The sequence below is a fragment of the bacterium genome (assembly GCA_021371935.1).
Classification (GTDB): Bacteria; Armatimonadota; UBA5829; order UBA5829; family UBA5829; genus UBA5829.
Genome location: JAJFVF010000004.1, coordinates 1 through 197,065 on the forward strand (window position 1 = coordinate 1; position 197,065 = coordinate 197,065).

194 protein-coding genes, 2 tRNA genes and 2 pseudogenes are annotated in these 197,065 nt (G+C 50.4%); 56 read left to right on the top strand and 142 right to left on the bottom strand.

Annotation, left to right across the window (positions count from 1 at the left end; genetic code table 11):
- Positions 1–239: 239 nt before the first annotated feature.
- Complete coding sequence (locus LLG46_03015) at positions 240–704, bottom strand: ribonuclease HI family protein (protein ID MCE5322269.1); 465 nt, start codon at positions 702–704, stop codon at positions 240–242.
- Entirely contained in the window at positions 701–1,414 is a 714-nt protein-coding gene (locus LLG46_03020; GenBank protein MCE5322270.1) for a C4-type zinc ribbon domain-containing protein, read from the bottom strand. The genes LLG46_03015 and LLG46_03020 overlap by 4 nt, the downstream gene beginning before the upstream one ends.
- A 123-nt stretch (positions 1,415–1,537) precedes the next feature.
- Here LLG46_03020 and LLG46_03025 point away from each other — a divergent pair, with 123 nt between their 5' ends.
- A complete protein-coding gene (locus LLG46_03025) occupies positions 1,538–2,191 on the top strand; it encodes an alpha/beta hydrolase (GenBank protein ID MCE5322271.1) in 654 nt (217 codons plus the stop codon).
- 386 nt (positions 2,192–2,577) lie between these two features.
- Here the strand turns inward: LLG46_03025 and LLG46_03030 are convergent, their stop codons facing one another.
- The 4 genes from LLG46_03030 to LLG46_03045 all read right to left on the bottom strand — a co-directional run bounded on the left by LLG46_03030 (position 2,578) and on the right by LLG46_03045 (position 8,592).
- Positions 2,578–3,567, bottom strand: coding sequence for a Gfo/Idh/MocA family oxidoreductase (locus tag LLG46_03030; GenBank protein MCE5322272.1), 990 nt, complete (start codon positions 3,565–3,567; stop codon positions 2,578–2,580).
- A 16-nt stretch (positions 3,568–3,583) separates the two neighbouring features.
- Positions 3,584–4,573 (bottom strand): Gfo/Idh/MocA family oxidoreductase, encoded by a 990-nt coding sequence (locus LLG46_03035; protein ID MCE5322273.1) that lies wholly within the window; start codon positions 4,571–4,573, stop codon positions 3,584–3,586.
- A gap of 73 nt (positions 4,574–4,646) precedes the next feature.
- Positions 4,647–5,990 (bottom strand): 2-oxo acid dehydrogenase subunit E2, encoded by a 1,344-nt coding sequence (locus LLG46_03040; GenBank protein MCE5322274.1) that lies wholly within the window; start codon positions 5,988–5,990, stop codon positions 4,647–4,649.
- A gap of 181 nt (positions 5,991–6,171) precedes the next feature.
- Positions 6,172–8,592: a hypothetical protein gene (locus tag LLG46_03045; GenBank protein MCE5322275.1), complete on the bottom strand. Its 2,421-nt coding sequence runs from the start codon at positions 8,590–8,592 to the stop codon at positions 6,172–6,174.
- Between the two features lie 313 nt (positions 8,593–8,905).
- On the opposite strand from LLG46_03045, the gene LLG46_03050 reads away from it, so the two are divergent.
- The 3 genes from LLG46_03050 (at position 8,906) to LLG46_03060 (ending at position 15,008) form a co-directional block, all read left to right on the top strand.
- Complete coding sequence (locus tag LLG46_03050; protein ID MCE5322276.1) at positions 8,906–10,831, top strand: aconitate hydratase; 1,926 nt, start codon at positions 8,906–8,908, stop codon at positions 10,829–10,831.
- Between the two features lie 10 nt (positions 10,832–10,841).
- On the top strand, positions 10,842–13,004 hold the full coding sequence (locus LLG46_03055; protein MCE5322277.1) for a DUF4968 domain-containing protein: 2,163 nt from the start codon (positions 10,842–10,844) through the stop codon (positions 13,002–13,004).
- Between the two features lie 177 nt (positions 13,005–13,181).
- Positions 13,182–15,008, top strand: coding sequence for a hypothetical protein (locus LLG46_03060; GenBank protein MCE5322278.1), 1,827 nt, complete (start codon positions 13,182–13,184; stop codon positions 15,006–15,008).
- A gap of 36 nt (positions 15,009–15,044) precedes the next feature.
- On the opposite strand, the gene LLG46_03065 is transcribed toward LLG46_03060, so the two are convergent.
- The 9 genes from LLG46_03065 to pyrR form a co-directional block, all read right to left on the bottom strand.
- Positions 15,045–16,385 (bottom strand): deoxyribodipyrimidine photo-lyase, encoded by a 1,341-nt coding sequence (locus LLG46_03065; protein MCE5322279.1) that lies wholly within the window; start codon positions 16,383–16,385, stop codon positions 15,045–15,047.
- Positions 16,386–16,454: 69 nt separating this feature from the next.
- Positions 16,455–19,820 (bottom strand): carbamoyl-phosphate synthase large subunit, encoded by a 3,366-nt coding sequence (carB, locus tag LLG46_03070; GenBank protein MCE5322280.1) that lies wholly within the window; start codon positions 19,818–19,820, stop codon positions 16,455–16,457.
- Positions 19,821–19,835: 15 nt separating this feature from the next.
- Complete coding sequence (locus tag LLG46_03075) at positions 19,836–20,387, bottom strand: hypothetical protein (protein MCE5322281.1); 552 nt, start codon at positions 20,385–20,387, stop codon at positions 19,836–19,838.
- A 34-nt stretch (positions 20,388–20,421) separates the two neighbouring features.
- Complete coding sequence (locus LLG46_03080) at positions 20,422–20,589, bottom strand: hypothetical protein (protein MCE5322282.1); 168 nt, start codon at positions 20,587–20,589, stop codon at positions 20,422–20,424.
- Positions 20,590–20,668: 79 nt separating this feature from the next.
- Positions 20,669–21,772 (bottom strand): glutamine-hydrolyzing carbamoyl-phosphate synthase small subunit, encoded by a 1,104-nt coding sequence (gene carA / locus LLG46_03085; protein ID MCE5322283.1) that lies wholly within the window; start codon positions 21,770–21,772, stop codon positions 20,669–20,671.
- 77 nt (positions 21,773–21,849) lie between these two features.
- Complete coding sequence (gene pyrE / locus LLG46_03090; GenBank protein ID MCE5322284.1) at positions 21,850–22,446, bottom strand: orotate phosphoribosyltransferase; 597 nt, start codon at positions 22,444–22,446, stop codon at positions 21,850–21,852.
- 68 nt (positions 22,447–22,514) lie between these two features.
- Positions 22,515–23,813 carry a dihydroorotase gene (locus tag LLG46_03095; protein MCE5322285.1) on the bottom strand — a complete coding sequence of 433 codons (1,299 nt, stop codon included), beginning with the start codon at positions 23,811–23,813 and terminating at the stop codon, positions 22,515–22,517.
- On the bottom strand, positions 23,797–24,738 hold the full coding sequence (locus LLG46_03100) for an aspartate carbamoyltransferase catalytic subunit (GenBank protein ID MCE5322286.1): 942 nt from the start codon (positions 24,736–24,738) through the stop codon (positions 23,797–23,799). Before LLG46_03100 ends, LLG46_03095 begins: the two co-directional genes overlap by 17 nt.
- 4 nt (positions 24,739–24,742) lie before the next feature.
- On the bottom strand, positions 24,743–25,315 hold the full coding sequence (pyrR, locus tag LLG46_03105) for a bifunctional pyr operon transcriptional regulator/uracil phosphoribosyltransferase PyrR (protein MCE5322287.1): 573 nt from the start codon (positions 25,313–25,315) through the stop codon (positions 24,743–24,745).
- 602 nt (positions 25,316–25,917) lie between these two features.
- Here pyrR and folB point away from each other — a divergent pair.
- Positions 25,918–26,268, top strand: coding sequence for a dihydroneopterin aldolase (folB, locus tag LLG46_03110; protein ID MCE5322288.1), 351 nt, complete (start codon positions 25,918–25,920; stop codon positions 26,266–26,268).
- A 14-nt stretch (positions 26,269–26,282) separates the two neighbouring features.
- A complete protein-coding gene (gene folE / locus LLG46_03115; protein MCE5322289.1) occupies positions 26,283–26,840 on the top strand; it encodes a GTP cyclohydrolase I FolE in 558 nt (185 codons plus the stop codon).
- An 8-nt stretch (positions 26,841–26,848) separates the two neighbouring features.
- On the opposite strand, the gene LLG46_03120 is transcribed toward folE, so the two are convergent.
- From LLG46_03120 to LLG46_03145, 6 genes are all read right to left on the bottom strand, one after another.
- Positions 26,849–27,763 carry a metallophosphoesterase gene (locus LLG46_03120; protein ID MCE5322290.1) on the bottom strand — a complete coding sequence of 305 codons (915 nt, stop codon included), beginning with the start codon at positions 27,761–27,763 and terminating at the stop codon, positions 26,849–26,851.
- A gap of 53 nt (positions 27,764–27,816) precedes the next feature.
- Positions 27,817–28,248, bottom strand: coding sequence for a response regulator (locus LLG46_03125; GenBank protein MCE5322291.1), 432 nt, complete (start codon positions 28,246–28,248; stop codon positions 27,817–27,819).
- A 61-nt stretch (positions 28,249–28,309) separates the two neighbouring features.
- Positions 28,310–30,061 (bottom strand): GAF domain-containing protein, encoded by a 1,752-nt coding sequence (locus tag LLG46_03130; protein MCE5322292.1) that lies wholly within the window; start codon positions 30,059–30,061, stop codon positions 28,310–28,312.
- Positions 30,062–30,222: 161 nt separating this feature from the next.
- Positions 30,223–30,636, bottom strand: coding sequence for a hypothetical protein (locus LLG46_03135; protein ID MCE5322293.1), 414 nt, complete (start codon positions 30,634–30,636; stop codon positions 30,223–30,225).
- A gap of 332 nt (positions 30,637–30,968) precedes the next feature.
- Positions 30,969–33,530 carry a DNA gyrase subunit A gene (gyrA, locus tag LLG46_03140; GenBank protein ID MCE5322294.1) on the bottom strand — a complete coding sequence of 854 codons (2,562 nt, stop codon included), beginning with the start codon at positions 33,528–33,530 and terminating at the stop codon, positions 30,969–30,971.
- A gap of 241 nt (positions 33,531–33,771) precedes the next feature.
- The gene (locus tag LLG46_03145; GenBank protein MCE5322295.1) at positions 33,772–35,562 is read right to left on the bottom strand and encodes a DUF4838 domain-containing protein; all 1,791 of its coding nucleotides are present in this window, start codon (positions 35,560–35,562) and stop codon (positions 33,772–33,774) included.
- Between the two features lie 423 nt (positions 35,563–35,985).
- On the opposite strand from LLG46_03145, the gene miaA reads away from it, so the two are divergent.
- From miaA to hflX, 7 genes are all read left to right on the top strand, one after another.
- Positions 35,986–36,903, top strand: a complete 918-nt coding sequence (gene miaA, locus LLG46_03150; protein ID MCE5322296.1) for a tRNA (adenosine(37)-N6)-dimethylallyltransferase MiaA — start codon at positions 35,986–35,988, stop codon at positions 36,901–36,903.
- The gene (gene hfq / locus LLG46_03155) at positions 36,900–37,169 is read left to right on the top strand and encodes an RNA chaperone Hfq (GenBank protein MCE5322297.1); all 270 of its coding nucleotides are present in this window, start codon (positions 36,900–36,902) and stop codon (positions 37,167–37,169) included. The genes miaA and hfq overlap by 4 nt, the downstream gene beginning before the upstream one ends.
- Before the next feature lie 140 nt (positions 37,170–37,309).
- Positions 37,310–38,164: a diaminopimelate epimerase gene (gene dapF, locus LLG46_03160; GenBank protein MCE5322298.1), complete on the top strand. Its 855-nt coding sequence runs from the start codon at positions 37,310–37,312 to the stop codon at positions 38,162–38,164.
- A gap of 80 nt (positions 38,165–38,244) precedes the next feature.
- Positions 38,245–39,423 (top strand): LL-diaminopimelate aminotransferase, encoded by a 1,179-nt coding sequence (locus LLG46_03165; GenBank protein ID MCE5322299.1) that lies wholly within the window; start codon positions 38,245–38,247, stop codon positions 39,421–39,423.
- Positions 39,424–39,427: 4 nt separating this feature from the next.
- Positions 39,428–40,603: an LL-diaminopimelate aminotransferase gene (locus LLG46_03170; protein ID MCE5322300.1), complete on the top strand. Its 1,176-nt coding sequence runs from the start codon at positions 39,428–39,430 to the stop codon at positions 40,601–40,603.
- 51 nt (positions 40,604–40,654) lie between these two features.
- Entirely contained in the window at positions 40,655–41,164 is a 510-nt protein-coding gene (locus LLG46_03175) for a GNAT family N-acetyltransferase (protein ID MCE5322301.1), read from the top strand.
- On the top strand, positions 41,154–42,440 hold the full coding sequence (gene hflX, locus LLG46_03180; protein ID MCE5322302.1) for a GTPase HflX: 1,287 nt from the start codon (positions 41,154–41,156) through the stop codon (positions 42,438–42,440). The genes LLG46_03175 and hflX overlap by 11 nt, the downstream gene beginning before the upstream one ends.
- Before the next feature lie 44 nt (positions 42,441–42,484).
- Here the strand turns inward: hflX and LLG46_03185 are convergent, their stop codons facing one another.
- From LLG46_03185 to LLG46_03195, 3 genes are read right to left on the bottom strand one after another with little or no spacing between them, the layout of a single operon-like run.
- Positions 42,485–43,162, bottom strand: coding sequence for a hypothetical protein (locus LLG46_03185; protein ID MCE5322303.1), 678 nt, complete (start codon positions 43,160–43,162; stop codon positions 42,485–42,487).
- A 36-nt stretch (positions 43,163–43,198) separates the two neighbouring features.
- Positions 43,199–43,969 carry a hypothetical protein gene (locus tag LLG46_03190; GenBank protein MCE5322304.1) on the bottom strand — a complete coding sequence of 257 codons (771 nt, stop codon included), beginning with the start codon at positions 43,967–43,969 and terminating at the stop codon, positions 43,199–43,201.
- 1 nt (position 43,970) lies between these two features.
- The gene (locus LLG46_03195) at positions 43,971–44,567 is read right to left on the bottom strand and encodes an RNA polymerase sigma factor (GenBank protein MCE5322305.1); all 597 of its coding nucleotides are present in this window, start codon (positions 44,565–44,567) and stop codon (positions 43,971–43,973) included.
- A gap of 160 nt (positions 44,568–44,727) precedes the next feature.
- Here LLG46_03195 and LLG46_03200 point away from each other — a divergent pair, with 160 nt between their 5' ends.
- From LLG46_03200 to cysK, 3 genes are read left to right on the top strand one after another with little or no spacing between them, the layout of a single operon-like run.
- A complete protein-coding gene (locus tag LLG46_03200; GenBank protein ID MCE5322306.1) occupies positions 44,728–45,957 on the top strand; it encodes a DegT/DnrJ/EryC1/StrS family aminotransferase in 1,230 nt (409 codons plus the stop codon).
- Positions 45,957–47,261: a neutral/alkaline non-lysosomal ceramidase N-terminal domain-containing protein gene (locus LLG46_03205; protein ID MCE5322307.1), complete on the top strand. Its 1,305-nt coding sequence runs from the start codon at positions 45,957–45,959 to the stop codon at positions 47,259–47,261. The genes LLG46_03200 and LLG46_03205 overlap by 1 nt, the downstream gene beginning before the upstream one ends.
- 51 nt (positions 47,262–47,312) lie before the next feature.
- Positions 47,313–48,236, top strand: a complete 924-nt coding sequence (gene cysK / locus LLG46_03210) for a cysteine synthase A (protein MCE5322308.1) — start codon at positions 47,313–47,315, stop codon at positions 48,234–48,236.
- Here the strand turns inward: cysK and LLG46_03215 are convergent.
- The 5 genes from LLG46_03215 to LLG46_03235 all read right to left on the bottom strand — a co-directional run bounded on the left by LLG46_03215 (position 48,233) and on the right by LLG46_03235 (position 53,837).
- The gene (locus tag LLG46_03215) at positions 48,233–48,904 is read right to left on the bottom strand and encodes a class I SAM-dependent methyltransferase (GenBank protein MCE5322309.1); all 672 of its coding nucleotides are present in this window, start codon (positions 48,902–48,904) and stop codon (positions 48,233–48,235) included. The genes cysK and LLG46_03215 overlap by 4 nt on opposite strands.
- Positions 48,905–49,033: 129 nt before the next feature.
- Positions 49,034–49,108 (bottom strand) — tRNA-Lys (locus tag LLG46_03220).
- Positions 49,109–49,301: 193 nt separating this feature from the next.
- Positions 49,302–50,720 (bottom strand): DUF4062 domain-containing protein, encoded by a 1,419-nt coding sequence (locus tag LLG46_03225; GenBank protein MCE5322310.1) that lies wholly within the window; start codon positions 50,718–50,720, stop codon positions 49,302–49,304.
- Positions 50,721–50,873: 153 nt separating this feature from the next.
- Positions 50,874–52,685, bottom strand: a complete 1,812-nt coding sequence (gene lepA / locus LLG46_03230) for a translation elongation factor 4 (GenBank protein MCE5322311.1) — start codon at positions 52,683–52,685, stop codon at positions 50,874–50,876.
- Between the two features lie 273 nt (positions 52,686–52,958).
- Positions 52,959–53,837, bottom strand: coding sequence for a formylglycine-generating enzyme family protein (locus LLG46_03235; GenBank protein MCE5322312.1), 879 nt, complete (start codon positions 53,835–53,837; stop codon positions 52,959–52,961).
- 154 nt (positions 53,838–53,991) lie between these two features.
- Here LLG46_03235 and LLG46_03240 point away from each other — a divergent pair, with 154 nt between their 5' ends.
- The 6 genes from LLG46_03240 to LLG46_03265 all read left to right on the top strand — a co-directional run bounded on the left by LLG46_03240 (position 53,992) and on the right by LLG46_03265 (position 64,076).
- A complete protein-coding gene (locus LLG46_03240) occupies positions 53,992–55,758 on the top strand; it encodes a DUF4838 domain-containing protein (GenBank protein ID MCE5322313.1) in 1,767 nt (588 codons plus the stop codon).
- 21 nt (positions 55,759–55,779) lie between these two features.
- Entirely contained in the window at positions 55,780–56,331 is a 552-nt protein-coding gene (locus LLG46_03245) for a LemA family protein (protein ID MCE5322314.1), read from the top strand.
- Entirely contained in the window at positions 56,328–58,103 is a 1,776-nt protein-coding gene (locus tag LLG46_03250) for a DUF2207 domain-containing protein (protein MCE5322315.1), read from the top strand. Before LLG46_03245 ends, LLG46_03250 begins: the two co-directional genes overlap by 4 nt.
- A gap of 62 nt (positions 58,104–58,165) precedes the next feature.
- Positions 58,166–60,175, top strand: coding sequence for a hypothetical protein (locus LLG46_03255; protein ID MCE5322316.1), 2,010 nt, complete (start codon positions 58,166–58,168; stop codon positions 60,173–60,175).
- A gap of 10 nt (positions 60,176–60,185) precedes the next feature.
- On the top strand, positions 60,186–62,255 hold the full coding sequence (locus LLG46_03260) for an alpha-L-fucosidase (protein MCE5322317.1): 2,070 nt from the start codon (positions 60,186–60,188) through the stop codon (positions 62,253–62,255).
- A gap of 186 nt (positions 62,256–62,441) precedes the next feature.
- A complete protein-coding gene (locus LLG46_03265) occupies positions 62,442–64,076 on the top strand; it encodes a phosphoenolpyruvate carboxykinase (ATP) (protein ID MCE5322318.1) in 1,635 nt (544 codons plus the stop codon).
- 72 nt (positions 64,077–64,148) lie between these two features.
- Here the strand turns inward: LLG46_03265 and LLG46_03270 are convergent, their stop codons facing one another.
- A complete protein-coding gene (locus LLG46_03270) occupies positions 64,149–64,346 on the bottom strand; it encodes a DUF2795 domain-containing protein (protein ID MCE5322319.1) in 198 nt (65 codons plus the stop codon).
- Positions 64,347–64,614: 268 nt separating this feature from the next.
- On the opposite strand from LLG46_03270, the gene LLG46_03275 reads away from it, so the two are divergent.
- The 6 genes from LLG46_03275 to LLG46_03300 all read left to right on the top strand — a co-directional run bounded on the left by LLG46_03275 (position 64,615) and on the right by LLG46_03300 (position 70,628).
- Complete coding sequence (locus tag LLG46_03275; GenBank protein MCE5322320.1) at positions 64,615–65,031, top strand: PaaI family thioesterase; 417 nt, start codon at positions 64,615–64,617, stop codon at positions 65,029–65,031.
- Positions 65,032–65,100: 69 nt separating this feature from the next.
- The gene (locus LLG46_03280; GenBank protein MCE5322321.1) at positions 65,101–65,361 is read left to right on the top strand and encodes a DUF2007 domain-containing protein; all 261 of its coding nucleotides are present in this window, start codon (positions 65,101–65,103) and stop codon (positions 65,359–65,361) included.
- A 215-nt stretch (positions 65,362–65,576) separates the two neighbouring features.
- Positions 65,577–66,470: a sulfide/dihydroorotate dehydrogenase-like FAD/NAD-binding protein gene (locus tag LLG46_03285; protein MCE5322322.1), complete on the top strand. Its 894-nt coding sequence runs from the start codon at positions 65,577–65,579 to the stop codon at positions 66,468–66,470.
- Positions 66,470–67,882, top strand: a complete 1,413-nt coding sequence (gltA, locus tag LLG46_03290; protein MCE5322323.1) for an NADPH-dependent glutamate synthase — start codon at positions 66,470–66,472, stop codon at positions 67,880–67,882. The genes LLG46_03285 and gltA overlap by 1 nt, the downstream gene beginning before the upstream one ends.
- A gap of 546 nt (positions 67,883–68,428) precedes the next feature.
- Positions 68,429–69,139, top strand: coding sequence for a DUF2993 domain-containing protein (locus LLG46_03295; GenBank protein MCE5322324.1), 711 nt, complete (start codon positions 68,429–68,431; stop codon positions 69,137–69,139).
- 46 nt (positions 69,140–69,185) lie between these two features.
- On the top strand, positions 69,186–70,628 hold the full coding sequence (locus LLG46_03300; protein MCE5322325.1) for a phosphodiester glycosidase family protein: 1,443 nt from the start codon (positions 69,186–69,188) through the stop codon (positions 70,626–70,628).
- A 183-nt stretch (positions 70,629–70,811) separates the two neighbouring features.
- On the opposite strand, the gene LLG46_03305 is transcribed toward LLG46_03300, so the two are convergent.
- The 5 genes from LLG46_03305 to LLG46_03325 form a co-directional block, all read right to left on the bottom strand.
- Positions 70,812–71,888, bottom strand: coding sequence for a 6-aminohexanoate hydrolase (locus LLG46_03305; protein ID MCE5322326.1), 1,077 nt, complete (start codon positions 71,886–71,888; stop codon positions 70,812–70,814).
- Between the two features lie 300 nt (positions 71,889–72,188).
- Positions 72,189–72,683: a hypothetical protein gene (locus tag LLG46_03310; GenBank protein MCE5322327.1), complete on the bottom strand. Its 495-nt coding sequence runs from the start codon at positions 72,681–72,683 to the stop codon at positions 72,189–72,191.
- A gap of 774 nt (positions 72,684–73,457) precedes the next feature.
- The gene (locus LLG46_03315) at positions 73,458–74,978 is read right to left on the bottom strand and encodes a right-handed parallel beta-helix repeat-containing protein (protein MCE5322328.1); all 1,521 of its coding nucleotides are present in this window, start codon (positions 74,976–74,978) and stop codon (positions 73,458–73,460) included.
- Positions 74,945–77,524: an FG-GAP-like repeat-containing protein gene (locus LLG46_03320; protein ID MCE5322329.1), complete on the bottom strand. Its 2,580-nt coding sequence runs from the start codon at positions 77,522–77,524 to the stop codon at positions 74,945–74,947. The genes LLG46_03315 and LLG46_03320 overlap by 34 nt, the downstream gene beginning before the upstream one ends.
- Before the next feature lie 45 nt (positions 77,525–77,569).
- Positions 77,570–79,510, bottom strand: a complete 1,941-nt coding sequence (locus tag LLG46_03325; GenBank protein ID MCE5322330.1) for a S8 family serine peptidase — start codon at positions 79,508–79,510, stop codon at positions 77,570–77,572.
- 251 nt (positions 79,511–79,761) lie between these two features.
- Between LLG46_03325 and LLG46_03330 the strand changes: the two genes are divergently transcribed.
- Positions 79,762–80,046 carry a hypothetical protein gene (locus tag LLG46_03330; GenBank protein ID MCE5322331.1) on the top strand — a complete coding sequence of 95 codons (285 nt, stop codon included), beginning with the start codon at positions 79,762–79,764 and terminating at the stop codon, positions 80,044–80,046.
- Between the two features lie 136 nt (positions 80,047–80,182).
- Here LLG46_03330 and LLG46_03335 read toward each other — a convergent pair whose 3' ends face one another.
- Positions 80,183–80,563: a hypothetical protein gene (locus LLG46_03335; protein ID MCE5322332.1), complete on the bottom strand. Its 381-nt coding sequence runs from the start codon at positions 80,561–80,563 to the stop codon at positions 80,183–80,185.
- Between LLG46_03335 and LLG46_03340 the strand changes: the two genes are divergently transcribed.
- A complete protein-coding gene (locus LLG46_03340; GenBank protein ID MCE5322333.1) occupies positions 80,525–80,830 on the top strand; it encodes an integrase core domain-containing protein in 306 nt (101 codons plus the stop codon). The two genes, LLG46_03335 and LLG46_03340, sit on opposite strands and share 39 nt — an antisense overlap.
- Positions 80,831–81,712: 882 nt before the next feature.
- Here the strand turns inward: LLG46_03340 and LLG46_03345 are convergent.
- Positions 81,713–82,309 (bottom strand): TetR/AcrR family transcriptional regulator, encoded by a 597-nt coding sequence (locus LLG46_03345; protein MCE5322334.1) that lies wholly within the window; start codon positions 82,307–82,309, stop codon positions 81,713–81,715.
- Positions 82,310–82,548: 239 nt separating this feature from the next.
- On the opposite strand from LLG46_03345, the gene LLG46_03350 reads away from it, so the two are divergent.
- The 10 genes from LLG46_03350 to LLG46_03395 all read left to right on the top strand — a co-directional run bounded on the left by LLG46_03350 (position 82,549) and on the right by LLG46_03395 (position 92,844).
- Positions 82,549–84,129 carry a biotin/lipoyl-binding protein gene (locus LLG46_03350; protein ID MCE5322335.1) on the top strand — a complete coding sequence of 527 codons (1,581 nt, stop codon included), beginning with the start codon at positions 82,549–82,551 and terminating at the stop codon, positions 84,127–84,129.
- Between the two features lie 9 nt (positions 84,130–84,138).
- The gene (locus tag LLG46_03355) at positions 84,139–85,728 is read left to right on the top strand and encodes a DHA2 family efflux MFS transporter permease subunit (GenBank protein MCE5322336.1); all 1,590 of its coding nucleotides are present in this window, start codon (positions 84,139–84,141) and stop codon (positions 85,726–85,728) included.
- Positions 85,729–85,741: 13 nt separating this feature from the next.
- Complete coding sequence (locus tag LLG46_03360; protein ID MCE5322337.1) at positions 85,742–87,055, top strand: TolC family protein; 1,314 nt, start codon at positions 85,742–85,744, stop codon at positions 87,053–87,055.
- Between the two features lie 13 nt (positions 87,056–87,068).
- Complete coding sequence (locus tag LLG46_03365) at positions 87,069–87,707, top strand: cytidylate kinase-like family protein (GenBank protein MCE5322338.1); 639 nt, start codon at positions 87,069–87,071, stop codon at positions 87,705–87,707.
- A gap of 184 nt (positions 87,708–87,891) precedes the next feature.
- Positions 87,892–89,322, top strand: coding sequence for a radical SAM protein (locus tag LLG46_03370; protein MCE5322339.1), 1,431 nt, complete (start codon positions 87,892–87,894; stop codon positions 89,320–89,322).
- A 24-nt stretch (positions 89,323–89,346) separates the two neighbouring features.
- The gene (locus LLG46_03375) at positions 89,347–89,931 is read left to right on the top strand and encodes an acyloxyacyl hydrolase (GenBank protein ID MCE5322340.1); all 585 of its coding nucleotides are present in this window, start codon (positions 89,347–89,349) and stop codon (positions 89,929–89,931) included.
- A 15-nt stretch (positions 89,932–89,946) separates the two neighbouring features.
- A complete protein-coding gene (locus LLG46_03380; GenBank protein ID MCE5322341.1) occupies positions 89,947–90,732 on the top strand; it encodes a hypothetical protein in 786 nt (261 codons plus the stop codon).
- Between the two features lie 66 nt (positions 90,733–90,798).
- Positions 90,799–91,017, top strand: a complete 219-nt coding sequence (locus LLG46_03385) for a hypothetical protein (GenBank protein ID MCE5322342.1) — start codon at positions 90,799–90,801, stop codon at positions 91,015–91,017.
- Between the two features lie 221 nt (positions 91,018–91,238).
- Positions 91,239–91,886, top strand: a complete 648-nt coding sequence (locus tag LLG46_03390) for a cytidylate kinase-like family protein (GenBank protein ID MCE5322343.1) — start codon at positions 91,239–91,241, stop codon at positions 91,884–91,886.
- Between the two features lie 199 nt (positions 91,887–92,085).
- Positions 92,086–92,844 carry an SDR family oxidoreductase gene (locus LLG46_03395; GenBank protein ID MCE5322344.1) on the top strand — a complete coding sequence of 253 codons (759 nt, stop codon included), beginning with the start codon at positions 92,086–92,088 and terminating at the stop codon, positions 92,842–92,844.
- 132 nt (positions 92,845–92,976) lie between these two features.
- Here LLG46_03395 and LLG46_03400 read toward each other — a convergent pair whose 3' ends face one another.
- The 11 genes from LLG46_03400 to LLG46_03450 form a co-directional block, all read right to left on the bottom strand.
- A complete protein-coding gene (locus LLG46_03400) occupies positions 92,977–93,774 on the bottom strand; it encodes a patatin-like phospholipase family protein (GenBank protein ID MCE5322345.1) in 798 nt (265 codons plus the stop codon).
- Between the two features lie 74 nt (positions 93,775–93,848).
- Complete coding sequence (locus LLG46_03405; protein MCE5322346.1) at positions 93,849–95,522, bottom strand: AarF/ABC1/UbiB kinase family protein; 1,674 nt, start codon at positions 95,520–95,522, stop codon at positions 93,849–93,851.
- A gap of 117 nt (positions 95,523–95,639) precedes the next feature.
- On the bottom strand, positions 95,640–95,951 hold the full coding sequence (locus LLG46_03410; GenBank protein MCE5322347.1) for a polyhydroxyalkanoate synthesis regulator: 312 nt from the start codon (positions 95,949–95,951) through the stop codon (positions 95,640–95,642).
- A gap of 115 nt (positions 95,952–96,066) precedes the next feature.
- Positions 96,067–97,170 carry a phosphate acyltransferase PlsX gene (plsX, locus tag LLG46_03415; protein ID MCE5322348.1) on the bottom strand — a complete coding sequence of 368 codons (1,104 nt, stop codon included), beginning with the start codon at positions 97,168–97,170 and terminating at the stop codon, positions 96,067–96,069.
- Between the two features lie 87 nt (positions 97,171–97,257).
- Entirely contained in the window at positions 97,258–98,658 is a 1,401-nt protein-coding gene (locus LLG46_03420; GenBank protein ID MCE5322349.1) for a radical SAM protein, read from the bottom strand.
- A 183-nt stretch (positions 98,659–98,841) separates the two neighbouring features.
- Complete coding sequence (locus LLG46_03425) at positions 98,842–99,552, bottom strand: hypothetical protein (protein ID MCE5322350.1); 711 nt, start codon at positions 99,550–99,552, stop codon at positions 98,842–98,844.
- A 256-nt stretch (positions 99,553–99,808) separates the two neighbouring features.
- On the bottom strand, positions 99,809–100,051 hold the full coding sequence (locus LLG46_03430; GenBank protein MCE5322351.1) for a helix-turn-helix domain-containing protein: 243 nt from the start codon (positions 100,049–100,051) through the stop codon (positions 99,809–99,811).
- Between the two features lie 71 nt (positions 100,052–100,122).
- A complete protein-coding gene (locus LLG46_03435) occupies positions 100,123–100,641 on the bottom strand; it encodes a gamma-glutamylcyclotransferase (protein ID MCE5322352.1) in 519 nt (172 codons plus the stop codon).
- A 52-nt stretch (positions 100,642–100,693) separates the two neighbouring features.
- Positions 100,694–101,485, bottom strand: a complete 792-nt coding sequence (locus LLG46_03440) for a glucosamine 6-phosphate synthetase (protein MCE5322353.1) — start codon at positions 101,483–101,485, stop codon at positions 100,694–100,696.
- Entirely contained in the window at positions 101,485–101,703 is a 219-nt protein-coding gene (locus LLG46_03445) for a DUF5049 domain-containing protein (protein ID MCE5322354.1), read from the bottom strand. The genes LLG46_03440 and LLG46_03445 overlap by 1 nt, the downstream gene beginning before the upstream one ends.
- 1 nt (position 101,704) lies before the next feature.
- The gene (locus tag LLG46_03450; protein MCE5322355.1) at positions 101,705–102,634 is read right to left on the bottom strand and encodes an amidoligase family protein; all 930 of its coding nucleotides are present in this window, start codon (positions 102,632–102,634) and stop codon (positions 101,705–101,707) included.
- A gap of 258 nt (positions 102,635–102,892) precedes the next feature.
- Between LLG46_03450 and LLG46_03455 the strand changes: the two genes are divergently transcribed.
- Complete coding sequence (locus LLG46_03455; protein MCE5322356.1) at positions 102,893–103,243, top strand: YebY family protein; 351 nt, start codon at positions 102,893–102,895, stop codon at positions 103,241–103,243.
- On the opposite strand, the gene LLG46_03460 is transcribed toward LLG46_03455, so the two are convergent.
- From LLG46_03460 to LLG46_03655, 40 genes are all read right to left on the bottom strand, one after another.
- Positions 103,240–103,521, bottom strand: a complete 282-nt coding sequence (locus LLG46_03460; protein ID MCE5322357.1) for a VrlD — start codon at positions 103,519–103,521, stop codon at positions 103,240–103,242. The genes LLG46_03455 and LLG46_03460 overlap by 4 nt on opposite strands.
- 10 nt (positions 103,522–103,531) lie before the next feature.
- Complete coding sequence (locus LLG46_03465; GenBank protein ID MCE5322358.1) at positions 103,532–107,116, bottom strand: DUF4815 domain-containing protein; 3,585 nt, start codon at positions 107,114–107,116, stop codon at positions 103,532–103,534.
- A 9-nt stretch (positions 107,117–107,125) separates the two neighbouring features.
- The gene (locus LLG46_03470; protein MCE5322359.1) at positions 107,126–107,659 is read right to left on the bottom strand and encodes a hypothetical protein; all 534 of its coding nucleotides are present in this window, start codon (positions 107,657–107,659) and stop codon (positions 107,126–107,128) included.
- Between the two features lie 11 nt (positions 107,660–107,670).
- Positions 107,671–108,132: a hypothetical protein gene (locus LLG46_03475; GenBank protein ID MCE5322360.1), complete on the bottom strand. Its 462-nt coding sequence runs from the start codon at positions 108,130–108,132 to the stop codon at positions 107,671–107,673.
- Between the two features lie 121 nt (positions 108,133–108,253).
- On the bottom strand, positions 108,254–109,243 hold the full coding sequence (locus LLG46_03480) for a hypothetical protein (protein ID MCE5322361.1): 990 nt from the start codon (positions 109,241–109,243) through the stop codon (positions 108,254–108,256).
- Positions 109,244–109,252: 9 nt separating this feature from the next.
- Positions 109,253–109,846: a hypothetical protein gene (locus LLG46_03485; protein MCE5322362.1), complete on the bottom strand. Its 594-nt coding sequence runs from the start codon at positions 109,844–109,846 to the stop codon at positions 109,253–109,255.
- 9 nt (positions 109,847–109,855) lie between these two features.
- Positions 109,856–110,905 (bottom strand): phage tail protein, encoded by a 1,050-nt coding sequence (locus LLG46_03490; GenBank protein ID MCE5322363.1) that lies wholly within the window; start codon positions 110,903–110,905, stop codon positions 109,856–109,858.
- A complete protein-coding gene (locus LLG46_03495; GenBank protein ID MCE5322364.1) occupies positions 110,905–112,314 on the bottom strand; it encodes a baseplate J/gp47 family protein in 1,410 nt (469 codons plus the stop codon). Before LLG46_03495 ends, LLG46_03490 begins: the two co-directional genes overlap by 1 nt.
- Positions 112,307–112,762: a GPW/gp25 family protein gene (locus tag LLG46_03500; GenBank protein ID MCE5322365.1), complete on the bottom strand. Its 456-nt coding sequence runs from the start codon at positions 112,760–112,762 to the stop codon at positions 112,307–112,309. The genes LLG46_03495 and LLG46_03500 overlap by 8 nt, the downstream gene beginning before the upstream one ends.
- On the bottom strand, positions 112,762–113,682 hold the full coding sequence (locus tag LLG46_03505; protein ID MCE5322366.1) for a hypothetical protein: 921 nt from the start codon (positions 113,680–113,682) through the stop codon (positions 112,762–112,764). Before LLG46_03505 ends, LLG46_03500 begins: the two co-directional genes overlap by 1 nt.
- 1 nt (position 113,683) lies before the next feature.
- Positions 113,684–114,436: a hypothetical protein gene (locus LLG46_03510; GenBank protein MCE5322367.1), complete on the bottom strand. Its 753-nt coding sequence runs from the start codon at positions 114,434–114,436 to the stop codon at positions 113,684–113,686.
- Positions 114,429–114,719, bottom strand: coding sequence for a hypothetical protein (locus LLG46_03515; protein MCE5322368.1), 291 nt, complete (start codon positions 114,717–114,719; stop codon positions 114,429–114,431). Before LLG46_03515 ends, LLG46_03510 begins: the two co-directional genes overlap by 8 nt.
- A 7-nt stretch (positions 114,720–114,726) precedes the next feature.
- On the bottom strand, positions 114,727–114,993 hold the full coding sequence (locus LLG46_03520; GenBank protein ID MCE5322369.1) for a PAAR domain-containing protein: 267 nt from the start codon (positions 114,991–114,993) through the stop codon (positions 114,727–114,729).
- A gap of 4 nt (positions 114,994–114,997) precedes the next feature.
- Positions 114,998–115,375 (bottom strand): hypothetical protein, encoded by a 378-nt coding sequence (locus LLG46_03525; GenBank protein ID MCE5322370.1) that lies wholly within the window; start codon positions 115,373–115,375, stop codon positions 114,998–115,000.
- A 15-nt stretch (positions 115,376–115,390) separates the two neighbouring features.
- Positions 115,391–116,476 carry a phage baseplate assembly protein V gene (locus LLG46_03530; protein ID MCE5322371.1) on the bottom strand — a complete coding sequence of 362 codons (1,086 nt, stop codon included), beginning with the start codon at positions 116,474–116,476 and terminating at the stop codon, positions 115,391–115,393.
- An 18-nt stretch (positions 116,477–116,494) separates the two neighbouring features.
- Positions 116,495–116,806 (bottom strand): hypothetical protein, encoded by a 312-nt coding sequence (locus LLG46_03535; GenBank protein MCE5322372.1) that lies wholly within the window; start codon positions 116,804–116,806, stop codon positions 116,495–116,497.
- A gap of 18 nt (positions 116,807–116,824) precedes the next feature.
- On the bottom strand, positions 116,825–118,144 hold the full coding sequence (locus tag LLG46_03540; protein ID MCE5322373.1) for a hypothetical protein: 1,320 nt from the start codon (positions 118,142–118,144) through the stop codon (positions 116,825–116,827).
- 381 nt (positions 118,145–118,525) lie between these two features.
- Complete coding sequence (locus LLG46_03545; GenBank protein ID MCE5322374.1) at positions 118,526–118,816, bottom strand: hypothetical protein; 291 nt, start codon at positions 118,814–118,816, stop codon at positions 118,526–118,528.
- Complete coding sequence (locus tag LLG46_03550) at positions 118,813–119,286, bottom strand: hypothetical protein (protein MCE5322375.1); 474 nt, start codon at positions 119,284–119,286, stop codon at positions 118,813–118,815. Before LLG46_03550 ends, LLG46_03545 begins: the two co-directional genes overlap by 4 nt.
- Positions 119,271–119,621: a hypothetical protein gene (locus tag LLG46_03555; GenBank protein MCE5322376.1), complete on the bottom strand. Its 351-nt coding sequence runs from the start codon at positions 119,619–119,621 to the stop codon at positions 119,271–119,273. Before LLG46_03555 ends, LLG46_03550 begins: the two co-directional genes overlap by 16 nt.
- On the bottom strand, positions 119,608–123,081 hold the full coding sequence (locus LLG46_03560; GenBank protein MCE5322377.1) for a phage tail tape measure protein: 3,474 nt from the start codon (positions 123,079–123,081) through the stop codon (positions 119,608–119,610). The genes LLG46_03555 and LLG46_03560 overlap by 14 nt, the downstream gene beginning before the upstream one ends.
- 145 nt (positions 123,082–123,226) lie before the next feature.
- Entirely contained in the window at positions 123,227–123,898 is a 672-nt protein-coding gene (locus LLG46_03565; GenBank protein ID MCE5322378.1) for a hypothetical protein, read from the bottom strand.
- Positions 123,899–123,913: 15 nt separating this feature from the next.
- Complete coding sequence (locus LLG46_03570) at positions 123,914–124,372, bottom strand: phage tail protein (GenBank protein ID MCE5322379.1); 459 nt, start codon at positions 124,370–124,372, stop codon at positions 123,914–123,916.
- 11 nt (positions 124,373–124,383) lie between these two features.
- A complete protein-coding gene (locus LLG46_03575) occupies positions 124,384–126,231 on the bottom strand; it encodes a phage tail sheath subtilisin-like domain-containing protein (protein MCE5322380.1) in 1,848 nt (615 codons plus the stop codon).
- Positions 126,228–126,512: a hypothetical protein gene (locus LLG46_03580; protein MCE5322381.1), complete on the bottom strand. Its 285-nt coding sequence runs from the start codon at positions 126,510–126,512 to the stop codon at positions 126,228–126,230. The genes LLG46_03575 and LLG46_03580 overlap by 4 nt, the downstream gene beginning before the upstream one ends.
- An 11-nt stretch (positions 126,513–126,523) precedes the next feature.
- Positions 126,524–127,042 (bottom strand): hypothetical protein, encoded by a 519-nt coding sequence (locus LLG46_03585; protein MCE5322382.1) that lies wholly within the window; start codon positions 127,040–127,042, stop codon positions 126,524–126,526.
- A 1-nt stretch (position 127,043) separates the two neighbouring features.
- The gene (locus tag LLG46_03590) at positions 127,044–127,487 is read right to left on the bottom strand and encodes a hypothetical protein (protein ID MCE5322383.1); all 444 of its coding nucleotides are present in this window, start codon (positions 127,485–127,487) and stop codon (positions 127,044–127,046) included.
- A 17-nt stretch (positions 127,488–127,504) separates the two neighbouring features.
- Positions 127,505–127,993 (bottom strand): hypothetical protein, encoded by a 489-nt coding sequence (locus tag LLG46_03595; protein ID MCE5322384.1) that lies wholly within the window; start codon positions 127,991–127,993, stop codon positions 127,505–127,507.
- A complete protein-coding gene (locus tag LLG46_03600; GenBank protein MCE5322385.1) occupies positions 127,983–128,345 on the bottom strand; it encodes a hypothetical protein in 363 nt (120 codons plus the stop codon). Before LLG46_03600 ends, LLG46_03595 begins: the two co-directional genes overlap by 11 nt.
- Positions 128,329–128,808: a hypothetical protein gene (locus tag LLG46_03605; protein MCE5322386.1), complete on the bottom strand. Its 480-nt coding sequence runs from the start codon at positions 128,806–128,808 to the stop codon at positions 128,329–128,331. The genes LLG46_03600 and LLG46_03605 overlap by 17 nt, the downstream gene beginning before the upstream one ends.
- On the bottom strand, positions 128,795–129,178 hold the full coding sequence (locus LLG46_03610) for a hypothetical protein (protein MCE5322387.1): 384 nt from the start codon (positions 129,176–129,178) through the stop codon (positions 128,795–128,797). The genes LLG46_03605 and LLG46_03610 overlap by 14 nt, the downstream gene beginning before the upstream one ends.
- Positions 129,179–129,190: 12 nt before the next feature.
- Positions 129,191–130,051, bottom strand: a complete 861-nt coding sequence (locus LLG46_03615) for a hypothetical protein (protein MCE5322388.1) — start codon at positions 130,049–130,051, stop codon at positions 129,191–129,193.
- Positions 130,052–130,063: 12 nt separating this feature from the next.
- Entirely contained in the window at positions 130,064–130,426 is a 363-nt protein-coding gene (locus LLG46_03620; protein MCE5322389.1) for a hypothetical protein, read from the bottom strand.
- Between the two features lie 10 nt (positions 130,427–130,436).
- Positions 130,437–134,285 (bottom strand): DNA adenine methylase, encoded by a 3,849-nt coding sequence (locus LLG46_03625; protein ID MCE5322390.1) that lies wholly within the window; start codon positions 134,283–134,285, stop codon positions 130,437–130,439.
- 352 nt (positions 134,286–134,637) lie between these two features.
- Entirely contained in the window at positions 134,638–135,222 is a 585-nt protein-coding gene (locus LLG46_03630; GenBank protein ID MCE5322391.1) for a hypothetical protein, read from the bottom strand.
- Between the two features lie 124 nt (positions 135,223–135,346).
- Positions 135,347–135,685, bottom strand: a complete 339-nt coding sequence (locus LLG46_03635; protein MCE5322392.1) for a hypothetical protein — start codon at positions 135,683–135,685, stop codon at positions 135,347–135,349.
- Positions 135,675–136,157 carry a hypothetical protein gene (locus tag LLG46_03640; protein MCE5322393.1) on the bottom strand — a complete coding sequence of 161 codons (483 nt, stop codon included), beginning with the start codon at positions 136,155–136,157 and terminating at the stop codon, positions 135,675–135,677. Before LLG46_03640 ends, LLG46_03635 begins: the two co-directional genes overlap by 11 nt.
- The gene (locus LLG46_03645) at positions 136,154–140,734 is read right to left on the bottom strand and encodes a minor capsid protein (GenBank protein MCE5322394.1); all 4,581 of its coding nucleotides are present in this window, start codon (positions 140,732–140,734) and stop codon (positions 136,154–136,156) included. The genes LLG46_03640 and LLG46_03645 overlap by 4 nt, the downstream gene beginning before the upstream one ends.
- Before the next feature lie 11 nt (positions 140,735–140,745).
- Complete coding sequence (locus LLG46_03650; protein ID MCE5322395.1) at positions 140,746–142,278, bottom strand: phage portal protein; 1,533 nt, start codon at positions 142,276–142,278, stop codon at positions 140,746–140,748.
- A 413-nt stretch (positions 142,279–142,691) separates the two neighbouring features.
- Positions 142,692–142,892: a hypothetical protein gene (locus LLG46_03655; GenBank protein MCE5322396.1), complete on the bottom strand. Its 201-nt coding sequence runs from the start codon at positions 142,890–142,892 to the stop codon at positions 142,692–142,694.
- Positions 142,893–142,973: 81 nt separating this feature from the next.
- Here LLG46_03655 and LLG46_03660 point away from each other — a divergent pair, with 81 nt between their 5' ends.
- On the top strand, positions 142,974–143,207 hold the full coding sequence (locus tag LLG46_03660; protein ID MCE5322397.1) for a helix-turn-helix transcriptional regulator: 234 nt from the start codon (positions 142,974–142,976) through the stop codon (positions 143,205–143,207).
- A 14-nt stretch (positions 143,208–143,221) separates the two neighbouring features.
- Here LLG46_03660 and LLG46_03665 read toward each other — a convergent pair whose 3' ends face one another.
- On the bottom strand, positions 143,222–144,748 hold the full coding sequence (locus LLG46_03665; protein MCE5322398.1) for a hypothetical protein: 1,527 nt from the start codon (positions 144,746–144,748) through the stop codon (positions 143,222–143,224).
- Positions 144,749–144,854: 106 nt separating this feature from the next.
- Here LLG46_03665 and LLG46_03670 point away from each other — a divergent pair, with 106 nt between their 5' ends.
- Complete coding sequence (locus LLG46_03670) at positions 144,855–145,250, top strand: hypothetical protein (protein MCE5322399.1); 396 nt, start codon at positions 144,855–144,857, stop codon at positions 145,248–145,250.
- Positions 145,216–146,133: a tyrosine-type recombinase/integrase gene (locus LLG46_03675; protein ID MCE5322400.1), complete on the top strand. Its 918-nt coding sequence runs from the start codon at positions 145,216–145,218 to the stop codon at positions 146,131–146,133. The genes LLG46_03670 and LLG46_03675 overlap by 35 nt, the downstream gene beginning before the upstream one ends.
- A gap of 8 nt (positions 146,134–146,141) precedes the next feature.
- On the opposite strand, the gene LLG46_03680 is transcribed toward LLG46_03675, so the two are convergent.
- The 15 genes from LLG46_03680 to LLG46_03750 form a co-directional block, all read right to left on the bottom strand.
- Positions 146,142–146,615, bottom strand: coding sequence for a hypothetical protein (locus LLG46_03680; GenBank protein MCE5322401.1), 474 nt, complete (start codon positions 146,613–146,615; stop codon positions 146,142–146,144).
- A 208-nt stretch (positions 146,616–146,823) separates the two neighbouring features.
- The gene (locus LLG46_03685) at positions 146,824–147,336 is read right to left on the bottom strand and encodes a hypothetical protein (protein MCE5322402.1); all 513 of its coding nucleotides are present in this window, start codon (positions 147,334–147,336) and stop codon (positions 146,824–146,826) included.
- Positions 147,337–147,393: 57 nt separating this feature from the next.
- Complete coding sequence (locus tag LLG46_03690) at positions 147,394–148,314, bottom strand: hypothetical protein (protein ID MCE5322403.1); 921 nt, start codon at positions 148,312–148,314, stop codon at positions 147,394–147,396.
- Positions 148,314–150,998, bottom strand: a complete 2,685-nt coding sequence (locus tag LLG46_03695; GenBank protein MCE5322404.1) for a hypothetical protein — start codon at positions 150,996–150,998, stop codon at positions 148,314–148,316. Before LLG46_03695 ends, LLG46_03690 begins: the two co-directional genes overlap by 1 nt.
- Entirely contained in the window at positions 150,999–153,188 is a 2,190-nt protein-coding gene (locus LLG46_03700; GenBank protein MCE5322405.1) for an AAA family ATPase, read from the bottom strand.
- Positions 153,095–153,625 carry a hypothetical protein gene (locus LLG46_03705; GenBank protein ID MCE5322406.1) on the bottom strand — a complete coding sequence of 177 codons (531 nt, stop codon included), beginning with the start codon at positions 153,623–153,625 and terminating at the stop codon, positions 153,095–153,097. The genes LLG46_03700 and LLG46_03705 overlap by 94 nt, the downstream gene beginning before the upstream one ends.
- Positions 153,626–154,093 (bottom strand): DUF669 domain-containing protein, encoded by a 468-nt coding sequence (locus tag LLG46_03710; protein ID MCE5322407.1) that lies wholly within the window; start codon positions 154,091–154,093, stop codon positions 153,626–153,628. It abuts the gene before it with no gap.
- Positions 154,090–154,824, bottom strand: a complete 735-nt coding sequence (locus LLG46_03715; protein ID MCE5322408.1) for an ATP-binding protein — start codon at positions 154,822–154,824, stop codon at positions 154,090–154,092. The genes LLG46_03710 and LLG46_03715 overlap by 4 nt, the downstream gene beginning before the upstream one ends.
- An 18-nt stretch (positions 154,825–154,842) precedes the next feature.
- Positions 154,843–155,862, bottom strand: coding sequence for a PD-(D/E)XK nuclease family protein (locus LLG46_03720; GenBank protein MCE5322409.1), 1,020 nt, complete (start codon positions 155,860–155,862; stop codon positions 154,843–154,845).
- Entirely contained in the window at positions 155,859–156,176 is a 318-nt protein-coding gene (locus LLG46_03725; GenBank protein ID MCE5322410.1) for a hypothetical protein, read from the bottom strand. The genes LLG46_03720 and LLG46_03725 overlap by 4 nt, the downstream gene beginning before the upstream one ends.
- A 128-nt stretch (positions 156,177–156,304) precedes the next feature.
- Positions 156,305–156,892, bottom strand: coding sequence for a hypothetical protein (locus LLG46_03730; GenBank protein MCE5322411.1), 588 nt, complete (start codon positions 156,890–156,892; stop codon positions 156,305–156,307).
- 189 nt (positions 156,893–157,081) lie between these two features.
- A complete protein-coding gene (locus LLG46_03735; protein ID MCE5322412.1) occupies positions 157,082–157,906 on the bottom strand; it encodes a DNA cytosine methyltransferase in 825 nt (274 codons plus the stop codon).
- A 3-nt stretch (positions 157,907–157,909) separates the two neighbouring features.
- Positions 157,910–158,236, bottom strand: coding sequence for a hypothetical protein (locus LLG46_03740; GenBank protein ID MCE5322413.1), 327 nt, complete (start codon positions 158,234–158,236; stop codon positions 157,910–157,912).
- Between the two features lie 171 nt (positions 158,237–158,407).
- A complete protein-coding gene (locus LLG46_03745; GenBank protein ID MCE5322414.1) occupies positions 158,408–159,391 on the bottom strand; it encodes a hypothetical protein in 984 nt (327 codons plus the stop codon).
- A 20-nt stretch (positions 159,392–159,411) separates the two neighbouring features.
- Complete coding sequence (locus LLG46_03750) at positions 159,412–160,557, bottom strand: hypothetical protein (GenBank protein ID MCE5322415.1); 1,146 nt, start codon at positions 160,555–160,557, stop codon at positions 159,412–159,414.
- A gap of 562 nt (positions 160,558–161,119) precedes the next feature.
- Between LLG46_03750 and LLG46_03755 the strand changes: the two genes are divergently transcribed.
- The 4 genes from LLG46_03755 (at position 161,120) to LLG46_03770 (ending at position 164,041) form a co-directional block, all read left to right on the top strand.
- Positions 161,120–161,530, top strand: coding sequence for a M15 family metallopeptidase (locus tag LLG46_03755; protein MCE5322416.1), 411 nt, complete (start codon positions 161,120–161,122; stop codon positions 161,528–161,530).
- Between the two features lie 71 nt (positions 161,531–161,601).
- Entirely contained in the window at positions 161,602–162,057 is a 456-nt protein-coding gene (locus tag LLG46_03760) for a DUF2924 domain-containing protein (GenBank protein ID MCE5322417.1), read from the top strand.
- Positions 162,054–163,631: a recombinase family protein gene (locus LLG46_03765; protein ID MCE5322418.1), complete on the top strand. Its 1,578-nt coding sequence runs from the start codon at positions 162,054–162,056 to the stop codon at positions 163,629–163,631. Before LLG46_03760 ends, LLG46_03765 begins: the two co-directional genes overlap by 4 nt.
- Positions 163,628–164,041 carry a hypothetical protein gene (locus LLG46_03770; protein ID MCE5322419.1) on the top strand — a complete coding sequence of 138 codons (414 nt, stop codon included), beginning with the start codon at positions 163,628–163,630 and terminating at the stop codon, positions 164,039–164,041. The genes LLG46_03765 and LLG46_03770 overlap by 4 nt, the downstream gene beginning before the upstream one ends.
- Before the next feature lie 273 nt (positions 164,042–164,314).
- On the opposite strand, the gene LLG46_03775 is transcribed toward LLG46_03770, so the two are convergent.
- Complete coding sequence (locus LLG46_03775) at positions 164,315–165,682, bottom strand: PIN domain-containing protein (GenBank protein MCE5322420.1); 1,368 nt, start codon at positions 165,680–165,682, stop codon at positions 164,315–164,317.
- 435 nt (positions 165,683–166,117) lie between these two features.
- Between LLG46_03775 and LLG46_03780 the strand changes: the two genes are divergently transcribed.
- The 8 genes from LLG46_03780 (at position 166,118) to LLG46_03815 (ending at position 176,014) form a co-directional block, all read left to right on the top strand.
- Positions 166,118–166,441, top strand: a complete 324-nt coding sequence (locus LLG46_03780; GenBank protein MCE5322421.1) for a hypothetical protein — start codon at positions 166,118–166,120, stop codon at positions 166,439–166,441.
- 48 nt (positions 166,442–166,489) lie between these two features.
- Positions 166,490–167,071, top strand: a complete 582-nt coding sequence (locus LLG46_03785) for a restriction endonuclease subunit S (protein MCE5322422.1) — start codon at positions 166,490–166,492, stop codon at positions 167,069–167,071.
- Entirely contained in the window at positions 167,071–168,588 is a 1,518-nt protein-coding gene (locus LLG46_03790) for a type I restriction-modification system subunit M (protein MCE5322423.1), read from the top strand. The genes LLG46_03785 and LLG46_03790 overlap by 1 nt, the downstream gene beginning before the upstream one ends.
- Positions 168,578–169,804 (top strand): restriction endonuclease subunit S, encoded by a 1,227-nt coding sequence (locus LLG46_03795; protein MCE5322424.1) that lies wholly within the window; start codon positions 168,578–168,580, stop codon positions 169,802–169,804. Before LLG46_03790 ends, LLG46_03795 begins: the two co-directional genes overlap by 11 nt.
- 22 nt (positions 169,805–169,826) lie before the next feature.
- The gene (locus LLG46_03800; GenBank protein ID MCE5322425.1) at positions 169,827–170,399 is read left to right on the top strand and encodes a hypothetical protein; all 573 of its coding nucleotides are present in this window, start codon (positions 169,827–169,829) and stop codon (positions 170,397–170,399) included.
- A 95-nt stretch (positions 170,400–170,494) separates the two neighbouring features.
- Positions 170,495–173,701 (top strand): HsdR family type I site-specific deoxyribonuclease, encoded by a 3,207-nt coding sequence (locus tag LLG46_03805; GenBank protein ID MCE5322426.1) that lies wholly within the window; start codon positions 170,495–170,497, stop codon positions 173,699–173,701.
- Positions 173,702–173,709: 8 nt separating this feature from the next.
- A complete protein-coding gene (locus LLG46_03810) occupies positions 173,710–174,420 on the top strand; it encodes a M48 family metallopeptidase (protein MCE5322427.1) in 711 nt (236 codons plus the stop codon).
- Between the two features lie 46 nt (positions 174,421–174,466).
- Positions 174,467–176,014 carry a hypothetical protein gene (locus LLG46_03815; protein MCE5322428.1) on the top strand — a complete coding sequence of 516 codons (1,548 nt, stop codon included), beginning with the start codon at positions 174,467–174,469 and terminating at the stop codon, positions 176,012–176,014.
- 377 nt (positions 176,015–176,391) lie between these two features.
- On the opposite strand, the gene LLG46_03820 is transcribed toward LLG46_03815, so the two are convergent.
- The 37 genes and pseudogenes from LLG46_03820 to tuf form a co-directional block, all read right to left on the bottom strand.
- Positions 176,392–176,469: transfer RNA gene (locus tag LLG46_03820), tRNA-Pro, on the bottom strand.
- Between the two features lie 117 nt (positions 176,470–176,586).
- Positions 176,587–176,982, bottom strand: a complete 396-nt coding sequence (gene rpsI / locus LLG46_03825) for a 30S ribosomal protein S9 (protein MCE5322429.1) — start codon at positions 176,980–176,982, stop codon at positions 176,587–176,589.
- A gap of 66 nt (positions 176,983–177,048) precedes the next feature.
- The gene (gene rplM / locus LLG46_03830) at positions 177,049–177,477 is read right to left on the bottom strand and encodes a 50S ribosomal protein L13 (protein ID MCE5322430.1); all 429 of its coding nucleotides are present in this window, start codon (positions 177,475–177,477) and stop codon (positions 177,049–177,051) included.
- Between the two features lie 12 nt (positions 177,478–177,489).
- On the bottom strand, positions 177,490–178,224 hold the full coding sequence (gene truA / locus LLG46_03835) for a tRNA pseudouridine(38-40) synthase TruA (GenBank protein MCE5322431.1): 735 nt from the start codon (positions 178,222–178,224) through the stop codon (positions 177,490–177,492).
- On the bottom strand, positions 178,224–178,652 hold the full coding sequence (gene rplQ, locus LLG46_03840; GenBank protein MCE5322432.1) for a 50S ribosomal protein L17: 429 nt from the start codon (positions 178,650–178,652) through the stop codon (positions 178,224–178,226). The genes truA and rplQ overlap by 1 nt, the downstream gene beginning before the upstream one ends.
- 148 nt (positions 178,653–178,800) lie before the next feature.
- Positions 178,801–179,760 (bottom strand): annotated as a pseudogene (locus tag LLG46_03845) (DNA-directed RNA polymerase subunit alpha).
- 19 nt (positions 179,761–179,779) lie between these two features.
- Positions 179,780–180,412, bottom strand: coding sequence for a 30S ribosomal protein S4 (gene rpsD, locus LLG46_03850; GenBank protein MCE5322433.1), 633 nt, complete (start codon positions 180,410–180,412; stop codon positions 179,780–179,782).
- 70 nt (positions 180,413–180,482) lie between these two features.
- On the bottom strand, positions 180,483–180,878 hold the full coding sequence (gene rpsK, locus LLG46_03855) for a 30S ribosomal protein S11 (protein ID MCE5322434.1): 396 nt from the start codon (positions 180,876–180,878) through the stop codon (positions 180,483–180,485).
- Positions 180,879–180,888: 10 nt separating this feature from the next.
- On the bottom strand, positions 180,889–181,260 hold the full coding sequence (rpsM, locus tag LLG46_03860; GenBank protein MCE5322435.1) for a 30S ribosomal protein S13: 372 nt from the start codon (positions 181,258–181,260) through the stop codon (positions 180,889–180,891).
- 82 nt (positions 181,261–181,342) lie between these two features.
- The gene (gene rpmJ, locus LLG46_03865) at positions 181,343–181,459 is read right to left on the bottom strand and encodes a 50S ribosomal protein L36 (protein MCE5322436.1); all 117 of its coding nucleotides are present in this window, start codon (positions 181,457–181,459) and stop codon (positions 181,343–181,345) included.
- 96 nt (positions 181,460–181,555) lie between these two features.
- Entirely contained in the window at positions 181,556–181,774 is a 219-nt protein-coding gene (infA, locus tag LLG46_03870; protein ID MCE5322437.1) for a translation initiation factor IF-1, read from the bottom strand.
- Positions 181,767–182,549, bottom strand: coding sequence for a type I methionyl aminopeptidase (map, locus tag LLG46_03875; protein ID MCE5322438.1), 783 nt, complete (start codon positions 182,547–182,549; stop codon positions 181,767–181,769). Before map ends, infA begins: the two co-directional genes overlap by 8 nt.
- Complete coding sequence (locus LLG46_03880; GenBank protein MCE5322439.1) at positions 182,549–183,190, bottom strand: adenylate kinase; 642 nt, start codon at positions 183,188–183,190, stop codon at positions 182,549–182,551. Before LLG46_03880 ends, map begins: the two co-directional genes overlap by 1 nt.
- A 124-nt stretch (positions 183,191–183,314) precedes the next feature.
- Complete coding sequence (secY, locus tag LLG46_03885; protein ID MCE5322440.1) at positions 183,315–184,610, bottom strand: preprotein translocase subunit SecY; 1,296 nt, start codon at positions 184,608–184,610, stop codon at positions 183,315–183,317.
- The gene (gene rplO, locus LLG46_03890; GenBank protein ID MCE5322441.1) at positions 184,611–185,054 is read right to left on the bottom strand and encodes a 50S ribosomal protein L15; all 444 of its coding nucleotides are present in this window, start codon (positions 185,052–185,054) and stop codon (positions 184,611–184,613) included. It abuts the gene before it with no gap.
- Complete coding sequence (rpmD, locus tag LLG46_03895; GenBank protein ID MCE5322442.1) at positions 185,051–185,248, bottom strand: 50S ribosomal protein L30; 198 nt, start codon at positions 185,246–185,248, stop codon at positions 185,051–185,053. The genes rplO and rpmD overlap by 4 nt, the downstream gene beginning before the upstream one ends.
- A 178-nt stretch (positions 185,249–185,426) precedes the next feature.
- A pseudogene (gene rpsE / locus LLG46_03900) lies at positions 185,427–185,921 on the bottom strand (30S ribosomal protein S5).
- Positions 185,922–185,938: 17 nt separating this feature from the next.
- The gene (gene rplR, locus LLG46_03905) at positions 185,939–186,298 is read right to left on the bottom strand and encodes a 50S ribosomal protein L18 (protein MCE5322443.1); all 360 of its coding nucleotides are present in this window, start codon (positions 186,296–186,298) and stop codon (positions 185,939–185,941) included.
- Positions 186,299–186,413: 115 nt separating this feature from the next.
- Entirely contained in the window at positions 186,414–186,974 is a 561-nt protein-coding gene (rplF, locus tag LLG46_03910; GenBank protein MCE5322444.1) for a 50S ribosomal protein L6, read from the bottom strand.
- Positions 186,975–186,990: 16 nt separating this feature from the next.
- Complete coding sequence (gene rpsH, locus LLG46_03915; GenBank protein ID MCE5322445.1) at positions 186,991–187,389, bottom strand: 30S ribosomal protein S8; 399 nt, start codon at positions 187,387–187,389, stop codon at positions 186,991–186,993.
- Positions 187,390–187,521: 132 nt separating this feature from the next.
- Complete coding sequence (locus LLG46_03920) at positions 187,522–187,707, bottom strand: type Z 30S ribosomal protein S14 (GenBank protein MCE5322446.1); 186 nt, start codon at positions 187,705–187,707, stop codon at positions 187,522–187,524.
- A 50-nt stretch (positions 187,708–187,757) separates the two neighbouring features.
- Positions 187,758–189,830: an elongation factor G gene (fusA, locus tag LLG46_03925; GenBank protein MCE5322447.1), complete on the bottom strand. Its 2,073-nt coding sequence runs from the start codon at positions 189,828–189,830 to the stop codon at positions 187,758–187,760.
- A 3-nt stretch (positions 189,831–189,833) separates the two neighbouring features.
- Positions 189,834–190,376, bottom strand: coding sequence for a 50S ribosomal protein L5 (rplE, locus tag LLG46_03930; GenBank protein MCE5322448.1), 543 nt, complete (start codon positions 190,374–190,376; stop codon positions 189,834–189,836).
- Between the two features lie 10 nt (positions 190,377–190,386).
- Entirely contained in the window at positions 190,387–190,752 is a 366-nt protein-coding gene (gene rplX / locus LLG46_03935) for a 50S ribosomal protein L24 (protein ID MCE5322449.1), read from the bottom strand.
- Positions 190,753–190,802: 50 nt separating this feature from the next.
- Positions 190,803–191,171 carry a 50S ribosomal protein L14 gene (gene rplN / locus LLG46_03940; GenBank protein ID MCE5322450.1) on the bottom strand — a complete coding sequence of 123 codons (369 nt, stop codon included), beginning with the start codon at positions 191,169–191,171 and terminating at the stop codon, positions 190,803–190,805.
- 91 nt (positions 191,172–191,262) lie between these two features.
- On the bottom strand, positions 191,263–191,520 hold the full coding sequence (gene rpsQ, locus LLG46_03945) for a 30S ribosomal protein S17 (GenBank protein MCE5322451.1): 258 nt from the start codon (positions 191,518–191,520) through the stop codon (positions 191,263–191,265).
- Entirely contained in the window at positions 191,517–191,729 is a 213-nt protein-coding gene (gene rpmC, locus LLG46_03950) for a 50S ribosomal protein L29 (protein MCE5322452.1), read from the bottom strand. Before rpmC ends, rpsQ begins: the two co-directional genes overlap by 4 nt.
- Positions 191,716–192,150 (bottom strand): 50S ribosomal protein L16, encoded by a 435-nt coding sequence (gene rplP, locus LLG46_03955; GenBank protein MCE5322453.1) that lies wholly within the window; start codon positions 192,148–192,150, stop codon positions 191,716–191,718. Before rplP ends, rpmC begins: the two co-directional genes overlap by 14 nt.
- A gap of 5 nt (positions 192,151–192,155) precedes the next feature.
- Entirely contained in the window at positions 192,156–192,950 is a 795-nt protein-coding gene (gene rpsC / locus LLG46_03960; GenBank protein ID MCE5322454.1) for a 30S ribosomal protein S3, read from the bottom strand.
- Positions 192,951–193,589, bottom strand: coding sequence for a 50S ribosomal protein L22 (gene rplV / locus LLG46_03965; GenBank protein ID MCE5322455.1), 639 nt, complete (start codon positions 193,587–193,589; stop codon positions 192,951–192,953).
- 122 nt (positions 193,590–193,711) lie between these two features.
- On the bottom strand, positions 193,712–193,996 hold the full coding sequence (rpsS, locus tag LLG46_03970; protein ID MCE5322456.1) for a 30S ribosomal protein S19: 285 nt from the start codon (positions 193,994–193,996) through the stop codon (positions 193,712–193,714).
- 11 nt (positions 193,997–194,007) lie between these two features.
- The gene (rplB, locus tag LLG46_03975; GenBank protein MCE5322457.1) at positions 194,008–194,838 is read right to left on the bottom strand and encodes a 50S ribosomal protein L2; all 831 of its coding nucleotides are present in this window, start codon (positions 194,836–194,838) and stop codon (positions 194,008–194,010) included.
- 2 nt (positions 194,839–194,840) lie between these two features.
- Positions 194,841–195,134 carry a 50S ribosomal protein L23 gene (rplW, locus tag LLG46_03980; protein MCE5322458.1) on the bottom strand — a complete coding sequence of 98 codons (294 nt, stop codon included), beginning with the start codon at positions 195,132–195,134 and terminating at the stop codon, positions 194,841–194,843.
- Entirely contained in the window at positions 195,135–195,758 is a 624-nt protein-coding gene (gene rplD, locus LLG46_03985) for a 50S ribosomal protein L4 (GenBank protein MCE5322459.1), read from the bottom strand.
- A 4-nt stretch (positions 195,759–195,762) separates the two neighbouring features.
- Complete coding sequence (gene rplC, locus LLG46_03990; protein ID MCE5322460.1) at positions 195,763–196,392, bottom strand: 50S ribosomal protein L3; 630 nt, start codon at positions 196,390–196,392, stop codon at positions 195,763–195,765.
- A gap of 11 nt (positions 196,393–196,403) precedes the next feature.
- Positions 196,404–196,712 carry a 30S ribosomal protein S10 gene (rpsJ, locus tag LLG46_03995; protein MCE5322461.1) on the bottom strand — a complete coding sequence of 103 codons (309 nt, stop codon included), beginning with the start codon at positions 196,710–196,712 and terminating at the stop codon, positions 196,404–196,406.
- A gap of 85 nt (positions 196,713–196,797) precedes the next feature.
- A partial coding sequence (tuf, locus tag LLG46_04000; GenBank protein MCE5322462.1) for an elongation factor Tu occupies positions 196,798–197,065 on the bottom strand: 268 nt, incomplete at its 5' end.

Consider the following 197,065-nt stretch of genomic DNA (forward strand, 5'->3'; position numbering starts at 1 on the left):
TTGTAAAATGAGTGCCATTGGGGCGTGCATGAGAAAATTGCTGGCAATCGCATATGGAGTACTAAAAACCGGCACCTCGTTTGAAGTGCCAGCGTAAAAAATTGACAGGCAAGACGGTATCTCGCATTCGCTCGGAATGACGAGCGTTATGTCTTTTGAGCGCAATTAAGAGTCATACCCGTATCTTTAATTCGCATCAGGCGTAAATAATCAATACAAAATACTAAATAACAAATGTACTAGAATCCAAGCTCGCGTTGCCTGGGTTCTTTTTTTGCGTGGGCTGGCTTCTTTGGGGACTGGGTCCGTTTCTTTACACCCATGTTTGCCAGTTCATCTGCGCGCTTGTTGAGTTCACGCACAACATGAGATATGTTTACCTCTGCAAAGTGACGGATCAGATTGACTGCCTCTGCATATAGAGGCTGGAGGTTCGGGGATTTGACTTTGTATACACCGGAAAGCTGGCGCGCCATAAGCTGGCTGTCGGTGCTGATTTCTATCTGGGTTGCACCCAATCTCGACGCTTCCTCAAGGCCCCTTATCAAAGCCGTATACTCGGCGACATTGTTGGTCGTCTTGCCGATGTATTCGCCAATTTCGCATATTACAGTGCCGTCCGGCGATGATATGACCACACCAATGCCTGCGTCACCCGGATTGCCCTTGGATGCGCCGTCGGTGTATATAACTACCTTGCTCATTCGATATCCATCAGCAGTATGCGGCCGCAGTTCTCACATGTCTCTACCGCTTCATCCTTAACCAGTTGGCCGATTGTGTAAGAAGTAATTGCAACATGGCAGCCCTCGCACTTGCCGTCCATAACTTTCGCTATGCCAGTGCCGCATGTGTGTTTCCTGATCGACTCATATTTGGATAGCAGCGGCTTTTCGGTATAGCCAGATGAGGCAGATTCGCGGAGTGCGGTCAGCTCTGCGATCTCAGACTCAAGTCTGGTTTTGGCATCCGTCTCTTGCTTGATAACCTTGCGCGCCCTGGTCTCGATGGTCTGTTTGATCTCTCGCAAAGACTCGACTTTCGCCTTGGCAGCCTCCACCAGGTCATAGAGCTCCAGAGTGCGCACATCCAACTCGCCCTGTTTGCCTTTGAGAGACTCAATCTCGCTTTCCGTAGCGGATAGTTCTTTTGGATTGGTAATGGAGCCGGAATACAATCGCTTTTCCAGGCTGCCGCGCTTCTCATCAATCGATTTGAGCTGGAGTTCGCAGTCACGCACCTCCAACTCATGGGCAGCAAGCGCCTTTTCAGCTTTCTCAAGTGCCGATTTGGCTGCGGCATACTTTGCGCGAAGCTCTTTTGAACCCGTAAGTGCGGCTATCTGCGCATTCGCGTTGGCTATCTTGACATCAATCGCTTGAAGATCATAAAGCGCGTGCAGTTGTTCTCTCATATACATCCTCCGCAGCCGTGTGGCCGCACACAGATTTTATCAGAAGCACCCGCGAATGTCCAACCGGGTTTACCTCGACAAAATTATGTGGTATCATTCACCAGTCGGACGGGGGGATGCAGAATGATCGAAGAGACAGTCACATTCAAAACGTCCAGGGGGCTGAGGTTGTCGGGGGCGCTACTTGCACCCGATGAGAAGCTGAGGGATATGGTCGTGTTCGCTCACGGCACGGGCAGCAGCAAGTCCAGCCCCAGAAACCGCGGCATAGCCGAGCGCCTGCTTGATAAGGGTATAGGCTCGTTCTTGTTCGACTTCACCGGCCACGGCGACAGCGACGGTCTGCCCGAACAGTCCACCCAGGACCAGCAGTATGATGACCTGACCTGCGCACTCGATTACCTTGGATCGCAGACATTCGTCGAAACCAGGTTTATGGGAATTCACGGATCGAGCACGGGCGGCACGGTCGCAATACACGCAGCCGCAGAAGACCCCCGCATTCAGGTGATGGTCCTCAGGGTCCCCAGAAACTACGACGTTCTGGACTTCGCGCAGATGGTGCAGGCTCCTACTCTTATTATCCAAGGTAGTGAAGATTCAATCGTATTGCCTGAGGCACACGAAATATATGATTCACTGCAATGCGTCAAAGAGTTACACATTGTCCAGGGAGCAGGGCATCTGTTCGATGAGGCTCCGCGTTTCCAGCGAGAGATGGAAGAAGCTGCATGCGAGTGGTTTGTGCGGTGGTTTGCTGAAGAGGCGGAAGAATAAGCCCGGAGTAGCATTCAGTTTTCTTTAGGAGAAGGACTAGTTGCAGAACCGCTGAGGCGCTGAAAATACTGAAACGCTGAAAATCATATCTATGAATGGTTCACAGCAGATTCCTCACATTCGCTCGGAATGACAGTGTTCGGGAGCTTTGCAGTCTTGCAAACAGTTGTCGCAATCTGATATCGCGAAGTTCTGTTTCGGATGCAATCGGATATCGCACCCGAACTAAGCGGTGGTTTGCGGAAGCGGCGGGAGATTAAAAACACCGCACCGTAGCAAAGTCGAAGATGACTGTCTTTTATCACGAAAACACGAAAGGGGAGAAACACGAAAAGAAAATTTAGCGGTTTCGTATCTTCGTGCCTTCGTGATTAAGACTGCCGGAATTATTCCAGTAAATCTACAGTTTTGCCGGTCTTGGCGGATTCATATGCGGCAAGCGCCACTTGCAGAGCCTTTACACCGTCCTCGCCGGTAACAGGAACATCGGTATCATCCAAAATGCTCTTTGCAAAAGCGCCCACCATGACAAGGTCGATGTTGTCGCCCCAATATTCATATGTGTGGCTGCCGGTCTCATCAGAAAACATGTCGATCTTCTGACCGAACATTTTCATGGAAGCAGTGCCGTTCGTGCCGGTCACATCCATATTCACATTTCCCCAGGTCGGAAAGCTCTTAGGACGAGACCAGCTGGCATCTATCGTGACGAACATGCCGTTAGTAAAATCAACACTGAGCACGCCGGTGTCGTCGAAGTCCTTGCCGAGCATACGATTGTCTATCTCGGCATATACACGAGCAGGCTCAGCGCCGGTCATATCGCGCATCAGATCGAGCAGATGCACGGTGTGGTCGATCACCGCTCCGCCGCCCGACATCTTCAGGTCGGTAAACCATCCGCCCGGGCATTTACCCTGGTTGGTCGCCTTGATCGCAAGCACATCACCCAGGTCACCCAAATCTACCGCACTCTTCAGACGTGTGTATGCCGGATGAAAACGGCACGGGAAAGCCGTCATGAGCTTGATCTCACTGCGCTTGGCTACCTCGACTATGGCCTCTGCGTCGTGCAGCGTGCCGGCAAGCGGCTTTTCGCACAGCACGTGCTTTTCGCTTTGTGCAGCCAGCACGACATGCTTGCGGTGGTTCATATTCTCACTGCAGACGACCACAGCTTCGATATCCGATGCAAGCATTTCATCATAGTTCTTAAATGCCTTGACGCCATAACGCTTGGCGGCTGACTTAGCACGCGAGTGATCTTCATCGGCAACACCGACAAAGTCCACAATGTCAAGTTCGGCCAATGCCTGAGCATAGGCATAGGCATGCATGTGGGCAAAACTCATTATTCCTATCTTTACTTTTGACATTTATCCCTCGCTATGGCTAAGCCAACACTACCGGCTGGCCTGAACTGATCGACCTCAAGGCCGCTTCTGCAATCTTTACCGCCTCGACACCATCATCCGGCAACACATCCGGCTTCTCGCCCTTTTCAAGACAGTTGATAAAGTGACGAAGCTCCTGGAAATATGGGTTCTCAAGTGTCGGGCTTTCGGGAACCGTGATGCTCATCGTTTCACCCTCTGCAGCTTTGCGCTCAATGACCAGAGGAGTCGATTCCGAGTTTGAAAAACTGAGCAGCCCTTTGGTCCCGGCTGCTTCGACTGACGTAAAAAATCCACTTGGCCGCGCCCAGCCGCCCTCTACATGAGCTATGACTCCGCTCTCGAACCGTATTGTGACGAGTGCATAGTCCGTAAGCGGGATTTTGGAATCCGCCATGCCCCTGGCATAGACCCGGCGTACCTTGCCGAAAACCCATCTGAGCCAGTCGAAGTCATGGACAATCAGGTCGAGCACGACTCCACCGCTCTTCTTATAGTCCGAATACCAACTCTCGGGATCACGCGGGTGAGCGCCGGACCTGACATTGCGAATCTCGACGACATCACCGATGGCGCCGCTGGAGATGAGTTCTTTGATTTTTAGATACTCAGGAAACCACCGCAGGACATGCGCGATAAAAAGCGTCACACCTGCCTCCTCGCATATGTGAGCAGCCTCCTGAGCCTGGCCGACCGTTCTGGCAAGTGGTTTTTCACAGGCCACGTGCTTTCCAGCTTCAGCAGCAGCTTTGATACAGTCCAAGTGCGCATAGGTGGGTGTGCATACATCCACAACATCTACATCGACCTTGGATATCATCTCTGTAAAATCAGTGAAAGTCTGCACAGGATATTCCTCGGCAAACTTGCCCGCCGCATCTGGATTGATATCGCAGACTGCGACCAGCTCGGCTTCATCCATCTGAGCATAAGCCCCTGCATGCACGCGAGCCATATTTCCAGCGCCTACCAGCGCTACTTTTAACATAATTTGTCACCTCAAGAAAGCTGAGAGCGGAGATTGAGAGCCAAGAAACCCGGACTTCTCACCACTCAGTGGTCTACATAAACATCAGATATGGAGATTCGAGTGTCTGCTTGAGCCTGGCAAGGAATTCGGCTGCCGGAGCGCCGTCCATCACTCTGTGATCAAACGACAAACAGAGATTCATCATCGAACGGACCTTGATCTCGCCGTCGACAACAACCGGCTTGTCCTTGATTGCGCATACACCCAGAATCGCGCTCTGACCAGGAGTAATGATCGGGGTGAATGTTTCCACGCCGAATGCACCGAGATTTGTTATGGTAAACGTGCCACCCTTGAAGTCATCTCCACCGGCCTGACCTGATCGCGCACGGGCGACAAGCTCCTTGATCTCTTTTGAAATCTGAGGCAGAGTCTTGCTGACTGCATCCTTGACGACCGGGACCACAAGGCCGGTCTCTATCGCGGTCGCTATACCGATGTTGATATGGTCGTTGATGATTATCTGGTCGCCCTGCAGTGATGCGTTAGCAATCGGCTTGTCGAGGATCGCACGCGCAGTCGCCTTAGCTATGATATCCGTGAATGAGATTCGCACGCCATAGTTCTTCTCGATATCGTCGATGATCTGAGAGCGCAGCCGCTTGCACTCGGTCATGTCGACTTCGGCTACAAGCGTGACATGAGGAGCCGTCTGCGCGCTGGATGCCACATTCAATGCCACGGCCTTGCGCATGCCCGTAAATGGAATGGTTGCGCCTATCGAAAGAGGCGGAGCTGCGGGCACGTAGACAGGTGCGGGCTTGAGGTCCTCACTGGTCACCTTTCCTCCGATTCCTGTTCCGGTAATCGCACTTATGTCGACACCCATATCAGCCGCCATCTTGCCTGCCAGAGGAGTGGCTTTGGGAGCTGAAGCTGCGAAATTGAGTACGTCCTGCTCCACTATTCTGCCGCCTGGACCAGTCCCTCTTCCGGCAAGTGCAGCAATGTCAACGCCCTTCTCTTTTGCAACTCTCTTTGCGGATGGCGAAGCAAATACGGGACCTTCGGCTGCGACAGGAGCAGGCGAAGGCTGTGCTGCAGTTGCTGGAGTCGGTGTAGGAGCAGGGGCTTCAACAGACACCGCTTCTTCTTTCGCCGGAGCGCTCTCGGCAAGCAGGTCATCTATTGATTCGTCGGCACTGCCTATTATCGCAATCGGGTCCTTTACTGGAATTATATCATCCGGCTGAGCAAGTATCTTACGCAAAACCCCATCCTCTGGGGCTTCCACCTCCATATTGACCTTGTCGGTCATTACTTCCAGAAGCGGCTCGCCGGCTTTGATCTGATCGCCTTCGTTTTTGAACCACTTGATTATCGTCCCCTCCTCCATTGTCTGCCCGAGGAGAGGCATCACCATTTTCGTGGCCATCGCATTCACAACCTTTCTATATTTGGCGGAATTGATCCGCGTGCTTGTCTATCATGTAGACTACGCTGTCCGACGGCACTTTTCCTTCCGGCAGATTGGTTACAGACAGCGAAAAAAGAAAATATTGGCCATGTTATAAGCCGACAAGACCCTCCGTCAGATCAATCGAATGACGCCCCGACTATCGGACAAATGATATTGTCCCGGTTCCACCATCTATGCTTATAAGGTCACCGTTACGAATCGCCGGAATATCACGAACACCGGTAACCGCTGGAATACCGAGTTCCCGGCATAGGTTAGTCTCGTGACAGAGCCAATTGCCGCAATAAATGAGACCTGCAATGATGGGAAAATACATTGTCCATCCTACTTTTCCCTCGCCGCGCAGCCAGAGAATCTCGCCCGGCTGCAATTTCGCTAACTCCTCTGGGTGATCTGTTGAAATTATGCGCACAGGACCCTCCGCAACTCCTGCATTTGCAGGTTCACCCTGAAAAACTTCACCACCAGGGAGGCTTTCTTGTATTGGTGGAGGCAACTGTGCCATAGTGTAGCGCGCCAAACGCCTCTGCTCTGTTTCGCGCTGTCTCACCAGCACAGCAATTCTGTGTAAATCAAGCTTATCAGATGCTACAGCCACAATTTCATCTGGATGCAGCAAGAAAATGTCATCCACATTCTCAATGACTCCCACTTTCACAAGGCGGCGTCCGGCTTCGCAAAGCACCAGCCGAACAGCGGACTGAGCGTGTGATAATACCAGGTCTCTGTCATCCTTTAAGGGAAATATGCGACGAGATGCACGCACACATGCTGCAAAGATTTTCTCGTATGATTCTCCACCACTCATACTGCTTCGGATAGCTTCCAGAACTTCACCAAAACGAACATCGCTTTCATCGGCAGCACACTGCACACGCTCGGAAATAGAGGGCATATCAGGAATTTTGCGCAGATTGCTCACTGCGAGGTCCAACGGTGTCGTGTCCTCTCTCCAGCTCCTCCAGGTTGCAATGTCCAGCAGGTCATCTCGCCTAAGAAAAGAATAACCCCAATGAGCTATTACATTCTCCAGTTTATCATCGCGAGCAGCCTGCTCTATTTCGGCATCGCGCAGATGTGTGAGCTTTGGCGCACCCTGGATCATAGTGAGCGCGACTTGTTGGGACTGCTGCCATGGCAGACTCAGGCAATCGCGCACAATCACATCAATTCTACGCAGAGTCTCATAGGTAGGATATGATCCCGCCAAGTAGAGGGTCCCGGCTTCCCTGTCAAGTCGAACGGCTTCGTCAACCAAGTCTGCAAAATCACATTGGCTCATGGCATGCAGCAGATCATCAGACATACGAAGAATATGCTCAGAACGTGCCCGCAGTGAAGGAATCATTTGTCCATAGACGACGTCGGCGTACTCATACCAGTCCTTATAAACGATATTTGGATCATCATATGACAACATCCGCTTGATAAACGACCGATCCTCCCATGGAGATTCGGGGCAATCGGTCAGTTCCGGGTTATTGGGTATTTTACCGAATGCGCGCCCATGATGAATGGACATTTCGCATAACTCCATCGGCCATGGAGGAAGGGGAAACGTTGGATCGATATCGTCTACAAAACCAGCTTGCGCATATGGCGTCAAAGGCTCCATCCGTTCCTGATGACAGCAGATAACTTCTTTATTATCAAGGCGGGGATCATCCGGGAAATATGGAGGCAGATTCACCACAGGCCGCGCCTGCAAAACTGCTATGCCTTGTTCTGAAACAGCAAACTCCATATCAATACGCATATTGAACAGGCTATCGACCTCGCGAACGAGTCCGCCTATCTCATGGAGTATCTCATCATCCAGCGCTGGTTTTTCGCGCATGGCTCTATCGATACCACGAGTCTGTATGTGCCCCCCGTCGCCAAGAAACTCTCCGATAGTCTTGCAGCATATCTGCCTCTCTCTGACTGCCAACGTATCCCAGCCAAGAAGAAAACAATCTACTTGTGACTTTCCATCAACCACTGTCGTGCCTAAGCCATAGTTCGCCGATACCGCTATAACGAAAGGATTGCCGTCCACCGGATGAGCTGAGAATGCCACACCTGCCGCGTGAGCATCTATCATCGGCATTATCAACACGGCCATACACTGCGGTACGTTCGTCTTTGAGACTTGTCTATGATAAGCCAGTGCTTTGGGTGAAAACAAAGATGCCCAAACCCTGCGCACGGCTTTCGTCAAGGATGCATGCCCTTTGACGCCCAACACCGTCTCGAACACACCGCTGTAGCTGGCGGAGGTGCCATCCTCCAAAGCCGCGGAACTACGCACTGCTAAAGGAATATCAGGAAGTCGTGCCAACGCCTGCAGCAATTCAGCCGTCAATTCACCGTCTTGCACCTTCGCGTAAATTTCCGCATCTGGAATATCGTCGTTTATTCCCCATGCCGCGAAATGCTCTCGGCAAATTTGCGCCGGGATAACCCAACCTGATGGCACCGGTAACCCGGCCTGCATCAACTTGGCCAGGTTTCCTACCTTTGGGCCGATTGTTGTCGAATCTTCATTACAGGCATCCGCAAGTGATATTATACTCATAGCTTCACTTCCTTTCCGCATCAATAGCCAATAACAAAGGCACCTGCGTACACACACAACCAACTGCAACATGCAGTGTTTATGGTATACGCAGGCGCCTCAAGGGTTGATTGGCTGTATCCTGCCAATTATTGTTTTTTTTGCTGTCAACCGCATTTATTATAGCCTGTTGTGGAATCCAGTCAAGTGCACTGTAAGACTTCTTGTACAACCCGTAGACTCGCCAATAAATATCAAATATAAAATAATCAATACTAATTTTCTTGTGCTCTTGGTATAATACACCCTGAACTTACAATCGAAGGATATTAACATGGGACTGAGCTTAGCAAAGAAGATAATCAAGGGCCACCTGGTCGAAGGCGAGATGGCTGCGGGAAAAGAAATAGCCATTCGCATCGATCATACTCTTACCCAGGACGCCACAGGAACTATGGCCTATCTGCAATTCGAGGCTATGGGCGTGGACAAGGTGCGCACCAAGCGCTCCGTGAGCTATGTGGATCACAATACGCTGCAGGCGGGCTTTGAGAATGCGGACGACCATGCATATCTGCAGAGCGTGGCGGCCAAACATGGCATATATTTCTCCAGGCCGGGCAATGGGATATGCCACCAGGTCCAGCTTGAGAGGTTCGATGTGCCGGGAGATACTCTTCTAGGCTCGGACAGCCATACGCCGACCGCAGGCGGGCTTGGAATGCTTGCGATAGGAGCAGGAGGGCTGGATGTGGCGGCAGCTATGGCGGGTCAGCCGTTCTATTTGCCTATGCCCAGGATATGCCTTGTCAAACTCTCCGGCAAACTACAGCCTTGGGTTTCGGCAAAAGATGTGATCCTGGAAGTGCTCAGGATATTGACCGTCAAGGGCGGCGTCGGCAAGATTATCGAATACGGCGGAGAGGGTGTTGCGAGCCTGTCGGCGACGGACAGAGCCACCATTACCAACATGGGCGCTGAACTAGGAGCCACTACTTCAATCTTCCCAAGCGACGATATCACGCGTGAGTTTATGGCAGCTCAGGGACGCGAGAATGAATGGCGAGAGCTTAAGGCAGATACTGACGCCGAATATGATGAAGTTATTGAGATAAACTTAGATAAACTTGAACCCATGATAGCAACACCGCACATGCCGGACAAAGTGGTCAAGGTTGTGCAAGTTGAGTGCAATAAAGTTGATCAGGTGGCTATCGGAAGCTGTACGAATTCATCGATGAGAGACCTGATGGTCGTGGCCGGAGCGCTTAAAGGCAAAAGCGTGCATCCTGGGGTCAGTCTGGTCATATCGCCCGGCTCGAAACAGGTCTTTGAGATGATCGCGAGAAACGGCGCACTGGCTGACCTGATCTCATCTGGAGCACGAATTTTGGAATCTGCGTGCGGCCCATGCATCGGTATGGGTCAGGCTCCAAAGACAAATGCAGTCTCCATCAGAACATTTAACAGAAACTTCGAGGGCAGAAGCGGGACCAAGAGTGCAAATGTGTATCTGGCAGGACCTGAAGTGGCTGTTGCGGCGGCAATATATGGCGTGATTACCGACCCTAGAAAACTGGGGGAACCGACCAAGTTCGATTACCCGGAGAAGTATCTGGTAGATGACAGAATGATAATCACTCCGACTAATGAACCGGAAAAAGTGGAGGTGGTTCGAGGTCCAAATATCAAGCCTCTTCCGCAGAACAATGCACTATCGGGAATGCTGTCGGGCAAAATCCTGCTCAAAGTGGGCGATAACATCACGACCGACCACATCATGCCCGCAGGAGCAAAAGTATTACCGCTGAGGTCGAATATACCGGCCATATCTGAATTCGTATTCACCGCGGTCGACCCGGACTTCGCGAAACGCGCAAAAGAGTATGGCGGCGGTTTCATACTGGGCGGCGAAAACTATGGCCAAGGCTCATCGCGCGAACATGCAGCTCTGGCTCCAATGTATCTCGGCGTTAAGGCTGTGATAGCCAAGTCCTTTGCAAGAATCCACAGGCAAAACCTGATTAACTTCGGAATATTGCCTCTCAAACTCGCTGATCCGGCGGACTATGACCTCATGGAGCAACTCGACGACGTCGAAATTGCAAATGTGGATGCTATGAAGACCGGGAAGAGCGAACCGATACTTATTGATAGGACAAAGAATGTGTCCATTAAACTCACGCACGATCTGTCTGAAAGAGAGATAGACGTGGTGCTGGCAGGTGGCAGACTCAACTATATTAAGATGCAGGAGTAGTATTAGTAGTATGCAGCTTATAAATTTCAAGAGTGCCGAATGTTCCGGCAATGTGCTTGCCCTCGGCTACGACAATGGATGGGTCAAAATCACGGCTTATATCGACGACGTAATACGAGTGCAGGTGGGACCAAAAAGCGTCAACCCTGCACCAGAGGGTTACGCGATTACGCAGCACAAATGGGAACACGTGGACCTAATTGCAGAATCGGGCAGTGAGGTTGTAGAAATTGCGACGAGCAAGCTGAAGGTGTCGGTCCACAAGGACACCGGTAAGATTGAATTCTATAGTGCGGAAGGCACCATGCTCACAGACAGCGCTGCCTGGTGGAACGATCAATATTGCGGCAGTAAAAACTCATCGGGTGAGGATGAACACTTTTTCGGTTTTGGACTGCAGTTTCACAGTCTGGATCAGCGCGGCAAGCTGCGGAATATCAAGACCAACGCCGATCCCCCGTCAGACAGCGGCAATGCGCATGCGCCCGATCCGTTCTTCTACAGCACACGGGGTTATGGACTCTTTCTCAACAGCTACGGTTACTCCAACTTCGATATGTGCTGGAGCAGACTGGATGAATATACTTTCAGCGCGCCCGAAAAGACGCTGGACTATTTCTTTATCTATGGGCCATCGTTCAGGAGAATATCCGAACTGCAGACTCTGCTCAGGGGCAGGTTGAAAATGCCCGCCAAGTGGGGGCTTGGGTTCTGGTATCGAATGCCGAGCAATTGGAAATCAGATCAGACCATTGAGAGCGCAAAAGAGTTTCGTGACCGTGACATACCATGCGATGTGATAGGACTGGAGCCGAAATGGCAGACCCATACATACCCATGCACATATGTCTGGAACAAGGAGTATTACCCCGACCCAAAGGCGTACGTGAAGTGGATGCGAGATAACGGTTATCACGTGAACCTTTGGGAACATGAGTGGGTGCATGAGGATGCGCCTTTCTATGATGAGCTTAAGAAGAAGGGACTTCTGGCGGACAAAAAGGGCATGGGCGGCGCGGTGCCGGACTTTACATTCCAGGATACACGCAATATCTTCGCGAAACAGCACACAGCCGAGCATATCGATATCGGCATTGATGGTTATAAGCTGGATGAGTGCGATGGGTCTGACTATACCCCGCCATGGTTCTATCCTGACGATACACAATTTCCATCGGGACTGACCGGCTCTCAAATGCATAACCTGACCGGCTTTCTATACAGTCAGGCAATGCATGAAATGTTCGAGAAGCTGGGAATTCGGACATACTTCCTGCTCAGGGCGACATTCGCAGGCGGCCAGGCGCATCCATCGTGCATCTACAGCGATTATTATCAGCTCAACCAGTATATCCGTGCTCAGGCTACTTCGGGCTTTTCCGGGTTCCTGTGGTGCCCCGAACTCAGAGAAGCAAAGTCTGATGAGGAGTTTTTGCGGCGGGCACAGAATATGTTCCTCTCGCCGCTCGCCATGATAAACGCATGGGAGGGTGACGAATCGCTGCTGCCGTGGAAACGCGGTGAAGAGCCTGAGAAAATATTCAGGGACTTCGCTAAGCTCAGGATGAGACTGCTGCCTTATATTTATAGCTCGTTCTACTGCATGTGCAGGACGGGGCTGCCGATTGTCAGGGCACTGGTCATGGATTACCCGAATGACAGCGAAACGTATGAGGTTGATGACCAGTTCTTGTTCGGCGAGTCTATGATGATTGCGCCTGTCGAGAATGGCTCAAGCAGAGATGTATATCTGCCAGAAGGCAAATGGACGGATTTCTGGACCGACGCAGTTTATGACGGCGGCTGTAAGATCACATGCGAGACCCCGCTGGACAGAATTCCAATTTTTGTGAAATCAGGCGGCATTATCCCTATGGCACAGTCGATGAACTTTATAGGCGAAAAGCCTGTGGAAGAGATCGAGCTTCATGTGTATCCGGGTGAAGGTTCATTCACGCTGTTTGATGATGATGGAGTAACTACCGATTATCAGAAAGGCAGCTTTGTCACTGTACCGATTAACTTGGCTGGAGACTGGCTCGAAATAGGTAAAGCTGAGGGCAATTACGCCAGTGAGTGCAAGTCGTTCAGGGTCATAGTCCATAAAAATGGGAACTCGAATGAAGTTGGGCAAGTGCCTTTTGAACAGGGATCAATCGTGAGTATAGACTGATATTTTGAGAATAACGGCATTTCTTAGTGGGCGCGATATAAGGATATCGCGCCCAAACTTATGGGGCTATTCCGCGCCTCTGCGATTATTTTGGGCTCTTAGTCCGGTATTATTCGGGATAAAGCAGGGGCAGTTGTCTGCCGATATTTAGATTACTACCAATGTGAGATGCCCAAAATGATAATTCGTCCCGGAAAAGATGTTGGATCTGGGGTTGTATATGCAGCCGGCAGATTCGCTGAGAATAATGCATATGTTGTGAGCCAGGCAGGCGGCACTTCCGCTTTCGGAGGATTGCTGTGCTGCCCCGGCTCGAATTACTGCGTGGAAGCGACTCCGAACGGCGCTGAGAGAAGTTACCTCGGCAAGACGCCCATAACGACGACCAAAGCTTTGTATATTAAAGATACCGAGAACGGCAAAGTCTGGTCGGGTTTTTATAATCCGGTGTGCGCGGAAACGGACGAGTATGAGGTCCGATTCCTGCCCGGACAAGTTCAGGCATATAGCCTTAAGGACAAGATTGCCTGCACTCTCACCATAGCTGCCGCACCAGGCCAGCCCTGCGAGCTGTGGCATGTGCGCCTGGAAAACCGTTGTGCGCAAATCCGTAATCTCAGAATTGCCACTTACGTGGAACCAGCAGTCACCTCCCCGCTTGAGCTGCGATACCTCAATCAGGAAAAGACAATCCTTATGAGGCGTCCTTTGGAGTCGGTGGACCGCGCGAGAAACTCAGACGACTTATCCAACCTTGTGCTTTTCCACGCCTGCACGCTGCCCGCAATGATGTGCCCGACAGAAAAATCAGACTACATAGGCAGCGAAAGGACAGCGTCAAACCCTGTCGCACTAGTCGGGGAAACAAACGAAATATCTGACGCAATAGCGGTAAAACCTGTAGCCGGACTGACGATTGATATCGAAATCCCTATAGAAGGGGAAGCTGAGTTCGGATTCTGTTTCGGTGCGGCGACAAATGCCGACGAGGCTGCCGAGATCGCACGTTCCTTGAGCAAAACGGAGGCTGTCGCGGGCGCAATCAGTTCTTCGCGGGAATATTGGGACAAGCTCACCTCGTCTATAAAGGTGCAGACTCAGGACAACGTGCTGGATGCGCTGGTAAACACATGGCTGCCATATGAATCGTATACAGCGTGCGCAATGCAGCATATGCCGAACCCGGCAAACGAGATGACACGCTGTCTGCCGATTGGAGCGAATGCGGCATATCTGTTCCGGGAAGCATTGGTTAATTTCGCAGCCAGACTCTCTGCCACAGGCAATTACCACCCCGATGAGTTCTCACGAATAGACCTGTCAGCGGGTGAAATGCTCTCGCTTGCGATTTGCACGGCGAGTTATGTGGCGGAAACAGGAAATATAGGTGTGCTCTCGCAGACTGTGGCGTTCAAAGATGGGCTGGTTATGACCCTCCGCGAGCACTGCGAACGAGTAATCAAAAAGTGTGCTAACGGCTTCGTTGAATCTGAACAGGATCGCATGACTCTGGAAAAAGCAATAAAGTTGTGGTCATTCATCAGGCCATCCGATGAGTTCACAGCTCTTCTTGAGAAGATAGCTGGTCAAGGCAACACTCAGCCGGAAGAAGTGCCCGAAGAACAGCGCCTGCCACGACGCGTTCGATATCTTCAGTCTATATGCCCCACCCTCACTGAGATTGAAAGCTCACTGCCATTGACCAGCGAAACTCCCGACGCTGAAAACATGCTCGCTGTGTATTCATCTCTGATCGAAAATATATTCGGCATTACCGCAACATACGAAGGGCTTATAATAAATCCTTCACTGCCGCAGTCATGGTTTGAGTGTATGGTCATAAGACGCTTCAGAGGCGATACATACAATATCCACATCAAGCAATCGGCAACTCATACCGGAAAAGGTGCATCCATAATTGTTGACGGCGAACCGGTATTGGGAGATATGCTGCCGTTCTTTGCCGACGGCTGCGAGCATGAGGTGGAAGTGACTGTCGGATAGAGAGCTTGATGATCTATTGGTTTGAAGTATGCGCGGCTATGTGTCATGCATCATTTGAATGTATTTGACCGTATCAAATTTCCTTGCGCATCCATTATAGCTCATATATCTAACCTTGCCGAATATCGGCCTCGACTTCCATGCCCTGTCATGCACGCCGCCTATGCTCCATGCGATCCCCGTATACCCGTTCGGGTCTCTGCCGTCGAGTTCATATCTGTCATTGAGATAGATACACGCGCGCATCGCATCTTCAGGCGTCGGAGTCCACTCGAGTATCTTTTTCGCCCAGTACATGCGCATGTAGCCATGCATCTTTCCACGCTTTATCATCTCAGTCTGGCACGCATTCCACAATGGATCATGTGTCCGGGCATTCTCCAGTTCATCAACCGAGTATATCTCCGGCCTCGGATCATTTAGGTGATCGTCAAGTGTGCGCTTTGCCCAGTCGGGAAAGCAAGCCGTAGTGTCATAGGCTCTGTTGTAATAACAGAAGTTGTCCGAAAGCTCACGACGGACTATCAGCTCCTCCAGAAAATCTTCTGCAACAAGTCCCGACCTATCGACTTCCAGCGCAATCCTTTGGGCGGATATTTGACCGAAATGCAGATACGGCGAGAGGTTGGACTGACCGTCCTGTGTCGGATCATTTCTACGCAGAGGATAATCAGCCAGTTTATCGTCAATAAATTGCCTCAGCACCCTTGAGGCCGCATACTCACCCGGTTCGATCCAATGCACCTCTGAGACGCTGCGGTCAACTGTCAGAAATGTTTCAGCAGCTTTCCAGTCGATCTTGTCGACAGGTCCGTTCCATCGAAAAGGATGCGGGGAAATCGTGGGAAAGTCATCGAGAAACTCAGGCAGAAGGCGCTGCAGCTTTGGACGAAACGTATATGCCCCATACTCCTGCTTGGAAGATGCAACCCAGCATGGAACAATATTGTGCGCGTCCACCTCATATGCAGGAATATCTATTGCACCAACTACACGCTCTTTCCATTCGCGCTTTATGCGAAGTGGATCGAAGTCGGTAACCAGTGCACCCGCATTGTTGGACTTGAGAAATGCCGGGACCTCGTCATATGGAAAGCCAGTCAGTAGAAAAAACGGAATCCCAAGTTTATCGAGCCGGGACTCCACATGCCTCAGGCTCTTTAGCATAAATGCGTATTGCCTAAGAGTGGCATCGCCAAATGATGGAGCCAGGCAGAAGACTACAGTAAGCTGAGACGAGCGCTCGATGGCCAGCTCTTGTGCAAAAACAAGCGCCCAGTTGTCGGAGGCGCGCTGGTCTCGGCTCATCCAGTAGACCACAGCGCCTGGTTTCGCAGAGCAGGAATTCAGATTTCGGATGCGTTTTGGGTTCATCATTCGATTGACTATTAATGACGATTCATATTACCCACGCACTCAGAAATCATATAAACCGGTTTATCTGAATTATACTCGCGACCCCACCAAATACTGGTCAATCGGCAGGCAAGCAGCCTTCTCACCACGCTGCTTCGAGCGGAGAGCAAAGAGCAGAGCCTTAGCTGTATCCAGAGACGTAATACATGGGATCGAACGCTGGACACTGGCTTTTCGGATCACGGCTGCTTCCTGTTCGATCTTCTTATCCTTTGAGGCCGTGTTGATGAGCAGATCGACCTTATTTTGAACAATAAGCTGCATAAGGTTCAGAGACTGCTCGTCATTGATCTTCCTGACCTCAGTGCATCTGACACCGTTGATCGTCAGATATCGAGCAGTGCCCTCAGTCGCATAGACCTCATAGCCCAGATCGACAAACTCGCGTATGATCGGCAGAGCCTCCTCTTTGTCCTGGTCGGCGATGGTGGCTATCATCCTGCCCGCAATGGGAGCGTCGAGACTGCTGGCAACCATTGCCTTATACAGCGCGCGCGAAAAGTCCATATCGATCCCCATGATCTCACCGGTAGACTTCATCTCGGGACCAAGTGATACATCCACCTCAGTGAGCTTCTGAAAACTGAAAACAGGTGCCTTTACTGCCAGGCTCGGCTGCCGCTGATATAGACCGGACTCATAGCCCTGCTCGGCAAGACTCTTACCCAGCACCACATTCGTCGCAACCTGGATCATCGGAACCCCGGTAATCTTGGACAGGTACGGCACTGTGCGGCTGGCACGAGGGTTGACCTCTATTATCTGAACCTCGTCATCGTCAATTACGAACTGAATGTTCATCAGACCGCGCACATCCAGAGCCTTTGCGATCTTTGTCGCATGAGAGATGATCTGGTCTATGACATCCTGCGAGAGTGTCTGCGGCGGGCAGACTGCCATGCTGTCGCCTGAATGCACTCCCGCGCGCTCGATGTGCTCCATGATACCTGGGATCAGACAGTCCACACCATCGGCGATGACGTCGACCTCGACCTCCTTGCCCAAAATGTATTTATCGATCAATATCGGCGCATCAGGGTCGGGACTGATATCCAACGCATACTGAGCATATGTGCGAAGCTCGGGCTCGGTATACACAATCTCCATCGCCCTGCCGCCGAGCACATAACTCGGCCTGACCAAAACAGGGAAACCTATCTCCTTTGCTACCTGAACGGCCTCGTCTATGCCGAATACCGCCCGGCCTGCCGGTTTTGGAATATCAAGCTCACGAAGGATATGCTCGAACTGATCACGATCCTCGGCAAGGTCTATCGACTTGAAATCACTGCCGAAAATGGGTATTCCTGCAGCATTCAACGGCTTCGCCAGGTTGACAGCCGTCTGACCGCCGAATTGCAGAATCACACCGTCCGGCTGTTCATACTCTATGATATTGAGCACATCTTCAAGAGTGAGAGGCTCGAAATAGAGGCGGTCGGATGTGTCGAAGTCGGTCGAAACAGTCTCGGGGTTGTTGTTTATAATAATCGACTCGTAACCAGCATCGCGCAGCGCCCATGCGCTGTGGACGCTGCAGTAGTCGAACTCCACACCCTGGCCTATCCTGATCGGGCCGGAACCTATAACTATAGCCTTTGGTTTGGACATTGCGCCCTCACCCCGACCCTCTCCCCCAGGAGAGGGAGTCCCTGCCTGGGAGGGCGAGGCTCCTGCCGAGCCGTTTACCCGCAACCCTAGCTCTGTTCCGGTCTCATCTTCGCGCTCATGGGTCGAATAAAAATACGGCGTCTCAGCCTCGAACTCGGCTGCGCAGGTGTCCACCATCTTATATGTCGGCAGCATCCCAAGTTTCTTTTGAATCCACCGAAGCTGAGTCTCGTTTGCATCGGTGAGCAGACTGATTACCCTGTCTGGAAAGCGCATGGTCTTTGCGCGCCTGAGCAGGTCGAGAGCGCCAGGCTCGGTCGCAATCCTGCCCGAAGCAAGTGCCTTGATCTCCCCTGCCCTGCTCTTAAGCTCGGCTTCCATATCAGTGATATTCTTTAGCTTCGAGATGAACCAGCGGTCTATGCTAGACAGTTCACATATACGCTCTATACTCCAGCCCCGCCGCAGAGCCTCGGCGACAAGAAACAGCCGTTCGTCGGTTGCCTTAATTAGACCATGCTCGATCTGCGAGTCAGTTATCTCGTCCGAGTTTTTCAGCTTGAGCCAGTGCAGGCCTATCTCCAATGACCTGACGGCCTTCATAATTGCCGCCTCGAATGTCCGGTCGATGGACATGACCTCGCCTGTGGCCTTCATCTGAGTGCCGACAGTGCGGTCAGCCTGATAAAACTTATCGAACGGCCAGCGCGGAATTTTGGCGACTATATAGTCGATTGTCGGCTCGAAAGCGGCCTTGGTCTTGCCTGTGACCGCGTTTGCGATCTCATCCAGGTGCAGACCCGTCGCTATCTTCGCTGCTACCCTCGCAATCGGATAACCCGTGGCCTTGGATGCAAGCGCAGATGACCGGCTGACCCTGGGATTGACCTCGATCACATAATACTCGAACCCGTTCGGGTTCATTGCCAGCTGGACATTGCATCCGCCCTCTATCTTAAGTGCGCGAATAATTTTAAGCGAAGCCGACCGGAGCATCTGGTATTCTTTATCCGTCAAGGTCTGCATGGGCGCCACTACTATCGAATCGCCGGTGTGAATGCCCATCGGGTCGAAGTTTTCCATCGAGCAGATTGTGATACACGTGTCATTGGCATCACGCATCACCTCATACTCGACTTCTTTCCAACCCAGCAGGCATCGCTCGATCATGACCTGGCTCTTTAATGAAAGCTTAAGCCCGCGTGAGCCTATATCAAGCAGTTCCTCTGCGTTATAAGCAACGCCGCCGCCTGTGCCGCCGAGTGTGTATGCCGGTCGAACGATGAGCGGCCAGGGCGGATTTGAGTCGATGATCTGCTGGATTTCATCTCGCGTCTGCACAATCCAGCTTTCCGGGACCGGCTCGCCTATATTGCGCATAAGTGTTCTGAACAGCTCGCGATCCTCAGCATCCATAATGGCCTGCAGAGGCGTGCCGAGAAGTTCGACGTTATATTTATCCAGTATGCCTGCGTTTGCCAGTTCCACCGCCAGGTTTAGACCCGTCTGACCGCCAAGTGTCGGAAGCAGGCCGTCGGGGCGCTCCTGCTCGATTATACGGGTCGCAAACTCCACGTTGATCGGCTCGATATAGACCTTGTCCGCAACATCTACGTCCGTCATGATCGTTGCCGGATTGGAATTCAGCAGAACGACACTGATACCCTCTTCGCGCAGAGCCTTACATGCCTGCGTGCCTGCATAATCGAACTCAGCCGCCTGACCGATTATAATCGGCCCGGAGCCTACTACCATTACTTTTTTTAGATCTTTACGTTTCGGCATACTACTCTCTTTCAGTTATTTGTTAGCGATTATGATTTTCGGACGATTATCGGCAATCGAGTCGATTCTGCTAGCATAAAACTCAACATATGCAAGCCTTGCCAGATGCGGCGATAAAAATACAGCTATCAGTACTGCCAGGATCCATATCCATGGCATCGACATATACCGCAGGATATCCGCTATTACAAGACCTGATACTAATGCAGGAAGCACCATCATAGAAGTAATCCATAATCCGGTTTTCCAATGCCATTCAGAGCCGAATGCCCACTTGAAAGCGAACCCTGCCAGAACAGCGAGAGCAATGAACATAGTCAAGTCAAAACCCGGCACCAAAACAAATAATGGAAACTTTTTTAGCATGATTCCAGGTATTTGTGCTCTCCCAAAAAGCCACAAAATGAGCATATAAGTAAACCAGCTCACACCTGGCTTGTAACCCACCACCTCGCTCGGCCATCTGCCTGTTCGGCGCTTTTGACGATATGAAAGAACAGTGGCTGTCAAAATGCTCAGTCCCGCAATGATGCCTGCAATAATGCCTACCAGAGTAATCTCGCTCATCTTGCTGCCTCCTATTGAGTTTGTAAGACTAGAACTAACGAATACGCCTGACTTCACGCCTTATCGCCAACAGACTACATACAAATATGGTCACACCCAATATAACTAAGGCTACTGCAATGGGTTTATTATTCTGAAAGAACAAAGACACACCTACAGGCACCATAGAAAGGCCGAGAAGTATTCTCGGCTTTGATTTCATCGCATACCCCCTAGACGCTTTTCTGAGGCCGTAGCCGATGATAATAATCCCAATCAAATAGTATATTTTTAATTGCAAGTCACATCGCTCCCATCACATTGTCTACAAACTCTTTGAACAGATACCCCTCGTCCATAGGACCAGCCGAAGCCTCCGGGTGATACTGTATCGAGAAGATCGGCAGGTGCTTATGACGAAGACCCTCTACAGTGCCGTCGTTCAAATTAATACGCGTGACCTCTGCATCATCCGATAGGTTAGCAGGGTCTACCGCATATCCATGGTTTTGCGAAGTAATGCTGACCTTGCCATTTATAATATTCTTGACCGGGTGGTTTGCTCCCCTGTGGCCAAACTTGAGCTTGATGATATCTCCACCCATCGCCATTCCGAACATCTGGTGGCCCAGGCATATGCCTAATATAGGCTTCTTGCCGATAAGCGCGCGCATAGTCGCAACAGTATCCGTGAGCTGCGTCGGGTCGCCAGGGCCGGGGGAGAACACGACTCCATCCGGCTCGACTTGCATCACATCGTCCGCAGTCGCATTGCATGGCAACACTGTTACTTTGCAGCCCTCTTTAGCCAGACACCTCGCAATATTTCGCTTGATCCCCAGGTCGATCAGTGCGACGTGGCACTTTGGTTCAGGGCACTCATCCAGGCTGCTGCACTCATCACCTGTCCAGTCATACGCCTGCTTAGTAGACACACGCTCGACGAAGTTTAAATCACCATAGTTTGGCGCGCTTTCAAGGGTATTCTTGAGTTCGGCGACCGTCATCTCGGTGGACATCGCACCCATCATGACGCCGCTCACACGCAGGTGGCGGGTAAGAGCACGTGTGTCTATCCCCTGCATCGATACAATCCCGCCCTTGGTGAGATATTCGCGCAGAGTCATATCCGAGCGCCAGTTATTCGGCTCTTCGCACAGTTCATGGACGATGAACCCTTCCACCTGTATCTTGCCCGACTCCACATCCTGAGGGTTTACTCCATAATTGCCCACCAGCGGATAGGTCAGTGTGAGCAGTTGGCCTGCAAAAGACGGATCAGTCAGCATCTCCTGATAACCCGTCATAGCGGTCGCAAATACGGCCTCACCTATCGTGGTGCCATTTGCGCCGATCGATTCCCCCTCGAATGTGGTTCCGTCCGCAAGTAATAAGATCGCTTTCAATTTGAACTCCCTATGCAGCTGAGAGCGGAGAGTGGAGAGCTAAGAGCCCAGACCATTGGCCGCTCAATTAAATTACTCTATGAAAACTGATTCGCTTTGATAAACTCAGACACTTTCTTTTCCATTTCAGGTCCAATTTTTCCAGCTTCGGCAAGTGCGCTTGTCAACTCTGATAAAGTGAAAAGAGAATGGAGCTTGTAGCCGGCATCGGCAAGTAACTTTGCACCGCCCTGCTCACGATCCAGGATAATCAATATATCTGTAACAACGAGCTCAGCTGCCTTGAGAGGTTCGATGGCTTCTATCTTGCTTCCACCATCGGTGACCAGATCATCTATTACCAGCACCTTCTCGCCTGGACAAAATGCACCCTCAATAGCTTTCTTAGTGCCGTAATCCTTTACTTCTTTGCGTGGATAGATCATTGGGATACCGCTAGATATGCTTGCAGCTACCGCAATTGGAACGCCGCCATATGGGATTCCTGCAACTCGATCACAACCGATTTTTTTTGCCTTTGCTCCAAGCGCCTCACCAATTTCTGCTAATAAAGATGGACTGGACACAAGCATTCGCAAGTCGCAGTATATAGGCGACATTATCCCGCTTTTGAGCTTAAATTCGCCGAATTTTATGCAGCCGGCGTTGAAGATTTTTTCGTACAGAGTATTCACAAATTTTACTCCTTATAAAGGCTGTGCCCTCACCCCAACCCTCTCCTCCAGGAGAGGGAGCACAGATGCTATGATTTTACAGGTTTTGTTTCGTACACTATTTCGCCACTCACGATGGTAGCCACGGACTTGCCAGTCAACTCCATCCCATCAATAGGCGTGTTCCTGCTCTTCGACTTGAACTCAGACGCCTTGACTGTAACCTTTGCCTCGGGATCGATAATCGTTATGTCGGCAATTGCACCCTCTTTGAGAGCACCTGAGTCTATGCCGAGAGCATTGGCCGGAGCAATTGTCATCCTCGCTATAGCATCCGCCAATGATAATACGCCTGTCTTCACCAGGTACGTCACCACAAGAGGCAGCGCGCTCTCAAGCCCCACCATCCCGAATGCCGCATCCTGAAGCTCCACTTCCTTCTCGTTCTGAGCGTGCGGCGCATGGTCTGTCGCAATCACATCAATAGTCCCGTCAGCCAAAGCCTCCTTAAGTACATCAACATCCGACTGCGTTCGCAGCGGCGGGCAGACTTTGGCATTCGTGTCATATTCCTTGAGAGCCTCATCAGTCAAAGAAAAATAGTGCGGGCAGGTTTCGCATGTGACCGCAATGCCGCGCGACTTCGCCCATCTTATAGCCTCGACCCCACCTGCAGTCGTGACATGTTGAACGTGCAAACGGCATTTTGCCAGGTCGGCAATCATAATATTTCGCCAGATCATTATCTCCTCAGCCTGGCGAGGCCACGGCCGCAGACCCAATATCGTGCCCATTATTCCTTCGTTCATGATGCCGTCGCTGGTCATCGACTTGTCCTCGCAGTGAGCTAGGAACGGAACACCCAGCATTGCGGCGTATTCCATAATCCTGCGCATCAGATCGGCGCTCTGGACGGGAAATCCATCATCTGAAATTGCTACAGCCCCTGCGTCTATCATCTCACCAAGCTCGGCCATCTCTTTGCCTTCATTGGCCTTTGTGGCAGTCCCTGTGGTCAACACATTCACGGTGGCATCTTTGCCCTTATTGAGCACATATTCGACCACTGCGCGGTTATCCACAGCAGGCTTGGTGTTGGGCATACCAACGATTGTAGTAAAGCCACCGGCAGCAGCAGCCTGCGCGCCCGTTTCTATCGTCTCTTTATACTCAAACCCTGGTTCACGAAGATGAACATGCATATCTATGAGACCCGGAGTCACAACAAGCCCCGTGGCATCATAGACGCTGCCTTGACCGTTGTCTAACTTTTCGACAGAAACTTTGCCAATCTTGGATATGCGGCCATTCTCCACCAGGAGGTCGGCTGTCTCGTCCAGATTCTGAGAAGGGTCGATTACCCGACCGTTTTTAATCAGAAACCACATTGCCGCCACCTCCAAGGAGCAGATATAGAAGAGCCATACGGACTGCAACGCCGTTTGTGACCTGGTCGGTTATCACAGCGAAGTCGCCGTCTGCCACATCGGGCGTGATCTCGATTCCGCGGTTCATAGGGCCGGGGTGCAACACCAGAACATCTGACTTGGCCTTCATAAGCCTTGTCTTGTTGACCCCGAACATCGAAGCATATTCGATCACACTCGGGAAGAATCCGCGATTCATACGCTCAAGCTGAATGCGCAGGACGTTCACCACATCGACTCCGTCTATAGCATCATCCAGATCGGTATATACCTTGACCGGAAGCTGCTCGATCTCAGCAGGAAGCAGAGTGCTCGGACCGCAAAGCCTGACCTCCGCGCCCATCTTGCTGAGTCCCCAAAGATTGGAACGCGCAACCCGGCTGTGCATTATGTCTCCGACTACCAGTACTTTGAGCCCATCGAATTTGCCCTTGTTTTCGAGGATCGTGAGCATATCCAATAGACCCTGGGTCGGGTGCTCGTGCATGCCGTCGCCGGCGTTTATGATATGTGACTTGACCGTCCTGGCTGCAAAATGAGGCGCTCCGCCCGCTCCATGTCGAATTACGAACAAATCCACACCCATAGCCTCAAGGGTCAACAAGGTATCCTTGAAGCTCTCGCCCTTGTTTATACTCGATCCGGCGACTGAGATGCTTGTGGTGTCCGCACTCATGATCTTTGCCGCAAGCTCGAAACTTGTTCGGGTGCGGGTGCTGTTCTCATAAAACAGAGTGCATATCGACTTGCCCCGCAGGATCGGCACCTTCTTGACGGGTCGCCCAAGAATTTCTTTGTGAGACTGGGCTGTCTCCAAGATGAGATATATCTCATCGGTAGACATATCCTGCAGGCCTAATATATCCTTGCGCGTGAGTTTTGTCATATAATTAGTCTCCCTTGGAGATCATCACTGCGTCTTCGCCCCTGGTCTCGACCCAGTAGACATCCACGCTCTCCTTAAGAGCGGTCGGCAGGTTCTTGCCCACATAATCGGCCTTAACGGGAAGCTCCTTGTGACCTCGGTCGATCAACACTGCAAGCTGAATCACGGATGGTCTGCCCAAATCCATGATTGCGTCGAGAGCGGCTCGGGTTGTCCTGCCTGTAAAGAGGACTTCATCGACCAGGATCACAGACTTGTCGGTCACGTCAAACGGGATTTCACTGGCGCTGATGGTGCGGGCGGAACGGGTGGCATAATCATCGCGGTAAAGGGCAACATTGAGGCTGCCCACCGGCACATCGACTCCCTCGATTTTCTCCAAAAGCGATGCAAGGCGCTTTGCCATGGGGACCCCTCGGCTCTGAACGCCAATAATAACGAGGTTTTGAGCGCCCTTATTGCGCTCGATTATCTCATGGGCGATGCGGGTTAGAGCGCGTCTGATCTCATCGGCGTCCATTACTTTGGTCATTGTGTCCACCTCCGGGCACCAAAAAAGCCTTCCTGCCCGTGATATGGCAAGAAGGCTGATACACTGACGCCTTGAAACCGACCTTCTCAGCCTCACGGGACTGGAGTTAAAGGTACATTGCAATTTCAGTAATTATATGCTCTGCCGGGGTCGCTGTCAAGCGGTTTTTTTGGACTCGTTCAATAAACGAGGTTCGCCCTGCCAGTTGCTCGTTATTGTGAAGAAAAACGTCTAATGAAATATAAAACAAAAAATATAAATTACAAAACCAGTTAGTTGGTCGGAAGGCCTGGCCTACCTTCCGACCGGAAGCAAAAGGCATTAAGCCTGCTTGCTTCGTTGAAGATTATAACGAGAAACTCATGAAAAATCAAGAATATGCAGACACAAGGTTCCTTAAGTATTCCTTAAGTGTGCGCCACAACCGTGCGCCATGTGCGATATATTGATTAATTTCGTAATATTGCCACAAATTAGAAGCCATACAGACATGTATGTCGATGTTAAATAACGCATAATATTGTTGGCGAAGGCTTATTCCACTTTACATAGCAAACCGCAAATGGTATATGCTCCTGCGCAGGAAAAAACATAGCCTGCACCGAAATCTTAAGTAATGAAGCGCCGTAAGGTAATTGAGGCTGTCTGTGGATGAAATTTATATACAAGATATCAAGGCATCCTGCATTATAGGCACGACTGAACAGGAAAGACGCAACAAGCAGGATGTCGTTATCAACGTAACGCTGCACGCAGATTTGCGCGAGGCAGGGCTCGCGGATAATCTCGGCAAAACAGTCGATTATGAGGCTGTGGAGCACAAAATCGTCGGTCTTGTCGGGAAATCATCTCGTCATCTGATCGAGGCGCTGGCCGAAGATATCGCCCAAGTCTGTCTGGGCTTCGATATGGTCGAAAAAGTGGACGTGAGTGTTGCAAAGCCTGCGGCTCTTAAATTCGCAAGGACCGTTAGCGTGAAAATATCACGCGAGTTATAGAAAGGAAATTGCAATTGAACCAGGAGAAAGTTGAACATCTGGTCAGAGAACTGCTTATGGAGATAGGCGAAGACCCCGAACGCGAGGGTCTGCTCGATACACCCAAGAGAGTCGCCGAAGCATATAAATTCCTGTTCAAGGGATACAACCTGAAGATCGAAGACATAATCAAAGGCGCTGTCTTTACACAGGCCACAAATAATATGATCGTGGTGCGGGATATCGAAATCTACAGTATGTGCGAACACCATATGCTGCCGTTCTTCGGGCGCTGCCATGTGGGCTATATATCGAAAAACAACGTCATAGGAGTCAGCAAGATTGCACGTATTGTCGATTGCTTCGCCAGAAGACTTCAAATACAGGAAAGACTCACCAATCAGATCGCGCGTGCCGTAAAAGATTCAATCGACGCGGAAGGTGTGGGAGTCGTAATAGAGGCGAGGCATCTGTGTATGATGATGCGCGGAGTCGAAAAACAAAACTCACTGATGACTACATCGTCCGTGTTGGGAAGTATGCACGACTCTGTGGCGACAAGATCGGAATTCCTCTCGCTTATCAGCAAATAGAGAGGCGATTAGCGCAACTTGCGGTATGACCACTTCCACTTTCCACCCCTCAAGTTGCCGGCGGCATCAGAGGTAACCCTGTACTGTGCATAATCAACATATAGATCGGTTATGTGCATAATGCCGATGTCGCCCTTCTTGCCGAGTGTGCCGTCGTCATATATGTCATAGCCGTTCCATTTGTAGTGGCATGCTGCATGCGAGTGACCATGCAATATAGCGATTATCTTATAGCCGTTGATGATATCGGCCAGGGATTTGCGATCGCTATCCTTCCACCACTTTTCACCGCTCTTGGTTTTGAAATCATAGTGCTGAAAGAGGACAATGGGCATGTCTTTGCCGACTCTTTCAAGGTCGGAGCTAAGCCATTTCCGCACATACTTGTCAGGATAGCGTCCCAAAGAGACAAAGTGGATTCCATCAAGGTCAGACGAATAACAGACATTGCCATCCATAACCTCACACATAGGCGAGTAGCGGGATTTGAGCTGATCGACCACATAGTCTGAAGTGCCTTGGCGGCAACCGGCGTAGCGCCACCAGTCGTGGTTGCCGGCGGTGGCGTATGTGGGATATTTCAAGCGATTATAGTCATCCGGTGCGCCATTAAGCGGAAAGCAGTAATCAAACCAGTTCCATTCATCTTGATAATTGACACTGATATCAGGCTCCGGCAAATCGGCGGCATAACCCGTCTTCTTTGAACCGCCATCACATAAATCACCGCAGACAAGCACTGCGCTGGGTATCGCAACCGTCGCATTCCCAAATTTCATAGGATATGGAGTGCCCGGCAGACTATTCATTGCCTTTACACCTGCCCGGCAGAGATTGCAGTCAACCGCATCCTTGATAAAATGCGTGTCCGACACAACAAAAACAGTCAGATCGGTCGCAAAAACTGCTGTTGCGCAGACCATGCACAACAGCAGATTACAGAACAAGACTCGGCTTCGCATTAATAGACGCAAAATCAATCCTTCGTATATTGCTCGATCTTTCTGAGTGTGGCAAGAGACATCTTGCGCCTCTCCAAAGCCTGAGAGACCTTGAGCGAGAGTATCTCGAAAACGTCCACACCCGGAATATTCTTCTCCACATAATCGAACGCGCCGCGCTTCATACACTCGACCGCATTGGCAACGTTGCCGTAAGCCGTAAGCACGATCACCTCGGTAAATACATCATGCGAAAGCGCTGCCTGCAGCATTTCAAGACCGCTCGACGGTGACTCCATCACCATATCGGTCACCACTATGTCATACGGCGGGTTCTTCGACACGATTGCATTTATTCCCGCTTCCTGGGAGTCGGCAGTATCCACTGAATATCCGTCCCGCTCGAGCCTGCGTTTGACAACCTGGCGGACAGCCTCTTCATCATCTATCACAAGTATTTTGCACATTGAGAACACCCTTCAATTTAGTATTTGAGATTTTGTATTGAGTATCTTATTGAGTATTTACTTAAGGTTCGTATGGGACCAGGATGCTGAATTTGGCGCCTTTGCCGGGCCTGCCGCTCTCAAATATGACGCCGTCATGTGCATCCACGATCCCCTTCACTATCGATAGACCCAGACCCATCCCTTTGGCACGGGAAGTATAGAACGGATCGAATATCTTCGGCTTCTGATCCGTCGGCACACCTGGACCCTTGTCGTCAAACGTAATCTGAACATAATTGCCGCCCTGCTTGTTCGGCCTGAGCCATTTCTTGCTCTTCGCGTCGGCAAAACCGGTCGTGATCTTTATCTCGCCGCCGTCGGGCATGAAGTTTACCGAGTTCTCCATCAACTCAGTGAAACACCGCATCAGTTTCTTTGGGTCGGCCATCACCACCGGTAAATCCTGCGCAAGTTTCTTCTTGAGCTTCGTCTTTGACCTCTTCGGGAAACCTTCCTCAATTGCCTCCATCACCAGAGCGTTTATATCTACCTCTTCCAAATCGAGCTGAGTGGCCTTCACGAACTCGCGGAACTCGTTGAGTATCTCCTCAAGCAAAAAGATGCCCTTCTTGATACTCTCCGAGAGCTTGAGAGAAGCTCCCGCGTCAATTTTGACCTGCTGGAGCAAATATTCCAGTTCGTTGACATCGCCCTTAATCGCAAAGACACGGTTTCCGATCATATGAGCCGAACGCGCGGACATCTCGCCCCAGGCAGCCATACGCTCCGTTTTGACGAGCTGGTCGAGCAAACGGGCATTGTCCAGCGCGATGCCGAGCTGGACAGATATGGTCGAGAGAGCGCGCTCATCGTCCTCTGTAAAATCATTCGGAAACCACTTATACGGGCTCTTCTTCCTCTGGACCCTGAGCACGCCCAGGATTCCACTGTGACTATTGATAGGCACCGCCATAAACGCGCCTAAATCTCTCGCGGGCAGTTCCTCGAAACGTCCTCGCCAGCGGGGGTCTTTCTTGGGGTTCTGCACACGTATTGGCTGCTGCTGCTCAGCAGTCCAACCGGTCAGGCCTTCACCGACATCATAGGACGCCTCGCCTATCTTCTTGCCCAAAGGACCGCGGGAAGCCCTCAATATCAGTTTGCTCGAAGCTCGGTCATACAAAAAGAGCGAGCAGTCCTCAAACTTCAAAGCCTCTGCAGCTACTTCGATCACCTTTTGCAGAATGGCACCCATGTCCGAGAGACCGTTGAGTTCTTTTCCTATCTGGATAAGCGCAGCCTCACGGGCCCGAAGCTCGGCGACAGTGATCGCTATCGCCGCCAGATTAGCCAGACCCAGCAGAGTCGCCTCATGTCGCTCGTCAAATGCGTCCGAATGAGTGCTCTCAATGTTTATCACACCTCGCGTGCGGCCGTCCTTGTCGATCAACGGCACGGCAACTTCACTGCGCACATCATCGAAGTATTTTCGATAGTATGGGTCCTTGAGCACATCTGAGGAGCGGTATGGCTTACCATTCGCCGCAACATAGCTGGTGATGCCTCGGCCAGTACCCTCGGCCACCTTGAGCCTACCAAGCCTGACCTCTTCAGTCCAACTGATGCCTGCAGTATAGCGAACATCAAGCTCGCCGCGTTCATGGTCGGCAGTCGCCAGAAAACCTCTGTCTGCATCGCAGATGAGAACAGCTTCCTCAATAATATACTGCAAAACCTCATCAAGCGATTCGCTGGTCGCTACGAGTTGGCTTACCCTGGAAAAGAGAGTCGGGTCGGATTTGGGACCGCAGATTGCATCATTAGCTTTCATAACAACTAGAAGTATATCAGAACAGGTGAGTTTGAGACAACATCAACTAAGTAAATCACGGCCTTGAACTTGTATCAGAGATACGTAATTCAGACCGAGACGTGCAATTTACATAGCGTAAATTGCTTAGTGACTTCAGTTTAGTGGAAATAGCCTGTATATCAGCCGGAAATCAACGTCCACAACAACCGTATCCCAAGAACGATTAGAATAAATGTGTAAGAACAAGCGTTAGCTATCCATGCCCATCTGCACACCGATCCCTTTTGCTCTTTGCCCAATAACCTGCGTCCTACTGAATATTCCAACCAAACCGAGACAAAAAAGAATGGAATGCACAGAACCATTGCCGAAATCATGCAAGGCAAAGACCACTCACTAAAAGGTAAATGCAGCAGATTGTTTAGTGTTATAGTCATCATGATTTTTTGCATCAGAGGTAGCTTTGTCCAGTCTATAGCGCCCGGAACACCTAGCACATTCATTATGGTCGTTCCAAAAAAATAAAATACCAATGATGTGAGCGGAATCCCGAACAATGTCGAAACGATGTTGGCTGCTATTACTGTTTTCACTGTTGTTGTCCGGGCAGTAGTGAGAACACGTAATCCAACCACAATCTCAATTGGAATAATTAAGACCAGGAATAACCACGACTCCGGCCAGACGAGCATTATCAGAGGTGCACACGCATCTGCGTGCGCTGGAACACCTGACATAATTATTATAAGGAGTATCAATGCTCCAATAATGACGATTAACCTGTGTTGTCGGTTGCTCATTCTTCCGTTTCAGCCATTCCTGACACCCGATACTCCATTTTGGTGTTTCGGGAATTCATTTCCGAAACACCAAAATAAAGGCCGCCCCAAATAAACACCTTGAGGCGGCCTCTTGATTCTATCGTTTATTCTTCGGATTCTTCTTCAGAACCCTCTTCTTCAATATCATCGACCTCTTCGATGACATCCTCTTCCATATCATCCACAAGGTCGGCTTTCGACTTCTTAGGCTTAGGCTTGGGCTTGAGCGTTTCCTCAGGAGCCTCAGCTTTGGGTATCCGTGCAAGGCTGCTCACCGAATCGCCATGAGTGAGGTTGATGAGCTTTACACCTTGAGTGCTGCGCCCGCATGAGCGAATCTCACAAACCCTTATCTTGAGCATGATCCCGTGCATAGTGATAATCACTATCTTGTCAGTATCATCGACCACGGCTGTCTCAACAATGCGCCCGGTCTTCTCGCTCAGGTTCATTGTCTTGATGCCTTTGCCGCCCCTGGTCTGTTTGCGATATTGCTCCAGAGGAGTGCGCTTGCCGAATCCCTTTTCAGTGGCAACGAGCAGTTCACCCTCGCGGGCAAGTGTCATGCCGACAACTTTATCATCGGCGTTGAGCTTGATTCCTCTCACACCGCCTGCAGCACGTCCCGCGCTCCTCAAATTCTGCTCATGGAAGCGTATGGACATACCCATTGCAGTAACCAGCACCACTTCGTTATCACCGTTGGAGATATCGACCCATTTCAGGGAGTCGCCCTCCTCGATATCGAATGCCCGCAGGCCGTTCGAGCGCAGGTTATGGAATTCGGCAAGATCGGTCTTCTTGACCTCGCCCAACTCGGTGGCCATGACCATATAGCCCTGCTGTTCCATATTGCGTACAGCGATTGTGGCGGTTATCTTATCACCCGGTTCTATGGAGATCAGGTTGATAATCGCAGTGCCCATGGCCTGACGCGAGGTCTGCGGAATCTCATACGCCTTGAGCCTATAGACCCGGCCTCGGTCCGTGAAGAAGAGGATGTAATGATGAGTGGTGGCCACAAACAGATGGGCCATCTTGTCCTCTTCCTTGGCGGTTGCGCCGATTATACCCTTGCCGCCCCGCTTTTGCGCGCGATATGTATCGATAGGGACACGCTTGATGTAGCCGTCGCGGGTGATGGTGATGATCGTTTCCTCGTCGGGAATAATGTCCTCATCGCCGATCTCGTTGGCTTCCATCGATACGATGCGGGTCTTGCGCGCGTCACCGTATTTGTCCTTTAGATATTTGAGGTCGGTCTTGATTACATCGAGAATCTTTTGCGGATCGGAGAGCAGGTCTTCGAGAGCCGCAATCTTTTTGAGCAGTTCCTTATATTCTTCCTCGATCTTGTCGCGTTCCAAAGCTGTAAGCTGACGAAGCTGCATATTGAGTATCGCTTCGGCCTGGATCTGCGAGAGACCGAAACGGTTCATTAATTCGTTTCGTGCGATCTCACTGTTTGCAGACGCACGGATAATCTTGATTATCTCGTCCAGGTGGTCCTGCGCTATGCGCAAACCCTCAAGAATATGCGCCCTGCGCAGCGCAGCACGCAGGTCGAACTTGGTGCGGCGGACTATCACGTCGACGCGGTGATCGATATAGTGCTGCATCACCTGCTTCAATGTGAGAATTCTCGGAGTGCCGTCGACCAGAGCCAGCATTATCACGCCGAATGTCTTGCGCAGATCGGTATGTTTGAGCAGGAAGTTGAGGACCTTGCGCGGATGAGCGTCGCGCTTTAGCTCTATCTGGATCCTGATTCCGGTGCGATCCGAATAATCAAAAATATCGGTGATGCCGTCGATCTTGCGTTCTTTCGCAAGCTGGGCAATCTTATCAATTAAAGGCTTTTTGTAGCACTGATACGGCAGTTCGGTGACCACAATTGCAGACTTGCCGCCCTCCAGAACCTCAATGTTGGTTTCGGCCTGCATCACTACCTGCCCACGGCCGGTCTCATATGCGCTGCGAATGCCCTTGGTGCCCAGGATCAGACCCGATGTCGGGAAGTCGGGACCCTTAACAAACTGCATGAGCTGCTCAACACTTGCATCGGGATTATCCGCCAGATAGCTGAGGCCATCACAAAGCTCGGTGAGATTGTGCGGCGGTATCTTGGTCGCCATGCCGACCGCAATTCCGAGAGCGCCATTGGCCAGCAGGTTCGGAAACTTGCCGGGCAGGACAAGCGGTTCCATGCGGGTCTGGTCGTAGTTGTCCGTCCAGTCGACCGTGTCCTTTTCCAGGTCATCAAGCAATTCGACCGCGTAAGGCGACATCCTCATCTCGGTATATCGCATAGCCGCCGGTGGATCGGGGTCGATCGAGCCCATATTCCCCTGGCCGTCGATCATAGGATAACGCGAGTTGAAGTCCTGCGCCATTCGGACCATGGTCATGTAGATGGCCACATCACCGTGCGGATGATAGTTACCCATGACTTCACCGGTGATCTTGGCGGACTTTCTGTGCTGCGCGGACGGCCCAATGTGAAGGTCGTTCATAGCCGTGAATATCCGCCGCTCGACTGGCTTCAGGCCATCCCTTACATCAGGAAGCGCTCTCGATATGATTACGCTCATCGCGTAATCCATATAGGAGCGCTTCAGTTCATCTTCGATATTTACAGGGATTAATTCCCGTGCAATGTTGCTCAAAATGAGGCCCTCTTCCGATCAATTTGTATACATTAATTATATCGGTTCAATACGCTTCGGTCAAGGACGAAAGATGGGATGATGGTTAGCCCGCATTATTCACGTTCTTCGTGAATAATGCTCTCGGAGATCCGAATTATGCGAAAAGCGCATTATCCGGGCTAGATGGTTGTATGGTGTATCGTCTGATCGCTTCGGGTGAGGATTCAGTAATCCTCACCCTGTAAGAGATTCAAGACATCTACTTTGCAAACATAGCCTTAAGCTCAGGAACGTAAGACTCGAAAGATCTAGACTCCCTGCTCTCACCCACATTCCATTGTCTGGCTCTCTCAATAAATTTGTCACATTCGACTGCAGGGTCAAATGGTGGAGCAAACGGGACATTTTCGGCTGCGGCTTCTTTTTTGAGATCGTTATATCGTAGAAGCCAGGCATAATCCAGAGTCATTCTTTCACGTCTGACACGCTGAAATATTACAGGGTCATCCGCCACCGATTTTTCCGCTTCATCAAAAAGCCTGGTAGCTTCACTCATTACATCAAGGGTAAGGAATGATAGATCCGTATTATAGCAGCCCAAGCGTTGACCATTCTTTCCGATAGAATCATGAACCAGTTCGAGATAGGATTGAAGAAATGGCGCTGCGCTGCCATAGTATCCCTTTAGGAATTCGCTTGTAAGCTGTTTCTGATCACTGGACGGATTCCATTCCAGGTGAGCAATAACCCATGCGCGCAGCCTCACAAACTCACCTATAGAACAACCCGCATCACCTTGCTCAAACAGCCCCATTGTTTTGTTGCCCACAAAGAATTTGATATTTGGACCCAGCACATGCATATTCGGATGCGGCTGTATATAGCGAGCAAAGTCGGTAACGTAATCCCAAACATACAGATGCGGTGCAATTGCACTCCATGTATGCATGCTATCCCTAAATTCACGGTTCGTGTCACTGTCCGCCGGCTTTGCAAAGTCGCAGCCGATGCTGCACAGACGTATGACTACGTTCTCTCTCGGCTTTATGTAAGCAGGCGGCTTGAGTGTATATTGATATGCAAGCGTTTCCACCAGCATATCCGGGTATTGCTTCTCAATATCCGCGGCAATTAAATTTACGAACCTGATCAATGGACCGGACGGTGACTCCTCTTCAGTCTCGATGGCTTTGCATTTCTCGCATTGGCAATTGCCTCCATCTACATCATTTTGACTGATGGATATGATACCCGAAGTTGGATTCTGCTTGATCAAATCCAGCACAACCCGGGTCATCTCGGCACGCATTTCATCATTGGTAAGGCATAGTTGTTTGTTATCTACACGTTTGCCGTCGATTAAGCTGTACCAGTCGGGATGGGCTGCAAAATACTTATCCGGCGGCAGAAATTGGAAGAAAGTATGACACCATCCAATGATGTTATAATGCCCACCATACTCATCGGGAATGTTATTAAAGTGACCGTTTAGCTTGAGCTTTACTGCAAAGAGCGGATTCTCATTCACATCCCTGTAAAATGTCTCTCTATACCTCAGTTTGGGAGTATACTTGATATCCAACTTGGGTATATCCAGCTTATTTTTCGTTGGAATGTAGCTCTCGGTTCCGGTCCACCAATGGCAGCCGACCGTATCCTCCAAAAAACTGTAGACTGCATATAGGCTCCCGCGTGGTCGTCCGCCCGCAAGGATAAGTTTGTCTCCGTCCGTGCGGATTACAATACCATCACTAGCCAAAGCCGACCAATCCACATCCGAAGCCAGTTTACTTACTCGTTTGGACTGGCCAACGAGTATTTGTGGCTCATCAGGGCCAATCAGGGAATCACTGCGAACAGGAAAATCCGCTCCGGTGACTTGCTTGAGGTAATCATGCAACTGATATGCTGCCGTAAGCTCCTGCTGGGTTGCGTCATCAGAGACTACTATATGATATAGTGTTTTACCGTGTTCAGATAATGTAATTGCGTTTGCAGTAACAGCTAGAGGCGCTATTGCAAGAGCTGCGATCAGAATTTGAATGTGCATGGGTTTCCTCCATTACTTGAGTTACACATTCAATATTGCTTTACTGATGCTTTGATACCTGCTTATTTCACTTTAGCTCCGACAAGATTTTTGCATAAAATGAAAACAGTGGACTTCGGCGCGGCAAAGCGGTTGTCACCCTATCTCACAATCCGCCATGCGCAACTCCAGCTATTAAGTTATGCCGACAATAAGCACGAGCCCTAGCAGCGAGAGAAAAATTGTCCATCCAATACTGATCTTACCTGTTTGCGTGATGCGCATACTATGCCTCCACACATATTCGTAAATATTAGGCTCAGCCGGAGTTTTTCCTCCCTAATTATTATTTGTGCCATGCAAAGAGCGGGGTTCGCGTTTTTGTGATGATATGTTATACTTTTATAATCAACATTTGTAAGGATGGTAGACGCATTGATCGGCGTGATCGCGATAGTCGGACCCACCGCTGTGGGTAAGACGGCTGTGGCGATAGAACTGACGGCGCTTATCGGCGGTGAGATTGTATCGGCGGACTCGATGGCCATCTATAAAGGCATGGATATCGGGACAGCCAAACCGACCGCCGAGGAACAGTTGCGTGCACGGTTTCATCTGATCGATGTGGCCGATCCGGCAGAGTCATTTAACGTGGGTGAGTTTCAAAGACTCGCCCATGATGCAATAGATGATATATCACATCGAAATCCACCCGCCATTATCGTGGGAGGCAGTGGGTTGTATGTGCGGGCAGCTATTGACGGGCTGGACGAGTCGATACCTGCTGATAATAAAGAATTTCGGCAAAGGATGGTTGAACAGGCGCGTCTATATGGTAATGAATACGTGCATGGCATGCTCGCGAAGGTCGATCCAGTGTCGGCACAGCGAATCCATCCAAATAACCTGAAACGAGTAATACGAGCGCTGGAAATATACGATCTGACGGGATCCAGACCCTCGGATGTCTTTGAAAAGGATTCCAGGAGAGAATCACGTTATCCAGACGCCCGGTTTTTCGGTCTGACTATGGACCGCAAAATGCTATACGCGCGAGTTGAGGATCGCGTGGATATGATGATAGATACCGGCCTTGTCGAAGAAGTCTCGCGGCTCATATGCTCGGGCATCGATCCAGATACGACCGCAATGCAGGGCCTTGGCTATAAGGAAATAGCCGGCTATCTGAGAGGAGAATACGGTTTTGACAAGGCCGTCGAACTCCTCAAAAAGAACACCAGGCGGTTTGCCAAGAGGCAATACACTTGGTTCCGAGCCGACCCACGAGTGCAATGGATTGACGTGGAAGGACGAACCGCCGCAGAGGTGTCATTAATAATAAAGGAGTCCTTAGACAAATGAACAAGGCACAGATGAACCTGCAGGATACGTTCCTGAACCAGGTCAGAAAAGACAACATTCCCGTCACTATTTACCTCACCAGCGGTGTGCAGCTCAAGGGGCTGGTGCGTGGGTTCGACTCTTTTACAGTCGTGCTCGAAACACCAGGCAAACCGTCGCAGCTTGTATATAAGCATGCAATGGCATCGGTGGTACCGCTCAAATTCGTTCAGCTTGCACCAAAAGATGAACGCGAAACCGCTCCTGCCGAAGAAGAGACTCCATAGACTCAGACTTGTTAAATATTGGGGATCGAAGGTCCCTGCTTGACATTTAGGCGGCGATTCGGGGATCGCCGCCTATCAGTGCAATTAGCGAATTCTGAATTTTGGGAATGCACAGGAAGAAAATAGTGAAATTTACAAAAATGCATGGCGCCGGTAATGACTTCGTGGTAATCGACGGCGCTAAAGAAATAATAACTGAAGAACAATTGCCGGCAGTCGCAAAGCATGCATGCAAACGACAGTTTGGTATAGGTGGAGATGGAATTATCCTGGTCTTGCCGTCGCGCATCGCCAACTTCCGTATGCGCATGTTTAACCCGGACGGCACCGAAGCCGAAATGTGCGGCAACGGAATCCGCTGTTTCGCAAAATATTTGTATGACCGAAAGCTGCACAACGACGTTATTATGAGTGTGGAAACCCTGGGTGGGATAAAGACACTTAAGCTCAATGCGACAGGCGGCAAGGTGCAGACTGTACGAGTGGATATGGGCGAGCCTGGACTGCTGCGGTCTGAAATACCGATGAAAGGCACCGCAAGTGATAAAGTGGTTGCCGAACCGTTGAAGGTCGCGGGGAAAAAGATCGAAGTCACATGCGTTTCGATGGGAAATCCGCACTGCGTGACATTCGTCGACCATGTGGACGAGGTTCCCGTGGAAAAGGTCGGACCGGAAGTGGAAAACCACTCATCGTTCCCGCAGAGGACAAATGTCGAGTTCATTGAAGTCATGAACCAGCAGGAAATCAAGATGCGTGTGTGGGAGCGTGGAGCGGGCGAGACTCTGGCCTGCGGAACAGGAGCATGTGCATCCGCCGTAGCATCTATGCTCAACAATAAAGTGCAGAAGAAAGTCACCGTCCACCTGAGGGGCGGCGACCTGTTCATAGAGTGGCTCGGCGACAACAAAGTATATATGACCGGCCCCGCCGAAGAAGTGTTCGAGGGGAAGGTAAATACGGCTGAGTTCAAGAAGTGGATATCTGAAGGTTAGCTTAGAGCCGAAAGTGGAGAACTAAAGAGCGCCGTTCGGTGGAAAGCCGGGCGGCCTTTTGTATAAAAAGGAGAACGCCAGTGGAACGAGCAAAAAGACTTGACCTTATACCGCCATATCTGTTCGGTGAAATATCTCGGCTAAAGGCCAAAGCCATCGCCGAAGGTAAAGATCTGGTAGACCTCGGAATCGGCGATCCAGATCAGCCTACTCCGCAGGGCGTGATCGACAGGCTCTGTGAAGCGGCAAATGACCCGGAGACTCATCGCTATGACGAGACCGAAGCCGGCTGGCCGCTGTTCCTTGAAGCTGCCGCCGGGTGGTATAAGAAGCGGTTCGACGTTGACATAGACCCTAAGTCTGAGGCAATGCTCCTGCTCGGTTCCAAAGATGGGCTGGCTCACCTCTGCTGGGCTATGATTAATCCGGGAGATATCAGCCTTGTACCGGACCCGGGTTACACGGTCTATAAGGTCAACACCCTTATGGCGGGCGGCGATATCCATCAGATGCCGCTGCTTGAGGAAAATGGGTTCGTGCCGGACCTGGGTGACATACCCACGGATATCGCCAAAAAGGCAAAGTTGATGTTCCTCAACTACCCGAACAACCCGACAGGTGCTGTGGCGACACTTGATTTCTACAATGACGTGGTGCGTTTTGCGAAGGATTACGACATCGCGGTCTGCAGCGACCTGGCATACTCCGAAGTGACCTATGACGGATATAATGCGCCGAGCATGCTTCAAGCGGATGAGGCAAAAGACGTAGTAATTGAAATGCATTCGCTCTCGAAGACGTATAACATGACTGGGTGGAGAATCGGATTCGCGGTCGGAAACAAAGACCTTATCACTCATTTGAACAAACTAAAGTCGAATATAGATTCACGGCAGTTCCCGGCGGTCGATATCGCCGCCGCATATGCTCTGGAGAACGTGTCCAACCAGCCTACTCTCGATCTATATAAAAAGAGGAGAGATATCCTTGTCGATGGTCTCAACGGGTTGGGATGGAATGTGAAAAAGCCTGTGGCATCGCTCTATGTTTGGGCAAAAGTGCCCGAGGGCTACACCTCAGCAGATTTTGCCAAGATGCTGCTCACCGATGCGGGTGTGCTGGTTATTCCAGGCAACGGGTATGGAGAGTATGGCGAGGGATATGTGCGGATGTCGCTTACCGTCTCCGGCGATAAGGACGGTGACAGAATGGCTGAAGCTGTGCGCAGAATCAAAGAAATAGAAGTAAAATGGAGTTAGTAAGTTGAAAAAGGCAAAGAGACTGGGCAAAGTGCCGCCCTATTTGTTCATGGAGATATCCAGGCTGAAGGCCAAGGTCATGGCTGAAGGCAGAGACATTATAGACCTTGGGATCGGAGACCCGGACCAGCCCACACCCGAACCGATTGTGGACAAGCTATGTGAAGTGGCAAGAGAGGCCGAGTATCACAGGTATGACGAATCGGAAGCCGGATGCCCAGCGCTCATGGAAACGGCAGCCAGGTGGTATAAGAAACGGTTTGACGTGGATATCGACCCGGACACCGAGACAGTGCTGCTGATCGGCTCAATAGATGGACTTGCCCACCTCTGCTGGACACTGATCGACCCGGGGGATATCAGCCTTGTGCCTGACCCGGGCTATACTGTCTATAGGGTCAACACACTGATGGCAGGCGGCGAACCCGTGCCGATGCCGCTCCTTGAAAAGAACAACTTCCTGCCCGACCTTACGGCAATCCCCACCGATACGGCCAAAGCTGCTAGGTTGATGTTCGTCAACTACCCCAATAATCCCACCGGCGCGGTGGCCGACCTCGACTTCTACAGAGATGTAGTCGACTTTGCAAGGCAATATGACATTGCCGTCTGCAGCGACCTGGCATACTCGGAAGTCACATATGACGGCTATAGTGCGCCCAGCATACTTCAGGTTCCAGGATCAAAAGACTTTTGCATCGAGATGAACACGCTTTCCAAAACATATAACATGACCGGGTGGAGAATAGGCTTCGGTGTCGGCAACAGCGAACTGGTCGCAGCCCTAAATGACCTTAAGACCAATGTCGATTCGAGGCAGTTCCAGCCGATAGGACTTGCCGCAGCATATGCTTTGGAAAATGTTTCTAATAAGAGTATGCTCGATCTATATAGTAAGAGAAGAGACATACTGGTCGATGGTCTCAATGCTCTTGGTTGGAACTTGAAAAAGCCCAAGGCGTCGCTCTATGTGTGGGCGAAAGTGCCCGAAAGATATACTTCTTCGGAGTTTGCCAAGCTGCTGCTCAACGAAGCGGGAGTGCTGGTCATTCCAGGAAACAGCTACGGCGAATATGGCGAAGGATATGTCCGCATGGCGCTTACCGTGCTTGGAGATAATGATGGCGACCGAATTACAGAGGCTGTGAGCAGGATCAAGAGCATGAAACTCAAATTTTGAGTTGTTGGGATAGGCGTAACTTATCAGAATTCCCGAAAAGCCGAACCTACAATGCTTATTCGTAATGCCACAATTGAAGATGCGGCGGGCATTGCCAGGGTTGCCATTGACACATGGCGGACCGCTTACCGCGGTCTGATGGACGATGAATACCTCGATAATACGAGTTATGAGCGCTCAGAACAAGGCTGGCAAAGAGGTCTGGCCGAAAAAAATTGCTTCACATTCGTGGCGACCGATGATGACGGCAGAATCATTGGGTTTGCTCATGCGGGTCCAGAGAGAGATGGCGATCCGACCTATAAGTGTGAACTTTACGCATTATACGTTCTTCAAGAATATCAAGGTAGGGGTATAGGTAAGGCTCTGTTCGATAAGGTTGCTGAGAGATTCACATCCGATGGCACCGGCGGCATGATTATTTGGGTACTTACTGAAAATAAATCGCGCATGTTCTACGAGCACATAAATGGCCGCTTTATAAGGCGTAAAACCCTCACCATTGGCGGGCGTGAGCTTGAAGCCAGCGCATATGGTTGGGATACACCCATTGAATCTTAATGAGATCAGCACAACCGATAAAGCGCTTTTGGTGGTCATCGATCCTAAAGGCAATTGGGAAGCCGATGCCAATACCGAAGAACTGCGCGAGCTTGTGGACAGCGCAGGTATCGAGATCGTCGATGAGATGCATATCCGGCGAGATGACCCTGACCCGCGCTATTACATAGGCAAAGGCAACGCGGAGGAAGCGTATTTGCGTGTGACCGATGCGGATGCGTCGGTGGTGATAATAGGTGAAGACCTCTCCCCCACCCAACAAAGAAACCTCAGCGATGCAACCAAGTGCGAAGTGATCGACCGCACTCAGCTCATACTCGACATATTCGCTCAGCGCGCCCGTACAAGTGAGGGAAACCTGCAGGTGGAACTTGCCCAGCTTCAATATCTGCTTCCCAGGCTCACAGGCCAGGGCACATCCATGTCGCGTATCGGCGGCGGCAGCGCTGGTGGAATCGCCACACGCGGACCGGGTGAGACTAAGCTCGAAACAGACCGCAGACGCGTTCGCAAACGGATCTCCATCCTGCGACATGAGCTTGATGGGGTCGTCCAGCACAGAAAAGTCCAGAAACGATCCAGACGAAAGCTGATGGTCCCAAATGCCTCCCTGGTCGGCTATACCAGCGCCGGCAAATCCACCCTAATGAATCTGCTGGCAGGAACAGATGTCTCAGCTAATGCAAGGCTGTTCGAGACGCTGGATCCCACGACTCGGCGGGTCGAACTGGAAGGCCAGTGCTCAATTATCCTGTCCGACACAGTCGGCTTTCTGCGCAATTTGCCGCACGGGCTTATTGCCGCTTTTCGCGCCACACTGGAAGAGGTAATCGAAGCGGATTTTCTGATACATGTGGTCGATGCGGCTCACCCGTTCTTCAGGCAGCAATATGAATCGGTCATAGAAGTGCTGGCGGAACTGGATGTCGAAGACAAGCCTATCATCACGGTCTTCAATAAGAGTGATCTTGTGAAAGATCAATATGAACTCAGGAGGCTCGTCGCGGAGATTCCCGATTCATGCTATATGTCCGCTCAAACAGGCGAAGGAGTGGAATATCTACATCGGCTTTTATGTAAAGTCATCGGCGAGATGATGAGCCGAATTGAAGCAATGCTGCCATATGACAGAGGCGACCTCCTGGCGATGTGCCACGACAAGGGACGCGTCATTATGCAGGAATATTTGCCGGAAGGGGTGCACTTGGAAGTGGAATTGTCACCAGACCTGGCTGACAAGTTAAGAGAATTTAAGACGGAATTTCCGAGCTCATAAAGTTTTGATCGCCCGGAATGGAGTTCCGGACGATCATCGAGATATCAGTTCTTTTTAGGAGTTTGCTTCCCTTTCAAAAGTGCTTTGTCTTCATCATCGTCCATCTTCGTGATTATTTTAAGAGCGCTGCCTGCCCATGAGGTTATCTTCGGTATATCAACAAAGCCCACAGTGCCGACTGCGTAGCAGTCACTGCCTTTGGGGCTAAGCATGAATCCCAGGTATGTCTTGCCACTCTGGGTGTACATCGCGATGGTTGAGTCCTTTACGAGTGTAGTGCTGTAAAGCACCCTGTCCCAGCCCTTTGTAGGCGGTACCTGCGATTCAAAAAACTGCATCATCCTGTACGAATCCGCTGATTTCGGGAGCTTGAATTTTGTCAGTCGCAATGCCGTTACACCCTGCACCGCGGATGCCAGCCCGTTCAAATCAAGCATCTTGATTATTGGCCCAAGGTCGCCGCCTGCATCACCAAAACCCTTCGCGAATGAAGGCAGAGCCTGTTTAACCATACCAAGCAGGTCATTTTCCGCAAGATTGATCTCCGTATCCAGAACGGCGCCAGACGGCAAAACAAATGTCGGAGCTTTTTCCGCCTGCAAAGGCTTTTGTGGAACGACCGTTTGAACCGGCTTAGGTTTGGAAACCTGGGGTTTTACTGCAGCATGCGAATTGGCCGACAGCAGAAAGACCAGTCCGGCAGCTATCCAAATTCTTCTCATTTTGTCACCTCCAAGAATTTTCATAAATCCGCTGTATTAAGAGTCCACTGGCACAAGTTTCTTTATCTTGTCCCCGATGCGATCCACCAGTTCTGGACGTACATTCTCAGATATGCTGATGAGCATCTGCCCCATCAGCTTTCCGGCCTGATAACTGACTTCCGATGGCACTTCCGGCGGCTGTAACTGCTTCGCCTGCAAAGTGACCGGATCGTCACTGTCGCCTTTATCGATATCTGACGCTTTTGACGGCGTTACGACAGGTCTGACATGCTTGACAACCGGCGTATGACGATTCCTTACCACCCCTACTGCCGCTCTCTTGACCCGAATGCGTGCCTGACGCGGCTTCGGCGTCTGCTCTGCCGCCACCGTGAGGTTTTGTTTGGGCATATCCGGCTTGACGATTTCAGGCTTAGGCATGGGCTTCGACGCAACTTTTGTCGGAGCGCTCTTTGGGACCTCTGCCACTCTTCGAGCATCCTGCGGATTGCGCGGATAAACCGAAAGAGCAATCAGTCCGATAATGATCACAATACAAAGGCATGCCGCCGATGCGTATGCCCAACCCCAATGGTGCGAAGCGGGCTGAGTATCAGACTCCAGCAGTCTGCCTTTCATCTGATCCCAGCTCAGATTACACGTCTCATCGTCAGCAGATGCGCTTTTAAGAGCACTGCGCAGCCGCGCGTATCTGTCGGCCTCCAGCCTGCAATGCTCACATCTATCGATATGGCGGCGGACCCATGCAGGCAGTCTTTCACTATAAGCAAGAATGTTCGATACAAGGCAGCATTTGATGTTCATATTACTCCACCTCGCGCGAGAGCAACTTGCGCAATTTCTTGTGCGCGCTGCACAGTTTCAAACACACATTCGCCGGTGAGCAGCCAATAATATCGGCTGCTTCCCTCTGAGTAAAACCCTGTATATCACAAAGCACCACCAGAATTCTCTGGCTTACCGGCAGAGACTGCAGGCAGGTTACGAGTTCACAGCGAAGCACACTTCCGTCTTCGAGACCCAGTGTCGGCTCCGCTATCGACTCCAGGTCGCAATTGTCAATGGCATCGACACTACAACTTGATCGCGACTTAGCCCGGCGCGCACGGTCAGCGCAGAGATTCACAGCGATCCTATAAAGCCACGAAAGAAATTTAGTCTCACTGCGAAGCGATGATATGGACTTCCAGGCTCTGAAAAAAACCTCCTGCACGATATCCTCAGCGTCCTGCGCATGCCCTATCGACTTGTGCACGAAGGCATAGACTGCATTCTTGTTCATCTCGAACAAAACACCGAATGCATCCAGATCACCCCTTTTAGCCGCAGCCACAAGCTCGTTCTCAGGGGTCCCCATCTCAGACTCGAATACTCTAGAGTTGTCCGTCAGCATCGTTTCCATGTGATATGACGATTCCAATGAGAAAAAATTAAGTCATACAAAGATTCTTTTCTGTTGTCCGAATTCCCTTCGATTTCAAAACCTGCATGACCGTGCAGGAATGCCATTTCATAAAAGCTAACCAACTATTGGGAACAATCTGCGTTCGATGGAGGAATAGATGTCTGAACTCGCGATCTTCGGAGGGAAAAAAACCTGCGACTTCCAGTGGCCGGGCTGGCCTGTGTATGGAGATAAGGAACGTAATGCGCTGCTTGAAGTGCTTGAATCAGGCAAATGGTGGTACGGCGAGAAAGTTCAAGAATTCGAGAGCAAATTTGCCGAGTTTCAAAACGCGAAATACGGTGTGACGGCTACCAGCGGAACCACAGCCCTCGAATCCGCTCTCAATGCATTGGGGATAGGCGCGGGCGATGAAGTAATAGTCCCGCCGTATACGTTTATGGCCACAGCAAGCGCTGTGCTGCGAGTCAATGCGATTCCCATATTCGCCGATATCGAGCCTGACACTTTCTGCATAGACCCCGAAGATGTCAAGCATAAGGTCACCGACAGGACTAAAGCCATAATACCTGTGCATTTGGCCGGACATGTCGCCGATATGGACAGACTATGGGAGATTGCACGCAAACATGATCTATACCTGATTGAGGACGCCTGCCACGCATGGGGGAGCCAGTGGAACGGCAAAGGCGTCGGGGCAGTGGGTCATTGCGGTGTTTTCAGCTTCCAAGCATCAAAAAATATCAACAGCGCCGAAGGCGGGATTATGCTCACAGACCATGAGTGGATCGCTGATGCATGCCGCAGCATCACAAACTGCGGACGATCCAAGACAGGCGCATGGTACGAGCATCATGTGATCGGGTCGAACCTGAGGCTCACCGAATTTCAGGCAGCGATACTCCTTGCGCAGCTTACACGACTCGAATCGCAGACCATGAAGCGTATGCAGAGCGTGAAGATAATCGAGGATGTGCTTAGGGACGTGCCGGGAATACATCTGACCAGGCATGATGATCGAATGACAAGACGCAGCTATCATTTCTATCCGTTCAGGCTCGACCTGAAGCGACTCGGCATGTCACGAGCACGGTTCATCGAGGCTTGTGAGGCGGAGGGAATCCCATTATCGCCGGGCTATACAATGCCGCTGTATAAAAACCCCATGTTTCTCCAGGAAAAAGAGGGACCGGCCAACTGCCCGTTCTCATGTCCTTATTACGACAGAAAGATCGATTATGCCGGCGTAAACTGCCCCGTCTGTGAGGAAGTCTGCAATGACACATGCTGGATAACTCACCCGATGCTGCTGGCTGACGAAACAAATATAGCTGCCCTGGCAAATGGAATCAAAAAAGTCTGTGAGAATGCGGGGGAACTGGCATAATGTCGCTGTTCAGAGCATCGGCAACTCAGACCGATCTTGAGCCATGGCCGGGCGTATGGATGACCGGTTACGGCGCAAGGACAAAACCCGCCGAGGGCACTCATGACCCAATTATGGCTCGCGCACTGATGATGGATGCTGACGGAGAGTATCTCGTAATTGTCTCGTGCGACCTGCTCGGTATCGGCACCAATGATGTTAACGATATACGCAGGAGTATTCATCAGCAGACCGGCATACCTGAAAAATCCATTATGATCACAGGCACTCATACTCACTCCGGTCCGGCCACACAGTATCAGCGCGGAGTGATGGGCATGCTCAACCCCGAATGGCTCGCCAAGGCAAAGGAAAAGATCACAGAGGCTGTCTGCACGCTGCCCGGCAAACTGGAACCGGCCACATTCTCATATGCAAAGACAAAAATAGAAGAATTCGGATATAACAGGGCGGACAAGTCACGCTCGATAGACGAAGATTTCATAGCATTCAGCGTAGACTCATGGGCAGGCACAAATATCGCGACACTCATCAATTTCTCCACTCATGCGGTCACGCTGGGACCCCAAAATTTGCTCTTCTCTGGAGACTTCCCCGGTGCGGCATGTCGAAAACTGGGCAATATCAGAGGCGGGATTGGGATGTACCTGGCAGGAGCCGGAGGTGACGCCGACCCCATAATCAACCGCGACAGGGGCTGGGGAACCGGCACTTTCGAGGACGTGGAAGCATTCGGCAATATGCTTGCCCGTAAAGCAGATGAGCTTTTGAATGATGCTCAAAAGGCATGCGCGGTCAAGATCAAGACATGCAGTGAGATCGTGGATATGCCTATGGCTGAACCTGTCTCAGACAAAGAACTGACCGAACTGACAGCCAAGTATGAATCGGCTATAGCAGAGGCGGACAGTGCAGGAAAAACCTGCATGGAATCGGCTATGCTGCAGTGGGCAAACGATCTCAAAGCCGCAATCCAAAATAACTGCGTCCCCAAAACGACTCCTATCGAGATATTCGCGGCAAAGATAAATGACTTCTATCTAGTCGGAGTGCCCGTGGAGGCTTATTCGGATATCGCACTGGCGGTCAAAGCCGATATGTCACCAGCTGTTTGCGCGTTCGTCGGTTATGCAAATGGGCTATACTGCTATATCCCTGCTAAATGGGAATATGAGCAGGGTGGATATGCTGCTACGGCTTATCGGTGGTTCGAGGGAATGATGACGGGTTTTTGTGAAGATGCGGACAGCCGTCTGGTTTCGGCAATACTGAAGATATTCTCGCAGATGGATACGCAGGAATAGTGCCTGCTTGCGGCTAAAGCATATTGGGTAGTAATCACCCGGAGGTAGAAATTGAACGCAAATATACGCAGCGCATGCGTCGATAATATTCTCGACCTGGTCGGAAACACGCCCATGCTGCACCTGTGCAGAATTGCCGACGGCAACATATGGGCTAAAGCCGAATTCTTCAACCCCGCAGGCAGCGTTAAGGACAGGGTCGCCAAATATATAATCGAGCAGGCAGAGATAACCGGCAAGCTCAAACGCGGCTCCACAATTGTCGAGGCAACAAGCGGCAACACGGGGATTGCAGTCGCATTTGTAGGTAAGCTCAAAGGATATAAGGTCATCATATGCATGCCCTCGGATATGAGTGAGGAACGCAAGAAGATCATACGAGCACTTGGAGCAGAACTGGTCGAAACCCCAGCCAAAGAGAGTATTTCCGGAGCTGTCGCAAAAGCTGAGGATATCAGGCGTGAAATTGCCGACTCATTTTTGATGGGGCAGTTCGTTAACCCGCTCAATCCCGAGATTCACTACAAAACGACCGCAGTGGAACTATGGGAGCAGATGGAAGGGCGCGTGGACGGATATTGCGCAGGCGTAGGAAGCGGCGGAACACTTGGCGGAGTCGCCAAATTCCTAAAGGAAAAGAACCCCAATGTGCGGATTGCAGCCGTGGAACCCAAAAACTCTGCTGCCCTGCTCGGACATGAACCGGGACTGCACCAAATTCAAGGGATAGGTGATGGGTTCGTGCCGCCTGTGCTGGACGTTGAACTTATCGATGAGGTCATCACCGTAACCGATGACGACGCAATCAACACGACCCGAAGTCTTGCCAGCATGGAAGGCGCTCTGGTGGGCACGTCATCAGGAGCAAATGTCTGGGCAGCGATGCAGCTTGTTAAAAAGCTTGGACCAGGCAGCAGAGTGGCTACGATTCTGCCGGACCGCGTGGAGAGATATTTCAGCACCAGCCTTATCTAGCGTTTGCGAAACAGACCGATCCAAAGAAATGGTTCGCCAAACAGATCGCCCTTGGAGCAATGGTGCATCTGCCGCAATTCAATCGCCTCAAAATATGGGCTAAAAATTTTCATCAGCCTTGGTTTTGAATATCCCAAGCCACCGTGCATGCTGCGATCTCTATAAACTTGCCAGTCGGTAACATCAGCTCCGCCCATCTCCTCAGGTGACGCCGCACCCATACAGGTCAAGCCAAATGCTCCGCTGGGTTTGAGCGCTGTAGTTATTAGCGAGGTAAAAGACATCCTGCGGTGCGGGGGTATATGATGGAAGCACCCACAATCATAGACTAAATCATAGCTGCCGGCTTCAATTGGAAAGTCAAAAATAGACGAACATATGAAATTAACATCAACACCAGCCTCTGCAGATTTCTCCTTAGCCCATTCGATTGATACGGGTGATATATCTATCGCATCTACATTGCAGCCCTGCGTTGCCATATATATTGCATTTCTGCCCGCGCCACAACCAAGTTCAAGCACTCGACCCGGCTGTAACTGATTACTGTCGAACCAGCTAACCAGACACTCATCAGGAGCGTTTATGAAGAACGGAATCTGCTTGGACCTGTCGGAATAAAACGAATCCCACCATTTCGATTCATCACGCAAAAGGGAATCCAGCATACGCAGGACATCATCGTTGCTGAGAATTGTCTCATCAGGATTATCGTTGCGCCAGATATAGCTCAACCGGGCCCCCAATAAAAAAACCGCGCTCACAAAATCTATTGCAATCACGGTTTTTAATCATTCTGGTGGGTCGGCTGGGATTCGAACCCAGGACTCTCGCCTTAAAAGGGCGATACTCTACCACTGAGTTACCGACCCGTCGACATTGCGACTAGGAAATTATACCATCTTCGGTAGGGCACGGTCAACGCTTGTAAAGACTGATTTCAGATGATTTGGCAGACAGCAATTATGAATATAGAGAACGCAACATAGTCCGGCGGCTTCGGCAGCAGGGTTTGGTCTATGCAGAGTTATACGTTGCTGTCTGATGAAACCGCACGCTATCACGCTATATTGTACCTAGCTTGGAAAAATCATACCAAGGACGCATCCGCCAGATTCCAGGGTAAGCATGAGAAAGAAGCTCGTTGATCTGACCAATTTTACTCAGCAACTCTGACATGTCAATGCCAATTGCTGTGCAAAACTCGCCAAGATAATCACGGCTTTCACACTTACGCAAAAATATTGGAGCACTTAAGTATACACAACATATAGGTGCCCAGATACCATACCAACCTTCCAAGGACTCTGCTAAGCACGCTGAACGAAGAAAAAGAAAGTAATCCGCTGCAACAAAATCACTAAAGGTTATTGGTAAATCAGTTGCAGTCTCAAATTGCTCCTTAAGAACATCTGCAGTAACTGATATATGATTTAATCCTAGTCGCTTATTCCTATCATTGTCCAGAGATGGAATTATGCAACTTATTATATCATTTGTAACATATCCACCATAACGCATGCTTGGGTCGAACAGATTCATTGAAAGAATTTTTCCCATCCAGTCCCATTTCTCAGCTTTAACAAGTACAGCAATAAAACCGACAAATGACCTGTATATTAAAAACTTGTATCCATCAAACCAACTGTCTTTATAGTGTCCTGTAAACTCATCTGAAGGATGTTGTAAGTCAAGCAACTGTCCAAAGCCGTTGTAAATCGCTCTCACAGCGTCAAGCGAATCATATTCTGTAGCAATATCTGCTGCTCGTATCATCTGGTCAGAAATAGAAACACCGACATCAATTTGTTGCATAATTGCTTCGTCAGTATGGTCATAGCTATCAAAATCCGGCTTTGTATTCTGTATATCTTTGTAAAACTGGGCCATAAACTTGGCGTACGCTGAAGATGCCCTATTTGGAGTTATTAGCAATACATCATCAGGATTCTCCTTGATACTCTTATTGCTTCCAGAACGCCCAAGTGCAGTAACTGTTTTAGTTAGGTGTCGCTGCAGTTGTTCTGTTAGTTCCTGTATGGTGTTAAACGAAGCAATAAGCCCATTCGCACTACACTTCTCTTTATATTGCCTCAGCGCTTCCAATTGGTCTGTATCGACATCAGAGGGTGTACATGGCTTGTCCGAAAAATATAATCGTATAGGTTTTCCATTTTTCTGAAACACATCTATTTCTTCAGCAGTGCCGGATTCTGCAACTCCAGTTGGAGTACCTAACCGTGTCCAAAAAATTCCAATCAGAATGTCAGCATCTTGGACTATCTGATCGTTAATTATTGCTTGTGGCCTGTCACCCATTTCTGGTGTAGCATCTAGTTCCCATCTAGTTGGTTGCAGATATACACCATAAGAAGCAGAATTGGCAGAATTCCAGTTGGCAATAGCAGAACATATGGCCTCGCGTTCTTCTTGCACATCCCCTGGACTAGCAATTAAGACACTATATACAGTCGCATTTCTCAAGGTGTATTTCTCCTTTCGCCATATTGCATAATAAACCAAAGAGGATAGGCTGCGCCCTCACCCTAACCCTCTTCCCCAGGAGAGGGAATAAGGCCGGCATTACCGCACACACCAACAAAATAATCAATCCAATATACTCAATACTAAATCAGATTATTTGTCGTCTCCTATTTTGAGCACGCTCATGAAAGCCTCCTGCGGGACCTCGACGCTGCCGATGGACTTCATGCGCTTCTTGCCTTCTTTTTGTTTTTCCAGGAGCTTGCGCTTTCTGGTGATGTCTCCGCCATAGCACTTGGCAGTGACATTTTTGCGGTATGGGCGGACAGTGGCCGCAGCTATTATCTTGTGACCAAGGGCTGCCTGCACTCTGATCTCATATTGCTGGCGCGGGATTACGTCTCGCAGCTTCTCGACCAACACTTTCGCGCGTGTGTAGGCGCGGTCGCGGTGGGTTATGAACGAAAGCGCATCCACCGGATCGCCATTCAGCAGAACGTTGAGCTTGCTCAGTTGTGACTTTTCGTAGTCCGAGAACTCATAGTCGAATGACGCATAGCCCCGCGTGCGGCTCTTCAAAGCGTCGAAGAAGTCCATCAGAATCTCAGCAAGCGGCAGCTTGAATAGGATCATTACACGGTCGGGAGCAGGATACTCCATGGACTTATACAGTCCGCGCCTCTCCTGGCAAAGCTCAATAGTGACGCCCACATAGTCCTTGGGCACGATAATGGTCGCATCGACATACGGCTCCTCCACTGCGTCGATCTCGGTCGGCTCGGGAAGGTCGTTGGGGTTGTCTATGTCGAGCACATCGCCGTTTGTCTTGAGCACGCGATATATTACGCTCGGAGCAGTTGCGATCAGGTTAAGGTCGAACTCGCGCTCCAGACGCTCCTGCACGATCTCCATGTGCAGCAGGCCAAGGAATCCGCATCTGAAACCGAATCCAAGAGCAACCGAACTCTCAGGCTGGTATGTGAGAGCGGCATCGTTGAGCTGGAGTTTGGACAGCGCATCGCGAAGACCGGTGTATTGCTGCGATACCGTGGGATATAGACCGCAATAAACCATAGGCTGGACTTCTCGATAGCCCGGAAGAGGTTTGTCCGCTACCATGGAGGCGTCGGTGATGGTGTCCCCTACCCGTGTGTCACCCACATTCTTGATGCCAGCGGTAATATAGCCGACTTCACCCGCGCCGAGTCTATCAGTGGAGACCATATCGAGTTTGAAGATACCGACCGAGGCCACCTCGAACTCTTTGCCGCTGGACATCATTTCAATGCGCATATTCGGCCTTATCTCGCCGTCGACTACACGCACATACGCCACAACACCCAGATATTGATCGAAGTGTGAGTCGAATATGAGTGCGCGTAGAGGCTTTGCCGGGTCGCCCGAAGGCGGCGGGACCCTGGTCACAATTGCTTCCAGTATCTCCTGTGTGCCGATCCCCATCTTGGCGCTGGCCAAAATTGCGTCGGTGGCGTCTATCGCGAGCACGCTCTCGATCTCGTCAGCCACTCTGTCCGGCTCGGCGCGCTCCATATCGATCTTGTTAATTACAGGAATGATTTCGAGATTGTGGTTCATCGCCAGATTGGCGTTGGCAAGTGTCTGCGCCTCCACACCCTGGCATGCGTCGACCACCAGCACCGCGCCCTCGCATGCCGCCAATGAGCGCGATACCTCATAGGCGAAGTCCACATGACCCGGCGTGTCGATCAGGTTGAGTTCATATGTATTGCCGTCCTTGGCCTTGTAATTAAGGCGGACCGCCGTCATTTTGATCGTGATCCCGCGTTCGCGCTCCAAGTCCATCCCGTCCAGGAGCTGATCCTTCATGTTCTTGGGATCTACTGCGCCCGTATACTCGAGTATGCGGTCGGCTAGAGTCGACTTTCCATGGTCTATGTGAGCTATTATGCAAAAATTGCGTATGTTCGATTGAGAATTGTCCATCACCTATATTTTATCAGATTGAGGACTCTCAGGGAAGAAGCAAAAAGCAGATGAAGTAGTTCTGTTTCGGTCGCGATCGGATATCGTGCCCGAACACTGAAGAATGAGTATGGCTCGGCGGGAGCCCCGCCCTCCCGATATATCAATCAAACAATGAAGCCTCGCCTCCAAGCATATCATTGCGAAGGCGTCAGACGATAAACGATAACATGATCAGACGGTCAATTAATAGACCACCTGACTATCAATCCATCAAACTATCAGACTACATTTTCAGCGCACCACACGGAACCCAAGATCAAACCAGCCGTTATATGGGACTTCACTGCGGCGATACGCACAGCGCATACCATAGCCGCCCTCTCGCCAGCCGCCGCCGCGAAGCACTCGATAGCTGCCGGTCTCAGGCCCCTGCGGATCATCTGTCGGGCTTTGATGGTAATATTTGTTGCCGTACCAGTCACTGCACCACTCCCACACGTTGCCGGCCATGTCAAGACAGCCATGGGGACTTGCTCCATCTGGATAACTGCCCACAGGAGCTGACTGACACTTTCCATATCCACCGCCCGCCATGTTGTGGTCATTGGTGTTGTTGCACTTTTCGGCATCCCACTCATCACCCCAGGGATACACATTCGGATGATCGCCGGTCCAGCGAGCAGCCTTTTCCCACTGAGCCTCGGTCGGCAGATGACCGCCTGCCCATTTGCAGAAAGCCTCGGCCTCGTAATAGCTGATGCCGGTCACGGGATGGCTGTCGGTCTGAGTAAAACTGCCGGTTTCCCAGTCCTCCACTGCATCCCAATATTGCGGCTGAGTGCGGTCTCGCTTCCATTTCCATCCATCGCTCGACCAGTAATCGGGGTTTGAATATCCGCCTGCATCCATAAACTTGCGATATTCGCCACGCGTCACCTCATACTTGCCAATATAGTAACCGGAAAGGTTGACAGCGTGCTGGGGAACCTCGTCCGCATACGAATAGCCCTCAGAGCCGTTATTGCCCATCACAAAAGAGCCTGCGGGAATCCAGATCATTTCGCCTCTATAGGCAGAATCGCCGCGCGCGGACAGGTCGTTAGCATCAGCATATATGCACATGCTCAATATCACTGCAGGAATAATGGACAACGTACAGAACAGCTTCATGATCGCTCCTGTGAACAAATGACTGCCGATTCATACCGGTCGGCCATGCAACTGATATACAAAATATTGTAGCAGATTCTCAACCGGCATTGCAAAATACCAAATCGATGATAGTATAATATTAACTCATCAATTCTATCGGAGGGAAATGGGAATGCGGATGTGTGCAGTTTTGTTGGTAACGGCCTTGATTTGTGTCGCACTGCCGGCGTCGGCGGCTGTGGAACTGATAAAGGGTGGACGAACCGATTACTCTATCGTAATCGCAAAAAACGCATCACTATCAGAACACTGGGCTGCCAGTGAACTAAAGTCGTTCATGAACCAGATGTCGGGTATTATCCTGCCCTATGCGCCGGACAGCACCGATGTGCCCGAAAAGGCCATACTCGTAGGTAATTCACAGGCGCTCGATTCCCTTGGACTTGATATCGACTTCAAAGACCTGGGAGAAGAGGGGTTCACTATCAAAACCGTAGGAAGCCGCATTGTAATCGCAGGTGGAAGAGAGCGCGGCACGATGTACGGCGTCTATACGTTTCTCGAAATGCTTGGATGCAGATTCCTCAGCGCGGATGTGAATAAAGTCCCGAAAAGAACGGATATTGTTCTGGAAAATATAGACACCACACAAAAACCTGCATATGAGTATCGACGTATCGGAATTTGCGAGGCAGATGATCCCATATTCTCAGCGCGCCTCAGGTGTCCTACCAAACAGCCTGATGCTAAATACGGCGGCGGCATTACATACTTTCCATTCGTTCACTCATTTTACAGTCTCGTGCCGCGCGATATTTACTGGGACAGTCATCCCGAATACTATTCATTGATCGACGGCAAACGACAAAAGCACCCGACACAGCTATGCCTGACCAATCCCGAAGTACTGGACATCGCGAAAAAGACTGTGCTTGAATGGATGCGAGATCATCCCGATGCCGATATTATTTCGGTCTCACAAAATGACAATATGAGCTCCTGCCAGTGCCCAAAGTGCAGGGCAATCGAGCAGGAAGAGGGCAGCCCGGCAGGACTTATGCTCAGGTTTGTCAATGCTGTTGCAGAGGAAACTGAAAAATACTATCCCGATAAACTCATCGACACTCTGGCATACGGGTGGACAGTGCACCCTCCAAAGATCACCAAACCCCGCGCAAACGTTCGCGTGAGGCTATGTCCGATAGAATGCTGTGAGACGCATCCATATGAACAATGCAATTTTAAGGCAAACATTTCATTCCTAGAAGACCTAAAAGGCTGGGCAAAACTCACTGACAAACTTTACATCTGGCACTACAACACTGACTTCTCGAACTATCAAATGCCCTTTCCGGACTTTCGCGAACTTATGGACAGCGCAAAGCTCTATAGAAAAAATGGAGTCAAAGGAATTTTCTGGCAGGGCGCATACAACTGCGGACACAGCGAACTCGGCGAACTGCGGGCATACCTGCTTTCCAAAATCTCATGGAACCCGGATGTGGACGGCGAAGCCATAATCAAGGAGTTCTGCGATGACTTCTACGGCAGCTCAGGCAAATACATATACCAATACATTACACTTCTCGAGGACAAGGTCGCAGACGAAAACATACACATGCAAATTTGCGAAAAGCCGACCTGCCCATGTTTTTCACCGGATATAATCGCCAAATCGGACAGGCTGTTTGCTAAAGCCATGTCTGTTGCAGATTCGCATGATATCTTATACAGAGTTAAGCAGGCGTATCTACCGATAAAATATGTGAAGCTAATGCAGCCGATCCTTAGAAAAGAAACGGACGGCAAAGAAGCCGAATATGAAAAACGTATCGACGAGTTCCTTGACGAATGCGAAAGCTACGGGATAACCAGGATCAAGGAAGGCTTGACTGTCGATAAAGCAAGAGAGAGCTTCAAAAAAATGCTGTATAAGTAATCTTCGATTTCTGGAGGCTGAATGTATATAATCATTGCGGCAGTTGGCGTGGCAATCGTGTATGTTGTATTCACATATAACGCCTTAGCGTCGCTGCGAAACAGGGCGAGAAACGCATGGGCGGATGTCGATGTCCAGCTCAAGCGCAGATATGACCTGGTTCCGAACCTGGTTGCGGCTGTGCAGGGTTATGCCTCTCATGAGAAAAGTGTGTTCGAGGATGTGGCAAATCTCAGGGCAAAGGCGGCTCAGCTCGACGGCATAGGTGAAAAGGCCGGTGCCGAAAGTGATCTGTCGGGAGCGATAAAGTCGATTTTTGCGATAGCCGAAAGCTACCCGGACCTCAAGGCCGACGCAAATTTCCATGACCTCCAAACGCAGCTTACGGAAATTGAAGACCACATTCAATATGCACGTCGATACTACAACGCGGTCGTGCGTGATATCAACATCAAGTGCGAGATGTTTCCGTCCAACCTGATTGCAGGATGGTTCGGGTTCGGCAGGCAGGAATATTTCGGTGCCGCGGACGATGAGAGAGAATCACCGCACATCAAAATGGAGGAGCGATGAAGATATTCAAGTATATTCTGATCGCAGTTGCCCTACTCTGCACAACTCCAGCGATGGCATGGCAGATCACAAGCTATGACACGCGCATGGATATTCAAAAAGACAGCAGCATCATCGTCACCGAGACAATCACTGCCGACTTCACGAACGACCCGCACCACGGCATCTATCGCGACATTCCCCTTACGGGAGAGGATAGATATCGCAACAAATACCGTATCAGGGAAACAACTCTGGGCGTGACTGACAATTCCGGCACACCACAGACATACAAGCAGACAGCCAAAGGCGGGCGGATCAATATCAGAATTGGTAACGCAGGTGTGCTTGTCAGCGGTCCGAAAACGTATGTCATCAAATATCGGCTCTGGCGGGCAGTGCATTTCTTTAGTGATTACGACGAAATATACTGGAATGTCGTCGGACCGGAATGGCAGGTGCCCATCAATAATGCAACATGCATAGTCACAATCCCTGACGGCGCAAAGCCCGGATCGATTCAGACTGCGTCATACACTGGGGCATTAGGCTCCACCAGTTCGGACGGGTTCAGCGACACCCCCGACAGCCGCACTGCCAGATTCTGGATGAGACGTGCGGTCAACCCGGGCGAATATATGACTATAGTCGTTGGCTGGCCCAAGGGACTCGTAACCCAGCCGAGCTTTTCGCAGGAGGCAAAGTGGTTCGTCGCGGACAATGGCTATTTCTTCCTGCCGGTATTCTTTTTGTGCGGACTATGGCTTTTCTGGCTCAAAGAGGGACGGGACCCCGACACCGGCAAGAGTGAGATGATAGCATATGACCCACCGGACGGCATGAGCCCGGCGGAGATCGGCACACTGATAGACGAACGTGTCGATATGCGCGATATATCGGCATCAATTATCGACCTTGCAGTGCGCGGAATTATCAGGATCGAATCAGAAAAAACCAAAGGATTTCTATCCACCAAAATTGAGCATACACTCCGGCTAACCTCATCATATAGTGAAACGAGGAAGAATTCAGAGTTGAGCAGCTTTGACAACTTGTTGATCCAAGCACTCTTCAATGGCCTTGGTTTTTGTATTGTCTCTCAACTTTCGGGCAGGTTTTATAGTTATCTACCAATGCTCCGAAGCAAATTATATGACTCAATGGTCAAGCGAGGCTATTTCAACCGCAGACCGGATGAGGTTCGAATCGGTTATCAGATGGCTGGCTGGATGCTTGCGGCTGTTGGATTTGCAGGCGGGATTATGCTGGTGATTTCCAGCCAGATACCTGCAGCAATCGATATTCCCGCCGGATGGGCATTCGCCACAGGATTATGCGGAATCATGCTCGCAATAGGCTCACGTTTCATGCCTCGAAAGACGAAAAAGGGGAAAAATGCACTTCTTGCAGTTAAAGGCTTTGAAGAATATATATCGCGCGCGGAACGGGCAGATATCGAGTATCAGGAGAGACAGAGCTACTTTGAAAAGTTCCTACCATATGCAATGGCTTTCGGGGTTGTAGACAAATGGGCTAGAGCCTTTGATGGTCTACAGACTGAACCGCCGAAGTGGTATCACGGTTATGATGGATCATTCCAACCTACAATATTCGCATACGACCTCGACATAGCGACAAGTGATTGGAACAGCATCATGTCCACTCGACCTCGCACATGCAGCAGTGGAGACTATGCAAACTCCGGGAGTTCGGACTTTTTCAGCGGCGACAGCGGATTTTCAGGCGGCTGCTCCGGCGGAGGAGGTGGAGGCGGTGGTGGCGGCGCATGGTAAGTAGCAATCGAGGCAACTGCCTGTAGACCCTCCACTCTCAGGTATTTTTGAAGGAGTTTTTAGTGACAATCAACAGATCATCTGTCTCATTCAGAATCTGCGCATCTCTGTGGCTGGACGAGTGTTTCTTCGGCGATCTGCTCGATCTGTTTGACGGATATGACGGCATCACTGATGACATAGTGCTCTTCACATCCGACACGCACGCCCCACTCTCGCTTGAAAGTTTGCGGGAGCGCGCGCCTATTATCGCCGACAGGCTGGCGAGAATACGCGAGCGCGGTTACGAAGCAGGCGTCAATATCCTTACGACTATCGGCCATCATGAGGAAAACCTGTCCGGCTCTCTTGTGGGCGACTTCACCAGGATGACCAATATCCAGGGGGATGTGTCGCGGGCAGTGCTCTGCCCCAATGATGACCGCTCGCGCGATTACATCAGACACCTGTACGAGACCATTGCATTGTGCAAGCCGGAATATATCTGGATAGACGATGATGTCCGTTTCGGCCACATGCCCATCGGCAACGGCTGCTTCTGCGACAGATGCCTTGCCGTATTCGAGTCCGAGTCCGGCATCCGATTTACCAGGCAGTCTCTGGCGGACGCATTCAACAGCGGCAATATGGACATCCGAAAACTCTGGATTGAGCATAATCGCGCCACAATAAACCGCCTGTTCGAGCTTATTGAAAAAACAGTGCACAAGATCGCGCCGCACATGCCTCTGGGATTTATGACCGGGGACCGGTTCTTTGAGGGCTATGACTTCGACAGGTGGGCAAAGACTCTCGCCGGACCTGATAATGTTCCTGTCTTTTGGAGGCCGGGCGGAGGATTTTATGCCGACAACTGTATGAATGAACTGGCGGGTAAGTCTCATGATATAGGCCGCCAAGTATCGCAATTACCGCCTTGGGTTGAATGCATTCAGTCCGAGATCGAAAACTTCCCATATCAGGCTCTGAAGAAGAGCGCGCATGCCACCGCTCTGGAGGCTGCGTCGCATATAGCGGCTGGCTGCACAGGCACGGCTTTCAACGTGCTGAGCGTTAACGCAAAACCCGGAACCAATTCCCGCCTGCATCAGTATGAACCGATACTCGAACGCATTGCAGAAAGCAGGCCGTTTTACGACCTGTTGGCAGGGACTCTGGGCAGGTCAGCGCCGGAAGGCATATACACCGGCTGGAACAAAAACAGCATCGTCACGGGCGAAGGTGACTGGCTCAACTGCGATCACCCCGGCACCTCCGGCTCACACGCCTCCGAATTGCTCGAACTCGGGCTGCCCGCCGCCTACTGCCTCGACCACGCTCAGATCACGGCTCTGACAAGGGAGAGCGCACTTGCCATGGACGAGCAGACGATCAAGAAGATGCTCTCCTCCGGGGTCTATATGGATACAAAGGCTCTGGAGTGCCTGAACAAGCTGGGATACGGGCATCTCACTGGTTTCGATGTGGACGGATATGTCGATCACGATGGGATTGAGGAGCTAATCGACCATCCGGTAAACGGCGATCTTGCCGGGAGCAGGCGGGATTGCAGGCAGTCGTTCCTGTTCTGGCTTCAACCAGCCGCAAACCTTGTCCCACGCGATGATGCATGCGCCGCACTTTCCCACTTGATCGATTACTCAGGCAATGAACTCTCGGACTGCTGTATGGGTATATATGAGAACTCCCTGGGCGGACGGGTATGCGTAGCCGGGTATTATCCATGGACGTTCGTTCAGGAATATTCAAAGTCGGCACAGATCAAGTCGCTAATGCGCTGGCTTAGCAAAGACAGGCTAGCCGCGTATGTCGGTTCATATCACAAAATCAACCTCTGGGCGCGAAAAGCTCAAGATGGCAGGCAGGCCGTGGCTTTCACCAATTCCAGCCACGACATCGCCGATGACCTGACTATCATGCTGCGCACGGATAAGGACATGGTAAGCGTGTTCGATATGGCTTGTGAGGAGACGATTGTTACAGCAAAAAATACATTTTCAGGCTACAAGGAATTCATGTTACCGACCGTAGAACCCTGGCACATGAGACTGCTCGTAGAGAGCGCATATTAGAGGGGAACAATTGAATAAACAGTTAGCAAAAATGACTCTGGTCAAGCAGCCAGATATGCAGCTAAATATGATGGAAGTAACGCCGTTGGTACACAACGGACGGCTGCTGCTTCTGGAGTGTGTCCGGCCTGCCGAAGGCCCGAGTGAAGAGCATTATCTGCAAATCAAAGATGTCGAGACAGGCGATATCCTGACCAAGTTCGCTCAGGGTTATGGCCTGGGATGCGCGATAATCCATGACAACAAGTTCTATGTCTTCGCCTCGCGCCATGAGAATAACGACTGGAATGACGTCACGGTCTTTTATTCAGGTGATCTCAAGCATTGGGAGAACAAGCTCATAATAGAGCAGGAACCCACTGAGCACCTGTTCAACACATCCGTCTGCTGGGCGGACGGACGGTTTGTAATGGCCTATGAGTCCAACGACCCACAGTATGTGGCATTCACCATCCTCTTCGCCGAGTCGAAGGACCTGCTCAACTGGACGAAAATACCCAATGCATCTTCATATAAAGACCACTACACGGCCTGCCCGTGCCTGCGATATATGGAGGGGTATTTTTATATGCTCTACCTGGAGCATATGACTCCGGAATGGCGGTTCGACACCTATATGGTGCGCTCGAAGGACCTTATCAACTGGGGACCGGCTCCGCGCAACCCGATCCTCACTGCCGAAGGTGATGAGGGCATAAACGCATCCGATCCTGACCTGGTCGAGTTCGAGGACAAAGTGTATCTCTACTACGCCACAGGCGACCAGAAGACCTGGGCAAACTCCAAGCGCGCGATATTCGACGGAACTCTCACCGATTTCTTCCACTGGTGCTACACCAAGCCGGATTTGCATTATGCCGCGCCGGAGGTCGTCTGGAAGGGGACAGTTATCGAAGGACCGTTTCCAACAGACTGGCCGCCGCTCACCGCCGATCAGGAGCACTTCAAGGATATGAAGCTCGGTATATTCATACATTGGGGGCTCTATTCTATCCTGGGGCACGGCGAGTGGGCGGTATTCAGAGAAAATATCCCGTTCGAGGAGTATGACCGCCAGACAGATGTGTTCAAAGCTGAAAAGTTCGATGCGGCGCAGTGGGTGAAGTTTGCACGCCAATCGGGAGCTAACTACATAACTTTCGGCACGAAACACCACGATGGCTACTGCCTCTTCGACAGCCACCTGACTGATCACACGACAGCCAAGACCGGCCCGCATCGTGACATTGTCGATGAACTGAGCAAAGCGTGCGCAGCGGATGATATGGAGCTGATGTTCTATTATTCTATGATAGACTGGCATTTCCCAGACTTCGACCCTCATCTGCCCGAGTATACACGCTACATAGAGGGCCAGGTCGATGAACTCTGCTCGCATTATGGCAAAGTGGGCGGGTTCTGGTTCGACATGGGCTCCCTGCTCGGGCGCTACCGCGGTCAGAAAGCCCTTGAAACCATTCGCAGCAAGCAGCCTCATGCGGTTGTCATGTCATGTGACTTCATAGCAGTAGAACGTGATATGACCAACATCTGCAATTATGACTCCGTGGGGCGTCTGGTGATGTCGCCGATGCCCGAGCCGAGCCGCGACTTCTGGCCGCTCGAAGTCTGCGACACTATGAACGATAACTGGGGATACACTCCATCCGACACGAACTATCGATCATCGGATGAGCTGATCCGGCAGCTTGTAACAGTCGTGGGCAAGGGGGCTAATCTGCTGCTCAACGTAGGCCCCACCCCATCCGGTGAGTTTCCACCTGAGCAGATCCAAAGGTTCAAGGATATCGGAAAGTTCATGGAGCGAAACGGCAGGGCTATCTACTCCACCCGTCCCGCAGATCTGCCGCAGCAGGCATGGGGTTATGCCGTGAGCAAAAACAGCAGCATCTATGCACACATTCTCGACAGCTCACTAAACACAATTACTGTACAGGGGCTCAAGAATGGAGTGAAATCTGTGCAGAACATAGACGGCAGGCCGATAGAATGGAAATATGTGGAAGATGGGCTGCGCATCACTATACCGCAGGAGTGCGTCGAGCCGCTGGATACTGTGCTGGAAATTATTAGCGTCTGATGGCTTAACCTTGTTCATCTCGGGATTTCAAATCCCAAGGGTTCCGCTATATTGCCGGATTCGGAGATCCGGCACTGGCTTTTGGGTAAGGATTCGGAGGTCCTTACCCATCAACGTATCTGCCTGATTGGCTTGTCATCGGCAGTTTTACGTGGTAAAGTCATGTAGCAGTGTGGAGGTTCACCATTGGATAAAGCAATTCTGGATGATATAAAACAGATAGCAAGCGGGCTGGGTGCGCAGCCGAATGTCGAGCGCCTGATGCCCGAGGAGATAAAAATGCGCGCGGAGAAGTTCTGCAGGCGCACAGTTTTCGGAAGCTGCAACTATGTATCATCCGTCAAAACACTCAGCACAGCTCTCACAGTGTACCTGGGCAGCGAGAAAGTCGAGACCGGAGTCTACACCCAAAAGAAGCGCGATATCAATAAAGGCGCGCTGCAGACTATAAAGTCAGTCCATGAATATCTGAAAAAGGCTCCTATGGTGCATACCTCAGGCACATTGGGCAAGGACAGCGACTTCACTCCGCAGTGTGCGTTTTACGTCTCCAAATATCGCAGGGACGGTATTCGCGTGGCGCATATGGTGATGGAAAACCTCTTCCCTCCGATTGAAGACCGCGAAGCCGATCTGACAGTCGTTTTTATCCCAGAGTGGCAAGAAAAAGACCGCCAGGTGCTGGTCTTCCCTGAGATTGGGGTCACATATGTGCTGGGCACCGACTATTTCGGCGAGGCCAAGAACGCATTCCTGAGAATGGCTATGTGGCGCGCAAAAGAACGTGACATGCTCGGATTGCATGCGGGAACCAAGATATTGAGAGCGCAGAGTATAGAAGGCAATATCCGCAGGCTCGGAATGATGATGTTCGGAATCGCCGCAACAGGTAAGACCACTCATTCATGCCACAATCATGATCTCACTGCGCCCGGCGAAGGCATCGAAATTTTGCAGGATGATGTCGTGTTCTGGAAGCGCGACGGATCAGCTCTCGGCAGCGAAAAGGCTTTCTATATCAAGACCGAGAACCTCAGTCCCGACACTCAACCCCTGCTCTATGATGCGGCCGTGCAAGAAGATGCGATCCTTGAAAACGTCATGGTCGACTATTTGGGCAATGTCTATTTCGACGACCGGACCCTAACGGCCAACGGCCATGGCCTGGTGCAGCGCGGCGCACTTATGCCCTACTGCAGCGACTCGATCAACATGCCCCCCATAGATGAACTCGATGGCCTGGTCATGGTTTTCATGACTCGCAGCAACTCCGTTATCCCTGTTGCAAGCAAGCTGACATGCGAACAGGCAGCGGTTGCGTTTATGCTCAGTGAGTCAATTGACGCATCCGGCAGCGATCAGCAGGGACAAGGCGCACCTACTCGCGGCATCAGCGCCAGCCCGCTCGTGATCGGCGAAGCATCGGAGGACTGCAACAGGTTCTATGAAATGCTCAAGGCCAATAGCGACCAGATCGAGTGCTATATGCTCAACACAGGCGGCGTAGGAGAGATAGTCGAGCATGGTCTGGATGGGACCAGGCGTGTGCTGCAGAGAGTGACGCGAGTGCAGATACCGGAGATGGCCTTGATAATCCGCGGCATCGCCAGGGGCACGATCAAATGGCGCGAAGATGCAAACTGGATGGTCCAGACACCCGAATATGTTGACGGACTGGATATTTCCAAATTCGATCTTGCTGAGCACTATTCTCAGGACCGTATTGACGCTTCGATAGCCGCAATCAGGCTCGACAGGGCGGAATATGCGGCGCAGCTTCCCGGCCTGGATCCCGCTATCAAGGGTGCCACAGAATTCTAGCCCGCATTATTCACGTTTCTCGTGAATAATGCTCTCAGAGACCCGGATTATGCGGTAAGCACATAATCCGGGCTAGACGGGCACCTCGCTGGTGACATCGGCAAGGTTGATATACTCCCTGTCCGGGAGCTGTTCCAGCCTGCTCATGATATCCTTTGATACCATGTGATCCTCCGCGAGAGTTATTATCTCGTCTTTGCTTGCAGGGTAATCGACATCCTTTAGAAAGTCCATCAGGTTTGCTGTGCTTTTGACCATTCTGCTTCTCATAGTACGCACCTCATAAGCCGGAGATGGTTCACGCACAGAGTTGTACCAACCTGGGTGCAAAAATATGCGAGGCAGACTCAATATTAGCTGAGTGGAAACTTACATGTCATTCCCGACCTGATCGGGAATCCAGAGAGGCTGCACTTTCATACAACAATTGTAACTGGATTCCCGCTTTCGCGGGAATGACACATCTCGATCAGGATTGCACGCGCCAAGGCAGCCCAGTTGCCTATTCTTTTTACTGTGCTATAATAATCACGGTATAATGAGTGAGATTTCGCAGTTAAATAATGACGACGGATGTTTTGCCTGCGGCAAGTCCAACCCCATCGGTCTTCATCTGGAGTTCGAGCAGGAGGATGGAGAATACGTCACCTACTTCACACCGGCCAAGGAACATCAAGGCTGGCTCGGAATCACACATGGCGGTATTGTCTGCACTGTACTGGACGAAGTGATGGCGCGCGCCGTATGTGAGCTTGGTTATGACGCTGTGACGGCTGAGATGACAGTCCGTATGAAACGGCCTGCACCCACAGGTGCACGACTGCGCTTTGCGGGACAGATAGTCTCTGAAAACCACCGGATAATAGACTGCTCAGCATGCGCGACTGATGAGGATGGTCAAGTTATAGCTGAAGCGACAGGCAGGATGATGAGAGTAAAGTCAGGAAATAGATAACAAACAGTTAGGCTGTGCGTATTTCGTTGACTCTACCATCTGATTGACAAAACCAACGGGAGCACGATTATGAATGCTGAAGAGCATGGTCAGGGCGAAAATCTTGTAGTCGTATTCAGAGCACCGGATGAAATGACGGCCAATATCGTTAAGGGAATACTCGAAGGCGAAAATATACCCGTGGTGCTGGAATCGCAAATGGTGCCTATGTATGACGGCGTATTCAAGACGAGCGTAGGATATTGGGGGGATGTGGTTGTACCCGAGCAATATGCCGAGCGAAGCCGTGAAATTATAGATGCACAGCTCTCTTCAAACGAAAAGGGTTGAAATATTGGCGTGAGGTAATTGCAAAAGTCCTCAACACTGTCATTTCGAGCGCAGCGAGAAATCTGCTTTTTGCAACGTTCGGTTCAAAGCAGATTCCTCACATTCGTTCGGAATGACAAAATTTGAAACGTTTATCGGTTTTGCAATCAGCATTCTGACTTGCTAACTTTTTGACTTTCTAGCTTTCTAGCTTTTTGACTCTAATGGAGGTATCGATGACAGACCACTCGGACGGTAGCGTCTGCAGACTTGCGGACCTGACTCCCGACAGCTTAAAAAACACCATAGTCCGCAAAGAGAAGCTCTCGCCGGTGCTGACGCTTCTCGAAATTAGCGCACCCCTTATTGCGCGGTCGGCAAAAGCAGGACAGTTCGTAATGATATGGTCCGGCGAAAGGAGCGAAAGGATACCGCTCACTATCTCGGACATGGACCCAGATAAGGGCACGATCACGATCATATTCCAGGAAGTCGGGCGGGGAACCATGGAACTGGGCAGCTTTAATGTCGGCGAGGACATACCCAGCATATCCGGTCCGCTCGGTCACCCCACCCCAATCGAAAACTACGGCACTGCTGTGGTGATTGGCGGAGGTGTCGGAACAGCCATCGCCAGGCCGGTCGCGGCTGCACTGAAAAAAGCAGGCAATCATCTGATTACGATCATAGGCGCGAGAGAAAAATCGCTCATCATACTCGAAAAAGAGATGGCTGCCATCGCCGACGAGCAGTTCATCACCACGGACGACGGTTCATATGGACGCAAGGGTCTGGTAACCAATGCCCTTAAGGACATACTCGATAAGCAGATGGTCAATCTGGTAGTGGCGATAGGTCCACTGCCGATGATGAGGTTCGTCGCCAAAACCACGGAGCCATACGGCGTGAAAACAATAGTCTCGCTGGACCCGATCATGATCGACGGCACGGGAATGTGCGGAGGCTGTCGGGTGACTGTGGGCGGCAAGACTATGTTCACATGCGTTGATGGGCCTGACTTCGATGCTCATCAGGTGGACTGGGACGAACTTAAGGCACGCAAGGCATTCTACTTTGATAGCGAACAGAAAGACAAGCAGGCATATATATCGGCTGGAGGTGGCAAATAATGGCCAAGGGTGGACCCAGAAATCCGATGCCGCATCAGGACGCGGCCAAACGCATAACCAATTTCGATGAAGTGGCCCTGGGCTATGACGAACAGACCGCTCTCGATGAAGCCGAGCGCTGTCTCAGCTGCAAGACCAAGCCATGTGTGTCCGGCTGTCCTGTCAATATTGATATCCCGGCCTTTATAGGGCTTATCAAGGCAAAGGACTACATAGCGGCGGCAAATGAGATCAAAAAGACCAACTCGCTGCCTGCCATATGCGGGCGTGTGTGCCCTCAGGAGAACCAGTGCGAAAAGTTCTGCGTGCTCGGCAAGAAGGGCGAGCCGGTGGCCGTGGGTCGCCTGGAACGCTTTTCAGCAGACTATCAGGCTGCGCACTCAAACGGCTCCTCGGCTCGGCAGGAGCCTCGCCCTCCCGCCACACTTGCTGAGCATAAAGTCGCCGTGATCGGATGCGGACCAGCAGGGCTTACCGTCGCGGGTGACCTCGCCAAAATAGGCTACAAGGTCACCATCTTCGAAGCCCTGCACAAGACAGGCGGCGTATTACGCTACGGCATCCCGGAGTTCAGGCTCCCGCGCACAATACTTGACCGCGAGGTCGAGTATGTGAAGTCGCTGGGGGTCACGATCCTGACCAATATCATCGTCGGACGGACATTCAAACTCGAAGACCTGCTCAAAGAAGGATTCGACGCAGTATTTGTCGGCACCGGAGCGGGAGCTCCCAAGCTGATGGGTATCCCGGGCGAAAACCTCTCGGGTGTCTATTCGGGCAACGAGTGGCTGACCCGGATCAACCTGATGCGCGCCAACCGTGAAGATTATGCAACCCCGATCAAGCTCCCTAAAAAAGCCTGTATCATCGGTGCGGGAAACACGGCTATGGACTGCACTCGAACGGCTCTGAGAGTCGGCGCGGACCAGGTGACCATCGTCTACCGCAGAGGTCGTGAAGAGATGCCCGCAAGAGCGGAAGAGATAGAAAACGCCGAGGAAGAGGGCGTGATCTTTAAGCTCCTCACCAACCCCAAACGCTTCATCGGCGACGAAAACGGTGCGGTGTGCGCAATGGAATGTCTGCGGATGGAACTCGGTGAGCCGGATGACTCGGGCAGGCGCAGACCTGTGCCTGTCGAAGGTAGCGAATTTGAGATCGAGTGCGACACGGTCATAGTCGCTCTCGGACAAAACCCGAACCCGCTCATCAGAACGACCACCGACGGCCTTTCTTGTGAAAGATGGGGTGGGATCATCATTGATGCTGAGACCGGCATGACCAGTATCCCCGGAGTGTTCGCAGGCGGCGACGCCGTGACAGGAGAAGCGACAGTCATATCGGCTATGGGCGCAGGCAAGGTCGCCGCTGCGGGAATCGACCAATATATACGCAAGAAATATAGCCTCTAGTATTTGCGATTGATTGTTAGTCTGGCCGGGGCAGAATGTTCCGGCCTTTTCGCTTTTTTTTGGCATTTGTGCAAAACGAACTGAGCCTGAAACCCGAATTTTTGAGCGTAGGGAGTTCGTTTTGGTTGATTTTTTACATCGAAAATTCCTTCCCCTCACTAGAAAGCAAAATTGCTAAGCATGAAAGAATTGGCCATCAGAAAACATCCTCCCATAATTATAAGTCAACAACTCGCCCAAAATGTGATGAAATTGGCGGTATACTTTAGTTAAATGTTGTTCATTGATTGTGAATGGTCGCTGGGAATTGCTTCGGCGGCTTCGACAGCGGGGTTGGTGATAATTGAATGATAATGCGATATTTGCTGCTGCACGAAGTAACAAGATCAACTCTTTGCTATAGGCTGGTTTGTTTCGGGAATAAAGCCATACCGGGTCTCATTCTATGAGCATCTCAACAAAAGTCAACATCGACATTTTGCAATTACCTATCCATAATCGAGTATAATATCTGAAAATGAACTTGTAATACTGGAGGATGGGTATTTGCGGCGTACTAAGGATGTTTCGATTATTATAGCGCTGTTTATTGCAGTGTTATGCTTGGGATGTGGGAAAGCAGAACGTCATGCTGAAAACAAAATTGCAAAAGCTCTCCAAGAACGACTTGGGCCGGCTGAGTCATACGAAGTAAATATCACCGGCTCTCCTATGAAACTGCTCAAAGGAAAAATGGAAAGGCTGGACATAGTCGGCAAAAACGTCAACCTCGAAAAAGGTGTCAAGCTTGCATCACTCAATGTGACTGTCCACGATCTCGTTTTCAACACCAAAACGCAGGAGATAATGTATGCCAGCAAAACCAGCTTTTCTGCAGCAATAGCCCAGGATGAATTGACAAAATACCTCCATAAGAATTATCCAGACGTGCCGGAACTCAAAATTGCACTGCGCACTGGCTACATAGACGTCTCGGCAAAGCCGACTGTCGCGGGGGTGGGTGTAGCTGTCAAGACCGAAGCTGATATTCATGTAAAAGACCACCATCTGTTGATACTCGACCTTAAAAAAATATCGGCTGCAGGTGTGCCCGTTCCAGAATTTGCGCGTAATTACATCGAAACAAAAGTCAATCCGGTATTCGACTCAAAAGACCTTGGGTTCAACGCCACTGTGAACTCGATCAGGATGGCACAAGGGTCGATATGTGTGGCAGGTAATTTGGACCTGGTACAGGCAGTCCAACTAAATAAATAGATCGGCATATAGTTAACTCACACGCTACTTCTGTTGGAGTCAAAGTATGAACAAACATCTTCGCAGCATTCTTATACTGTTAGCTTGCCTGATTATCTGTCGGGCTGGGTATGCATGGACGACAATCGGAGACGGCATAGAGTATCAGGAATATAAACTGCCCGATCCAAATAACCTGTTTGTGACACGGATGCTCAGAAGCAACACCAACGCAATCATAGATTGCATCTTCGCAAAAGGTCTATTGGCATCGAACCAGAGCATACCCGACCAATACAAAGACTATAACGGCGCTCTCTTTTTCGACGGCAAAGACTGGGGACCCCGCTATGAGATTGTCGCAGCCATAAATGGAGACTTTTACCTGCCGGGTGGTGTGTCCAGAGGGATTCGTATAAACAACGGCTGGTATTCGTCTCAGGTAAATACCGACAAAAACATATTTGCTGCGTTTGGCTGGACTGCTGATCGACAGACGATCTTGTCCGGCTCCCCCAACGCAACGCAAACTATGAATGTCAAATTCATGGACACAACAGCGTCGATGACCGTCAATGGAATCAATAGAGCACCGGCAGACAATGAGCTATGTATCATCAACCCATATATGGGACTTACAACCGGAACAGACAACACCGTAACGGAAGCGCTGGTGCAGCTTACAACACCAAATATGATCTCCCCGCCGCCAAATGGCATCATAGGATTTGTCAAAGATATCCGCACAAACCAGGGTACAATGATAATACCATTTGATTGCATAGTCCTGTGCGCAAAAGGCTCGGCTGCCGACGATCTCATTAAAAATGCATCTGATGGTGAACAAATCAGCATTACAACAAAAATCGATTCTTATGAAACCGATGGAACCACCTCTATAGGGCACACATGGCAGAATACATTAGCCGGAATATCAGGCAGCCAGGTGATCCTTGAAAAAGGAAACATCAAAACCTATCCCAAGGTACCTATAATGGTGAAAAATGATCCGCGCACGGCAGTTGCATTCAACGACACTTATGTATTCTTCGTTGTCTGCGACGGCAGAGCGCCGGGCATAAGCAAAGGTATGACAGGTGTCGAGCTTGCAACGTTCTGCAAAGACACTCTTGGAGCCGAAAATGCCATCAATCTGGACGGCGGTGGGTCTGCAACTATGCTCGTAAACGGAGTGGTGAAAAACAGACCCTCAGATGGATCGCCACGTGCTGTGGCCAACGGTCTTATCATGGCAAATGTAATGCCCAAACGCATGTCATACAGGTTTCATGCCGGTCAGTTCGTCAGTGTAACAGACTCCACTGACGTCAGACGTGGTCCCGGCCAAATCAACCCTGTATTCTCTACTGTGCCTGTCGGCAGTGTGGGCATAATAGCCGATCATCGTCTTGGAGGAATCATGACAAAAGGCGATTACTGGTGGGATGTGAGATTCGACGAAACCGAAGGCTGGATATGTGAATCCGACCTGACAATTCCTCATGATTGACAAATCGGTGTTGGTCGGGCAAGAGTAAGAGTCACGAACCACTCTACGTTTTGGACTAACCTTGTTTCTTGCGTGGTAACGGTGGAGGAAATGTTACATTCACAATCGTTTCAACTCCAAAATCCTGCTTGTTTGAGCATAAACATTTCAGGACGTGAAGCAAATTCAGTCTTCATCCACGCATTATTGTTTAATATCTGAAAGCGTCTCGAGTACTGCGTCCCACGCCAGTTCGGATGCGAGTATTCCTAGGCTGACATCATCCAACTTCTTATTCTCGATCTCCTCAGTTGTGGCTGCATAGAGGATGTCGCCATCGTGGATTGTATGGAATGGCTGAATAGCTCTAGCCATCGATGTATGCACCTGCCGCGCAAATTGATAAAGGTTCGATACTTTCTGATTCGTGACTACAAGCGTTAGAGTGGTATTGTTGGACCTCGACTCTGCTTTTGTTTGATCGGAAATTTGTTTCTCGACACATTCCAAAGAGCTGAGTCGTTTCCCGGTTTTCTTATCCAGATTACCGCGAACAACCCTTCCTGTTCGGTCAACGATTGCTCCCCAGGCATTAACAACGGTAAAGACAGCGATTTTCGTGGGACCGATCTGTCTGAATGCTCCACCTTCTCCTGTAGCCTCTGCACCGAATCCTCCACCGCACCCAGGGGAACAACCGACACCTTGCCAACCCATGGGAAACGCTCCAGGACGGACTGCGCGCATAGCTGCTCGACCAAGCTCTTTATCGGGGTAGATCATATTGTTTCGCCATAGATCCCAGATGATGGCGCCGGATGTCTTATAGACCCGGTTGGCATAGCCACCTTTTGCTAGCAATTCGGCATTCACTCCGGCTATCGCTTCAAGGCCGAAGATCGAGCCTCCTGCAAAGCAGATAGCATCCAGGTAATCACTCCTCCCATTTTCCATGTTATCCATTAAAAGCGATGCATGGTTTCCACCGCGAACATCTGCGACGGTTCTCGCTTGATCTGGAAAGTAAAAGACCGTACAGCCTGTAGGACCTTCTTCATACCAAGCAGTACCAATGTAGAGTGCAGGCCAATCGAATTCGAGCTTCGGCTCTCGCGGCGTCGTATTTGGTATAAGCTTCAAGGTGTCGTTCGTTTTTACAGCTTTCGGTATATCTTTATTCTCTACATCCGCTCTGACAGCATTGCCTATTCCGACCACGACTGCTGTAACCATAATTAGAAACAGAGAACTTCTATATATGAAGTCGCTTCGTTTTGTCAATTCCTGAGATTCCTCTTATTATTGTAGATACTCTTGCTGAATATGATGATTCCTACCAACTACTCGTAACGTATTATAGTAACTGAAAATGTTCAGTGTCAACCTGGAATACAATCGCCGAGCTGTTTGGTGGCAGCATGAGCCAAAGTTCTGAGAGGCATTGACAGTGAACTGATTGCAGAGTTCACAACTAATTCTTGGTGGAGGTGATTGGACAAGAGTCAGAGTCACGAACAGCTCTATGTTTTTGCAAAATGAAAGTAAGGGTGTTTCAGGCCGGGGTGTGACCCGGCCTTGTCGTTATTCCACAGGTTTTATTTCGTGACTGAGCCAGAATACCCGTCCTTCTATCAGGAATTCAACACACACAGCCACAGACTTGTATGAGAGTACCTTCATTATGTCTTCGTTGAAGGATTTCAACAACCTTACACTTAGGGCAATCTCCTGCTCACAGTGTTGTTGAACTGATATCGGACAGCTATTATTACTGTTTCCAACCGGCTCGAAACCGGAGTTTAGCAGCAGGCGACATGTACCTGATATAAGATTATTGCCTTTGTTCGTTAGCCTAATGCAAACCATATTTTCACTACTCTTGTGGATTTCACCTGGTCCTAAAATCTCAGTTGTGTAGGAAGTATTCTGATCGTTGATTTCAAACCCTGCTACGCCTGGACCATACCCATGGCTGTCGCCCTGACAAGAACCTCCAGAAAGCAAGATGCTCAGGTGATCGATGTTTATCGGGTCTTGCCAGCAGAGTTTCCATCTGCTGTTTTCTCTGCCAATCAACGATACTTATATCCGGTTCAGGCCAGGTATAGCTCCCGGGTAATGTGTTATCTCCAAGCAGACTATGTATTACCTGTTCCCCGTGTGCAGATAATGAGTCGAAGTGAACTATTTCAATGTTGTTTTTCATTGTATTCCCCTTGTTGTCAGCAAATCATTATAGATTTCACCAAACATTTTGCTAAATCCAAACACAAAACCATAAATAAGGATAGTAGAAGGGGAATCTTCTGGGGAGGATACTGATGTTTTGGGCGCACTTTGGTCGATATTCACCTATTTTTAGCGATTTTCACGCCCAAAATCTGGTCGGGCAAGAGCTAAAATTACGAACCGCTCTATGAATTGTTGGTTAACTCGCTTCACATTGATGTCGTTACGCCAACGATCAACTTCGGTCTCAAGATTGCCTGTGGAAAACTATCACATTGATCTTGACATGTAAGTTCGATGTGTGCAACACCAGAAACCATAGATGGTTTTCGCAACTTTCATTTTGGTCAGTTTGAGCAAGAGTCAGTTCCACGAACTGTTTGTGAACACATAATCGTCATCAATGTTGTGGCGACCATTCCGCATCAATCTCCAAGAATTGACTCCCCGCTTTCCTTTTCCTCGAAACTCTCTCATCCTCTTTCCGAGCCCAGCGCGGTGTCCACTTTGGGTTTCTTCGAACTTCTCGCTGTCTTTCTTATCGTGTTCGAGATTTCCAACTCGCTTCTTTACTCAGGCATATGTCTTGCAATTACACAATATTGAACAAGATGTTCGACTTTACTGTAATGCAATCGATGTAACTGAATCGTTTGACACGGGCCTGATCATTGCAACTACTACGTCTGTACCGTCTTGAGTTCTGATTGTGCTACAACTGCTGATACCAACAATCTCGACGTAGGTGCCGCTGGCAGGCATTTCGGTGGAGAACGGCCAGTCAATGTAGACTCCCGTCATTTCTCCACCATCTATTTGCAAAGGCATAGAATCACTTAAGAAAAATGAGCATTCATTGGGTAATGTTACCCAACCAGTAACCTTGACTAGGAGTCCTGAGTTGCTGGCACCGCCGTAGACGAATGGTTGTGTAACCCACTGATCGGTCGGAGAGTCCCAGAGCAGCCGCGAAACGCAGACAGTGTTTTGCAGGGCAGTGGATATGCCACCGAGCGAGCGCACATTCATATACCAGGGCTTAAGAGGAGTGCATTCTGAACCGTTTATTACGTTGTATGCCGAAAGTAATCTCTCCCCGTCCATTGTTGTCATAATGCCCTCGACGGTCACGCCCAAAGCAGTTGACTGGCATGATCCTAACACTCCGATTCCCTGACAACGATCTTGATTCTCCAGATAGAACCTATCGGGTAAACACGCGGTCGAAACAGCAGATGTGATTGATGCGAAAGACCCGTCCGGCAATGATTTTGCCTGGTGAATGGACGAAAAACCCCTGCAGTACTCGTAGCAACCAATGTCAGCTATCGAAACAGTATCAGCGTTCCCATCCAGCGGTCTCGGATTATCGTCGAGGTCACGCGGCGGAGCATTTGTGCTGTTTCCGCTATCGATGCATGGTGAATTAGGCATGAGGCGGTAATCTCGAAGTGTGCTGTCAGTAAACAATGGATCAACGCTTATGTCAGTAGAGTCGGGAGTGGTCACAATATAGTCTGTGGTGTTGCCATATACATTGTTGTGGGACATTTGAATCGTGACATCTGATTTTATATGCATTCCCCTATTATTGCCAACAACGATATTGTTGATGGCATTCAGACTTGCTGAACTGCTGTAAACCCCAGCTACTCCGTTGTTTACAGTGGTGTTATTGGCCAGCACAATGTTAGTCAATAATCCAGACGTGCCTAAACAGCCAAGTCCGTGCCCAAAGTTATTACAGACGAGATTATTCTGAACAGTTACTAAGCCCCCGGTAAATATTCCTGTGCTGCCGGAATCCGAAATTATATTGCTGGATATCATTCCAGACGGGGTTCCATTCACGTTTCCATATATGCCAAAGTGAGAGGCTTCGGTGATTATGTTATTAGTTATTTGAGCCTCGTCCCAAAATTCGATACCACTGTATCCACCAATTAACGTGAAGCCATCCACTGAAATTGGAGCAAAGCTCACAATAACGCTACTCGTAGAAAGACCTTCCTGGGATATGACTGTGGTGTATATCTTTGGATCTCTTTCGTCAGATGTTCCAGAATAACCACCCTTAAGCACTACCTTTTTAGTGGTGCCTTGGATTCTTATATATTCAGGATAGGTTCCTTCGCGACCCAAATCTCCTGGCCATCCAATGCTGAGTCTACAGCCTCAGAAATGGTCAGAAATGCAGTGTCCCACGAAAGACCATCGTGAATTGGGCCCGTAGCGGCATAGTTTACATATACAATCTTGTTGATGCGTACTCCCAGCACTACAGAGCAAGTTGTGGTTCCATATCCGTTGGTAACGTTGGTAAACGTAACTGTGTCTGAATGTGTACCTCCTGAAAGAGTATTAGCGTTCAGGTTAATTGACACAGTCACCAAAGCACTTGCTTTCGGTCCCAGTGTTCCAGATGCTGGCGCAATTGAAACCCAGTTTTCCAGATTGGACGCAGACCACGATAAGGTTCCGTACCCGACGTTGGCAAGAGTATAGGTCTGAGATTGTGGATCGAACGGACCACCTACGTCGCCTACTGTATTGAAGTCATCTGTACTATCCACAGACAAAGCCGGATATTTTATCGATAGGGCTAATTTTCGTCGCACCGAGCCACTACACGCTGTGTTTTTGAATGATACCCACGCAGTGTAGTCATCTGCCGTCAGGTTGTTGGCATTGCTGTTGATCCAAACGGTCAATGTTGTGGTTTCACCAGGTGCTAGGCTGCCGGTAACTGAAGAAACGCTCGCCCAAGATTCTGAAGGAGTCGCAGTCCATGTGAAACTTGATGTGCTGCCAACATTTTTCAGTGTGTATTGCACGGATGAAGGGTCGAATGGTCCTCCAGGCGCGCCGGTATGGCGTGACGTTTCAATATGATCAACAAGCAGGTTGCCCGCAGGAGCGTTCGCTCTGCCGGAAAAATAGCTTGTACGCTGAGGATTGTAGTATGGCATAGGCCATTCTAAAGTTCCGGTTTTCCATACAGAGGTCTGATCCCACACATAAGCATAACCGTTGTTATCGTATATGCCGCCTAGAAGCTCGGTAGCTCCGTTGGCATCTAGGTCTGCCATTGATGAGAAGCAAATGTATGAGTAATTATTATTGATGCTGGACTGAACCTTTGGATCTGCCCCATCTAGATAGAGTCCAGTGTGGTGCCATGCTGATACGTTACTTGGACAAGACGCGGATATTTCAAGGTCGCCATCACCATCAAGATCTGCAATGGCTCCAACACATGCTGGAACACCACCGATTGGGCGAAGCCCTCCGCCACACCAAGACCCGTCGTGATCGAGAACATAGATATTATCCGCTTCATAGCCCGCTCCAAAGATGATCTCAAGATCGCCATCGCCATCAAGATCGCCGAGTGCTAGGCCGCCTCCATCACACTCGTAATACAGATTTCGCCACGTGTCGCTGTAATATCTGCCGTTCGATTTAAGGAGAATTATGCGGTCTGTGCCCTGAGCACAGATATCATTGACCTCATAGCCAGTAATTACTATTTCCAGTTCGCCGTCGTCATCAACATCAGCAACTGCGATATTGGTTGGTCGAGTATCGCTAACAACTTCCGTGTGAATCATAACCGGCCAGCCTGGCTTTATATTTGCCCTGTTGTCTATGGAATAGAGATATGAGTTACTACCAGTTATTATTTCTAGACTTCCATCTTTGTCCAAGTCAGCAATTGCCAAACCTCTATCTTCTAGCAATGAGGGAGTTTCTTTGCCCTGGCCTAATGGAGAATCAAATAAGAATGGAAATCCGGGTAAATACTGGCCGTTTTGAGTGAAGACATCCAAACTTGCATAGTTGCCTTGGGTGCCGGTTATATAGTGTCTTACAAGCGTTACGATTTCAAGTCCAGGAATGCTTGGGTCTATATCAGCAACTGCTGCTTGACAAATAAAAAGACAGTTTGAAATTGTTATTGGCCAGCCAGGAAGCTCGTTACCATTAAGATCGACAACATCAATGATCTTGTCGTCTCCATACATCGCACCGGTTCCACTATAATCAGCGCATAGGACGATTTCCATCAGGCCATCACCATTCACATCGCCAAAAGTGAGGTTTGAATACTTGGTGCACGTTCCTTGCGCAAAATCCTTAGGCCAATTGCTATTATAGAGATTTCCGTGGTCATCATAAATTGCAATCTTAGAATCATCATATAGAATAACTACTTCTTTACGACCGTCACCATCCATATCAACAGGAGTTATATCTTTCGGTACGATTCCCTTTGGCCAACCGAATCTTGCTGGTGAACACACATTTAGGCTTACCAGCCGAGTTACAGAGTAGCCGCTGTCTGCGGTTATGGATAACAAGAGACTCAGAGTGTGCCCGACAGGCGCTGATGTTGAGACGCTAAAAGTAAAACTGGATGCGGACTCTCCACCCACCGGGATGTCACCGTAGTATCCGGTTTCCTGCATCACGGTTACATATGGATCCGTACTTGAAAGTGTGGCCGTTACTCCAGTAGCGTCCAGAACCGAATCGTGCAATGTAATATCGAGTGTGATAGTCTCTCCAGGATCGATCAATCCGTTTGGATTGCCGCCACTGTCCAAAACATCCAGATTTACGACTTGTATATACGGCTTGGGTGAATTACCCAGCGCATTCGAAGCGCTGACTCTTCCACTTCCCAATAGACCGGCATATGCAGGATCAAGGTCGTCTATATTGTCAGTTGTTCACAACACCTGTTCTTCTACCTGATCACACGTCCAGTCTGGATGTAGTGACCAGACAAGCGCAAGAACTCCTGAAACGTGGGGGCATGCCATGCTTGTTCCGCTGGCTATCATATAGTCTGTGCCGATTGTATGAGAGCCGTCGCCGTACATATCGGTGTCGCTAGCTCTCAAAGACAGAATGTCGACTCCTGGCGCTGATATGTCAACGCCACTGCCATAGTTTGATGATGGAGCCTTCTTTCCCTCATAGTCTGTCGATGCTACCGTAATAACTTTTTCGTAGTTTGCGGGCGATTGGGTGGCAACATCAGTGTTGTCGTTCCCGGCCGAAGCGACAACAACGCACCCTAGTGAGCACGCGTAATCAATTGCCGCTTCTAAGGTAGGGTCTGAAGTGACTCCGTCTGCGCCCCACGAATTGCTCAGCACCTGCGCACCATTTAAAGCGGCGTAGTAAATAGCCTCTGCACCTAACGCACTTGATCCGTGACCTGATGAATTCAGGAACTTGACAGGCATGATCTTGGCATGCGGTGCAACACCGATAACACCAATGGTATTGTTTCCAATAGCCGCAATTGTGCCAGAGCAATGAGTTCCATGTCCGAAATCATCGAGAGGATCGCTGTCAGAATTCGCAAAGTCCCAGCCGTGAATGTCGTCAATGTAGCCGTTTCCATCGTCGTCGATTCCATTGCCCGGAATCTCACCAGGATTTGTCCACACGTTGTTAGCAAGGTCTATGTGATTATAGTCTACTCCCGTATCGATTACTGCAACTACTACACCCTCGCCTTTAGCGAGGTCCCAGGCATCCGGGCAACCTATTTCTTTGAGACCCCACAGATCGGGATATACCTGTCCCCAAGAATATACTGGAGGTGATGCCAAGTCCGTGTTGTAGTAATAATCGTCAGGATCGAATTGAGCTTGGTAAATATAGTTGGGCTGGGCGTATTCTACGTTTGGATCGGCCTGATACTCACTTACAATCTGTTCAACATTGGCAGTCTCATCAAACGTCAGCTTGTAAGTTCTTTGGAATCTGCTTTCTATATCAACAATATTCGTCGAGGCTGCTGAAGTTACTCTTTTGCGTAATAAATGCGGAGAACTGTCCACAGGATGATTGAGCAGCATCTCCATTTTTCGCAAGCTATGCTTGGCATTAAGTTTGGCAAGTCGGCTAGTTTGAGTATTTGTCAGTGTCCCGTCGCGAACTGATGAGTCGTACTCCGACCTCATCCTAACAATAATCTGCCCTGGAACAAAGGCAGGTTCCTGAAACCCATCCTTGGATGTCACCGAGTCGTTGGAAATAATATAGTTGTCCGCCCTACTCACGTAAGAACTGATCTCAGCCGAAACCGGACAAGTGCAGTTGGATATGGCGTTATGCCTTATAACAGGACAGTGCGTTCCTGTGCTGTCTGGCACATTGGTCGGCTGGAGTGACACTAGATCCATGCCAACTTTGCAGTCAACAATAGTGTTGCTCACGATGACGGAAACAGCATTGCTGCCCCTGATGCCACAGGCACCGTTCTTGATAACAAATCCATCAATCGTGGATCCCGAGGATGCATAGACAACGCTGGAATTTGAATCAAGTCCGTCTATTACGGTGGGATTGGCATTGTGATCACGCTGTGCAAGTGCAGTTTCCATTCCAGAAAATCCGCCATAGAGAGCGACATTGGGTTTTATCAAGAGCGATTCATAATAGACTCCTTCAGAAACCCAAACTTGGTCTCCGCTGTTAGCGGAATCTAGGCCTGTCTGAATGTACTCGAACGCAGTAGCCCACGACTTTCCATCTTGCACTCGGCCACAAGATCTACAGTCTACATAGATCACATTGGACGCCACAACGGACACTACATTCATTACAAGCAGAGCTAAGATTAAGGCGATGCAGAAAAAATGCTTGTTCATCATATTCCTCTACGAGGTTACGCTGCCTCACAGGCACATTTTCGAAACATATATGGAGCCGCACGGGCAGCCTCACAAGAATCGTCGTAATGTCAGCTAAGCTCAAGGGCGGCTATTTCTATGCCTAAGTGCCATAATGGAGTATATTTGGGCATGCTGCAATTGTCAATGAACGTTTCTCTATTTTGTCGCTTACAGTGATCTCCATTCACAAACCTTATATTCAACTGATCACTTTATGATAGCATGTCAGTATGCTAGAGTTGTTGAATTATGCGTTTGGATTTCTCCGAGACTGTTTCAAGTCGCGCCACAAACTTGTGCTTGAAAATCTGGCTCTGCGCACCCAGCTTGCGCTGTATCAAGAAAAGCAAGTAAAAGGCATTGTTCGCAAGCCACGATGCACCCCGGAATTCCGTATGATCTGGATTCTGTTGTCGAAATTCTTCGTCGAATGGAAAGATGCGCTATGCGTCGTGAAACCTGATACTATAAGTGCGCTGGCACAAGATGAGATTCAAGAAGTTCTGGCGTCGTAAATCACTACGTAAAAATGGACGTCCCGTTGTCTCGACTGAAATGCGACGACTAATCAGGAAGATCAATGCAGATAATCCACTTTGGAGTCCGGGTCGGATACACGATCAGTTGATTGATCTCGGATTCCGTCCTCCGTCACCGAACACAATTCGGAAGTATCTGCCCAAACCGACAAGAGACATGAGCGCGTCCGCACAAACTTGGAAGACGTTCATCAAGAACCATATGGACGCAACCTGCGCCGCCGACTTCTTCGTGGTCCCGACACTCACGTTCCGACTCCTTTACGTCTTCATTGCCGTGAACCACGAACGACGCCAGATTGTCCACTTTGGGGTTACCCAACACCCAACGATGCTCTGGGTAATCCAGCAGTTGCGCGAAGCGACTGGATTTGGAGATCAACCCGAGTATTTCGTTCGTGATAATGATCGGTGTTATGGCAAAAGCGTTCTCGTTTTTCTCCAGCGTTGCGGCATAGAAGATGTCCGAACCGCATACCACTGCCCCTGGCAAAATCCATTTGCCGAGAGAATCATTGGAATCCTACGTCGGGAGCTACTTGATCACATAATCCCTCTAAACGAAGGGCATCTGTACAAGTTGCTCAGGGAATATGTGTATAGCGACTACCACCCAGTCCGAACCCACAGCAGTCTTGATCACAGCCCGCCACTTGCATTTCCATCGGTTAAGAAACTTCGGCTGTCGCCCGATGCTGTGCTGGAATCCAAGCCAATTCTTGGCGGGCTCTATCACAACTATCGAGCAAAGGCCGCCTGAATTATTTGTCCCAAGATCGCTTCATTTGACCGCTGGTCTGAACCCGGCGATCCCTTGGCCACGTCTGAAAAGCAAAATCCACGGCTTTCTCGCACTCTGATCATCCCCAGCAGGGTCCTAATCGGCTCGGTCGGCTTGCACAACCCCCACGATTACGGCTCCACAGCCAATGTAAACCGCGCGGACCGAGTTTTTGCTAGGTACAATCATCCAGTGCGAACTCGCAGCAGCTTGGATCACATGCCGCCGATTGTTGACCTCACGGTCGAGAAACCGCAGCTTTCGCCCGATATCCCGCTGGAATCAGAACCGATCCTTGGTGGATTATATCACAACTACCAGGCAAAAGCTGCCTGATTTTTGACGTCCCGGTATTTGATTCCAATCACCGGTCTGACTTGGCAATTGCTTAGCCACGTACACTTTTGTGTAATCACAGTAATACGCCGCACATTTTGCCTCCATAGATCAGTTGCCAGCGACCGAAACGTTGCTTTAGTTACGCAGCCGCTGACAAAATTCCTGCCGAAAATCTGGATTTCAGGCAGTGCAACAGCTCGGACGGACTTTTTGCAGGGTACAGCCAAACCTCGACCACAGGAATTAATTCGGACAGCACCACCCAAATCCCTGCTTTATGCGCATAAATACGCGAAAACCCTGCCGGAACCCCGACAGGGTAAAATCGCATAGAGAAAAGTTTTACTTTAATAATTGGTCGGGCAAGAGTTAAAATCACGAACCGCTCTATGAATCATTGATGTCGCGCTATGGACAATCAACGGACGTTTATCAGCTTCCCCGTGAGATATGCTTCCTACAACTATAGAAAAGAAAGCTCAAACGCATAAATGCGGAGAAAATTGATCTGAGATGCGGGCTCTATTTTCTATCAGAATAGAGCCCTTTCAAAAAGAATCGAACATGCTGTGTGTTGTCAAAGCTGGTGCTACTATCCCTATCTAACACATCCAGAGAATATAGGAAAATAGGACCCATAAACATATAGATAAGCATTTCATCAGTATAGTCTGCATGGTCAATCACTTGTGAACAGTGGCTGATTAGTGATTGAGACTTTGCCTTGAACTGATCTCTTATTTTGTCGAACTGCTCTTTGAATTTGCTGTGTTCTTCCAGTTCGGGGAGGACACGCATAAGATGGATGAATAGAGAGGATGATATCTGCTTCAAAAGATTATTTGATAATAATAGCAGATCAGCTTCTACATCATCACTTGGCTCAGGAATAACTGAAAGCAGTTGTTCGCCAAGTTTAGTAATACCTGCGGCAAACAGCTTATCCTTAGAACCATAGTGGCGAAATAGTGTCATCTCAGTTACTCCAGCATCGCTGGCAATGTCGCGAGTAACCGCTCCACGATACCCTTTCTTTGCTAAGAGATTTAATCCGGATACAAGCAAGCGATCTTTTGTTTCATCAAAACTACCTTTACCACCTTGTTCATTAGTATTCATGAGATCCTCCTTGTAGCCCATCTAACCCATCAATACTATATTCTACACTAATCACCACTCTTTCGGTAAATTGGTCCGGTTGCCAAGCGAAAAAAACTGCAAAACCGGCCTATTGACAAGTCCAGGATTAAGGCATAATATAGAATTAGTTAGTGGTCACTCACATTATACCACGCATCTACCATTTGGGATATCCGAGATACTAGCGGTTACCCATAGTCGCATTAAAGGAGAATGTAATGAGCCAAACTGATAACTCGGAATCTAAAACAGAGAGCCACGTAAAACTAGGAAAGCCAGGGAAAACCGGACTTAAGAATCCATTTGTCAAGGTTTTAGTATCGGTAGTTGCTATTGTGGCAATACTATTTGGCATTCATTACTGGAGGTATGCATCCTCACATGTATCTACCGATGACGCTTATCTAACTGCTGATATTATCACAATAGCTCCCCAAGTAAGCGGAACAGTACAGCATGTATATGTTAAAGATAATCAGCACGTCGAAGCTGGACAGCTTATCGTGGTTTTGGATGACTCGACATATAAAACTGCAGTTCAGCAGGCCGAGGCAAATCTTGAAGCAGCAGTTGCTGCTGCTGAAGCGAGTGGAGTCAATGTCGGATTAACCGGCGACACAGGAAATGCTCAGATTCAACAATCAGAAGCGGGTGTTAATCAGGCCGAAAGTGCTGTCGCCAGTTCAGAAGCTGATGTATATCGTGTCAAAGCTCTTGTAGGACAATCTTCGGCTAATGCACAAAGCGTAAAAGCGAACATCGCAACCACAAAAGCATCTGTCGTGTCTGCACATGCGCAGAAAATGCGCGCCAATGCTGCGGTAGAAGCTGCCTCATCCCTGGTCGAAACAGCAGAGGCTGACGTTCGGTCCGCAGGCGCCGAAGTAGAATCAGCCGAGGCAGTATACACCAAAGCAGCCAATGACAACAAGCGCTATCAGAAGTTATTGTCTGACAATGTAATCGGAGCACAGGCAGCTGAACAGGCGTCGGTCGGTGAACGAACAGCCAAATCCCAACTGCAGACAGCCAAAGAACATTTGAGTTCTGCCAAATCCGCACTGAACGCAAGGCAGGCAGATCTGCGCGCCGCCAAGGAACAGGTAACAGCCACTAATGCGGCTATTGAACAGGCTCAAGCTCAGTATTCTGCTGCAAAACAGCAGTATACGGCCGCCGTCGCGGGAGTAACACAGGCTCAGGCGCAGTTGCTTGCGACATCGAAAGCCGTTCATCAATCACAAGCTCGTCATCAGCAAGCTCTGGCACAGCTCACACAGGCAAGGACTGCTCCCCAACAGGTCAAGATGAGTGTGGCCGCAGAACATCAGGCAAAGGCCAGAGTGAGTCAGGCGCGTGCGGCTCTCGTCGATGCCAAGCTTAGACTTTCATATACAAGAATTGTTGCTCCTGTATCGGGAATTGTCAGTAAGCGAAGTGTTAACGAAGGTATACTCGTTCAACCAGGCACTCCGCTTATGGCTATTGTTCCTCCTCCTTCAAAAAACATTTGGGTTGTGGCTAATTTTAAGGAGACTCAGCTTGCTAATGTAAAAGCTGGACAGAGCGCTGAAATCAAAGTTGATGCGCTGCCTGGAAAACCGTTTAAGGCGAAAGTTGACAGTGTGGCATCCGGTACAGGTGCAACGTTCGCATTGCTCCCACCAGACAACGCAACAGGCAACTTTACTAAAGTTGTTCAACGAATACCTGTTAAGCTTCTTATCGATTCTGACCAGTCCAATATTAATCGTTTGCATTCAGGAATGTCAGTTACAGCAATTATTGCAACTCGATAGGAGCTAATTATGAATGATACAAAAGAGCAGTTGATTCCTGAATACATGCGTTATAAGCCGTATCAGCGACTAGGCGTTTTGATTGGAATTATGCTTGGGTTAATCTTGGTTGCCATTGATGCAACTATTATCAATGTTGCTATCCCGACAATGATGGGCAATCTTGGAGCCACGATGGATCAAATCACCTGGGTGTCTATAGGCTATATGCTCACCAATGTCATATTTCTTCCTATGACCGGTTGGTTGGAAGCAAGATATGGACGCCGTAAGCTACTGGTGTTCTCAGTAATTACATTTACTGTGACTTCGTTTTTGTGTGGAACGGCAACATCACTTGGACTACTGATATTCTATCGTGTTTTACAAGGAGTTGGTGGTGCAGCTCTTATGTCCACTGGAATGTCGACTATGTTAGATGTCTACCCTTCCGAGAAAGCTGGAATAGTCTCAGCAGTATGTGGAGTAGGAGTGATGGTCGGCCCTGCACTCGGGCCGATTATAGGTGGATATTTGGTAGATAATTACTCCTGGCCATGGATATTTTATATCAATGTAATTCCAGGCATCATTGCGGCAATTATCTTGTGGTCTTTGATAAAGGAACCACAGACTCCTGGAGATACAGACAAGCCAATTGATATATCAGGGATTATCTGGTTATCGATCTGGTTGGGTTGTTTGCAGATATTGCTGGAAAAAGGCGAGCGCCAAGGCTGGCTGGAATCAGATTTTATTAAATGGCTGGCAATCCTCAGCGTCATAGGGATGATCCTCTTTATCCATCGTGTTTTGACTACTCGTTACCCGATAGTTAATCTACGCATACTAAGAAACAAAGCGTTATCGGCTGGATGCGTTTGTTCGTTCATTACAGGTGTCGGGCTTTTCAGTACGATGTTTGTGCTGCCGGTCTTTTTGCAAAATCTCCGAGGGTATACCGCACAGCAATCTGGTGTCATTATGCTGGTCTGGGCTATCTCCTCAACGTTAAGCATGATGATCTCCGGGGTGCTTTCAACTCGCATTTCTGCACGTCTTCTAGTCACTGCCGGAATAATTTGTTGCTTTATATCATTGTATGCACTTACTAAAGTTACCTATCTCAGTGGCCCGGAGCACATCTTTCTACCACAGGTTTTTCTGGGAACAGGAATTGGTTTACTGGCTGCGCCACTTATGACCGCAACTCTCGGAGGTCTGACTGGAAATGATCTTGGTGATGGATCAGGATTGTTTAATATGGTACGTCAACTCGGAGGTACGATCGGTATATCGCTAATTTCCACAATTCTGACCCAGCGTATGAAGTTTCATACCACAATGATAGCTGAACACGTGACTATATATAATCCAGAGACTCTTTCAAGGTTCAATATGCTTCAGCATTTCTTTATGGGCAATGGTTCACCAATCGACACCGCTACCCAAAGGGCTCTGGCTGTATTGAACCAATCAATACTCGGGCAGTCAGTATTAATGTCATATAACGATTTGTTTCTTTTTATAGCATTGGCATTTGCTCTGGCCTTGCCGTTTGTTTTCTTCTTGCGCGACCCGAAACCGGATGATTCCAAAGTTCAAGTGAGTATGCATTAATCGGAGGTTACAAATGAAGTTAAGAATAGAACCAAGTATATGTGTGATTCTTTGCATATTACCATCTATTTGTTCTGGACAGGCACAGATGACGATAGACGAGTGTGTCAATACTGCAATTGCTTATAACAGATCAATTCAATTATCACAACAAGATGCAAACATTGCCGTTGGTCGGATAAAGGAAGTAAAAGGAGCGGGTAATACGCATCTTAATGTATTCGGTCAGGGCAAAGACAGAAGCGATGTCATAAATCTTCCGCTTGCGGTCGGAATCGATAATGGAAATTTGATCTTGAGCAGCTTTCCTTATATACCCAAAGCAGCGGCATCATATGGAGTGTCCGTTTCTCAGGTTCTTGATTTCAATGGAATGATTCGCACCGGAACTAATGTGGCAAAAATCGATGCGCAAACAGCAGGGCTAAACATATCCGGAACTCGTAACGATGTAGTTTTACAGACAAAACTGGCATATTATGATGTTCTTCGTAGCGAGGAATTGCTGGATGTTGCTAAAGAAGCAATGAAAAATGCCGAGACACGAAAGCATACGGCACAGGCTCTTGTTGACACTGGAATTGCATCAAAAGTGGACATCATACGGGCAGATGCCTCAATTTCAGCAGCACAACAGTCTATTATAACAGCTCAGAATGCTATTCAAGTTACGAAATCTGTCGTAAACCGCATAATTGGGGTCGATGTAAATACACCTTTCGAAGTAGATAAGCCTAATGAAGACGCACTTAACCTTGCTCCTTACGAGACTTACCTCAATGAAGCTCTTGCAAAACGCCCTGAAGCAGCAATCGCATCTAAAAACATCAGCGCATCAAAGCTTCGCTATAAGCTGGCAAAGAACGGGATGTCTCCCAGTTTCGTTTTCAGTGCCGGAGGGCAGGTCGATGCTATTCACGATATCGAGCAAGAGAATTTTGCTTATGTAGGGCTATCTGCAACATTTCCACTTTCAGATGGCGGCGAAACTAGTGGGAGAAAAGAGCAGGCAAAGGCAGGTATTGAATCAGCAAAGATTGCTGAAGCAGACACAAAAGCTGCAATTACTTTGCAAGTAAAAACTGCGTATGTCCGTGTTCAGAATGCAGCCGAGAAACTTGCTACTGCAAATAAAGAGCTTGAACAGGCTGCAGAGAGCCTAAGGCTCTCGCGTGCGCGCTATTCGGAAGGCATGTCGAGTCAGGTTGAACTCAGTGATGCCGAACTGACATTTACACAAGCGCAGACGAATGTAGTCAACGCTCGATATGAGCAACTTGGATCACAGGCAGAACTGGAACGAGCAATCGGTAAATATGCAAAATAGGAGGCTTCATTAAGTGATAAAACAAACACCATTCGTTATCACAATAAGCAGGCAACTTGGAAGCGGAGGCTCATACCTGGGCCAGAAACTGGCATCTCGATTTGGTATCTTATATGCAGACAGGGATATTTTACGCCAAGCAGCAAAGTCATTGAATGTCTCCAGTGAGGTCGCAGAACCAAGTGATGAAAAGGTTACCCCTGTATGGCTATCATTATTGAGAAGTTTTGAAAAAGGGCAGCCAGAGCTTTGCTATGTTCCGCCTGCAAATTTACCGCCAAATGATGACGAATTTCACACTGCGGAATCTTCAGTTATCAGGCAGATCGCTAAGAGTTGGTCTTCAGTTATTATCGGCAGAGGTGGATATCATCTGCTGCGAGACAATCCATGGCATTTTGCAGTTTTTCTACACGCCAATGTGGATTTTCGTTCCAAACGCATTCAGGAGATACATGATTTATCTTCTGAAAATGCAATGAAACTAATCGAAAGAAACGATCAGGATCGCAAACGATATCATCATATTGTATTCGGCAGTGATTGGACAGACGCAAGGCAATATCATCTTTCAATCGATACAAGCTCAATAGGATTTGACACAGCCGAAGAAATAATTGCTGACAGTGTTCTTGCAAAATTGAATGTCTGAGTATTCGATCTAGTGTCTATCTGCTAATGACAATATGAAAAAGGCGCTGTCACATGATTCGAGAGAGTCTCAAGACTTTAATCTACATCTGCTTAATACCTATTGTTATGCAAGTGGATGCGATTATACAAAACAAGATTCATACTCAGCCGTCCGCGTTGAATTTAGAGATTGGAGTGTATTGATGATTAATAAGCATTTTTCATTACTTGATTTATGGCATGGAAAGGAAATTGAGTTCTCAGGACCTCTAGCCCGGGTTCTCGGTTCGCGGCTTAAAGACAACGCAGCCATAAAGATATATGTGTCAACTATCGGAAAATTCAAAAAAGGTAAACACATCGAACTACTTGGAATGGCAACTCAAATTACTGATGACGGAACTTTCTTGGCATCAGCAACCGGTCCAATGTCGAATATTCCTGATGCGAAAAAGGCTATAAAAAGTGTTGAGGATGCTATTCGTCGACGAGGTAAACCTATAATCCGACGAGATGATGCACTAATATATACTTCATATCAGCCTCCAGTGCCAACGAAGGCTTCGATGAAACTGCTCGGCAATCACCTGGCGCTGGTATTGGATGGCCATCCTCAGCCGACAGTATGTACGCTTCAGGTTACTACAAAGTGCCAGGCCAATTGTGTCCACTGCAGTGCAGTCAGATACAAGGATCCAGATAAAGTCGAACTTACAACCGATGAATGGAAGAAAGTGATAACTGATTCCCAGCGACTTGGTGTTGTAAGTATTGTTTTTACAGGTGGCGAGCCCTTGACCAGACCAGACATCTATGAGCTTATAGATTATGTCGATAAGGATGAGGCTATCGCACTGATGTTCTGTAATGGCCTGCTGCTTAATGATAAGAATGTAAAAAAGCTGGCCGCATCAGGTCTGTATGCCATTCATGTCTCCATAGATTCGCCCAATCCTGATGAGCACGACAGTATGCGCCGCGTGCCTGGCTGTTTCCAGAAAGCTGTCGATGGGCTAAAGCGCTGTAAAGATGCAGGTATAATGACAGGTATCTCCACATATGCCACTCCTGAGCGCCTCCATAATGGCCAGATAGTTGAAATGATTGAACTGGCAAAAACGATCGGTACAGACGAAATCACAATCTTTGATGTCGTTCCCACAGGCCGCCTGCTTTTGGAAGACAGAAAACACCTGTTGACTGATGAAGACAAAGCGGAGCTTTGCCGGATCGAAGAAGAGTGCAACATCGGGCATCCGCTTCCGCAAGTTATAACTCAGGCTCATATCAATGGACCTACAGGGAATGGTTGCTTCGCAGGCTGGTGTCAGTTTTATGTTACAGCTTTCGGAGATGTGACTCCATGTGATTTCACCCCATTGTCTTTCGGCAATGTGAGAAACGGGGAAGTGGAAGCATCCTGGCAAAAAATCGTTAGTCATGAAAATTATGGCTGTCATAACTCATGCTGCAGAATGCAGAATCCAGAGTTCAGATCACGCTGGATCGATAAGATTCCTCATTCTGGACCATTCCCATACCCAATAAGTGATGTGGATAAACTGCCTGACCCGTCGGAGAATGAAGTTCTGCAAAATGCCGTAAGCCACTCATCAGTTGGAATCAAGCACTAGATAGTTGAAAGAATAGGTGTTTTGATGATGTTTTGGAATGAAGACGGTATTCGCTTGGCATTGTTCGTTCTAGCTCTATTGCTGATTCCAGGATCTGCTTTATGTATCGAGCGCGACCTTGGCTTCCATCAGCGTGGTGACGTGCAGTGGACACAGTGGCTTGGAACCGGCGAGAACCATCGAATACCGAGTGGTACCCATGTGCCTCATTTTTGCTTCGATGGTCTTGGCGTTGAGTATGGGAAGTTTATATCACCAAGGAAAAGCCTCGGCTGTGAGTTGTTTCTATCAGAGCAGATTGGCAGTGGAAACAACAATGCCGGTGCGATTCTAGGCGACTACAGAAACTACTTTTTCGTTCACGGACGGTTCGCAGCAGACTATACCGCAGGAATTGGCGTGATGCATATGCGTGACAAAGTAAGCGGACAGGCAACAAAGAACAACTTCTGTGAGCGACTGTCTGTGGGCTTGCATTATGCCACCGGTCCAAACAACGCCGTGAGTTTGGAATACAGATTCTACCACGCGTCAAATGCTGGTATCGAGCGACCAAACCATGGGATCAATGCGACCACGGTTGTCATAGGCTATAGCTGGTACAGATAATTGGAGGATGAACAGATGAGCGCAACAGACCCGTTGAGAAAACTGCTAACTATCGTAGTGACGCTGGTCATGCTTTCGGCATCTCTCCCCGAGTATGCAGCCGAAATCGTGCTGGCTGACAAAAATGGCGGCTGTGACACATTACGTAACAGAATGAAACAGGAGCACATCAATCTCGAAGACTTGACGGCAACATTAGTTGTCGATTACAGGAATGACCAAGTGCTGAAAAAGATGGGTGAAGGCCGTGTGATTGAGTATGGAATCAAGAATGCCCAGGTGCGTTTCAAGGTGCCGGATTGCAGCCGCATCGAGGGTACTGCCCACCGTCTGCGGGTCATCTCCATCACCAATCACGACTATAGTATATTCAGAATCAAGTCATTAGGCTATCAGAAGACGAAACCGCTCGGTGAAAACGCCAAATATAGGCCGTTCGCCATGCTTCTCGGACTGGTGACTCCAGAGATTTGGGATCAGTTTGCCATCAATGATGTCGGAATTCTGAACGAGGGCACTGATGAATTCTACGTGTTCGATCTATTACGCATTGACAGTTCGCGCAAACTTTACCGCATAACAATCGACATGAAAACGCTCACGCTCCACGAATGCGACACCTACAGATCGGAAGGAGACACACTCAGGCTGACTTGTCGTTATCTGGAACCGATGCAGGTGAATGGACTATGGGTTCCTACTAAAGTGGAAATGCGCTCGGCTGATAGTGAACTGGCGGCCGTTTTCAAGCTTAGCAATATCGCAGTCAATACCAACTTGGACGATGCTCTCTTTCACTAGTCGACACCTTTACAGCAATTTGTAATAGTGTAGCCTACTGCAGTGTGCTGGTGGCGGGAGGAATGAATGAGAACGCTGACAATAGATGTTGTAGCCGATGATCTGGTTATCGGCCAACTGGAGCACACTGAGAGTTACTTTGCCGACTGGGACGAGTTGGCCCGCAAAGCTAGACAAATGGCCAGAGAACTATGCCCTGGGTGTAGGAAGCTGCAACTGTGGGCGGCGGACATCTGCTTGCTTGACTTGATATTGCAAGACGAATCGGCGTTACGCAACATGTGAATGCTATTGTGTAGGTTCTTTTGGGATCAGTTAATGGCTGGCTTTATGATATCCGACATGGGGTTGCCCCAGCGCTTGTTTAGACTTGTAAGGCAATCGCAACACGAACTATATGAGCGCATGGGAGACATCGACACCATCGATGTGGTTAATCACCAACAGTAGAAAAGAAAACGACGACGGCCGCCAAACGCGGCAGTGTCTGAAGGAGTATTCATATCATGTCAACGCAGACACCGTTTGTCATTACAATAAGCAGACAGTTCGGAAGTGGTGGAGCGTTTCTCGGACAGCGTATCGCCGCTCGTTTGCACATATATTATGTAGACAGAGAAATAATAGGCAAGGCTGCCGAAATAATACATCCGCCGGAAGACAACAAGAAAGCGATGAGCAAGAGTTCTATCAACAGATTAGAGTCATTGCTTAAATCATTCGAGCATACCGAGCCGAGGAGTTGCTGTAAGCCACTCGCTGATCTACCTCCACCGGACGATGAATCTTATGTTATGGAAGCCCCGATTGTGACTTGGATCGCACAACACTGGCATTCAGTAATAGTTGGGCGAGGCGGCTATCACCTGTTGCGGCATAACCCAAGGCATCTTGCTGTTTATATACATGCAGATATGGACTTTCGATTAGAGCGCATCCAGAGCATCTACGGCGTATCTCCGGCACAAGCATTGAAGCTGATAGAAGCAAGTGACAGAGATCGCAAACTGTTTATCTACAACACAACAGGATCAACCTGGGAGAATACACAGCAATATCACCTTTCTATCGATACAAGCGCACTAGGCTTTACACTTCCCGAGGAGATGATCCTGGACTCTATGCTCGCACGGCTTGAGAATAGCCTTGACTAGAACAACGGAAACAAAAAAGCTTAAGTCAATAATCGCAAACGATGCGATGATCCTATTTGCAGGGAGATTGAGATAGCGGTTTAGACAACAGAATTCAAATAAGCGAATTGGATTGCCAGAACGACCGCAGCTTTGTCGTAGCCATATCTAGCGATAGTATATGCAAAAAATAGCACACTACTTTTCATGGAGAAATAAAATGTATCCAGAACTTTCAGGAAAACACGCACTGGTGACGGGCGCAGCCCGAGGCTTTGGCCGATCAATTGCCATAAGACTGGCGGCTGAGGGGAGCACGGTCATTGTCAACTATCGAAGAAGCAAGATCGACGCTCAGAGCGTAGTTGCCGAGATAGAAGCTGCCGGAGGCCGAGCAATCGCACTGCGCGGTGACATGGGTAGCGAGGAGAGCCTGGATCGGCTCTTCAAGGAGATTGCGTCCGAACTTGGAAGTCTCGATATCCTGGTTGCAAATGCCGCATTTGGGATACCGGGTCCTTTGATGAACTCGTCCACCAAGCATTGGGATGTCACGATGTCATCGTCGGCACGCTCACTTCTTGATCTAGCAAAACGCGCGGTCCCGTTGATGACTTCTGATTACAAGCGGATTATTAGTATCACCAGTTCGGGCGGACACAGAGTGTTGGCGCAATACGGGCTGATGGGCGTGGCAAAAGGCGCCATGGAATCGCTTACCCGAAGCCTGGCTGTCGAACTCGCCCCTCAAGGAATTCTCGTGAACGGCGTGCTGGCAGGGGTGGCGGATACCAAATCGCTCCGCGCCATTTCTGGAGTCGAGGATCTGCTAACGAGCGCGAAAGGCCGCACTCCGCTCGGACGTCTGGTGGAACCGCAAGACATCGCAGATGTGGTGGCTTTTCTTGTTTCGGAACAGGCTCGGATGATTTGTGGTCAGTTCGTAGTTGTCGACGGCGGGTTTGAGGTTCTCGCTTAGGATTTGGATTCTACTTCTGAGAAGGAAGTCACAGACTTCCTTCCACAACCTTAACGTTCTTTTATGATCGCATGGTGGATTGACAGCTTCAGCGATAGAGACATAGGCGGCACTTGCAAGCACGAGGCTATTTCATATAGACTGAGGATGCGCTCGAAGCTTTGCCAGCAGCATGCCTACGTTCTCTGAAGCATCCCTTCTACCAAGCCGCAATATCTCCGCCACCCGGTCAAAGTCGTACCACCGGTATGTCTCCACGGGCGGCTGGAAGCAGAAGTCGCACAGTTTGATCTGCTGTAAGGACATCTCAAGTTCCATTATCTCTAAAGCCCTTAAAGCCACTTCTACCCGGCTCAGGCGTGGCTTGCCCCTGTTGTATTTGACCTCTGGCACACGATAGAGCGAGGAGCCAATAACGAAGTCCGCGCCGGACTTGCGAACGATATCGGCCGGAAGATTTCTGGTGATTCCGCCATCTACGAGGTAATGGCCACTGACCCGTTGGATAGCAAACACGCCTGGATAGGCAGCCGAGGCTTTGACGGCTGCTACCGGGTCCCCGGAATCGATGACTACTGGAGCACCTGTAACAATGTCGGTAGCGACGCAAGAGAATGGCACCTGCAGATCCTCAAACGACCGGGCCTCAACGCACATCGACAGCGCCTCGCCCACCAGCGTCCATATCTTCTCCGGTGTTCGCGCCAGTAGTCCCAACGGGCTCCTAATCAGTCCGTCTGTCTCCAGCAGTTTCAGGAAGCGGAAGATAGCATCGATTCCACCGTCTGCGTATAGCAGGCCTACAATCGCACCTGCAGATGTCCCACAGATAGAGTCCGGATGCACGCGGTGTTCCTCAATCTGCTCCAACACCCCTATGTGGGCAGCGCCAATCGCCCCACCACCGCTGAGTGCAAGTCCTATATGCATGTCTCATGCCTCCTCTATTATTATTTAGCTAGCCCCGTTGTCAGACCAGTCGTGTCACATTACATCATTCCATCCTAGAGCCGCCCATGGCGCAGCATCGATATGAGAAGATAGAACCCCAACAGTGAGGCGGTAACGAAGCCCACAATTCCGAGGACTGGCCAGCCATGAAGCAGCGGTCCCACTCCGGCTTGAACGATCAGAGAAGAGCCGACAATGATCGCTGCTACGACAACACTAAACGATAGGCGGTTTGTCATCTGGTGCAGATGTGAGATAGGTTTATCTATCTTGGTCGGTTCAAACCTCACGGTCAGCCTGCCCGAGTTGAGCGAATCGAGCAGGTTGGCGAAATCCTGCGGGGCGGAACGAAGTAGCCGGTGTGCGCCTTGCACATCATTCAGCATGTCAACAATAAACCGGACGGGTGAGAACCTGCGCCGGATCATCTCGCGTGCGAAAGGCTGAGCTACCTCGAAGATGTTGAAAGTGGGATCAATGCCACGGCCGATTCCATCCAGAATCACAACTGTCTTCGTTGCAAGTGTAAAGTCGGCAGGGATGCGTATGCTGTACTTTCGGGCGAGTGCCATCTGCTTGCTGACAATCTCTGCGGCACGTAGTTGTTGGATTGGTAGGCCATAGTATTTGCTGACTGTCCGCGAGATGTCTCTGGCCATTGCGGCGCGATCAACGTCGTTTGGTGCAATGCCGATTGTCAGAAGCGCGTCTATGATGGCTTTGATATCGCGGTGGACGATAGCCAAAAAGAGATCGGTAATCTGCTCGCGCAAGTCTTCATCAATACGCCCGACTGCACCGAAATCTACAAATGCAATTCGACCGTTCTCTTCGATGAAAATATTACCTGCATGGGGGTCCGCGTGAAAGAAACCATCTTCAAGGACTTGTTTCAAATACAGCTTTGCACCAAGTTTTGCGATCCCTTTGCGGTCAACCAGTTTTGTGTCAATTGTCATAAGGTCATTCAGCTTGATGCCTGTGATGCGCTCCATTGTGAGCACCCGTTTAGTTGTATATTTCCAATAGATTCTCGGAATGTGAACTCCCGGTTCTTCGGCAAAGCTGTCACGGAAGCGGTCGGCATTGTGTCCCTCCAGCGTGAAATCCATCTCTTCGCGTGTTGCTTCCATGATCTGACGCACTATGTCGACCACGCCCTGTTGTCTTGCCCAAGACGTACTTCGCTCAAGCAGCTTTGCTAGATTGAGCAAGATCTCGAAGTCGGTCTCCATTTCGTCCTCTATGTGTGGCCGCTGCACTTTCACTGCCACTTCATCACCAGTGTGCAATGTCGCAAAGTGGACTTGTGCGATAGATGCTGCGGCGACCGGATTGTGTTCAAAGGTAGCGAATAACTCTTCAGGATCAGCGCCCATCTCTTCCTCGATTACCTGCCTGACCTTTGAATAGTGAAGAAACGGAACTTCATCTTGAAGCTTCTCCAGTTCGTCCACTAGCTCATCAGGTAATAAGTCACGCCGGGTACTCAGTATCTGCCCCAACTTAATGAACGTGCCACCTAATTCCTCCAGCGCAAGCCGAACTCTACGCCATGTGGTTCGCCCTGGAAACTCGGCTTCAGTCTCATTACTTCGACGCCATCTTCGTGGCAACAATCTTGCGAGCCCCGCTTGGTCCAGCAGATAGCCTAGATGATGATGCGCCGCAACGACGCCGATTTGTCTATAACGTTTTGTGTGTCTACTTATCGCCTCAAACTGCATAGCTAATTCCTCTTCGAACAAGAGCAGGACTGTAGAAAACAGGTGTTCGGACGGGCATACCTTACCCGTCCGAACATCCGAGCACGCTTGATCGCTCCTGAACCCGTATTATGTCCATCAGGAGCTAATGGAGAGTGATTCCAGTTCTCTTTCAAGAGAAGCAATCCTGTCCTCCAATCGTTGAATATCCGATTTTGTCACCATACCCGTCTCTGCTAACAGCTTCTGCACGTGCTTCTCGACCACGGGGCGAATTTGTGCTCTCTCCTTATCTCCTCGTGCGATCAGTTCATTTACCAATTCCTTCGCCTGATCCTCGGTCAATTCTCCCTTCTTGGTTAAGTCTGCTGTGAATTTCTCAGCAGTCTCTTTAGTCAGAGAGAGCGTTCCAATACTTATTAACATTGCTTTCCTTACTAACTCAAACATGTGCTATTACCTCCATAAACTGTTTGTGAAGAACATTCTAGCGGTCGCTTACCGCCGCAGCGCATGCGAACAGCGTGTCCAATCACCTCGTTTCTGATATTGTGCTCCAGTTGATTCAGGGAATTGTATCGTCAGCCCCTTCTGTCGTTGTTGTCGAGAGACTCTCCGTGAGTTGGGGTATCAACCCAGCGTGGTGATATCGAACAGCGGCGGCAATCGCATTGCTAATTCCCTTCGCTCTCGAGTTCCCCCGGCACTTGATGCAGAGGCCTTTGACTCCCAGCAAGGTTGCACCTCCATGGTGAGCTGAACTAAGATCATTACGAAGGTGTGACATGGCCATCATGGTGAATGGGTATCCGGGCCAAAGCAAAGGGTTCCTACTCAGACGATTCCCCAACATTGCGAGTAATGCCTGTGACCACGCCTCCGTATGTTTAAGAACAACATTGCCGACGTATCCGTCACACACGATAACGTCGGCCCATCCTTCTGCGATATCGTTGCCTTCGACATTGCCGATGAAGTTCAATTGAGACCCGGCTAATAGCTCATAAGCTTCTAGTAAGGTCGATCCCCCTTTGGTAATCTCTGGCCCCACGTTGAGCAATCCAACCCTAGGTTCGCAAACTTCCAAGTTGCATCTGGCGAAAGCACTTCCGAGCAGTGCAAATTGCAGCAACTGCTGTGCTGTCGCACTGATGTTGGCACCAGCATCGAGGAGGATCACTTGGTGCTCAGGCGTCGGGATCATAATAGTTATTGCCGGCCGTTTGATACCCTCCAACCGACCCAGAATAAGGCAAGCCGCCGTTACCATCGCGCCCGTACTGCCTGCGGTGACGAGCGCGTCGGCTTTGCCTTGAGCGAGTAAGCTCATGGCAACGGCAATTGAAGAATCGGGCTTGGAACGAAATGCTTGAAGTGGCTTCTCGTCCATCTCAATTACACTATGTACGGGGATAACGGAGACGCATGCCCGTCGACATGAAATACGCTTCAGCTCTTCGTCCACCCGGTCCGGATCGCCTACCAGCAGTACGTGTGCACCGACAGCGCAAGAAGCTTGTGTGGCTCCTCTCACGATTTCCGCTGGAGCATAATCTCCCCCCATGGCATCCACGACTACACGTACTGGCCGTAGTGAACCTGGTATTGCCGAGGCCTGAATTATATGGTCGCGACTACTCATCATTGCTGCCAACGCATCGTCTGCCATTATGGTGTTCTCCCAGTCTGCATGTTCGTTTCACTTGCCCTTCTTCTTATGATGAGACATACCTCTAGTCTCACATCAATGATGTGCTTACTCTCCCCGACTCACCATGGTCTTGTCTTCGGGCAACCTACCAGGTACCCGTAGTTGCCCCTGGAGTTTCTCCCACATAGGATCGGTAAGATGCTCCATCTCCTCTGCGTAGCGGTCCAGCGTCGGAGCCAGTTCGGTGATAAGGCTTTCTGCACCCTCATGTGTCGCGTAGGCTCCACTCTCTGCCACTGCTTCTCGCAAAACATGGGGATTGTCTAAAAACATACATGGCTTAAGTTGGTTATCCGTCCAGGGGTAACGATTCCGTATTGCTTGGAAGAAAGAAGAATTGAGGCCTTCGCTCAGACTTTTCTCTTTGATGTTATCCACTGCGAAGTGAACAAATGCACAAGGTTCTACATCACCATTACTGTTGATATGTGCGTAGAGCCGGGCAGCCATACACCCATTTGTTGTCCATCCATCGTTCCAGAAGTCCGCAACGAAGATAGGCTTGGTTGCTCTGATATGCTGGACACGTTCCCGCTGACACTCGCGCTCCGCTGGAGTCAGCATCTGCGAGGGATCGGGATTCATGCCAATGGGGACATATGTGAAATACCACCCGAAGAGGCACCCTTTCTCGATCAGCATATCAACGAATTCATCGCTTGCTACTACATCGACGTTCTTACGGGCTGTCATACTGGAAAAACCGAAAGGCACTTGTTTTCGCCGGAGAGTATCCATTGCTTCCATAAGCTGTGCAAATGTACCCCGTCCACGACGATCATCAGTCTGTTCTTCGAAGCCTTCGATACTGATCGCCGGCACGACATTTCCCAGTTCTGCAAGTTTTCGAGCTATGCTGTCATTGATCAGTGTGCCATTGGTGTAGACCTGGAAGTAGACGTCATTGTGTTTGGCATAAATGTCAAACAGGTCCTTCCTAATAAAAGGTTCACCTCCTGTAATTGTAAAAAAGTAAATGCCCATCTCTTTGGCTTCAGTGATTATCCTGTCCAATAGTTCCAGAGGCATATCACTGTCCTTTCGATACTTTGCCGCCCAGCACCCGCGGCAGTGCAGGTTACACCTCTCGGTCGGGCTAATTACTAGAAGAAAAGGCGCTGCCTGATCATTGGCCATCAATTCATCGCGGCGTTCTGCGCCGAAGTAGATCGCGTTCAGGCCCAGGTTCTCCACGAGTTTGCGCCTGCATTTAGGATTGATCTCTCGCAGTACTCTGCGGCCGAGTGTCAAGGCAGGATGCTTCTGCTGAAACAGCCCTCGCAACTGCCGCATTTGCACCTTGTGTACTTCTTGCAGCGCGATCCCTTCCAATACTCGCGTCAATCTGATCAGGTTAGCATCCGAACTCCTCGCCAAAAGGCGCGGCAGTACCCGTGCTGCTTCCGTGGCTGCATAGCGCTTCGTTGATTGTGTGATATCCATCATAGTTACTCCTCTCGTTTAATCACAGCAATGGATCTCCTTGCGAATCCCAAAAGACCCAAAAACGATCCCGTAAAAAAGGATCGCTTCCACTCGATCCTTCTAGGCTGCTTCTATTGTCAGCCAATGAAATTTGTTCGTTGGCCCCAAAAGACCAAAAAACCGGACAACTAAAAAGGACCTTGTCTACCCGATCCCTCCAAGGCGTTCCATTACCGTGCCAAGAAAGCCCAGCAGAGCTCGCTGCCTTGCTGCCTCCATTTGGTCGATTAGGGTATCATGTCGGCGAAGAAACTCTTCCAGCCGGTCGCGCAACTCAACGCTGCTCAAGTTGTTCCTTGGTAGACTTCCCCCAACTTCAGCCAGCGCTAAGAGTCGTGCCCGTGCCGAGCGTACCCGCAACAAGATGTCCCGGAGTAACGGAATCTCTTGGATTTTATGTTGGGCATCTTTTACAGTCAGCAGTAGCGCGGTCATCGTTACTGCCCAGTACGCCAGCGTTGAAGTTTGGGAATCCAGCGTCTGAAGCAGTTCTTCTGCAAGAGCCCGATATTCATCCTGCGGATGTCCCTCAACTGCGGCAAGTATCCTCCTCTTGGTTTCCTCCCATTCTTCATCGTCGAAGCGCCCACCAGCCAGATCTACCAACATAGATCTTCCCTTATCCGTAGGTCTGAACATTACGTGTGAGCGTCCCCCATCAGACGCGCGCTCACCAAGTGCGTATTCCCGCGTTATAGCACCCCTTTTCTCAAGCACACTCATCATATCATAGGCAGTCCACTTGCTGACTCCGAGTCTTGCGGCGAGGTCGACATAGTGCACAGGTTTGTCCTGTTCGCGGTAAATATCGACCAGTGTGCCAAGGAACTCAGTTTGTCGTGACGTTAATTGCATTTCTCTTCACCCAAAAGACCAAATAACCAACTCGAGTATACCAGTGGCTTCTACCTCTGTCAAGTGCCCTGGTGAGCCGCATTCAGAGGATGTTAAGTATGCTCCCGGCAACTGCATGGTTGGAGTCATCGTCACAAGAAGACTCTGCTAGAATAGCCAACCACATCGATGTGACCTAGGCAATGGATTTCTTCATCGTTTCAATTTTAACGTTTCGGCTGCTATCGGACGAGGTTTTTGCTGAGCACGCGCAGGTTTATTCGGAGATCATCAGTTCCGCCTCGGCTGCGGCAATCAAGGTCGAAAGAGGCATCTTAAGACCTCCCGCTATAACGAGCAGGTTCTTGAGAGTGACATTGCGCTCACCGCGCTCAACCGACCCGACATAGGTTCTATGCACGCCAATGGCATCGGCAAAAGATTCCTGGCTGTATCCAAGTTTACTTCGGCGCGCTTGGATAATCTTGCCCAAGCGCTGCTGCATCAGTTTTGTGTCCATAATGCAGAGTGTAGCCGCATGAGATTTATACGTCTACACTCTATGAGTAGCATTGTGGCTGCATCATATCCTTATGACCAGCTTATCTTGTTTGTTGGCCGCGCCTTTCGGATCAGACTTCCACCATCAATGTAGCACCAAGCAGACTGCACAACACTGCCGGAAGTCATTACCGGAACCAGCACACGACGATATATGCAGGATTGCCCAAGACGGAAACCCTCAAGCTGATCAATCTTGGGTAGCGATTGGCATGGGTCGGGAAAGGTTACCAGTTCGCCGTATATCATCTGCCAGGATGCTTTTTCACAGATAGCATCTGAAGTCCTATCCGAGAAGCGTTCCTGTGTTGCGACATCCGCCAAAGGATCCGATGTTCCGACAGCAATAATGCAGCTATCAGGCACCTGCAGAACCGGGATTCGTGATGGCAGTTCATAAAGCCGCCCTTGCACGACGGCCTCTTCTATACTGAGCGCAGTCTGGCAAAACCTGTCGTGGTTCCAATACCCCCGTTTGAGTGTACCGTATACAAATATCGAAAGTGTGCCTGTGCCAACCGAAATCTGATCATTATTAGTTTGTTTCATACTTACCTCCATATCTTATTGATCAGAGCGGATCTTCGTCCAACCGAGCTTGTTAGCCAGCGAAGCGTTGGAAACCCGAACGCCCTCTGCCAGCCAGTCTGAATGGCTGAGATGCAAATTTTGGAAGACTATCGCAATCGAGAGTCATTAGACTCATTGCTTGTGTTGGTATCTCCTGCCAGCCGGTATCAGATTGAAGAACGACATCGAGATGTGCAGGGTCAGATGCATAAATCATTACGTTGTGCTCCGGGTGGTATCGAAATTCCAAAGGCTTGTTGCCTTTGATGACAATCACATTCTTCGGATCGAGCTTCGACGCCATTACCGCACTTATCAGCCCTCGACAAAGTGCAAGACGCTTCTTGAACTCAATAAGGTCTATTCGTCCTTCGTTCAATGTGGCATCAGCCATTCTGAAGATGACCTCGCTGTCCACTTCAGCGAAACGAGGTAGATCGAAGCGCATAAACAGATCGTCCGCATTGAGGATAGTGCCGTTGTGTGTTCCTAGAATCGCTCCGGCTCGAATTGGATGCGCGTTTGCGAGCACATTTACATCGCCACGGGTTGGCCAGCGAGTATGTCCGGCGAGCCACGTCGTTGCATTGTCGACCTCGGATATCACTTCGATAAACTCCTTTTCTTTGATAAACCTGGTCGCCGACAGTGGACGCTTGAAAATAGAGTGGCTACCGTTGTCTTTGAGCCAACTGATGCCGGTCGCGTAAGGACCACACTTCTCATTCAGGAGCAGTAAAAACATGAACAGCCACTTCAGATAGCTGCGTTCCTCCGGCTGCCTCTCCTTCGTGCCAAAAATCACTCCAAGTTGGCCACACATCAGATATCACCTCCCTCAACTTCAAAGCCCGTGAATATACCGAGCCTGTATAAGTCCGGATTATCCTCCATCCAGACAATGGTCTCGAAATACTCCATATCAAAGGCCAATTTCTGCACCATCGGAGCATCGAACATGTTGGTCTTGCCTGATGCTCGGACTGCCTCGATGCCTCGCCATACCGACTCAGGAATCTTGACAGAACTAGTGTGTTCCATGTCAAACCTCCGCAGGCTCCCGGCTTTCGCCGGGTTGATTCTTGGGTTTCGGTCTGCCTCTTTTGAACGCGGCGTCGCCGGGCATCGCATGCAAGAGGTGCATTCTAGCGGTCTTGAATTCGTCTCCGTTCAAACCCAGGTGAATGAGGAAAATCCTGAAGTCGTATTTAGCTGAGTTCGGGTCGAACTCTCGTTTTCGGCTGGAGGCTGCGCGGCTGTTAAGCGCCTTGGCTGCTATGGCAAGCACGAATTGGACGGCGGCTTTCACCTTGCCGGCATGCAGTGTCGCCTCAAACATTCTGAACTCAACGGTCCCTCTATACCAGACGTTGTGCAAGTTCAGGCAGTTGTAACGAGTATTGTCATAATGAGTAGGACAGGTGTTCAGGTGGCCATACCACAGGCGATTGACCTGCTCAAGCGTCCTAGGGCGGCTGTGTTCAAGCTTTGCTATGAACTCGGCGCTGATAGGTTTCGTATACTGATGCAGTCGCCGCTCGCTTACGCCAAGAGCTGTCAGAATGAGTGGCTCCTGTTTAAACATTATCTTCGCGAGGTTTGCCAGCGTCTTGCCAGTAAATGCACTCGAATCAGCATGGATATGCATTCCGCAGTTCTGGTCAACTCGCAGGCCGCATTTGCGCAGCGCACGAACCACTTCCTGCAGCACTGGCAGGTCTTCGTAACTTAGTACCGGGCTTACTACTTCTGCACGCAGGTTGGAAGCTACACTCGTAAGCGAGGCATCGGCAACGACTTTCCATATTCTGCTGTGTGCATCTTTAACTTCCCATGGGTCGTAGCTGCTCGGACTTGCCACATGGCTGACTTCTCCGCCTACCACCGACTGGATGGCTTTAGCAGCCGTTTCGCGCGTTTTGCCTATTGTTTCAATCTCAACACCGAACTTCAGGTCTCTTAGATCAGTCACTTGGTATCCTCTTTTCTGGGCTGCAGGATGTGTTCATCATTAATGAACATACCTCGAACCCGGAGGAACATCAAGTCAATTCGCTAGAGATCAGGAAAGAATCTCGGGGTTTCCACGTTCGCGAATAATAGCTGGAAGTAGTAGCCAGAAAGACTCACAGACTGATCGTACCAGGCGAACATCGTGATCTACAGTGCAACTACCGATAATAGTTCTGATATGATTCACAATCAGCAAATATAGGAAAGGATCCTTGTCTTGAGAAAACTACATCTGTTTGCCATTGCCACAGTACTTCCAGTAATGCTACTTACAGGTTGCGGGAGCAGTGGTACCAAAATAACCCAGGCCGAATATGGAGATAAATGGCCGTTTACTGTAAACGAAGGAACCCTCTCTTGCAGAGAGACCGGCAGGGTTGTCGGCACCACTAAAATGGTTGAAGTAACGTTCACTGCCAATGGCATCACCTACGCCCTGAATGGCACGGCTAAGCAAAACAACAGCTATGCCAATGTAGATTCCATATGGGCTAAAGATACTTCTTTGCCTGGGACAAAGAAAGATATTGGTCCGATAATTGACCGTGGTCTGGCACTTGCTAATTAATAATCGGCATCGTCTGTCACATTCAAGTTCACGCTTTCACTCCCCAATAGCGCCTCGTTGAGCCGATGCACGTGAGCTTCTTCGCGAATAATCAGAGTCATAGTGTCGGCAAACGAATCAGCGAGATCGCTTGGTAGATTGGCGACAGCCTCGATCCTCCTCAGCCTTGCATCCAAATTGGAAAGCAGATCAAGCACATGATTTCGAATAACACCGTCTCTTTTTTCCGAAGGCGACGGAATGAACTCAGTCATCCCGCCGCGTCGTTTGACCAACATCTTATGCCACCTAACTCAGCGTTGCACCCAGGGAATGAATGCGAGGATAGACGAGGTTATTGCCTGTAATAACAGCCTTGTAGCGAACCCGATTGCCGGCAGGATTTGTGAATGTCCGCAAGTAGATGTATTCCGTCCAGGTCTGGTCGACCTCACGGGTTGAATCAAGCGTCATCGGTTCCCACGTCGCGCCGCCGTCATTGGAAGCAAACCAGTTGAGAGAGCACCCGCTGGGAATGTTCATCTGAGCATATACCTTGCTCGATTCCACTCCCTGGGTCAGTTCGTTCTCCCGGCTGATATAGACGCCATTGGGATTATTCAAGTAGCCAATCAGGTTCACATCCTTGTAATTGAGCGCGGGAGTATCATTTGCAGTGCTGCTCGAGAGCTTCGCTCGGATAATAATCTGCGCGGCGATATTTGGCAGGCTTTCCTCCTCTTCCGGCACAATCGCGTCCCAGGTGACCCCGCTGTCTGTTGAATAATCCCATGTCATGCCAGTTCCCTGTGGTATCGCCGAATACTCGTCAATGTTAAGCTCGGAGAACTGCACGCCGGTTATTGCCTTAAAACGCACCTCGCCAGCGGGGACGAAGTCGTAGCCGTAAATCTTCATTGCCAGATCAGAGCCGTTCAGAGGAGTCCATGTCTCGGCGTTGGAGCTTTCGAGCAGCACGCCTGTAGTATAGGTCTGCTTTGTGATGACACCGTTCTGGCCCAGTTGTCCCAGAGTCGCCACGCGCACCCTATAGTTCGTGCTATCGGTAAGGATCACAACCGCGTAACTGGTGTTTGCCTCGGCATTGAACGGGTCATTGAATACGACCTTTGTCTCCGCATTGAGATTAATCTCGCCCGGAGAGACCACCTGCTGGGCGTATATGACATCATTTGGCAGGCCGGTAGTGACGCCTCGAATTTGGACCGTCACCGGGATAGACAGGTCTTTCTTCGTGAAGAACAGTCCAATCGCGGAAATAATCCTGCTTTCCGTAAAGCTGAACGTCTGTGCGAGCGGGTCCCACCTGTTCCAACCCCACCACCATCGCCATACAGTCCGGTATACGGGAACGCGGATGATCTGTTGTTGTATGATGGTTTGCTTCTGAATTATTGTGTTCGTGACCTCGACCCGCTCGACTCGAGTCACGACCAGCGGATCATTTATCTGCAGATTGGTCTGGGCAGAGTAAGTGCCATCAGTGACCTCAACAATCCGGTTTCCATTGCTTGCACTCTCAGGTATCACGAACGATGAGACCACACGTCCTGCCGAATCAGCATGAACATCACTTGCGACAACCTGACCATCGCAGCGGATTGTGATGTGCTGAGCCTCGGTCAGGAAGTTCGAGCCAGTCACTGCAATGCCGGTTTGTCCCCGACGTCCTATATTGGGTGTTACTTCGACACTCGCCGGCGGTTTCTCGAACACGGCGTAAGGGTTGATGTTCTTCTCTTCCGACCAATCGAGTTGCTGAACAAGTACCTTCTCATTTCCGGGCAAGAGAACAAGACTGCCTTTGAAAAGGGCGCTGCTCTTTGCAATATCTACCTCCAGAACACGAGACGACGACGCTCGCGCCGGTGCAACAAATTTGTGGATGCTGTCAATGCGCGCACTCCACTCAGTATGAAATGTATCAGATTGAGCCTCATTGGAGAAGTCGTCGGAGTAAATGCCTTTCTTGGTCTGAGCGTCCCGGTTCTGTAAATCGTTGTTCATTTGGTACTGCGCATCGTTATATTTCAGGTCTTCAACATCCTTAATAATACGGTGGATCTGGTCCATTGTGATTCGGGTGAGGCCAAAGTTATGCACAATCATCGAGACGGAGTTTGCCGGGCAGTCGACGCTTGCGAGGGCAAGGGTGCCTTCAGGCACAACCGGAAGTTTCGGAAAGTCGGATGGCGCGCCCTCCAGCCGCTTTATTTCTCTGGCTGTCGCATAGATGATGTCTTTGCGGCCGAGATAATAGTCATAATCAATGCTGCAATTCGAGCCGTTTACAGGGTCGCTGCCGACACCGCTTTTGCCGAAGTTGATGATGCTGGCATTTCCGGCACCTATAGTCGGCACAGGCTGCGATAGCCCGCTCGAGTTTGATGCAGGCGGGTTTGCGGTTGTCGTATCATCCGCACCATCGTCAATATATGATACAACCGCCGAACCGACTTCCTTGAGCCTCCTGAAGCTGGCACGCTCTGAGTTCGGAGAGGCGCGGTAGACACGATAACTGGTCGCGCCGCTGACGGGCCTCCATGTAATGAGGTTTGTCTCGCCCGCGGCGGTTTGACACGATACCACTCGACCGCTGATATATTCCGTCTCACCGGACGCCGAGAGTGCTGTGACCACATAGAAGTATTCACCGGCAGCAGGATAACCTGGTTGGCCGAACCACCCGCCATCGACATAATCCGTACCTTTCACCATCTGCTTCACATATGTCCAGCGGACAGTGTATGTGGTTCCTATGGCGGGTTCACTGCCGGTACCTGTCCAGTCGACATAATTGCCCGATTGCATCCAGTCAGTGCCTTCGATAAAAACAGTTGCACCCTGGCTGACCTCAATGATATCGACGACTGGATTCGGTGCAAGCAGGTCTTCTCCGCCGCCGACCGATCCGCGGGTAATGTTGGAGACGATCTCAACAATAGCTTCCACCTGCGTCGTTGCCTTGAGCGGAGTGCAGTTCAGAGCGTAACTGCGCTGACCGGTGACATAAGTCTTCTGCTCGCCGCGCACACTCTTCGTCGCGACTGCTCTGGGAACCAGAGTGGTTGTCGGTAAGTCCTTCTGAAGACGATAGCCCTGGATGTATGCCCGGCCTGCGTTGGTAATGACACGCACATTTGCACCGTCAGTCGCGCCGAGAAAGCTGTCGAAACCCTTGACGAGGTAGCTGCCCGCTTGGTCGTAGGTCCTTTCGGCAAGGTTATTGAGGAGTGAGTTGAGACCCTCGGCAGCAGCGAAGGATAATTGGTCTTCCGTGATGGATGCGACAGTAATCCGGCTACCGGGAAGAGTGCCAAGGAAGTCACTAAGATAGATACTGGACTTCTCCTGAACCGTTGCCGCCACATCGCCAGTTTCGCGGTCGAATTTGTATATCGCGACGACCTTGCGCTCGGTTACATTATTGGGTAGGCTATCGCCGCTCGTATCGTGATCCTTGAGCGACAGGACCCACTTCTCACGCTCTGCTGTCGGCTCTCCGGTAGCAGGGTTGATAAGTCCGGCATCCTGGTTGTAGCCGTAGTTATACTTGAGGAGTTCGACATACACGTAGTCGAAACCGGATGTCTTTGCCGGGTCATAAGTGAGTGTCGCGCCAGAAATGACCTCGATATGACCATCGATGTAGGTGACACCTGCAGAGATATTGAGGACATTGGCTGCAACCGATATGAGGAGACCGGATATGATTGCACCCTCCTTGAAGAGCAAATCGGCTATCTTCTTTTGCTCATGGATTGCGATATCCTGCTGCTCATTAAGTTCCGAGTCCAGCAGATCCCGATCCTGATGATATCTCACCCGTTTGTAGTTTCTGGACGGGTCGAACGTGTCTCTGGAAATCGTCATAGTCTTCTCCTATATCTTGATGACCCCTACAAGCTCGACACGTGTGTCGGAGGTCTTGTTGAAGTCGGGGATGTTCTTAACTTCATAGAGATAGCCCGGTGCAAGCACCTGTCCGCCTGGGTTGGTGATGGCTTGGAACACGCCGCCCACCGCATAGTCGGACTGAATGCCACTGACATATGTGACATTTCCACCAAAGAAGCCATACTCGCGGATTGTGATGCCGTTTGCCTCGCATTCTTCGAACCTGAAGAAGACACCAATGATATTTGTCTCCTGGCTGGTCTCGGAGTAGTGGATGCCATTTACAACAAGCACACCCTCCGGGTCTTCAGCAAGAAACCTGCGTTTATATTGCTTCTTCCGGGCACACTCATGCTTAAGTGTATTCTGCTCTATTGTAGGCGCAGGCGGGTTAAGCGGATCGACAAACGTTACATCTCCGTCGCCTATAGCACAGTGCGTGATACCATCGATAGAATCACCCATCAAGAGCTTTGCAGTAAGCACGCGGCCGCTGGCTGTTATAAGTCCAAGGGACATTATCTTCTCCTCTAAACCTGTATCTCATGGCTCTCTCGGAAGAGATACACATAGATGCTTTGCTTAATGTCTGAATTTGACATCAGCCGGTGTATGACAATCAGTTCGCAGTCAGGATGTCTTTCAAGCGGACCGAAGACGGCTTCACGGGCATCCGGTCGCAAATTCAGCACGTGGTATATCGTCATATGCAAATTGTTGCCGACAGACACCGGCCGAACAACCAGCATTCTGACATCTAGTGCTGTGCTCACCGGACCGACTACAACTGCACGCAGATCCGGTTCTACGCTAACACTCCGGATTGTGACAGTGGATACATCGATCACTCGTGCAATAGTTCGAACGCTGCTCGTAGCCTTCGGCAACTCAAGCACGATAGCTTTACCTATCGGACCCAAGACACGGTTCGTCGGAATAACAGTGCCTCTTGCAAGGCCGATAGTATTCTTGCGACTTTTACGGACAGCCACGCTTCAGTCTCCCTCTGATGACATATGGTCTGCCGGTAGTCTTGAACGGCTTGAACCGAGGTCTGACAATTGCTATCAAGTTTCGTATGTTGGGCTTCTTTGCCTGCCTTACTGCCATAACTTACTCCTTAATCGCACACCAGCCGCCACCGGAAAGATAGAACATCTTGTACGTGCCGGTACCCAGGTCGAGAAGATCTTCTGAATCACCGGCACCTGAACCGACGCAGTAGACCTCGATAAGCTCTCCCCGTAACTCCTCCGTACCCGTTGCAGTCATCGCAACCAACCAGGGAAACATGATTGTCAAGCCATAACGCACATCGGGGTCGGAATAGCTTGCAAACCCGCCGCTTGCAGCTCCACAGCTTCCGGTCTGACCTGTTGTGTTTGCATAGCCATTCCACTTGTTCAGGGCATAAAATGTACCTGGCATATTGTTCCGACCTATGATGACCGGCTGTGGATCTTCACCAACTTTCGCTCCACTTGCATAAGCTGCCGCGAGTGTTGCAACTGTGATCGTGTTTGGTGTAGTTGTAGTGTCTCGTGCTGTAACCTGCACACGCTCTATGTTTGCGTCATCCTTTATGATGTAGTAGTTGCCGGCAGTGAGTAATGAGGCATCGTTTACCTGTATCACAACGCTGCTTCCGGCAGTAACCGCCGCCTGGGTTATCGCCATGGCTCCTGACCAATAACGCTTGATGATCCCGCTGTAATTGAGATAATAAGTAGCTGTTATCTTGGTCACCACACACATATGATCGAGATCGCCATACAACCAATAGAGAAACTGAGCTGAATCCTTGGTCGATATCATGGTTGCTCCAGAGGAATAGGCGCCCTTGACACCAGCATGCGTAGTAGCATTCCAATAGAGATAGCCTCTCACTGTAATGCAGTCTGTGCTTGCGGTATCGTTTATAAGCTGGATGTAAATATCTTCCATACCCGACTCGCCAATAGACTTCAGGACATAATAAGGTTCAGTCAGAGCAGAGCCATCGTCATGTAGCGTCCAGCCGCAGGTCGTTACAAGAAAATCCTTGACCTTGGCGAGCAGGTCAGCGGTGTTGTTGGCCGTGCCAGATGTGCTGTGATATGCCATTTCTTCCTCCTACAGGATGGGATACTCAGTGCCGAGAATCTTCAGCTTGATGTCGATCTTGTTCTGAACAGGTGTTCCGGCTGGCACGGCTATCCGCCGCCAGAACGAGAGCTTTGCCGCATGCGCCTTGTCGCCGAGAATTAGCTGTGCACCCGGCGTTGCCGAATCCAGATCGGTCTGGGTAGCAGCGAGCCTGCACCATGAAGACTCGTCACTGTCCGTGGTATCGAGAACCTGAACGACGAGGCCCGTATAGTCATAACCTGAGTAAACCTTTGTGCCGGAGCTGTGGCTGGTCGGAGTCGTGCCGCCATAGCCGCGCTCAACGGTAAGATTCGTCGTGCCACCGCCGCTCAGGATCCTCATCTGCTCACTGCCGATGATGATTGCTTCGTCGTTTATAAACCTGGGATAGGAAAGCTGAACATCAATTTGAGAGGAGTTCATTGCAGTAGCAAGTGCTGTCTGTTCGTTGGCGATGAACAACTCTCGGTCTTTGGACTCTCCATCAGAGCCGTTGTAGATATCCGAGTCGGGATTAGCCATTGTGCCCTCGGATATCTGGTCTGTCAGGTCTGTATTTCTATATAAATGTATAGACATGATGTGCTCCTAGTCTGTCGGCCACTGCAGAACCGTATAAAGATTCGCTGCGCGTGTGAAGCCAGTATGCACAAACGCATAGAAGTCCTTTTGTTTGAAGATCACGTGACAGGCCAACTGTGCATGATTGAATCCTGCTCTGTTGAGATGCTGCCCGCAAGTCTTCAGAACAGTGTGTGCAGGCCCGCGATATGAGCCGGTATCTACCTCACAGGTGAATCCGGCTTTGCCCTCGCTTATCCACAGGTTTGCGAGGTTCTCTGAGTTGAGTGTTCCGGCATTGAGCTTGAATCCGGATGTTCGCCTCAGCCATCGCAGCACACGAGTACCGGCGCGCTCAATGTCCGTAAGCAGCGTGAAGTGGCAGGAGATCTCACAGACTCCCCAAGTCTTTTCTTTGTATGTGAGCTTATAACCCGAATTAAGCCTGTTGTGTCTTACAACAAATGTCTCATGGAGATGCCCCATCATCACCATTTCCACGAATTTTGCAAGTGTAGTGGTGAAGTTGTCTGTTGATTCAAAGGTTTGCAGCCACTGCAGGAAGTAGGTCTTCATTCCTGCCGGATGGTGTGACTTGAGTGCTTCACGCAGCCTGGAAACCAGGTTATCGCATTCGACGCGATAGACTCCGAGGCTATAGATGCGACCCGGGAGTTTCGCACCGCTCACATGAGACCTCTTATTGAGCCGAAGAGCTGAGCGAAATGTCTCGTCTATCTTGCCTGCCCAGCCGACATTCACAAGCGAACGGTGAATGGCTGGAATGCTTCCCTTGCGACGGTAGAACTCGATTGCCTCGAGTATTTCCCGCCGCTGCATGTTCGGGTCACGGGTAGGATCGAAGTTGCAGCCGACAATGTTTGCGAGCAGCGGAATGAATCTGACATCACAATTGTCAATATCGAAAATGCTGGGCAGCCGATCAATAAGTTCCTTGAGTTCGTCCAGCGTTACGGCAGGCACACTCAGGAATGCTTGAAGATCGCCGTTTGCATCCTGCTCACGGTAGACCGGCGGCAGGAGATCGATGAGTTTTTCCTCGAAGTATCCAGCCATCAGGTCGTCCTCCGAATATCTAGGTGGACTTCACCCAGCGCCGCGATCTGACCCGGCTTAATTTCAACATCCACTTGCGGAGAGAACATCGTCACGTGACTCACGCCCTGGATACCATCGATAAGCGAGACGATATCGGAGAAATATACGGACTGGCCAAAGGTCAACTTGTCGAACGAGAAGAATTCCTGCAGAGCAGCTTCAATGCGTCTTCGCACTGTCTCAATGTCCTCAGTCTGATAAACATAGACTTCTGCGTCAATGGAAATCGAGCGGTAGCAGGGGTCAAAGAGGTTCACCTCAATGGTAATTACCTTACGAGACTCGATGAAGTCGGCAAGCTGCTGCTTAAGTAATGCTGATGGAAGCCCGCCGCCGTTCGGAGCGACAGCCATGTTAACCTGATAATATCGAATATTGACGCAGTCGTTTGAATCAAGCACCTGCGCTTTGGCCACACCGGGGAAGCCTTCTGCCAGAGCCTTGTAATCATCTTTCGTGATGGCTTTCCAAAGTGATCTGAGTTCCGCCGGAGCCTGCAGCTTTGCGTGTTCAAGTGTCTCCCTATCCGAGCCGTTTGTCGAAGGAATGACGTTATTAACACGAAGCTGCACTACTTCTCCGTCGTGATAGATTGGAGTCACCAGCTCGGTCACCAGTCCGCGCCCAATGTTGCCCTTCGCGCCAAGGGTTTCAAGATAATCGACGGTGATCGTCTCACCTGCGGTCGGAACCGCGCCGTGGATTCCGTCGCTGAAGATGATCCACATGACATCCAGCCCGTTGGTCTCAACCTGGAAATGCTTCGAGTCTGGCGCGCTGTCGATGAAGAACCGTGTCTCTTCCCAGTCGGAGTCGCCGACGCGAACACGGACACTTCCCTGGGCGATGCTGGTGGAGGAAAGCGCAAACTTCTGAGCGCGATCACCGGTACCAACGAATTCTTCACTCTTCCGGGTTCCCTGCCGCGTGCCGACATCAACCGACAATTTCCCTCTGGCGAGCACTTTATCTTCAATGGTCTCAAAGTCGACATTGCCATCATCAAGCCTTGCACTACAGATAGTCTTTGCGGGGATAGTGAGGTCGCCATCAAGTGCCGTTAAAAGACTAAAGCGAATGGTTGTTGTAGCTGCAACTGGAGTATCAAGCCTGTAGTTTATTAGCTTGCAGAGGTTGATGACGTTCTGACGCTGACGTGCGGTGGGAAGAAACGCCTCCGCAGCCTGGGCATCGAGATAATATGCGAGCATGTCGCCGACACCACAGAAAAGCTCAAGAAGCACTACTCCCAAGTCGGACTCATTGAAGTCGGTCCAACGGTCGGTAAGCTGCGGCACCCGCGCAAGAAGTTCCTGCCTAAGCGACTCGTAATCCTTATTCGTATATGAAATGCTCGCTCTACCCAATTTCCACTCTCCTTGTGCCGATATCCGATGACTCGGTCAGCTCTTCACGACAAAACGGCCACACCAAATTGTCCTCTACCTGTGTATCAATCACTCGATAGGATATGCGAACTGAAAGCATATTTGCGTCTATAACTTCAGCCGACTCGTTAAATGAGACATCAGTGACGACCACACGCTTTTCCCAACGCTCGACATCATCAGTGATGTAGTGGCGCAACAGCCCCTTGAGCACATCATTATTCGGCTCAAAGACAAGATCGCGGACATGTGAGCCGAACTCTGGATTCATAAACCGCTCACCCGGCCGCGTCCCAAGTATCTGCAGAATGCTCTCATGTATATGCGCATGATCTATCGATGTGATTGTTGAGACCTGAGCACCGCCTGAGCGTCTGGCAAATGCAAACGGAAATCGAAGTCCTTTGCCAAGGAAATCAGTGCTCATCACTCAGGCTCCTGGCAGTTAAAGCACACTGCGCCGGTGTCATCATCACCATCATCACTGCCACTTTCGGGGAAGTGGAACACAAGATCCAAGCCGTCTGAGAGGGAAAGGTGAATTGTGCCATCGGACTCGATCATCCCTGCATGTCCGGTTTCCAGTGCCTTGAAGTTTTTTGCGCCACCGGATATATTGCGGGACTGCACCTCTTCACCGATTCCGTAGATGTGCGCGATACCGAGGACATCAATCGTGCTGTTCGGGTTAGCAACCGCAATAGTCTTCTCATTTTGATAGACATCAATTCGTGTTCCATCCGGCAGCACGACCGTGTATCTGCTTGGCGAGGCAAGAACTGGTTCAACACCATCCGGCAGACCGTCGATTCCCGCAGCTTCATGAGTCACCTTGATCGCATTGCTCACAAGCGTGAGTTCACGACCATCAGGCAGTGTGACCTTACCTCCGGATGCAGGCGTAATAGCCGCTGGAGTTCCGTTTTCACCAATGGCGATCATCGAACCGTCAGGGAACACTCGCAGAAATGCACCGTCAGTAAAGCCGAAGAGTCTTCCGCCGTCCGGCAGATCGCGGATGGTGGTTCCTGTAGGCATTGATGTAAATGGATGGTAGTCAACCGGCACTGGTTCTTCGACTTGCCGAATATACTCCTGCGCGCTCTGAGCGTGCATATTGAGCACGCTTTGCACTTCCTGCCGAAGCTGTTCAGTCGCAGCCCAACTCTGCTCCATCAATATCCGTATCTCGTGCAGATCTTCGGTCATCTGCTCAAGATACGGCTTTTCTCTGTTGAGACCGAACCATTCCCAGGAAGCCTGCGCAATCGCCATCAGCTCATAATGGTTCTCCGAAGAGCTGGTCTGCTCTATAAGCGGCTGCGGTGTTGTCTCATTGTCTGCCATATCAAATCCCCCAGGGTGGAGCAAGCCTTATATTGCCGACGTACCAGCCGTCGAACATCTGATAGAGTGCATCCTGCGTATCCCACACAAAGCGCACTGTAACCGACCGACCGATAAACTCCCACAGATCCACCCACTCGGTGCGCCTCGGAATAACATACGGCTGGTTCCATGCCGGATAGATTGCAGGCGTTGTCGGATTGAAATTGCGTTTCCACGTGTTATTGAAGTACAGGTCCAGCGTATCGTGATTGCGGACGCCCATGCTCTCTATCTCGCCCCATACATCAAAATAGAGCCGGTAGTGCTTATCAAGGTCAAGTATTATTGCAAGCTCACCTTGTACGCGGACGTTTCCTCCCCACTGATCGAACCAGTCGGTGAAATACCTGAAGTGCCAAACACCATCCGGCAATTCCTCGACGTAGCCGCTTGGCACTATCTCACGTATTGCGGGCGGAGCCACCGGCTGCTGCACTTCTGTTCCTATGTCAATCTGCACGTAGCGACGGGACACCACTATGCTGTCTCGTACTGCTTCCACGACAATCACCGCCGCGCCCGCGTTTGCTCCACATGTGAGCTGTTCGTCCGACACAAAAGCTATGCTCGGGTCCGTTGACATAAAGATCACATCGCCGCTGGGCACACCGAGTATGTCAACGGGAAATGACTTCGACACTTGGTCATACGGCAGCACTATCTGTCTGGGCCGAACATCCCAGTATGGAATGACAAGTCCGCTCTCAGGCATCTGCCACCGCCGCTGCAACGCTTACAACCTCGACCTGCACATAGCGCACGCTAGTGCGGTCCTCGTTGTCGTAAGCGTAAATGACCGTCGCTCCGATGTTGTAGCCGAGTGATACAATACCATCTTCGCTCACAGTAGCTATGGCCCAGTTTGAAGAATCGAAGCATACCCTGCCTCTGGGATTGCCACGCACAGACAGCGGCACCGTCATGTTAAGCGATCCATGTGAGACTTTTATCGACTTGGGAAAGACATCCCAATATTGGACCTGCAGATCATTCATAGCTTTCTTAATCCACCATAGTGTCCAAGCTGCCGCCAACAATGACAGCGCCGCAGCCGGTGACATCTCCCATCCTTGCATTCGGCCTGCCGTCAGTGCATGTCTTGAGACTACCGGTAACAATAGGCGTTACACCGTGATGAGGGATGGGACACACATGCATATCACCCATTCGGGCTGCGGGTCTGCCGTTGACCATTGTTGTAAGCGAGCCGGTAATGATTGTCCCTCCATGGCTAGACACATCTCCAAGTCTTGCCTGTGGTCTTGCCATATATTTAGTACCTCGTAAAATAGTTTATGACTGCGCTAATAATGCCGCTGATGATTCCACCGACAGCGACCACAAGTCCGGCGACTTTCCACATAGTTTCGACGCCGACCTTGCTCTCAACATTCGTATGCAGGCTCTTTATCTCCTCGGCATGCCGTGCAAGTTCATCATTGATTCCACGAACGATAAGATCGACGTTTTCCTTGTCGCTCTTCTTCTCTATCTCCCGCTCGATCTTTTCAAGCCGCCCCTGAATGTCCCGTCGATGCTCTTCAAGGATCATGCGAAACTCGGCACGCCAGGTATCAAAGGTCTTTGCAAGGAGCCTTTCACTTTCGACCCAACCGCACTTTCCCGGTCCCTGGCATTCGTTTTCAGCCATTTCGGGCTACTCCTGTCATGGATTTATGAGCACCTTTCCGCTGGAACGAACTATGATATGCCCCATAACACCGTCCATCGTGAGCTTGCTTCCCACCTTGTCCGTTACCTGGATTCTCTCTCTGCCGGAAGCAGAGCTGAGGACAAGTGTTTGTCCGGCTTTGTCAGTAAGACGGACTTGTTCTTTTCCGGCAGTAGAGCAGATTTGAATCTCCTGCGTGCCGCCGAGTCCCCAGAGATGAATTATCTCGTGACCTTTGGTTGTGTCGATAAGTATCTTCTGCCAGCGGGAACGCGTCTTGTTCGACGACTGGATATGAATCTTCTCCTTATCCTGCCACGCCTCAAGACATAGGAACTGGCGGCAGGCGTCCGTCAGCCGAACAAACGCTTTGCTGTCTTTGATATCGCGCGAGATATCGATTTGTTGGCCGCCCGAACCAGTACCCGCTTTGCTGTCTGCCGAGTCTGTTTCAGAATCGTACGTCCCACGCCTCCGAGTATTTTCACTTTGAACCTCCGCCTTAACCGGACAATGCATGTGCAGGATCTGCCCGGCCCTGTCTATGATCTTGAGAAACTCCTCTTCATCTCTGTCGTCGAACACAATCGTGTGCCCAGTCTCTGTTTTGATGAGCACCTTTCGACGCGGGCAGTAATAAGGCGGGTGAGCGTGATACTTGTGATGCTCGGAGTTATCCGCCATGTCCGAAGCATGCTCGCACTTGTCCTCGCAGTCCTTGCATGTAGCCGATGAGCACAACCTTTTTGATTCTTCCGGCTGCTCTCCTGGATTGCTCATCGCGAGCCATACACCGGTCCAGATAGGATACTGAGGATCGCCGCCTTCGAACTCCGCCCATACGCTTGCACCCTCTTCTGGAATGAGAAACATTCCTATGTCGTCATTACCGCCGTAGGGAAAGCAGGGCCATGCCCAGTCCGACCAGTTCTCATTTCCGATCCCGAGCACTGCAGGCACTTCGAGACGGCATCTGCCCAGCCGCTCCGGGTCGTTATTGTCACGCACGAAGGCTCGGTACTTACCATACCATTTGTCCTTGTAGCGCTCTTCGTGCTGCTGATCTTGGAACTCGAGCATGGTCTGCTTTTCCTCGCCTTAAAGCACCCGAAAGACTTCTTTGAGAAACCGGACTACGGCGCTCTTTGGAGTCTTCTTCGGGTCGGCTTTCGCAACAGAGTTCTGAACTGCATCCCTGGCAGCAGACGACAGGTTCGTTTCTTCCTTAGCAACTCTGCTCTTGATTTCACCTGCGCCGATCCGTTCAATGATGCCGGTAATGACATCCAGCGCAGAGGCTTGAGCCTTGCCCCAGGCCGTGAGCTTGATAATCGCTATGAGAGACACAAGAAACGTTACAAACAGTTCTTTGTTCTCAATGATGGTTTTGATAATCTGATCCCAATGCACTGATATTGCCTCCTCACTTTAGTTGCCTAATATCCGGCCTGTGTTGGCGTCGATTCGAACCATCTTCGGCTTTGGTTTCACCGGCCGGGACTGCTTTGATGATGCTGATCGTTTGGACGAACCAGCTATCTGCCGTTTCGGGTGCCGCGGGGCTTCCTGTTTATTCTGCTTGCCTTTGACTTCCGCAGCCTTGCTTCCCGCTCCCTTGCCAAGCGCATTCCTCTTGAGCTTGAGTTCACAGGAGTAACCGTCTTGAAAAATGTGACGAACGGAAGTGCAGTAATAAGTACCTGAAAACTTTGTCCCGACACCGCGAACCTCCAAATTCTGCTTGGCCACGAGAGTTGGAATGCCGATAGTCGCCGCCGTCGCTTCAATCTGTTTCATCTCGGCATTTTTGAAATTGCTCTCAGCCTTGTCCTGAGCCGGTTCCTGGCGAGGCTCCTCGTGATAGCTTTCCGAACGTTCTGAACTCGGCACAATCTTACCGGATTCCTGCTTCCCGAACTTACCCTCGCCGCTGTTTCCATCGACCAGGTATGTCTTCTTACCAAGTGATGTCCTATCCGGCGTTGTGGCATTGTTCGCTGCGTGTTCAATGTGTTTCTTCTTCCGGGGATCCACGCCCACGGCTTTTGTTTCTGTCCCCGCACCTTTCACCGATTGCGACTGAGTCGACGGCTTAAATGACCTCAGCACTCCCTCGCGGTCGGTGAAGTACTCCAGAATAAGGGCGGGCCTCGCATGAAGAGCACGGGGATGAAAGTGCAGTTCATCGTCCTGAATGTAGAACACATAGCCTGTCACTCCTTTGCCGTCGCGATCTCTGGACTTGCTCGCGAGTTCCTTTAGGAACGCCGCGTCAGACTTATTTCCCTGCGCCACACGAAGATGCCGACCAACTGTCTTGGTCACCACCGGCCTAAGCCCGTGCTCTCTGGCGATCTGCTCGGCAATCTCCGAGTAGAAGATGCCGGGAGCAGGCTTCTGCCAGATACGCTGGATCTGCTTGCCGGTGAGCTTATGGCCCTTGTCATACGCCTTCAACTGTATGGTTGGGTCGCCGCCATCAGGAAAGTCATAATCGATCTCCTTAATGACAGCGACCTTTTTGGGTGAGAGGTTGTCGACATAACCGAAGCGGGCGACGATCTCATTACCTTCCTGAAAAAGCGGATCGTCTACAAACTGAAGATACCTGTCCGTGATAGTGAGTTCCATCACATCGAGTTCCTCTTCGTTGTCTTCGAAAACGAACGAGGTAATCTCGTGTGTAATGTCTTTCGAGAACTTCTTGCCCTCTATCTCTATCACGAATACTGGCTGATATACATCCATTTGCATCTGCTAGCTCCGGCTTGGTCATACAAGCACCTCTACTTAGTTATTTACTACTAGAAACCACGAAGTGTCGGAATAAGTTGCCGTCTCATTCCTAGTAACCCTGCCAGTTTTACCGGCATGGCGTCAAACAGGCACGTTATTTGCACATCGTATTACTGAGGTATTGTATGAAAGGGCAATACAGACCAATTGCATAATTGAAAGGAGATGTCCAATGGACATGCTGGAGAAGATTATCTTGATCTTGCAGTTGCTGGTAATGCTGAAAGCCAGCAATTAAATGCAGAATCAGTCTCCCGCTTCATTCGTAGGAAGCGAGAGTAGGTATCTGAACTAGCTAGTACAACAATTGGGTATCTAATCCAGGCAACCTGCTCATCCAAGAATGCGCATCTGTACATGCTCGGCTGATGGCAGCCGCAGAACACTCCCTGGCTCTAGTTTGAGAGGGAAGAAGATGTCATTATAATCGCAAATTACCCACCATAGTGAGGCGTTGCTGAGGTAGTGATAGGCTATGAGATCGATGCGGTCACTCTCGACAACTGTGTAAAATGTATCATCCGGCTGCGGTGTTGTATCTATCGTCGTTCGCGTGCCCAGGAATTCCTCCTTATTATCAACATAGAGCACACACGCTGCGTATCTGGAATCCAGTCCAATCATTTCTTCCTCACCTCTGTGTAATCAACTGACTTTGTCACTATTTCTTCAAGCGTAAGCTCGACCTCGGCATGCTGCGGCAGAAGACTATCCTTATCGAACATGTTGAAGTAGCGCGTTCTCACCTGGCGCACGATGCAGATTACTCCAGGATAAAGATCCCCCAGGAAGAAAAGCACCTTGTGCGGAGCGTTCTTGAGCATAGTCTTTGCGTGCTGAGGATAGAGAAGCGACTGCAACCAGGCCACTTTCTTCTTCACAGGGCCTTTGAAGAACACTATTTTGAATGCGATCTTTCTCGCCTCTCCAGCCACATACTGATAACGCGGGTGACTCATGCCTGGTATCTTAATAGTCGCAAAGTCGGTGCTCTTCTCGTCCGTGATCTCGTCCGGATTATACTGAAACTCAAGCCGCTCGTGAGTCACGACATCCACAATGCAGCCGGTTGTTTTCTTCAGGTCTTTGCGCAAAACTGCACCTCCCGAATTACCACAATGGTCTTTCCGAGCAGGCGTGCATGCGCAATTTCCCGTCGCATACCATCCGAGATACCGTTACCGATATAAATCCAGACCTCGTCACAGGCTTCCATGAATCGCAACCCCAGCGAGATGCCTAGATTACGCTGGACCGGATCGCTCTCGTCCAGAAACTGCATGTAAAGAAGATGTGGGGCTAGAGGCGCACAGCCAGCTTCCACAGCTATTCGGCAGAGTGTCTGAGCAATCTCGACATTGTGTTCGATATCGGTGGCATATCGGCTGCAGATGAATACTCGTTTTATGGTGGACTCACATGGTCTCATAGTTCTTGATCTTCTGCTCCCGCATATCTTTGTAAACGGCTCGTGCAATCTGCCGACCATCGAGCTTCGTTGTAACATCCACCTCAATTGGCCGGTCAGAGAGACCATCAAGTTTCACCAATATTGCTTCAAGGAGCGGTCGCAGCTCTTCAGACCGGGCAGTAACACCAGCGATCTGCTCAGACGCAAGTGTGCCGCGTGTGACAGCCAACAACCGCGATCTCTCGACAGTTTGACCGACATGTTCAACAGGAGCAATACCAGGCACGGCACCTGCAACCACCGGCGTCAAGGCCAGAGTCGCCGCAAGTGCGCTTGTGGGTAGACCAACGCTCATAAGGTTTCGAGCCGTTCCCAAGCTACGATGAAGAGCGCGTGCTGGCAGCTCAGAGGCACGAGTGATACCGGCGCTGAATGCCTCCAGCATCGCAGCGCCACTTCGGGTAAGTGTTGAGAGTGGGCCTTCCTGCGCATCTGAAAACGGCAATAACCTTCTGAGTCGTGAAAGCGCCGATCTTGCCGCTTCATATGGAGCAGCAACAGCCGAGCGGATACCACTCGCGATGGTAGTCATCACGGATCGTCCACTCTGGAACGCAGAGGATATCAAGCTGGATGAACTGGAGAGAATATAGGAGAATGCATTTGATGCCGCACCTCGAACAACCGACCATGCAGATGATGCTCCGCTTGCGAGGGCAGTAAACGGCGCTCGCAGCCAGCCCGCAGCATTCGATGCCATTAACGTTATACTCGACCACGCGGACGCCGCGGATCCACGAACGCGTGACCATGTGGATCCGGCGATGCTACCTATCTGTGAAAATGCGCTGGAGACGGTGGAGACAAGACCCGCCCCAAGAGCACGCATCTCATCCCAAACCCAGTTTGTGGCATTAAGCATGCTTCTGAACACAGTGCTCAGAACCTGTCCGGGAAGTGAGATTAGTGACAGCATGCCCTGAGCAAGTGTGCGCAGGATGGCTGCACCGGAAGCTGTGAGAGTCGAAAGCGGTCCCTCCTGAGCATCCGAGAATGGAAGAAGTCTTCTAAGCCACCCCAGTGCGCGTTTCATTACATCGAACGGATATATCACTGCCGACCAAATTCCACGACCAAGCGTAATGAGTATTTGCTTCCCAGCCTCGGTCAAATTTATTCGCCCCGAGACGAGCGAGCGAATTGTGCTCAAAACTTTGCTGATCGTAGTGACCACCGGCAGACTCTGGAATGCTGAAAGTAGCGTCGTTCCTGCCGACCTAAAAAATCCACCGAAGCCGGAAAACAGATTCCGCAGCCAATTCCACGTTGAAGATGCTATATCGCGTATCCATAGAAACGGCGTGGACAGAAAACCGAATATCGCACTGCCTATTGTCTTCAGTCCATCCACCACTGAGATGTCGCCGGTAATCATCCGCCAGACTGTATACGCAACGCGGCCCACTGTAAGTAGTGCCTGAATCAGCATTCTTAGAGGTAAATAAAAGCGATATACATAAGGAGCAGCAGCAACAAAGGCTGTGATTATGACTTTACCGAACCACACAGCAGCCTGGACGACCGCTGCGATAATCCGAATGACCCACGAGAGCGGATAGACAATAAACTTGATGATATATGCCGCCACCTGCGCAATGATGCCGAGAACAGTGCCGAGCGTCTGGCCGAAACTTTTGAACGAAGATGCATCAACTGCAGTTGTCGCCAGTCCGAATGCTGCAAAAATCGAACCGAGTGCCTTACCCAACTCGCCGAAAGCTCCCATCAGCGCGCGCACCGCAGGCTCAAGGATCGACCGTATCTTGTCGAAGACCGATGAGAACGCCTGCCACAGCCCTGACAGAAACTGTCGCACCCGGTAGTAGACCTGGAACACAGTAGTGACGAACTTCATGAGGCCTGCTGCCTGCAGCTTCTGGGCAAGCTCTGCCGACATCTGGCCTGACCCGCCTCGAATCGAACTGATGAGCGCCCATACTCCTTGAAAGGCAAGTTTTGTACGGTTCCATGCTCCCATCACCACATCCCGTATCCCGGCAAAGTTCGTTTCCCATGCACGTTTAAGAAGCACTACCGCAATTACGACTGCGGCTATCACGGCGACCACCGGCCAGAAGTAAGCTGAAACCGTCGATCCGACTCCAGCAAGCATCGGCCCCATTGCCACAAGCCCAGCCTTAAGCGCCGGTAAGACTATCCCTATTGTGCCAATGGCAGAAACAACTGCACCAACCACGACAAGTATTGCACCCAGCGCGGCACATAAAGTGAGGACCTTTCGAGTGATATCCGGCATGCTTTTCGCCATGCTTTGAAGATGCAGAATGAAACGGGAGAACATTTGAAAAAGAGGGATCACCACAGGCAGCATCGTTCGACCGAGTATTTCGAAAAGATTGGTAAGCTGCTGTTTTACAAGCCCGTATTGCGAGCCTATATCCTGGTTCATAGCTTTAGCCATTTGCTCGGTAGTCACGGTGCCTGACTTCATGGCCTGCTCGACGCTCTTGATGTTGCCTTCTAGCTGATCCATTCCCATAGACATCTGCAGCAGGAATCGCACTGCCTCGTCTGAACCAAATGCTTTTTTGAGCTTCACCTGCGCGGCGGCCTGGGAAAGATCCGGAAAGCCGCGCTTCACTTCCTGAAGGATCGGGAGAATGCCCTTAAGTCTGCCGCTCGTATCCACGAATGACAGGCCAAGTTCGTCACCGGCCTCGGCAACCTTTAGCATGAATGCCTTGTAAAGCGTGCCTGCCTCGGAGCCGGGCATAGTTGTCTGAAGCTGGCCGAGGATTGCCATCTGCTCCTGCAGTGGCACGTTCGACGCAGCCGCAATCGCGCCGATGTTCTTTATTGCTTCCGCCATCTGTGGACCTGTGGTCTTGAAAACACCTACCGTCTGGGAGAGCGCGCCGGAGAACATCTTCGCCCACTCGATGTCGGACATGTCCTTTGCAAGTGGCTTGAATATGCCGTAGGCAGTCGTGAATGTCTCGACCATCTCCTGGGTCGTTGCTTTGGTTGCTTTGGCGGTAAGAGCAGCCATCGCAGCGAATGTGCCGACCGCCTGATCTGAGAGGTTGGCAAGGGCCGATTTTACGTCATATGCAGCCGTAATGAACTCAGCCTTATTGGTTCCAGCCCACTGGTTCGTGAACGACTCAGCGGCGTCTTCCATCGCACGGAAGTCTTTAACGCCGACAGAGGCAAGTTCACCCAGGGCTGTCTGAGTTGCGACAGTCGATGCTACAAGACCTGTCGGTATTGCAAGCAGCGCCAGTCCCGCACCAACCATCGTTGTGCCTTTTTCAATAAGGCCAAGGTTGCGGGTCATGTTCAAACCAGCGGCTTCGACCGATGCATCCAGAGACTGCATCGACGACTGGACGCGAGTCGCGTTTTGAGTAAATGCGTCTTTGAGACTGACGATTATGCCGAGGCCGAGATCATTCATCGCTTATGCCTGTCCAATTCCTCTCGCTCGAAGTCGAGTTGCCGTTCAAGTGCATCGACGAAATCATGCCGCGTCCTGATCGGCAGCTTTGCGACCTCAGCATACTCCCAGTGCAGCCCTCCATAGGCGAGGAAGAAAACATCCTTCAGGAGCGAACTCCGGGGAATAAAAAAGACGGTTCAGCCTCAAGTTTGGTATGAATACGTGCGCCGCAGGATTCACACTCGCACTCGATATTGGTGTCAATACCTGCGTCGACGCGAAGCATCTCAGCGCGCAGCGCGGTCCGATCCCGCATCGACATTTCGACAAGCGCTTTCTTGCTCGGAGCCGAGTCGTCTATCTCCAGAATACGAATGAGCATCGCAGCAGAAATGTTCGGCTCCTGCATCTGAGCCAGGCGCTTCTCCTTGTTGCCGTCGAGATGAACGAACTGCACTTTCCTGCCGGAGCTGGGCAGCGTGTATACAAACTCACGTGCTTCGCCATATGGCGTCACAGGCAGGTCAGTGAGGTTTATGATGATGTGATTCTTTGCCCGACATGCCGTGTTCGAACAGACCAGATCGAGTTCGACTTCATCACCCAGCGACACTTGTCGAAGCCGCACAAGTGTAAACAGCCGGTCGCCGGAAAGCATATTCAGCACATCACTCACACTCGGCTCCGAATTTTCGCCCAATCGCAGAATGCAGTTAGCAAGCACGCGGTTCACGGCGTCGCCGTTTCGGATAAGCCGCTGGTTGGTGAGCAGTTCTTCCTCCGCGCCGGTCATTTCCCTCAGCTCTATTTCAGGCCCGCTGGGTAGCTCAAACATATACATGTGCGTCTCCTAAATCCAGTATTGATAGCAGATCGTGATTTTCTCAATTGTGTTGTCGGAGCTTCCACCTTCAAGATCGTCATATTCAAGCGACTTCACCCACGCTCCGACAAGCGTCCATCTGCGCGTTTCGTTACCTGCACGATCATACCGAACGATGTCGATGTCGCGCATATACTCTTCCGGCAGCGCGCCGACACCGGAGTTCACATCGGCCTGGATTCTCACCCAGTCACGTGCCGCTTCGTCAGATCCATCAGCGAGCACACCCTTCTCGAGAGTGACATCGCCAAACTTCATACGGCCCGCGACTTTCTGGTCGAACATCGAGCCAGCTGGAGCGAACGCCACTTCCTCAAACTCAGTCTTTGGCTCCTGACCTTTCTTAAAGAGAGCCACATCGAACCCGTTCACTTCGATGGCGAACTGCCAGTTCTGGTAAAGGCTCTGAGGCATCATCACTTCCATGCGGCCACCTCCTAAAATATCTCACTGAAGTCCGCGCCGGTTGCGGTGAGGACGAAATTCAGTTCCACGAACTCAGCGGTCTTCGTAGGTTTCACGAACACCCGGCAGACCATCTGGTTCTGGTCTATCATCTGCGCGGTGTTAGTCTCATCGTCACACTGCACTCTGAAGTCATAGAAACCGCCCTTGCTCTTGATGTTCGAAAGAAACGGAGTGATAAGGCGCACCAGCGCCCGCCATGTCTGCGAGTTGTTCGGCTCGAAGACTACGAAGCGCGACGACTGCGAAACCGCTTCTTCGACATACATCATCAGGCGGCGAACGTTGATTCGGTCGAGCGCGGAAGACTGAGACTGGAGAGTCTTCTGCCCCCAAACATTAATGCCGGTATCTGGGAAGCTCGCTATTACATTAATGCCTTCGGAATAAAGAGTGTCTCGCTCACCGCGGTTGGTCTTGTAGGCAAGAGACAGCACATTGTAGATTCGCCCTCTATCGATTCCAGCAGGCGCATACCACACGTCCGTTTTCTGATCAGATCTGGCGATGCATCCGGCCACCGCTCCGGTCGGAGGAACAAGCTTGCTCTTTCTCGTGAGCGGATCTGAAATTTCAAGCCAGGGATAGTAGAGTGCTGCATAGGATGAATTGAATGCGGCATGGGTGTAGGTACCTTGACCTTTTCGGAAATCGATGACTTCAAGCGGCTCAAGATGGATCGGTGGTTCGGTGATGAATAGCAGGTCTTTGCGATTCTCAGCATAAGTGATCCCGCCAGCAATGACCTGCGCTGTCGTAACACCCGGTGCGAGCACGATATTCAGTGCATCTATCTCGTCGAATGCATAGAAACCGGTGTGTTGGGATGCATCACCGATATAATCCGCATCGGCAAGGCCGCTGATTCCGTTATCACCAGCCGTCAGCGAGAATGCTCCTACGGCGGGTCTGTCCTGGGCAGCGTTTGATGCAACAGAAAGATCGTCGACTGTGATGAATTCCGACACCTCATTAACAACGATTTCCACATGATTCGACTTTGATTCGTCCATCGAAAGGTTCCTGAACACTTCAACAGTCTCGCCTTTATATCGGACGATAAGGTCGAACTCGTTTGCGGCATCCTGTGTGCTGTCAGTGACTTGAACAGAGAGCGCATCACCCCACGTACCCTCATTTATCGCGCTAACTTTCAATGTGTCCTGCGGATCCTGTCCACCGGCCAGATGTGTAGATGCAGCGGGTGTAACCACGCCAGTATCCGTTGAGGACGCCTGAATCAACGCCGATGTACCGGCATGTGCAACAACTGCTGCTACTACCTGTGCGGTTGTGCTTGTCGTATCGCCAGTAGCGTTAGTCGCCAGATGAATAGTAATTGCCTGGCCAGTTACCTCGATTGAAAGCGGCGTATCGTTGCCGGATTTGACAAGTGCGATTGTGATAGAATTGCCAGCCGCACCTGCAGCCTTTGTGGTCCAGAGGATTCTGTCTGTGCCAATGATGCCCGTGTTCAAACTGGCTGCGGCTGATCGCCGATTCTTTAGTGAAATGGTTGAGCATTTTGCAGTAAGCGTTGCCCGGTCATCAGGATCAGTGTAGTGCGCCACTCGGTTTACATAGAGGACTTGTCCGCCGTTGTCGAAGAACGCGCGAGCGGTATACGCAAGGTAACCATCGGCGATGTAGGAGCCGAACTTACGCACGAACTGCTCCCAGCTTGTCACAAGGATCGCCTTGTTGATGGGTCCTTTTTCTGCAATTCCTATCATTCCGCATGCCGACGTAGAAATCTGCTTCACGTAGTAGCTGAAGTCGGTCTCTTTCGTATAAACTCCGGGCGAGAGATATGATGTCATTTAAGTTTTCCTTTCTTCTGCCTAGCCTGCTGCTCACCAACTTCCACAGCGCTTTCTGGAGTGTCCACACCGACTTCAGCACTCACGGCATGATCTTCACTGTCGCCTGGTTTGTTCACAAGAGAAACAAGCCCACGAGCAGCAGCAAGTTGAATCTCATCGGAGACATGCTCCGCGAGTATTTCCCGACATTCGCGAGCCGAAAGATGCAGTCCCTCGCCATCCGTCGCAAGATGAAGTGCAAGCGGCTGAAAAAGCAAGTTCTTAATATTGAGTTTCATTGGTTGACTCCTTATGGATTCACTTCCAGTTTCAACCCGGTCGCAAGCTTCCCGGTCGTCACGCGGCCATCATAGACCGGGCAGTCCTCAATGCGGCATTTACCAGATGCCTGCCGCAGGTTCGATAGGTTAACTCTCTTCAAACCACCCAGTGGTGTAAGTTCAGTGATTGCAAGCGAGCCGTGCTCACCAACCGGAAGCGTCGGATGAAGCTGGTAGAACCGCGCGACTTTCTCAGTCAGGTCCAGAAGATCGCCTTCCTTACCTGTCGTGACAATGACGTCGAATTCGAGGTGATACAGCCTCGGAGACTTTCGCTCTTCGAAAGTCAAATCACTCTGGTTCTTCCTGACCTGCTTTGCAGGTGTTCTCCGCGCGCTGTCTTCCACCAGGGTTGGCCCCTGCAGAACAACACTCGGCGTTTTTGTTACTTCGAACACATCGTCAGCCGCGACGAGCACAGCACCCAGATCGACTTCGACCTTAACCAGCCGGACAAATGACTCAACGACTTTACGGATGAGCTCCACACTACTGCGCCTTCACCGCGTATTCTAGCGAGACCGACTGACCCTCCAAAAGCGTACGCCCGATCTGAAACATAATTGTGCCGGAATCAAGCGTCGACGTAACCGGCTGGCCGTCTATTTTTGCAGAGCCAGCCACAAAATCAAAAAGAGCGGGGATTGCTACCTTGTATGTGTTGACCTTGATAGGTTGTATCACGGTAATGGTCGTACTCGCTGTTGTAGTTTTGGTCACTCCGTATTCGTCCTCCCACTGAGCTTCAGCCGTAAGCGTTATAGGATCACGCGGCGCGAGAACATTCTTGAGATTCACAGCCATCACAACCGGGACGCCGCGTTTGGTCTGGGTCGATACCTGAGTAGTTGTAACCTGCAGAGACTCCGCGCCACATTGGGGTGTTGCAATAAGTAGCAAGACGAGCACAAGCATCGAGCTTATTATCTTCATATCTCCCTATCTCACTTTCATTTGAGAACTGAGGCCAGTGCCTCTCGGTAGTTATTGATCACTTCGTTCCGGTATTTCTCCATCGTCGGATGCAGGAAAGGCCTTGGTGGGATAACAATCACGGCACCACTCGGATGTTTTATCGTGCAGCCATATTCCATGATCGCGCCGATATTTGCGGCGTTCTCGCCGTCCTTGTAGAAGCTGGTCCGCAGGAGACCAACAAACGCACGGTCTGAGAGTATCTTCTGAGTTATAGAATTCAACAGAAATCCCGTGTCAATCAGCGCCTTCGAGGATCCTTTCCGGTCGATTGTCACCTGTGCAAGCGGAGGAAACTGTTTGCCACCCGGTGCCTGATCTCGTATTCCACGCTTTATTTCCCGCACAAGAAGCAGTGCGTTCTTTACCGTTGCCTGCCGGATCGCAAGAACCAGTCGCTGATCAAGCCCATTCGTGAGTAACTGCTTTGCTTCCGCCCAGTTGCCGAATCGCTTAACTCCCATGCAAGACCACCAACTCAAGAACCTTATGTGTCACCACACCAAAAAGCGATTGCGGCGCAACTGTCTGCACCCGGAAGTCTCGACCATAGAAACGAACACGATCCTCCACGCGAACATCCAGCTCAGGAAGAACACTTGCGGTGGCATCCACCCTCTGGGCTATATCTGCCGGTGGAGTCTCAGAAATCTCCAGATGGAACACACAAAACTCGACGAACTCTCCCTCGTCGGAACCATACAGGTTTTCGCTCGCCTGTTTCCTAAGTAGCGCTGCCGATTGACCCGACGCGGTGATGAGATTTCTGACCTCGGCCACCGCTGCCGCTTTTTCCAGATCAGTGAGTATGGTCATGGTGATCACGATGACAGTGATGTCGACCCTGCTCGAATATGACCGGTCTAAGCGGCTTGGGCGTGAAGACATATCCATCATCCACCGCTGCATCCGGTTTTATCTCTCGAAGCCGCTCGGAATATGTCGTCGAGAGATCTGCCTCCAGTTTTGCCCAGTTCTGCGGCTGGCTCGTCTTATCCACCCGCTTATCGCCCGACGAAAACGAGAACGAGTTAGCGGTAGCGATGCGCATGAAGCGACATGCTTCAATCTGTGCTTGCAAAAGCAGCATCTCAAGTGTCTCACCCTGCGGCTCCGGCACGATCTCGCTACCGCTCATAGACATCTCCACATCCAGATCGCGACCGACCGGCGAGACGCTCTTCAGGATACAACGCGTAAGCACCTCGTCCTTGAATGTTTCGCCATTCGGATCGGCAAGATCGGTTCGCAACAGGGTCAGAAGATCAGTTGTCGCCACTTTCAGCCTCGATAAGCGACCTTTGTGTGGAATCGCTATGATCACCTGACCCACCGGCATTATCAGTGGACTTGGATGCTGCAGGTTCGGTCGATTCCGATTTTATAGCTTCCGACTTACCCGATCCTTTTTCTTCAGTCTTGCGGCTGCTGGACTTGGACTGAGATTTCGTTTCAGGCACCTTATCAGCCGCTTTGCTCGCAGGCTTCGTTTCCTTGTCTCGGTCCATCTGGGCAAGAAAGCCATTATCAAGCGCCTGTTTTGCCTGCGGAGTCAGTTCGCTGATTTCGCGATCCTCTCCCGGAGCCAGCTTCAATCCGGCATCAGCAATAATGAGAATACCGGACCGGACGTTCTTTAGTCTGACCAATGTAAGCCTCCCTTAAGGTAGTATCTTTATCTTCGCAACGATGTCGGGGCGGGTGACACCCTGTCCGACTTCTGACCACACCAGCCAGCCGGTTTTGAACCGGGTTTTCTGCTCAATGGGATCGGTTTTCAGAGATTCGCGGATTGGAAACTTCCCAATCTCCTCATCAGGAACGATGAGTATTTCGTTCATCTCCGCTGAAGCGGTGAGCATGATGCCGCCCGTGCCGTAGTTCTTGATGACGCCCTTGGTTCGCAGTTCCGCTCTCGTCTCCGGGTCGAGGTCCCAGTCACGCATGTCATTGAAACGGCGACCTCGCATGACGATGTATTTTACTGTGAGTTCCAGATCCTCGAGGATGGATATCCCTTCGTTCAGAGCGTCGTCAGTGAGTTTTCCGCCTGTGACCTCTATTGTGTTAGCGGTAGGCACTCCAGCCGATATGACCGTGATCGTCCGTCTGTCCATCTCCTTGCGTATCTCGGCGGCGGCCGATGTCTGGATATCCATAAGGGTGCCGATATTGCCATGCTTCAACATCGAGATATCAACCATAGGCGCGGAGTGAATGCGATGGGTCGGAAACTCTATTTCATCCTTTCCGAGTTCCTGCTCACGAGCTTCGCCTTCAGTGCTTATCCAGTAAGCCTTGACCTTGGGTTTCTTCTGGTAGACCGGCCTTTCGCCTTTAGGCAGATCGTGCTGGGTAAGGAGCAGGGATGTAATTTCCTTGCGCTTTATCTCCTGCTCAATTGGATCGGCGATGGCAGCAGCAAGAGCACGCATTCCATCAGGAGAATCCAGAGCCTCGCTCATCAGGCGGGCCATGGTATCCATATATTCCTGGCTATGTACATCGATTATCGTTTCCACGTTATCTCCTTCCTAGATGAGCAGGCGGAACTTCAATGTCCCGCTGGCGACCGATATCGCTCTGGCCACCACAATATCACCGGCTCCGACTCCAGCGGTAAGTTTGCCGCCTGTCGAAACCTTCAGATCATCGTTGACATTGATAGTGCCTTCGAAGACATCAGTCTCATAAATGCCGCCCATGCACAAGATGCCGGGCATTTCACCGCTCTTATAGTCTTTCACCAGGACTCCGAAAGATTTGGCAGCAGGATCAGTATTGACGGCAAACAGATCATTACCGACCAGCTTTACGAACTGGCCGAGCTTCCCGTCGCCCTGCAAATACCCGTCTCCGTATGCAAGCCCCCTGTGAGATGGATTGATAAATGGCACGTTGCACCTCCTACTTTGTGTTCTGATCTTTAGCAAGCCCTATGCGGTCATGGTATGCCGCCATAAAACCTGACTTGAGCTTATCTTCAAGGCTTGTTTTGGTATCATCTACATCCAGCGGCCGCACACCCGCATCGGAACGAAGTGCGCCGCTCTCTTTCGAGCTAGCTTTCGACTTGCCCTGATCATCGCCGCCTTTTGTCTCACTGCCTTTTTCGGGGCATTCTGGCTTGGCCTGAATCGCCTTGTCGAAGGCAGCCTCAGTCGCAGCGAAAGCATCATCGGAAAGTTCCGCAAGTCGCCCCAGCTCCTTTTCGCGCTCCTCATTGGATGCAAACATAATGCCCGACTTTTCAAGTTTGGCAATGAGATTCTGTGCGCGAGTTTTGTTCGCAGCGGCCTTACTTGCCGCTTCAAGTTCCTGAACCTGCTGTTGAAGGTCCAACACCTGCTGCTTGAGCTGCTTGTTCTCGTCCTCAAGCTCCTTGATGCGGGCCTTGTCGTCTACTGGCGCAGCACCACCCGGAGCGCCTTTCTTTGCAGCATCCTCGTGCTGCTCGTCAATCGTTTTCTTGTCGTCTTCCAATGGACTGCCTCCTGAACTTGTATGGGTTGCCTCCTGCGAGGCGACTTGTGTTATCCGGGCGTTTTCGTCAGCGCCTTTTCGGTCGAGTAGACCGAGGCCAGTGAACGTAACGCCATGCAAAATTTCAAAGACCGGCTTGCCCTGATACTCCGCGCCTTTGTACTTGCGAAGATGGATACAATAGTCGTTCTTGTTTGTCATCATCTTGCCGCAGACGGAGCATTCACCGGCCTCATAGTCACACTCCATCGAGACCTGACTGATGATGCCTTTCTTCATAAGCTTGTAGGCAAGCGCTGCAGTCGGCGTGTCAGCCACATAGAGTTCGCCAACACATTCGATTCTGCCGCCTGTTTCATCTTCAACGAACTCGGATGCGATGATCCCGCCGACGATGTCGGTGAGGTCCTGAGAATGTTTGAGGTCGATCTTCTTGTTGATTGCCGTTGTGCAGCGTGTCGAAAGCTCTTCGGGCGTGAAGTGATCGCCGTTTTTGTTCGTTCCAACCCGGCACATAATGAAGCCGAACTGCGGGTCGCCGGCGTTGGGATTGATGTCTATGGCATCCGCCGAAAGCTGTTCAGAGCCTGCAATACACACTTCGACTGGTATGGATGTGTGGCAGTTTGCCGGCAGTAGCGCAGCCGCAGTATTGGGAGCGCCGCTGGACTTTGAGGAGATAAACAGCAGTTCGCGGCCGGTTTTGCCTTCGGTATCTTTGCCGAGGACAATGCCATATTCGACATCCATTCCACGGACACTAACATTGCCGAGCCGCTCGGAGAAGATATCGCGGATCTCCTTTTCCGTGGGGAATGCCTTGTCGCGGTAAGACATGATGACCGTTCCATACTTCCCGCGGGCTTCGGTCGCAAGGCTCTCGATGAGCGAGCGGATGCTGTCACGGTCGTAGTGCGTCCGCGACTGATAGCTTCTGCGATTGTCGTTGAGGAGGGTTTTGTCCGCCCAGCGGTTCATGAGACCCTCGACAAAGTGCAGTGAATACTCGTAGTCGTTGTTCGAGAACTGGGTGATGTAAGGTGGGTCTAGGTACAGCACATCCGCGCCGAATTTGCGCACAGCCTCGACAGCATCGCCGTGAAATGCCTTGCACTCTTGACCGTTATCGAAGACGAGCTTATTGAGTTGGTTCGCGTAACGTTTGAAGCTTTCGACCATGCTTGCTACTGGGATGTTGACGAGCTGGTTTTCTTTGATGCCTGCATCAGCCTCCATCTCGGAGTCATAGTCCAATTCTGATTTGAGATTGAGCTTCGAGCGGTGGAACTGCCCGAACATGGATTTGGCTTTCACGGTATTTCCGAGCACAGCAAGCGCGAGGTCTTTTTTGTAGCCGGGCAGTTTCTGGATATTCGCCCATACCTGATCCAGCCACGCGAGCACTTTCTTGGTGTAGTAGTAGCCGTGGAAGTTGTCGACTATGAATGTCCCTGCGGATGCATTGGACGAAAGAATTCTCTCGATATCTTCATCGGTCAATGTCTCGTGTGAGTTCTCGACCACAGCCCGGGCGATATGGTATGGATAGAGCAGCAGGTCGTTCGCGATGACCTGCATGCCCTTGCGCTTGAAGTGGTATGCAACATTCGCGCCGCCGGAGAATGCATCGAGGAGGGTCTTTGCCTCCTTCGGCACCTGCCGCTCTATCCAGCCGAGCATCATGAACTTGTTGCCCATGAAGCCCGTGACTCGAACCGGATCTTCACCAGCCTGGCATGAAAGCAGGTCCACCTCATCAGCAAGTGTTGCATCTGCCAGAGCCTGCATGTTTTCTTCGATCCGGACCTCGGCCTCTGACACCGGTTGTTCGTGGTCCTTTATCCACTCCTTGGCCTTGTCCATAGTCCAGCCATCAGGATTCTGTTCAGATTTTTTGGCAAATCGATATGCCTGCAGGACCGTTGACTTCGGATCATGAGCTTCGGGAATGAACTCATCTTTCAGTCTGCCGATAACAATGGAGACACCATCAACGCCGTCGAGAGCCTTACGCCTGAAGCTCTCCGGTTCGAACTGCTTAGGATCGCGAACACGATATCGGATCTCGTTTTCAGTCTCGTCCCATATCGCCTGTGCCTGCATCTGAGAACATGCCGGGCAAAACCCTGCCGATTGCTTCAACTTACCCGACCGGGAACACACGAACAGCCGCTCAATAGCCTCCGAGTTCTCGGAATGTCGGGAAGAGATATTGTAGTGGTGCTGCTGTGAACTGATCCGGCTTTCCATTCCATTTGCTGAGATGATGTCTTTCATCTCGGCTTCATTCGGATACGCATGGTCGCGATATGATATGAGCCAGTTCGGAATATGCTTCGCATTCGCAAGAAACGTCGAGAAGAATTCGCCGGCGTTAGCTTTTGTTACCGTCTTATGGTCCGTCTCGTAGTGCTTTGTTTTGGAGTCGTCGACTATTGTAAGGCCGTCCCAGTAGGTCATAAGTCCTTCGGTAAAGTGATATGCCTTCTCATAATTAGTCGTAGAAAATTCTGTGGCGTAGGGAGGATCGAAATAGGCAAGGTCTACTTTGGCATCCTTCACGGCATCATTGATATCCTTGCAGGATGCCTTGCACTCTTTGCCATTATCGAAGATGAGTGCGTTGATACGCGCAACATTATTTGAAAAGCGTTCCTTGAACTCATCGGGCGTGTCCTGGCGTTTGCCATAATCCGTAGATGAGGAAAAGTGCCCGAAACCGCCCTTGCCACCGACACAAGCCTTTCCCAGAGCAAATAATGCGATGTCCTTCTTATAGCCTGAAAGCGCATCGATATTCGCTCGAATGTTGTCGACGATGGCGTGGACACCATCAGCGAAAAACAACCCCTTGAAGTTGTCACGAACGAACGTGCCAGCCTTGGAATTGTTCGCAAGAAGCGCATCAAGCTCTTCCTGATCGATCCTAACGGAGTTGTTTTCAATGATAGCCCGAGCGGCGTGGTAGCTGTAGTGAAGCCGGTCATTTGCAACAACGCGCAGCCCCTTGGTCTTATACATATACGCCACGACCGCCGAACCGGAAAATGCGTCGAGGACTGAGCCAATGTCTTCCGGTGTATGCTTCCATATCCAGTCGACAAGCTTCTGCTTTGAACCTATGTAATTAGTTACGTACTTCGGCCGCTCGTCCGACGGCAATTCCTCCGTGACAAGCTCCGCTGCCTGTGCGAGAAGAATCTCAAGGTGGCGCGAAGCATCCGTCTCAAGTAGAAATGCCAGCCGATCAAGGTCCGTGGCGAAAAGCTGCATGTATCACTCCGACATTCAGTAGGCCAAAACAGAAAGGCCCTCTACTTTGTTATTTACTACTGACATCCACAGAGTGTCGGAATGATTTTTGTGTGTACAGGTGCCTGGAGACTATCTCTCCAATATTTACCGGAAACACATGCGGAGTGGTGAAACTGTTTTATGCGCCTCACTTTGGGGCTGATCTTTTGGAGGAAAGATGCGATGCAACCTTTGAGGCGAGGACTCATCCGCCTCGACTATATTGTATCGCCACGCGTCCAGCGGTACGGCGACATTGTCGCCCGGTGATACTCGAGGCAGTCTTCAGGCCAGCCACTTGATAGCGCTTTCCGCCGCTGGACCGTCAGTGTTACATTCCCATCTCGCCCATTTCCAGGACATGGGTGAACATCATGTGGTGCATCCTAGTCTGCATTAGAACTGTATCAAGCACCTGTCTGGTGGTCTTGTTGTCGGTGTTCTTGATGAGCCACACATACTTTGGAATCGACTGCGCCTCTATATCCCGGCCGATTTCGTAAGCTTGCCTTACCGACTCCGATTTCTTCACTGGCGGCGTCTCGACCCCAGGTGCTATGCCGTAGGCTTTGAACAACCCTCCTATCCAGGTTATGTGGTTCTGCTCCTGGGGAATGATCATCATATACGGCATTCTGACGTGATACTTGTCCTCATCCGCTGTATATTGGGCTTGAGACAGCTTCTCAAGCGCGAAGATGGCTTTCAGCCTGGCTATCCACTCGGCGCTCTTTGGGTAAGGCAGTTTATCAGGTATCTGGCCGTTCCATCCATTCGGAATTCTCCCGGTTCCGCCGCACATAGGGCACATCATTCCGCCGCCACCCATCATGCCTCCGCCCATTTGTGCTGAGGTTGATGTGCACAGCAAGACTATCGCCAAACCAATCGCGGCTGTGGTTGTGTGTTGTCGCATAGCATAGTCCTCCGTTTAGTCATTGCTGATATGATACCCATTTCCTGTCTTGTCTGAGATTCGGGGTAGCAGCAGTCTCGAAGACACCTAACTTAGAGCCTCGGCGATGGTGTCTGTTATGTGATCAATCCGGAAGATTGATTTTCTGGAGTACGGAGGCCGCGCAGGCTTCCGCCGACGAGTACTCGTCGATCTCGATTATCTCCCCACGCATCCCAATATACGGCGACATCGTCGCCCGATGATATTCGAGGAAGTCTTCAGGCAGCGACTTGATATCATTTTCTACGAGCCGGTTAATGATCCAGTCGGCATCTTCGGCAAAATCGTCGTTGCCAGGCAAGTATTCCATGATGATATCGAGACCAGGTCCGGGTCCTTGCACCCAGACACCGATTGGTTCGTAATGCGGATCGGTGTCACGGTCACGCAGGGCATACTCTATCATATACCTAAGCCGCATTCCATTCCTCTGCGATCCGCACATGCTCCGCAAGAAGCTGAGCGTCAATCTGCTCAAACATAGCTCTGTTCTCAGCCTTGTAATGCTGCCAGTCTTTCCAATCCGCGACCATCTCAACATCCTGTGCAGGAAACAGCAGTTCTATATGAAACTCACGCCCACGATCATCAGTTAAGTCGATAAGATATCCATCGTTCTGACCCCAATCCACAACTTTGATAGTGTGAGCATATTGCCAGCCATTGTTGTAACCAGCCGATTTGAATAACAGCCAGAAATCAGTCTTTGTTACGTTGCCTGCAATATCAAAATGCGGAGCTATACGTGTGACAATGTAGCTGTCTATAAGGCCAAAGCCGAGTGGTTCGTCATTACCCTCTCGCATTTCCATACAGGAGCCAGTCGTATTAAATTCATCAAAGAGCTTCTGCAGCTTTGCCTTTTCACTTGCTATGAACTCATTTAAAATCATATGTCTATTACCAGTTCCTCGATTTTACGTCCATCCGGCATGGTTGATATGCCATGTTTCTTGAATACATCAAGAACGCTTTTCCTTTCGCCCTGACCGTGAACCACAATGTTTTCCAAGTTATCTAAAAGCGTAATCGAATACTTGAAGATGGTCTCGTTGCTGGAGTTGCGCGAGAAGTTCTTCCATGTTGCTGAGTCGCTCCCGCGATTACTCGAAACATAGTCGTCCTTGACCTTGCCGAATGCGTCGTGATTGTAGCTTACCGCGTCCATCCGCCTGAGGAGCCGTTTCTTGAAGTAGAAACCGACATCTGTTGAATATGCAGATGGCGATTTCTTTATGCGGGTGAATACGTAGCTTGCGCCGCCACTGTTCATATCGGACTCGGGTGACATTCCACCAGGCATGACACCCGCTCTGAGTTTCTCAACAGTGCTTATCATAGCCCCATTATTCTCAAGTACCGTATCAAGAAACTCGCCTATGCTCTCGCCGTTCGTGAGACGATGATACAAGCTGTAGCCTTTCATCTGCTTCTCGATGTCGGCATCTGATATATCGAAGCGATACTGATGCCTGTAACCTCCGGCGATCTTCGCGTCTTTGAAACCGAGCTGATATTCACCGACGGGATCATATCCCGGCATTTTGGTGATGTCGGAGACACCGAGACGCTGCTCCCAGAAACCGCGCATCGCTTGGACACGTTCGGTCTTCGTTGCGTTGCGCCCGTCAAGACCGGAGATCATACGAGCATAATCAGGCTCGCGGTCGGCTTTCGTAACATAAGCTTGCTTCGTAAGATACATTATCTCAGCATCTTCGGCGTCGGCTATGTTTGTTTTCAGGCCGAGCTTTTCAATGTTGTCGAGCGCCCTGTCCAGGCTCTTTGCGTCCGGCCTCTCGTCAACGATAATCTCGAGTTCTCCGCGCTGCGCATAATGGTTCTTCTCTGACCACGGCCGATAGACCGCTCTGACACCATCACCGAAATCCACTTCATACTGCTCCCCGTCATTCATAGACCTGCCTCGAAACATCGAACTGTTACCGACAGACTCTTTGTCGATGGAAAGCTCACCTTTTGCAAGTGTCCGCTTTTCCATAAGCACCTTGGTCTTGCGGACTGTAAAATCGATATCCTTACTCTCACCTTTTTTGGGCAGGCTTTTCCGAAGATATGTCTCGAACTTCCCGGCAACGGGTTTTCTTTCCCTGACAGCTTCCTGTATCCTCTCTATCCAGTCGACGTAGGCTGTCGCCATCTCGCGCACATCCGGATCGTCGGATTTGGCAAGTTTCTTCAGCGCAGGAAGATGCTTGTTCAGTTTATCTACTTTGGACTTGTTATAGTTGCCATCCTGCGAATGATAGTTTATGGTCTTCACTGCAAGAAGGATATCATCAGCGAACTCGTCCTCAGCAAGCGGCTCACCGACTTTGACGACGCTTACCTGACGATTGGATTTCCTGAGTGCGGGTAGGATCTTGGCTTCAGATTCGGGCCGAAGCTTCATCTTTACAACAGTGCGGGTCTTGCCTTTTACTGTCTCCGTGAAAACGAGGGCGGTCTGATCTTCAATATCGAATTCGTCTATTGGCAGCGATTTGCCCTGCCAGCCGAGAATACGAGCCTCCTCAATAATCTGCTCCTCGGCTTTACCGATACGGACTACTGTTTGCGCTTCTGCGATATCCTCGAACTTGTAACCCTTCTTACCGAGGATATCGGAGTAGAATGACTCGAAATCACTGCGCATGTTGTGCTTACGGGCAAGGGCCAGGTCGTAGAATGCCTTTTTCTTCAGTTCGTCGCCAGCGAATCGGCCCTCGACATACGGACAGATCAGAGTGAGGTAATCATCGTCAGATATCTTCTCCACCTCGCGAATGCAGCGCAGAGTGACCGACGGATCGACCGTCACTTTTCCCTGCTTTACCGCACGAAACAGAGTGTTGTAGAACGGCTCACTCTCCCCGCAGGCTCCGTTCGGGTGGTAGTCGATGGAGAGCTTGTCCGAGCCAAGAAACTTGAAGAGTTGAGCCTTATCTATACCGTAGACCTTGCCGTCCTTTGTCCGCAGGAACTGCTTTGCATGGCCGTCATGGTTTGAGATAAGCCAGTCGATCACGTGCTCACGCTGGACCTGCGCTATATCATCCGCTGAAAGCTCAGTAATGTCGAAGCTGGAGAAGTCGGACTTTGCCGCCAGCTTACCGCGCCACATCTGAATGGAACCTGTTCGACCATTGAGCTGGATCGTTCTGACTTCCATTGCATCCGGATCTATAAGACGCCCTATCTTGTATGCGGCTTCTTCGCCGTGCGCGATGAAATCGTCCGTTGATTCGCCCACCGGCTTGAAAAGCCACTTATCGCTGTTCTCATCGAGCCAGAACTCCTTCTCATGCGCCCCGCCGACTTTGGCCTTACCGACATACTTGAACTTCTCGGGCTTGCCTTTCTCAGTCCAAGCTGCATCGACTGCGTCAAACTCGGAAGTCTTCTTTGTAAATGTGTTCGGTGTCGCGACTGTGACAGGCTGTGGGGCGACCTGTGGCTCCGGTGTAGGGACTGCCTTCGGCTGCGCTGCCTTGCCGGACTTACCCAGGTGTTTCTCGGCCCACTTTGCATGCTTCGCCTCGATACCTGCCTGAGCTGCCGATACCTTCGGGGTGTCCGTCTCCGTGAACAGGGTGACCAGTTCGTCTTTCGACGCCCACTGCCAGTGCTTGACTTTGGTCTGCTTTGCAAGGTCCTTTAGTTCCCCGGACTTTATCGCCGAGACCTGCTGGGCGAACGTAAGCTTCTTTAGCACGATCTCCTTTGCGTGCTGTTCGAGAACCGATGCCGGCAGTCCCAACTCTTTCGCCAGTTCCGCATCGGCGGCTTTCACTGAATCCAGGAATGATTGGTATTGCGTGGGCGAGGATGGCATCACCACTTGCGATACCGTATCCTTGAGAGCCTGTTCTGCTTTCTTAAGCGCCTCCTGTTTTGCCGCGTCCAGAGCCTGCTGCTTGGCCTGTTCAGCCATCTGCTGACCCGCGGACTTCTCAAGAGCTTTGACGAGCTGCTCTTTGTTCTTCAGGGGCGGTATGCCATGTTTCTGCTTGGCAGCGATCAGGGCTTTGCCGGCAATACCGGAGTGGTTCACACCCGGCTCAAGACCGTCCAGCATATCGATGACTTCGCTCTTGGTGAGGTTCAGCGACACACCGTGCTGCTTGGCTATATCCTTGAGTTGGACCATTGTGAGACCGGAAAGATCGGTCTGAGGCGCAGCGTTCTTTGCGGCCTCCTCCAGAGCTTTGACTTGCTTGATCACCGCCTGCTTTTCGGCCAGCAGTGTCGCCAACTCGTCTTTACTCCGTAGCGCCGCGATGTTGTATTGCTTGATCTTCGCCTGGAGCGCAGCGCCGGAAAGATCACCGTGATTAACTCCCGGCTCGACACCATCCAGCAGCTTGATAAAATCAGACTTGGTGCGGGCGACGGCTATGCCGTTCTGTTTCGCCAGCGTCTGAAGCTGCTTTACGGTGAGTGTAGAAAGGTCGCCAATGTCGCCGGACTCGAATGCGCCCTTGAGCTGCTTTTCTTCTTCAATCTTCTGTTTTGCCTGAAGTTCTATTGCCTGCGGAGGGAGAATACATGCATTCTGACCAGGTGCGGCAGTCGCGCCAAGATATCCTCCACAGATAACCAGCGGCCAGGCAACGACATTCGTGCACCGGCAGTTGGGATGCGCTGGCTGATTGGGAAAGTGGTCCGTATCGAATACTTTGCCATCGAGACTGCCGCAGACCGGGCACATGCGCTCGTCTTCCATCGCCATCCACTCGAGCTTCTGTATACCGACCTCTTTGTGAAACTTGATGCGACCCTGGTTGTGAGCGCGCAGGACTTCGGTGCGGGCAATCATCTCCATCCGATACTGCGCCTTGGAGAACACCTTGCTTCCGGCATTGCGAAACGATTCCTTGTCCTCAACGACTGTGCCGAGATCACGGACAATATCGTCAGCACCTTTGCCCGTGGCAATACCGGAAAGGATCGTACGCTTGATACCGTCTGAAAGCTCCCGATGCACATCGCCGGCAAGTACGAGGTTGTAGTTGGCCATGAAATCGAGGGCATCAGTGTCGATAAGGGTGAAGACGGATGTGGTGAGCTTGTCAATTCCGTCCGACGTAAGGTCACGGTAAAACGGCATCTGAGCAGCCGCGAACTCTCCGATGCCGTGATATACGCCGGAGTGAAACGATGCGCGGGAAGACTTGCGGAACATAAGAGTTTGCTCTTTCTTGAGCGTCTTCATCACGTCGCCTATCTCTGCATCCAGCTTCTCCAAGCCCTTTACTGCGGCGAGCTTGTTATCGGGTAATGAGCCGAGGCTTTTATAGGCCAGGAGCGCTCTGCTTACCTGTTCCTGCGCGGTCTGAAGGGACAGCGTGAGTTCATGCGCAACCTGCTCGGAGTAGAGGTCACGGGCAAGAAGGCTCTTCTGCGTTGCCTCTCGGATCGCCTGAGCTTGAGAGGTGGTATCGGCGATAGCGCACATTGATGCGTGCATTATCCTCGCCCTCAACCTGTCTTGCGACCGAAGAAACGGCATGCCGGGGAATCGAAGGTTGTCTCGGCCTGTGTGACTCCACAGCGGTTGTGCTCCTCGCCGAAGTAGGCACATAAGTCGCACATCTCGCCGACACCGGCGCTGGAGTATAGGGCTGCCTGCGATTGCACGTCCGGTCGATTCTTTGTCGGATCGAGGCCAAGCATCTGCTGCGCCGTCTCGATGCTCATTATTCCAGCCACAACCATATCCACAATGGGCTTGACCTGCTTTTCGTCGAGGAGATCGACCGACTTGTCCTCGTGCTGCCGGTTGGCCGTTTCAGTATCCGGATCGAGGTCCATTTTGAGCTGCAGAGACGACCGACTTATGAGCTTGCGGTCGTATAGCTCGATGAGGAGCTTCTTGAAATCGACAGCGTCCGTGGGATCGAGGTCGTTGAAGACGAACTGGACGCTCATTCCTTGGTGCCCGGCTATCTCAAGCCAGTCGTTGTATATCCAGTCGAGGATGGTACGCGCAGCATGCTTTATCTCCCGGATCATGATGAGCATCTTTTGCATGGAGACCGACGCTGTAGCAAAGTTAGGACCGTCGCCGGCAACCAGAGACCGCGAAAGCCCCAGCGCGACGACTATGTCTTCCTTTACATCCTTGACTTTGTCCTCAGTGTTAAGAACCTGTCCCTCCGTGCCGTGGGTCTCGACCGTCACATAGAACGGCACGACCAGGCCGCTCTTCATGTCCATCTTGTTGACCATGTCGCGGGTCTGTTCGAGCATCTTCTGGTCGGGCATCACCATTTTCTGGCCGAACGCACCACCGACCTTAATCAGTCTGAACGGCGTGGCCCAACGTTTAGCGATGGCCTGCTCGGCTCTGCGGTAGTCTCTAAGCAGTTCGATGGACTGGAAAGCCGGAAGCACAAGCGAATTGCCGCGCGGAGAGAATGCCGGAGCGTCCCATTTGAGGTGCAGCGTCTGCTCGACGGGTAGCGCCAATCCGTCACCAGCGGTCGGGCTGTCTTCAGGAAACTGTTGAACCTCTACAAGCTGTCCCTGAGCATATTTCACCTTTATGGATACCGGGTTTACACAAGTGACTTCCTCAAAGTCCTTGCCGTCTTTGGTGTATCGCTTGAACCCGACCGCATCGCCCTTCACAAGGAGTTGCAGGATCATATCCTTTACGAACTCGGAGACGCCGAGCCTATTGGCCAGATCGTTTGCTTCGTCCTTGACTGTATCATCGTCGCTCGTGATCCTTATCTCATCTCCTACAGCGAACGTCCGCCAGGAGTTGATGCAGTTTTTAACGAGCGGTTCTTCGACATAGTACTCCCAGGCTTTCTTAGCACGCTCTTCCCAGGTCTTTGGAATCGCACAATCATCGGGATTGACGCGGGCGAACACAGCCGAATCCAGCATGGCCGCTGTCGCCATAGGAGTGATGACTATGCCTTGTGCCTGCGTGTCGTGTTCGTCGGGTATGGCTGCCTGGCTCCGGGGTTTTCTTGAGTGTGATTTTCGACTGCGGTTTTCCACGTTGACCTCTACGTGCAGTTTTGCCGCGCCTATATAGCGCCAGGAGGCATGCACTCGCGCAACATCGCGCGAGAAGACGCCTCTACTTAGTTATTTACTAGCGACTGCGCGCAAGTGTCGGAACGATCTTCGCAAGGAGCATCACCTCGGCGCTGTTCACAGAAGCCGGGGTGCTACTTCTAAGCATCCTGAAACAACTGACTTGCCGAGTGATTGCCACGCTTACCGCTCGTTCGTAGACATCAGTATTCAGGCCGATTAGGCCGAAAAGCCCGTCTTAAATGCTGGTATTTGTCGAATCATATAAGTAGCATGAGCCGTGGCATGAACATCATGGCAGGAAATGAAGCGGAAAGCGGTCCTGACTAAAGCGCAGAGGTGACAAGCATGAAACACAACAAGCCAGTATCGATCTATGCGGTAGGCGCTTTGGTATCAGGGGTTGTGCTCAGATACATCGAATGGCCTGACTCTCTTTTCGCGTGCCTGTCGGTGGTGATGGCGGCAGAGATCATAAGCAGCATGCTGAGGATGTGCGATAGGCTACTCGACCCGCCGCCAACGATCTTTCTGATATTCTGCCACGAAAAAATAACTTCAGCCGATTTCCCCACATGTCTTGACTCTTACTATCGACCAGAGCAAACATACCCCCCACGCTTCGGCGGAGACTTCAGAAAAGGGGGAAACAGGCAATGAAAGACCAGGCAGAATACCAAAGGCTGCTGGGCCAGGTAATCACAACAAGACGAGAGAAGCTCGGTTATAGCCGCGAGAAGTTTGCTAGAATCCTTGGGAAAGGAACGGACTACATCACTTCCGTGGAAGACGGCAATTACAGCTACCTGAACCTTTCGGATATGATACTCATAGCCACAGCACTGCAGCTTCCACTTTCGACTCTCCTCGCACTCGTGGAGTCGAACTGATGATACAAACCGCATCAAAAGAAGACTGGATCAGTTAGCACCGGAATGACGCAGACTGTCTCTTCGGTCAACTGATCCAAGCTTCTCTGCTCTCGCACGAGCATCGCGCAGCGCACAGCGTCGATGATGTGATCGTTGCCCTTTGAGTAGATCACGTTACCGTTTGTAAGCGTATAGGTATGAGTAGTGAACTGGTCTTCTATCTCGAGATCATCGAATGGAAGTATCATCTGCCTGCGCTGCAGTAATCCTGATATGAAACTGGTCATCAGTTCCTTCGTTCGCTTTTTGATCTCCCGTCCATCGCGGACGGCAAGCGTCGTCATACCCCCAAAGTCGTATCCGTAGAGTCTGCCTTCAAGCTGCAGTGGCTTATACTTATCAAGCGTCAGTAGCTCCTGTACAACCGCGAGGCCGTTACCGCCGTTATCTACACCTATCCCGACTGGCGTGAAATACCTTTCCAGTAGGGAAATCGTCTGAGCAATGTGAGGGTAAGAGACGTGTTCCATGTGGATTCGCAGCACAAGCTTCAAGATCGAGCGATCCCCAACTTCCATCTCCTGGAACACAACAATTTCGGTCGGATCGTTGGTATAACCCAAGTCGCCGCCTATCCAGAACATGCCGGTCTGTGGGATCATGTTAAGGAGCATTTCCAGCCGGTCGTAAGATTCCTCTTCGGTCGCACAGTCGCGCATGTCATCGCCGCATATCGCAACCTTTAGATACTCCGGCATTTCCTGACGGCAGAAGTTCAAATGCTCGACATTGAATGCGCCGTAGGACGGCTTACCATGTTCGCCTGCGACCTCATGATGCCAACCCGCTGTGTCGCGTCCACCATAGAACTCGAGAAGCTCATTTTCGCGATCCTTACTCCAGTCTGGGTTTATCCAAGACGGCCATCTGAACACCTCAAACTGTGGCGACATTGTCAGCCGGTAGTAAGTAGTGTTTCGCAGGCCATTAGGAGTTGAGTAGATGCGCAAGCGTCCACCGGCCTTGAGGCATTGCCTCAGTGCTTTCCATGCTTTTTCTGTGAGCCATGCGCCTTCATCGACCCATACTCGCTCGACATGCAGCGAGCGAAATGCGTCGCCGTAGGCACCGGCAGGTCGGAAGTAAAGGATCGCACCGTTTGTGAACTCCAGCCTGAAATACGGCTTGCGAGTAATTTTGGGTTTGCCATATTTCGTGAGGGCAATGCTTCTCATAAGCTCATCGTTGGTATCGAGTTGAAACTCTATCTCCTCGATCAAGGTATCCAGATGCCCCTGGTGCGGAGCGGCGATGAGTCCTTGACCACCGCGAGTGGTGAAGGCGAAGTGCAGCGCATCAGTTGTGAGCACAATACTCTTGCCGACATCGCGTCCGTCGAGGTGAACGATGTTCTTTTCATCGCAGTGCATATCCTTGACCTGGTGTGGCCAATAGGCGCGCGCGGAACCGTCCCGATTGTGGAGATACTTCTCTCCCCAAAGCACCGGGTCTCGCAAAGACGTTCCCAGTCTCTCTTCTTCCGATGTTATCTCAACCAATTGTTTTCCTCCGCATTTTTTCGCACATTCAAGGCAAACACCCTTGACTTCACACTAAACCTGAGCGTGAATGTGAATACAAAACACAACCACTGGAGGTAGTGAATTGGAACAAAAGACACTGCACGAGGCCATCGAGGAACACCTCGAATATCTTAAAAGCCAAGGCAAGAGCGAACGCACTCTGTATACTTACGGCAAAGACTTTGAACAGATCGAAGCCTACTTCGGACCTGATAGAAAGCTCACGTCAATTCTTATTCCGCACGTTTCCGGCTTCCTCAAATCCGATGCGCTGCTCAAAATGCACGGCGGTAAAGACCGCTCAGAAATCACGGTCAAGAAGACCATTCGCGTCTTCCGAATGTTCCTCATATGGGCAAAGGAACAGGACTACATCGCCAAGCTCCCGCTTCCAAAAGACACACCCATGGGCCGCAGCCTCAAGACACAACCGGAGGTGCAAAGTGCCGAACCCGATCCGGCTGCTGCAACCGAGTAACAGCATCGAACTGGCGATAGACAGCTTCGCGGTAAGGCTCCGGGCGCAGGATCGCTCGGAGCTTACTATCTCCGCTTACATGCGCGACCTGCACTGCTTTGCTCGCGCGCTGCCGGATACCAGCATCAGTAATATCACACCAGCAATGATAGATGCTGCACTTACCGATCCTATCGTAGCCTGCTTGGAGAATGGCTCGCAAAAGTCACCAGCGACGATGTATCGTTTGAAAGCCTCTCTTCGTGCATTCTTCGCCTGGGCAACTGACACTGGTTTGGTAAACTCAAATCCGGCCAGGTCGATTAAATCCAAGCGGCTCTCTCGCAAGCCCCCAAAGTTTCTCACTGAACACGAGAAGCGCAGGCTCCTCAAGGAAGCCCATGATCGGACGAACCCACTTGCCAGGCGCGACAGTGTCATTCTTGAGCTTTTCCTCGGCACTGGCATTCGCATCGCAGAACTTGTGAGTCTCAACATCGACGATGTCGACCTCGAAGGCAAACATATCTATATAACGGGCAAAGGCGGCATTCCACAGACCAAGTTTCTGAAATCATCCCTACGTACGCTTCTGCGAGACTACCTCAAAGAGCGCCGCCGATTGACCAGTTCCGAAATCACCGCGCTGTTCATTTCCTCTCGCGGAACAAGGATATGCTGCAGACAGATTGCCCAGCGCCTTGCCTACTGGCTCGGCAAGGCCGGAATCCAGAAGAACGTCACACCGCATGGTCTACGGCACACGTTCGCTACGCATCTCTATGCCGCCACCTCCGATCTGGAACTTGTAAAACGTGCCCTCGATCACCTCTGCGTCTCCAGCACCGAAATCTACACGCATCTTGTGGACAACGCACTCGAAGATGCGATAGAGCGACTATGACCCCATTCCTAACTATGCGAAACCCTGGCTATAGCGGGGGTGAAAGCCGAAATGTAATGAGCCATCAGCTCTGCGATTTTGGCATCCCTTGCCCAAGCGTTGAATGGTACACAGTTCACCTGTTCGACGAGCACATTGGCCTTGTGAGGTCTCGGGTTCAACTCAAATGGTTGTCCTATTATCCGTAGCGCCGTGAGCTTCTCTTCTTCAATCACATCGAGTAACTCGTTTCGGATGATTGCGTCCGAGCCTGTTATGGAACCTTCAATATAGAAATCCAAGTGTATAGAATAACCGTTACCGCGCTGTTTTTCCGGTGTACATTCCACGTGTACCCGCTTCCACTTGTTTGTTAAGTCACACCAAGGGAAGACCTTCAGAATCGGACCATTCTTGCCGTTCACGACTTTAGATGTGATCGTAAGTCCCGTCCGAGACTTAATATCGGATACCACTGCTTCATAGTTAATATAGTCAATCATGTGTTTAGTCCTCTCCACTGCGTCGAATGATTATCGTTTGCTACATGCTATTGTTCCATTATGTCACGAGAGCGCCGCTGCCTAGCATCTTCTTTATGCTTGGGCATCATCGCATAACAGGTATTATCTGAACTCCAACTCCGGATCGGTCTGAAACCCACGCGTGGATTCAACATATCTGACGCCGCCACGACGGTGTTATCTGAATTCATTCCTGCGTTTTCTCCGGCTCAGCCTCTGATTCGGCCTTTGCCTTCTCAGCCTCCGCCAGTTTCTCCAGCAGAGCCGTAGCCCATTCCGCTGGCGTCGTTTGCGATTCGATAGGCTCCGTTCCCTCGCGGGTGAGCTTGGTCGTCTTGAGATCCTTCATGTGGCAGCGTATCATTCGGTCGAGTCTCTCGGCGGCTTCCCAGTCGCCCGCTTCCTGCGCTCGTCCGAGCTTCAGGAAATAGACCGCCACCAGTTCCACCTGGATGAAGTCAGAGCTCTTGTTGAACACAAAATCCTCGTGAAGCTGCGCTATGATTGCGTCGAAGATGGGCTTCTCCTCCGGCGTGAGGAACCGGTTGGCATATATGCCGTGCTGCAGGTTGTTGGTGTTGCCTGGTTGCCCGCCTCGGCTGCGGCTTGCACCGGAGTTTCTGCGCCACTGATCCAGCTCCTCGGTGTCGCGTTCACCTATCTGCGGCAGTTGCTCAATTGATGTGTTCTCGTTCGTCATAGTTTTCCTTCAATCGACCCGGCAAGTCGGAGTTGGGCGGGAGAGGCGTTTCGCGCCTCATTTTGTGCCTGTCGCGGCTGTAAACAACGTATTCTGGCCATCAGTTACTGATAATGGTTTTGCTGTGGTGGTTCCAAACGGACATTCATCTACGGGCACCACTTTGCCGCCGAATACTCGCTTGACCTCATGAATCTGCTTCACGACTTCTGATGATGAACCAACCATCAGCTTCAGTTCGTCCATAGTGAACCGGACCTTACCAGCCCACTTGTCCGGCACGGCAACCGAGTCATCTCGAACAAATATTACAATGTCCTCGATAATCGACGACCTGATGCCTGCGTAACCTCGGGTGGCAAGCGCATGTTCCAATCTGCGTGCCTGGTCAGACTCAGAAGAATCGCCCAATGATGCTCTCAGCTTGTGTGCATTCCATGCATGGTCCCAGACCTTTCGGTAGGAAGTGAAGGTCTGCTCGGATGGTGGAACGTACGTCTTGACGTTCGTAGTCCGAATCGCCGTGCGAAGAGCGTCTTCGCCAATGTGCTGGATGGCCCAGTTGTGAATGACGTTGAATCGCTCTCGGAGCGCATCAAATGTTGCATCATCGAGCCGACCGGTATCGTGCGACTTGCGGGCATTTTCCATCCGATGGCGCAGCCAAGCGTAGTATGACGCATCGAGCATCCGATAGACCGGCTCGCAGCCCAGCTCGTAACCAAACCTGGGATCGTATTCCTCGAATGAGTCCAAATCCGTTGCAACCCAGAGGATATGATAATCCGGCACGACCTCTGCAGATGGATCGGCAGAACCTCGCGAATCCATGATCTCGGTGACGAGTTCTTCCCGATGCTCGCGGACCAATCGCCGAACATCATTGGTGATGAGCCAATCCGGTTCCAGTCTGAGCTTACCGTCTGGCTGTATACTTGCCCTGAGGGCGTGCTTTATCAGTATCTCAAGGTATGCCATCAGAACTCCTCATAGCCCGGTGAAGACCCGTCTTCCCTGGTGTTGTCTATGGAATCGCTTTCGTCTGTCTGCTCGGAAGGTGTATGTCGTGTATGTTGGTGTATGTTTTCTATACACTCCTCATGCGTGTGCGCGCCCGCATGCATGTATGTGCGCGCATGAGGGGTAGTGGGGGAACATACACCTTTATGCACCACATACACCCCTTCGCCATCCTCCGAGAACAGGTTCGTTGTCGGAGCCAGCATCCATTGGCTTATCCGCTTGGACTTGCCCGCAGACACAATCCGATATTCACCTATCACACGATCACGCTGCTGACCGAGTCGTCTGCCGAAAGCGATTCTCTGCGACCGCTCTCCTCCCTTGCCGAGATCGAGCGCATCTATTTCCGACACCAGCTCGAACAGGTCGGTTACACCCACTTTTTCCTGGCCGAACTTCTCCCACCAGGCATCTACGATCTGCCGCCACATGGCTCCCTCGATGTCTGCTGCTTCATAGAACTCGTGCAGGTTGGACAGGAATCCTGATATCCCCGAATGCTGCAATATCCCTCCGATGATGGCAGTCCACTGTTCGTATGAACCCAGCGGTTTCGCTTCGGAAGCGGGCATACCAGCACATATCCAAGCCTGCACAAGCGTAAGGGCAGCTCCGACCAATTCACCTCGACTATCGAGCGCCCAGTTGCGAAGCTTCTTCTGCTTGAACCCGTCGCGAAACCACGGGCGATCTACTTTTGCGTCCAACCTGATGCGTATACAACGTCTGGCGATTTCCGTACTCATCGTGGGATTATTGGCCGTAGTCACCCAGACACAGCGCACCGGAAAGTGCAGGTTCTCGGACTTGCCCAGAATCCTATCCTCCCATATCGTCGCCGTAAGCGCGGACGCGAGCGACCCGGAATTGAGCGGTCGCGTAATGTTATCCAACAGGACCACGCTTCTCGCGCTGCGAAGCTGCGCTGTTATTCGTTTGCGCCATTCGTCATCATCCCGAGCCTCGGAGATGGTCGACACCTGCTTGCCGCAGGCCGGAGTCAGAAGGACATCGGCGAGAAGTCCTTTTCCGGTGCCCGCCTGCGGAGCTTCGATAAGGTGATTCGGCGTCGGCCCGTCGATGAGGTCTCGCACAAACGGGAGGAGCAGCAGCCCCACGGCGTGCGCGCGGTCGGCTTCATCCACAAATGGAAAGTCTGAGATCATATCGAGGATGAGGCTTCCGGCAGCATCTACCTCTTCCTGCGACGGCGGGGACGATATCTCCGGTATATTGAGCCCGGGCCTCGACATCCGGTATGTTTTTCCCGCAGCGTGGTAGCCTTCAGCGGTTTGCAGTGATCCATCAGGAGCGAACACGGGAACATCCGTGATACGCGTCAGCACCGGCAGCGGCGGATTTGGCGTAGCCAGCACATCTCTCACGACATCGATTGGAGGCTTGGCCGCTTCCTCATCTTCGCCGCTTACCCAGTTTGCCACACGTGCGAGTTCGTGACGGAGCCTGTCGGGAGTCAACTCCCTTGGGACAAGTGTTCCGTCATCGTCTTTTTCGAGCCTGGAAGGAAGACCGATATACCGAAAGTATTTCGGAGGATTGTTCGCATAGATAATAGCCCTCCAGCACACGGCAGTCACACTGCGCAGGTCCTGACAGTCGGCATAGATGGTGAGCAGGCCGTTGCTTGCCGCTGGGTGCGCCTGGGGCTTCGCTCCTTCGGCATCTCCCGATGCTCGTCTCTTTCGCTGCCTCCGTTTGCCGGCATGGTCGGCACAGGTCTCTTTGACAATGCCAATGGCCGCGTCAATCGTCATCTGGCCGTAGGTCTGCGCGCCATGCAACTCGTCCCACTTGGGCCTGATGAGTCCTGATTCGCGAAACAGCCTGTCCATCCTGACCGGGTCCTTGTCGGTCCAGTATGCCAGCATGCAGCAAAGCGCCGAATCCGCTGCACTAGCATCGCTGTTGTAGTCTCCAATGTCGCCGTTCCAAAGCTTGCGGAATTTCTCTCCGTTTGATGCTGACAGCGCTCTTTGAATGAGCACAGGATCGCTCATTCCGTTTGGTTTAGCGTTCTTGACATTTTCTTTTGGCGGCACATCGTTGTCAGGCTTATCGCCGAACATGCTCCGGTAGATCGCTGCCATCGCACGCTCGGCGTCCGTTATCTCCGCTGCCGCGCTGGGAAGCAGCTTGCCCGTGAAGACTACAAGTCGTCGGTCGGAGTATATCTCAAACTTTGGATGCTTGGCGGTTCTGCACCTGGGACCGGGTTTCTTCGCCCGCGCGATGATGTGTATTCCCGTTTCCGACCGGCTGAACTCCGTGTAGGAGCCGATGCGCCCGATTATCTCTCGTGCCCACGGCTCGACTTCACCTTCTGCTACGACGTGGTCCAGGTCGATGAAGATGTAGGGATCTTCTTCGGAAAGCACGAACCCTATGCCGTCGAATCTGTTCTTTGGCTTTGCGGCAGCCTCGATTACTTCCTCAAAAGTGTGCCACGTTGCTGGATTGTTAGTCTTTGCATTGCCGCGCCCGACCTTGTCCGTGCGGTACGGTACCTTGGTTGGGGTGCCGTCGCGGTCCTCGATCCGGTAGCAGACCCACTGCCGAAGCGCCTTGAGTTCGTCGGGTATCAAATCATAAGCGGGTGCGTGCGGTGCCGCATTAGTCATCTACACGCCTCCCGCAAGCAGCAGCGACAGAAAGGTCTTCCTGGCATCGACCTGCACACGCTTAGCGCAGTTGGTTATGCCCCAGTGGTCGCCGACGATGATCGCGGTTTTCTTAGCGCGGGTGACGCCTGTATAGAGCAGGTTTCTGTGGTGCATAAATGAGTGCGACTTATGCGCGATCACGACTGAACATGGAAATTCCGATCCCTGGGCTTTGTGTATTGTGAGAGCATAGGCGAGCTGCAGGTCGCTTCGATGCGGCGATCCCGGCTCAATGAAGACCATCTTGTCATCGAACTCGACAGTAAGCGAACCATCAGTGCCGACATCCCGCACATAGCCCATCGAGCCGTTCATCACTTCCAGATCGTAGTTGTTGCGCGTCTGAATGACCTTGTCGCCGATGAGCAGCTTCGGACGCCTGCCGGGCTGGACAGGTAAAACGTCGTAATCCCACAGCTTCTTTTGTATGAGGGACTGCAGCCTGATGTTGAGTTCCGCCGTTCCGAGCGGACCCTTGTGGGTCGGGGTGAGCACCTGAACGTCACGAAGCAGGTCGAAACCGAGCTTCTCGGAAAGCACCTGGTCAAAGATGTCCAGAATGAACTGCTGAACGCGCTCGGCTTCCGTATGTTGATTGGCCACATACCATGGCCCGCGTTGGCCATCTTCAACTCTGCATGTCTTTCTCACCTCACCACGCAAGATGGCGATGCTGTTCTCCTTGAGCACCCCGGCCTGCCGCACGACATCTTCGAGTATCGTTATCGGTATGACTTTTGACTCAATGAGATCGCGCAGAATATTGCCCGGTCCAACCGGGGGTAATTGATTGTGGTCTCCAACAAGGACTACGGCTGTGCGTTCGAGGTTGATGGCCTGAAAAAACCGCCAGGCGAGCGCAACGTCTATCATAGAAGCTTCGTCGACTATAAGGATATCGGCGGATATCGGGCTTTCAGCGTTACGGGAGTAGGTCTTGCCGTCGAAGCCGAGCAGCCTGTGAATCGTTGATGCTGATTGTCCGGTCGACTCCTCCATACGCTTTGCCGCCTTGCCGGTCGGAGCACAGAGCACAGCTTTGAGCTTTCGAGACTCACAGAGTCGAGTGATCGCATCGATGGTGAAGGTCTTGCCGGATCCGGCCCCGCCCGTAATAAGTGAAATCGCATGCTCACATACCATCATCGCGGCCTCGTGCTGACGATGATTGAGCCTTGGAGATATGCGCCGGATCATGGAGTCGATGTCAGGTATATCCGTAAAGTGCGGATTCATATCCTTGCCCCGGGCAAAGACACGCGCCAAATCTTCCTCCATTTGTCGGATTTCAGGCTTTGCTACAAGGAACCGGCAGTCGGCTGCATAACATGTCAGGGCTTTATTGTCGATGAGTTCGTCCAGATATCTCTCGATCCGCTCCCGGCTGTCGAGAGTATCCATCACCAGAAGCTTATTGGCCCGGTTAAGCAGGTCTTCATACTCGACCCAGCAGTCACCCTGATCCAGCGCGTCCTCCACACAGAACAGTAATCCCGCGCGAACACGGTTCGGGTTGTCCTTGGCAATGCCGATCTGCCTAGCGATCTTGTCGATCCTCTTGAACCCGAAGCCGTCGATCTCTCCAACGATGACATACGGATCATGCTCTATAATGCCGACAGCGTTGTTACCGAGCTTCTTCACCAGCTTCGTGACCTGATGGTGGGTCAGTCCGTACGCTGCAAGCGCGGTCATTGCCTGGTTGATATGACTCGTCTCAAGCCAGTGAACGCGAAGCGACTCAATGACCGACAGCGGTACTTTTGCAACCTCCGCGACTTTCTCAGGCTCATCTATGAGGCTGCACTCGAAATCCGAGCCGAACCGCTCGGCAATGATCCTCGCCTTTGCCGGGCCGATCCCTTTGATGTCGGGGTTGTTTGCGAGGTAGTTTGCAAGCCCGCGGGCGTCCATCTGCCGATCCAATTCGATGCTTGCAACTTCGAACTGTCGGCCGTATTTGGGATGCTTGACGAACTTTCCATGCAGCACCAGAGGCTGGTTTTCGCTTACGACGATATTGCCGGCGAACGAAATACGCTCGCCGCGTTCCGTTATGAACCGTCCGGCGGAGAAGTCTGCGGATGAGTAGAAGACCCGTTCAACTTCTCCCCGGATTCGGATGGGCTGAGTTGTTGTATTTGGCATGTATCCGCAAACCTCCGGTAGCAGCGCAGCAAATACTCCTGAACAAACCGGCATGCGCACTGCCGGTTGGAGCAGAAAAAGATCGGAACGCCGTAGTCGACGATTATCGAAAGTGCCGCGCCTGCAACCGAAGCCGGATGTGCCCCACAGCGGTAATTGCCCGACAGCAGTTCCTCAAGGTTCGCTTCAACCACGATGCATGAGCACATGTAGGTCTGAAGCTTCCTGAGTTCATTGCGGAACCTGTCGCGTTCCCGGATAACCGTATGCACGAAGTCCTCGGCGGTCTTCCGCTCAATCGCCACATCGTGCTCAAAACCGGCGAGGGAATAATCCCCCGCCGGCAGAGCACGGCGTTCGATGAGGAACCGCTCGGGAGGAAACGAATAAGGCTCCTGCTCTCGCGTGTCGACTACGATACTGACTTTCTCGGCCATCTAAAACGGTGCGAGCGAGTCATCGACCGCATCGTCGAGGTCAGAGACGACAATACGCCGGTTGAAATAGATGTTCTCATTCTCGCCCTTTGTGCGCTTGGTGACTTCCAGAGTCACATCCAGGAGATCACCGAGTCTTGCCGGAAGCTCGGACAGCTTATCGATGTCCACTCCGCACGTGTGCAGGTCGGTTTTGAGCCACTTGAGGTTCTCTTTGGAAGCAAACATGCTGTTGCGCCACAGAAGCCGACCGGCATACTTCGGACCGAGAATCTTGAGCGTCCACTTTAGCATAGGATTGCCTGTGGTCTGCGCCTTGGTAAGCTCTACCTTGTCGACCTTTACCTGATACTTGCCGTCCGGCACATCCTCGAACTCACGCTCTTCGACTTCCGCTTCAGAAAAGTCATCATCGAACTGAGTAAGATCGATATCGCCTATGCCGGTGGTGTCATAGTCACTACTCATTTAGCAGCCTCCTTCATGGGTTTCTTCGCGTCCATTCCGGCGTTGTATGCCTCGACGAACTTGCCATAATCGAGGTCGATCACATCGGGCAAACGCTTTGTCCTGTCCCCGGCCTCGTAGTGAACATGCGGTTTTGTCCGCACCACGCGCCGAGCAACCTGTTTGTTGTCAGGTCCGGGCGCGATCTCAATATCGCAGTAGAGGATAATGTCGACAAGACCAAGCACGATCTTGCGAGCTTTCTCCGGCAGTGTAGGAACGACCTTGGAATACTTGCCTGTGCGCGTTTCTATTTCGATCTCCTGGGAATGCGAGACCAGATACAGACCATAGGGCAGAAACGCGAGCTTGTTGATCACCCGTTGGAACTCATTGTTTGTGATGGAATAGCCCTTGCCGTAGCCGATATCGGACTCATGCTCCGCGCCGTATTTCTTGCAGACATACTCACAGCACATCTTGTAGGCGTTATCGACCGTATCGATGATGACTGTCTTAAACGAATGGCTGCCATCCGCGATCTCCGCACATATCGCAAGCAGTTCGTCCCATGTGGCAACCGGAACCTGATATACCTCAAGGGAATTCAGGCCCGGTTCGGTCGAGATGAACAGAGCGGACTCGGCATTGGAACACCACTCGCTTTTGCCTATCTTTGTTGGCCCGTAAATGAGCACTGTCTGGTCTGACAGCGTTTGTTTTGGCGGCGTCTTTTGGGTTGGTAGAAGCATCAATCTTTCTCCTTGAGATCAGAATACAGGCTGTTCTTCGCCGGCGTCGCTCTCCTCGCGCAGCTCTTCATGCGCCGGTTTGTGCTCATAGAAATTCTCAATCACATTGGGACTTCCGCCCGAGCGACACAGCGCAAAGTACGCGCACGGCCGATGGTAGAAAAAGCAGTATGACGTGTTCTGATAGAACACACTGCGCCGACGACTGTCGAGGAACTGCTGAGTGAGTTCCCAAAGGTCTGCCTGAAGGGTCTCGAACTGGTCGCGAGAGACGTAGAGCATCTCACGGTGGAACATCCCCGACTCGGCATACTTCGCTATGAGCCGAGCTTGAAAATCGGCATCGGTCTCCGGTATCTTGCGCGTCGCTGTAGTTTTGCCGGTCTTGGACTTTGCAAGCAGTTCTGTTCTACGAGCTTCGAATTCGGCTTCGGTCTCACCCTTGCCCTGCTGCAGACGCGCCTTCACCAGAACGTTGTAGATGATCCCGGCGATTTTGATGCCGAATACCTGCTCGACGTAGTGAGCGTAGAGCGTCACCTGAAAATCGGTCCACAGCTTCTCCAAATAATCGCCGTCGAGTTGAGACGCGGTCTTGTGCTCAAGGAGGTAGAACCTGCCGTCGATACAGACGATGCCATCGACTTTGCCGGCGAGCACGAAACTGCGAGATGGTGCGCTGGTCGCGGGGTTTGTGATCTTCCCGTCGAAAGTCTTCTCAAGAAAGACCACATCGAAGTCTTCGACCGGATATGTTGACGCATACCCATTCATCATGGCTGTGGCCAAATGCCAGTCGGCTTTCTGGCCGTCATCGCTGTGCCTGTTCGGAAATGATTTATCGATGTGATCCAGCACTTCGACAAGGTCGCGTCTGCGGTGCCATTTCTCTAGGCACTCGTGAGCGAGCGAGCCAAACGACAGGTTATGATCGCGCTGGATCGGCACAAGCTCTTTGATGTATCGCCATTCGCAAGCCTTACGGCAGTTGCGAAACAGGTTCCACATCGAGTATGTCGTCACAACCAGCTCGCTCACAGCACGGCTCCTATGGCGCAGAGCAGTTTGCGGTTGCCGGGATGCTCTTCGACCCGCTCGATTTTGAATGAAGACTCACCGTAGCCTTTAGTGACGAATGTAGAGAGTATCTTCGCGATATCGCAGCCCACCGGAGTCTCGGCGTCGATTACACAGGTTCGGGCTTTTTTGTCCAGGCAGAAATATGCATCCTGCTTCATTGCGGCGCGTCCATGCAGAGCTTCCGCAGCAAGTGCTGCTATCATAAGCGAATCCTCAAGATCATCCACGGGGATGTGCTTTGAGAAGCTGTAGTTGTAAACCAGACGATTCATTTTTGCCTCCATTTGCTGGGTTGGGAAGTTGGTACTTGGCGCGCCGGGGACCGGATCTGACCTCCACAAGAATTCCGGCCCCACACTTAGTTATTTACTACCGCAATCCACGAAGTGTCGGGATTGTTTCAGAGATAGTCCTTCAGGCCAGCCTCATCAAAGATGCCTCTGAGCTTGTGGATCGCGTCGTAGACCTGCTGGCGGGACGCGCCTGTTGCGGCAGATATCTGTGTCACTGTCTGCGTCTTCAGGCGCTCGCAAATATCCTGGAGCGCTGACGGCAGGGACTCGACGACTCTTGCGATATCCAGCCGCATTTCGAGCATCTCCAGTACCGGACGAGAAAGCAGACCTGCCGCCAGCAGGTAGTCCTCTCGATCTATCGCCTCCATCCGCTGCATGACACCGCCGCCATCATCTTCGGGAATCTCCTCATTAAGAGAAAACTCGAAAGTGGCGATACTCTCGACGCGCTTGTTCCTGCGGATCATCGTCCGAGCCTTGTTCTCCACGACGCAGGCAATGAACGTCTTCACAGTGCCTCGCTCGGAATTATGTTCCTGCAAATGCTCGAACAGGTGCAGCGCGATCTCCTGTTCCAGATCATCGCGGTCGGATGTATCGAACCCACATTTCTTGATGAGCTGCCTGACTTTGAGCTTGATGGTAGTAATTGCATAGTCGTCGTAATCTACATAGTTTGGTGTATCACCCATTTTTGTTCTCCTCGATCCCGCGAGGAAGCCGCTGTGGGTGACGCATGAAGTCCACCGCTTACAACAAAGGCGGAGGCATTGCGATGTCGCGTCAAAGCGACACCCACAACGACCTCCGCCTGGCGGTCAGTCATCTTGTCTGGTGTTTTGTAATACCGATATTTGAGTTGTGATCTCCCTCTGACCGTGTCAGTCGGGAGTGAGTGTGGTTCCGGCTGATTCAAAGCCCAACCGGAATCCTCCTATGCCAGCAAAGAGTTCAATAAATGTAAATTCTCTGCCTGTTGTCTCCATAATCCGCTCCGCAAGCCATCTGGCAACCAGTGTGTTCACTGCATTACCGAGCAGGATTCTGCGGCGCGAGCGAGATAGTCCAGAAGTCCAGCCTCTGGGGAATCCCTGCAGGGATTCGCATTCTGACGGATCGAGCATTCGTAAGCCCCGTCCCGGTTCGTAACAGTAAGTGTCTTCCGCAGCCACCCGGTTGGGGTGCGCAGTAAGACACGCTGCAATGGGCGTTTCCTCTTCCACGCGCGACGCAGCAAACCCGTAACCATCTGCGGCGTTAGATACAAATCGCTCGAATCGGGCGTATAGCTCATGAGGGCATCCGATACAGAACTGCCGCCTGCGACTCTGACCTGTGAAATCACGAGCGTCGAGTGCGACAACAGCGATTCCGTATCCGAGCAACTCCAACCCGGCAGCGAAGTTGACAATGTCTGGTGCACAAACATTCTCGCGGACCACCCACGGTGGGCGAAGTCTCCCGACCACGGCAAGGAAGTATCCGGACAGGTCGGGATGCTTACTTGGCCGATCCCCCCTGGCCAGGGAACGTGCAGGGCAGGGATCTCCTCCGCAAACAACGTCGATTGTCCCGAAGTCCTCTTGCTCAAGCTCGCCAAGCACATCTCGGATGTCTCCCTGGTGCAAGGTTCCGTCGCTCCAGTGCCTGCGGTATATTCCGCATGCAAATTTGTCGATCTCGTTTGCCCATACGCATCGGTTCATACATCAAAGCCGCACTACATCAACGATGTGTATTCGAAACGGCAACCCGTCGTGAATTTCCACCAATTGCACGACGCCGTCGCCAAGCCTGCGAAACTGCCGAAGCATCTCCACTACCTGCGGCTTGTCCAGATTGTCGCAGTCGGCAAGTATTGGCTTTCTGCTGCTCTCACCGCTGAGCTTCACATCTCGCAGCACTTTCACGGGAAGCCCCATGACTGGCTCGCCATCCGAGATGACGAGGTCTTCTACTTTGCCGTAGTGTATTTCCTGCATCAATTGAAGCAGCCGTTTTTGAGCTTCTGTGATTTGCAACTGGTTTTGAGACAATGCACCTGTGCCTCCCAAATGACACTGCAACGGCTCGATATCTGTATGGTATCTCAGTATGAGGTAAAGGCGGACGAAATCAGGACGTAACTCGGACGTAATTTGGACGCATTGAATAAGCCCAATCAAATAGAGGTGACCTGGCGTTGGAGGAGAAGACTGAGGTGAATGCTAGACATTGAGGCGATAAATGTCTGCTTTGACCCGTTTGATGAGGACTTTGCGGCTGTCATTGTATCGGAAAAGGTAACTCATCCTTTCCGGTGGATACTTCATTTGTGAGGCTATAGAACCAAATGTCATCTCGGGATGCCCCCTTTCGGCCGCTTCATGAAGTATGCGCACGGCGTCGGCCTGGTTTTCGTTGAGCGGTTCCAGCTTTTGCCCGCAAAACCAGATAATTCGGTAGTTTTCTCCGTGATCGAATAAACTTTTGGGTATTCTGCAACTTGACTGAGCTTCATTCGATTCATGTCTATCTGTCGCTTGCATGCAGAACGATTCCAAGGTCTGCACGCACACATCATCAGCCACGAACACACCGGATTCATCCACCATGAAGATATCCGAAAGCGCCAGAAATACAGCATGCCTGTTGTCGAGTAGCTCTCTTGAGTCCGGCTTGCAGAGACTATGGGTGGGAGCCATAAGTATGAACGGCTCTCGATACTTCGCCAATAGATAGAGCACTACATTTCGGAAGTCATTCGGTACGGTTTGAATAGTCAAAAACACAGGCAGCCGAAATCCCCTACATTGAGTATAGAAACCGATTTGAGTCGTCCAGCGCATATGCGGAATGTCTGCTATCTGGATATCAAGCGCAAGAGGCTTTGCCAGAGCTTTGTAAAGCGCAGGATGGTCCAGTTCATAGACGATAATTTCAGCCTTTGTTATTCGAGTCTTCTCGCACATCTGAGGATTACATGTGCAGACTGCCACGATGTTATCATCGCTGTGAACTATGATCCTGTGATAACACCCGCACGGATATGAGTGCGTGCAGGGATAATACGCAGCAAGTTCTTGTGTCGGCCTGAGAAACGCCTTAGCCGCATTATACTCATCGCCCGCAAGCTGTCTCCACTGAAGCTCCACTGCTGCAGGCCCGGTAAGTTTCTCGCATGCAGTCCAAAATCCCTGTCGGTCCATCATACGTATCTCCCTGCCTCAATTCATGCGATCCCACAAGATAAACAGAGATCATTGATGCCGAATCCGGAAAAAGCATCAAACCCGAAAAGTATGTGGCAGATAAGCAACAGCGGAAGTATTTGATTTCCAAGCATAAAACCTCGCAGCCGTAGCCAGAGATCAACCATGATGCGATCATCTTCCTGCTGAAAGTGAATCATGTTCGATGGCCGAAGCGAGACAACTCTTGGAGTTCTCGATCCGGCGAACTTTATGCGGAACCATGCTTCGCTTAACCTTACCCTGGGTGATATAACAACATCGTTTGTATTAATTGCAGCGAAGACATCTTCAGCCTCAACAGTCTCTATACTTCTGAGCGGGCCATCTATACAACACTCCACCCGATATAATTTGACATACTCCATTCCTGGCACGTCCGAACAGACAAGGGCACGTTGTCCATCAGTTCTCAGAGGATCGAGAGTATATTTCGCGGTGCCTGGAAAGTGATTATCGTCTCCAAAGAGATAACGACCAAAGAGCTTTCTGTAGATCTCCCTCTCACTGCGCGTTCCGGCACCAATCTGTAACTCGTCTGTTGCAGGTTGATAGACAAGTATGTCATACCTTTCCGGCCGGTAGCAAATACATGATGATTCCCCGCGTTCGATGCATCCCTCTCGTCTATAATGATCTCCATGCCAGACTACAAACCAGATGCCATCGTCACGATGATAGACATACACTCGGCAAGTTCTGCCTTGCTGCATGTGCTCAAACCAGTAGTTGAGATCTTGTTCCAGTTCCATCATAATGGCTGGAGATGGTTCCGTGAACGTCACATCTTCGGACCTGTTGCCCTGGAAATAGACAAATGTGAATGATCTTACTGCAAACTGCTCGGCATGTATTCTTTCCAGAACACGATGGTCACGCAGCCAGATGAGGACGGCGATATCGGCTGGAGAAAGGTCAGGGTCGTCAAGAGGAATTCCGAGCCCTGCAGCCTCTTCCAGGAGGCTATCCATTGCTCCTGCTGCAGATACCTCGTGAATGCAGTGCAGAGAGTTGACTAATTCGACTGGCATGTCTGAGTCGAATGTCATGAGGAGACGCATAAGTGTTGCATGATCCGGTGTTGTCATAGTTACATCAATCATCGACAAGTCAAGTCCTCTCGACAAGAGGAACTTCCTATAGGGTGAGAGGACTTGGACCAGGCGTTTCGGAGAAATGCTCTTGAGATCGCTTACGTGTGGAAAACACCTTGCAGTCTGAACTCCCATATGCGCCCTTCCTTGTTGAGCAAATTATGCACTACAGGTTTCCGCCGCCCGTAAATAGCCGAAAGGCAAGCATGACACTGTTAATTATTCCATAGGATCGTGTGACATATAAAATACATATGGGACGAATATATATTTTTACATTCTGCAATAGCATCGTAAACCATATTCTACATCCCCGACACTTTATGGATCACAGTAGTAAATAACTAAGTAGGGGGGCTTTCTTATAACCCTCTCAAAACCTACTGCGAGGTAGAACCATGAAAACACAAATTTCCTCCGAGCGGCTCGCTGTGTCTGGACGAGTTTCTGAGGCAGCCAGCATACTGGCCAACGGAGTCCTGCGCGCCAGACGCCGACACAAAGAAGAAGCAAACACAATCTCAGGAAATAGACTTGACTCTTCTCCAAATTCGAGCATTAATTCAACTAATCCGAGCGCGAGAGGTGAGCAGCAATGAGCGAGTCACGCGAAGGGCTAAATCCTGAATTTGCGGCAAAACTTACGCTCTTTGAAAAGAAGCTGGCCACAAACGGCATCAAGGTAATTCTTACAGCGGGTTATCGCTCTATAGCCGAACAGAACAGGCTTTATGCGCAGGGCAGAACCAAGCCCGGCAAGAAAGTGACAAACGCCCGCGGTGGGAACAGTTGGCACAACTATGGGCTGGCCGCTGATTATGCATTCGTTATAAATGGCAAAGTGACCTGGGATGGTCCATGGGACTTGTTCGGTCGTACAGCTCGATCTTGCGGGCTTGAGTGGGGTGGTAATTTCAAGAGCATAATCGACCGGCCACATTTACAGTGGACTCAAGGCAAGACGCTCGCGCAGATGCGCAACGCCAGCACCGTGAAGAAAAAGTAAGGTACTACTTCGGTGTCATCTTCCGCTTGTTTTCCAACCTTTCGCTCGGATGTTATGGTGAGGTAAGGATCATGAGTGTAATCAAACAAATAACAGATCTGCAGAATCTTTCCCACAGTGAACTTGTATCTCTCTGGCGCACACTCTGTGGCAATGAACCTCCAGCAGCCAACCGGAGGTTCATTATTAAGCGGCTTGCTTACAGGATACAGGAGATAGCATATGGCGGTCTCTCGGAGGAATCACATCACAAAATGGATGCGGTTCTTAAGTGCCATGGCTATGATGAGTTGGGTATGCCCAAGGCATCATCCAGCCGAGCTCAGAGTAGGAAAGACCTGCCGGTAATAGGAAGCAAGTTGGTTCGTGAATGGAATGGCAGACATTATGAAGTTACAACGCTCCGCGACGGTTTCGAATATGAGGGCCGACGATATCGCTCGCTGTCGGCTGTCGCAAAGGCGATAACCGGCACACACTGGAATGGGCGTGCGTTCTTTGGCCTTGCGGGGAGAAATTCTAGATGATAAATGAAAGTGGCATCTGTAATGAGCGTAAGCAAGGCATGCGTTGCGCAATCTACACACGCAAGAGTACCGAAAAGGGTCTCGAACAGGAATTTAATTCGCTTGATGCTCAGCGGGAGGCTTGTGAAGCATACATCGCAAGCCAGCGTCATGAAGGCTGGATTGCCCTAACAGAGCATTATGATGATCCAGGTTTTTCTGGAGGTAACATTGAACGGCCGGGGCTAAAGAAGCTTATGCGAGATATCGAGCGCGGCAAAATCGATTGTGTCGTTTTTTACAAACTCGACAGATTATCACGGTCGCTACTGGACTTCGTAAAACTTGCAGAGTTTTTCGATCAGCACAAAGTGACTTTTGTATCTATCACACAGCAGTTTTCAAGCACAACAGCTATGGGGCGTCTCATCCTCAACATTCTCCTGAGCTTTGCCGAATTCGAGAGAGCTATAAGTGCCGAGCGTGTTCGTGACAAGATAGCCGCCGCCAAGCGGAAAGGTAAGTATCTCGGCGGAACTCCTGCATATGGTTATGATGTAGACTACAAGAAAACGAAGCTGATTGTGAACCAGGAGGAGGCAAAGCTGGTTCGTGAGGTTTTCAAGAGATTCATAGAGACCGGCTCCTGTCTGGAGATAGCCAGAGAGCTGAATTCCAAGGGAATCCCGACCAAGTCTTGGACAACGAAAAATGGATCATTTCATCAGGGCGGGCCTTGGAACACTCAACACCTATACCGTGTTTTGAACAACCGAACTTATCTTGGTGAGACTGTCCATAAGGACAAGTCATATCCCGGCGAACATGAGGCGATTGTTCCAAAGTCACTATGGGAGAAAGTCCAGCAGATATTTTCAAGTGGCACCGCGCGGAAGAAAGGCCAGGAAACCCATGAGGTTAAGTCACTTCTACGAGGCATCATTCGCTGCGGACATTGTGACAAGTCCATGGTCGGCACATACACCAGAAAGAAGAACAAGATCGTCTATCGTTACTACACATGCAGCAGCGTAATAAAGAATGGCTATTCATCGTGCTCAGTCAGATCTGTTCCCGCCGGTGAGATTGAAAAGGCTGTCATTGGTCAGGTTCGGGCGTTGTTACAGTCGCCGGAAGTTATAGCCGAAACATTCCGGGCTGCAAGGGATCTCCAAGAGCAGGAAATTCGTTCTCTTCAGGATGAAAAAACAAATCTGGAAATGCGAATGGTAGAACTTAAAGCGGCAGCAAGCGAACTGGTATCAGGCAATTTCGAGAAAGGCACTACCACCGACAGGTTTTCGGAGCTTAATGACGACATCCAGAAGACACGCCGTATACTTATTGAAACCGACGAACGCCTGTCGGAACTTACTGCAGGATCGCTCACCGAACAAGATGTTGCGGATGCCCTCCGTAAGCTCGATCCAGTGTGGGACGAACTGTTTCCATCCGAGCAACACAGAATTCTGCGGTCACTGGTGGAGCGAGTGACAGTCTATCCCAATGGTTTAGATATTCAGCTTAGGGCAGAAGGTATTCACTCAATAGTAGCCGAGGTAAAAGGATGTGAAGAAAGGATAGGCGTAGTATGAGCATTGGACTTACCAACAATGAGGATGGCGTATGCGTGCATGTTCCAATGACGCTTAAGCGTCGTTCGGGCAGAAAAGAAGTAATCATACCGGATGGGTTGGAGCATTCTATGGAGTCAGGCCCAGACTACCATGAGGCGCTTGTGATAGCTATATCCCGCGCACATCGCTGGAAAAGGCTACTTGACGAGGGTAGGTATGCTTCGATTATCGAGATGGCACAGGCACTTAAGATAAACCGGTATTATATGGCACGTCTGCTTAGGCTTACATTGCTCTCTCCAGATATTGTAGAGGCTATCTTGGAAGGACAGGAACCTGAAGGATTGTCGCTTGAACAATTGCGGAAACCAATGCCCATGTTGTGGAACGAGCAATGGGAATCCTGTAAATTTGGCGAGTTCGACTAGCCTGGTTTTGTGGCCATTAGCTGCCTTGCTATGAAGTTACAATAGTAATATATGTAACAGCAGCCCCATGGTCCACGATAAATATGTTCGTTCTACTAACTCCTAGATTAATGTCAGTAGGCTCCCAGTATACATGCCCAACATCAGACTTTTGTCAAGGCTAACATATATAGCGTGCTCAAGACATTACCTATCTTTTGGTCATGAGGGTGTCTCATTTGGCAGATGTTTCGTAGGTCTTTGCTGTTCTTTTTAATAATGTCGCCGGTCAGACTACAATTTCTCAATTGATGGTTCGCGATAATAAGCCCACTGTAGAACAATAGATAAGTTGCCAGTTACTTCATCAGGTACTTTTTCCGACAGAATACGGTATTTGAAACTGAAAGATTTTGCACCACTAGCCGAATCGAAGACAACGAAGAGCGGGGCTAACCGAACCTGCGTCTTCTGTTTTATTTTTCCGATGTTGAACTTGACTTGGCGGCCGGATGCATCAACCACTGGCCCTCTTACATTTGAGATCGGATGGCTGCCATGTGGAATGAGGCCAGCCCAGTTCGCGAATCCCGTATGATCAGACCTCAACGGTGCCGGTTCGTATTCTTTCCCGCACACAGGACGCTCCGGTGGTTCTGGACGTTCCGTGCGCTTTGGCAGGTCGTCTTCATCCATGACGCTGATCCCATCTGGAAACTCTATGGAGATGTCGGTGTCCTCTGCAGGGCAGGTGCCGTTGTTCTCCACGACTATCTGCAGCTCAACTACCTGTGATTCATAGAATGCAACAGCATTCAAGTGTGCCTCGAGTTCTTCGAGATACTTTTTGAGTAGGCTGTTGTAATCATAGCGAGCACCAAGCGAAATTCCATCTACTACCTTATTCATCCTTTTGAGATGCTCAAAGAGTTCATTTTTGGTAATCACCCGCCTGCTCTTGTTTTCCACCTCTTGGTTCGGTAATTGATCCGGTACATCCAGAGGTTGGTGGACGCTTCGCGCTCGGGCCAACTCGGCGTCCACGTATTCTTGTGGGTTTCGTAAGCGGCTGAGTTCCATTTTGCGTATTTGGCCTGGAAAGTTGAGATCAAGCACAGGAACGCGGTCTTTCAGTTTCTTGTTCTCATCCTCCAGCTGCTTGATTCGCTTCTGGTCTGGATCAGGTTCATCTGGCAGACGATATTCGTTGTCGCTCCACCATATTCCCTGTAATCCCAGGCTCTTAGCAGCGTTTGCCTGTCCCATGTCATTGGTGAGCACAACCACATCAGCGTCATTGCGCTCTTGGTGTAGCTGGACGGCTGACGCCAAAACCCAGTCATCTGGTGCATCCGTGTGCAACTGGTAAGCTGAGAAGTTAATACTTGGATTGAATGACTGGAGTGTTAGGATCACCTTTGGTCCTAGAAGTGCACCATTTATTAGAGTGTTGTGGATGTGCTTAATGACAACGCTGGCACGCTTTGACTCCCACTTAGAGGCGTGACGGTCTTTGTGCGCGTTGAGCTCGCTCATTACCTTTCGCGTGATAATGATCTCAGCCTCTTTGCACTGCAGCTTAGTGCACCAGTCGATCTCATTCGGCAGCTTGTAGTGCAACAGAATGTTGGTATCGATGACCACTACTTTGCGATCCATCATTCGACCTCATAAATGTTCATTACCTTATGCCAAGTTGGAGTATATCACCTATACCGAAATAAAAATCACAAAGTATATCGTCTACTTACTCGAATTGCACTTGACAGACAGGTGGTTGGCGTGATAGACTGCTATCGTTGGGTTAGTTGCGAGACGGTAGCGGTGCTACTTACGCTATAATTAGAAATCTGCTTCCGCCATCTGGCTCAATATGAATACAGCCCCACGTTGGCGCGTGGAGCTGCAAACACTTGCCCGAGCCTGAATAGCAGGGGCCAGAAGGATATATTTCCTATTCACAGATTATCCTTATTTGTGCTTCCTGTCAAGGCTGATTTCTGCTCGGGTTTACGGAGGTGAGGTCCAAATAACTTGAGCGGAGCCTGCCGGTGCTCTCGAAAACCGGCACAATTCTTAGCCTTTAGGAGGCACAAAATGAGTATCAATTTAAACAAGAACATCAATTACACATTGGCCCAACAGGTCATTACTGCCGCAAACAACCATATGGCTACAACTGGTGGCGGTACTTACCAGCAGTGGTATGCTGGTATTACATCTGATTACAAGCAGCGACTCGCAGCTCATGGAGCAGATGCGACCGCATATCCTAAGGTATATGATTGTGTGAATGATGACACTGCCCGCTATGTCGAGAAACACTTCCTTGCAAAAGGTTGCAAGGGTAATACGGGCGGAAGCGACTACCGCGGTCGTTATTTCTATGTTTACAAGATCAATCGTAATACACGCCCGTAAGGAGAAGATAGGTGGGGTAGTGGAATACCGCTACCCTACAATGATACGATGAGAAAAACTGTTTCTGAACTAGCAGATGTCCAGATAGGCTACCAATCTCGTGGGAGTATACATCCTGACCCCAGGGGCACTCACAAAGTAATCCAACTTAAGGATATTGGCAATGATTATAAGCTAGATACGAGTGACTTATATAAAATCATACCTGAACGTGAGCCGGATAGGTATCTTGTAACATGCGGAGACGTTCTATTTTTATCGCGCGGGCGTTATCATGTTTCTGTGGTTATTGATGAGCAATTGTCTGATACCATCGCGGTAGGCACATTTTATATTTTGAGAGTCAAATCCAGTCATGTGCTGCCGGAATATATGGCATGGTATATCAATCAGCCTCAAACACAAGCGGAACTTAAGACAAAAGCGCAGGCAACCAATATTCCGTTAATAACAATAGCTGCGTTTAGGGATCTTGAGATTGATATTCCGCCACTATCCATTCAGCACAGTATAGTGGAGTTGACCAGGCTTGTGTCAAAAGAACAAAGCCTGCTTGCCAAACTTGCTAAAAAGCGAGAGCTATTGACTTCCGTCATCTGTATGATGGCGGCGAAAAGGACTAGAGAGTAATGCAAGACATAATTACTAAAATCGATCAAGAAGAAATAAACGGTATTGTGTGGCGCGCTTGCGATACGTTTCGAGGCGCGGTTGACCCTGAGAGCTATAAGAACTACATCTTAACAATGCTGTTTCTAAAATATATAAGTGATCTCAACAAAGACAAACGCGAGGAGCTTGAGCGAAAATATGATGGTAACAAAGAGCGCATCCGACGCGCGTTGAAACGTGAGCGTTTTGTGATGCCGCCGGAGTGCGATTTCGATTTCCTTTGCGGTAAGCGAGATGAGCCGAACATAGGCGAGCTTATTAACATCGCCTTGGATAGTATTGAAGACGAAAACAAAGGCAAATTGGAGAATGTGTTTCGTGCTATCGATTTCAACAGCGAACCGATACTTGGCGAGACGTTGGATCGAAATAGGCGTCTGAAAAATCTGCTTGAGGATTTTGCGGATAACAGACTTGATTTTAGACCCTCTCACCTTGGCGGAAACGATGTAATCGGCGATGTATATGAGTATTTAATTGATAGGTTTGCATCCGGCGCTGGGAAAAAAGGCGGAGAATTTTATACACCGAAGTGTGTATCTGTCTTGCTCTCCAGGTTGCTTGATCCACAACCTGGAGACAGAATATGCGATCCGGCATGTGGTTCAGGATCATTGCTCATTCGGGTAGCTCAACGTATTGGAAAAGATGATTTCTCATTATATGGTCAGGAGAGCAATGGAAACACATGGGCGCTTTGCAAGATGAACATGTTTTTGCATGGAATGGACAGCGCACGCATCGAATGGGGAGACACACTTAATAACCCTAAGCTCATTGAAGATGATCGGCTGATGAAATTCAATATTGTTGTTGCAAATCCACCATTCTCGCTTGATAAATGGGGAGCTGAAAATGCCGGAGCCGACCGCTTTCGCAGATTTTACCGTGGCATTCCACCTAAAAGTCGAGGAGACTTTGCATTTATAAGTCACATGGTTGAGACTGCGCTGGAGGCCGATGGTAAAGTCGGTGTTATAGTTCCGCATGGAGTTCTGTTCCGTGCAGGTTCTGAAGGCGTTATACGAAAAAAACTGATTGAAGATAACTTTCTGCATGCTGTTATCGGTTTGCCTACTAATCTGTTTTTCGGAACAGGTATACCAACAGCCATTTTGATCTTTGATAAGAGCCGCCCTAATAAGAGCATTTCAGATGTACTTTTCATAGATGCCAGCCGAGATTACGGAGAAAGTAAGAGCCATAATATTCTTCGTGAACAGGATATTGAAAAGATCACATCCGCGTTCGGAGCTTATGAGACAATAGATAAATACACCTACCGCGCAACACTTGAGGAAATCGCCGAGTCGGATTACAATCTCAACATCCCGCGCTATATAGATACCTTCCAAGAAGAAGAGGAAGTCGATATAGCCGCAGTTCAGCGGGAGATCAATATGATCGAAGCGGAGCTTGCTTCTACTAGGGCTGAGATGAACAATTGGCTGAAGGAGTTGGGATATGGCTCTTAACGGTTTATACCCAGCTAGCGTCAAGCCGGGAATACCAAAACTTGGTATTCAGCCGGATGGATGGCGAAAGGTAGTAATTCGAGACATAGTACAGGTTGTTGAAAGACCATGCAATGTATCACAAAACTTGTCATACCAGCTAATCATTGCACGGCGAAATCGAGGCGGCATAGAACCTAGATGTGTGCTCAATGGCAAACAGATAAAGACCAAGACGCAGTTTTATGTTAAGGCTGGAGATTTCCTGATCTCCCGCCGTCAGATAGTCCATGGTGCATGTGGTGTGGTTCCTCCTTATCTTGATGGTGCAATTGTCTCTAACGAGTATGCAGTTCTGGTTCCCCGAGACGGCCTTACCATTGAATATCTCGGGTTTCTTTGCCATACTAACTATTTTCAACAAACATGTTTTCACGCCAGCGTGGGTGTAGCAGTGGAGAAGATGGTTTTTCGCATTGATCAGTGGCTTAGATATAAATTCTACCTACCACCTGTAAAAGAGCAGCATATCATCTCGAAGATACTGTCAGCCGCTGAACTATCCATCGATCAAATAACGAGACTGATCGAAGCAAAAAATATCCTCAAGAAAGGCCTAATGCAGCAGCTTCTTACAGGAAAGAAGAGGTTCCGTGAGTTTGACGGGCAGGATTGGACTGAATATAAGCTTGGCAAAATATTCAAAGAACGCGTAGAAATAGGTCGGGAAGACCTTCCGCTTCTCTCTGTAACTGCAGACAATGGTGTAGTCGATAGGGATGATCTCATCAAGCGGGATACATCAAGCTCAGATAAGAGTAAATACAAACGTGTCGCACCTGGCGATATCGCCTATAACACGATGCGTATGTGGCAAGGACGCTCCGCCCTATCTGACAAAGATGGCATTGTTAGCCCTGCCTACACAGTATGTGTTCCACAGGAAGAAGTTGACGGTCAATTTGCGGAGCATCTTTTTCGAATTCCTGAGATTATATACAAGTTCCGTCGTTATTCGCAAGGGCTTGTTGATGACACACTGAATCTCAAATATCCTGCGTTCGCCGAAATCAAGCTTGCTTTTCCATGTAAACAAGAGCAATGTCGTATCGCTAACGTGCTCAATTCTATTTCAAAGGAAATCAACCTGCTCGAACGACAACAAGAAGCTTTGAAACAACAGAAAAAAGGCCTTATGCAAAAATTACTTACTGGACAAGTGAGGGTGAAAATATAAGATGAGCTGGATGCACGAACTGATGAATGACACAATATCCATAGTAAAGCCCAATGGCCGTAGAATAGACAGCATTACAGCATTCGTAGATTCAAACATGGTATTTATGGAGGAAAGCGATCTGGCTGGTTTCCCTTTTGAGGAGCGCGACAGAATAATCCGCAGATTGCCGAACGGTTGTGAAGAAGTCTATTTGGTAATGGATAGAGGCTACAATTCAAGCTTCGCTGGTGAAGCTGCACACTACCAGGCAAAGGTGAGAAAAGAGAGCGCAGTAAGCTTCGGCAGACCATCTGCTGTCACTTACAACCTGAATGGCGCTGCCTCCAGGGTCAATGTGAATTCCATTGATTCTTCGGTCAATGTAGTGAATGCGGCGAATGATGATAGCTTTCAGCAATTGAGAGCGCTAATCGAACAGAACATTTCTGAACCGAGAAAAAGAGCGGAACTGTTGGATCATGTAAACCAGCTTAAGAATACAAGTGGCGGCGCAGATTACAAAAGCCGATACACAGCGTTTATTGCGGCAGCAGCAGATCATATGACGTTGATCGCACCATTTATTCCGTTTCTGACAGGTCTGCTAAAGTAGCAATGGAATAGGCTAATTGATATTGGCTCATAACTAAACAGATGAACCCGCGACACAATGTCGCGGGTTGTGTCCTTCACTCTTGGAGGTAAAATATGCCGGACGTACCGTTAATGAAAGAAGATCATATATCGCAGATACCCGCACTACAATTTTTGCAGAACCTCGGGTACACATATCTCACGCCTGAGGAAGCAAATTCGTCTCGCGGTGGACGGACCGGCGATGTCATACTCGAAGGTATTCTAGCAAAACAACTTCGGTGCATGAACACCATCAACTATCGCGATAATCAGTACCCGTTCAGTGAAGGCAACATCATGAGCGCAATTCAGTCGCTCAAGGACATCATGAACGATGGGCTTATACGGACAAATGAACGAGTATACAATCTGCTCTGTCTCGGGAAAAGCCTGTCGCAGTCTATAAATGGCGACACAAAGAGTTTCACCCTCCAATACATTGATTGGGAGCATCCGGAACGCAATGTATATCATGTTGCCGAAGAATTCAATGTAGGACGCACTGGCACACGGCAACCATATACTCCCGACATCGTGCTTTTCGTAAATGGTATACCATTGGTGGTAATCGAATGCAAGTCACCTCATTCCGGTAGTGAAAATAACAAGCCTATTGATCAGGCAATTTCTCAGCAAATACGAAACCAGAAAGATGATGGCATTCCACAACTTTTCTTTTATTCTCAACTGCTGCTGGCACTATCCAAGAATGAGGCAAAATACGGAACAACTGGAACTCCCGCCAAGTTCTGGGCTGTTTGGAAAGAAGCAGATATTGATAATGAAGTGAGTCGGCTGATCAACAAGCCTCTTTCTTCCGACAAGAAGACAAAACTCTTTAGTAAACGATTCCGCTATGTTCGGGACTACTTCGATGCAATTGAAGTTGATGGCGGCCGAGAGATTACCGAACAAGACCGCGCATTATACTCTCTCTGTAGACCCGATAGACTACTGGAGTTGGCATTTCAATTTATTGTTTACGATGCCGGAGAGAAAAAGATAGCACGATATCAGCAATATTTTACTGTAAAGAAAATCGCAGAGCGGATCAGGCAGATTGACAGCACAGGAAAACGAAAAGGTGGTGTGGTCTGGCACACTCAAGGTAGCGGTAAATCACTCACAATGGTAATGCTCGCTAAGTCAATTGCCCTCGAATCAAGCATCAATGATTACAAAATTATACTGGTTACTGACAGGGTGGATTTGGATGATCAAATATTCACTACCTTTAAGCATTGCGGCAGAGAAGTAGTGCAGGCAAAAACAGGAAAGAATCTGATGGCACTTCTGAGCGGTCAGAAGCAGCGTATTATCACTACAGTTATCGATAAATTCGATGCGGCAGTTGGATCCAAGGGGCTGCGCATCGACAATCCTGATATATTCGTGTTAGTAGATGAAAGTCATAGAGGCCAATATGGTCCCAGGCATGCCCGGATGCAGAAAACTCTACCAAATGCCTGCTATATTGGCTTCACAGGTACGCCAATTATGCACCAGCATAAGAATACTGTCAGCAAGTTCGGCGGTATTATACCTCCAGCATATACAATGCGTGATGCAGTCAGAGACAAGGCAGTAGTACCGTTGCTCTATGAGGGACGCCAAGTTAAACAGATGGTGTTCAAGGAACCGATTGATAGCTGGTTCGAGCGGATAACAGCTTCTTTAACTAAGGAACAAGTCGCAGACCTCAAACGCAAGTATTCTACTGCTGACGAGTTGAATAAGGCTCTGCAGAACGTGATGAGAATCGCTTTGGACGTGAGCGAGCACTTCCGTGACAATTGGCAAAACTCAGGATTCAAGGCGCAATTGGTAACTCCTAACAAGCCGACGGCACTTCTATATAAGAAGTTCCTTGACGAGTTTGGAGTGGTAACAAGCGAGATCCTCATATCTGGTCCAGATGAACGAGAAGGCGAAGAAGATATCCGAGAGGAGAACACCAGCGAGGTGATTCACTTCTGGAAAACGATGATGGATAGATATGGAAGTGAGAAAGACTATAACCGTGAGGTTATTAACGCATTCAAATTCGATGATCAACCCGAAATAATCATTGTAGTCAGCAAGCTCCTAACTGGTTTCGACGCTCCCAGAAACACAGTTTTGTATCTTGCAAAGAAGATGGAAGGGCATTCTCTTCTTCAGGCGATTGCAAGAGTCAACCGATTGTATGATGGTAAAGACTTCGGTTATATCCTTGACTACTGGGGCGTTCTCTCGGAACTTGATCAAGCACTTACATTTTATGACAAGCTTTCTGAGTATGATGGGGAAGATTTGGATACGCTTGCGGTAACCAGCATTAGTGCAGAAGTTGAGAAGTTGCCACAGCGCCATTCTGATCTATGGGATCTGTTCAAAGATATAAGAAACACAAGAGATGAGGAACAATATGAGCTATTGCTTGCTCAGGAAGACCTGCGCGAGAAGTTCTATCAGCGCTTCTCCGAATTCGGAAGAACGCTATCTATTGCCCTTTCAACTGTAAAGTTCATCACCGAGACATCAGATGACAAGATTGATCTTTATAAACGTGACCGTGATTTCTTCGCAAGACTCAGAGTGAATGTCCAACGGCGCTACGCAGAAGTTGTCAACTTCCGAGATTATCAGCCTCAGATCAAAAAGCTCATAGATACCTATGTTGGAACAGGCGATATTGAGAAACTAAACGAACCGGTCAATATCTTCGATACCGATGCATTTGAGGAAGAGGTTGTGCGACAGACGGGTGACGCCTCAAAAGCGGACATAATAGCCCACAATACCATGCGATCTATTAGTGAGCACATGCAAGAAGATCCAGTCTTCTATAAGAAGTTTTCCCAGCTTCTGGAAGAAGCGATCCGCGCATTCCATCAAGAGCGCATCATCAAAGCGGATGAATACCTAAAGCGGGTCAGAAGTATTATGAACTCGGTGGTTACCAGAACTGGGGATGATGTTCCAGAGGCATTACGCGAACGAGATGTTGCCAAAGCATTTTATGGCTGCATTAAAGAAAATCGTGAGAAGCACGGCATTGATAATGACGAGCGTGATATATGGTCTGAGGCCGCTATTGGCATTGAAGATATTATTCGTGTACATAAGAAAGTTGATTGGGAAACTGATGTTGATAAGCAAAATCAAATGCGTAATGACATAGAAGACTATTTGTTTGATATGAAAGACAAGTGTGGGCTAGAACTTACATTTGATGACATCGATGTAATTATGGAGCAATGCCTAGATATAGCAAAGCTGAGGATTCACCAAAGGTAACATTTATCATGGGAATAGCAGTCCATACAATTACCTACGGACAACAAAGCATCAACTTTACTGTTCGTTTCAGCCATAGGGAAAAACTAACTATATCGGTACACCCGGATCTTTCTGTAATCGTTGATGCACCTGACGACAAACAAATCGCTGAAGTAGTTGCGAGAGTGAAACGCCGGGCGGGATGGATCGTGCGTCAACGTGATTTCTTCGAACGTTTTAAGCCTGAACAACCTGAGCGACGCTATGTTGGCGGCGAAACGCATATATATCTGGGTAGACAATATCGGCTCAAATTGATTGAAGACAAGTTAGAATACGTTAAACTTACGCGAGGCTACTTTCTGATACAAACCCGAAATCCGCATGATTCAACCAAAGTCAAAAGTTTACTCGATAAATGGTATGCAGATCACAGTCGCCGTGTGATTAGAACGCGTATTGATCGTTGTTTTGAGTCTCTTCAAAGGTATGGTGTCAACTATCCCACATCGATTACATTTCGGCGAATGTCCAAACGCTGGGGAAGTTGCAACAAAGCTGGCGGCGTAATGCTAAACACTGAACTAGCAAAGGCATCGGTGTTTTGCATAGATTACGTGATTACTCACGAGATGTGCCATCTGAAATATACAAACCACAGCAAGGATTTCTATAGACTGCTTGATCTTGTAATGCCAGATTGGAAAAGAAGAAAGTCTAAATTAGAGATATTGTAATAATAATGCATGTTAATCAATCATCTAATATGAATGGAGAACTACTATGGGTGGGAACATTAAAGTAGGACTGTTCTTTGGTGCCGGAGCAGAGGTTTGCTACGGACTACCTTCTGGTGGAAAATTTGCGTTGGATTTGTTTCGAGCGAATGTAGATAAGGAAAAAACAAAGCTCCGAAATAACATAAAAAGCGTAAATAAATTAAGCGTATATGCAAACAAGTGGCTGCCGAACGATTTTGATGTAAAACGCATTCATGCTTTCGGAAGATCAGACTTTGCCTCACTATTACAATCAATCATGGAGTATAGGCGTTATGATATCATAAAATTTCTGGATGAGTTCGACATCCAGGCTGAAAGAGTGCTGCAGTCTTGGGACATATCGAAAGCTGAACTGAATCAGATATTTAAGAGTCTGATCGGTGAAGATATTGGAGATGTAATCTATGATCAAAAAGTAAGTTTGAGCACACAGCTCGGGGCAAATACGGATTTATTCAAATCAGAGTATTTTTCAGCCCTGTTGGAAGTATTAAAAAACCGACCAGAGTCCGAACTACTCACACGGAGCTTGAGAGCATTCCTACAGCTTCTTATAGGATGTCACGGTCAGAATCTTGCGAGTGGTCTGAACCAAGCTCTATTTGCAAAAGCACCGAACGATTTGCCTATATTTGATGACATAGGCGGTGTATTTCGTATTGATTTATCATGCGCTGGGCTGACTGCGCTTGAGCTTGTTTTGGAAGAAGAAGCACATACCGTCAGTTCGTCATCAAGTATGGAGAGTATATTCGGTGAGTTTGCGCGAAAAATGTTGGAAGTGCTCTTGGAACGCCATCTGAATTACCAGGCACTAATAGACGAGCATTTTCGATATCTTTACGATCCGAGGGCAGAGTGGGCTAAGTTCACAAAGATTGTAATCTTTCTCAATACTGCAAGAACCTATATTCTCAATAAAGCATGTGGTGATTCAGCCCGCATTAAAGACGGCCCAGGTTATTACCACGATCTATTAAACTTTGGAACTATCGGACTTGACATAAGGGCTATTGGAACAACCAACTACAATAGTTTGGTCCCTGAGGTGGCTGAAGGTGCGTTGTCAACATATCAGGTAGAGCATCTTAACGGCAGTGTACATGATTTCTACGATCCATATCTCAACACAATAGTCCACTTTACTGATGACAATGAATGTTTAAACTACGAAAGGATAACCGTACCGTTGATGTTCACTCAAAGTGGCATAAAGCCATTGACATGCATAGAGATGTCGAAGCGTTATGTAGGCCTATATGATAGTTTCTGTGACTCAGATGCAGTTGTTGTTGTTGGATTTGGTTTCAATGGCGACGATGGCCATGTAAATGGCCTTTTTAGAAATCTCATAGACGAGTGCAATAAAGATATTTATATATGTCATTACCAATCCAATGGGTCTGATTCCGCAGCCGCAAGAAACTACGAGCGAAAGTTGCGGATCACGAATAGAGATCGGCTACATATCATTGGAGTAAATGATGAACGGAAGACTTTGAATGGCGATTTTTGGTATGAATCCATAGCAAAAGCCATCATTGGATAGACCTACAATATCTTTTATAATGTAGACTCGAGATGGCCTTTAAGTGCAACTAAACTTAGAACAGTGAATAATAGCATATAAAAATCTCTTACCAAAAGATGATTGTAGAAAGTATCGATACTAAACAATGTGACTGCAAGACACTGCCTATATATCAATCTTGTGACCGGACTAATCCCCGGTCACTGAATTCAGAGAAAATCTGCAAAACAGAGAGAAAATGTCCAGAAATGTGGGCTTTAGGAGCAAAGCCCGGCCACAAGATGCATCTCGAACAAGACGGGGAATAGGTGGCTTTTACTCTCGTAAATACGCGAAAACCCTGCCGGAATCCCGACAGGGCAAAATCGCATAGAGAAAAGTTTAACTTTAATAATTGGTCGGGGCGGCGAGATTCGAACTCGCGACCTCTAGTTCCCAAAACTAGCGCGCTAACCAAGCTGCGCTACGCCCCGCGAGTTAATTATACCATTTCACTTCATATGCAACAAGAGAATTCCTTTAGTACACCATAACTTGGTCCGGCAGAAATTCCGTCGGACCAAGTCGTATACATCGAGCAGCAGTGTTCCTTAGCGCTTGCTGAACTGGAACCCTCTTCTCGCTCTCTTGCGTCCGTATTTCTTTCGTTCTTTAACTCTCGGGTCTCTTGTCAAAAAGCCTTGGCGCCGAAGCGGAGTGCGCATGTCATCGCCTGCCTCAAGCAGAGCCTTACTGATGCCATGGCGTACAGCACCGGCCTGACCGGAAATGCCTCCGCCTGTGCACTTGGCTACAACATCGAACTTGCCCATCGAATCGACGGCTTCAAACGGCTGCATAATAAGCAACTCAAGAGCCTTTCGCCCGACGTATTCAGACATCGTTCGACCGTTGATGGTGACGTTCCCCTCACCCGGAACCAGCCATACTCTTGCCGTAGCGTTCTTTCTGTGACCCGTACCATAATATCTTGCGGTCTGTTCCAAATCGTTCCTCCGTAAAAAGTCAAAAAGCAGAAAACATCACCCGCCTCAACTTTTTGACATCCAGATCTAGAATTTCAATTCCTCGGGCTTCTGAGCATCCTGAGAGTGCTCTGAACCCGCATAGACTCTGAGCTTTTTCAGTATCGCATCACCCAGCTTGTTGTGCGGAAGCATACCTTTGACTGCCCGCATAACTGCCTTCTCGGGTGTTTGCTCCATCATTGATGCACGACTTACACTCTTAAGACCACCAGGATAGCCGGAATGCCTGTATATAAGCTCGGCACCCTTGTTGGTCCCTGTCAAGACAAGCTTTGAAGCGTTTATGATTATAACATGATCGCCACAGTCCATGTGTGGAGTAAATGTCGGCTTATGCTTGCCACGTAGAATCTTTGCAGCCTCAGCCGCCACTCTTCCAAGTGGCATCCCAGCACCATCAATCACAAACCACTTTTTTGTCGTATCTTCGCGTTTAGCAAAATATGTACCCATCGAGTATCCTCTTTAGTATTCAACTTCCATAAGGCAAAGGCCCTGTGGGGGTGCCGTCTTACCTGCAACCCTGCGATCCTGTGCCTCCAAAATGTCACAAACATCCGAGCCAGCCAACTTGCCCAGACCTACATCGACCAGCGTCCCGACTATCACTCTGACCATCGAACGCAGAAAAGCATTCGCTCGCATCTCGATTATCACATGCTCGCCGTGCCCGTCGACCACAATCGACTTCATATCACGAACAGGGCAATCATCCGCCCCCCTCGCACACCAAAACGACGAGAAATCATGAACACCCAGAAGGCATCTAGCCCCTGCTCTCATCGCATCGACATTCAGTGGCCGATTTATATGCCAACAGAAACGTCCTTCAAGTGCGCTCCGCACGCTCTGACTGAGTATATCATATCTATACAGTCTGGAAACTGCCGAATATCTGGCATGGAAATCATTTTCCACTTCGACTGCCGAAAGAACTGCTATATCCTTCGGAAGCAGCGAGTTCATCGCCGCACATACCCGATCAGTCGGAATGCCTTCATCTATTCGGAAATTTATTACCTGACCTGCCGCATGCACCCCGGCATCAGTGCGTCCCGAACCATACACTATCACCTTGCGTTTTACGAGCGTGGATAGAACTCTTTCAAGCTCTCCCTGGATCGTCGGCACGCCCGGCTGATACTGAAAGCCGAAGTAGTCAGTGCCGTCGTATTCAACGACGACCTTGACGTTTCTCACTAGTCTACCGCGAGTTCCAGCTTGACTACAGAAGCAGCATCGCCGCGCCTTAACCCGATCTTCGTCATTCGAGTGTAACCGCTCTGCTTGTCCGCAAACTTTGGCGCAACTACATCAAACAAATGCTTCACAGCATCGTTTGCTACCATCTCAGCGCGCAATTCCTTCTGAGCTTTGCCGTTAGCACTGAGCATACCCTTGGGCATGTTGGCTGTCGGCAAAACCTTTCGAGCCATTCTGCGCGCATGAACCGTATTCTGCTTTGCAAGCGTAATCAGCTTTTCAGCAATGGCTCGAGCTTCCTTTGCGCGAGGCTCGGTCGTCTCTATCTTTTCATACATTATCAAGGACCTTACCAGACCATGCAAAAGGGCCATCCTCTGGTCGGTCGGCAGATCCAGTTTTCTTCCAGCAACACGATGTCGCATTTTTTACCTGCCTTATCTTCTACTCTTCGGCTTCATCAACTTCTTCTTCGGAGCCAGAGGTCTCTTCTTCAGACTCGGCTATCTCCTCGTCCTCGAAATCCTCATCCTCTTCATCATCTCCGGATGGGAATATCTTCAGTTCACTGCGCTCCCCACCCAGTTTGAGAGAGAGATTCATAGACTCAAGCTTATCGCGCACCTCATTCAAAGACTTCTTACCGAAGTTTCTTATGTTCATAAGGTCCGCTTCAGTGAGCTGAACAAGTTCGTGTATCGTAAGAACATTCGCCTTCTTTAGACAATTATATGTCCTGACGGAAAAGTCCAACTCCTCAATCCGGGCATCAGGCGGTCCAGGAAGATTACCCATACCGGCCTCACCAAACTCGATGCCTGCACCCTTCGGCTTTCGTGCAAAGTCAAAGAAAAGCCTCAACTGCTTGTCGAGAATCTTTGCCGCGTCGCTTATAGCGTCACTCGGCATTACTGTTCCGTTTGTTGTAACTTCGATCACAAGACGATCATAGTCCGTTTTGTGACCGACCCTTGTTGGATCAACCGTATAGCTGACTTGCCGCACAGGTGCAAAGATCGCTCCAATCGGTATCACGCCAATGCTCTTTTTAATATTCTCCTGTTTCTCAGGAAGAACATATCCCTTGCCGCGTTCAACGGTCAGTTCGGCCCGCAATGCAGCCGTCTCATCGTTTAATGTTGCAATATGCACCTCGGGGTTTACTATCTCTACCTCGGGTGGTGTTATCAGGTCGGCACCCGTAACCTCACCGGGTCCATGAACATCAAGCCTGATTACGCGAGGTTCATCAATATCCTCCGCGCCATCAAGATCCATCCTGACATACAGCTCACGCAGGTTAAGGATCAATTCAGTCGTATCTTCTTTAACCCCGGGTATTGTAGAAAACTCATGTAACACACCATCAATCTTAACCGATGTAATGGCGGCTCCCGGTATTGAAGCCAACAGCACTCTTCTCAGAGCGTTGCCGATTGTATAACCAAACCCCTGATCCAGCGGTTCAACAACGAACTTTCCATAGGTTGCCCCGTCTTCCAATATTTCGATGCGCGGCGCTACCATCTCCATGTTTTGGTCGCCTCCGTTATTATCTCGAATAGAACTCGACTATTAGCGATTCTTGCACATCTGTATCGATCTCGTCGCGTGTGGGAGCCGACACAATGTTGCCCCTGAATTGATTCGCATCGAACTGAAGCCAGGTGGGCAACGCCCTTCCGCCCGACGCCTCGATTGCCCCGACAAGCGGAGGAATCTTCTTAGCACCCTCGACTACCTCAACAGTGTCATTTGGACGGACCTGATATGAAGGGATGTCCACGCGCTTCCCGTTGACCATAATATGGCCATGATTGACGAATTGACGAGCCTGGGCTCTTGATGTCGCAAGTCCCAGCCGATATACCACATTGTCCAGACGCATCTCCAGAAGCTGGAGCAGGTTCTCACCCGTTACGCCCGTTCGCCGCGTGGCTTCCTTGACATATATTCTGAACTGGCCTTCTCTTATGCCATATACACGGCGCATCTTCTGCTTTTCGCGGAGCTGGACGCCGTAATCAGACAATTTGCGCCGCATGCCGCCCTGACCGTGCTGGCCAGGCGGGTATGCCCTCTTCTCAACAGGGCACTTGCGGGAATAGCACTTATCGCCCTTAAGATAGAGCTTTACGCCTTCGCGTCTGCACAATCTGCAGACAGCGTTTCCTTCCGATGCCATACCTTATCTCCATTTGATATTTGATATTTAGTATTGAGTATTGATACTAAATATATGCGTTATGCTTTGTTTATACTCTGCGTCGTTTCGGTGGACGACAGCCGTTGTGAGGGATCGGGGTGCAGTCTTTTATCATACTGACCTCCAAACCCACTGTCTGAAGAGACCTTATTGCTGTCTCGCGTCCCGAACCGGGACCCTTGACCAATACATCCACACGCTTCATTCCATGCTCCATGGCCTTGCGCGCTGCCGCTTCAGCAGCCAACTGCGCTGCAAACGGGGTGCTCTTCTTTGTCCCCTTGAATCCAACCTGACCCGCACTTGACCATGCAACCACGGCGCCGGTCGTATCGGTTATGGACACTATAGTATTATTAAACGTGCTCTTAATGTGCGCTACGCCCTGGACGATATTTTTCTTTTCCTTGGCTTTTGTACGCACAGTCGCTGCTTTTCTAACCAATTATAGCCTCCTACTTCTTGCGGCGTACGCCGACAGTTCTTCGCGGACCCTTACGCATTCGCGCATTGGTCTTCGTTCGCTGACCACGTACAGGCAATCCGCGGCGATGCCTAAGACCCCTGTAGGAGCCGATTTCCATAAGACGCCTGATGCTCATTGAAAGCTCACGCCGTAGATCGCCTTCCACGGTGTATTCGCCTTCAATAACACGCCTTAGTTCCGATATTTCACCTTCCGTCAGGTCACGCATCCTTGTATTCGGATCGACTCCCGCCTTCTCAACTATCTTCTGAGCGCTGGGAAGACCGATTCCGTATATATAGGTCAGCGCATATTCTACTTTTTTGTCCCTGGGAAGGTCTACACCTGCAATTCTCGCCAAGCTACATTACCCTCCAATCAAAAAGGTGTGGGATTCCCCCTCACCCCAACCCTCTCCCGCCAGGAGAGAGGGAACTAAGTTACTATCCTTGTCGCTGTTTATGCTTAGGATACTGCTTGCAGATCACGCGGATAACACCCTTCCGCTTGATCACCTTGCACTTGTCACACATGGGCTTCACAGAAGCTCTTACTTTCATCTATTTGACCTCTCAGAATGTAGAAAGCAATCCTACCGAAGTCCACACCCGAGTGTTCGATGTGAGGGTGAAGACCAGCCGCCGGTTGTCATGCCCCTACTTGTATCGATATATAATTCTCCCCCGAGTCAGGTCATACGGGCTAAGTTCCAATAATACGCGATCTCCTGGCAGGATTTTTATAAAGTGCATCCTGATCTTGCCAGAGACATGCGCGAGCACCATATGCCCATTCGGGAGTTCCACACGAAACATTGCGTTGGGAAGGGATTCACTTACCCGCCCTTCGACTTCTATGGCCTTTTCTTTAGCCATTTGTGGTTAACGCCTCCTCAGTCGGTATCACGGTCAGGATGTCAGGACCGTCACGTCTTATCGCAACAGTATGCTCAAAATGAGCTGACAAAGAACCGTCCGCTGTAACTACCGTCCAACTGTCCCCAAGAGTCTCGACCTCATATGTACCGACATTTACCATAGGCTCTATTGCCAGAGTCATTCCCTCTTCGAGCCTTACGCCCTTACCCGGCATGCCATAGTTCGGAACATGCGGGTCCTCATGCATATTTCGCCCTATTCCATGGCCGACCAGATCACGGACAACTGAATAGCCATTCTTCTCAACGTATGACTGAATAGCATGACCAATGTCTGACAATCTGTTGCCGACCCTGGCAGCATCAATACCCATATACAGCGCCTCGCGAGTAACTCTCAACAGACGCTTTGCTTCTTCAGTCCCTTTGTCGCCAACTAAAATTGTTATCGCCGAATCGCCCTGCCAGCCGTCTACAATTGCTCCAAAGTCTATACCCACAATATCGCCTGACATCAGTGCTCTGTTACCAGGAATACCATGAACCACTTCTTCATTTACAGCAACACACACTGAATTAGGGTAGCCTCTATAATTCTTAAACGAGCTTTTGGCACGATACTTCTTGGTCAGCTCTTCGGCCATCCGGTCGATATCCAACGTAGTTGTCTTGCCCGGAACGATTGATTCAGCAATCTCTTTCAGACACCTCGCAACTACCGCACCTGCGGCTCGCATTTTTTCTATCTGAGCCGGCGTCTTTTTGATTATCATTATGCACCAAGTGCCTTTGCTATTTTGGCTTGAATGTCGGCTATAGCGCCGACTGCATCGATGTTCTTCAATATCCCCTTTTCGCCATAATACCCAAGAACCGGTGCAGTCTGATTGTTATAAACTTTCAGTCTGTTTCTGATTGCATCGGGCTGGTCATCAGCCCTGTGAACAAGATCACCACCGCACTTGTCACACTTGCCCTCAACCTTTGGAGCCTTTGTATCCACATGATATGGCTCACCGCATCCGGGACATACTCTCCTGCCGGAAAGCCGCTTTACTAGTTCCTCGTCATCAACCTCTAGATTGACAACCGCATCAAGCGGCTTGGCGATCTCAGCAAGTGCTGCATCAAGCGCTTCAGCCTGTGCAATCGTGCGAGGAAAGCCATCAAGTAAAAAACCTTCCCCACCTACCGAAGCGAGCTTGTCCTTTGCGATTGCGATCACGACTTCATCGGGCACCAACTCGCCCTTTTCCATATATTCCTTGGCCTTAAGACCAACTTCAGTCTTGTTTGCGACGGCTTCGCGCAGTGTATCTCCAGTCGATATGTGCGCCGCGCCATATTTTTCTTTAAGTATACTTGCCTGCGTACCCTTACCGGACCCTGGAGGTCCAAACAAAACTATCCTCAAAATAACCCTCGTATTCAGCAGTAAAAAACCGTCAACCTTACAATTATACACTATTCACACAGCAATGGGCAACCGGCTGCTAAAATCACAACCGATTGCCAACTGATGCTCATAGACTGCAATTCTATTTAATGAAGCCTTCGTAGTGCCTCATGAGCAGGTGACTTTCGATAGCTTGCATCGTCTCAAGTGCAACACCAACTACGATCAGCAGTGATGTGCCGCCAACCAGGCTGAAAGTCTGAATACCTGTAATCGACGGAACATAATACTGAAGCAGTGCAACAATCGCCAGGAAGATCGCGCCTGAAAGAGTGATTCTGGTCATGATCTTGTCGAGATATTCCTGTGTCGGCTTACCAGGCCTGATGCCTGGAATAAAGCTTCCCCACTTCTTGAGATTATCTGAAACGTCCTTTACATTGAACGTTACAGCTGTGTAGAAATAGGTGAAGCCAATAATCATAAGTGCATAAAACAATGACCCCCACCAAGTGGCACCTGGAGCAATGTTATTAGCAAAGCTCTGAGCAATTTCACCGAATTTGGTCTGAGGGTCGCCATGCGTAAAGATGTTTACAACCGTAAGCGGAAAATATTGGATTGACACCGCAAAGATGATCGGGATTACTCCAGCCGAGTTAACCTTCAATGGTAGAAAACTCGATTGCCCACCATACATCTTGTTGCCGACTACGCGCTTGACATGCTGAATTGGTATCTTGCGCTGAGCCTGTGTAACGGCGATCATAAATGCTATGGTCCCGACGAATAACGCTACCAACAAAGCCAGCTTAAACCACCAGCCGTTTGTAATTACAACTTCCATCGTTGTAAATATCTGGCTTGGCAGATATGCAATGATGCCGGCAAAAATTACTATCGATACGCCGTTTCCTATGCCTTTATCGGTTATCTGCTCACCCATCCACATCAGGAATGCTGTCCCTGCAGCAAGTGTGATTGCAATCCACCAGATAGTCGGATCAAACAGGCCACCTTGAGACTGAATAGCACCCATCGAACGAAGCCATGTTGTTGTTCCAAACGCCTGGAATACGGCCAATGCGCCTGTCAGCCACCTTGTCCACAGTCTGATCTTCTTCTGGCCTGCTGCACCTTCTTTCTGCAACTCTTCCAACTGCGGAATGGCAATTGTCAAAAGCTGCATAATAATCGACGCATTGATGTAGGGCATAATGCCCATAGCAAAGATCGTATACTTCTTGAAAGCGCCTCCGGTGAACGCATTGAGAATATCGAACAGACCACCACTGAGTCTTTCCGACAATATCTCTGTGTTGACACCGGGAACGGAAATATGCAGCCCAACCACATAGACAGCAAACATCATGAAGAGGAATGTAATCCTCTTCTTCAAATCTGGAACTCTAAACGCTGCCATCAACGATGCAAGCATCTATAATACCTCCGTCGTGCCGCCTGCAGCTTTGAGCTTCTCTTCGGCGCTCTTGCTGAACTTATGAGCACGCACTGTAAGAGATTTGGTTATCTCACCATCACCGAGCACTTTTATGCCGTCCATTGCTCCTCCAACCAGACCACTCGTGATAAGCAGTTCCGGTGTGACCTCGGTACCGGCGTCGAATCTTTCAAGATCATCCAGGCTTACAATCGCATAAATCTTGCGGTTCACATTTCTGAACCCACTTCTCTGTGGAAGTCTGCGGTGCAGAGGAGTCTGTCCACCTTCAAAACCCGGTCTGGGCTTCTGACCGCTTCGTGCCTTCTGCCCTTTGTGACCCTTGCCGGCAGTCTTGCCCTGGCCGGAACCCGTGCCTCGGCCTACACGCTTCGATTTATGCGTTGATCCCGGAGCAGGACGCAAATCCTCGAGTCTCATTCCTTTACCTCCACAGGATCGCTGAGTTCTTCTACTTCAAGAAGGTGACCGACCTTATTGATCATGCCCTTCACGCAGTCATTTGCAGACTGCACAACAGACGAACCTACCTTGCCCAACCCAAGGGCCTTTACAGTAGCGCGCTGCCGTTTGTTGTATCCTATTACTGAGTTTTTCAGCGTAATCTTAAGCATTATATGCCTCATCTATAAGTCACACGAACTTCGGAAACCCCGAGCTCTATTTACGACTGCTTTATTCGGCCTCAACGGCCTCGGCTGCCTCTTCGGTCTGTTCGCCGCTTACACCCGGCTCGCCAAACTCGCCACCGGATGCCATTTCTTCTTCCTGACGCTTGCGTACAAGCCATGGCACCATTTCTTCAAGTGACTTGCCGCGAAGCTCGGCAACTTTCTCCGCCACTCTGATGTTCTCCAGACACTTGATCGTCGCTCTGGCAGTGTTGACTGCATTAGGCGAACCAAGCGACTTGGCAAGCACATCACGAACACCTGCAAGTTCCAATATAGGCCTTACTGCGCCACCGGCCACAACCCCAGTTCCTGAAGAAGCGGGCTTCATTCTGACCTTGGCTGCACCATAGTCCATCTCGATGTCGTGAGGGATCGTCGTTCCCACCATCGGCACCTCAATGACGTTCTTCTTGGCTTCCTCAATGCCCTTTCGTATGGCATCTGGAATACCCGCAGCCTTACCCAGGCCTATGCCCACATGGCCATTTCTGTCGCCAACAGCAACCAGAACGCTCCAGCTGAGTGTGCGACCGCCCTTGTGGGTCTTTTGTACCTTATTCGTCCGGATTACCTGCTCTTCCATATCGAGCGTATCCGCATTGATCTTAGGCATGCTTCCTCCCTAGGCTCCTAGAACTTCAGCCCGGCCTCGCGCGCGCCATCTGCCAGCGCTGCGACACGGCCATGATACTTGTATCCGCCACGATCGAAAACGACCGTCTCAATACCCTTTTCGACAGCCCGCTTTGCAACAAGCTGACCGACCAACTTTGCGGCCTCGATGTTGCCGCCGCTCTTGACTTTCGACTTCAATTCGCCATCTATCGTTGAAGCGGAGACCAGCGTTTTGCCGGATTGATCGTCAATCACCTGAGCATATATGTTACATATGCTTCTGTAGACATCAAGTCTTGGCTTAGACTCTGTCCCGGCCACGGTCTTTCTTACTCTCTTATGGCGCTTTTGCCGAAGTAGTTCCTTCTTATTCATAGTGCCCCCAATATAGTTTGAATGTCAGGGGTTGGGGGTTGGGGTTATTCTCATCTCTCCAACCCAACATCCAACATACAAATGTAATACTCAATGTAAATTACTAAATACTAAATTATTTGGTTGCTTTACCGCTCTTGCCGGCTTTGCGTCTTACGACTTCGCCATAATAGCGGATGCCCTTACCCTTATACGGCTCCGGCGGTCTTATCTTGCGGATGTTCGCTACCTGTTGTCCCAACACTTCCTTGTCGATGCATCGCGCAATAATGAACGGCATTCTTGTGTTGGTATCCATACCGACCTCGAACTCAACACCATTCATCGGTTCGACAAGGACAGGGTGAGAAAGTCCCACTTGAAGATTCAGGTTCTTGCCCTGAAGCTCCGCACGATAACCAACACCCTGCACCTGCAGCCGCTTCTCATAGCCCGATGTGACACCGACTACCATATTGTTGACCAGCGTCCTTGTCAGACCATGAAGCGAGCGATGCTCCTTGCTGTTTGAAGGACGCTCGCAAATTACCGCGTTGTCCTCTACTTTTATCTCAATCGCGCCGGGCAACGATCGGCTCAGAGCCCCTTTGGGACCCTTGACGGTGAGGACACCATCTTCCTGGCTGATCTGCACTCCACTCGGCAGCGGTATAGGTAATTGCCCTATTCTGCTCATAATAACCTCTCCTACTCTACCAAATGTAGCACAGAACTTCGCCACCAATGCCGAGTTTCCTGGCATCACGGTCAGTCATAACGCCCCTGGATGTGCTGATGACGGCCACACCCAGTCCACGAAGCACTCTCGGCACTTTGTCACGCTTGGCGTATACTCTGAGTCCGGGCTTTGATACCCTCTTCAGATTGCTAATGATCTGTTCCTGTTTTGGACCATACTTCAAAGCTATCTTGGCAGTCGGGAATTTCCGGTCCTTCAAAGATTCGTAATTTTTGATGAACCCTTCGTCCCTCAAGATACGAAGTATTTCCATACTCAATTTTGAAGCAGGTACCTCCACGAAGTCATGCTTCGCTGAATTCGCGTTCCGAATCCTCGTCAGCAGGTCTGCTACAGGATCTGTCACGGTCATGCTTGATCCTCCGTCTACCGGCCCGCACATCTAAAAAGTTTATCATTTTGTGCGAGTCGCTGTCAAACAAATTTCAGTCAGAGAGCAGAGAGAAAGCTAATAGCTGCCCTATCATCTGCTCGGTTTTCTTAATTACCAGCTCGATTTGGTGACGCCGGGGATCAATCCCTGATGCGCCATCTCACGGAAACATATTCTGCAGATTCCAAACCTGCGGATGTATCCTCTTGATCTACCACAAAGCCCACAGCGATTGTATTTTCGCACGCTGAACTTCGGCTTGCGCTGCTGTTTTTGAATCAGGCACTGTTTTGCCACGGAATCAACTCCTAGTCTAGATGTTATAGGTTAGAAGTAGCCTAACCGTACTACTCTTCTTTCTTAGCCTTTTCGGCTTCTGCAATAATTTGCTGCGCAACACTGTGCGGAGCCTCTTCATAGTTAGAAAACTTCGCAGAGAATCGGCCTCTGCCGCGAGCGATTGAACGCAGATCAATCGAATATCTGAGCATCTCAGACTGCGGCACCTGTGCCTTTATTCTCTGTCTGCCGCCGCCAATCGGCTCCATACCCGCGACCCTGCCGCGCTTTGAGTTCAGGTCTCCTATAACGTCGCCCATGAACTCTTCCGGCACAATTACTTCAACTTCCATAACCGGCTCAAGTATTACAGGGTTAGCCTTTTCAGCAGCCGCTCTGAATGCAAGCCTGCCTGCAAGCTGGAAAGCCATATCAGATGAGTCGACGGTATGAAAGCTCCCGTCATAACAGGTTGCTTTGATATCCACAACCGTTGCTCCGGCCTGGATTCCGGTTGACATCGCCTCACGAATGCCTTTATCGACCGATGGAATCCACTGCCTCGGTATTGCGCCGCCCACAATCGCATCAACAAACTCATAACCCTCGCCCCTCGGTTGAGGCTCGAGCTTGACCCAGCAGTCTCCAAACTGACCACGGCCGCCTGTCTGCTTCTTGTGTCTGCCCTGAGCTTCAGCGGTGCCCGTGATTGTCTCACGATACGCAATCTTCGGTATCTCTGTCTCGACTTCAACCCCGAACTTGCGCTTGAGTCTTTCGACTACGATGTCAATATGCGTATCGCCCTGACCGGCCATAATCGTCTGACTGGTCTCAGCATCACGATGCGTCTTGAACGATGGATCCTCTTCACTGAGCTTTTGCAAAGCCGGACCAAGTTTGTCCTCATCAGCCTTTGTCTTCGCCTTAACGGACAGTGAATAAACAGGCTCAGGGAACGCTATGGGATTAAGCACAATCGGCTTGGCCTTGTCGCAAAGTGTGTCGCCGGTCGTAGTCTCCTGAAGCTTCGCTACAGCACCAATGTCGCCGGGTCCAACTTCAGAGGTCGCTTCCTGATTCTTACCCTGCAGGAAATAGACCTGCCCTACCCGCTCATCATGATCCTTGTTCGCGTTAAATATGTGCGAGTCAGACTTCATCAAGCCGGAAAAGACTCGGAAATACGTCAGCTTGCCTACATATGGATCGGCCATAGTCTTGAATACCAGCGCACAGAACGGATCATTGGGTCCACGCTTCTCATCGGCACCAGAAGGACTCTTGCCCTCGACCGGCGGAATTGATGCAGGTGAAGGCACACTTGATACTATAAAGTCAAGCAGTGTATCTACACCGACCATCTTCATAGCCGAACCGCAAAGCACCGGAACAACCTTACCCGACTTCAGACCAAGCTCCAGACCTTTGGCTATGTCTTCATCAGGAAGAGTTCCCTCTTCAAAATACTTCTCCATGAGCGCATCGTCCATCTCAGCTACGGACTCAATCAGCGCCTCGCGCATCTGCTCGATCTGAGACTGCATCTCTCCCGGAATATCAGTCGGGGCAACCTTGCCGTTCTCCCACTTATATGCCTTATGCGACAGCAGATCGACCACGCCTATGAACTTGTCCTCAGAGCCAATCGGAAGCTGAAGCGGAGCTACGCTCGTTCCAAACTTTGACCTCAGAGCTTCCAGCGCTCTGTTAAAGTCTGTATTCTCTTTTTCAAGTTTGTTGACAAAGAACATCTTGGTGATCCCTGCCTCCGTGGCAAGGTCCCAGCCAGTCTCGGTACCAACCTCAATGGCGCCTGTGCCGTCGACCAGAATAAGTGCAGCCTCTACCGCTCTCATACTGCCGATGACATCTCCAACAAAATCAGGATAGCCGGGCGTATCCACAAAGTTGATCTTTGCGTTCTTCCACTCACACGGCAATACTGCCGCGTTAATACTCATTTTCCTGCTAACTTCATCCGGGTCGAAATCACTGGCAGCTGAGCCGTCATCCACACGACCAAGTCTGCTGATTGCCCCGGAAGCGTAGAGCATCGCCTCAGCAAGCGAACTCTTACCCGTGCCGCCGTGCCCTACCAACGCAACATTTCTTATTGCTTCGATAGAATACTTTTTCATGGACTAAGCCTCTCTGAACGGCAGACCCAACGCCTTCAGCAAGGCTCTGCCCTCCTCGTCGGTCTTCGCCGTAGTGGCAATAACGATATTCATACCGCGCGTGCGGTCGATCTTATCATAGTCGATCTCAGGAAAAACGAGCTGCTCTTTGAGACCCATGGCAAAGTTACCTCGCCCATCGAACGAATCGGCGGGGACTCCACCAAAGTCACGGACTCTCGGAAGCACTATGTTGAACAGCCTGTCCAGAAACTCGAACATCATGGCTCCGCGAAGTGTGACCTTGCAGCCGACACGCATCCCCTCTCTGACCTTGAAGTTAGAGATCGATTTCGTGGCGCGAGTCACAGCCGGCTTCTGGCCGGTGATCAATGTCATATCATTGATTGCGCCGTCCAGGAGCTTGGCGTCTTGAGTCGCCTGCCCTACGCCCATATTCACGACTACTTTGGTCAGCCTTGGCGCCTGCATTACGTTTTTGTAGCTGAACGTCTTCATCAGGCTCGGCAGAACCTCGCTCTTATATTTGTCCTTCATTCTCGGCATAAGTTACTCCCTAACTCTCGATCACGGTGCCGCATTTCCGGCACTTGCGAGCCGGTGCGCCATCAGATGCCTTTGTGCTGGCAGACCTGGTCTCTTTGTTGCAGTTCGGGCATATCAGCATCACCTTGCTTACAGGAACACCGAGCGGCATCTGCACTTCACCCATCTGCTGCTTAACAATTGCACGAGACGATTGTCCGCGAGCTTTCTGGTGGCGCGTTACCATGTTGATTCCCTCGACAATTACCTTGCCCTGTTCGGGTACGGTCTGCTGCACCTTGCCGCGCTTGCCTTTATCCTTGCCTGAAAGAACGATTACTTCATCGCCCTTCTTCAGCCTCATTTTTGCTTCGTATACCGGTTTCTTCTTTTTCATACGACTCTCCCACCTATGGGAATATTAAATCTCAAATACTGATTACTAAATTAAATAACTTCGGGCGCTAGCGATATGATTCGCATAAACCCTTTGTCTCTTAACTCGCGGGCTACAGGACCGAAAATTCGGGTCCCTCGCGGTTCGTTTGTATTGTTGATTACCACGGCTGCATTATCGTCAAAGCGAAGGATCGAGCCATCCGGACGCTGAATGTCGTTCTTCGTGCGCACAACTACGCATCGAACGACTTCACTCTTCTTTACGGTCGCTCCAGGAGTCGCCTGCTTTACAGCGCCGATGATTATGTCGCCGACACCCGCATAGTGTCCGTTCGATCCCTTGAGCACTCTAACGCATAGAATCTCACGTGCGCCTGAGTTATCAGCAGCTCTCAATCGCGTATAGGGCTGTATCATTGTCTACCTCTCTTCCGAGTATCAGGTGCCGGATGTCGGGTGCCAGAAATTTTGATCCGACACCCAATACCTGGCACCCGAAACCTGGTAACTATTTCGCCTTTTCGACAACGCGGGCGACCCGCCAGCACTTGTCCTTGGAAAGCGGCCTGGTTTCCATAATCTCGACCGTATCGCCAATGCCGCACTCATTCGCTTCATCGTGAGCCTTGAACTTTGTGGTCCTGCGCACGATCCTGCCGTAGAGCGGATGCCTGACCAGGGTCTCGATGGCAACCACAACCGTCTTGTCCATCTTGTCGCTTATTACACGTCCACTTCGGACTTTTCGTCTGCTTCTGTCCATCACTTGCCTGCCTTAATCTCGCGGGTCTTGAGCTCGCCGAGTATTCGTGCCACGTTTTTTCGTGCAATACCTATGGCGTGAGGATTGTCCAACTGCTTCAAGGCGATCTGCTGCCTCATTTTGTACAGGTTCTCACGCTCCTGTGCGAGCATCGTCTCCAGCTCTGTATCACTAGACTGCTTTACCTTGCTGCGAAGCTCAGACTGTCTCACTGATTTCACTCTGCTCTTTCTTGGTCACAAACCTGGTCGCAATAGGCAGCTTGTGAGAAGCAAGTCTCATAGCCTCTTTTGCCAGGCCTTCGTCAACACCAGCCATCTCGAAAAGCATTCTTCCGGGCTTGACAACAGCCACCCAACCTTCAGGGTTTCCCTTGCCGCTTCCCATACGGGTCTCAGCAGGCTTTCTGGTGATAGGCTTGTCTGGGAAGATGCGAATCCACACCTGCCCGCCTCTCTTGACGTGTCTAGTGATTGCAACTCTGGCCGCTTCGATCTGATTGGCTGTTATCCAGGCCGCCTCAAGCGCCTGAAGTCCATACTCGCCAAAATCGACTTTATTTCCTTTATTAGCCTTACCGGCACGCGAACCGCGCATTACTTTGCGATATCTTGGTCTCTTGGGCATTAGCATTTGGCTTAACTTCTCCTCTCGCCGCCGCCGCGACCACCACGTCCGCCACCACGACCACCGCGTCCACCACGGTCAGATCGCTCTCCGCGCTCAGATCGCTCGCCTCTTGGGCGACGCGGTCTTCTTGCGGCCATAATCTCTTCCTCACTCGGTTCAGGACGCCTTGAGCCAGGCAATATGTCACCACGGTATATCCATACCTTGACGCCGATGTGACCGTAGGTCGTCTTCGCTTCGGTGAAACCGTAGTCGATGTCGGCTCTTAGAGTGTGAAGCGGAACCTTGCCGGACTTATCACCGTCAACACGCGCCATTTCAGAACCGCCAAGCCGCCCTGCAACGCGAATGCGGATACCCTTGGCTCCCATTCTCATTGAGCGCAGTACAGCCTGCTTGTTTGCACGCTTATAGGAAATACGCTTCTCTATCTGCTGAGCAATTGACTCGGCTACAAGCTGCGCCTCGATCTCCGGGTTCCTGATCTCCTGCACATTGACATGGACCATCTTGCCGCCGGCGATTTTTTCGATCTCGCCGCGCAGGTCGTCAACGCCTTTGCCGCCTCTGCCGATAATAATGCCCGGCTTTGCTGTGTACACGGTGACCTTGACCTTGTTTGCAGCTCTCTCGATCTCTACCTTGGAAATACCCGCAGCATAGAGAGTCTTTTTCACGAACTTGCGAATCTTGGCATCCTGTATCAGGAGCCCAGCAAATTCTTTGTCTGAGGCATACCATTTGCTCTCAGGCTCCCGGATTACTCCGATTCTAAAACCTATTGGATGAACTTTCTGTCCCAACTACTCGCCTCCTTTGGCGTCTTGCTCGCCTTCGGATTGTGCCGTTTCCGTCTTTGTTGTTTCAGGTGCCGGTGTCTTTGCGGACGCCTTGGCCTTCGGAGCACGCTTTGCTGTCGTCTTTGGAGCCTTCTTTTCGACCTGCTCTACCTGCTCAGCCTTGACCACTTCTTCCTTTTCAACATCAGCAGGCTCCTCACTCTTTTTCGGAGCACGCTTTGTTGTCGTCTTTGGAGCCGCAGCCTTAGGAGCCTTTGTACCCGGCTTCGCCGTCCGTGCTACTTCCTTGCGCTTCTTCTTCGGCTTCGCCTCCGTCTCCTCGACACCTATGGTTATATGAGAAAGTCTCTTGACCATCCGGTAGCCGCGTCCCTGAGGCGCGTAGCGCAGCCTCTTCATCAGAGGTCCGCCGTCTACCATTGCGAGTGAAACCTTCAGGTTTTCACCATCCATATGGTGATTGTTCTCCGCATTGGCCACAGCCGACTTGAGAACTTTTTCGATCAGTCGCGCCGCAAAATTCGGCGTGAACTGCAAAATTCCCAGTGCCTGCTTGACATCCTTGCCTCGTATTTCATCTATAACAAGGCGGGCCTTCCGCGGCGAGGTGCGCACAAAACGCGCCTTCGCTATTGCCTGCATACCATTGGCCTCCCAAAAACAGCTGAGAGTGGAGAGTGGAGAGCTAAGAGCCCAAAACCACAAAGTCGACTCCAACCGTTTCTTCTACTGTCATGAGGCATCGCCTCATGTCTATTGCGTAATTACTTAAGGGCTGTCGAGCGCTCGGTGTGATGGCCGTGCCCTCGGTAGAGTCTGGTCGGGGCGAACTCGCCCAGCTTGTGCCCAACCATATTCTCGGTGACGAACACTGGAATATGCTTCCTGCCGTCGTGCACAGCAATTGTGTGCCCGATCATCAGCGGGAAGATCGTCGAACGGCGTGACCAACTCTGAATGATCTTCTTTTCGCCCCTGGCGTTCATATCTTCAATTTTTTTAAGGAGTTTCGGGTCCGCATACGGTCCCTTTTTCAGTGAGCGTCCCACTAGCTATCCCCCTACTTTGCGTTTCTTCTTCTGACGATCATTGCATCAGAAAGCTTCTTGCCGCGCGTCTTGGTCCCATGCGCGGGCTTGCCCCACTTCGAGACAGGTGTCTTGCGTCCGACAGGTGACTTACCCTCACCACCGCCATGAGCATGGTCTCTCGGGTTCATAACAACTCCGCGGACAGTCGGTCTGATACCTTTCCATCGCGACCTGCCGGCCTTGCCGATGGAAATGTTCTCATGCTCGACATTGCCAAGCTGCCCGATTGTGGCTTTGCACATGATCGGCACATTGCGCATCTCACCCGATGGAAGCCTTAGGTTGGCATACTTGCCTTCCTTTGCCATAAGCTGAGCCCCGCCACCTGCACTGCGAACAATCTGGCCGCCCTTGCCGACCTTAAGCTCGATATTATGAACGATTGTTCCAAGCGGTATATTTGCAAGCGGAATGCAGTTGCCCGGTCTAATGTCAGCCGTCTCGTCAGCTATAACTCGGTCACCAACACCTAGACCAAGCGGCCAGAGGATATACCTCTTCTCGCCATCGGCATAGTTAATAAGTGCTATACGAGCAGAGCGGTTCGGGTCATACTCGATGCCGGCAACCTTGCCCGGCACACCGATCTTGTCGCGCTTGAAATCTATTACTCTATACTGCCTCTTGTGACCACCGCCCTGATGGCGCATTGTCAACGTGCCCTGGTTGTTGCGTCCCCCGGTCCGCTTTATCGGCCTGAGCAAGCTCTTTTCAGGCGTTGACTTCGTGATCTCCTCAAACGAGGAAACCGTATAATAACGCCGTGCGGGCGAGGTAGGCTTGAATTCTTTGACTGCCATAGTTAGGCTCCCTCAAATATTTCTATATGCTGGCCGGCCTTAAGTGTGACATACGCCTTTTTCCAATCAGCGGTCTTGCCCTGGCCCATTCTACCCATACGCTTGGCCTTACCTTTGACACGCAGAGTATTGACCTTGACAACATCCACCGCCGGGAATATCTTCTTCACGGCCTCGGCTATCTCTATCTTATTGGCGTTGATATCGACTTCAAAGACATACTTGCCCATCGATGATGCGCCCATGCCCTTTTCAGTAATCAACGGCCGCTTTATGACGGCATAAGGATCTTTCATCTAAGCAAAGACCTCCTCTAGTTTCGCCACCGCCGCACGAGTCATGACGATCTTGTCGGCGTTCAATACGTCGCGAACACTCAGACAAGGCGCAACCCTAAGCTCAACGCCAGGAATGTTGCGTGACGAAAGTAAAATTTCATTTGATAGACCGTCAACTACGACAAGCGCTCTGCGAGTCGCTCCAACATCATCAAGAAAAGCCGCCATCTTTTTGGTGCTGATAACATCGAGCTTGATCTCATCGACAACCACGACTGCTTCATCGGCCACCCTTGCCGACAGTGCACAGCGCAGAGCTCCGCGCCTCATCTTTTTGGGCAGCGACTTTCTGTATGACCTCGGCTCGGGTCCGAACACAACTCCACCATGATAATAATGAGGAGCACGAATCGAACCTTGGCGAGCACGACCTGTGCCTTTTTGGCGATATGGCTTGGCGCCGCCACCGCTTATTTCACTGCGCGTTTTCGTATCGGCAGTTCCCTGGCGCATATTTGCCTGCTCAGCCACAACAGCCTGATGCATCAAAGCCACATTCGGCGCAACATCAAATACCTCTGACTTGAGCTCGACGTCACCAATCTTTTTACCGGTCATATCCTGCAGATTGATTTTGGCCATCTGACTATCCTCCTATCATCTGCCTGCGGACAAAAACCAATCCGCCATTTGCGCCCGGCACCGAACCCTCGACGAGGATCAGATTTCGGAATGCATCAACTCTAAAGACCGATAGTCCACGCTGCGTGATCTGCTTTCCACCCATTCGACCAGGGCGTCTTACACCCTTGAATGTGCGAGCAGCATCGGTCGCGCCGCCGGACTGAGGCTTGCGGTGTATCATAGAACCATGGGTCATGTCTGCGCCATGGAAATGCCATCTCTTGACGGCACCCGCGAAACCCTTGCCCTTTGATATTCCAGTCACCTTGACCACGTCGCCCCGGTCAAAAACGTCTGCCTTGATCTCCTGGCCGAGAGTTACCTCGCCCAGATCATCAACTACTATCTCATGCAGATATCGCTTGGGAGCCGAGCCCGACTTCGCAAGATGCCCTTTGAGCGGCTTGTTAATCTTTTTTTCTTTTACATCGCCGAAAGCAACCTGAACGCCCTCGTAACCGTCTTTGTCCTCGGTCTTGATTTGCGTCACAACGCACGGGCCGGCCTCAATGACAGTCACCGGTACAAGATGACCTTTCTCATCGAAGACCTGGGTCATTCCCAGCTTCTTTCCTAAAATTCCATTGATCATTTGATGATCCCCTAAAGCTTGATCTCGATATCCACGCCGCTGGGCAAATCGAGACGCATGAGAGCGTCAATCGTCTTAGGCCCCGGATTCAAGATATCGATCAGACGCTTGTGCGTCCTGATCTCGAAGTGCTCCATCGATTCCTTGTCGATGGTGGTGCCGCGGTTGACGCAGTAGATGTCCTTCTCCGTCGGAAGCAGCACCGGACCGGAAATCCTTGCGCCGGTGTGGCGCACCGTTTCGACGATCCGCTCAGCGCTCTGATCCAGCACACGATGATCAAACGCCTTCAGCCTGATTCTTACCTTGTCCTTGCGCATATATTCCAACTCCAGTTGGGGGACAGGGGGATGGGGGTTAGGGGACAGTTACTATCTCTATCCCCTATTCCCTAATCCCTAACCCCTATTCAATTACCTCGCTGACGACGCCTGCACCTACAGTGTGGCCGCCCTCGCGAATCGCAAAGTTCAAACCCTGCTCCAATGCGATCGGCACTATCAACTCAGCACTGATCGTTACGTTGTCGCCGGGCATTATCATCTCGGTGCCCTCAGGCAACTCCATCGCACCAGTCACGTCGGTCGTGCGGAAGTAGAACTGAGGCCTGTAACCCTTGAAGAACGGTGTGTGACGACCGCCCTCTTCCTTAGTCAATACGTATATCTCAGCC

Coding starts and splice junctions, on each gene's coding strand:
- LLG46_03700 (MCE5322405.1), bottom strand. CDS start 153,188: ATGCCAAATACAACAACTCAGCCCATCCGAATCCGGGGAGAAGTTGAA.
- LLG46_03465 (MCE5322358.1), bottom strand. CDS start 107,116: ATGACGATTTCCAGAGACACGTTCGACCCGTCCAGAAACTACAAACGG.
- LLG46_03205 (MCE5322307.1), top strand. CDS start 45,957: ATGTCGCTGTTCAGAGCATCGGCAACTCAGACCGATCTTGAGCCATGG.
- rplM (MCE5322430.1), bottom strand. CDS start 177,477: ATGGGTACATATTTTGCTAAACGCGAAGATACGACAAAAAAGTGGTTT.
- hfq (MCE5322297.1), top strand. CDS start 36,900: ATGAACAAGGCACAGATGAACCTGCAGGATACGTTCCTGAACCAGGTC.
- LLG46_03705 (MCE5322406.1), bottom strand. CDS start 153,625: ATGGCCGAGAAAGTCAGTATCGTAGTCGACACGCGAGAGCAGGAGCCT.
- LLG46_03400 (MCE5322345.1), bottom strand. CDS start 93,774: ATGCATATAGGACTTGCACTCAGCGGTGGTGGGGCGATTGGCGCTGCC.
- LLG46_03570 (MCE5322379.1), bottom strand. CDS start 124,372: ATGGAAGTGATGATGCCTCAGAGCCTTTACCAGAACTGGCAGTTCGCC.
- LLG46_03185 (MCE5322303.1), bottom strand. CDS start 43,162: ATGAGAAGAATTTGGATAGCTGCCGGACTGGTCTTTCTGCTGTCGGCC.
- rplC (MCE5322460.1), bottom strand. CDS start 196,392: ATGATCAATGGAATTTTAGGAAAGAAGCTGGGAATGACCCAGGTCTTC.
- rplF (MCE5322444.1), bottom strand. CDS start 186,974: ATGAGCAGAATAGGGCAATTACCTATACCGCTGCCGAGTGGAGTGCAG.
- LLG46_03555 (MCE5322376.1), bottom strand. CDS start 119,621: ATGAGACCATGTGAGTCCACCATAAAACGAGTATTCATCTGCAGCCGA.
- LLG46_03100 (MCE5322286.1), bottom strand. CDS start 24,738: ATGACAAAACTCACGCGCAAGGATATATTAGGCCTGCAGGATATGTCT.
- LLG46_03530 (MCE5322371.1), bottom strand. CDS start 116,476: ATGCTCGAGTTCCAAGATCAGCAGCACGAAGAGCGCTACAAGGACAAA.
- LLG46_03785 (MCE5322422.1), top strand. CDS start 166,490: ATGAGAAAAACTGTTTCTGAACTAGCAGATGTCCAGATAGGCTACCAA.
- LLG46_03215 (MCE5322309.1), bottom strand. CDS start 48,904: ATGCTGGATTCCCTTTTGCGTGATGAATCGAAATGGTGGGATTCGTTT.
- LLG46_03625 (MCE5322390.1), bottom strand. CDS start 134,285: ATGCAGCTTTTCGCCACGGACCTTGATCGGCTGGCATTTCTACTTGAG.
- LLG46_03370 (MCE5322339.1), top strand. CDS start 87,892: ATGATTAATAAGCATTTTTCATTACTTGATTTATGGCATGGAAAGGAA.
- LLG46_03645 (MCE5322394.1), bottom strand. CDS start 140,734: ATGCACGCATCAATGTGCGCTATCGCCGATACCACCTCTCAAGCTCAG.
- LLG46_03510 (MCE5322367.1), bottom strand. CDS start 114,436: ATGCCTGAGAGCGGACTTGTCATTCCATACTGGGATGTTCGGCCCAGA.
- plsX (MCE5322348.1), bottom strand. CDS start 97,170: ATGGCAGACGATGCGTTGGCAGCAATGATGAGTAGTCGCGACCATATA.
- map (MCE5322438.1), bottom strand. CDS start 182,549: ATGATAATCAAAAAGACGCCGGCTCAGATAGAAAAAATGCGAGCCGCA.
- LLG46_03725 (MCE5322410.1), bottom strand. CDS start 156,176: ATGAATCGTCTGGTTTACAACTACAGCTTCTCAAAGCACATCCCCGTG.
- LLG46_03520 (MCE5322369.1), bottom strand. CDS start 114,993: ATGGCAAGACCACAGGCAAGACTTGGAGATGTGTCTAGCCATGGAGGG.
- LLG46_03760 (MCE5322417.1), top strand. CDS start 161,602: ATGAGTGTAATCAAACAAATAACAGATCTGCAGAATCTTTCCCACAGT.
- LLG46_03445 (MCE5322354.1), bottom strand. CDS start 101,703: ATGGAACACACTAGTTCTGTCAAGATTCCTGAGTCGGTATGGCGAGGC.
- rplB (MCE5322457.1), bottom strand. CDS start 194,838: ATGGCAGTCAAAGAATTCAAGCCTACCTCGCCCGCACGGCGTTATTAT.
- LLG46_03410 (MCE5322347.1), bottom strand. CDS start 95,951: ATGTTTGAGTTAGTAAGGAAAGCAATGTTAATAAGTATTGGAACGCTC.
- LLG46_03635 (MCE5322392.1), bottom strand. CDS start 135,685: ATGCGGCTTAGGTATATGATAGAGTATGCCCTGCGTGACCGTGACACC.
- LLG46_03560 (MCE5322377.1), bottom strand. CDS start 123,081: ATGAATGATCTCGGCCTCGGCATAATCGTCAGTCTCAAAGACGCATTT.
- LLG46_03430 (MCE5322351.1), bottom strand. CDS start 100,051: ATGGACACAAAACTGATGCAGCAGCGCTTGGGCAAGATTATCCAAGCG.
- LLG46_03245 (MCE5322314.1), top strand. CDS start 55,780: ATGTATATAATCATTGCGGCAGTTGGCGTGGCAATCGTGTATGTTGTA.
- LLG46_03270 (MCE5322319.1), bottom strand. CDS start 64,346: ATGAGAAGCAGAATGGTCAAAAGCACAGCAAACCTGATGGACTTTCTA.
- gltA (MCE5322323.1), top strand. CDS start 66,470: ATGGCCAAGGGTGGACCCAGAAATCCGATGCCGCATCAGGACGCGGCC.
- infA (MCE5322437.1), bottom strand. CDS start 181,774: ATGGCTAAAGAAAAGGCCATAGAAGTCGAAGGGCGGGTAAGTGAATCC.
- rpsJ (MCE5322461.1), bottom strand. CDS start 196,712: ATGCGCAAGGACAAGGTAAGAATCAGGCTGAAGGCGTTTGATCATCGT.
- LLG46_03765 (MCE5322418.1), top strand. CDS start 162,054: ATGATAAATGAAAGTGGCATCTGTAATGAGCGTAAGCAAGGCATGCGT.
- LLG46_03300 (MCE5322325.1), top strand. CDS start 69,186: ATGAACAAACATCTTCGCAGCATTCTTATACTGTTAGCTTGCCTGATT.
- LLG46_03130 (MCE5322292.1), bottom strand. CDS start 30,061: ATGAAAGCTAATGATGCAATCTGCGGTCCCAAATCCGACCCGACTCTC.
- LLG46_03540 (MCE5322373.1), bottom strand. CDS start 118,144: ATGGATGTATATCAGCCAGTATTCGTGATAGAGATAGAGGGCAAGAAG.
- rplO (MCE5322441.1), bottom strand. CDS start 185,054: ATGAGACTCGAGGATTTGCGTCCTGCTCCGGGATCAACGCATAAATCG.
- LLG46_03425 (MCE5322350.1), bottom strand. CDS start 99,552: ATGCAATTAACGTCACGACAAACTGAGTTCCTTGGCACACTGGTCGAT.
- LLG46_03275 (MCE5322320.1), top strand. CDS start 64,615: ATGAGTGAGATTTCGCAGTTAAATAATGACGACGGATGTTTTGCCTGC.
- LLG46_03035 (MCE5322273.1), bottom strand. CDS start 4,573: ATGTTAAAAGTAGCGCTGGTAGGCGCTGGAAATATGGCTCGCGTGCAT.
- LLG46_03200 (MCE5322306.1), top strand. CDS start 44,728: ATGTCTGAACTCGCGATCTTCGGAGGGAAAAAAACCTGCGACTTCCAG.
- LLG46_03060 (MCE5322278.1), top strand. CDS start 13,182: ATGATAATTCGTCCCGGAAAAGATGTTGGATCTGGGGTTGTATATGCA.
- LLG46_03485 (MCE5322362.1), bottom strand. CDS start 109,846: ATGTCTATACATTTATATAGAAATACAGACCTGACAGACCAGATATCC.
- rplW (MCE5322458.1), bottom strand. CDS start 195,134: ATGAAAGATCCTTATGCCGTCATAAAGCGGCCGTTGATTACTGAAAAG.
- dapF (MCE5322298.1), top strand. CDS start 37,310: ATGCATGGCGCCGGTAATGACTTCGTGGTAATCGACGGCGCTAAAGAA.
- LLG46_03350 (MCE5322335.1), top strand. CDS start 82,549: ATGAGCCAAACTGATAACTCGGAATCTAAAACAGAGAGCCACGTAAAA.
- LLG46_03545 (MCE5322374.1), bottom strand. CDS start 118,816: ATGATTGGACTGGATTCCAGATACGCAGCGTGTGTGCTCTATGTTGAT.
- LLG46_03080 (MCE5322282.1), bottom strand. CDS start 20,589: ATGAAATCAAAGCCGAGAATACTTCTCGGCCTTTCTATGGTGCCTGTA.
- LLG46_03815 (MCE5322428.1), top strand. CDS start 174,467: ATGGGTGGGAACATTAAAGTAGGACTGTTCTTTGGTGCCGGAGCAGAG.
- rplR (MCE5322443.1), bottom strand. CDS start 186,298: ATGAATAAGAAGGAACTACTTCGGCAAAAGCGCCATAAGAGAGTAAGA.
- LLG46_03525 (MCE5322370.1), bottom strand. CDS start 115,375: ATGGCTGAAAACGAATGCCAGGGACCGGGAAAGTGCGGTTGGGTCGAA.
- LLG46_03190 (MCE5322304.1), bottom strand. CDS start 43,969: ATGAACATCAAATGCTGCCTTGTATCGAACATTCTTGCTTATAGTGAA.
- LLG46_03770 (MCE5322419.1), top strand. CDS start 163,628: ATGAGCATTGGACTTACCAACAATGAGGATGGCGTATGCGTGCATGTT.
- LLG46_03805 (MCE5322426.1), top strand. CDS start 170,495: ATGCCGGACGTACCGTTAATGAAAGAAGATCATATATCGCAGATACCC.
- LLG46_03745 (MCE5322414.1), bottom strand. CDS start 159,391: ATGATGGACCGACAGGGATTTTGGACTGCATGCGAGAAACTTACCGGG.
- LLG46_03075 (MCE5322281.1), bottom strand. CDS start 20,387: ATGAGCGAGATTACTCTGGTAGGCATTATTGCAGGCATCATTGCGGGA.
- LLG46_03680 (MCE5322401.1), bottom strand. CDS start 146,615: ATGATTGACTATATTAACTATGAAGCAGTGGTATCCGATATTAAGTCT.
- rpmD (MCE5322442.1), bottom strand. CDS start 185,248: ATGCTTAAGATTACGCTGAAAAACTCAGTAATAGGATACAACAAACGG.
- LLG46_03710 (MCE5322407.1), bottom strand. CDS start 154,093: ATGAGTAGTGACTATGACACCACCGGCATAGGCGATATCGATCTTACT.
- LLG46_03470 (MCE5322359.1), bottom strand. CDS start 107,659: ATGTCCCTTGGACTTATAACAGCCAGCGGCCGCGTGCTTACTGCAAAG.
- rpsH (MCE5322445.1), bottom strand. CDS start 187,389: ATGACCGTGACAGATCCTGTAGCAGACCTGCTGACGAGGATTCGGAAC.
- rplN (MCE5322450.1), bottom strand. CDS start 191,171: ATGATACAGCCCTATACGCGATTGAGAGCTGCTGATAACTCAGGCGCA.
- rplV (MCE5322455.1), bottom strand. CDS start 193,589: ATGCAGGCAATAGCGAAGGCGCGTTTTGTGCGCACCTCGCCGCGGAAG.
- LLG46_03125 (MCE5322291.1), bottom strand. CDS start 28,248: ATGTGCAAAATACTTGTGATAGATGATGAAGAGGCTGTCCGCCAGGTT.
- LLG46_03595 (MCE5322384.1), bottom strand. CDS start 127,993: ATGGGAGTTAAGCGATTCGGCAACTGGGCGGAAGCAAAGCAGTTACTC.
- LLG46_03460 (MCE5322357.1), bottom strand. CDS start 103,521: ATGTTGGTCAAACGACGCGGCGGGATGACTGAGTTCATTCCGTCGCCT.
- LLG46_03800 (MCE5322425.1), top strand. CDS start 169,827: ATGAATGACACAATATCCATAGTAAAGCCCAATGGCCGTAGAATAGAC.
- LLG46_03565 (MCE5322378.1), bottom strand. CDS start 123,898: ATGTTTGAGCTACCCAGCGGGCCTGAAATAGAGCTGAGGGAAATGACC.
- rplQ (MCE5322432.1), bottom strand. CDS start 178,652: ATGCGACATCGTGTTGCTGGAAGAAAACTGGATCTGCCGACCGACCAG.
- LLG46_03175 (MCE5322301.1), top strand. CDS start 40,655: ATGCTTATTCGTAATGCCACAATTGAAGATGCGGCGGGCATTGCCAGG.
- LLG46_03235 (MCE5322312.1), bottom strand. CDS start 53,837: ATGAAGCTGTTCTGTACGTTGTCCATTATTCCTGCAGTGATATTGAGC.
- LLG46_03355 (MCE5322336.1), top strand. CDS start 84,139: ATGAATGATACAAAAGAGCAGTTGATTCCTGAATACATGCGTTATAAG.
- LLG46_03440 (MCE5322353.1), bottom strand. CDS start 101,485: ATGTGTGGCCAACTTGGAGTGATTTTTGGCACGAAGGAGAGGCAGCCG.
- LLG46_03685 (MCE5322402.1), bottom strand. CDS start 147,336: ATGACGAACGAGAACACATCAATTGAGCAACTGCCGCAGATAGGTGAA.
- LLG46_03325 (MCE5322330.1), bottom strand. CDS start 79,510: ATGATGAACAAGCATTTTTTCTGCATCGCCTTAATCTTAGCTCTGCTT.
- LLG46_03780 (MCE5322421.1), top strand. CDS start 166,118: ATGAGTATCAATTTAAACAAGAACATCAATTACACATTGGCCCAACAG.
- LLG46_03515 (MCE5322368.1), bottom strand. CDS start 114,719: ATGAATGATCTGCAGGTCCAATATTGGGATGTCTTTCCCAAGTCGATA.
- LLG46_03640 (MCE5322393.1), bottom strand. CDS start 136,157: ATGATTTTAAATGAGTTCATAGCAAGTGAAAAGGCAAAGCTGCAGAAG.
- LLG46_03490 (MCE5322363.1), bottom strand. CDS start 110,905: ATGGCTGGATACTTCGAGGAAAAACTCATCGATCTCCTGCCGCCGGTC.
- LLG46_03120 (MCE5322290.1), bottom strand. CDS start 27,763: ATGGTCTGCGCAACAGCAGTTTTTGCGACCGATCTGACTGTTTTTGTT.
- LLG46_03025 (MCE5322271.1), top strand. CDS start 1,538: ATGATCGAAGAGACAGTCACATTCAAAACGTCCAGGGGGCTGAGGTTG.
- LLG46_03065 (MCE5322279.1), bottom strand. CDS start 16,385: ATGATGAACCCAAAACGCATCCGAAATCTGAATTCCTGCTCTGCGAAA.
- LLG46_03695 (MCE5322404.1), bottom strand. CDS start 150,998: ATGACTAATGCGGCACCGCACGCACCCGCTTATGATTTGATACCCGAC.
- LLG46_03590 (MCE5322383.1), bottom strand. CDS start 127,487: ATGAAGATAATAAGCTCGATGCTTGTGCTCGTCTTGCTACTTATTGCA.
- LLG46_03345 (MCE5322334.1), bottom strand. CDS start 82,309: ATGAATACTAATGAACAAGGTGGTAAAGGTAGTTTTGATGAAACAAAA.
- LLG46_03505 (MCE5322366.1), bottom strand. CDS start 113,682: ATGGCAGACAATGAGACAACACCGCAGCCGCTTATAGAGCAGACCAGC.
- LLG46_03360 (MCE5322337.1), top strand. CDS start 85,742: ATGAAGTTAAGAATAGAACCAAGTATATGTGTGATTCTTTGCATATTA.
- LLG46_03330 (MCE5322331.1), top strand. CDS start 79,762: ATGCTAGAGTTGTTGAATTATGCGTTTGGATTTCTCCGAGACTGTTTC.
- LLG46_03385 (MCE5322342.1), top strand. CDS start 90,799: ATGAGAACGCTGACAATAGATGTTGTAGCCGATGATCTGGTTATCGGC.
- secY (MCE5322440.1), bottom strand. CDS start 184,610: ATGCTTGCATCGTTGATGGCAGCGTTTAGAGTTCCAGATTTGAAGAAG.
- LLG46_03055 (MCE5322277.1), top strand. CDS start 10,842: ATGCAGCTTATAAATTTCAAGAGTGCCGAATGTTCCGGCAATGTGCTT.
- LLG46_03435 (MCE5322352.1), bottom strand. CDS start 100,641: ATGAAACAAACTAATAATGATCAGATTTCGGTTGGCACAGGCACACTT.
- LLG46_03250 (MCE5322315.1), top strand. CDS start 56,328: ATGAAGATATTCAAGTATATTCTGATCGCAGTTGCCCTACTCTGCACA.
- LLG46_03095 (MCE5322285.1), bottom strand. CDS start 23,813: ATGTGGTTTCTGATTAAAAACGGTCGGGTAATCGACCCTTCTCAGAAT.
- rplP (MCE5322453.1), bottom strand. CDS start 192,150: ATGCTAATGCCCAAGAGACCAAGATATCGCAAAGTAATGCGCGGTTCG.
- LLG46_03775 (MCE5322420.1), bottom strand. CDS start 165,682: ATGATGGATCGCAAAGTAGTGGTCATCGATACCAACATTCTGTTGCAC.
- LLG46_03050 (MCE5322276.1), top strand. CDS start 8,906: ATGGGACTGAGCTTAGCAAAGAAGATAATCAAGGGCCACCTGGTCGAA.
- LLG46_03375 (MCE5322340.1), top strand. CDS start 89,347: ATGATGTTTTGGAATGAAGACGGTATTCGCTTGGCATTGTTCGTTCTA.
- LLG46_03755 (MCE5322416.1), top strand. CDS start 161,120: ATGAGCGAGTCACGCGAAGGGCTAAATCCTGAATTTGCGGCAAAACTT.
- LLG46_03285 (MCE5322322.1), top strand. CDS start 65,577: ATGACAGACCACTCGGACGGTAGCGTCTGCAGACTTGCGGACCTGACT.
- LLG46_03480 (MCE5322361.1), bottom strand. CDS start 109,243: ATGGCATATCACAGCACATCTGGCACGGCCAACAACACCGCTGACCTG.
- LLG46_03600 (MCE5322385.1), bottom strand. CDS start 128,345: ATGACCATACTCACTGATCTGGAAAAAGCGGCAGCGGTGGCCGAGGTC.
- LLG46_03580 (MCE5322381.1), bottom strand. CDS start 126,512: ATGAAACTCAATATTAAGAACTTGCTTTTTCAGCCGCTTGCACTTCAT.
- rpsD (MCE5322433.1), bottom strand. CDS start 180,412: ATGGCATCGGAAGGAAACGCTGTCTGCAGATTGTGCAGACGCGAAGGC.
- rplD (MCE5322459.1), bottom strand. CDS start 195,758: ATGGCCAAAATCAATCTGCAGGATATGACCGGTAAAAAGATTGGTGAC.
- carB (MCE5322280.1), bottom strand. CDS start 19,820: ATGCCGAAACGTAAAGATCTAAAAAAAGTAATGGTAGTAGGCTCCGGG.
- LLG46_03795 (MCE5322424.1), top strand. CDS start 168,578: ATGGCTCTTAACGGTTTATACCCAGCTAGCGTCAAGCCGGGAATACCA.
- LLG46_03575 (MCE5322380.1), bottom strand. CDS start 126,231: ATGACATCATATCTCTCGCCCGGAGTTTATACGAAAGAGACCGACTTC.
- LLG46_03500 (MCE5322365.1), bottom strand. CDS start 112,762: ATGAGCACTGATTTCCTTGGCAAAGGACTTCGATTTCCGTTTGCATTT.
- LLG46_03405 (MCE5322346.1), bottom strand. CDS start 95,522: ATGCAGTTTGAGGCGATAAGTAGACACACAAAACGTTATAGACAAATC.
- rplX (MCE5322449.1), bottom strand. CDS start 190,752: ATGAAAAAGAAGAAACCGGTATACGAAGCAAAAATGAGGCTGAAGAAG.
- rpmJ (MCE5322436.1), bottom strand. CDS start 181,459: ATGAAAGTAAGAGCTTCTGTGAAGCCCATGTGTGACAAGTGCAAGGTG.
- LLG46_03810 (MCE5322427.1), top strand. CDS start 173,710: ATGGGAATAGCAGTCCATACAATTACCTACGGACAACAAAGCATCAAC.
- LLG46_03730 (MCE5322411.1), bottom strand. CDS start 156,892: ATGGGTGATACACCAAACTATGTAGATTACGACGACTATGCAATTACT.
- LLG46_03045 (MCE5322275.1), bottom strand. CDS start 8,592: ATGAGTATAATATCACTTGCGGATGCCTGTAATGAAGATTCGACAACA.
- LLG46_03280 (MCE5322321.1), top strand. CDS start 65,101: ATGAATGCTGAAGAGCATGGTCAGGGCGAAAATCTTGTAGTCGTATTC.
- LLG46_03240 (MCE5322313.1), top strand. CDS start 53,992: ATGCGGATGTGTGCAGTTTTGTTGGTAACGGCCTTGATTTGTGTCGCA.
- LLG46_03420 (MCE5322349.1), bottom strand. CDS start 98,658: ATGATGGATATCACACAATCAACGAAGCGCTATGCAGCCACGGAAGCA.
- LLG46_03020 (MCE5322270.1), bottom strand. CDS start 1,414: ATGAGAGAACAACTGCACGCGCTTTATGATCTTCAAGCGATTGATGTC.
- LLG46_03690 (MCE5322403.1), bottom strand. CDS start 148,314: ATGGCATACCTTGAGATACTGATAAAGCACGCCCTCAGGGCAAGTATA.
- LLG46_03715 (MCE5322408.1), bottom strand. CDS start 154,824: ATGCTTCTACCAACCCAAAAGACGCCGCCAAAACAAACGCTGTCAGAC.
- LLG46_03040 (MCE5322274.1), bottom strand. CDS start 5,990: ATGGCCACGAAAATGGTGATGCCTCTCCTCGGGCAGACAATGGAGGAG.
- fusA (MCE5322447.1), bottom strand. CDS start 189,830: ATGAAAAAGTATTCTATCGAAGCAATAAGAAATGTTGCGTTGGTAGGG.
- LLG46_03790 (MCE5322423.1), top strand. CDS start 167,071: ATGCAAGACATAATTACTAAAATCGATCAAGAAGAAATAAACGGTATT.
- LLG46_03145 (MCE5322295.1), bottom strand. CDS start 35,562: ATGCACATTCAAATTCTGATCGCAGCTCTTGCAATAGCGCCTCTAGCT.
- LLG46_03660 (MCE5322397.1), top strand. CDS start 142,974: ATGAAAGACCAGGCAGAATACCAAAGGCTGCTGGGCCAGGTAATCACA.
- LLG46_03735 (MCE5322412.1), bottom strand. CDS start 157,906: ATGAACCGATGCGTATGGGCAAACGAGATCGACAAATTTGCATGCGGA.
- LLG46_03380 (MCE5322341.1), top strand. CDS start 89,947: ATGAGCGCAACAGACCCGTTGAGAAAACTGCTAACTATCGTAGTGACG.
- LLG46_03395 (MCE5322344.1), top strand. CDS start 92,086: ATGTATCCAGAACTTTCAGGAAAACACGCACTGGTGACGGGCGCAGCC.
- LLG46_03030 (MCE5322272.1), bottom strand. CDS start 3,567: ATGTCAAAAGTAAAGATAGGAATAATGAGTTTTGCCCACATGCATGCC.
- lepA (MCE5322311.1), bottom strand. CDS start 52,685: ATGGACAATTCTCAATCGAACATACGCAATTTTTGCATAATAGCTCAC.
- LLG46_03390 (MCE5322343.1), top strand. CDS start 91,239: ATGTCAACGCAGACACCGTTTGTCATTACAATAAGCAGACAGTTCGGA.
- LLG46_03630 (MCE5322391.1), bottom strand. CDS start 135,222: ATGCGACAACACACAACCACAGCCGCGATTGGTTTGGCGATAGTCTTG.
- LLG46_03015 (MCE5322269.1), bottom strand. CDS start 704: ATGAGCAAGGTAGTTATATACACCGACGGCGCATCCAAGGGCAATCCG.
- LLG46_03195 (MCE5322305.1), bottom strand. CDS start 44,567: ATGGAAACGATGCTGACGGACAACTCTAGAGTATTCGAGTCTGAGATG.
- rplE (MCE5322448.1), bottom strand. CDS start 190,376: ATGCCGAGAATGAAGGACAAATATAAGAGCGAGGTTCTGCCGAGCCTG.